The organism is Peptostreptococcus canis, assembly GCF_014229965.1.
In the GTDB taxonomy this organism is placed as follows: Bacteria; Bacillota; Clostridia; order Peptostreptococcales; family Peptostreptococcaceae; genus Peptostreptococcus; species Peptostreptococcus canis.
The window spans coordinates 1-230,686 of record NZ_JABGBW010000002.1 but is presented as its reverse complement, the minus strand read 5'-3'; the positions used below and the strand labels follow the sequence as shown (position 1 = coordinate 230,686).

General features: G+C 28.7%; 193 protein-coding genes, 3 pseudogenes, 2 riboswitches and 3 other annotated features (1 of these 201 cut by a window edge). Of the genes and pseudogenes, 137 read left to right on the top strand and 59 right to left on the bottom strand.

Features of this window, described 5'->3' with window-relative positions; translation table 11 throughout:
* Positions 1-1,173 carry the 5' portion of a flavodoxin family protein gene (locus tag HLB29_RS04130; protein WP_185623891.1) on the bottom strand. Its footprint begins 54 nt before the window's first position, so 1,173 of the gene's 1,227 nt are visible here — the first part of the coding sequence; the start codon lies at positions 1,171-1,173; its stop codon lies beyond the left edge, outside the window.
* A 358-nt stretch (positions 1,174-1,531) separates the two neighbouring features.
* Here HLB29_RS04130 and HLB29_RS04125 point away from each other — a divergent pair, with 358 nt between their 5' ends.
* The 3 genes from HLB29_RS04125 to HLB29_RS04115 all read left to right on the top strand — a co-directional run bounded on the left by HLB29_RS04125 (position 1,532) and on the right by HLB29_RS04115 (position 7,978).
* A complete protein-coding gene (locus HLB29_RS04125; protein ID WP_185623890.1) occupies positions 1,532-2,230 on the top strand; it encodes an MBL fold metallo-hydrolase in 699 nt (232 codons plus the stop codon).
* An 86-nt stretch (positions 2,231-2,316) separates the two neighbouring features.
* Positions 2,317-6,618 carry a PolC-type DNA polymerase III gene (locus HLB29_RS04120; RefSeq protein ID WP_185623889.1) on the top strand — a complete coding sequence of 1,434 codons (4,302 nt, stop codon included), beginning with the start codon at positions 2,317-2,319 and terminating at the stop codon, positions 6,616-6,618.
* A gap of 169 nt (positions 6,619-6,787) precedes the next feature.
* Positions 6,788-7,978 (top strand): dicarboxylate/amino acid:cation symporter, encoded by a 1,191-nt coding sequence (locus tag HLB29_RS04115; RefSeq protein WP_185623888.1) that lies wholly within the window; start codon positions 6,788-6,790, stop codon positions 7,976-7,978.
* 138 nt (positions 7,979-8,116) lie between these two features.
* Here the strand turns inward: HLB29_RS04115 and HLB29_RS04110 are convergent, their stop codons facing one another.
* Complete coding sequence (locus tag HLB29_RS04110; RefSeq protein ID WP_185623887.1) at positions 8,117-8,941, bottom strand: pyridoxamine kinase; 825 nt, start codon at positions 8,939-8,941, stop codon at positions 8,117-8,119.
* 284 nt (positions 8,942-9,225) lie between these two features.
* On the opposite strand from HLB29_RS04110, the gene HLB29_RS04105 reads away from it, so the two are divergent.
* The 9 genes from HLB29_RS04105 (at position 9,226) to HLB29_RS04065 (ending at position 17,516) form a co-directional block, all read left to right on the top strand.
* Positions 9,226-9,426: a cold-shock protein gene (locus tag HLB29_RS04105; protein WP_185623886.1), complete on the top strand. Its 201-nt coding sequence runs from the start codon at positions 9,226-9,228 to the stop codon at positions 9,424-9,426.
* 228 nt (positions 9,427-9,654) lie between these two features.
* Positions 9,655-10,071 carry a CBS domain-containing protein gene (locus HLB29_RS04100; protein ID WP_185623885.1) on the top strand — a complete coding sequence of 139 codons (417 nt, stop codon included), beginning with the start codon at positions 9,655-9,657 and terminating at the stop codon, positions 10,069-10,071.
* A gap of 107 nt (positions 10,072-10,178) precedes the next feature.
* Complete coding sequence (gene panD / locus HLB29_RS04095) at positions 10,179-10,568, top strand: aspartate 1-decarboxylase (protein ID WP_185623884.1); 390 nt, start codon at positions 10,179-10,181, stop codon at positions 10,566-10,568.
* A gap of 210 nt (positions 10,569-10,778) precedes the next feature.
* A complete protein-coding gene (locus HLB29_RS04090; protein ID WP_185623883.1) occupies positions 10,779-11,387 on the top strand; it encodes a TetR/AcrR family transcriptional regulator in 609 nt (202 codons plus the stop codon).
* Entirely contained in the window at positions 11,356-12,060 is a 705-nt protein-coding gene (locus HLB29_RS04085; RefSeq protein ID WP_330604391.1) for an energy-coupling factor transporter transmembrane component T, read from the top strand. Before HLB29_RS04090 ends, HLB29_RS04085 begins: the two co-directional genes overlap by 32 nt.
* Positions 12,057-13,472, top strand: coding sequence for an ABC transporter ATP-binding protein (locus HLB29_RS04080; protein ID WP_185623882.1), 1,416 nt, complete (start codon positions 12,057-12,059; stop codon positions 13,470-13,472). The genes HLB29_RS04085 and HLB29_RS04080 overlap by 4 nt, the downstream gene beginning before the upstream one ends.
* Positions 13,465-14,055 (top strand): MptD family putative ECF transporter S component, encoded by a 591-nt coding sequence (locus HLB29_RS04075; protein WP_185623881.1) that lies wholly within the window; start codon positions 13,465-13,467, stop codon positions 14,053-14,055. The genes HLB29_RS04080 and HLB29_RS04075 overlap by 8 nt, the downstream gene beginning before the upstream one ends.
* Before the next feature lies 1 nt (position 14,056).
* On the top strand, positions 14,057-15,808 hold the full coding sequence (locus tag HLB29_RS04070; protein WP_185623880.1) for an ABC transporter ATP-binding protein: 1,752 nt from the start codon (positions 14,057-14,059) through the stop codon (positions 15,806-15,808).
* Positions 15,798-17,516, top strand: coding sequence for an ABC transporter ATP-binding protein (locus HLB29_RS04065; RefSeq protein ID WP_185623879.1), 1,719 nt, complete (start codon positions 15,798-15,800; stop codon positions 17,514-17,516). The genes HLB29_RS04070 and HLB29_RS04065 overlap by 11 nt, the downstream gene beginning before the upstream one ends.
* Before the next feature lie 164 nt (positions 17,517-17,680).
* On the opposite strand, the gene HLB29_RS04060 is transcribed toward HLB29_RS04065, so the two are convergent.
* Positions 17,681-18,136: a hypothetical protein gene (locus HLB29_RS04060; protein WP_185623878.1), complete on the bottom strand. Its 456-nt coding sequence runs from the start codon at positions 18,134-18,136 to the stop codon at positions 17,681-17,683.
* An 840-nt stretch (positions 18,137-18,976) separates the two neighbouring features.
* Here HLB29_RS04060 and HLB29_RS04055 point away from each other — a divergent pair.
* From HLB29_RS04055 to HLB29_RS04030, 6 genes are all read left to right on the top strand, one after another.
* Complete coding sequence (locus HLB29_RS04055) at positions 18,977-19,744, top strand: peptidylprolyl isomerase (protein WP_185623877.1); 768 nt, start codon at positions 18,977-18,979, stop codon at positions 19,742-19,744.
* Between the two features lie 173 nt (positions 19,745-19,917).
* Positions 19,918-22,086 (top strand): ABC transporter ATP-binding protein, encoded by a 2,169-nt coding sequence (locus tag HLB29_RS04050; RefSeq protein ID WP_185623876.1) that lies wholly within the window; start codon positions 19,918-19,920, stop codon positions 22,084-22,086.
* Positions 22,070-23,878: an ABC transporter ATP-binding protein gene (locus HLB29_RS04045; RefSeq protein WP_185623875.1), complete on the top strand. Its 1,809-nt coding sequence runs from the start codon at positions 22,070-22,072 to the stop codon at positions 23,876-23,878. The genes HLB29_RS04050 and HLB29_RS04045 overlap by 17 nt, the downstream gene beginning before the upstream one ends.
* The gene (locus HLB29_RS04040) at positions 23,878-25,041 is read left to right on the top strand and encodes an AI-2E family transporter (protein ID WP_185624126.1); all 1,164 of its coding nucleotides are present in this window, start codon (positions 23,878-23,880) and stop codon (positions 25,039-25,041) included. The genes HLB29_RS04045 and HLB29_RS04040 overlap by 1 nt, the downstream gene beginning before the upstream one ends.
* Positions 25,042-25,216: 175 nt before the next feature.
* A complete protein-coding gene (gene msrB / locus HLB29_RS04035) occupies positions 25,217-26,164 on the top strand; it encodes a peptide-methionine (R)-S-oxide reductase MsrB (RefSeq protein ID WP_185623874.1) in 948 nt (315 codons plus the stop codon).
* 122 nt (positions 26,165-26,286) lie between these two features.
* Positions 26,287-27,621 carry an alanyl-tRNA editing protein gene (locus tag HLB29_RS04030; RefSeq protein ID WP_185623873.1) on the top strand — a complete coding sequence of 445 codons (1,335 nt, stop codon included), beginning with the start codon at positions 26,287-26,289 and terminating at the stop codon, positions 27,619-27,621.
* Between the two features lie 812 nt (positions 27,622-28,433).
* Here HLB29_RS04030 and HLB29_RS04025 read toward each other — a convergent pair.
* Positions 28,434-29,081 (bottom strand): hypothetical protein, encoded by a 648-nt coding sequence (locus HLB29_RS04025; protein ID WP_185623872.1) that lies wholly within the window; start codon positions 29,079-29,081, stop codon positions 28,434-28,436.
* A gap of 206 nt (positions 29,082-29,287) precedes the next feature.
* Here HLB29_RS04025 and HLB29_RS09810 point away from each other — a divergent pair.
* Positions 29,288-29,497, top strand: a pseudogene (locus HLB29_RS09810) (ABC transporter ATP-binding protein); the annotation flags it as partial.
* Positions 29,498-29,709: 212 nt separating this feature from the next.
* Here the strand turns inward: HLB29_RS09810 and HLB29_RS04015 are convergent.
* Together HLB29_RS04015 and HLB29_RS04010 are read right to left on the bottom strand one after the other, a co-directional pair.
* Positions 29,710-30,582 (bottom strand): annotated as a pseudogene (locus tag HLB29_RS04015) (IS256 family transposase); the annotation flags it as partial.
* Between the two features lie 200 nt (positions 30,583-30,782).
* Positions 30,783-31,373 (bottom strand): hypothetical protein, encoded by a 591-nt coding sequence (locus HLB29_RS04010; RefSeq protein WP_185623871.1) that lies wholly within the window; start codon positions 31,371-31,373, stop codon positions 30,783-30,785.
* A 161-nt stretch (positions 31,374-31,534) separates the two neighbouring features.
* Between HLB29_RS04010 and HLB29_RS04005 the strand changes: the two genes are divergently transcribed.
* The 8 genes from HLB29_RS04005 (at position 31,535) to HLB29_RS03970 (ending at position 38,741) form a co-directional block, all read left to right on the top strand.
* Positions 31,535-32,644: a protein kinase domain-containing protein gene (locus HLB29_RS04005; protein ID WP_185623870.1), complete on the top strand. Its 1,110-nt coding sequence runs from the start codon at positions 31,535-31,537 to the stop codon at positions 32,642-32,644.
* Between the two features lie 163 nt (positions 32,645-32,807).
* A complete protein-coding gene (rpsB, locus tag HLB29_RS04000) occupies positions 32,808-33,566 on the top strand; it encodes a 30S ribosomal protein S2 (RefSeq protein ID WP_185623869.1) in 759 nt (252 codons plus the stop codon).
* 91 nt (positions 33,567-33,657) lie between these two features.
* Complete coding sequence (gene tsf / locus HLB29_RS03995; RefSeq protein ID WP_185623868.1) at positions 33,658-34,566, top strand: translation elongation factor Ts; 909 nt, start codon at positions 33,658-33,660, stop codon at positions 34,564-34,566.
* A gap of 213 nt (positions 34,567-34,779) precedes the next feature.
* Positions 34,780-35,484 carry a UMP kinase gene (gene pyrH / locus HLB29_RS03990; RefSeq protein WP_185623867.1) on the top strand — a complete coding sequence of 235 codons (705 nt, stop codon included), beginning with the start codon at positions 34,780-34,782 and terminating at the stop codon, positions 35,482-35,484.
* 53 nt (positions 35,485-35,537) lie between these two features.
* Positions 35,538-36,095, top strand: a complete 558-nt coding sequence (frr, locus tag HLB29_RS03985) for a ribosome recycling factor (RefSeq protein ID WP_185623866.1) — start codon at positions 35,538-35,540, stop codon at positions 36,093-36,095.
* Positions 36,096-36,281: 186 nt separating this feature from the next.
* Complete coding sequence (locus tag HLB29_RS03980; protein WP_185623865.1) at positions 36,282-37,013, top strand: isoprenyl transferase; 732 nt, start codon at positions 36,282-36,284, stop codon at positions 37,011-37,013.
* 12 nt (positions 37,014-37,025) lie between these two features.
* A complete protein-coding gene (locus HLB29_RS03975) occupies positions 37,026-37,805 on the top strand; it encodes a phosphatidate cytidylyltransferase (protein WP_185623864.1) in 780 nt (259 codons plus the stop codon).
* Between the two features lie 30 nt (positions 37,806-37,835).
* A complete protein-coding gene (locus tag HLB29_RS03970) occupies positions 37,836-38,741 on the top strand; it encodes a DUF4846 domain-containing protein (RefSeq protein WP_185623863.1) in 906 nt (301 codons plus the stop codon).
* A gap of 155 nt (positions 38,742-38,896) precedes the next feature.
* Here the strand turns inward: HLB29_RS03970 and ispG are convergent, their stop codons facing one another.
* The 3 genes from ispG to HLB29_RS03955 all read right to left on the bottom strand — a co-directional run bounded on the left by ispG (position 38,897) and on the right by HLB29_RS03955 (position 42,321).
* Positions 38,897-39,967 (bottom strand): flavodoxin-dependent (E)-4-hydroxy-3-methylbut-2-enyl-diphosphate synthase, encoded by a 1,071-nt coding sequence (gene ispG, locus HLB29_RS03965; protein ID WP_185623862.1) that lies wholly within the window; start codon positions 39,965-39,967, stop codon positions 38,897-38,899.
* Positions 39,968-40,105: 138 nt separating this feature from the next.
* Positions 40,106-41,119, bottom strand: coding sequence for an RIP metalloprotease RseP (rseP, locus tag HLB29_RS03960; protein WP_185623861.1), 1,014 nt, complete (start codon positions 41,117-41,119; stop codon positions 40,106-40,108).
* The gene (locus tag HLB29_RS03955) at positions 41,119-42,321 is read right to left on the bottom strand and encodes a 1-deoxy-D-xylulose-5-phosphate reductoisomerase (protein WP_185623860.1); all 1,203 of its coding nucleotides are present in this window, start codon (positions 42,319-42,321) and stop codon (positions 41,119-41,121) included. The genes rseP and HLB29_RS03955 overlap by 1 nt, the downstream gene beginning before the upstream one ends.
* A 314-nt stretch (positions 42,322-42,635) precedes the next feature.
* Here HLB29_RS03955 and HLB29_RS03950 point away from each other — a divergent pair, with 314 nt between their 5' ends.
* The 10 genes and pseudogenes from HLB29_RS03950 (at position 42,636) to HLB29_RS03910 (ending at position 52,310) form a co-directional block, all read left to right on the top strand.
* On the top strand, positions 42,636-43,064 hold the full coding sequence (locus tag HLB29_RS03950) for a replication/maintenance protein RepL (RefSeq protein WP_185623859.1): 429 nt from the start codon (positions 42,636-42,638) through the stop codon (positions 43,062-43,064).
* A gap of 4 nt (positions 43,065-43,068) precedes the next feature.
* On the top strand, positions 43,069-43,659 hold the full coding sequence (locus tag HLB29_RS03945) for a hypothetical protein (RefSeq protein WP_185623858.1): 591 nt from the start codon (positions 43,069-43,071) through the stop codon (positions 43,657-43,659).
* 60 nt (positions 43,660-43,719) lie between these two features.
* Positions 43,720-46,314 carry an ATP-dependent chaperone ClpB gene (gene clpB, locus HLB29_RS03940; protein WP_185623857.1) on the top strand — a complete coding sequence of 865 codons (2,595 nt, stop codon included), beginning with the start codon at positions 43,720-43,722 and terminating at the stop codon, positions 46,312-46,314.
* Positions 46,315-46,674: 360 nt separating this feature from the next.
* Positions 46,675-47,979 (top strand): branched-chain amino acid transport system II carrier protein, encoded by a 1,305-nt coding sequence (gene brnQ, locus HLB29_RS03935; protein WP_185623856.1) that lies wholly within the window; start codon positions 46,675-46,677, stop codon positions 47,977-47,979.
* A gap of 207 nt (positions 47,980-48,186) precedes the next feature.
* The gene (locus HLB29_RS03930) at positions 48,187-48,567 is read left to right on the top strand and encodes a hypothetical protein (RefSeq protein WP_185623855.1); all 381 of its coding nucleotides are present in this window, start codon (positions 48,187-48,189) and stop codon (positions 48,565-48,567) included.
* A gap of 255 nt (positions 48,568-48,822) precedes the next feature.
* Positions 48,823-49,015 (top strand): annotated as a pseudogene (locus HLB29_RS09670) (transposase); the annotation flags it as partial.
* Between the two features lie 108 nt (positions 49,016-49,123).
* Complete coding sequence (locus HLB29_RS03925) at positions 49,124-49,459, top strand: hypothetical protein (protein WP_185623854.1); 336 nt, start codon at positions 49,124-49,126, stop codon at positions 49,457-49,459.
* Between the two features lie 166 nt (positions 49,460-49,625).
* A riboswitch (SAM riboswitch) is annotated at positions 49,626-49,726 on the top strand.
* Positions 49,727-49,865: 139 nt separating this feature from the next.
* Positions 49,866-50,834, top strand: coding sequence for a methionine ABC transporter ATP-binding protein (locus HLB29_RS03920; protein ID WP_185623853.1), 969 nt, complete (start codon positions 49,866-49,868; stop codon positions 50,832-50,834).
* Positions 50,824-51,477 carry a methionine ABC transporter permease gene (locus tag HLB29_RS03915; protein WP_330604388.1) on the top strand — a complete coding sequence of 218 codons (654 nt, stop codon included), beginning with the start codon at positions 50,824-50,826 and terminating at the stop codon, positions 51,475-51,477. The genes HLB29_RS03920 and HLB29_RS03915 overlap by 11 nt, the downstream gene beginning before the upstream one ends.
* A gap of 23 nt (positions 51,478-51,500) precedes the next feature.
* On the top strand, positions 51,501-52,310 hold the full coding sequence (locus HLB29_RS03910; protein ID WP_185623851.1) for a MetQ/NlpA family ABC transporter substrate-binding protein: 810 nt from the start codon (positions 51,501-51,503) through the stop codon (positions 52,308-52,310).
* Between the two features lie 207 nt (positions 52,311-52,517).
* Here HLB29_RS03910 and HLB29_RS03905 read toward each other — a convergent pair whose 3' ends face one another.
* On the bottom strand, positions 52,518-53,546 hold the full coding sequence (locus HLB29_RS03905) for a DUF1002 domain-containing protein (RefSeq protein WP_185623850.1): 1,029 nt from the start codon (positions 53,544-53,546) through the stop codon (positions 52,518-52,520).
* A gap of 202 nt (positions 53,547-53,748) precedes the next feature.
* Between HLB29_RS03905 and HLB29_RS03900 the strand changes: the two genes are divergently transcribed.
* Positions 53,749-54,204, top strand: coding sequence for a type I restriction enzyme HsdR N-terminal domain-containing protein (locus HLB29_RS03900; RefSeq protein ID WP_185623849.1), 456 nt, complete (start codon positions 53,749-53,751; stop codon positions 54,202-54,204).
* A 214-nt stretch (positions 54,205-54,418) separates the two neighbouring features.
* Here HLB29_RS03900 and HLB29_RS09835 read toward each other — a convergent pair whose 3' ends face one another.
* A complete protein-coding gene (locus tag HLB29_RS09835) occupies positions 54,419-55,177 on the bottom strand; it encodes a metal-dependent hydrolase (protein ID WP_185623848.1) in 759 nt (252 codons plus the stop codon).
* Positions 55,178-55,367: 190 nt separating this feature from the next.
* On the opposite strand from HLB29_RS09835, the gene HLB29_RS03890 reads away from it, so the two are divergent.
* The 5 genes from HLB29_RS03890 (at position 55,368) to HLB29_RS03870 (ending at position 59,847) form a co-directional block, all read left to right on the top strand.
* The gene (locus HLB29_RS03890; RefSeq protein ID WP_185624125.1) at positions 55,368-57,038 is read left to right on the top strand and encodes a ribonuclease J; all 1,671 of its coding nucleotides are present in this window, start codon (positions 55,368-55,370) and stop codon (positions 57,036-57,038) included.
* A gap of 255 nt (positions 57,039-57,293) precedes the next feature.
* Entirely contained in the window at positions 57,294-57,902 is a 609-nt protein-coding gene (locus HLB29_RS03885; RefSeq protein ID WP_185623847.1) for a site-2 protease family protein, read from the top strand.
* Positions 57,903-57,925: 23 nt separating this feature from the next.
* A complete protein-coding gene (locus HLB29_RS03880; RefSeq protein ID WP_185623846.1) occupies positions 57,926-58,687 on the top strand; it encodes a segregation and condensation protein A in 762 nt (253 codons plus the stop codon).
* Positions 58,668-59,183, top strand: a complete 516-nt coding sequence (scpB, locus tag HLB29_RS03875) for an SMC-Scp complex subunit ScpB (RefSeq protein WP_185623845.1) — start codon at positions 58,668-58,670, stop codon at positions 59,181-59,183. Before HLB29_RS03880 ends, scpB begins: the two co-directional genes overlap by 20 nt.
* Positions 59,184-59,406: 223 nt before the next feature.
* A complete protein-coding gene (locus HLB29_RS03870) occupies positions 59,407-59,847 on the top strand; it encodes a MarR family winged helix-turn-helix transcriptional regulator (protein ID WP_185623844.1) in 441 nt (146 codons plus the stop codon).
* A gap of 117 nt (positions 59,848-59,964) precedes the next feature.
* Here the strand turns inward: HLB29_RS03870 and HLB29_RS03865 are convergent, their stop codons facing one another.
* Positions 59,965-60,720 (bottom strand): NAD-dependent protein deacylase, encoded by a 756-nt coding sequence (locus HLB29_RS03865; RefSeq protein ID WP_185623843.1) that lies wholly within the window; start codon positions 60,718-60,720, stop codon positions 59,965-59,967.
* Between the two features lie 181 nt (positions 60,721-60,901).
* Between HLB29_RS03865 and HLB29_RS03860 the strand changes: the two genes are divergently transcribed.
* The 24 genes from HLB29_RS03860 to HLB29_RS03745 all read left to right on the top strand — a co-directional run bounded on the left by HLB29_RS03860 (position 60,902) and on the right by HLB29_RS03745 (position 86,363).
* Complete coding sequence (locus HLB29_RS03860; RefSeq protein WP_185623842.1) at positions 60,902-62,434, top strand: SH3 domain-containing protein; 1,533 nt, start codon at positions 60,902-60,904, stop codon at positions 62,432-62,434.
* A 168-nt stretch (positions 62,435-62,602) separates the two neighbouring features.
* Complete coding sequence (locus HLB29_RS03855) at positions 62,603-63,088, top strand: acetyl-CoA carboxylase biotin carboxyl carrier protein (RefSeq protein WP_243155079.1); 486 nt, start codon at positions 62,603-62,605, stop codon at positions 63,086-63,088.
* Positions 63,089-64,450 (top strand): acetyl-CoA carboxylase biotin carboxylase subunit, encoded by a 1,362-nt coding sequence (accC, locus tag HLB29_RS03850; RefSeq protein WP_185623841.1) that lies wholly within the window; start codon positions 63,089-63,091, stop codon positions 64,448-64,450.
* Between the two features lie 7 nt (positions 64,451-64,457).
* A complete protein-coding gene (gene accD / locus HLB29_RS03845; RefSeq protein ID WP_185623840.1) occupies positions 64,458-65,306 on the top strand; it encodes an acetyl-CoA carboxylase, carboxyltransferase subunit beta in 849 nt (282 codons plus the stop codon).
* A gap of 1 nt (position 65,307) precedes the next feature.
* Positions 65,308-66,045: an acetyl-CoA carboxylase carboxyltransferase subunit alpha gene (locus HLB29_RS03840; RefSeq protein WP_185623839.1), complete on the top strand. Its 738-nt coding sequence runs from the start codon at positions 65,308-65,310 to the stop codon at positions 66,043-66,045.
* A gap of 15 nt (positions 66,046-66,060) precedes the next feature.
* A complete protein-coding gene (locus HLB29_RS03835) occupies positions 66,061-66,537 on the top strand; it encodes a MarR family winged helix-turn-helix transcriptional regulator (protein WP_185623838.1) in 477 nt (158 codons plus the stop codon).
* Positions 66,527-67,561, top strand: coding sequence for a beta-ketoacyl-ACP synthase 3 (locus HLB29_RS03830; RefSeq protein WP_185623837.1), 1,035 nt, complete (start codon positions 66,527-66,529; stop codon positions 67,559-67,561). The genes HLB29_RS03835 and HLB29_RS03830 overlap by 11 nt, the downstream gene beginning before the upstream one ends.
* 85 nt (positions 67,562-67,646) lie before the next feature.
* A complete protein-coding gene (locus HLB29_RS03825; protein ID WP_185623836.1) occupies positions 67,647-67,874 on the top strand; it encodes an acyl carrier protein in 228 nt (75 codons plus the stop codon).
* A 31-nt stretch (positions 67,875-67,905) separates the two neighbouring features.
* Positions 67,906-68,853, top strand: a complete 948-nt coding sequence (fabK, locus tag HLB29_RS03820) for an enoyl-[acyl-carrier-protein] reductase FabK (protein WP_185623835.1) — start codon at positions 67,906-67,908, stop codon at positions 68,851-68,853.
* The gene (locus HLB29_RS03815) at positions 68,846-69,784 is read left to right on the top strand and encodes an ACP S-malonyltransferase (protein ID WP_185623834.1); all 939 of its coding nucleotides are present in this window, start codon (positions 68,846-68,848) and stop codon (positions 69,782-69,784) included. Before fabK ends, HLB29_RS03815 begins: the two co-directional genes overlap by 8 nt.
* A 31-nt stretch (positions 69,785-69,815) precedes the next feature.
* Entirely contained in the window at positions 69,816-70,568 is a 753-nt protein-coding gene (fabG, locus tag HLB29_RS03810; protein WP_185623833.1) for a 3-oxoacyl-[acyl-carrier-protein] reductase, read from the top strand.
* 11 nt (positions 70,569-70,579) lie between these two features.
* Positions 70,580-71,812 carry a beta-ketoacyl-ACP synthase II gene (gene fabF / locus HLB29_RS03805; RefSeq protein WP_185623832.1) on the top strand — a complete coding sequence of 411 codons (1,233 nt, stop codon included), beginning with the start codon at positions 70,580-70,582 and terminating at the stop codon, positions 71,810-71,812.
* Between the two features lie 114 nt (positions 71,813-71,926).
* On the top strand, positions 71,927-72,352 hold the full coding sequence (fabZ, locus tag HLB29_RS03800) for a 3-hydroxyacyl-ACP dehydratase FabZ (RefSeq protein ID WP_185623831.1): 426 nt from the start codon (positions 71,927-71,929) through the stop codon (positions 72,350-72,352).
* A gap of 333 nt (positions 72,353-72,685) precedes the next feature.
* A complete protein-coding gene (dltD, locus tag HLB29_RS03795; protein ID WP_185623830.1) occupies positions 72,686-73,900 on the top strand; it encodes a D-alanyl-lipoteichoic acid biosynthesis protein DltD in 1,215 nt (404 codons plus the stop codon).
* 284 nt (positions 73,901-74,184) lie between these two features.
* Positions 74,185-75,747 (top strand): D-alanine--poly(phosphoribitol) ligase subunit DltA, encoded by a 1,563-nt coding sequence (dltA, locus tag HLB29_RS03790; protein WP_185623829.1) that lies wholly within the window; start codon positions 74,185-74,187, stop codon positions 75,745-75,747.
* On the top strand, positions 75,747-76,895 hold the full coding sequence (gene dltB, locus HLB29_RS03785; protein ID WP_185623828.1) for a D-alanyl-lipoteichoic acid biosynthesis protein DltB: 1,149 nt from the start codon (positions 75,747-75,749) through the stop codon (positions 76,893-76,895). Before dltA ends, dltB begins: the two co-directional genes overlap by 1 nt.
* A 36-nt stretch (positions 76,896-76,931) precedes the next feature.
* Positions 76,932-77,168, top strand: a complete 237-nt coding sequence (gene dltC, locus HLB29_RS03780) for a D-alanine--poly(phosphoribitol) ligase subunit 2 (RefSeq protein ID WP_185623827.1) — start codon at positions 76,932-76,934, stop codon at positions 77,166-77,168.
* 67 nt (positions 77,169-77,235) lie between these two features.
* Positions 77,236-78,900, top strand: coding sequence for a glutamate--tRNA ligase (gene gltX, locus HLB29_RS03775; protein WP_330604386.1), 1,665 nt, complete (start codon positions 77,236-77,238; stop codon positions 78,898-78,900).
* Between the two features lie 376 nt (positions 78,901-79,276).
* Positions 79,277-79,981 carry a phosphoribosylaminoimidazolesuccinocarboxamide synthase gene (purC, locus tag HLB29_RS03770; RefSeq protein ID WP_185623826.1) on the top strand — a complete coding sequence of 235 codons (705 nt, stop codon included), beginning with the start codon at positions 79,277-79,279 and terminating at the stop codon, positions 79,979-79,981.
* Positions 79,982-79,991: 10 nt separating this feature from the next.
* On the top strand, positions 79,992-81,410 hold the full coding sequence (gene purF, locus HLB29_RS03765; protein WP_185623825.1) for an amidophosphoribosyltransferase: 1,419 nt from the start codon (positions 79,992-79,994) through the stop codon (positions 81,408-81,410).
* A gap of 186 nt (positions 81,411-81,596) precedes the next feature.
* Positions 81,597-83,873 carry a type IA DNA topoisomerase gene (locus HLB29_RS03760; protein WP_185623824.1) on the top strand — a complete coding sequence of 759 codons (2,277 nt, stop codon included), beginning with the start codon at positions 81,597-81,599 and terminating at the stop codon, positions 83,871-83,873.
* 10 nt (positions 83,874-83,883) lie between these two features.
* On the top strand, positions 83,884-84,771 hold the full coding sequence (locus HLB29_RS03755; RefSeq protein ID WP_185623823.1) for a tRNA 2-thiocytidine biosynthesis TtcA family protein: 888 nt from the start codon (positions 83,884-83,886) through the stop codon (positions 84,769-84,771).
* Positions 84,772-84,791: 20 nt separating this feature from the next.
* Positions 84,792-85,316: a 3'-5' exonuclease gene (locus HLB29_RS03750; protein ID WP_185623822.1), complete on the top strand. Its 525-nt coding sequence runs from the start codon at positions 84,792-84,794 to the stop codon at positions 85,314-85,316.
* Positions 85,317-85,328: 12 nt separating this feature from the next.
* Complete coding sequence (locus tag HLB29_RS03745; protein WP_185623821.1) at positions 85,329-86,363, top strand: biosynthetic peptidoglycan transglycosylase; 1,035 nt, start codon at positions 85,329-85,331, stop codon at positions 86,361-86,363.
* 209 nt (positions 86,364-86,572) lie between these two features.
* Here the strand turns inward: HLB29_RS03745 and HLB29_RS03740 are convergent, their stop codons facing one another.
* Complete coding sequence (locus HLB29_RS03740; RefSeq protein ID WP_416389944.1) at positions 86,573-87,061, bottom strand: cell wall-binding repeat-containing protein; 489 nt, start codon at positions 87,059-87,061, stop codon at positions 86,573-86,575.
* Positions 87,062-87,850: 789 nt separating this feature from the next.
* On the opposite strand from HLB29_RS03740, the gene HLB29_RS03735 reads away from it, so the two are divergent.
* The 4 genes from HLB29_RS03735 to HLB29_RS03720 all read left to right on the top strand — a co-directional run bounded on the left by HLB29_RS03735 (position 87,851) and on the right by HLB29_RS03720 (position 94,607).
* Positions 87,851-90,715 carry a cell wall-binding repeat-containing protein gene (locus HLB29_RS03735; RefSeq protein WP_185623819.1) on the top strand — a complete coding sequence of 955 codons (2,865 nt, stop codon included), beginning with the start codon at positions 87,851-87,853 and terminating at the stop codon, positions 90,713-90,715.
* Positions 90,716-91,127: 412 nt separating this feature from the next.
* A complete protein-coding gene (locus HLB29_RS03730; RefSeq protein ID WP_185623818.1) occupies positions 91,128-91,865 on the top strand; it encodes a ferric reductase-like transmembrane domain-containing protein in 738 nt (245 codons plus the stop codon).
* A gap of 45 nt (positions 91,866-91,910) precedes the next feature.
* The gene (locus HLB29_RS03725; RefSeq protein ID WP_185623817.1) at positions 91,911-92,456 is read left to right on the top strand and encodes an FMN-binding protein; all 546 of its coding nucleotides are present in this window, start codon (positions 91,911-91,913) and stop codon (positions 92,454-92,456) included.
* A gap of 3 nt (positions 92,457-92,459) precedes the next feature.
* Positions 92,460-94,607: an FMN-binding protein gene (locus HLB29_RS03720; RefSeq protein ID WP_185623816.1), complete on the top strand. Its 2,148-nt coding sequence runs from the start codon at positions 92,460-92,462 to the stop codon at positions 94,605-94,607.
* Between the two features lie 179 nt (positions 94,608-94,786).
* Here the strand turns inward: HLB29_RS03720 and HLB29_RS03715 are convergent, their stop codons facing one another.
* Entirely contained in the window at positions 94,787-95,869 is a 1,083-nt protein-coding gene (locus tag HLB29_RS03715) for a PTS sugar transporter subunit IIC (RefSeq protein ID WP_185623815.1), read from the bottom strand.
* Between the two features lie 311 nt (positions 95,870-96,180).
* On the opposite strand from HLB29_RS03715, the gene HLB29_RS03710 reads away from it, so the two are divergent.
* On the top strand, positions 96,181-97,812 hold the full coding sequence (locus HLB29_RS03710; protein ID WP_243155078.1) for a M3 family oligoendopeptidase: 1,632 nt from the start codon (positions 96,181-96,183) through the stop codon (positions 97,810-97,812).
* A 197-nt stretch (positions 97,813-98,009) separates the two neighbouring features.
* Here HLB29_RS03710 and HLB29_RS03705 read toward each other — a convergent pair whose 3' ends face one another.
* Entirely contained in the window at positions 98,010-99,509 is a 1,500-nt protein-coding gene (locus HLB29_RS03705; protein ID WP_185623814.1) for an IMP dehydrogenase, read from the bottom strand.
* A 305-nt stretch (positions 99,510-99,814) separates the two neighbouring features.
* Between HLB29_RS03705 and HLB29_RS03700 the strand changes: the two genes are divergently transcribed.
* The 13 genes from HLB29_RS03700 to HLB29_RS03640 all read left to right on the top strand — a co-directional run bounded on the left by HLB29_RS03700 (position 99,815) and on the right by HLB29_RS03640 (position 115,545).
* Positions 99,815-100,387, top strand: coding sequence for a xanthine phosphoribosyltransferase (locus HLB29_RS03700; protein ID WP_185623813.1), 573 nt, complete (start codon positions 99,815-99,817; stop codon positions 100,385-100,387).
* Positions 100,388-100,400: 13 nt separating this feature from the next.
* On the top strand, positions 100,401-101,051 hold the full coding sequence (fsa, locus tag HLB29_RS03695; RefSeq protein ID WP_185623812.1) for a fructose-6-phosphate aldolase: 651 nt from the start codon (positions 100,401-100,403) through the stop codon (positions 101,049-101,051).
* 77 nt (positions 101,052-101,128) lie between these two features.
* Entirely contained in the window at positions 101,129-102,625 is a 1,497-nt protein-coding gene (locus tag HLB29_RS03690) for a phosphohexomutase domain-containing protein (RefSeq protein WP_185623811.1), read from the top strand.
* Positions 102,626-102,821: 196 nt separating this feature from the next.
* The gene (locus HLB29_RS03685; RefSeq protein ID WP_185623810.1) at positions 102,822-103,418 is read left to right on the top strand and encodes a hypothetical protein; all 597 of its coding nucleotides are present in this window, start codon (positions 102,822-102,824) and stop codon (positions 103,416-103,418) included.
* Positions 103,419-103,548: 130 nt separating this feature from the next.
* On the top strand, positions 103,549-103,764 hold the full coding sequence (locus HLB29_RS03680) for a hypothetical protein (protein WP_185623809.1): 216 nt from the start codon (positions 103,549-103,551) through the stop codon (positions 103,762-103,764).
* 114 nt (positions 103,765-103,878) lie between these two features.
* The gene (gene asnB, locus HLB29_RS03675; RefSeq protein ID WP_185623808.1) at positions 103,879-105,735 is read left to right on the top strand and encodes an asparagine synthase (glutamine-hydrolyzing); all 1,857 of its coding nucleotides are present in this window, start codon (positions 103,879-103,881) and stop codon (positions 105,733-105,735) included.
* A gap of 184 nt (positions 105,736-105,919) precedes the next feature.
* Positions 105,920-107,494: a fibronectin type III domain-containing protein gene (locus HLB29_RS03670; RefSeq protein WP_185623807.1), complete on the top strand. Its 1,575-nt coding sequence runs from the start codon at positions 105,920-105,922 to the stop codon at positions 107,492-107,494.
* A 16-nt stretch (positions 107,495-107,510) separates the two neighbouring features.
* Positions 107,511-108,356: a MurR/RpiR family transcriptional regulator gene (locus HLB29_RS03665; protein ID WP_185623806.1), complete on the top strand. Its 846-nt coding sequence runs from the start codon at positions 107,511-107,513 to the stop codon at positions 108,354-108,356.
* Positions 108,357-108,469: 113 nt separating this feature from the next.
* Positions 108,470-108,696: a binding site (T-box leader), on the top strand.
* Between the two features lie 46 nt (positions 108,697-108,742).
* Complete coding sequence (gene asnS / locus HLB29_RS03660; protein WP_185623805.1) at positions 108,743-110,143, top strand: asparagine--tRNA ligase; 1,401 nt, start codon at positions 108,743-108,745, stop codon at positions 110,141-110,143.
* A 122-nt stretch (positions 110,144-110,265) separates the two neighbouring features.
* A complete protein-coding gene (locus HLB29_RS03655; RefSeq protein WP_185623804.1) occupies positions 110,266-110,664 on the top strand; it encodes a hypothetical protein in 399 nt (132 codons plus the stop codon).
* Between the two features lie 210 nt (positions 110,665-110,874).
* On the top strand, positions 110,875-111,756 hold the full coding sequence (locus HLB29_RS03650) for an alpha/beta hydrolase (protein ID WP_185623803.1): 882 nt from the start codon (positions 110,875-110,877) through the stop codon (positions 111,754-111,756).
* 82 nt (positions 111,757-111,838) lie between these two features.
* Positions 111,839-113,341, top strand: coding sequence for a glycerol kinase GlpK (gene glpK, locus HLB29_RS03645; protein WP_185623802.1), 1,503 nt, complete (start codon positions 111,839-111,841; stop codon positions 113,339-113,341).
* Positions 113,338-115,545, top strand: a complete 2,208-nt coding sequence (locus tag HLB29_RS03640; protein WP_334298239.1) for an amino acid adenylation domain-containing protein — start codon at positions 113,338-113,340, stop codon at positions 115,543-115,545. Before glpK ends, HLB29_RS03640 begins: the two co-directional genes overlap by 4 nt.
* A gap of 175 nt (positions 115,546-115,720) precedes the next feature.
* Here HLB29_RS03640 and HLB29_RS03635 read toward each other — a convergent pair whose 3' ends face one another.
* Positions 115,721-116,617, bottom strand: coding sequence for a D-alanine--D-alanine ligase (locus HLB29_RS03635; protein ID WP_185623800.1), 897 nt, complete (start codon positions 116,615-116,617; stop codon positions 115,721-115,723).
* 277 nt (positions 116,618-116,894) lie between these two features.
* Here HLB29_RS03635 and HLB29_RS03630 point away from each other — a divergent pair, with 277 nt between their 5' ends.
* From HLB29_RS03630 to HLB29_RS03595, 8 genes are all read left to right on the top strand, one after another.
* Entirely contained in the window at positions 116,895-118,166 is a 1,272-nt protein-coding gene (locus HLB29_RS03630) for a competence/damage-inducible protein A (protein WP_185623799.1), read from the top strand.
* Between the two features lie 12 nt (positions 118,167-118,178).
* On the top strand, positions 118,179-118,979 hold the full coding sequence (locus HLB29_RS03625; RefSeq protein ID WP_185623798.1) for an HAD family hydrolase: 801 nt from the start codon (positions 118,179-118,181) through the stop codon (positions 118,977-118,979).
* 31 nt (positions 118,980-119,010) lie between these two features.
* A complete protein-coding gene (locus tag HLB29_RS03620) occupies positions 119,011-119,562 on the top strand; it encodes a DUF308 domain-containing protein (RefSeq protein WP_243155077.1) in 552 nt (183 codons plus the stop codon).
* A 4-nt stretch (positions 119,563-119,566) separates the two neighbouring features.
* Complete coding sequence (gene mnmL, locus HLB29_RS03615) at positions 119,567-120,508, top strand: tRNA modification radical SAM protein MnmL/YtqA (RefSeq protein WP_185624121.1); 942 nt, start codon at positions 119,567-119,569, stop codon at positions 120,506-120,508.
* Positions 120,509-120,522: 14 nt separating this feature from the next.
* On the top strand, positions 120,523-121,098 hold the full coding sequence (locus HLB29_RS03610) for a zinc dependent phospholipase C family protein (protein WP_185623796.1): 576 nt from the start codon (positions 120,523-120,525) through the stop codon (positions 121,096-121,098).
* A gap of 151 nt (positions 121,099-121,249) precedes the next feature.
* Entirely contained in the window at positions 121,250-121,858 is a 609-nt protein-coding gene (locus HLB29_RS03605; protein WP_185623795.1) for a TVP38/TMEM64 family protein, read from the top strand.
* Entirely contained in the window at positions 121,848-122,459 is a 612-nt protein-coding gene (locus tag HLB29_RS03600; RefSeq protein ID WP_185623794.1) for a ribonuclease H1 domain-containing protein, read from the top strand. Before HLB29_RS03605 ends, HLB29_RS03600 begins: the two co-directional genes overlap by 11 nt.
* A 156-nt stretch (positions 122,460-122,615) precedes the next feature.
* Positions 122,616-122,942, top strand: a complete 327-nt coding sequence (locus HLB29_RS03595) for a hypothetical protein (protein ID WP_185623793.1) — start codon at positions 122,616-122,618, stop codon at positions 122,940-122,942.
* Between the two features lie 46 nt (positions 122,943-122,988).
* Here HLB29_RS03595 and HLB29_RS03590 read toward each other — a convergent pair whose 3' ends face one another.
* Positions 122,989-123,654 (bottom strand): LexA family transcriptional regulator, encoded by a 666-nt coding sequence (locus HLB29_RS03590; protein WP_185623792.1) that lies wholly within the window; start codon positions 123,652-123,654, stop codon positions 122,989-122,991.
* A gap of 223 nt (positions 123,655-123,877) precedes the next feature.
* Here HLB29_RS03590 and HLB29_RS03585 point away from each other — a divergent pair, with 223 nt between their 5' ends.
* The 8 genes from HLB29_RS03585 (at position 123,878) to HLB29_RS03550 (ending at position 133,336) form a co-directional block, all read left to right on the top strand.
* Positions 123,878-125,302 carry a VanW family protein gene (locus HLB29_RS03585; RefSeq protein WP_185623791.1) on the top strand — a complete coding sequence of 475 codons (1,425 nt, stop codon included), beginning with the start codon at positions 123,878-123,880 and terminating at the stop codon, positions 125,300-125,302.
* A 26-nt stretch (positions 125,303-125,328) separates the two neighbouring features.
* Positions 125,329-126,195 carry a YitT family protein gene (locus tag HLB29_RS03580; RefSeq protein ID WP_185623790.1) on the top strand — a complete coding sequence of 289 codons (867 nt, stop codon included), beginning with the start codon at positions 125,329-125,331 and terminating at the stop codon, positions 126,193-126,195.
* 180 nt (positions 126,196-126,375) lie between these two features.
* Entirely contained in the window at positions 126,376-127,329 is a 954-nt protein-coding gene (locus tag HLB29_RS03575) for an MORN repeat-containing protein (protein ID WP_185623789.1), read from the top strand.
* A gap of 302 nt (positions 127,330-127,631) precedes the next feature.
* A complete protein-coding gene (gene dnaG, locus HLB29_RS03570) occupies positions 127,632-129,497 on the top strand; it encodes a DNA primase (RefSeq protein WP_185623788.1) in 1,866 nt (621 codons plus the stop codon).
* Positions 129,498-129,511: 14 nt separating this feature from the next.
* Entirely contained in the window at positions 129,512-130,666 is a 1,155-nt protein-coding gene (rpoD, locus tag HLB29_RS03565; protein WP_185623787.1) for an RNA polymerase sigma factor RpoD, read from the top strand.
* A gap of 120 nt (positions 130,667-130,786) precedes the next feature.
* Complete coding sequence (locus HLB29_RS03560; RefSeq protein ID WP_185623786.1) at positions 130,787-131,554, top strand: tRNA (adenine(22)-N(1))-methyltransferase; 768 nt, start codon at positions 130,787-130,789, stop codon at positions 131,552-131,554.
* The gene (locus HLB29_RS03555) at positions 131,517-132,320 is read left to right on the top strand and encodes a Nif3-like dinuclear metal center hexameric protein (RefSeq protein WP_185623785.1); all 804 of its coding nucleotides are present in this window, start codon (positions 131,517-131,519) and stop codon (positions 132,318-132,320) included. Before HLB29_RS03560 ends, HLB29_RS03555 begins: the two co-directional genes overlap by 38 nt.
* 95 nt (positions 132,321-132,415) lie before the next feature.
* Positions 132,416-132,662 (top strand) — a binding site (T-box leader).
* Positions 132,663-132,784: 122 nt separating this feature from the next.
* Positions 132,785-133,336, top strand: a complete 552-nt coding sequence (locus tag HLB29_RS03550; protein WP_185623784.1) for a tryptophan transporter — start codon at positions 132,785-132,787, stop codon at positions 133,334-133,336.
* A gap of 263 nt (positions 133,337-133,599) precedes the next feature.
* Here HLB29_RS03550 and HLB29_RS03545 read toward each other — a convergent pair whose 3' ends face one another.
* Positions 133,600-135,786: a YhgE/Pip domain-containing protein gene (locus HLB29_RS03545; protein ID WP_185623783.1), complete on the bottom strand. Its 2,187-nt coding sequence runs from the start codon at positions 135,784-135,786 to the stop codon at positions 133,600-133,602.
* Between the two features lie 403 nt (positions 135,787-136,189).
* On the opposite strand from HLB29_RS03545, the gene HLB29_RS03540 reads away from it, so the two are divergent.
* Positions 136,190-137,359, top strand: coding sequence for an iron-containing alcohol dehydrogenase (locus tag HLB29_RS03540; RefSeq protein ID WP_185623782.1), 1,170 nt, complete (start codon positions 136,190-136,192; stop codon positions 137,357-137,359).
* 121 nt (positions 137,360-137,480) lie between these two features.
* A riboswitch (Lysine riboswitch) is annotated at positions 137,481-137,656 on the top strand.
* A 157-nt stretch (positions 137,657-137,813) separates the two neighbouring features.
* Positions 137,814-139,574 carry a Na+/H+ antiporter NhaC family protein gene (locus HLB29_RS03535; RefSeq protein WP_185623781.1) on the top strand — a complete coding sequence of 587 codons (1,761 nt, stop codon included), beginning with the start codon at positions 137,814-137,816 and terminating at the stop codon, positions 139,572-139,574.
* Positions 139,575-139,666: 92 nt separating this feature from the next.
* Here the strand turns inward: HLB29_RS03535 and HLB29_RS03530 are convergent, their stop codons facing one another.
* Entirely contained in the window at positions 139,667-140,167 is a 501-nt protein-coding gene (locus HLB29_RS03530) for a hypothetical protein (protein ID WP_185623780.1), read from the bottom strand.
* A 130-nt stretch (positions 140,168-140,297) separates the two neighbouring features.
* Here HLB29_RS03530 and HLB29_RS03525 point away from each other — a divergent pair, with 130 nt between their 5' ends.
* The 5 genes from HLB29_RS03525 (at position 140,298) to HLB29_RS03505 (ending at position 146,231) form a co-directional block, all read left to right on the top strand.
* Positions 140,298-140,969: a response regulator transcription factor gene (locus tag HLB29_RS03525; RefSeq protein ID WP_185623779.1), complete on the top strand. Its 672-nt coding sequence runs from the start codon at positions 140,298-140,300 to the stop codon at positions 140,967-140,969.
* Positions 140,959-142,272, top strand: a complete 1,314-nt coding sequence (locus HLB29_RS03520) for a sensor histidine kinase (RefSeq protein WP_185623778.1) — start codon at positions 140,959-140,961, stop codon at positions 142,270-142,272. The genes HLB29_RS03525 and HLB29_RS03520 overlap by 11 nt, the downstream gene beginning before the upstream one ends.
* A gap of 85 nt (positions 142,273-142,357) precedes the next feature.
* Positions 142,358-142,675: a thioredoxin gene (gene trxA / locus HLB29_RS03515; protein ID WP_185623777.1), complete on the top strand. Its 318-nt coding sequence runs from the start codon at positions 142,358-142,360 to the stop codon at positions 142,673-142,675.
* A gap of 269 nt (positions 142,676-142,944) precedes the next feature.
* Positions 142,945-144,393, top strand: a complete 1,449-nt coding sequence (locus tag HLB29_RS03510; protein ID WP_185623776.1) for an alanine/glycine:cation symporter family protein — start codon at positions 142,945-142,947, stop codon at positions 144,391-144,393.
* 143 nt (positions 144,394-144,536) lie between these two features.
* Positions 144,537-146,231, top strand: a complete 1,695-nt coding sequence (locus tag HLB29_RS03505; RefSeq protein WP_185623775.1) for a phospho-sugar mutase — start codon at positions 144,537-144,539, stop codon at positions 146,229-146,231.
* Between the two features lie 101 nt (positions 146,232-146,332).
* Here the strand turns inward: HLB29_RS03505 and HLB29_RS03500 are convergent, their stop codons facing one another.
* On the bottom strand, positions 146,333-147,196 hold the full coding sequence (locus HLB29_RS03500; protein WP_185623774.1) for a YihY/virulence factor BrkB family protein: 864 nt from the start codon (positions 147,194-147,196) through the stop codon (positions 146,333-146,335).
* A gap of 122 nt (positions 147,197-147,318) precedes the next feature.
* Here HLB29_RS03500 and HLB29_RS03495 point away from each other — a divergent pair, with 122 nt between their 5' ends.
* The 20 genes from HLB29_RS03495 to HLB29_RS03400 all read left to right on the top strand — a co-directional run bounded on the left by HLB29_RS03495 (position 147,319) and on the right by HLB29_RS03400 (position 174,451).
* On the top strand, positions 147,319-148,725 hold the full coding sequence (locus tag HLB29_RS03495) for an exonuclease domain-containing protein (protein ID WP_185623773.1): 1,407 nt from the start codon (positions 147,319-147,321) through the stop codon (positions 148,723-148,725).
* Between the two features lie 239 nt (positions 148,726-148,964).
* Positions 148,965-149,726 carry an alpha/beta fold hydrolase gene (locus HLB29_RS03490; RefSeq protein ID WP_185623772.1) on the top strand — a complete coding sequence of 254 codons (762 nt, stop codon included), beginning with the start codon at positions 148,965-148,967 and terminating at the stop codon, positions 149,724-149,726.
* A 40-nt stretch (positions 149,727-149,766) separates the two neighbouring features.
* On the top strand, positions 149,767-150,114 hold the full coding sequence (locus tag HLB29_RS03485; protein WP_185623771.1) for a hypothetical protein: 348 nt from the start codon (positions 149,767-149,769) through the stop codon (positions 150,112-150,114).
* Between the two features lie 668 nt (positions 150,115-150,782).
* On the top strand, positions 150,783-151,424 hold the full coding sequence (locus HLB29_RS03480) for a YitT family protein (RefSeq protein WP_185623770.1): 642 nt from the start codon (positions 150,783-150,785) through the stop codon (positions 151,422-151,424).
* A 476-nt stretch (positions 151,425-151,900) separates the two neighbouring features.
* Positions 151,901-152,917, top strand: a complete 1,017-nt coding sequence (gene gap, locus HLB29_RS03475) for a type I glyceraldehyde-3-phosphate dehydrogenase (RefSeq protein WP_185623769.1) — start codon at positions 151,901-151,903, stop codon at positions 152,915-152,917.
* A gap of 292 nt (positions 152,918-153,209) precedes the next feature.
* Positions 153,210-157,508 carry a 2-hydroxyacyl-CoA dehydratase gene (locus HLB29_RS03470; protein ID WP_185623768.1) on the top strand — a complete coding sequence of 1,433 codons (4,299 nt, stop codon included), beginning with the start codon at positions 153,210-153,212 and terminating at the stop codon, positions 157,506-157,508.
* 48 nt (positions 157,509-157,556) lie between these two features.
* The gene (locus tag HLB29_RS03465; protein WP_185623767.1) at positions 157,557-158,876 is read left to right on the top strand and encodes a hypothetical protein; all 1,320 of its coding nucleotides are present in this window, start codon (positions 157,557-157,559) and stop codon (positions 158,874-158,876) included.
* A gap of 64 nt (positions 158,877-158,940) precedes the next feature.
* Positions 158,941-159,189 (top strand) — a binding site (T-box leader).
* Between the two features lie 112 nt (positions 159,190-159,301).
* Entirely contained in the window at positions 159,302-160,096 is a 795-nt protein-coding gene (locus tag HLB29_RS03460; RefSeq protein ID WP_185623766.1) for an amino acid ABC transporter substrate-binding protein, read from the top strand.
* Between the two features lie 30 nt (positions 160,097-160,126).
* On the top strand, positions 160,127-160,744 hold the full coding sequence (locus tag HLB29_RS03455) for an amino acid ABC transporter permease (RefSeq protein ID WP_185623765.1): 618 nt from the start codon (positions 160,127-160,129) through the stop codon (positions 160,742-160,744).
* A gap of 10 nt (positions 160,745-160,754) precedes the next feature.
* The gene (locus tag HLB29_RS03450; RefSeq protein ID WP_185623764.1) at positions 160,755-161,423 is read left to right on the top strand and encodes an amino acid ABC transporter ATP-binding protein; all 669 of its coding nucleotides are present in this window, start codon (positions 160,755-160,757) and stop codon (positions 161,421-161,423) included.
* Positions 161,424-161,523: 100 nt separating this feature from the next.
* Positions 161,524-162,690 (top strand): 5-bromo-4-chloroindolyl phosphate hydrolysis family protein, encoded by a 1,167-nt coding sequence (locus HLB29_RS03445; RefSeq protein WP_185623763.1) that lies wholly within the window; start codon positions 161,524-161,526, stop codon positions 162,688-162,690.
* A gap of 99 nt (positions 162,691-162,789) precedes the next feature.
* Positions 162,790-163,914, top strand: coding sequence for a toxic anion resistance protein (locus HLB29_RS03440; RefSeq protein WP_185623762.1), 1,125 nt, complete (start codon positions 162,790-162,792; stop codon positions 163,912-163,914).
* 23 nt (positions 163,915-163,937) lie between these two features.
* Entirely contained in the window at positions 163,938-165,104 is a 1,167-nt protein-coding gene (locus HLB29_RS03435) for a THUMP domain-containing class I SAM-dependent RNA methyltransferase (protein WP_185623761.1), read from the top strand.
* Between the two features lie 2 nt (positions 165,105-165,106).
* The gene (locus tag HLB29_RS03430; protein WP_185623760.1) at positions 165,107-166,465 is read left to right on the top strand and encodes an FG-GAP repeat domain-containing protein; all 1,359 of its coding nucleotides are present in this window, start codon (positions 165,107-165,109) and stop codon (positions 166,463-166,465) included.
* 10 nt (positions 166,466-166,475) lie between these two features.
* Positions 166,476-167,171 (top strand): cell wall metabolism DNA-binding response regulator WalR, encoded by a 696-nt coding sequence (walR, locus tag HLB29_RS03425; RefSeq protein WP_185623759.1) that lies wholly within the window; start codon positions 166,476-166,478, stop codon positions 167,169-167,171.
* On the top strand, positions 167,171-168,601 hold the full coding sequence (locus HLB29_RS03420) for a sensor histidine kinase (RefSeq protein ID WP_185623758.1): 1,431 nt from the start codon (positions 167,171-167,173) through the stop codon (positions 168,599-168,601). Before walR ends, HLB29_RS03420 begins: the two co-directional genes overlap by 1 nt.
* Positions 168,602-168,621: 20 nt before the next feature.
* Entirely contained in the window at positions 168,622-169,965 is a 1,344-nt protein-coding gene (locus HLB29_RS03415; protein WP_185623757.1) for an MATE family efflux transporter, read from the top strand.
* Between the two features lie 16 nt (positions 169,966-169,981).
* Positions 169,982-170,881 carry a DUF368 domain-containing protein gene (locus tag HLB29_RS03410; RefSeq protein ID WP_207719521.1) on the top strand — a complete coding sequence of 300 codons (900 nt, stop codon included), beginning with the start codon at positions 169,982-169,984 and terminating at the stop codon, positions 170,879-170,881.
* Positions 170,878-171,579, top strand: a complete 702-nt coding sequence (locus HLB29_RS03405) for an ABC transporter ATP-binding protein (RefSeq protein ID WP_185623755.1) — start codon at positions 170,878-170,880, stop codon at positions 171,577-171,579. The genes HLB29_RS03410 and HLB29_RS03405 overlap by 4 nt, the downstream gene beginning before the upstream one ends.
* Positions 171,542-174,451, top strand: a complete 2,910-nt coding sequence (locus tag HLB29_RS03400) for an ABC transporter permease (RefSeq protein WP_185623754.1) — start codon at positions 171,542-171,544, stop codon at positions 174,449-174,451. Before HLB29_RS03405 ends, HLB29_RS03400 begins: the two co-directional genes overlap by 38 nt.
* Positions 174,452-174,539: 88 nt before the next feature.
* Here the strand turns inward: HLB29_RS03400 and HLB29_RS03395 are convergent, their stop codons facing one another.
* Positions 174,540-175,697: a tyrosine-type recombinase/integrase gene (locus HLB29_RS03395; protein ID WP_185623753.1), complete on the bottom strand. Its 1,158-nt coding sequence runs from the start codon at positions 175,695-175,697 to the stop codon at positions 174,540-174,542.
* Between the two features lie 271 nt (positions 175,698-175,968).
* Between HLB29_RS03395 and HLB29_RS03390 the strand changes: the two genes are divergently transcribed.
* Complete coding sequence (locus HLB29_RS03390; protein ID WP_185623752.1) at positions 175,969-177,018, top strand: threonine aldolase family protein; 1,050 nt, start codon at positions 175,969-175,971, stop codon at positions 177,016-177,018.
* Positions 177,019-177,298: 280 nt separating this feature from the next.
* On the opposite strand, the gene HLB29_RS03385 is transcribed toward HLB29_RS03390, so the two are convergent.
* Positions 177,299-178,147, bottom strand: coding sequence for a DegV family protein (locus HLB29_RS03385; RefSeq protein ID WP_185623751.1), 849 nt, complete (start codon positions 178,145-178,147; stop codon positions 177,299-177,301).
* 363 nt (positions 178,148-178,510) lie between these two features.
* Between HLB29_RS03385 and HLB29_RS03380 the strand changes: the two genes are divergently transcribed.
* From HLB29_RS03380 to HLB29_RS03365, 4 genes are all read left to right on the top strand, one after another.
* Positions 178,511-181,645 carry a cell wall-binding repeat-containing protein gene (locus HLB29_RS03380; protein WP_185623750.1) on the top strand — a complete coding sequence of 1,045 codons (3,135 nt, stop codon included), beginning with the start codon at positions 178,511-178,513 and terminating at the stop codon, positions 181,643-181,645.
* 11 nt (positions 181,646-181,656) lie between these two features.
* On the top strand, positions 181,657-185,700 hold the full coding sequence (locus HLB29_RS03375) for a cell wall-binding repeat-containing protein (protein WP_185623749.1): 4,044 nt from the start codon (positions 181,657-181,659) through the stop codon (positions 185,698-185,700).
* Between the two features lie 160 nt (positions 185,701-185,860).
* On the top strand, positions 185,861-186,031 hold the full coding sequence (locus HLB29_RS03370; protein WP_185623748.1) for a hypothetical protein: 171 nt from the start codon (positions 185,861-185,863) through the stop codon (positions 186,029-186,031).
* Between the two features lie 317 nt (positions 186,032-186,348).
* Positions 186,349-187,056, top strand: coding sequence for a hypothetical protein (locus tag HLB29_RS03365; protein WP_185623747.1), 708 nt, complete (start codon positions 186,349-186,351; stop codon positions 187,054-187,056).
* Between the two features lie 225 nt (positions 187,057-187,281).
* On the opposite strand, the gene HLB29_RS03360 is transcribed toward HLB29_RS03365, so the two are convergent.
* From HLB29_RS03360 to nrdD, 5 genes are all read right to left on the bottom strand, one after another.
* Positions 187,282-188,097: a hypothetical protein gene (locus HLB29_RS03360; protein WP_185623746.1), complete on the bottom strand. Its 816-nt coding sequence runs from the start codon at positions 188,095-188,097 to the stop codon at positions 187,282-187,284.
* A gap of 34 nt (positions 188,098-188,131) precedes the next feature.
* Positions 188,132-188,866: a tRNA (guanosine(46)-N7)-methyltransferase TrmB gene (trmB, locus tag HLB29_RS03355; RefSeq protein ID WP_185623745.1), complete on the bottom strand. Its 735-nt coding sequence runs from the start codon at positions 188,864-188,866 to the stop codon at positions 188,132-188,134.
* Between the two features lie 63 nt (positions 188,867-188,929).
* Complete coding sequence (locus HLB29_RS03350; protein ID WP_185623744.1) at positions 188,930-189,250, bottom strand: Fe-S cluster assembly protein HesB; 321 nt, start codon at positions 189,248-189,250, stop codon at positions 188,930-188,932.
* A gap of 183 nt (positions 189,251-189,433) precedes the next feature.
* On the bottom strand, positions 189,434-189,940 hold the full coding sequence (nrdG, locus tag HLB29_RS03345) for an anaerobic ribonucleoside-triphosphate reductase activating protein (protein WP_330604379.1): 507 nt from the start codon (positions 189,938-189,940) through the stop codon (positions 189,434-189,436).
* 132 nt (positions 189,941-190,072) lie between these two features.
* Positions 190,073-192,193 carry an anaerobic ribonucleoside-triphosphate reductase gene (gene nrdD / locus HLB29_RS03340; protein ID WP_185623743.1) on the bottom strand — a complete coding sequence of 707 codons (2,121 nt, stop codon included), beginning with the start codon at positions 192,191-192,193 and terminating at the stop codon, positions 190,073-190,075.
* Between the two features lie 595 nt (positions 192,194-192,788).
* Here nrdD and HLB29_RS03335 point away from each other — a divergent pair.
* Positions 192,789-193,286 (top strand): prolyl-tRNA synthetase associated domain-containing protein, encoded by a 498-nt coding sequence (locus HLB29_RS03335; protein ID WP_185623742.1) that lies wholly within the window; start codon positions 192,789-192,791, stop codon positions 193,284-193,286.
* A 57-nt stretch (positions 193,287-193,343) separates the two neighbouring features.
* On the opposite strand, the gene HLB29_RS03330 is transcribed toward HLB29_RS03335, so the two are convergent.
* The 18 genes from HLB29_RS03330 to HLB29_RS03245 form a co-directional block, all read right to left on the bottom strand.
* Positions 193,344-194,618 carry a methionine gamma-lyase family protein gene (locus HLB29_RS03330; protein ID WP_185623741.1) on the bottom strand — a complete coding sequence of 425 codons (1,275 nt, stop codon included), beginning with the start codon at positions 194,616-194,618 and terminating at the stop codon, positions 193,344-193,346.
* Entirely contained in the window at positions 194,619-195,551 is a 933-nt protein-coding gene (gene miaA / locus HLB29_RS03325) for a tRNA (adenosine(37)-N6)-dimethylallyltransferase MiaA (RefSeq protein ID WP_185623740.1), read from the bottom strand.
* A gap of 10 nt (positions 195,552-195,561) precedes the next feature.
* Entirely contained in the window at positions 195,562-197,568 is a 2,007-nt protein-coding gene (gene mutL / locus HLB29_RS03320; protein ID WP_185623739.1) for a DNA mismatch repair endonuclease MutL, read from the bottom strand.
* A 17-nt stretch (positions 197,569-197,585) separates the two neighbouring features.
* Entirely contained in the window at positions 197,586-200,282 is a 2,697-nt protein-coding gene (mutS, locus tag HLB29_RS03315; RefSeq protein ID WP_185623738.1) for a DNA mismatch repair protein MutS, read from the bottom strand.
* Between the two features lie 139 nt (positions 200,283-200,421).
* Complete coding sequence (locus HLB29_RS03310) at positions 200,422-201,768, bottom strand: MATE family efflux transporter (protein ID WP_185623737.1); 1,347 nt, start codon at positions 201,766-201,768, stop codon at positions 200,422-200,424.
* 40 nt (positions 201,769-201,808) lie between these two features.
* A complete protein-coding gene (locus HLB29_RS03305) occupies positions 201,809-202,411 on the bottom strand; it encodes a TetR/AcrR family transcriptional regulator (protein WP_185623736.1) in 603 nt (200 codons plus the stop codon).
* A 188-nt stretch (positions 202,412-202,599) separates the two neighbouring features.
* Complete coding sequence (locus tag HLB29_RS03300) at positions 202,600-203,325, bottom strand: ABC transporter ATP-binding protein (protein ID WP_185623735.1); 726 nt, start codon at positions 203,323-203,325, stop codon at positions 202,600-202,602.
* On the bottom strand, positions 203,300-204,316 hold the full coding sequence (locus HLB29_RS03295) for an ABC transporter substrate-binding protein (protein WP_185623734.1): 1,017 nt from the start codon (positions 204,314-204,316) through the stop codon (positions 203,300-203,302). The genes HLB29_RS03300 and HLB29_RS03295 overlap by 26 nt, the downstream gene beginning before the upstream one ends.
* A gap of 76 nt (positions 204,317-204,392) precedes the next feature.
* Complete coding sequence (locus HLB29_RS03290; protein WP_330604377.1) at positions 204,393-204,980, bottom strand: ABC transporter permease; 588 nt, start codon at positions 204,978-204,980, stop codon at positions 204,393-204,395.
* A 148-nt stretch (positions 204,981-205,128) separates the two neighbouring features.
* Entirely contained in the window at positions 205,129-205,419 is a 291-nt protein-coding gene (locus tag HLB29_RS03285) for a thiamine-binding protein (RefSeq protein ID WP_185623732.1), read from the bottom strand.
* 148 nt (positions 205,420-205,567) lie between these two features.
* Positions 205,568-206,179, bottom strand: coding sequence for an NUDIX hydrolase (locus HLB29_RS03280; protein ID WP_185623731.1), 612 nt, complete (start codon positions 206,177-206,179; stop codon positions 205,568-205,570).
* 216 nt (positions 206,180-206,395) lie between these two features.
* Complete coding sequence (locus tag HLB29_RS03275) at positions 206,396-207,181, bottom strand: DUF3307 domain-containing protein (RefSeq protein ID WP_185623730.1); 786 nt, start codon at positions 207,179-207,181, stop codon at positions 206,396-206,398.
* Complete coding sequence (locus tag HLB29_RS03270; protein WP_185623729.1) at positions 207,174-207,884, bottom strand: SatD family protein; 711 nt, start codon at positions 207,882-207,884, stop codon at positions 207,174-207,176. Before HLB29_RS03270 ends, HLB29_RS03275 begins: the two co-directional genes overlap by 8 nt.
* 226 nt (positions 207,885-208,110) lie before the next feature.
* Positions 208,111-208,677: a recombinase family protein gene (locus HLB29_RS03265; RefSeq protein ID WP_185623728.1), complete on the bottom strand. Its 567-nt coding sequence runs from the start codon at positions 208,675-208,677 to the stop codon at positions 208,111-208,113.
* Positions 208,678-209,131: 454 nt separating this feature from the next.
* Positions 209,132-210,751 (bottom strand): ABC-F family ATP-binding cassette domain-containing protein, encoded by a 1,620-nt coding sequence (locus tag HLB29_RS03260; RefSeq protein WP_185623727.1) that lies wholly within the window; start codon positions 210,749-210,751, stop codon positions 209,132-209,134.
* A gap of 122 nt (positions 210,752-210,873) precedes the next feature.
* Positions 210,874-212,247, bottom strand: coding sequence for an NCS2 family permease (locus HLB29_RS03255; RefSeq protein WP_185623726.1), 1,374 nt, complete (start codon positions 212,245-212,247; stop codon positions 210,874-210,876).
* 20 nt (positions 212,248-212,267) lie between these two features.
* Positions 212,268-212,975, bottom strand: a complete 708-nt coding sequence (locus HLB29_RS03250; protein ID WP_185623725.1) for a sensor histidine kinase — start codon at positions 212,973-212,975, stop codon at positions 212,268-212,270.
* 304 nt (positions 212,976-213,279) lie between these two features.
* Positions 213,280-213,951 (bottom strand): response regulator transcription factor, encoded by a 672-nt coding sequence (locus HLB29_RS03245; protein WP_185623724.1) that lies wholly within the window; start codon positions 213,949-213,951, stop codon positions 213,280-213,282.
* Between the two features lie 260 nt (positions 213,952-214,211).
* On the opposite strand from HLB29_RS03245, the gene HLB29_RS03240 reads away from it, so the two are divergent.
* On the top strand, positions 214,212-214,502 hold the full coding sequence (locus HLB29_RS03240) for a Dabb family protein (protein ID WP_185623723.1): 291 nt from the start codon (positions 214,212-214,214) through the stop codon (positions 214,500-214,502).
* Positions 214,503-214,649: 147 nt separating this feature from the next.
* Here the strand turns inward: HLB29_RS03240 and HLB29_RS03235 are convergent, their stop codons facing one another.
* Complete coding sequence (locus HLB29_RS03235; protein ID WP_185623722.1) at positions 214,650-216,941, bottom strand: heavy metal translocating P-type ATPase; 2,292 nt, start codon at positions 216,939-216,941, stop codon at positions 214,650-214,652.
* Positions 216,942-217,218: 277 nt separating this feature from the next.
* Here HLB29_RS03235 and HLB29_RS03230 point away from each other — a divergent pair, with 277 nt between their 5' ends.
* Complete coding sequence (locus HLB29_RS03230; RefSeq protein ID WP_185623721.1) at positions 217,219-217,434, top strand: hypothetical protein; 216 nt, start codon at positions 217,219-217,221, stop codon at positions 217,432-217,434.
* Positions 217,435-217,664: 230 nt separating this feature from the next.
* Positions 217,665-219,500 (top strand): translational GTPase TypA, encoded by a 1,836-nt coding sequence (gene typA / locus HLB29_RS03225; protein ID WP_185623720.1) that lies wholly within the window; start codon positions 217,665-217,667, stop codon positions 219,498-219,500.
* A 169-nt stretch (positions 219,501-219,669) separates the two neighbouring features.
* Here typA and HLB29_RS03220 read toward each other — a convergent pair whose 3' ends face one another.
* The 13 genes from HLB29_RS03220 to HLB29_RS03160 all read right to left on the bottom strand — a co-directional run.
* Positions 219,670-220,236, bottom strand: a complete 567-nt coding sequence (locus HLB29_RS03220) for a thymidine kinase (protein ID WP_185623719.1) — start codon at positions 220,234-220,236, stop codon at positions 219,670-219,672.
* A gap of 54 nt (positions 220,237-220,290) precedes the next feature.
* Positions 220,291-220,773, bottom strand: a complete 483-nt coding sequence (locus tag HLB29_RS03215; RefSeq protein ID WP_185623718.1) for a DUF2628 domain-containing protein — start codon at positions 220,771-220,773, stop codon at positions 220,291-220,293.
* The gene (ftsH, locus tag HLB29_RS03210; RefSeq protein WP_185623717.1) at positions 220,766-222,667 is read right to left on the bottom strand and encodes an ATP-dependent zinc metalloprotease FtsH; all 1,902 of its coding nucleotides are present in this window, start codon (positions 222,665-222,667) and stop codon (positions 220,766-220,768) included. Before ftsH ends, HLB29_RS03215 begins: the two co-directional genes overlap by 8 nt.
* 13 nt (positions 222,668-222,680) lie before the next feature.
* Complete coding sequence (ispH, locus tag HLB29_RS03205; protein WP_185623716.1) at positions 222,681-223,529, bottom strand: 4-hydroxy-3-methylbut-2-enyl diphosphate reductase; 849 nt, start codon at positions 223,527-223,529, stop codon at positions 222,681-222,683.
* Between the two features lie 3 nt (positions 223,530-223,532).
* Entirely contained in the window at positions 223,533-224,144 is a 612-nt protein-coding gene (locus HLB29_RS03200) for a lysophospholipid acyltransferase family protein (RefSeq protein WP_185623715.1), read from the bottom strand.
* Positions 224,145-224,153: 9 nt separating this feature from the next.
* Complete coding sequence (cmk, locus tag HLB29_RS03195; RefSeq protein WP_185624119.1) at positions 224,154-224,804, bottom strand: (d)CMP kinase; 651 nt, start codon at positions 224,802-224,804, stop codon at positions 224,154-224,156.
* A gap of 82 nt (positions 224,805-224,886) precedes the next feature.
* Positions 224,887-226,161 (bottom strand): BaiN/RdsA family NAD(P)/FAD-dependent oxidoreductase, encoded by a 1,275-nt coding sequence (locus tag HLB29_RS03190; protein WP_185623714.1) that lies wholly within the window; start codon positions 226,159-226,161, stop codon positions 224,887-224,889.
* A 6-nt stretch (positions 226,162-226,167) separates the two neighbouring features.
* Positions 226,168-226,818 (bottom strand): histidine phosphatase family protein, encoded by a 651-nt coding sequence (locus HLB29_RS03185; RefSeq protein WP_185623713.1) that lies wholly within the window; start codon positions 226,816-226,818, stop codon positions 226,168-226,170.
* Between the two features lie 55 nt (positions 226,819-226,873).
* Positions 226,874-227,749, bottom strand: coding sequence for a MurR/RpiR family transcriptional regulator (locus HLB29_RS03180; protein ID WP_185623712.1), 876 nt, complete (start codon positions 227,747-227,749; stop codon positions 226,874-226,876).
* Between the two features lie 75 nt (positions 227,750-227,824).
* The gene (mnmM, locus tag HLB29_RS03175; RefSeq protein WP_185623711.1) at positions 227,825-228,493 is read right to left on the bottom strand and encodes a tRNA 5-(aminomethyl)-2-thiouridylate-methyltransferase MnmM; all 669 of its coding nucleotides are present in this window, start codon (positions 228,491-228,493) and stop codon (positions 227,825-227,827) included.
* A complete protein-coding gene (locus HLB29_RS03170) occupies positions 228,486-229,202 on the bottom strand; it encodes a pseudouridine synthase (protein WP_185623710.1) in 717 nt (238 codons plus the stop codon). Before HLB29_RS03170 ends, mnmM begins: the two co-directional genes overlap by 8 nt.
* Before the next feature lie 66 nt (positions 229,203-229,268).
* Entirely contained in the window at positions 229,269-230,009 is a 741-nt protein-coding gene (locus HLB29_RS03165; protein ID WP_185623709.1) for a tetratricopeptide repeat protein, read from the bottom strand.
* A gap of 205 nt (positions 230,010-230,214) precedes the next feature.
* Positions 230,215-230,686: AP2/ERF family transcription factor (locus HLB29_RS03160; RefSeq protein ID WP_185623708.1), on the bottom strand; the 472-nt coding region annotated here is incomplete at its 5' end.

Below are 230,686 nucleotides of genomic sequence, written 5' to 3'. Positions count from 1 at the left end.
GTTTAAATAATCATCCAAGTTTATATGAGCATCTGTATAAATATCATTGTAGCTAATTTTTTCGCTATAATTTAGTATGTTTATGGAAAATTCTTCTAGTTTTTTATACACTCCTTCTGCATTTTTATCTCCAATTATATCTTTTTTAGGATTCGCATAAAGAGGTCCCCCTCCAATTCCGATACCTTGAACCCATGTAAATTTATTTTTATTGGCAAAGTTTTTGATAAAATTTATTGAATGTATATTTTGGTTTCCATGTATTAGTCCATTATTAGCTAGAACATATATTTTTGTATCTCTTATATTACTTCCCAACTTTCCGTAAGTATGGTTTTTCATATATTGATATAGGTAGGCATCAATTCTTTGGAAATTTTGTATGATATGAGATGGCGGGCCATCTACATAAATCCCAAAACAAATTATAATGGAATCGTACATGGTGAATTTCATTATTTCGTCAGGATTGATTGGTCTTGTAGTTCCCCAATAATATTTATCAATTTTAAATTCATTATTTGATAATTTATTGCAAATCTCTATCAATTTATTAGAGTAAAATTCAGAAGCAGATTTTTTTCCACGTGGACTTGCATTTATAATTGCAATAGAGTTTTTTGGCTTTTCTACTTCACCTATTTTCGGTATAAGAATATCCCTTGTTTCTTCCAAGTTAGGATCTATTTTTTTACCTCCAAGTAATATAAAAGCAGTATTAAATGCACTTACGAATTCAATACTATATGAATTTACAAAATAGTTTTTACAAAAAGCTTTTACAAATTGAGAAGCTTCATTTTTTTCCTGTTCTGTACCATTTCCATAAAAAACTACATTTAAATGAAAGGTGTGGTTGTATCTTTTTCCATGTCTTATATCATCTTCATCTTTTATCATAAAAGTATCAAGGTATCCTACACATCTGTCTAAAACTCTCTTAACGGGGTAAGATACACTTCCGAAACAGAGTTTACTGACAATGGTTATGGTATCATAATTTTTTATTTTTTGAGAAAAAAATTGAGCTTTATCTTTAATGATACATTTACCTGGAGTTTTGACCCAGCAAGCTGCACAGCCGGTACAGGGTTTAATATCTCTACAGTCAAGTAAGTCTATTCCTTCTTTAAATTCTATATTTTCCGCACTTTCTAATACAACAAGTTCCATTGATTTATCTCCTAAAATATAAGAATAAAATAACAAATTTATCTGTTAATTTTAAGTAAGTAAAATTAATATACTGATAGTTAAATTATATCATTACAGGAGTTTTTTTTCAGTAAAATCAGTATAAATTGAGATAATTATTTTGAAAACCAGAGAATATTTTAAGTATATTTATTCGATGCAATTTGTAGTTATATAAAAGGAAGGATGGTATAATAGTATATAATGAAAAATTGATACAAATAAACAGAATATGAAATTGTACTTGTAAGAAATTAGTGTATTTGTTATAGCATTTGATGAATACAATTTTTGCTAAAAATGTGATTTAATACAATTTAAAGAGGGAGTATATATTATGAGATTAAAATATATTTATCATAGCAGTTTTTTGGTTGAGTTAAAAAATGTTAATATAATATTTGACTATTATAAAAAGGAAATTCCTGATATGGATAGGAATAAAAAATTATATATAATTAGTACACATGGTCATAAAGACCATTTTAATAAAAAAATCTTTGACTTATTTTCTGAGTTCAAAGATGTGGAGTATATATTGTCAGATGACATAAATTTGATAAATATTGAAAAAGATAAAAATATACATAAAATATCTATCAATTCGAAATATAATATTGGTGATTTAGAGATAGAAACCTTTGAGAGTACGGACTTAGGAGTGGCGGTATTGATAATAGTTGAGGGAAAAACAATATATCATGCCGGTGATTTGAATTGGTGGACATGGCATGGATATGAGACAAAAGAAGAATATCAGGTGATGACTGAAAGATTTTTAAAAGAGATGGATAAGTTAACAGAAAGAAATATTGATCTTGCAATGGTTCCTTTAGATCCAAGACAAGGGGACAGGTATGACTGGGGATTATCACATTTTATTAAGGTAACGAAAACATCCTATGTAGCACCAATGCATCTTTGGGAAAAATATGAAATGATTGATAAATTTAGAAAAAAACATTTGGATTTAACTGAAAAAACTGTTATTATTGATACGCATAAGACATCGACTGATGGATATACTATAGAGTAGACATATTGGGAGCATATAGCGAATAAATTTTGTTTATCATAATTAAGAAAAATTTTTATTCAATAAGGTAAAATAAGGAGGTAAAAATGGATTTATTTACTGACTTTTTGAAGTCTATAGATATTAATGACAAAAAAACTCTCAAAGGTTTAGAAGATGTGATTTTATCAAAGGTAATTGTAAATAAAAAAAACTCTGAGATAACTCTGTATATCACATCAAAGGAAGTTATAAGTAATAGAAAATTGGACCAAATTAGAAGAAGAATTGCCCATAAGAGCAATGTTAGTGTTGATATTATAAAAATTAGACCAAGAATAAAATACAATGAAAAAAAAGGAGAAAAATTTATATTAAAAAAATATTGGGAAAATATATATTATTTAATCTGGAAGAAATGTCCGTCAGTAGCAGCATTTGAGAAACAATTAGAATATTTATATATAGATAGAAAACTTAAAATCAAAGCACCAAATGAATTTATTTTTAACAGATTTAAAGAGAAGAGTATAGATAAATGGGTAAAAGAATTGATACAAAGGGAGTTAGGTTTGGGGCTTGAAGTAGAACTTGAATGTGCAGTAAGAAATATGAATCAGGAAGAATCTTTAAAGAAAATAATAAAAAGACAAAATGAAGATGTAGATGAAGTGTTATCACGAATAGATTTTTCCAGTAAAAATATCGAAGAAGAGAAGGATAAATATATAGTTAATTTGGAAGATCCAAACTTAGTATATGGCAAAGATATAAAAGCATTTCATTTAGATATATGTGATATAAGTGAGAATACTGGGACTGTAGCAATAGTAGGTGAAGTTTTTAAAACAGATCAAATCGAAAATAGAAATGGTAAAATAAGTTATCATATATATGTTACAGATAACACTGCTGCAATATGTTGTAAAGTAAAATTAAACGATCAGAATAAAGATAAAGTAATTAATAATACCAAGCCAAATTCATATGTCCGTATAGTTGGAGATGTTATAACTAATACTTATAATGAAGAAAGAGAGATAACTATTACGAGTATAAAATTGGAGAAAAAACGAGAAAAAATTGATGTATCTTCAGAGAAAAGAGTAGAACTTCACCTTCATACCCAAATGTCAGCAATGGATTCGACGGTTTCTATAAAAAAGTTGTTTGATAGACTTCAAACATGGGGACATAAAGCTGTGGCTATTACGGATCATGGAGTTGTACAGGCATTTCCGGACGCAATGAATGCAGCAAAAGGTAAAGATATAAAGGTGATATATGGCGTAGAGGCTTATTTAGTAGATGATAATCAAGATATTATACAAGATGCTAATGATAAAGATTTCAATCAGCGTTTTGTAGTTTTTGATATTGAGACAACGGGCTTATCTACTATGAATGATAAAATAACAGAAATAGGAGCTGTTTTGATTGAAAACGGGAAAATAACAGATAATTTTTCTGAATTTGTAAATCCTGAGATGGACATTCCATATAAAATACAAGAATTAACCGGGATAACTAATGAAATGGTAAGTGATGCAAAAACTATTGAAGATGTTCTTCCTAGATTTATGAATTTTGTGAAAGATTCTGTTTTGGTAGCACATAATGCAAATTTTGATACCGGATTTATATTGGAAAACTGTAAAAAGCTCGGGATGGAATATAATAACAAAAAGGTTGATACAATTACGATTTCAAGGGTTATTTTAAAACATATGAGAAGAGTAACTCTTGATAGAGTTGCAAAAGAGATGAATGTTACTCTAAGAGGTCATCATAGAGCTGTAAATGATGCAATTGCGACTGCAGAAATATTTGTAAAATTTATAGAAATATTTAAAAAAGATGGAGCTGAAAAGTTATCAGATGTCAATAGAATTTATGGAAAGATAGACTATACTAAAATAAGACCTACTCATGCGACTATTTATGCAAAAAATCAAGTAGGATTAAAAAATCTTTATAGGTTGATAAGTGATTCTCATATTAATCATTTTTATTCGGTTCCCAGGATATTGAAGAGTAAATTAATTGAAATGAAAGAGGGATTAATAGTCGGGACTGCTTGCTCCAGTGGAGAAATTTTTAATGCAGTTCAAAGGAATTTGCCGGAAGATGAAATAAAAAAAATGCTCGAATTGTATGACTTTATCGAAATTATGCCATTGGAAAATAATAAGTATCTGGTTGAAAGCGGTGAGCTTAAAAATTTTGATGAGTTAAAGGACATAAATAAAAAATTAATTGCATTAGGAGAAAAATATTCAAAATTAGTTGTGGCAACAGGAGATGTTCATATGCTCGATGAACATGAGGGAATCTTTAGAACCATATTAATGTATTCTATAAGAAATAATGGAAGGTATGTAGAACCTTTTAAATTACATTTGAGAACTACTGATGAAATGCTTGAGGAATTTAAATATTTGGGTAAAGAAAAAGCCTATGAAGTAGTGGTTACTAATTCAAACAAAATAGCAGATGTGTTTGATAGGATTTTGCCTATACCGGATGAAACATGTCCACCTGTTATAGAGGGCTCTCAAGAAGAACTTAGAAAAATGTGTTTTGAAAAGGCATATGGTATATATGGAAATCCGTTACCGGAAGTTGTTCAATCCAGATTGGAAAAAGAACTAAATTCAATAATAAATAACGGATATGCAGTTATGTATATAATAGCGAGCAAGTTAGTTGCTAAATCTTTATCTGACGGCTATTTAGTAGGCTCTAGAGGATCGGTCGGATCTTCATTGGCAGCTACTATGAGTGATATTACAGAAGTAAATCCGCTTCCTGCTCACTATATTTGTCCAAATAAGAAATGTAAATATAGTGAATTTTTTGCAATAGGAGAATGGGGCTCCGGCGTGGATCTGCCTGATAAATGCTGTCCCAAATGTGGGGAAAAACTGGTAAAAGATGGACATGATATACCTTTTGAAGTATTTCTTGGATTTGAAGGTGATAAGGAACCGGATATAGATCTTAATTTTTCAGGAACTTATCAGCCCACTATACATGAATATACTGAAGAGCTATTTGGTAAAGGTCATACATATAGAGCCGGAACGATAGGTACTGTTAAAGATAAAACTGCATTTGCATATGTTAAAAAATTTTCTGAAGAAAATAACAAAGATTATTCAAATGCAGAAATGAGTTGGTTGACTGAAGGATGTACCGGAGTGAAGAGAACGTCAGGACAACATCCGGGAGGAGTTATGGTAATTCCTGATTACAAGGATGTTCATGATTTTACGCCAATTCAGTATCCGGCTAATGATACTAATTCATCAGTAATAACTACGCATTTTGATTATCATTCAATTAGTGGTAGAATTTTGAAGCTGGATATACTTGGACACGACGGTCCTACGATAATTAGAATGCTTGAGGACATGACCGGAATAAATATAACAGATATACCTTTGGATGATCCTGAAACTATGTCGCTTTTTACATCGACCAAAGCTTTAGGAGTAACAGAAGAAGATATAGGAACTCCGGTTGGAAGTCTTGCGATACCTGAATTTGGTACAAAGTTTACCAGACAAATGTTAATTGACACGAAACCTACTACATTTGCCGAACTTGTTAGAATATCAGGTTTATCACACGGTACAGATGTTTGGACACACAATGCTCAGGATCTTGTAAGGGGGAATGTTGTTGGATTAAAAGATGTTATTTCAACCAGAGACGATATTATGAACTATCTAATATTCAGTGGTTTGGAGCCTAAAATGGCATTTACAATAATGGAAAGTGTTCGTAAGGGGAAAGGATTAAAACCTGAATTTGAAGATGCTATGAAAGCCAATAATGTTCCGGCTTGGTATATAAATTCTTGTAAAAAAATAAAGTATATGTTTCCAAAAGCTCATGCAGTAGCTTATGTTATGACTTCATTTAGAATTGCATATTGTAAAATTAATTATCCTGAAGCATTTTATGCTACCTATTTTACCACTAAGGTCGAAGATTTCGACATAGAGCTTATAACAAGTGGAATAGATGTTGTTAAGAAAAAAATGGAAAGCATTAGTGAAAAAGGAAATGCAATTACTGCAAAAGAAAAAAATCAGTATACGGTTTTGGAGATAGTAGTAGAGATGTATGCCAGAAATATCGAATTTTTAAAGGTAGATATCTATAAATCGGATGCAAAGGAATTTAAAATAGCTGGAAAAGGTAAAATACTTCCACCTATGATTTCACTTGATGGAATGGGAGAAAATGCTGCTCAGAGTATAGTGGATAATCGAGACAAACCATTTTTATCAAAAGAAGATCTTATTAAAAGAACAAAAGTATCAAAGTCAGTTGTAGAAAAATTATCTGAACATGGAAGTTTAGACGGTTTAAGCGAAAAAAATCAACTATCATTTTTATAGAAAGTTAATAATATTACATTAAAAAGAATATCTGTATTAATGTTTTAAAATACAGGTATTTTTTTATGTTTTACTAAGAATATTAATAAAATTTATTAAAGTGTTGTTATAAGCAAAGCAATATGTTATAATTGCTTTTGTGTTATATTAATATAAGGGGGAAGATATAATGAAAAAAATCAAATTAGGGCTAGTTTCTAAGCTAGTAATAGCCATAATTATCGGTATTATACTAGGTAATATGAAATTTTTACCGGCTAATTTGTTAAGAGTTTTAATTACTCTTTCAAGTCTTTTTGGTGAGTTTTTGAATTTCATAATACCTTTAATGATAATTGGCTTTGTTGTAAAGGGGATTGCAGAATTATCTGAAGGAGCAGGAAAACTTTTAGGAATAACAGCCTTAACAGCATATTGTTCAACTTTAATCGCAGGTACAATAGCTTATTTTGTGGCAAAAAACTTATTCCCGACATTCATTACAGCGGAATTAATTGAAAAAGTGAAGGGAAATGTAGAACCCTTAACTCCATTTTTCAAGATTAATTTAACTCCGATGTTGGATGTTACGAGTGCTGTCGTTTTTGCATTCATAATGGGGTTAAGCATTTCGTGGTTAAAAGGAAACGGACGCGGAAAAGTGTTATTTGAGGTATTCGATGATTTTGAAGCAATAATCTCAAAAGTATTAAGTAAAGTAATTATTCCATTATTGCCATTATTTATAGCAGGTAACTTTACAAATATGAGTTATACAGGTTCAGTATTTAGTGTATTATCAATATTCTGGAAAGTATTTGTTATTGTAATTATACTTCATTTACTATATGTATCACTAATGTTTACTGTTTCTGGGACTTACGCAGGAAAAAATCCTTTTAGACTGATAAGAAATCAGGTGAACGGTTACATGACTGCTATTGGTACACAGTCTTCAGCTGCTACAATACCAGTAAATTTAAAATGTGCTGAAAAGAATGGTGTTTCTGAAGATATAAGAAACTTTGTTGTGCCTCTATGTGCTACTATTCATCTTGCAGGTAGTATGATTACTATTACAAGTTGTAGTGTTGCTGTGTTATTGATGAACGGAATTAACTTTAATTTCGGCACAGTATTTGGATTTATTGCTATGCTTGGTGTAGCTATGGTTGCAGCACCCGGTGCTCCTGGCGGTGCAATAATGTCAGCTTTACCATTCTTACCAATGGTAGGTATTACTACTGAAGTAATGCAACAGTTGATGATTACATTGTATTTAACTCAGGATAGCTTTGGTACAGCAGCCAATGTTTCAGGTGATAATGCGATTGCAGTATTTATTGATAAGTTATATACTAGAAAAATTAAAAAGGCTTAATATCTTGTACATTAAATATTGCATTGACAATTGAAAAAATTATAGAAAAAGAGTTATCAATAAATTAACTTTTAATATCCAAATTTAGGAGCCAAGTTAATTTCAAGGATAACTCTTTTTATTATTTATATATTGAATTTAGTATTTGAAAAGTAGATTTAAAAATTCCTCAAACATTATTCCGTCATTTCTATCAAACTTTTTTTGTTTAGCGGTAAAGCCTACTGATTCATATATAAAATCAGTTGCTATTTCTACTGACTCAGAAAGACCATATCCCCTTGTGATTAGGGCTGTAATAGTAGATGTAAATATATCTCCGGTACCACTAAAACTAATTTTATTATAATGCTTACCTATTTTTATTATTTGATCATTTTTTCTTTCATAGCAAATATTTATTATTTCGTTATTTTTTATAAAACCTGTTATTACAACCGATTCAGGACCAATATCAGATAATTCTCTGCATATACTAAGAAGTTCATCATCAGTATAATCTAAAAAGTCAGTTTTTCTGCCTAAAATTAAATTTGCCTCAGTAATATTTGGTGTTATTAGATTTGCCATTGAAACAAGTTTTTTCATTTCAAATACATCTTCTTCAGAAAAAAATGGAAAAATTTTACCCAAATCTCCGAGTATTGGATCAACAACTACATATGAACCATGATTAAGATTAATCAAATGTTCTACAAGTTTTATCTGATTTTTAGAACCCAGAAAACCACTGTATATTGTATCAAACTTTTGATTCAATTTATGCCAAGCGTCTATGTATTCTTTCATACTATCAGTAAGATCTACAAAGCTATATACCGGATAACCCGTTTGGCTTGAAAGAACAGATGTAGGTAATGGACAACACTGGCATCTTAACGCAGAAATTAAAGGAAGTGCAACTGTAAGAGAGCATTTTCCAATTCCTGAAATATCATTTACACAAGCTATTTTCTTTTGCATTTCAACCTCCGATTTTTATTCTGCTAAGAATGTATATTCTGCAGATAAGATGTGATTATTTTGTAAAATTATATAGTCACTATTATATAATATCATATTAAAATTAAAGGAACAAGAACATTAAAAATAATTGAAATGACATTATTTTGTATAGTTTTTTATTTTGTAGAATTTTATCTGTCTTTATTGATTATTATCATTGACTATTGTGCGGTTTTATGTTATCTTTAGATAAGAGTGAATTACATAAAAATAAGTAGTTCATCAATTTAGGAGGAACATAGATGAAAATCGGAGTAGTAAAGTGGTTTAACAATGAAAAGGGATTTGGTTTCATATCAGTAGAAGGTGAAAATGATATCTTTGTACATTTTTCAGCAATACAGGGAGAAGGATATAAGTCTCTTGAAGAAGGACAGAAGGTTGAGTTTGAAATCGTGGACGGTTCAAAAGGACCTCAGGCTGCAAATGTAACAAGAATATAAATAGTTTAAGATATTGATTTGAATTAATATAGTAAAGTTTTATCAAGATTACAATGCAAAGGATTAACATATGTTAATCCTTTTTCTTTTTTATTGACTTATAAGTAGTGAAATTATTATCATAATATGTTATACTTTAGTAGGATATGTTTAAATTTTTATGGGTAAATTTTATTTTGATAATATTAAACTGTTAATATAATAGTTTTAAATGTTAAGGAGACAGATATGAATATATTGTTTTTTATTACGCCTAAAAGCGAGGTTATAAGTGTATGTGATAAAGATAATTTAAAGGACGTGTTAAATACGTTGGAAAAGTATAAGTTTTCTTCAGTTCCTATTTTAAATGAGCATGGAAATTACTTAGGGACAGTTAAAGAGGGAGATTTATTGTGGTTTTTGAAATCAAACAAATCTTTTGATGACAGTATTTTAGAAAATACAAATATTATGGATATTCCCAGAAGAGTAACAAATGAAACAGTAAAAATAGATACAAATGTTGAGGATTTATTTATAGCATTAATCAGCCAGAATTTTGTTCCGGTTATAGATGATTCTAATATTTTTATAGGAATAATAAAAAGAAGAGACGTCATTTCCTATGCTTATAAAGAGCTAAAAAAGATAAAGAGTGTATAGATTAATAAAAGTACATAGATAGTAAAATATAATTTTATTATTCTTTGGTATATACTTTTTTTAACAATTTAATTTTATTGGTATAGATAATAAATCAGGAGGAGAAAATGATTATAGAAATGTTGCAGGGCAAAATTCACAGGGCTACTGTCACACAAGCCGATTTGGATTACGTCGGAAGTATTACAATAGATCTTGAATTAATGGAAAAGTCGGGAATAAGAGAATACCAGAAAGTACAAATAGTTGATGTGAACAATGGGAATAGATTTGAGACATATACTATTGCAGGTGAACCGGGAAGTGGTATTATTTGTTTAAATGGTGCAGCTGCGAGATGTGTGTCCGTCAATGATAAAATTATAATAATGGCATATTGCTGTTGTGACGCAGAAGAAACAAAAAATCACAAACCAAAAGTAGTCTTTGTAGATGACGAAAACAGAATTGTGAGAGTAACAAATTATGAAAAACATGGATTATTAGAGGATATGTAACAAAGTGTTTTAACAATGGTTCTTTAAAATTGCAGATACTTGAAATTATAGCGATTAAGAAAAAATCTTGATCGCTTTTTTTCGTTTATATTCAAAAATTTATATAATTAATGAAGAAAAAGAAGTTATTGACAATAATTATCATTCGTAGTATAATAAAAAAACGACGAATACGTCAGTTTTTATTATAAAAAGTTAGGAGAAGTTATATTGTCTGGTAAAAAGAAATCTATTGGTGAAATTAGAAAGCAAGAAATATGTCAAGCAGCTATAGAATGTTTTATAGAAAAAGGCTTTCATAATACTACTATGGAGGATGTAATTGCAAAGACCGATTTGTCTAAAGGAGGAGTCTATTATCATTACAAGAGTACTCGGGAAATGATATTTGATATTTTTATAGAAGGGAATAATCATAGGATAAATTTGATAAAAAAATATATTAAGGATAATAATTTATCTATCAAAGATTTGGCAGATGAAGATATTATGGCAGAATTGATGGTTGAAAAAATACTTACAGATAGTCCACTTATGCAAATATATGCTCAGTTTTTAGTAGAGACAAATTATGATAGAGAGCTTTTTCAAACCTATCAAAAAATTCAAGAAAGTTCCAAAGAAGAATTGCTAAATTTTTTTGATTATGAAAACGAAAATAAGACTTCAAATGAAGAATTTATGTTTATAACGTATATTCTTAATACTTTTATATTAGGAGTAAATATTTTAAATGCTAGGGAAAATTTTGAGTTAAATAGGAAAATAATAAAGGAGATGGTGAAAAGTGCAATTATTCATTTCAAGGCAGAGAAATAAAAAAAGTATAAAATTCCATCCTTTGACTATCATATCTATTAATATATTATTACCTTTTATTAATACTATTTTTCCTTCAAATAAAGCCATATTTTTCACCATGTTTTTTTCCCTTAGTTTATTGTTGATTACTGGAAACTATAAAAGGTTGATAAAGTCACTTATATATCTTTTTATATTTTTTGCTTTATATGAATTGGTACTTATGTACTCGAAAAACGCTATGTTTTTATCGATGTTTAGAATGATGATGCTTTTTTTACCCTGTATTATTTTGGCTTCCCTGCTTATATCTGAATATAATTCCTCTGAGATGTTGTCAGCCCTACAAATGGTTAGACTTCCTAAAATATTTATTATTGGATTGACAGTTACGCTTAGATATATACCAACTTTTAAAAAGGAATTTAAGATTATTAAAGAAGCTATGCGAATAAGAGGCGTAAAATTTTCTGTTTTGCATCCGTTAAGAAGTTTTGAGTATTTATTAGTACCACAGTTATATAGATGTTTAACTCTAAGCTCTGAGCTAACTAGTGCCGGCCTTACAAAGGGGATGGATGCGCCATATAAAAGAACAAGTTTTTATAAGCGTAAATTTTTAATTACAGATTATATAGCTATTATTACTTTAATTTTGGGTTATAGCTTGATAATAGGTGGTGTGATATGAAAAAAATTGAGTTTGAAAATATAAATTTTTCTTATTATAACAGTTATAAGAAAAAAATAAAAAATTTAGAGGATATAAGCTTTTCTATTAACGCAGGAGAGATAATATTAATCGTAGGGGATAGTGGAAGTGGTAAATCTACTTTGCTTAATATACTAAATGGAATAATACCTGAAGTAATAGAAGGACATTTAGAGGGAAATATTAAAATAGATTGTAAGGAAAATTTAAAAATTTATGAAAGAAGTTTAATTTTGGGAAATGTTTTTCAAAATCCGCGAAGTCAATTTTTTACAAATAACACTACTGCTGAACTTGTTTTTGCTATGGAAAATTATGGTTTCTCTTATGAGGAAATGGAGTTAAGATTAGAAACCATAAGCAATAAGTTTAATATTAAAAATTTATTAAATAGAGATATTTTCAGCTTATCATCAGGAGAAAGACAGTTTTTGGCACTTTTAACCGCTCTTATTACGAATCCAAGTGTTATTGTTTTTGACGAGCCTTCTGCAAATCTTGATTATGGAAATGCGATGAGATTAAAAGGACAAATTACCGATTTAAAAAAAGAGAGAAAGACTATAATTATTGCAGATCATAGATTTTATTATTTAAAAGGAATAATAGACAGAGTGTTTTTGATAGAAAATAAAAACATAGTAGAATTCAAAACTGAAGAAGAATTTTCAAATAGTAGTTATGGAAAAAGGGTATTTAGTCTTTTTTCTCATGATTTTGCACAACAAAAAGTTGTAAAAAGTGTTAAAGAAAAAGTGAGGGTAAGAGATGTATCATATAGAGATATTTTAGAAAATATTAACACTGTGTTTAATGAGGGAGAAATTACAACTATTGTAGGAATAAACGGATCAGGCAAAACTACATTGGCGAGAATTATATCAAAAGTTATAAAGCCTAATAAGGGAAATATAGACATAAGGGATAAATTGCTTTATATAATGCAAGATGCTGATTTTCAACTATTTGGTGCTTCAGTTTTAAAGGAACTTGAAATAACTTCAAAGGATAGTAAAAGAAATGAAGAAGCTTTGAAACTTTTAAATTTGTGGCATTTAAAAGATAAACATCCACAATCTTTATCAGGCGGAGAAAAGCAAAGATTACAATTGGCTATTAGTTTAGTTAGTGATGCAAAGGTAATTATATTTGATGAGCCGACAAGCGGACTTGATAAAAAATCTATGGAAAGAGTGCTTAGACTTTTAAAGCTTTTAAAGAAAGAAAAAACAATCATTATTATTTCACACGATTATGAATTTATAAGAAAAAGTACAGATAAGGTAATATATATTAAAGATTCAAAAATAGATAAAGAATTTTATCTAGAAAAAGAAAATATAAAAACATTAAATGATATTTATGGGGAAATGGAGGCATATTATGAGTAACAAATTAAAAATAAAAGATATTTTATTAATAGCACTATTAACTGCTGTCTATATGCTTATTTATTTGGTGATAATGATGATTATTATGCCGCTTGGTGGTTTGGGACATGCTATTAGTCCTGGAATTAACGGTATATTTACAGGTATAATCATTTACTTTATGGCTAGAAAAATAGGAAAGATGTGGCAATATTCTATATTAACACTTTTGGTTATGGGCATTTTTGCTATTATGGGAGGTGGATATCTTCCATGGTTAATTTCTTCTATTTCAACTGCAATTATTGCTGATTTTATAGCTTCGAGATCAAAAGATACATCTGTTTTAAAAATTGCTTTAGCTTCAGGAATTATGCATATGGGGCAGGCATGGGGAGCTATTATTCCAGCCATGTTTTTCCTAAATAGTTATAGAGAAACCTGGATTAAAAGGGGGCAAAGTGCAGAGGCTATGAATGAATATATTCGCTATACAACAGGTTATTGGGGAGTGATTAGCTCTATAATAGTATTTGTTTTAGCTGTAATAGGTGTTTATATTGGGCATATAATTTTGAAAAAACATTTTAAGGAGGAATCATAGAATGGATACACTAAAGAAATTATTTTCCTATGCAAAGGAGAAAAAAGCTTTTATGATTATGGCTTTAGTTTTTTCCGGCTTAGCGACTTGCATTTCTTTCCTGCCTTATTACTTTTTCTGGCAAATATTAAAGGAGATAACTACGAATGCAAATATAACGGAAATAAAACAAATATCTTTGTATATTTTTTTAACAACCATTTTTTATGCGATAACATATATGCTATCTCTCATTTGCAGTCATGTATTTGCATTTAGGTTAGAAACGAATATGAAAAAAAGAGGGCTTTACCATTTACTAAATGCTTCTTTTTCATTTTTCGATATAAATCCATCAGGAAGGACAAGAAAAGTCATAGATGACAATACTGGAAATACACATACTATTATTGCACATATATTGCCGGACTCAGTAAATGCTGTTTTATTTCCTATTGGAGTTTTAGTCTTGTCTTTTGTGGCAAGTTGGAAAATAGGGATACTTATGTTAATAGTGATAATTTTAGCAATCATATGTTTTAAATTTATGTATGCTGAAGAGAATATGATGAAAGAATATATGTCGGCTTTAGAAGATATTAATTCTGAAACGGTCGAGTATGTGAGAGGGATACAAGTAATCAAAGTATTTGGCTTAGCTTTGGATTCGTTTAAGAAGCTTCATAAGGCTATTTTACATTATTCAAAGGTGGTAAATAAATTTTCTCAGATGAGTAGAACACCTTTTGTTATCTATCAATGCATAATGATGAGTTTTGCTGCTTTAATTATTGTTATAGCATATCCTATGATAGTTAATAACGAACCTGCAAGCGAAATTATTAGTTTAGTAGTCTTTTTTATGACTTTTGCAGGTCTTTTGAATAATGCATTTATAAAAATAATGTTTTTTAACAAAAATTATACGGTTGGTAAAGATGCCATAGATAAGTTGGAGGATCTATTTGAGAAAATGGATGAAAATAAACTTATAAATGGAAATGTAACTAAAATGGAAAATTATAATATTGAGTTTGAAGGAGTATCATTTGAGTATGAAAAGGGCGTTAGTATATTAAAAGATTTTGATTTGAAATTAGAATCAGGTAAAAAATACGCTTTAGTTGGCAGTTCGGGTGGAGGTAAATCTACAATTGCAAAATTAATTTCAGGGTTTTATCCTGTGAGTAGTGGAAAATTAAAGATTGGTGGTACAGATATTAAAGAATATACAGGTGAAACTTTAGAAAAAAATATTGCATTTGTATTTCAATATGCAAAGCTTTTTAATAAAAGTATTTTTGATAATGTAAAAATTGGCAATCCAAATGCCAGCTATGAAGAAGTGATGCAAGCACTTAAGATAGCAATGTGTGATAGTATTCTGGATAAATTTAAAACAAGAGAAAATACAATAATAGGGGCAGAAGGAGTTCATTTATCGGGGGGAGAAATCCAAAGGATTGCCATAGCAAGAGCGATATTAAAAGACGCACCAATAATTATTTTAGATGAAGCAAGTGCAGCCAGTGATCCTGAAAATGAATATGAAATGCAAAGAGCTTTTTCAAACCTAATGAAAAATAAAACTGTCATTATGATTGCGCATAGACTATCAAGTATTAGAAATGTAGATGAAATATTAGTCATTGATGAAGGAAAAGTTCTTGAAAGAGGCAGTCATGAAAAATTGATGGTAGGAGATACAAAATACAGACATTTTATAGAGTTGTACAAGAATGCAAATGAATGGAGGGTTGTAAATGAAAGCTAGAATACAAAAATATTTTGCCCTAACAGATCAGGGAATAAATAATACAATAAAAGCATCGATTTTCTCTTTTTTGAAATTTTTTAGCTTTACATTTTCTCCGATATTAGTGTTTATGTTTTTACAAGACTACCTAAGGGGAGAGTTGAAGAGCCTTACTATTTATATGGCAATTTTGACAACTGTCGTGGTAATCATGTATTTTATATTAAGAAAAGAGTATATATTGACCTATGATACTACTTATGAAGAAAGTACAGCTCTAAGAGAAAATATAGCCAATCAATTTAAAAGATTACCGCTTTCTTATTTTTCAAAACATAATTTGTCTGATTTGTCACAAACGATTATGATGGATGTTAATAATATCGAAATGGTAATCAGTCATGCTTTGCCACAAGGAATAGGATTTTTGTATTTTTTTATACTTATTAGTGTTTTAATGATATTAAGTGTACCACTTATGGGATTAGCAGTAGTAGTTCCTATATGGCTAGCGATGTTCATTATGTTTTTTACAGGCAGAGCACAAACAAGTGGAGTTAGAAAGTACTATAAGACTTTACTGGAAAATGCAGCAAGTTTTCAAGAGGCTTTTGAAATGCAGCAAGAGATAAAAAGCTATTCCATGCAAGGTCAAGTAGAAAAAGACGTGAGTAAAAAACTTGAAGATAGTGAAAAGATACATATTAAAGCGGAATTTACAATGGCTTTTATGTCATTTTTGATAGGATTGTTGCCATATTTAGCTCCTGTATTGACAGCTGTAATAGGCGCAATGTTGTTTACAAAAGGAGAAATAAACATTCTTTACTATGTGGGTTATCTTATGGCAGCTACGACGATATCTTCTCAATATGCAGCTGTAAATGAGTATATTTTAATGGCGTTGTTTTTTGAGGATTCTTTCAAAAGAATCAGAGAGCTAAGAGAAGAAAAAATTCAAGAGGGTGTTGATAAAAAACTTGAAAATTTTGAAGTAGAAATGAGAAATGTAAGTTTTTCCTATGGAAACAATAAAGTAATAAATAATGTAAGCTTTATTGCAAAGCAAGGGGAAGTGACAGCACTTGTAGGACCTTCAGGTTGTGGAAAAACTACTATTTTAAGATTGATTTCAAGACTATATGACTATGATAGTGGAATGATATGTATTGGCGGGGAAGATATAAAAAAGATAAGTACAGAAAGTCTATTTGAAAATATATCGATTGTATTTCAAAAAGTAGAACTTTTTAACAATTCTATTTTGGAAAATATAAGAATAGGTAGAAAAGATGCTAGTGATGAAGAAGTTATTTTGGCTGCAAAGCTAGCTAATGTTGACAAGATAGTGGAAAAACTACCTAATGGATATCATACTGTTATTGGAGAAAATGGTTCAAAATTGTCAGGAGGAGAACGTCAGCGAATATCAATAGCAAGAGCATTTTTAAAAGATGCTCCTATAATTTTACTTGATGAGATTTCAGCCTCATTGGATGTGGAAAATGAAATGGAAATTCAAAACAGTATAAATAAGCTTATTAAAGATAAGACTGTGATTATTATATCTCACAGATTAAAATCAGTGGAAAAAGCAGATCAAATTATAGTTATGAATGATGGTGTTATAGATTCAAAAGGTGCACATGAAGAAGTATTAAAATTATCAGAAATTTATAGCGCTATGATTAAAAAATCCGAACTTACAGATTCTTATGTATATTAAGATGTAAAGGGAAACTTTATTATATTTAAGTGTAGTGTTTAAAAGAAGTAAAGAAGTTTAAGTATCAAAGAAAGGCTAAGTATCAGATAAAGATACCTAGCCTTATTTTTGATTTCTAAAATAAACTTATTTTTTCGATAATACAATAAATAATTATAATCGTTCTAATGTCTATTTACCAATACGGCAATTTTTCCTTCAGCATTATAAGTGATTTGAACTATCGAATTCTTCTTAACTTTTAGAAGGTCTTCACCACCGTGCTTAATGTCAAGTCTAACAGGTTTTTTACCTTGTTTGATCAGTGCAACATACTCATTCTTATTTTTCTTTTCTATACTTATAAGATTTCCGACATATGGTGTAAATACCTGATATTTTTCACCTGCTTTCTTTAGATAGAAGAAAGCAGCTACAGCTACAGCGAGATCTGCTATAAGAACAGCCCACCATGGTAATTTAGCTATAAAGCCAATAATCACAAGAATGATCATGACCACTATCGGAATCAAAGCCTTCTGTAACATAAGTTTGCTTATAATGTCATTAGCTTTTTTTTCCGGTCCGGTCATCGTTTTTTGTCTCGCATATTGTTCTGCAAATTTATCTCTTATGCCCATAACCAAGCCTCCATTCATTTAAAATATAATTACAAAAATACCTTATTTATTTTATCATATATAGAGATAAATTAAAAGGGCAATATTTAAAGATTATAGACAATAGGTATATAATTTTTTAGGAGTAAAAATGATTTGTAAAATTGTCAGCTATCAAAGTATACATTATATATGATATAATAATGATATTATGAGTGTCTGTTTCATAGAGTAAAAGTTTTTTGATTATTATTCGATTATTAATACAAATATTTATTAATACGAAAATATGTATTTTTATGATTTTGATTGAATAAAAATAGTTTTGCTTTATAAACAGTCCCAAATGGAGGAAAAATTTGAAATGTTCAACGATTTGAGAAAATTGTCCTTTATGGAAATATATTTTAGATTGATTAGTTTACTTTTTTGGCCTATATATTGGTATAAATGGATAGTTATTACAATACAAAATTATAATGATATACTATTTACAATTTATCTGGTATTAGATGTTATATTTATTGTTCTTCTTTTTATAAGATATATTATGAAAAAAGTAAGTTCAAAAAGATATTTTTTGTTTGCCTTATCTACTGCTGTTACATATTTGGTTTCTTTATATAGTTTTATGATATATCCGACAAATATATTATTGTTATACTTGAAAATGGGAATGTGTGTTTTTTTGATGATTGTTTCCTGGAAATTAATAAAGAAAGAATATAATGATATAGGTGTAGTTGGGATCCTGTCAGGTTTACTTATACTACTTTTAACATACTTTTACTAATAGTGGACATTTTATATAAAAAATGTTATTATAAATACGTTGAAATATTAATTTACGGAGGAAAAATAATGACAGAAATGAATTTTTTAGCAAAAATTGGAGATAAAGTTATTACAGCTGAAGATTTAGAATCAGCAATAAATAGTTTAGAACCACTTCAAAAGCAACAGTTTGATAATGAAGAAGGTAGAAAAAGAATATTAGCTGATATGATAAATCAAGAATTGTTTTATCTAGATGCTATAGAAAACAAGTTTGACCAGGAAGAAAATTTCATAAAGGAAATGGAATTAATAAAAGCCAATATGTTAAAACAGTATGCAGTTAATAAAGTACTTGCCGAAATAAAAATAGAAGATGATGAAAAGATAAAATTCTTTGAAGAAAACAGAGAACAGTTTGTAAATCCTGAAACAGCTTCTGCTAAACATATACTTGTAGATAATGAAGATTTAGCAAAGGAAATAGAAGAAAAGATTAATAAGAAAGAAATATCTTTTGAGGATGCGGCTGTTGAATATTCAAATTGTCCATCTAATATGAATGGAGGAGATTTGGGTAATTTTGGCAGAGGACAGATGGTTCCTGAATTTGAAGAAGCAGTATTTTCACTTCCGGTTGGAAAAGTTTCTTCTCCAGTAAAAACTCAATTTGGATATCATCTTATTTTAGTGACTAATCGTACTGAAGAATCTCAGTGCGAATATGAAGATGTAAAATCAGAAGTCGAAAATTCTTTGATTTTTAAGAAACAAAATGAGGCTTTTATAGCTAAGTTAGAAGTTTTAACTGATAAGTATAAAGATATATTAGTTATAAATAAAAAGGATGAATAATTATTGTGATTAAAAGGAATTCTATTAGAATTCCTTTTTCAATTTATGGGAAAAATTGTGTTTAAGTGTTATAATAATATAGAGTGAAATTATCAATGATATTCTAAATAAATATATAAATAAAATTAGGTATTTTGTGATTTTAAAAATAATAAAATAGAAAGGGTGAAATTATGGGAAGAATTTTATCTTACTTCAAAAAACACATATTTTCAATAATTATGCTGATAGTTATTTTAGGTATTCAAGTAAGATTTGAATTACTTTTACCTCAGTATACATCTGATATAGTAAATATAGGTATACAGCAAGAGGGATTTGAAAGTTCAGTTCCAAAGGTTGTTGATGAGTCAACATATGCTATTTTTTTATCGTTGGCGGATAAAAACGATAAAGTTAAGATTGCAAAATCATATGAGTACTGGGTACCAAATTCAAATAGTGGGAAAAATAAAAAAATAAAGGAACAAAATAAGAATATAAAAATTTTACCTGAAAAAATGTACTCTAAAAATTTTTATGTCTTAAAAGGTGATATTAAGGAGAAAGACATTGAATCAAATGCAAATAATGCTTTTACGAATTATGCCAGATATATCGCAAGTCAAAATAATGATAAAAAAATTAAATCTTTGGATGGGTTGGTAAATGAGAAGAAAATTCCAGAGTATATGAAAAAACAAATTGGAATAAAGATGGTTAAAAGCTTATATAATAGCTATGGGATTAATGTAAAAGGTAGCCAAAAAAAGTATTTATGGAAAACCGGAACTATTATGATAATTATAGCTATTTTAAGCGGACTAGCATCGATACTAGTGAGTTTTATATCTGCTAAAGTTTCCGCAAAAGTATCTAAAGATGTAAGAAGAGATTCATTTGAAAAAGTTATGAGTTTTTCAAATTTAGAAATGGATAAATTTTCTATTGCATCGCTTATAACAAGATGTACAAATGATATTCAACAAATACAACAGTCATCAGTGATGGTATTAAGGTTTATATTTTATGGTCCGATAATGGCTGTAGGAGCATTTGTAAATGTATACAGGCTGAATATATCTATGTTATGGATAATTGCACTATCAATATTTGTTACTCTTGTTTCTATATTTTTGATTATGAGAAAGGCAATACCGAAATTCAAGATTACACAGGTGATAATAGATAAATTGAATCTAGTAACTAGGGAATTTATTTCCGGGATAGAGGTTAATAGAGTCTTCAGGACTAATAAATACGAAGAAGAGCGTTTTGATACAGTGAATAAAGAACTTACCACAACGAATTTATATACAACGAGAATTATGTCATTGATGCAACCTTTTATGATGTTTGTAATGAATGCCACTACTTTACTTATTATTTGGGTAGGAGCTAAAAATATTGAAGCAGGTGTAATTCAAGTAGGAGATATGATGGCATTTATTCAGTATACAATTCAAATTATAATGGCATTTTTATTTATATCAATGATTTCCGTGATACTTCCAAGAGCTATGATAAGTGCTAATAGAATAGGTGAAGTTTTAGAGTGTGAAATTTCTATAAAGGACAATGGTAAAATAAGTAGTTTTGATAGAGAAGGCAGTCTTGAATTTAAAAATGTATCATTTAGATATGATGGTGCAATGGAAAATGTGCTAAATGATATTAGTTTTTCGACAAAAAAAGGAAAGGTGACAGCAATTATAGGTTCTACAGGTGCTGGGAAAAGTACAATAGTAAATTTAATACCTAGATTTTTGGATGTATCCAGTGGAGAGATAAGTCTTAATGGTATAAATATAAAAGATATACCTATGAAGATACTTAGGGAAAAAGTATCTATTGTTCCTCAAAAATCGGTGTTATTTTCTGGAAATATCGCATCTAATATTGAATATGCAAGAGATATAAGAGATAACAAAAGAATGTCAATAGCTTCTGAAATATCTCAATCACAAGAGTTCATAAAGAAAAAGGACAACGGATATGCAAGTGTAGTTTCTCAAGGCGGAGCAAATTTATCAGGCGGTCAAAAACAAAGAATTTCTATAGCGAGAGCAATAGCAAGAGATTCTGAAATAATAGTTTTTGATGATAGTTTTTCAGCTTTAGATGCTAAAACAGATAGAAAACTTAGAAGTGAAATTAAAAAGAATTTATACGATAAAGCACTGATTATAGTTGCCCAGAGAATTAATACTATAATGGATGCTGATGAAATAATAGTCCTTGAAAATGGATATATTGTAGGAAAAGGTACTCATGATGAACTGATTAAATCATGTCAGATTTATTATGAAATAGCCAAATCACAGTTGACAGAGGAGGAATTGAAAAATGAAAGCAAAAAATAATAACAAGTCTTCCAATGCAGATTTTATAAAAAGTACAAAGAGACTACTTGGATATATGAAAAATGATTATATTAAATTGATTATAGTTGCAGTATTTTCAATATTGTCAACAGTTTTTATGATTGTTGGACCCAAAATAATGGGTAATGCAACGACTGAGATATTTAATGGAGTAATGAGAAAAATATCAAATCCAAGTATGGGGATAAATTTTTCTAAGGTTTTAAAAATAGTGATATTTTTGGTCGTTCTTTATACTGTTAGTTCAGTTTTTTCATATTTACAAGCATATATAATGAGTGGAATAGCTCAAAGGGTATCTTACAACTTAAGAAAGGAAATTTCTGAAAAACTAAATAGATTGCCAATTTCTTATTTTGATAAAAATGAAAAAGGCGACATTATCTCCAGAGTTACAAATGATGTAGATACTCTAAGTCAATCTCTGAATCAGAGTTTAATGATGGCAGTTACTTCAGTAATAACTGTTGTAGGTATTTTTATTATGATGCTGACTATTAATTTTATGATAACTATAGTAGCTGTACTATTAGTGCCTATAACTATGTTTTGCTTGATGATGATAATTAGAAAATCACAACATTTTTTTAAATTGCAACAGAAATATCTAGGTAAGTTAAATGGAAAGATAGAAGAAACTTATTCAGGACAAAATATAGTAAGAGCTCACAATGCCGAAAGATTTGAACAATTAAATTTTAATAAAATAAATAATAGGTTATATGAAACCAGCTGGAAATCTCAATTTTTATCAAGTATTATGATGCCCATGATGATGTTGATAAGCAATGTAGGATATGTCGTTGTAGCTATTTTAGGAGGATATTTAACAATAGCCGGAAAAATAGCAGTTGGTGATATACAGGCGTTTATTCAGTATATGAGAACTTTTACCCAACCATTAAATCAAATTGCACAGATCATGAATCTGCTTCAATCTACAATAGCTGCAGCGGATAGAATATTTGATTTTCTTGATGAAGAGGAAATTGATTTTAGTGCAAAAGAAGTTATTCCGGATGATAAGGTAGAAGGTGCAATAGAATTTGAACATGTTAAGTTTGGATATGATGAAAATATAGTTATTAAGGATTTTAATTTAAAGGTTAGTCCCGGACAGAAAATAGCTATTGTAGGACCTACAGGAGCCGGAAAAACGACAATAGTGAAGTTATTAATGAGATTTTATGAATTAAATCACGGCAGAATTCTATTGGATGGAAGAGATATATCTACACTTGAACTGGATGAATACAGAAAAAACTTTGCAATGGTGCTTCAAGATACCTGGTTATTTAATGGTACAATAATGGATAATTTAAAATATGGGAAATTAGATGCAACTGATGAAGAAGTTTTCTCGGCGGCAAGGGCTGCTTATGCAGATAGGTTTATTCTTACTCAAAAATATGGATATGAAACAATATTGAGCGAAGATACAAAGAACATATCTCAAGGACAAAAACAACTTTTAACAATAGCAAGGGCAATTTTATCCAATCCCAAAATACTTATTCTAGATGAGGCAACAAGTTCTGTTGATACTAGAACAGAAGAGATGATTCAAAATGCAATGGACAATTTAATTAAAGATAGAACGAGTTTTATTATAGCACATAGATTGTCCACTATTAAAAATGCAGATTTAATACTTGTATTAAATGAGGGTGACATAGTTGAACAGGGTACACACGATGAACTGATGAAAAATAATGGATTTTATAAAAATCTATATGACTCACAGTATGAAGAACTGGAGGAGATCAATTGATGAAAATAGATTGGAATAGAAAATATACAACGATAGCTGTATATGCAGTTATAGTCATTTGCTTAGGAGTATCCTTTTATTTAAGTGTTACTAAATTTGCAAAATTGAGTGAACTAACTAATACATTTTTGTCCATCATAAAGCCTTTTATATTAGGATTTGCCTTGGCATACTTGTTAAATTTTGTTATGGATTTCTATGAAAGAAAAATTTTTAAAAATAATCACAACCTTAAGCAGAAACCAAAAAGATTTTTATCTATACTTTTGACATACATATCATTGTCTGTTGTGATTCTTTTATTTTTAAAATTTGTATTACCACAAGTTGCAGATAGTATATCTATATTAGTAAAAGATTTTCCTAATCTAGTGAATCAACTGTATTCGCATACAGATTCTTTTATTAATGAAATTGATCTTACTGATGCAAGTAGAGCTGCAGTAAATCAGCAAATAAATATAATTGGTAAAAAGGCAATAAATTTTGCTACAAATTTTGTTCCATATTTTGCAAATTTCTTTATTAATATAGTAATGAGTATATGGAATATGGTACTTGGACTAATAATATCAATATATATACTTGCTGATAAAGAAGGGTTTTATGCATTGTGTAAAAAGTTTATATCAGCTGTATTTACTGATGAGAAAACAGAAAGAATTTTATATATAACAAGATTATCAAATGAAATATTAGGTAAGTTTATTGTTGGAAAGATTGTTGATTCTGTAATAATAGCCTTTATTACATTCATAATTCTTTCAATAACAAATATGCCTTATAAAATTTTATTGACATTTATTATAGGTATTACAAATATCATACCATTTTTCGGTCCGTTTATCGGAGCCATACCATCTATATTGATTGTATTATTAGTGGATCCTATTAAGGCGTTATGGCTGGCTGTAATTATATTTTTTATACAGCAGTTGGATGGGAATATCATAGGTCCAAAAATATTAGGAGGTTCCATAGGTATATCATCATTTTGGATATTGTTTTCTCTTTTATTGGCAGGCAAGTTTTTCGGAATAATAGGAATGATTTTTGGTGTTCCGATATTTGCTATAATCCACACTATAGTCGGTGAAAGTATTAATGCTAAACTAATTAAAAAGGGTTTGCCAACCGATAAAAATGAGTATATAAATAAATAATTAATAGTGAGTTGACTTGAAAGTCTATATATTTGTGATAGTGAATATGGAAATATTTTTATATGTATATTATGTATATTATGTGTTTAAGGTATAGAGGTTTTTTATTACTATGTATTTTATTTCTTTAAACTTTTGGGTCAACACTATATTATTTAAAGAAGGAGATGAAAATATGAAAAAAATAGCGACGTTAGCCGGGGGATGTTTTTGGTGTATGATAAAACCATATACTGCTTATGACGGAGTGGAAAAAGTTGTAGTTGGATATTGTGGCGGAGATAAAGAAAATCCAACTTATGAAGAAGTAGTCAGAGGAAATACGGGACATTATGAGTCTTTTCAAGTTTATTTTGATGATGAAAAGATAACCTATAGGGATATATTAAATATTTTCTGGAAAAATATAGATCCTTTTGATGATGGTGGTCAGTTTGTGGATAGAGGTAATCAGTATAGAACTGCTATTTTTTATTCGGATGACGAACAGAAAATTGAAGCAGAAAACTCCAAGAAAGATTTGGAAGAAAAATATGGTAAAAAAGTGTGCACTGAGATTATAAAGTTAGAGAATTTTTATGAGGCTGAAGATAAACATCAGAATTATCATATTAAAAATGAAGGTCATTATAATATGTATTACAAGCGTTCCGGTAGATATAATTTTGTAAAAAGTTATTGGGATAGAAATAATATTGATAGAGAAAAATTGAAAAGCAGATTAACAGATATACAATTTGAAGTCACTCAAAATGATATGACCGAAGTTCCTTTTGAAAATGAGTACAATACTAATTTTGAGAAAGGAATTTATGTGGATATAGTAGATGGAAAGCCGTTATTTAGTTCTACAGATAAATTTGAGTCAGGATGTGGTTGGCCGGCTTTTTCAAGACCTATAATAGATACTAATGTAATGGAAAGAGTGGATTATTCCCTTGGAATGCAGAGAGTAGAAGTTAGAAGCCTTAATGCAAATTCACATTTGGGGCATGTATTTGAGGATGGTCCGGAAGAATTAGGCGGTATGAGATATTGTATTAATTCCGCATCAGTAAGATTTGTACCATTTGATGAAATGGACAAAGAAGGCTATAGCGACTACAAAAAGTATGTTAAGTAAAATTTTTACAATAAACTGTCATATGAATAATTCATTTGGCAGTTTAATTATCATGAGGAATTTATATACAAATTATTGATAAAGATTTGTTTGATTTAGGGAACTTAGTTTGGAGATTTGACATGAGTGATAGAGTGGAAAAGTTATATTATACAGACAGGTATCGAAAAAGTATAGTAACAAAAATTAAGGATATAGTTGATTTTCAAGATAAATTTGGAATAGTATTTGAAGAAGATATTTTTTTCCCAGGAGGCGGTGGTCAGGTTGGAGATTCCGGATTTATAAAAATATTAGATGATAATTACTCGGATGAAAATTTAATTCTCGACAATGTAATTTCAAGAGCAGATGGAAACATACATTTTTTGAGAGAGAAACAGAATTTAAAAAATAAAGAGAATCAAAAAATAGAAAATTTTAAAAAAAGGGATATTGCTATTGAAGAAAAACTGAAGCCCGGAGTAAAAGTCGAGTTAGTTTTGGACTGGGATAAGAGGGAAGATAATATGCATCAGCATACCGCACAACATATATTGTCGGGATGTTTTTTTAAATTATTTTCTAGAAATACAAAGGGATTGCATATTGGTAAAGATTTTTCTCAACTTGATATTGAAGGGGATTTCAATGATGAAATGATAATGAAAGTTGAAAAATATGCCAATGATGTGATCAATCAATCTATTGAAATTGAAAACTATGAGATTGATAAAGAAAACAAGGAAATATATACTAGAAGACCTTTGCCTGATACGGATGATGAAATACGAGTATTAAAAATTGGAGAACTTGATATTAATGCTTGTTGTGGTGTACACGCTCTAAATACAAAAGATATTAAATTTATCAAAATAAAAAAATATCTAAAACATAAAGATGGAACCAGGATAGAGTATTTGGCAGGTAAAAGAGCTATTGATTACGTTTTAAACAGAGATAATATATTTGATAGGGTATTGAAGAAATTTAATTGTAGTGAGAATAATATAGAAAATGCAATTGATAATCTTGAAAATAAAAAAGATGAATTTCATGAAATGCAAAAATATTTGACTAAAAAGGTTATTTTATTTGAGTTTGATAAATTAGAAAAAGAATATTTAGGAACTAATAATGATGTTTTTTTAGTAAATAAAATATTTGATGGCGAAAAAAGTGATTTATTAGTTGAATTAGCGAAATATATTGCGGAAAATAATAAAGCTGTTGTATTATTTGCAAATAAATTAAAAGAACATAATGAAATTATCTTTATGGTCTCAAAAGAATTAGTAAAACAAATACCTAATTTAGGGATGGGGAAATTATTCAAGGAAAATGCAGATTTGATAGATGCCAAAGGTGGAGGATCCAACTTTGTTGCCAATGGCAGGGGTAATATAAATCAGAATTTAGATTTATTTATGAAAAAAAGTAAAGAAGCAGTAAGTGATTTGTTAAAGTCTTATTTGTAGCATTTAAATAATTTATTCAATTAATAAAAAAGATGTAGGAATCATATTAATAATAATTGATATACTAATATGTATTTTTTCTTCATGGTATGTATTTAATTTCAGACCAGTTGATATAGAACTAGTTAGATTTTCTGAAATTTTTAATGTTATATATTTTAGCAGAAGTAAATTGTTTATGATAGGATTATTTTTAATTCTCTTAGATAGTATTGAAAAAAAGAAATAAGATTTAAATATATAGCATCTAATAGCAGTAATCAAAAATGCGCTAATTTGTATATAGGTAACACTATATAAATGAAGCTATGTTAAATATATGTAGCCAAAGAGATTAACCATTTGTTATTTAAAAAGAGCCTATAGTGTACCAGACTGTAGGCTTTTTCTTTAGTTAAACGGAGTATTCTGGTGAGGATTATACAACCGAAAAAAAGTCCCTTAAATTATGAATGACTTAAGAGACTTTGTATAGGCTTTGAATGGGAGATAGGACTCCCCTTTTTACTTAATTTTTAACTTATATTTTTGGAACTTATGACTGGTTAAGTAATACAGGCTATTCAATAATATAAAAATTAAAATATTGATTACAATATATATCATTTTATTAGAAACAAAAATTATAAAAGAACAAAGAAGAAAACCAAGTATAAAGTTGTATAAAAAACTATAAATGGTAGCTTCTGCTATGTAAAAGGATCCACATTCACTGCATTCAAGAGTGTGCTTTGATTGCAATCTGAGACAACCTTTTATTCTATCTTTAAAAGTAAATTTATATCCACATATTTTACAGTACTTCATAATATTTACTCTAGAGTATATTGTATATAATAAGTTCCAAATCTTTTTCCATTAGGAGCTTTAATAGCCCAATCGATTTTATAGTGGTAATTTAGTAAATTTACATGATACCATTTTGTCCAATACAAATGCCCACCCACAAAGCTACTAGAGATGTATCCAAGAGTAGATGCACCTACAGATCCTAAAACAGCAGCTACTGTTGCTCCTTTACCAAATGCACCAGCTATTATGCCAGCAACAACTGCTGCAGCAAGACCCTTCTTCCATGAAATATAGGTACTGGAATTAGATATGTGCTTCCAATACGATCCAGCTCTTAATATTTGAGTAGGGATATCTAAATCATCCTTTATTTCAGCAACCTTTTGACCATTCAAATAAAAAATGCCGGTTTCTTTATCATGAATTAAAGTATCTGATTGCCCAGTTTGTGTGTCTGTTATGTATGTTATATTATCATTACTTGCGCTATTATAACTATATTTATAGCTATATTCTTTATCTTGAATTAAAACATTTTCTTGAACATTGTTAATATATATATCTTGTTCAATGTCTACACTTGATTTAGCAAAGCTTGGAGCTGTAAATGTAAAAATCATTAACGCTGACAAAACGACTAAAACTGGTTTCTTAATTTTAACTAACATAGTATTATCTCCTAAAAATCATTTATCTGAATATTAACATATTTCTGAATAGTTGTCAATCATTTATGAGGAAATATTTTTGAATAATAAAAAAATATATATTATAGAATACGATAAAAATATTCAGTAGATATAGAGCATATTATAATCTGTAAATCACTAGCTATAGATACACTAAAACTAATATATTATTTTTTTAAAGTTGCATATCAAACAAACCATCTATTATCTTTGCTGATGAACCTACTGGTAACTTAGACAGTAAAACAACTTATGAAGTAATGGCTCTTCTAAAAAGAATTATAAAAAAGTATAATACAACACTTATAATGATTACTCATAACCTTGAAATTGCTGATGAAGCTGATAGAATAATTACTGTATCTGATGGTAAAATTAAGAGTGGACAGGAGTAAAAATAAACGACTATTTAGAGAGTATGCAAAAAACTCTGTAAATTAAAAAGGCTCTCTGTCAAATAATGTTGGTGATGAGAGTATAGAATTTTTTCTGTAAATTTGCCTTCTATGGTAATTTTGTCAATTTAGACAACTTAAATTTATATAATAAATGACTGCAGGGTTGGCTTTACAAAAAGCCTGCTCTGTTTTCATACTATGTTAGATAAATATATGCTTTTTAAATCACTTGCAAATTCCTTCTTGTCCTTATAGGATACATATTTCAATGTATTTCTAACTTGATGTACTATACATCTTTGGTATTCTGTATTAGGAAAGGCTGCATTAATCGATTCTTTTATACCTGATAAGCCATCTGCACAAAGGATTATTATGTCCTTAAGACCCCTGTTTTTTAATTCATTGAGGATTGAAAGCCAGTATTTTGATGATTCTGCATCTCCTATATACATTCCTAGAACTTCCTTTACGCCGTCTTTATTTATGCCTAAAACTATATATGCAGCTCTCTTTTTTACTATACCGGAATCTTTTACCGAGAAGTGAACAGCATCGATGTATATCACCGGATATATAGGATCCAAAGGCCTGTTTTTCCATTCCTCTATCTTTGGTATTACCTTATCGGTAATATCTGATATTAGAGATTTTGATAGCTCAAATCCGTATATATCTTCTATTTCCTCTATTATGGTTTTATTACTCATTCCTGATGCATAAAGGTTTATTATCTTCTGCTCAATTTCTGATATATCCTTTTGTCTCTTTTTTACTATCTGAGGCTCAAACTCTGAGTCTCTATCCTGAGGGACGTTAATTTCAAGTTCTCCCATTGAACTTCTGACTTTCTTAGTCTTATATCCGTTCCTATAGTTGTTTGATTCATCATCTCGAGTATATTTTTCATAGCCAAGATGTTCATTCATTTCTGCTTCCAGCATGTCTTGCAGAGTTTCTCCCAGTAAGTCTTTTAGTGCTTCCTGAATATCTTTTGCAGTTTTGATATCATAAGTCTTAATTAATTCACTTACAATATTTTTCTTTGCCGGATTCATTGGTTCTTTTTTTCTTCTTCCCATTTTAAAAGTCCTCCTATGATAATTATATTTTACCATAGAAGGACTTATTTTAATTTACAGAGTTTTTTGCATACTCTCAAATTTTGTATAGCTTTTTAATTTCAATTCATTATTTTTTGTTTAGTATTCAACTAAATTTCCAAACTTGTATTATTAACTATTCTAAATTTCTATTATTATTTACGTTAAAAATTTTATCACTATTTTAGAAGTTCATACCCGTTTACAACAATTGAACTGATTTTTTCGGATTCAATCTTTGCATCAAAGTATATTCTGTCGGAGTCATCAGGATAGATAAAATATCCATTAGCATATATGTATTTATCGTTTTTGTGAATTGAAGTTGTAACAACATCTAACTCTCCATTAGAATTTACATATTTTTTTATGCTGGTATCAATTAGTGCCTCATATTTTGTAGTTTCATTGTCGGTAAGTTTAGATGTTTGATATATAAACTTATCCGGTATTGAATTTTTATTCACAATTCCAAAATTATTAGTGAGCTTAGAGGCCACCAGAATTATAAAGAGTATTAAAATTATTAAGTAAACGGCTTTTACCCAAAGAGGATGTAATCCAGAAAAATTTTGAAATTTACTCTTTTTATTTTTAGTTTGCTGATTTATTTGTTCTCTCATCTTATTAATGTCATATTGAATAACACGATTGTCATTGATGATTCCCTTTTGAGGATTTTGTTCAGATTGCTTGTTACTTATAGCTTTTTTTCTTTCGGCAAAATTAATAGTTTTTCCACCTGTTTTTTTCTTGTTATTATCACTCATAAAAAATCCTCCTTTCATGTAAAATCAATATCTTTGACAATACAATTATATAAAATTTATTCATTTAAGTCAATATCGTTTATATTTACATAGAAAGATTTTTGCATTTATGTTAAAATTAATGTAGAAGGTTTGGACTCTTATGAATAGGAGGGAAAAAAGTGATATTTATAGGAAATAGATATGAGATAACAGATAGACCCGTTTATATAGAAGAAAATAAATTATATAATGCATATGATTCAGAAAAAAACATCAATGTAAAAATAAAGATAATAGAAAATAATAGATATATTAGTTTGGATTTCATTCCTAATCTTATTGATGAGAGCTTATTGATTAATGATTTGAAATGTCCGTATATTTTGGGAATAGTTGATGTAGGTGTTCATAGAACAGTTGATAATTTGCTATATTATATAGTATATGAGAATTTTAATGGTGTGTCTCTTGCAACTTTAAATAAAGGGGCTTATTTGCATTTAGATGCTCTAATAAGAATTGCTACACAGACCGTTAAAGCATTGCAGGTATATAACTCTCTTGGGAAAAATCATGGTTCTCTGAAACCGGATGATATACTGGTTGATGACAAATATAACATAAAAATAGTAGATTTTGGCATAACTGAAGCTAATAGGGGTACAAATATTAGATGTTCAGGAAACCTTAAGTACTTATCACCATCTCAATTATCAATAGATTTCACTGATATAAAAACGGATTTGTATTGTTTAGGGTTGATTTTATATGAAGCTACGTTTAAGAAATTTCCTTTTTATGAAGCACATACAGAAAAACAACTAATGAAAGCCATTGATAAAGGGGTAATTTGGTCAAAAATAAACTTAAATGATCAGAATAGGGAATTTATTGAAATAATTAAAAAATTACTTGAGCGAAATGATAATTTATGCTATAAAAATTACAATGAAATAATAATGAGTTTAAGTCATTTTATGTACAAAACTCAAAAAATAGATACTGAAGCTATCAATAGTGCAATAAAACCTGATTTAGAGTCTGTATTAGATAAGACAGGAAGAATTGATCCGGAAGATTTTTATAAAACTAATCAAATTTATTTGAAAGATATACATAAAGCACTTGAAGAACAAGAACGACAAAAGAGAATGGCGAATTTGAATACAGATAGTAAGAAAAAGAACTCGAAACCTAAGAGTAAAGATTTGAGTATTTATAAAAAAGCCATAGTCGTTTTGATAGTTGCAATGATTGTTTTTGGTATGATTTATTCGATTTTAATCTAATACTATCAAAAGTATTGACATGAATATCTAATAATGATAAAATAATAAAGGTTATTTTAAAAACTAATAATATTAAACACAGCAACGGGATTCTTAAAAGGTGCCATAGTGGTTTTTTAGGAAGTAGATCGTGCTGGATGTAAAAACCAAGGAGGAAAAATTAATGTCAGTAATTTCAATGAAACAGTTACTTGAAGCTGGTGTGCATTTCGGTCACCAGACAAGAAGATGGAACCCAAAGATGGCGAGATTTATATTTACAGAAAGAAATGGAATATATATCATCGACTTACAGAAAACAGTTAAGAAAATTGATGAAGCCTATAAGTTTATGCAGGAAATTGCAGAAACGGGTAAACCAATTCTTTTCGTTGGAACAAAAAAACAAGCTCAGGAAGCTATCAAGGATGAAGCTCAGAGATGTGGAATGTTCTTCGTAAATGAAAGATGGTTAGGTGGTATGCTTACTAACCACAAGACTATTAAGACTAGAATTCAGAAGTTGAGAGAACTAGAAGCTATGGAAGAAGATGGTACATTTGATGTACTTCCAAAGAAAGAAGTTATCAGATTGAGAGCTGAAAAAGATAAGCTTGAAAAATTCTTAGGTGGTATCAAAGATATGCCGGAATTGCCAGCTGCTTTATTCGTAGTTGATCCAAGAAAAGAAAATATAGCTATACAGGAAGCTCATAGATTAGGAATCCCAGTAATTGCTACAGTAGATACAAACTGTGATCCGGATGAAGTAGATTTCCCAATCCCAGCAAATGATGATGCTATAAGAGCTGTAAAATTAATAACTGCTGCAATGGCAAATGCTGTAATCGAAGCTAGACAAGGTGTTGATGATGTAGCTGTAGAAGAGTCTGAAGTTGAGGAAGTTGAAGAGGTAACTGAAGAAACTACAGAAGAAGTGTAATTAATACATTTAAGATGGAGAGCTTATGGTAAGGGCAATGCCCTTACCATTTTGTGAATAAAAAATTATTTTTTAATAGGAGGATTTTACAATGGCAATAACTGCTCAGATGGTAAAAGAATTAAGAGAAACAACAGGTGCAGGAATGATGGACTGCAAAAAAGCTCTTACAGAAGCTGAAGGCGATATGGATAGAGCAATTGACATATTAAGAGAAAAAGGTCTTTCTAAAGCGGCTAAAAAAGCTGATAGAATTGCTGCAGAAGGGCTTGTTACTATAAAATTAAATTCAGATAATACAGTAGCTGCAATAACAGAAGTTAACTCTGAAACTGATTTTGTTGCTAAAAACGAAGATTTCAAGACTTTTGTTAATGATGTAACTGAAATGGTATTAGAAAATGATTTTTCAGATGTATCTGAATTATTGGCTTCTAACCATAGAGAAGGCAAACCACTTCAGGATGTATTAAATGATAGAATTGCTACAATTGGAGAAAAACTTGATGTAAGAAGATTTGTGAAAGTCGTTTCAAATGGCGTAATAGCTGGATATATTCATGGTGGTGGAAAAATAGGTGTATTAGTAAATCTTGAAACTGAATCAAAGGATGAAAAAGTTCTTAAATTAGGTAAAGATATAGCTATGCAGGTTGCTGCGATGAATCCAAAATACGTATCTAGAGATGACGTTGATCAGGAATATATCGCTCATGAAAAAGAAGTATTAACTCAGCAGGCTCTGAATGAAGGAAAACCGGCTGAAATTGTTGAAAAGATGGTTGTAGGAAGACTAAATAAAGAACTAAAAGAAGTTTGTCTTTTAGATCAGGTTTTTGTAAAGGATTCTGAGTTGACTATTGCTAAATTAATAACTAATATTGCTAAGGAAGTTGGAAGCGATATTAAGGTATCTAGTGTTACTAGATATGAAGTTGGTGAAGGCATGGAAAAGAGAGAAGAAAACTTCGCTGATGAAGTTGCTAAGCAGCTTAAGTAATGAAAATTAAGAGGACACTATTTGTGTTCTCTTTTTTAAAACGCGATAAACTATTATATATAAGAAGTTGATTTAGATTTAATGTTTTCGTTTTTATAAGTATAGAAATATTTGTTTTTAGTGATTATGATTTTTGATATTTTATAAAAGAATTTTACAAAATAGATTAACTTCATAATAAAATTATAAAAGAGTAATAAAAGGAGATTTAAAATGGCTAAACCTATGTATAAAAGAGTTTTGTTAAAGATAAGTGGAGAGGCACTTTCTGGAGGAACAGGATTTGGTATAAATAACGATGTTCTTAAAGATATATCTTTGGGAATTAAGGAATTAATAGATGTAGGAGTTGAAGTAGCCGTTGTTGTAGGTGGTGGAAACTTTTGGAGAGGCAGAACCAATAAGGGAATGGATAGAACAACCGCCGACTATATAGGGATGTTGGCAACAGTTATGAATGCAATGGCATTACAGGATTCTCTTGAAAATATTGAGGTTCCTACACGTGTACAAACGGGTATAGAGATGAGGCAAGTTGCTGAACCCTATATAAGAAGAAGAGCAGTAAGACATTTAGAAAAAGGGAGAGTAGTCATATTTGGAGCCGGCACCGGAAATCCATATTTCTCAACAGATACTGCTGCAGCACTTAGAGCGGCTGAAATGGAAGCAGATGTTATACTGCTAGCAAAAAATGTAGATGCGGTATATGATAAAGATCCTAAAACTAATTCTAATGCTAGAAAATTTGAAAATCTTACATATATGGAAGTTATAAATAAAGAATTAAAAGTTATGGATTCAACTGCAACATCACTATGTATGGATAATAAAATTACTATAAAGGTGTTTGAATTATCTACAGAAAATATAATTAAAGTTGTTTATGGAGAAAATATTGGAACAACAGTGGAATAAATAGTATAATATAGGTAATAAAATATTTATGTTTACTTACAGGAGGTATTATTATGAAATTGGATATTCATGTTCAATTAGAAGAACAAATGGATAAAACTATTGATTCTTTAAAATTTGAATTTGGTACTATAAGAGCGGGCAGAGCAAATCAATCAATGCTTGATAAGGTAAGAGTTGATTATTATGGAACTCCAACTCCGGTAAATCAGATGGCGGCAATAGCAGTATCAGAAGGAAGAATACTTACTATTACTCCATGGGATAAAAGCTCAATTCATTCAATAGAAAAAGCTATCTCGGATTCTGATATAGGAATTGCACCTACTAATGATGGTTCTGTAATAAGAATTGTAGTACCTCAATTGACTGAAGAAAGAAGAAAAGAGTTGGCTAAAAAAGCATCAAAAGCATCTGAAACTTTTAAAGTAAGAATAAGAAATGAAAGAAGAGATGCAAATGATAAGATAAAAAAGATGGAAAAAGCTGGTGAATTAACTGAAGATGATGCTAAGAAAGCAACTGATGAAGTTCAAAAGATGACAGATAAGTACATTAAAATTATTGAAACTCTTACAGCAGAAAAAGAAAAAGATATTATGGCAGTATAAATTGGGAAGGGCATAGCCCTTCTTTTTTATTTGTTGTAAAAATCATATAGAAGATATATGATATAATATTAATGTAGATAATATTAAATATTATGTAGGTATTTTTGTATGATATAAAAAAATCTATGATATAATAATTAATAGAGAAGAACGAAAGGAGTATACTTTTTTGTATAGAGTTTAAATATGGAAAATTTATTTTATGATATAGATTTAGAAAAAGTGCCTAAGCATATAGCTATAATAATGGATGGAAATGGACGATGGGCAAAATCGAAAATGATGCCAAGGACTTTTGGACATAAAGCAGGTGTAGAAACGATTAGAAAAGTTGTGAAAGAATGTTCCAGACTAGGAGTTGGATATCTTACTTTATATGCTTTCTCTACAGAAAATTGGAAAAGACCAAAAGAAGAAGTTTCAGCCTTGATGACTTTACTTGTAAGTTATTTGAGAAAAGAGCTTGATGAATTGCATAAAAATAATGTAAAGATATTAACGATAGGTGATATAACGAAACTTCCAGAACCATGTGTAATTGAACTCAATAAATCTATTGAAAAAACTAAAGACAATGATGGGCTGGTACTTTCACTTGCATTAAATTATGGTGGACGTGCTGATATTATAGAATCAATTAAGTCTATTGCTTTAGACGTTAGAGACGAAAGGTTGAATATATCTGATATAGATGAAGATTTATTTTCTTCTTATTTGAGCACAAAGAGTATTATAGATCCTGACTTGGTTATTAGAACAAGTGGAGAACAAAGGTTAAGCAATTTTTTATTGTGGGAAGTGGCATATTCTGAGTTTTATTATACGGATATTCATTGGCCTGATTTTGATGAAAAAGAATTACAAAAATCAATATATTCATACCAAAAAAGAGATAGAAGATTTGGTGGTATAAAATAATGGGAGGGTATTATGAAACAGAGATTGATTTCAGCACTATTTTTATTACCTCTATTAATACTATTAGTTATTAAAGGGGTTCCGCTTTACGTTGGAGGTGCGATAATTATTAGTATAGCCTTACATGAATTTTACAGTGCTTTTGAGAATATAGAAGTAATACCAATAAAAGAAATTGGATATATTTATACTGTTCTATTGATGTTTTCTAATATTTTTAAGTGGAAAACAGAGATGTTATCTTTGATATTATTTATAGCTTTTTTTGTTTCCATAATCTATGTATTAAAGCAAAAAAGAAATGTAATAGATGTATCGATAACTTTTTCAGGTATTTTCTATGTCTGTTTCTGTTTTAATTATATTATTATGACAATAGATAATATTAATAAAGGTCACATATATGTTTGGCTTATTTTTATAATCGCTTTTGCTACTGATATTTTTGCTTATTTTGTAGGTAAAAACTATGGTAAGCATAAGCTTATACCGGATATTAGCCCCAAAAAGACAATAGAAGGAAGTATAGGTGGTATACTTGGAAGTGTTGCATTTTGTGTACTTTTTGGTTTAATTTTTAGATTACCTTTTGGCTCTATGGTTTTGCTATCATTTGTTGGTAGTGTAATTGCCCAAATGGGAGATTTAATTGCATCTTCCATAAAGAGGTATGTAGGAATAAAAGATTATGGAAAGATAATTCCGGGACATGGAGGAGTATTGGACAGATTTGATAGTGTGATATTAGTCGCTCCGTATGTATATTTAGTGCTAACTTATTTAGCAAAGTAAACAGATTTTATAAAGAACAGGAGATTTTTTATGAATAAAAACAAGAAAAGATTAATAATTCTCTTGGCAGTAACAACATTTCTGTCACTAGTCAGTTGTAAAAAAGATAGTAAAAATTTAGATTCCTCAAAAAATAAGTCAAAACAAGATGTTAATATAAATAATATTGTAAATAAAGATGGAAATGATATAGAAACTAGATATAATACTCCAAAAGGATATAAGAGAGTGATTACTAAAGATAATAGTTTCGCAAGTTTCTTGAGAAATGAGGAATTGAAACCTTATGGTGAAAAGTCATACTATTATAACGGACGCGAGAAGAAATCCGATGGTGTGTATGATTCTGTATTCAATGTAGATTTAGAGGGGAAAAATTTACTGCATTGTGCAGATGCCTGTTATAAATTTAGAGGAGATTATCTTTATAAACAGAAAAAATATTCTGATATAAAATTTAGATTCGTATCAGGTGGTATAGCTGATTTTGAAAAATATACCAGAGGATATAGAGTCGATCCGGAAAGTGGAGAATATTTTCTTATGGGAGAACCTTCCGCAGATCAAAATGTCTATAATAAGTTTATGGATACCGTATATGGATATAGTGGAACTTTGTCTCTTGTGAAAGATACACGTCCTATAAGTTTTAAAGATATGGAAATAGGAGATATGTTTGTAAGAGGTGGAACCCCTGGAACAAAAAGAGTAGGACACGCTGTAATGATTATAGATATGGCTACTGATAAAAAAGGTGAAAAGATATTTATGTTAGCACAGTCTTATATGCCTGCCCAGCAACCGCAGGTGTTGATTAATCCTCTAAATAAAGAATTATCACCTTGGTATAAATTAAAAGAAGTTGAATCTTCAGGAAAACTTAAAACACCACAATGGACCTTTGAGTTAAATGAGCTGAAAAGATTCAATGAATAAGAAATTTAATTCCAGGAAATAAATAATTTATTAAGTTTAATATGTTTAAATTTTTTGGTTTTTTTAATACATAAAAAGGCAAATTTAATTAAGATTATTCTTACTTAAATTTGCCTTTTATATTATTAGGAAATATAAAAATAAAATTTTAATAATTACTCCATATTGATTTCATTTTTTAGTATTTCGTCAAGTAGGGTATCTACTATTTCTTCTTGAGGAATTCTTTTAATAATCTCACCTTTTTTAAATAGAAGACCAATACCATCACCACCAGCGATACCGATATCTGCTTCACGTGCTTCCCCGGGTCCGTTTACTGCACATCCCATTATTGCAACAGTCATATTTTTTTCTATATGTTCTATTTTTTTTTCAACTTGTCCGGCTAATTTTATTAAATCAATTTGGCATCTTCCACAGGTCGGGCAAGAAACGATTTTTATTCTATCATTAAGAAGGCCAATACTTCTTAGAATTTCTTTTCCGACATTTACTTCTTCAACAGGATCTCCTGTAAGTGATATTCTTATAGTATCACCAATTCCATCAACTAAAAGAGATCCGATACCTATTGATGACTTAATAGTACCTTTTTTTATTCCACCGGCCTCTGTAATTCCTAAATGTAAAGGATAGTCTACTTTCGAAGACATCAATCTATAAGCAGCAACCGATGTTAAGATATCAGAACTCTTCAGGGATATCACTATATCATTAAAATTGAGATCCTCAAGAATTTTTATATGTGTGAGTGCTGATTCTACCATCGCTTCCGGAGTTGCACCACCGAATTTCTCCAGTAGTTTTTTTTCAAGTGATCCGCCGTTTACACCTATTCTGATGGGAATATTATTAATTTTGCAGGCTTCAACTACTGCTTTAGTTTTTTCTATATTACCGATATTTCCCGGGTTAATTCTTATTGCATCAATTCCTTGATTTATAGCTTCTAAAGCCAACCTATAATCAAAATGTATATCGGCGACTAATGGTATAGTTATTTTTTTCTTTATTTTTCCAATGTTTTTAGCTGCGGTTAAATCAGGAACAGCAATTCTAACTATATCACAACCCGCGTGTGTAAGCCTGTTTATTTGATCTATTGTTGATTCGGCATCTCTTGTATCAGTATTTGTCATAGACTGAACTGCTATGGGGGCATTTCCGCCTATTTTAACGTTACCAACCATAACCTGTCTGCTTGGTTTTCTAGTATAGTTCATAAAATTACCTTCTTTCTATTTTCAGTTCAAAAAATTGTACTAATCGATTGATTAATATGTGATACAACTAATCGACCAATTAGTACAATGAACTGTTACATATAATAATTATCCTGAAAATGCTTTAATAAAACATAATTACTTTTTGAATATTAGTTTCATAATATCCGCATAAGTGATAAATACCATAAATGAAAGTAGAGCAATCAGACCAATTCCATTAATATAACCTTCTATTTTTGCAGGAATTTTTTTGCCCTTTCTTATTTTTTCTATCATTAACATAAGAATTCTCCAACCATCAAGAGCTGGTATAGGAAGAAGATTCATTATGCCTATATTAAGACTTATTAAAGCAGTCATAAATACCAGATTGAGAATACCTGTTGTCGCAGCATTTGAAACCATATTTACAACTCCGACAGGTCCTGATACAGTATCCATTACTTTGCCCGAAAGTTGACCGGTAATAAGTTGCCATAGGAAAACTAACATAGTTTTCGAAATTACATATGTAGATACAAATGCTTGCTTAATAGCTTTTAGAGGATTTTTTTCACTAGTCGGTTTGATTCCTATAACATATTTGCCGGATTGTTTTTCTGCAGATATAGATTTATTTTCTATTTTTCCATTTCTTTCATATTTTATTTTCATTTCGTTACCATTGGAATTTCCAATTATTGTTCCAAGTTCTTCAAAGTTATTTATTTTTCTATTGTCAATAGATATAATTCTATCACCTTTTTTGAAACCGACGTTGTATGCCGGACTATTTTTAATAACAGTATCAAAAGTAGTAGTTGGAGTCCCTCTAAAAAAGAAAAATGGTATTAACAACACTATACAAAGTATAATATTTGCCATCGGTCCGGCAAATATAGATAAAAATCTTTCTTTGATAGTCTTTTTACCAAAAGAATTCGGATCGTTTGATTCTTCATCCTCACCCTCCATAGCAACAAAACCACCTACCGGAAATAATCTTATAGAATATAAAGTTCCATTTTTTTCTTTTTTAAAAATTGCTGGTCCCATACCTATTGCAAATTCATGTATTGTTACTCCAGCTTTTTTTGCAAAGTAGAAATGTCCAAGTTCGTGTATAAAAATTATTAAGCCAAATACTAAAATAGCAGCAATAATATTCATTAATTCACCTTCCTTTTTAAATAGTCATTTATAAAATCTCTAGTCCATTTATCAGTATCTATTATTTCAGATAAAGTGGGATTTTCTATATATTCGTGTTTGTCAATTGCCAATTGAATATATTTAGGTATATCATAAAATTTGATTAAATCATCTAGAAACATTTCGACAAGAACTTCATTTGCAGCGTTCATTACTGTGCAGTCTGTTCCCCCGTGTTTTAGACAATCATATGCAATTTTTAGACATGGAAAAACATTTAAATCAGGTTTTTCGAATGTCAAATTAGATATTTTAAAAAGATCTAATTTTTCGTAATTGTTATCGACTCTTTTTGGATATGTAAGAGCGTATTGGATAGGAACTCTCATATCAGGACAACCTAATTGAGCAATAACTGATGTATCTTTAAATTGAACCATTGAATGGATTATACTTTGTGGATGAACATGGACTATTATATCATCAGGATCTACATCAAATAACCATTTTGCCTCAATTACCTCTAATCCCTTATTCATCAATGTCGATGAATCAATAGTTATTTTTTGCCCCATAATCCAATTTGGATGATTTAAAGCATCTTTTTTTGTTACGTTTTCAAGTTCATCTGTCGTTTTTCCCCTAAAAGGTCCACCAGAGGCAGTAAGTAATATCTTATCTATTTTATTGCCGGATTCTCCATTTAAACATTGGAAAATAGCACTGTGTTCGCTATCTATAGGAATAATAGAAGCCTTAAATTTTCTTGCCTGTTCCATGACTATTTTCCCGGCGGTCACAAGGGTTTCTTTATTTGCAAGTGCAATTGTAGTAGAATTTTTAATTGCTTCTATAGTAGGTAGTAATCCTATCATACCCACAACTGCAGTTACTAAAATAGATATTTCTTTAGATTTGGCGATTTCTACTAAGCCATCAAGTCCATTTAGAATTTTTATGTTATCAAGTAATTCGGCAAATTCTTGATTTTTTTTGTACTTTAAAAATTTTTGATATGAATCCTTATCGAAAATAGTAACCATTTTAGGTCTAAATTCCTTGATTTGTTCTAAAAGTAAATCTATATTTTTATTTGTGCTAAGCCCAATTACTCTGAAATAACCGGAATTATTTCTAATAACATCTAGAGTTTGTCTACCGATAGAACCTGTCGATCCTAAAATAGATATATTTTTTATATTAATCGAATTTTTATCCATTTACTCACTTCCTATTATAAATATTCAAATTAATTATACCATAGGATACCTAAACTATTGCTTAATAAACGCGGTTATATAATGTTTAAAAAAATGATAATACTATATATAATTTAGTATCAATTTGAATTAGATTAATAAAAAATTTGAATTTTTTCTATAAATATACTAAAATATTTAATTTCAATTAAACTACTAAATAAAAATATATTATTTTGATATATTAATATATATTGAAATAATATAAATTGAAAAAAGAGATGTTGACTTTATGGATTTTAGTATATATAGTATATTTAAAGGATGTGATAAAAATGTTCGAACTGAAAAAAAATCCAAGAGAATTTATTATTGATGATATGACTGAAAGTAGAAATATAGAATCTTTTGGGAGAGGAAATAGATTTTTAAATATCTCTCCTGAAAATTATATAAAAGTCTTTTGCGATAAAATGCCCAAGAAATCCTTAATTCCAATGATATTGATAAGTTTGATGGATAAGGATAATAAGATATATATGACGCTTGATGAGTTTTCAGAAACTCTTGATTATCCAAAAACCGGTCTTTCTGTTATGTTTGTAGAATACGGTGAAAAAGATTTTTTGGTGAAAATACGAAATGGACTTTATATGATTAATCCGTTGGTATCATATAAAGGGTCGAAATATGAGAGGGACAAGTTGATAAAGGAATATACAAAGCATAAAGATAGCAATGAACTTAAAAAGAGAAAGAAGTGATTATGTGAGGTTAAAATTTGATAGGGAAATAATGAAGTGGTTTGACTCATTTTTTGAAAATCGAGTTGATATGTTTAATATTGACAATTTTCTATGCTCACTTCAGGATTTTGAGACTAATTTAGATAGTAGAAAAGTTATAGTGTTACAAAAAGAAAATTCAAATTACTGGAAATTGGAATTTTCTTTGCCTGATAATTATGTAGTTAAGCTGAAGAAAAATGTACATCCAATTTTTGGACAATATATATTTGATGAAATATCTATATATTCGGATGATATAGTGTACGATAAAATTAATTCATATATTATGAAGATTATTAATAATATCATAGAAATAAAGTATGATTTATTTAATAGCAGATACTTAATAGATTATAGAGAAGAATTTATTGACATATGCAATAAAATGGTGATTGGAGAAAGAAACTTGTTAATTGAGGATGTCTATATGATAGCCAATACTAATAGCGATTTGGATTTTTTGAATTACGCGAATACGTTTAAATTAAATTTAAGTTTTAACCCTGATAAAGGAGAGGATTTAATAGATAGTATACTTGATTTGAGAAGATCGATAATTGTGCGAGATTAACATTATATAGTTTGAGTTGTATTTATAAGATTAAATTAATGAAAAGAAAGGAAGATAATTATGAATGTAGAAAAAATGACATTAAGAGTACAGAATGCTTTGAATTCGGCTTTTTCAGAAGCTGTGAAAAACAATAATCAACAAGTGGATTCAATTCATTTGGTATATTCGTTAATTGAACAAGAAGATGGATTAATACCAAGCATTTTAAAGAAAATGAATATAAGTATTGATACGTTACTAAATGCTTTGAAAAATGAGATTAATAAGCTTCCGAGAGTAACAGGCGAAGCTGCAAGTGCTCAAGGAGTTCAGGCAACACGAAAAATTAATGAAATATTAGTAAAAGCAGAAGAAATATCTCATGATTTTAAAGACTCGTATATCAGTGTTGAACATTTGATGCTTGCTATATTTGATATTGAAGCAAATAGTAATATAGGAAGAATTTTTAAACAGTTTGGAATAATAAAACAAGAATTTTTAAATATTCTTCATGAAGTTAGAGGAAATCAGAGGGTTGATACACAAGATCCGGAGGGAACATTTGATGCTCTTTCCAAATATGGTACAAATTTGGTGAAATTGGCTCAGGATAATAAATTAGATCCGGTAATAGGAAGAGATGAAGAAATAAGAAGAGCAATAAGAATTTTATCAAGACGTACCAAAAATAATCCCGTTCTTATAGGAGAACCGGGAGTAGGTAAAACAGCAATTGTAGAAGGATTGGCTCAAAGGATCGTAAAAGGTGATGTTCCTGAAGGTTTGAAAAACAAAATAGTATATTCACTGGATATGGGAGCACTTATAGCCGGAGCTAAGTATAGAGGTGAGTTTGAAGAGAGATTAAAAGCCGTTTTAAAAGAGGTATCAAGCTCGGACGGTAAAATAATACTTTTTATAGATGAAATCCATACAATAGTAGGAGCGGGAAAAACTGAAGGGTCTATGGATGCAGGAAATTTAATTAAGCCTATGTTGGCTAGAGGTGAGCTAAATTGTATCGGTGCTACAACTTTTGATGAATATAGAAAATATATCGAAAAAGACAAGGCACTTGAAAGAAGGTTCCAGCCGGTAATAGTGGATGAGCCAAGTGTAGAAGATACCATTTCGATATTAAGAGGACTTAAAGAAAGATTTGAAATACACCATGGAATCAGAATTCACGATAATGCAATTGTAGCTGCTGCAAAGTTGTCCGATAGATATATACAAGATAGATTTTTGCCAGATAAGGCAATTGATTTGGTTGATGAAGCTGGAGCTATGATAAGAAGTGAAATAGATTCATTACCTACTGAACTTGATATTGTGAGAAGAAGATTATTTACTCTTGAAACAGAGAGAGAAGCTCTTTTAATAGAAAATGATGAAAAATCAAAAATCAGATTGGAAGAATTAGAAAAAGAATTGGCTGATTTAAAAGAGGAAAATGACAGTCTTACTTCGAAATATGAAAATGAAAAAAGCAAGCTGATGGAGATGAAAAATCTTAAAGAAAAGCTGGATGATGCGAAAGCAAGAGCTGAGAGATATGAAAGAGAATATGATTTTAATAAAGCAGCCGAGGTTAAGTTCGGAGAAATTCCATCACTGGAGGAACAGATAGAAAAATTCGAAAATGAGATATCTCAAGGGGGAGAAAACTCACTACTAAAGGAGAGCGTTACTGAAAATGAAATAGCAGATATTATATCTAAATGGACTGGAATTCCGGTATCTAAATTAGTGGAAACCGAAAGAGAAAAGTTATTAAATCTTGAAAACATTTTGCATGAGAGAGTAATAGGTCAGGATGAAGCTGTAACGGCAGTATCAGATGCAATATTGAGATCAAGGGCAGGTTTAAGTGATTTAAATAGACCAATAGGCTCATTCATCTTTTTAGGTCCTACAGGAGTGGGCAAAACAGAGCTTGCAAAGTCTCTTGCCAGAGAATTATTTGATAGTGAGGATTCAATAATCAGAATAGACATGTCCGAATATATGGAAAAACATAGTATATCCAGATTAGTCGGACCACCTCCAGGATATGTCGGATATGAAGAGGGGGGTCAGTTAACAGAAGCTGTCAGAAGAAAACCATATTCCGTAATATTATTTGATGAAATCGAAAAAGCACATGAAGATGTATTTAACATGTTTTTACAGATTTTGGATGACGGTAGATTAACAGATAATAAAGGTAAAACAGTCGATTTTAAAAATACATTAATTATTATGACTTCGAATATAGGTAGCCATATATTATTGGAATCAGGAGGGAATATAACGGATGAAGTAAATAATAATGTAATGCAAATGATGAGAAATAGATTTAAACCAGAATTTTTAAACAGGCTGGATGATATAATAATGTTCAAACCACTTGATAAAGAAGAAATAAGTAAAATTATTGATATATTTGTTTCTGGCTTGAGAAACAGACTTGCAGATAGAGATATAAAACTTGAGATAAGTGATGGGGCTAAAGAAGAAATTGTTAGAATTTCTTACAATCCGGTATATGGAGCAAGGCCTATAAAGAGATATATTAACAATACTTTAGAAACAATGATAGCAAGAAAAATTATTTCTGGTAATATATTACAAGGAGATACTATATTGATAGAATCAAGAGATGGGGAAGTTTATATTTCAAAAAAATAAAAAAAACAACAAATGCTGTTGAAAAAATAAGTATAATGCAATATTTTGTTTAAATAAAATATAGTTAATATATTAACGAAAAAAAGAGTAAAAAATGACAAAATAATAACATAAAATGCTTCTTATTTTGTGTATTGCATACAATATGATGATTTGTTTAAAAAAAAAATATATTACACTGTTTTTTCAAGAGGATAAGTAAGGAATATTTATCCTCTTTTTTTTATGAAAATAATTAGGAATTATTATAAATTGTTATAAAATAATTTAATATAAAGAATTGTTTGACAATACTGAACATTAACTGTATACTAAATATGAAATATTAATTTAATATGAAATAATAAAGGAGGAATCAAAATGAACATCAAATTGAAAGATGCTCTAGTAATAGGATTTGCATTATTTGCAATGTTCTTTGGAGCAGGTAACCTTATCTTCCCACCTTATTTAGGTGTACTATCAGGGACTAGTTGGTTTACAGGATTCATTGCTTTCTTATTTGCAGATGGTGGTCTTGCGTTATTAGGAGTTATAGCACTTACTAGAACTGATGGTGACATGGAAGCACTATTTACGAGAGCAGGTAAGAAAATAGGTATAGCTATAGGCACATTAATGATTCTTTGTATTGGACCATTTCTAGCAATACCAAGAACTGCTGCTACAACTTTTGAAATAGGTATAAAACCTACATTAGGTGCAGGTGTAAGTCCGGTATTATTCTCAATAATATTCTTCATTGTTGTATTTGTACTTACTATTAAACCTTCTAAGGTTGTTGATATAGTGGGAGCTTTCCTTACACCAGCGTTATTAGTTTGTTTGGCAGTATTAATCGTAAAAGGAATTGTAAGTCCTCTTGGTCAACCCCTTGACAGACTTCTTGTGGATAACGTTTTCGTAAGCGGTATAAAGGATGGTTACAATACTATGGATGCTCTTGCTGCTTGTATATTTGCAGGAATAGTGATTAATTCTATTAAACAAAAAGGTTATACTGAAAAGGCTGTGATGATAAAAGCCACTATTCTTTCTGGTGTAATAGCAGTTGTGGGACTTGCACTTGTATATGGCGGTCTTGCTTATCTTGGAGCTACTGTATCTCCATTATATGATAACACTGTTGAAAGAACAGCACTTGTTGTTTCGATTACTGAAGGAATATTAGGCGGAGCAGGTAAAGTTATTCTTGCAGTAATAGTTGCTTTAGCTTGTTTGACAACTGCTATAGGGCTTACTTCATCTTGTGGTAACTATTTCAGAGATTTATCAAAGGGTAAAATCAAGTATGAATGGACTGTTGTAATTGTATGCGTATTCTCAGCATTTATATCAAATTTTGGGGTTGATACAATTATATCTATGGCATTGCCAGTGTTATTGACTATATATCCAGCAGTTGTTGTTTATATATTCCTTGGTATGTTTAATGATAAAATTAAAAATGATAACATATTCAAGGTTACTATATGGGTTGCGTTAATACTAGGATTTATATCTGTATTACCATCATTAAAACCATTTGCAAACAACGAAGGATTAAAAGCTTTTGTTGATACAATGAATAACTGGCCAGGTGGACAGTTTGGATTCTTCTGGTTAATACCAGTTGTAATCGCTGGAATAGTAGGTAAATTTATTCCATCTAAGAAAAATGCCTAATTAAATAGTTGAAATTAAGAGTTATTTGTCAACTAACGTTGATGAATAAAATCTGAAAATCTATATGACAGCATCTTGGATACATATAGTATCCTTGATGTTGTCTTTTTTCATAATACTAATCCTTTTTTTTAGTAGAACTCTTAACCTTAAATTTATAATGAAATAATATCAATTTAGAGAATTAGTATTTATAGGAGGTTTATTGTGAAAATAGACTTAGTTAAAACCAGAGAGTACTATAATTTATTGTCATCAGATTTGTTATGTGACTGTGCATATTGTAAGTTATACTATTTGAAGGCAAGAAAAGAATTTTCTGAATTAGCAGTATGGTTGGAAAGGTACGGTGTTGACATCAAAAAACCTTTTGAGGTTATGAGCCTTGAACCAGATGAGAATGGAATGCTTGACTATATTGGAGTTCAGTATATTGTTTTTGGAGTTTATTCAAATTACAATTCATATCATATTGGAAATTTTAATATTCGTATTGCATATTCTTATCCAAGTACTGAAGTCAGTGAAGAACATTTTGTTTTAGAAGTATTTCCAATAAATTCAATGAGATTATCTTTAAAAGAATAAATCCGGATTTATTGAAGTAATATAAATGAAGTAATATAAACTGAATAAATCGCTAAGAGGAAGTATCATATTTTATTGAGTATTTTTTAAGCTCTACATTATTTTTATTATTAAGACAGACGAATCTATCATAATTTTTGTCGTAATTCCAGTTTTGCCAATATTTTGTTTTTTACTAGAGTTTCTTTTTTACATTCTCATCACATTAAATTGTATTAGATCTGTGCGATCGTTATCTAAACAATATAAATAATTTGGAAATGTTTTAGTATAACACAGGCAGAAGTATGTATAGATATCATGTACATATGTTTATAGAAATTTTGATTAAAATGATTGTATTGAGTTTCATAGGATTTTTGAAAGAAAAAGTAGTATAATGATATATGAAAAATTTGGGGATTTAAAATATAAATATAGAGGATGTCAATTTTGGTGTAGAGGCTATTAGTTGATATTGCAAGTAGATAGTCTTAATAACTGATAATAAAGAACTATCAGCTGCGCTGGTGGATTTCTTTTTTACTTTATGATATAATATTTTAGGAGGTGTATTATGTCGAAAAATAAAAAGAAAGAAAAGCCATACTATAAAGTAAACAATAAACAACAAGAAGAAAAATCAAATAATAAAGATCTAACAAAGAATACAACTTTTATGTTAGGGATAGGTTTTTTAATTATGTTTTATTCCAGATATATAAATGCTGCGATTTATTCCAGGATTCTTGCTATTTTTGGTCTTGTATTGATGTTATATGGAATTTACAATTCTTCAAAAATCAATAAGCAAAAAGATGGCAAATTCAGTTTATATATAGACTATGTAATGGCTTTTTTAGTTGTTGCAGGAATCATATACAATATATATATTCTATTCAAAACTATGTAATTTTATCAAAAAGATATTTTTTAATTACTAGTTGTTAATTTATTATATTGATATAAAAATACAAATTCTAAAAAAAGCAATTTTATAACAATTTAGATATTTTTTGAATTGTATTGACAAATTTAGTCAAAAGGTATATGATATTAAACAATAAGTAAATAAATAACTCTTATCAAGAGAGGTGGAGGGACTGGCCCTACGAAACCCGGCAACCTGAGATTTAAATCAAGGTGCTAATTCCAGCAGCATTAGGCTGAAAGATGAGTAAAATTTCTGTGTCTGGGTAGGATTTTACTCCAGGCTTTTTTTATTACTTAAAATTTTTTCTGAAAACTTAAATTTATAAAGTAAAAAAAGTTTTTTAGGGTATTTAAAAATATAAAATAATGTACGAAAGGAGATAAAGATGATTGAAATAAAAAATGTCAATAAATACTATGGAGATTATCGAGTCTTGAAAGATGTAGATTTCACTATTAATGAAGGGGAAATATTTGGAATAATAGGGCATAGTGGTGCTGGAAAATCAACTCTGCTTAGATGTATTAATCGTCTGGAATCCTTTGATAATGGTGACATAGTAGTTGACGGAAAAAATATCATGTCCCTAAATGATAGTGAATTGAGAGAAATGAGAAAAAATTTAGGTATGATTTTTCAGCATTTTTCACTGTTAGAAAGAATGACAGTTTTTCAAAATGTAGCTCTTCCTATGGAATGTTTTGGGTATAAAAAGTCAGAAATAAAAGAGAGAGTAGAAAAACTGCTTGATTTGGTTGGAATTCTTGATAAAAAGAATGAAAAACCTCGAAACTTAAGTGGTGGTCAAAAGCAAAGAGTGGCTATTGCAAGAGCTCTTACTATGAAACCTAGAGTTCTATTATGTGATGAAGCTACATCGGCTTTGGATCCTAAAACAACTAATTCAATCTTATCACTTTTACAGGAGATTAATGAAAAGTTGGGGATTACCATTGTAGTTGTAACTCATCAAATGGAAGTAATCAAACAAATTTGCACTAGGACAGCGATTATGGATAAAGGAGAAGTACTCCAAATAGGAGAAACCGAGGAAATTTTTTTAAGCAATACAAAACCTCTTAGAAAATTGCTCGGAGAAGAAAGTATTGTTTTACCGGAAGGCAAGAATCTTAAGTTATTGTTTACTAATGATAGATCAAATGATGCAATAATAACGGGAATGGCAAGGGAGTTAAATGTAGATGTTTCAATTGTTTTTGGGAAATTAGAGAAATTTAGAGAAGATATATTAGGTTCTTTGATAATAAATATTCCTGATGGATATGTAGAACAGGTAAAGGAATATCTAAATAAAAAAAATATGAGATGGCAGGAGGTAGATGATGAACTTTAATGAATATGTATCAACTTTATTACCACCGGCTTTAGTGCAAACTTTTTACATGACTTTTGTAACGACAATTATTGCATCAATTTTAGGTTTTTTTATAGCAATAGTTTTAGTAGTTACAAAAGATGATGGATTAAAGCCAAATAGAACAGTGAACACGGTATTGGGAGTTATTGTAAATGCATTTAGGAGTTTTCCGTTTATGATACTTATAGTCGCAATGATACCTATTACAAGACTGATTGCAGGTACAAGTATAGGTGAAACTGCTGCTTTGGTACCTTTGACAGTTGGTGCAGCTCCTTTTATAGCTAGATTAATTGAAAGTTCTTTGTACGAAGTTGATAAGGGATTGATTGAAGCGGCAAAATCATTTGGTGCAACAAATACTCAAATTATTTTTAAAGTGATGGTAAAGGAAGCACTTCCATCGATAGTCAATGGTATTACATTAGCAATTATTTCTATAATAGGTTATACGGCTATGGCAGGTGCTGTCGGAGCCGGTGGATTGGGTAATGTTGCATTGCAATATGGTTATAGCTCTTTTGACAAAAATGTTATGATATTTACAGTAATAGTAATTATTATAGTAGTGCAGATTATACAAGTATTGGGTGATTTGCTTTACAAAAAAATAAAATAATTTATAAATTATGGAGGTAAAATATGAAGGCAAAAAAAATATTAACACTGGCTGCAGTTGCAGTTTTATCAGTAGGATTGGTGGCTTGTGGAGCCAAAAAAGATTCATCAAATGACAAAAAAATAGTTATAGGTGCTACACCTAATCCACATGCTGAAATATTAAATGAAGTAGTAAAGCCAATTTTAGAAAAAGATGGCTATGAATTAGAAGTAAAAGTATTTAACGATTATGTATTGCCAAATGAAGCACTACTAGATAAATCTTTAGATGCTAACTTTTTCCAACATGTACCTTATATGGAAGAGTACAATGCAAAAAATAAAACTGATATAACATACACTGTAAAGGTTCATCTTGAACCAATGGGAGTTTATTCAGATAAGGTAAAAAATATATTGGATGTCAAAGATGGTGGAATAGTTGCAGTTCCTAATGATCCAACAAATGAATCAAGGGCTTTAAAAATTCTTGAAAAAGAAGGATTAATAAAATTAACTGAAGGTAAAGAGTTATTGAATAAAAATGACATTGTGGAAAATAAGAAAAATCTGGTTATTAAAGAATTAGTAGCTGAGCAATTGCCAACTGCTTTAAAAGATGTTGATTTGGATGTTATAAATTCCAACTATGCACTTCAGGCAAAACTAAATCCAACTAAGGATGCAATCGCAATAGAATCTAAAGATTCACCATATGCAAATATTATTTCTGTAAGAACTGATAATAAAGATAGTGAAAAGATAAAAGCATTAAGCAAGGCCATTACATCACCAGAAGTTAAAAAATTCATAGAAGAAAAATATGCGGGTGCAATTATACCTTCTTTTTAGTAGTAGAATAATTGTATTGAATAATATCAACAAACTATAAAAGAAAGGAATGACTCAAAGTTGTAAATTTGTTTTATCAAAATTATAATCATTAAAAAAATGAGTATTTTTATATTGATAAACGAAAAATTTGTTTTTTGAATCATTCCTTTTTGTGTTTTTACTATTTAGTTTTATTGGTAAAATTATATACTTATATTACAAAATTTAGAACAGTGATTTTATGAAGTTAATAATTCTATCTAAAAATCCACTATCTTTAACTTTGTTTCCTATATCTGAAGCTACATTTTTAGCAGATTCTAATCCTTCATTAGTAGTACTTACAACAGCTTGATTTGAAAGTTTAGATTCATCAAACTTATTAAAGAACTTTTGGGCATCTTTGTTTCTATTTAAGAAAGATTTCGTTTTTTCAAGTAAACCATCTACATTGATGTTTTCTCCGGCACCTTTCAAATTATTTACTACGTTAGATGTAATATTATTAAGCGTATCTTTTACATCTTTATAATTGTAATTTTGATTTCCTACATCTTGTAAAAGGTTAACAATTACATTAATATCGCCAGTTGATAAATTCACATTATAGTTATTAGCTATATTTTTTACTACCTCCTCTATCTTTGCCGGATCTTTTATATTTTCTTTTATAACTTCTTTTTTAGAATCATTTATAACTCCGGTAGCCTTGTCTTTACCAATTTTGTCTGCGAGATTACCTGTTGTGATTAGTTCTTTATTGGCAAGTTGTTTTTTTTCTTCTGTTAATTGCTCACCTGAAGATTTTTCAAAAGCTATAATTATACCTGTAAGAGCTCCCGTACCACTTACCGGGAATGGTGCAGCAGCAACAACATTGGCATTTTCAACCCCGGCAGTAGCAAGTGTCGAAGCAATCATAGAACTTGTTACCCAAGTAATATTTGAAGTTTTAACGTTTATTCCGCCACTTGATGTAGGAACGACATAAGATGATGACATAGTTACCCTGCCTAATTGCTCTTCTGGTGCTATTCCAGTAAGGTATTTTCTTTCTTGCTGATTGTTAACATAAATAATATTTGGATTATTTTCATCAACTCCAAAATAATTTAATATTTCTTTCTTTTGGGTTTTATTTAAATTAGCTCCCAGTGTAATTACTTCCGAAGTTGAATCGGCACTGGATATTGCCGAAAAGCCAGTCAGAAGTAAAGTTAATGTCACTATAACAGATAATATTTTATTTTTCATATTTTACCTCCATAAATTTAGGTACACTGTACCAAAAATACATTTTCATATACCAAAATGACAGTTAATATAATCGTCATTTCTTAGTGTGAGAATAAACTATTATACTTAATTTATCCTTTATGAAATTTAGTAGACTTTAGTATTTATGGATGGTATAATTAAGATAGAATAATGATTTGATAGTTGAAAGGAGAATAATATGTCAAAAGAGCTCGTTAAAGATAGAGTAGTTGAATATTTGATCGATGAGTTGGGGGTTCCTGAAGATATGATAGAAATCGATACTCCACTTGCAGAATATGAAAGTGGAGTTGAGGGGAACATAGATATAACAGTTGTAACTGAAGATGAATCGGGAATGTTATTACCTCTGATGGTTGTTCAATGTTTGGATGATGATATTGAGCTTACTGAAGAAGTAGTGGAGGGGCAGATGGATTATCTGGAGTTAATTGACCATTCAACTCATGTTGGTAGAATTATATTAACAAATGGTGATCAAATGATGTATGCCGATTGGAATGGAACTGAACTGGAGGATGAAGAAGCTCTTCCAAGCTATAACAAGATGATAGAAGAATATAAAGAATTAGAGAAAGAGTACCGTGAATATGTAGCGGAACATCCTGAATACGAAAAAGAGCACAGCCATTAGAAAATATTTTCCTGTTTTTCACTTTTCTTTGGCTGGGTATAACTTTTTAAAGACTGACTTTAAAGTCGGTCTATATTAAAAAATCTGGAATCAATAGTTTTATGATTATTGATTCCAGTTTTTTATTTAGATTCTTACAGTTTTAGGAAAGTATTTATTTTGTTGTATATTTTTAGGCTTTTATTGCTATTTAAAGAGGATATGTCAAAAAATATTAAAAAATAAATGTGACTTTGGTATTGAATACTATAAAAGAAAAAGTAACGATTATTAACAGTAAGATAATCAAAACCATTTCTATAAAATTACCCCAAAAGGACCCAACCTTTAATTTACCTATACTATAATATTTATTACTGATAGGATATAATAGTGGAATACCTCTTTTTGTTATCATATCACATAATAAATGACTAGAATATGAAACGGTGCCTACTATTGAAATATTTTTAAAAGATGTCGTGAATTCAATATATCTGAGTAATACATAAATCATTACCAACATGGAAATCGAATGAGTGAATCCTCTATGTTTTAATAGGGGAAATATAGCTAAAAAAATAGTTAATGCTATTATTCCAAAGTTGATATTGTAGAGCATCATTGTAAGTGCTAAAAAAGCAAATGCTGATGAGATTACTATTGATCGTATAAAATTTTCAGTTAGTTTTTTTTGTATAAGGTTTAATAAAAATACGGACACTAAAAATCCAAAATATAAATTATCATTTGTTTTTATAAAAAGATAAAAAAATAATATTAACAAAAAATAAAGTAATATTTTATATATTTTTTTAGTTGAATTTTTGCTTATAAACTTATTTAGAACATTTGAATTGGCTTCATCGATGTCCGGAGCAGTAGAGAAAAAAGCTGACGATAATATGCCTAATGGTGTTATTGGTATTCCAAATATAACTGAAATTTCAGTAGCAGCTAGTGTTCCTATAATTAAATGTGATTTGTTTCTCATATTTTTACCTTTCAAATAGTTATTTTAATATTTTATCACAATAATGATAATAAGTACATTTTCATATTTAAAATAAATTGTTATAGAAAGCATGTGAAATAATAAATTTTGTTAATTTTACAAATACTGTGGTATAATACTATTAACGTCTTATGTGTTCGTGAAAAAATATTAAAAGAAAAGGAGTATTATTTTGGCAAAAAATAACGATAAAATAAAGGTTATACCACTAGGCGGTCTTAATGAAATCGGAAAAAATATGACTGTTATAGAGTATAAGGACGAGATTATAGTAATTGATGCTGGATTGTGTTTTCCGGAGGATGAATTACTAGGAATAGATATAGTAATTCCTGATATTACTTATTTAGTTAAAAATATTGATAAGGTAAAGGGAATTTTTATAACACATGGTCATGAGGATCATATAGGAGCTATGCCTTATATTTTGAAGAAATTAAATGTACCGGTATATGGTTCTGCTTTAAGCATAGAATTGATTAGGGTTAAACTAAAGGATCATAGGATAACAAACGCAAAACTTAATATAGTGGGGCCTAGAGAACAAATAAAACTGAAAAATATGAGTGTAGAATTTATCAGGGTAAATCACAGTATTCCCGATGCCTATTCTGTAGCAGTGCATACTAATCAAGGTGTAATATACCATACTGGTGATTTTAAAATCGATTTAACGCCAATAGATGGTGAAATGATGGATATACATAGAATTTGTCAGATAAGTGATGAAGAAGGTATTTTATTAATGATGGCAGATAGTACAAATGCGGACAAACCTGGGAGTACAATGTCAGAAAAAAGTGTTGGTGAGGGATTAGAAAATTTATTTAAAAAAGCTCATGATAGTAGAATAATTGTTGCGACATTTGCATCCAACATACATAGGCTTCAGCAAATAGCTGAGGTTGCAAAAACGTATAATAGAAAAGTTGCAGTATCAGGAAGATCGATGGTAAATATAATAGGGGTTGCTAAGGAACTGGGCTACTTAAGTACTGACGAACACATAATAGATCTAAATGATATATACAAATACAAAGATAATGAACTTGTGATAATTACTACGGGCTCACAAGGAGAGCCTATGTCAGCTTTGGCTAGAATGGCAAATTCTGAGCATAAAAAAGTCGAGATAAAAAAAGGTGATTTAGTTATTATTTCTGCACACCCTATTCCGGGAAATGAAAAGACGGTTTCAAAAGTAATAAACTTTTTGCTTGAAAAAGGTGCTGATGTAGTTTCTAGTGATATAGCGGATATACACGTATCAGGACATGCAAGAAGAGATGAATTAAAGTTAATGCAAGCTTTTGTAAAGCCAAAATTTTTCTTGCCTGTACATGGAGAATATAAAATGCTGAAAAAACATTCTGAACTTGCAGTGGAAGTAGGGGTTCCTCAAGATAATATCTTTATCATATCAAATGGTGATGTGTTAGAAGTAGATAAAAAAGCCGCAAGAAAAAATGGTAGAGTACCATCTGGAAGAATTTTGGTTGACGGATTAGGAGTTGGCGATGTTGGTAATATAGTTCTTAGAGATAGAAAACACCTTTCTGAAGACGGATTAATGACAATAGTTGTAACTCTATCAAAAGAAGATGGAAGAATTCTTGCGGGTCCAGATATAATATCAAGAGGTTTCGTATATGTGAGAGAGTCGGAAGGACTTATGGAAGGTGCTAAAGAGATTGTGTTGGATGTATTCAAACAATGTGATGATAGAAAAATAAAAGAATGGGCATATATAAAAAATACTATAAAGGATGAGTTGAAAGAGTATCTGTATATTAAGACAAAAAGAAATCCAATGATATTACCGATTTTGATGGAAGTTTAATAGGTTTTCTGTTTATAGTGATTAGTAATTTTAAGATGATTTTTAAAATATAATATAAAAACTTTAATGTATTAATTTTATTTTTTATGCTAATAAGAAAAAATGATTATTTTTTGAATAAAAATATATTTTAAATAGTATAAATATTAATAAAAATATGATATAATATTTAAAGAAAATCAAAGAATGGGGAGAGAACTCCCCATTCTTCTGTTATAATTCCAAGTGAATATTAATAGTATAGGAGGATAAAGATTGAATTTAAGCTTTTTAAATAGCATTGCTGACTTTTTATCATCTGCAATAGCAATTTTATTTGCTATTTCAATTCATGAATTTGGTCACGCATTCGTAGCACATTTAAATGGAGATGACACTGCTAAAAATATGGGAAGAATGACAATTAATCCAATTCACCACATAGATATTTTAGGTATGCTTATGATGTTTATTGTAAGGTTCGGATGGGCTAAACCAGTTCCTGTCAATCCATATAATTATAAAAATGAGAAATTGGGAAATATAACTGTTTCACTAGCAGGTATATTTATGAATTTGGTTTCTGCGATTGTATTTGCATTGATAAATAAATATTCAAATACAGAATCTATTTCATTAGTCTCTTCTTCATTGGTAATTTATAATGTTGCATTTGCAGCGTTTAACATATTGCCAATACCACCATTAGACGGCTGGAGTTTTATTTCTACATTTTTACCAACGGATATAGTCAATAAGATGTATGAGTATTCAAGATTTTCATTTATATTTATATTTATACTAATAGCGACAAATACTTTGGGTAAAGTACTTTATCCTATTTATAATGTTTTTTTAAAATTGGTTTATTTATTTGTATGGTAAGTTATATATCTTGAGAGGTAATTATGAATTACAGTATACAGACAAAAAAATATGAAGGTCCAATGGATTTAATATTTGATTTAATAAGTAGAAATAAAATTGATATTAGTGATATTTCAATTGTTGAGATAACAGAGCAATATATAGAGTATGTAAATGACATTAAGGATGATGATCTTGAACTTGCAAGCGATTTTATTGCAATGGCATCTAAATTGATTGAAATAAAATCAAGATACATACTATATATGAAATATAGTAACGATACTGATGAAGATCCTAGAAATGAATTAGTTCAAAAAATAGAGGAATATAAAAAGTTTAGGAACATAACGGATAATATTAAAGACAATATTAAAGAGTATGAAGATAGATTTTACAGAGATAAGTTGGAAATATTTGATGATGAAATAGATTTTGATTTATCAAGTATAAATATTGACGAAATAAAAATCTTACTACCATTAATTTTTGGTAAGACAGAAGAGGACAAGTTTGAAAAATCGTTGGAAAAAAATCAAAATCTTAAGAAAATAATTAAAAACAAAATTATACCGGTAGAGTTTAAAATTGAAGAAATAAGAGAAAAAATATTTTACAATGATTCTTTTCTTTTTAAAGATATATTGAACTCAAATTCAAAAAGTGAAGTTATTGCAAGTTTTTTAGCTATTCTTGAATTAATAAAAATTAAGGAGATAAATATTTTGCAATCTGGTTTTTATAATGATATAATAATTAAAAAAAATAAAAGTGGTGATGTAGATGAGAAGATCAGACATTAAGAATATTATTGAAGCGATACTGTTTTCTTATGCAGAACCTGTGAGCATTCATGAATTAAATTTGGCTATTAATGAGGAATTAGCACAAAAGGAAATAGAGAAAATGCTTGATTTATTAATAAAAGAGTATGAAGAAAACAATAGAGGAATAAAAATCATTAAGATTAATGACAAATATCAGATGTGCTCAAATGAAGCTTATGCTGATTATATAAAGAGAATTATTGAACCTACTAAAAGAAGAGCTTTAAGTCATGCTACTTTAGAAACTCTGATTATAATTGCATACAAGCAACCGATTACCAAAAGTGATATAGAAAATATAAGAGGTGTTAAGTGTGATAAAGTCTTAAAGACTCTTTTAGATAACGGGTTGATATATGAATCAGGAAGGTTAAATAAAACTGGCAAACCTATTTTATATAGTACTACGGATGAGTTTTTAAAAATATTGGGGATAGAATCTTTGGATGATTTGCCAGACAAAGGCGATTAACTTTATAATATCGTGCTAGAATATAAAATTCGGCATGTTATTTATATAATAATTGTGTAAATTTTTAAAAATACAATATTTTTATTCAAAGATATGTTTTTTTATTGAAAAATATGTTATAGTATAGTTTGTAGTAAATATAATAAATGGGTAAAAATTTTATTGAAAGATTCAGGTTATGAAGGTAGCCAGTCAGTAAAATTATTTATTAGGAGGATGAAAAATGGAAGATAAGGATTTAGCACTTCTTTTACTTGAGAACTTTAATATGTTTGATAATCTTATAAAAAGTATTACTGGTTCAGGTATGAAGAAAATTCAAAAGTTCACTTCAAAACAGTTTTTTACTTTAGAGCAGTTGAAAAAGTATGAAAAAATTGAATTAAAAAATCTTAGCAAAGATTTATATGTGTCGACATCTAGTTTATGTATATTATTAAACAAACTTGTCGATGCAGGATATGTTTTTAGAGAAGATGATCCAAGAGATAGAAGAAATACATTTTATGGGATTACTGAAGACGGAAAGGCTGTATTAGCTGAGGAAGAAGATAGAATAGCATCATTGCTTGTAGCAAATATGAGTGGATTTGATGAAAAATTCAAAAAGAGTCTTGAAAAGAGTTTAATGGTTTTAATTAAAGCCGCTGAAAAGTTATATTAATAATGTATGATTAGCATCAGTTTTAAGTAATACTCGTGCTAAAAAATAAAAATGATTATATTTAAAAATTTACACAAGCGAAAAGGGTACTGATATTCAGTACCCTTTGAATTTTCACTAAATATCTAATGAGTCAAAAACTTTTCCTATTGAATCATTGATTACCAGGTCAGCACGATTATCCATAGATGTAGAGGTTTTGTTTATTAACACAAGATTTTTTCCGTTAAAATAATCTATGAAACCGGCTGCTGGATAAACTACTAGTGATGTTCCACCAATAATTAGCGTATCTGCTTTTGAAATGGCATTTATTGCATTTGTAATTGTATCATTATTTAGAGATTCCTCATACAATACTACATCCGGCTTTACAATAGAACCGCATTTTGTACATCTGGGAATTTTTCCACTTAATGATAAAAATTCTTCCAAGTTATACTTTTTTTTACATCCCGTGCAAGTGTTAGAGTTAGCGCTTCCATGCAATTCATAAACTATTTTGCTTCCTGATTTTTGATGTAAACCATCTATATTTTGTGTAATGATAGCTTTTAATTTGCCAGTTTTTTCAAGTTTGGCTAAAGCTATATGTGCTTTGTTAGGTTTGGCATCTTTAAAAATAAGCTTGGATTTATAGAAATCAAAAAAATCTTCCGGATACATATTATAGTAAGTGAAAGACACTAACTGTTCTGGAGAAAAATGTTTGTTCAATTTTTTACTGTATAATCCGTCAGAACTTCTAAAATCAGGTATATTAGACTCTGTAGAAACTCCGGCACCTCCAAAAAAAACAATATTATTTGAGGTATTTATTATTTCTTTCAATTTCTTTATTTTACTATTGTAGCTTTCTGTATTTGCATTCATATTGAAAAATACTCCTTTCTTTATAAGTTTTATTATAATATTATAGCATAAAAATGAGATATTTTGACAAATTTGAAATACTTGCGATGTTACTTATTTGTAACAATAAGTAAAAAATATTTACAATCTTGTAATTTTTTGGTATAATTTAATATAATCATGTTTGAAGGGAGTGATACGATTGAATATAAAATTAGGAGTATCAGCTCTTGCAATTCTTCCTATCATTGGAGGGAGTGCTATGGCAGCTGGTCAAACTGGGATAATAAATTATGAATTTGTTAATATAAGATCGAATAATAATGCAAATGATAGTGTGAAATTTGTTTTGAAAAAAGGTGATAAGGTAGAGATTTTATCTGAAAAAGACGGATGGTATAATATTAAGCATAATAATAGAAATGGATGGGTGCAGAAAAATGCTCTTAAAATAGAGAATTCTGTTCAAAATAACATAAAAGCATCGGGTCAAAAAAATAAGTATAAAGAGGTTAACAATGATATTCTAAATCTTAGATCTGCGAATAGTACTGGAAGTGATGTGATTGCTGTATTACATAAAGGTGACAAACTTACTGTTATTAATGAAACGGTAGGTTGGACAAAAGTCAAATTTAATGATATGGAAGGATATGTTTCATCTAGATTAATTAAAGATTACTCGGATTCGGGCACTTCAGAAAAATTTGATTCTAATACTGTAAGTAGTACTGACAGAAGGGTCGTTTCTTCTAATAAGTTGAACATGAGAAAATCTTCTGAGATTACCAGTCCAAGAGTAGCAACTTTAAGTAAAGGAGATATGGTACAATATATCTCTGAAAATAATGGTTGGGCAAAGATAAAATATAATGGTATAGTAGGTTATGTTTCTTCTTATTATTTGGTAAAGGATACATCTAATGTTATTGAAGAGTCAATTATTAATGAAAATGAAATAAATATAGATGAGAATAATAATGATGGTTACGGAAAAAGTAACGAAAATACTAAACAAGGAACTGTATCATATAAAAATATGAATATGACTTTGGATGAACATGTTAATTTACAAATGGCCAGAGCGTTAAATGTTGATTCCGCTTCCGGTTGGAAAAAGGTTGATGCGAAGCTATTATCATCTTACATGAATCCAAATAACTATAAGGATTCAGTAGGTATGATGCAATTTGCTGTATTGGATTCGTATACAGAAGATCTTACTGCCGAACAGTTAAATGCATATTTGAATAAATATTGTAAACCTGGAAATGTATTTTACAATCAGGGACAAGCATTTATCAATGCTGCAAGAAAAAATAATATAAATGTACTTTATCTGGTTGGACACTCAATGATAGAAACCGGATATGGAACTTCCAGATTAGCCAGGGGTTCTGTTTATAATGGAAAGACAGTATATAACTTCTTTGGAATAGGAGCTGTCGATGGAAATGCATATGCGGGCGGATGTGCTACAGCGTACAAAAATGGTTGGACAAGTGTCGCAGCGGGTATAGATGGAGCAGCTTCTTGGATATCTAATAAATATATTCATAATTCTAAGTATAACCAAAAAACATTGTATGAAATGAAGTGGTCAACTTCTTATACATGGCATCAATATGCCAGTGATATTTCATGGCCTAGTAAAATAGGGAAAAAGATGGCAGAAATTGGATCATATTCATCCAATTTAGGAGCAGTAAACTATCTTGTTCCACAGTATAATTAATAAATAGAGTAAACGGGTTGGTTTATAAGTCAAAGCAGACTTTTAACCAACTTTTTTTATGAATTTATTTTGAAAATCAAAATAAAAAATTGACATATAATATTTTGAGTATTATAATTAAATGGAAAACTTTGATAATCAAAGTAAAAAAATAAGAGGGGTGTTTGTATGAAAGTGGAATTTATAAAAGAGTTAGCAATGTTATTACAAGAAAATGATATAAACGAACTTGATTATACCTATAACAGTGAAAGAATTAGATTAGTAAAAAATACAACTTTAAAAAGCGATATAGAAGATATATATTTTAAGAATCAAAATAATTTCAAACTTTTTGAAGAAAGGAAAACTGAAGAAATTCCACAAAATGTTTCTCATGAAGAAGACAATATTAAATTAGGGATGGATTTGGATACTGAAAAAATAAAAGCGAGTATGATTGGGACTTTTTATAGCAAACCGTCACCTGATGAAACAGAGTTTGTGAATGTAGGAAGTACAGTCAAAAAAGGAGATGTAATAGGAATAATAGAATCTATGAAGTTGATGAACGAAATAAAGGCTCCTTTTGATTGTGAGATAATTCAAATTTTAGTTGATGAAGAAGAAGTAGTTGAGTTTGGTCAGGAATTATTTGAAGTAAAGGTGATATAAATGTCTAAAAACATAAAAAAAGTACTAGTAGCCAATAGAGGAGAAATAGCTGTAAGAGTAATTAGGACTTTAAAAGATATGGGAATAAAAAGTGTTGCTATTTTTTCGGAAGCAGATAGAGAATCGCTGCATACCAGAATTGCTGATGAATGTATATGTATTGGCCCTAAAAATGTAAAAGATAGTTATTTGAATAAAGTTCAAGTTATAAATGCGGCTATTGTTACAGGGGCTGATGCGATACATCCGGGGTTTGGTTTTTTATCAGAAAACTCCAGTTTTGCAAAGTTATGTGAAATATATAATATAAAATTTATAGGACCGAACAGTAAGGTAATTGAACTGATGGGGAATAAGGATATATCTAAAAAAATGATGCAAAATGCCGGGATTTCAATTATTCCAGGAAGCGATGGTATTGTTGATTCGGTAGATTTAGCCAAAAAAATTTCAAAAAATATAGGATATCCTATAATAATAAAAGCGAGATCCGGTGGTGGTGGAAAAGGCATGAGAATTGTACACTCTGAAAATGAAATGGACAACAATTTCAAATCGGCTGAAAAGGAAGCTGAAAATGCTTTTGGTGATGGTGGATTGTATATTGAAAAATACATTGTTGAACCGAGGCATATTGAAGTACAAATAATGGCAGATGAATTTGGAAATGTAATTCATTTAGGGGGCAGAGATTGTTCAATTCAAAAGAATCACCAGAAAGTCATTGAAGAAGCCCCACCAACTGCTGTTTCAAAAGAAATAATGAATAAATTATATGATATGTCTATTAGAGCTACTAGATATGTTGGATACACAAATGTTGGTACAATTGAATATTTAGTTTCGAAAAATGACGAAGTTTTTTTTATGGAAATGAATACCAGGATTCAGGTAGAACACCCGGTGACAGAAATGGTGACAGGAATAGATATTGTAAAAGAACAGATAAATATTGCTTCTCAAAAAAGATTATCGTATACACAGGAAGACATCAAAATCGATGGATGTGCGATAGAATGTAGGATAAATGCATATGATTCTGATAGAGATTTTATACCTAGCATAGGTAAAATTAGAGGTTTGAATATTCCGGGAGGATATGGAGTAAGAGTAGATAGCTCTATTTATCAGGGGTACGATGTCTTGCCCTTTTATGACTCAATGTTAGCAAAAGTGATTTCTTTTGCTAAAACAAGAGAAGAAGCAATTAAGATAATGAGAAGAGTCCTAGATGAATTTGTAGTTGAAGGTGTGAAAACGAATATTAAATTTAATAAAATGATAATGAACGATTTTGATTATATTCAAAATAATTATTCTACTTCATTTTTGGAAGATAAGATGAGAACAGAAGGAGAATAGTGATTATATGATATTAGAACATTTCAAAAGGAAAAAGTATAAACCTGTAAAATCAATAAATATACAGCCAGATATGCTGATAAAATGTCCTGAATGTGGAAGTATGATATTGAAAGGTGATGTGATTAAATGTTTTAAAATATGCCCATCTTGTGATAAATATTTAAAAATGAGTGCAAGAGAAAGGATAAAAAGTTTACTTGATAGTGAAAGTTTTGTTGAGTATTTCAAAGAGAAAAAAATTAGAGATCCCCTTAACTTTCCAAAGTACAAAGAAAAACAAAATTTATTGAGAAGAAATACGGGAAATGATGAGGCTGTAATTTGTGGTATAGGAAAAATAGAGGGGTATAAAGTAGTAATAGCTGTTATGGATACATATTTCATGATGGGAAGTATGGGAAGTACAGTTGGCGAAAAAATAACCAAAAGCATTGAGCTATCTATAAAGAAAAAATTGCCTTTAATTATTTTTACTGCTTCGGGAGGTGCCAGAATGCAAGAAGGAATGTATTCTCTTATGCAAATGGCAAAGACATCACAGGCAATAGCTAAACACAATGAGAAAGGTTTATTATATATTTCTGTTATGACAGATCCAACTACTGGGGGAGTAAGTGCGAGTTTTGCAAATTTAGGAGATATTATTATTGCAGAAAAAGGTGCATTGATTGGATTTGCAGGACAGAGAGTTATTAAGCAGGTGACAGGAACAAGTTTGCCTGAAGGTTTTCAAAGAGCCGAATTTTTATTAGAACATGGATTGATAGATATGGTAGTTAAAAGAGAAGAGCTGAAAAGGACTCTGAGTGATATATTGAAAATCCATAGCAAGCAAAAAAAAGGGGGAAAGTGATATGAAAGCAATGGATATAGTTAGAACATCAAGACATCCCCAAAGGTTAAAATCAAAAGACTACATTGAATATATGTGCGACCCGTTTATAGAATTTCACGGGGATAGACTATATTCTGATGATGATACTATAATCGGTGGAATTGGTCTAATAGATGGGTATTCAGTAATGATTATTGCTCAGCAGAAAGATAGAAATTTTGGAATGCCTAATCCGGAGGGATATAGAAAAGTTGTAAGACTTGCCAAGTATGCAGAGAAATATAAATTTCCCTTAATAACATTTATTGATACTCCGGGTGCAGGATGTGGAATAGAGGCTGAAGAAAGAGGTCAATCAGGAGCAATAGCAAATTGCTTGTTGGAATTTTCCAAGTTAAAAATTCCAACTTTATCAATTGTAATTGGTGAAGGCGGTAGTGGAGGTGCTTTGGCTTTGGGGGTAACTGATGAAATATGGATGTTAGAAAATAGTGTGTATTCGATTTTATCTCCGGAAGGGTTTTCGAGTATACTTTGGAAAGACCCTAGTAGAAAAGAAGAAGCAGCAGAATTAATGAGAATAACGAGTTACAATTTATTTGAAGATGGTTTTATTGATAAAATTATTAAAGAAGATGGGGGGCAGATTTATCATTTAAAAAATGAAATTTTAAAATATCTAAAAAAAATATCTTCACTTTCTGTGGAAAAGTACATAAAAAAAAGATATGATAAATATAGAAGAATTTTAGGATAGTGGAGGTAAATCAAAGTGGAAGATAAATTAAATTATGAAAATAGCAGAAAAGTAATAAATGATATAATTGTTGAGCTATTTAAAAATATTTTAACAATAGAGGAAAGATCTTTAAGAAACCGAGGAATAAGAGATCTTTCAATGACGGAGATACATACAATTGAAGCCATAGGTATAAATGGCTCCAAGACAATGTCAGAAGTTGCAGAAGCACTTGATATTACAATGGGAACACTTACTATAAGTATAACGAGATTGGAGAACAAAGGGTATGTATATAGAACTAAAGATCCTAATGACAGAAGAGTTGTGTTAGCAAGTTTGACAAAAAAAGGAGAATTAGTTGATAAAATACATAGAAATTTTCATGATGAAATGATTGATCATGTGATGATTGATTTGAAGTTAGATGAAGATCAGGCCTTAATTAGTGCCTTAAAAAATATCAATGAATTTTTCTTGAGAGAATATGGAGGTACCAATGTCTATTAAAATAATATCAACCGGTTCATATGCTGTAGGAAAAAAATTAAATAATCATATGCTGTCTAAGATAGTTGATACGAATAATCAGTGGATAGTAGAGAGAACAGGAATAGAAAGCAGGTATATTGCAGAAGATATAACGACAGAGGAGTTAGCATATAATAGTTGTAAAAAAGCTATTGAGAAGATTGATATTAACTTAGATGAAATTGGGTTGGTAATATTTTCAACTGTTACAGGCGATACTTCAGTTCCGTCTTCTTCTTTTACTATTTCAGGAAAACTAGGCATTAAAAATGCTGTGTGTTTTGATTTAAATGCAGCTTGCAGTGGATTTATATATTCTATAGCTGTTGCAAATTCGCTTATTAAATCAATAAATTTTAAATATGCAATAGTAGTAGGCGCTGAAAGACTATCTAAATATATTGATTGGAAAGACAGATCTACTTGTATATTATTTGGAGATGGTGCTGGTTGTGCTATTTTAGAAAACACCTGCTATAACAATAATATAAATTTGACAGATAATGATAATTTTATCGATATAGTCAAAAATAGTATTTCAGAAAAAAAAATTGATTTAGAACTTATTGATACAATAGTAGGTGGCAAATATGATCAAAAAAGATATCTCACAATGAATTCAAAGTATAGTATTGAAGATGATGATTATTATATTAAGATGAATGGCAGACAAATATATAAATTTGCAACGGATATAGGTATAAAAATAATTGATGATTTATTGAAAAAAAACAATATCAGTAAAAAAGAGGTATGTATGATCATTCCTCATCAAGCAAATTTAAGAATAATAGAAACATTGGCGGATAAAAGTGAAATAAATCTTGAAAAGTGGTTTGTGAATTTAAGTAAATATGGAAATACTTCATCTGCAAGTGTTCCTATAGCTATGGATGAAGCGATGCGAAATTTTGATTTTCAAAGTAATAAAGGACGATATGTTATTATGTTAGCCTTTGGTGGCGGATTAAGCTACGGTGGAGTATTATTAAAAATTAATTAGCTATTCAAAATTTGATAGTAGATGTATTTAAAGAATACATTTATAAAATAAAAAAGAAAATACAATTTAGGAAAGAGGTAATAAAATGTTAGAAAAAATTAAAGAAATATTAGCAGAACAGTTGGATGTTGAAGTGGAAGAAATTAAAGATAATAGTGATATTCAAGAGGAGCTTGGAGCAGATTCTTTAGATGTAATGGATATAATGACTGAAATTGAAGAGGAATTTGAAATTGAGGTAGAAGATGAGGCAATTGAAACCCTTAGAACTCCTGCAAAAATTGAACAGTATATAAGTGAAAATAAAAAATAGTGAATATGCAAAAAAGAAAAAGGGGTATAATATGGGAAAGATAATAAGTAATGATGTATGTAGCTTGTTAGGTATTGAATATCCTATTTTTCAGGGAGGAATGGCATGGGTATCAGATGCTGATTTAGCTGCAGCAGTTTCAAATGCGGGCGGACTTGGAATAATTGCCGCAGGAAATGCACCAAAGGAATGGATAGTTGAACAAATAAAAAAGACAAAAATGATGACTGATAAACCGTTTGCTGTAAATGTAATGTTACTAAGTCCATTTGTAGATGATATAGTAGATGCTGTAATAGAAGAAAAAGTGGAAATAGTAGTTACAGGAGCAGGTAATCCAGGGAAATATTTTAAAAAGCTGAATGATAATGGTGTAAAAATAATTCCGGTAGTTCCTTCCGTTTCCCAGGCAATAAGGATGGAAAGAAATCAAGGTGTAGTTGCATTAATAGCTGAAGGTGCCGAAGCAGGAGGACACATAGGTGTAACCAATACTATGTCATTAATTCCCCAAATTGTAGATACAGTAGATATTCCGGTAATAGCAGCAGGAGGAATAGCTGACGGAAGAGGTATGGCAGCGGCTTTTTGCTTGGGAGCATCTGCAATACAAGTTGGAACTAGATTCTTGGTTGCCGATGAATGTAATGTGGCAGACTCCTATAAGGAAAAAGTTATTAATGCAAAAGATACATCGACAATGGTGACTGGCAATTCTACAGGTCATCCGGTTAGGGTTATAAAAAATAAGTTTGCAAAAAAGTTTAAAAAAATGGAGGACTCAAAAGCCAGCGCAGAAGAACTAGAGGTATTTAGTTCAGGAAGTCTTAGAAATGCAGTTGTAGACGGGGATGTAGAAAATGGTTCTATAATGGCAGGACAAATTGCAGGTTTAGTTAATAAAAAAGAATCATGTAAGTCCATTATAGAAGATATAATTAACATGTACGAAAGGACGGTTATGTCGATAAATGATTAAGAAAGTAGCCGTGGTTTTTCCCGGGCAAGGTTCTCAGTATGAGGGAATGGGGAAAGACATAATTAATTCTGATTTGGAAATAGGTAATATTTATAAAAAGTTGGATTCTATAGTTGGCAAGGACGTTGCAAAAATAATATTAGATGCAAAAAAAGAGGATTTGTTCAAAACTAGATATGCTCAATTAGCGATTTTTTTAAATAGTGTTTTATTGTATAAAGAATTTATGAATAAATATCGCGCATATATTAGAGTAGTAAGTTCTACGGGGCTGAGTTTAGGCGAATATTCGGCACTTTGTTCAGGTGGGGTATTTGATATTGAAACAGGCATCAGGTTAATAAATGAAAGAGGGCAAATAATGGAAACAGGTGCTGCTGGAAAAGGTGGTATGGTAGCCGTAATGAAAACAGATTTGCAAACTGTTTCTAATATGATATCAGAAGTTAAAGAAAAAAATGAAGGAGTAATAGATATTTGTAATTTGAATTCTCCGGTGCAAATAGTTGTTGGGGGGGGATTTGATCTTCTAGAAAAATTCAAAGAGAAGTGCTTAGAAAATAAAATAAAAAGAGTAATGGATTTGGGTGTTGAGGGACCTTTTCATACGTATATTTTGAGAGAATCTTCCATTGAATTCGGAAAACTTCTTACAAAGATTAGATATAATATGCCAATATACAAAATATATTCAAATTATGATGCTAATGAGTATCAAGAAGTTGCTGAATTTTCATCTAAATTACAAAAACAGATGTACTCACCGGTATATTTTGAAAAAATAATTAGAAAAATGCTTGAAGATGGAGTAAATGATTTTATTGAAATAGGGCCGGGGAAAACTCTTAACGGTTTCATTAAAAAGATTGATCGTAGAGCTAATATTTATAATATCCAAAATATTGGTGATATAGAAAATTTTGAACTTTAAATTATGTACTGATAATTTATAAGGAGGATTTATGGATAAAGCAAAAAATAAAAAGATAGCCTTTGTTACAGGCGGTTCAAGAGGCATAGGAAAAGCAATAGTAGAAAAATTAGGTAAAGACGGGTTTACAGTAGGTTTTAACTATGTTAGTTCAGAAGAAAAAGCAAATGAATTTGTGGTCAAACTGAAATCAGAGAATATTGATGCTTTTTGTGTTAGATTCGATGTAAGAAATTACAAAGAAACAGAAAATGCTATTTCTGAAATTCAAAGTGAGATAGGTAATATAGATGTTTTAGTCAATAATGCAGGTATAACGAAAGATAAATTATTTATCAGAATGAAAGAAATGGATTTTGATGATGTAATTGATATAAATCTTAAAGGAGTATTTAATTGTACTAAGCAAGTTGCCAGTAAAATGATGAAGCAAAGAAGTGGTAGAATTATAAATCTTTCATCTCTTGCAGGTGTAGTTGGCAATGTAGGTCAGGTAAACTATTCAGCATCTAAAGCCGGAGTTATAGGTATGACCAGAACTCTTGCAGCTGAATTAGGGGGTTATGGTATAACTGTAAATGCAATTGCTCCCGGTTTTATAAAAACTGATATGACAGATGTTTTATCTGAGAAGATAAAGGAAAAAATTATTGATTTAATACCACTTAAATCTATTGGTTATCCGGAAGATATTGCAAATGCTGTTTCGTTTCTTGCAAATGACTCAGGAAGATATATAACGGGACAGGTTATAAGTATAGATGGTGGGTTATCTGCAATATAGAGAGGTAGTGTATGAGTAGAAGAGTAGTAATTACTGGTGCTGGAGTAATATCTCCTATAGGGAATAATGTCGAAGATTTTGTAGAAAATATTATTAATTGTAAGAATGGCATAGGTTTTATAAGTTTATTTGATAATTTGCAGTATAAAACCAAGTTAGCAGCAGAGGTAAAAGATTTTGACCCGAAGAATTATGGAATAGAATCCCCAAAAAAGAAGGACAGATTCGTTCAATTTGCAATAGCAGCATCAAGAGAAGCGTTAAAAAGCAGCGGTTATATAATAGATGAAGATAATAAGCATAGAACAGGTGTAGTTATGGGAAGTGGAATAGGCGGATTGTCCACTATTCAGTCTGAATATGAAAAGTATCTAAGTAAAGGACCTAAAAAGGTTTCTTCTCATTTTATACCAAAAGCTATTATAAATATGGCAGCTGGTCATCTGTCAATAGAGCTTGGAACTAGAGGAGTATGTACATCTAGTGTTACTGCGTGTGCAACGGGTACCGATTCTATAGGTCATGCGTTTAGACTGGTAAAAGACGGCTATCAAGATATAGTATTTGCCGGAGGATGTGAAGCGAGTATATGTGATTTAGGAGTTGCAGGTTTTGAATCCATGTCTGCTCTAAGTTTTTCAAATGATGTAGATAGAGCTTCAATACCTTTTGATAAAGAGAGAAATGGCTTTGTTATGGGAGAAGGTGCAGCAGTTTTAGTGTTAGAATCTTTAGAGTCCGCTCTTAACAGAGATGCGAATATAATATGTGAAATAGTAGGTTATGGTCAATCCAGTGATGCCTATCATATTACAGCACCCAGTCCGGATGCTGAAGGTGGAATGTATTCAATGAAATATGCAATTGAAGAGGCGGGTATAAAACCGGAGGAAGTTGATTATATCAATGCACACGGAACAAGCACTCAAATGAATGATTCGACTGAAACAAGTGCTATTAAGAAACTATTTAAAGAGCATAGTTATAATCTGGCTGTATCATCGACAAAAAGTATGACCGGACATATGTTGGGAGCTACCGGAGCCGTAGAGGCATTGGTTTGTTGCTATGCATTAAATAAAGGATTTATACCATCTACAATCAATTATAAGGAAAAAGATGAAGAATGTGACTTAGATTATGTAGTTGAAGGAACTAGGAATAAGTGTATAAAATATGCTTTATCAAATTCACTTGGCTTTGGAGGTCATAATGCTTCTTTATTATTTAAGAAATACGAATAAATTTTGATTATTAGTATTAGTTGTTTATTTAAAAAATTAAAATAACGGTGAGTAAATTATTTAATATTAATCCTTAGTATATTTTGGTTTTTTACGTCAGTTAAAGGAGTATAAATGCTTAATATTGAAGAAATAAAAAAAATAATACCACACAGATATCCATTTTTATTAATAGATAAAGTTGTGGAGATGGAAATAGGTAAAAGTTGTCATGCCGTAAAATGCATAACTAATACAGAACCCTGGTTTCAAGGTCATTTTCCAGAACATAATGTAATGCCGGGTGTTTTATTAGTTGAGGCTATGGCACAAACAGGAGCTGTTTCTATCTTATCTGTTGAGGAAAATAAAGGGAAAATTGCTTTTTTTTCAGGAATCAAGGACGCTAAATTTAGAAGAGAAATTCTTCCGGGAGATAAACTAGATATATTTATAGAAATAGTAAAATTAAGAAAAAATTTTGGAATTGGAAGAGGAAAAATATATTCTGAGGGAGAATTATGTGTGGAAGCGGAAATTAGCTTTTTTATAGAAAAGTAATTTTTACAAATTAATTCCTATATTATATAAAGTAGGGGAAAAATACAAGATAAAATGAATATTAAAATCGCAGAACGAGTATTGGAGATGTTGATAAAAATAATTTGGAAAAAGGTTTTTGTCAAATTTGTTATACAGTTCTGCGTTTTTTATTTGACAAAAGAAAAGTTAGTAATCTTATCTTTACTAAAAAACTAATTCGTCAAGAAATAAAACAAGGAATAAAACAAGATTTTTTTATAAAGTAAGGAAATTATTAAGGTTAGAATGATAACATAAAAATGTTAAAATGAAGTTTTGACAAAATAAACTTTGATTATTTAAGGTGAAGATATGAAAAAATTAAAATACTATATAATACCAATTATAACAGGATTTCTCTGTATGACATTGCTTTGTTATATTTTGGATAAATATAATAATAAATTAATTAGTGAAAAAAATATAAGTAAAATTTTGTATAATTCAGACAGTATGATAAAAAACAAGGGATATTTTTTAAATAATTACTTAAGTAAAAAGGGATATATAATGATGTTTGGTTCTTCTGAATTAAGTCACTCTACGATACATCATCCCGATTATTATTTTAATAGAGGAAATACGAAAGATGGTATAGTAACAATTGGTAAGGCCTATACACAGAATCTGCAGCATGCGATTTCACTTGGAAGTCTGGAAAAAAGCAAAGGTAAAAAAGTTGTCTTACTTCTTTCTATGCAGTGGTTTATGGATGAAAATGGTGTAACAAACAGACATTTTCAAGGTAGATTTTCTCCAGAGCAGTTTTATAAATTTATGAACAATGAAAATGTAAGTGATAAAACGAAAATAAAAGCTGCAAAAAGGATAAGTGGTTTACTTGAAGGCAATGAGGAGTATCTAGGTGAATATATATACTCAAAAAAAATATCTGAGGATTCTAATTTTAAAACCATATACAGTGTTTTTCAGCCGTATTTTATTTTCAGGCAAAATATGGTTGATTTAAAGGATAAGGGTGTACTTTATAAAGAATTAAACATTGTTGATAATAACATTAATAATCAAAAAATTAAACGATATAGTTGGAAAAAAGAGAAAAAAAATGCCTTGTTTAATGCACTAAAAAGGGTAGGAAATAAACCTCATATGTTGGGTGGAAAAAGGCTTTATATTGATAAAGGTTATTATAAGAAGAATTTAAGAGGTAGAGATAAAAAATTTAGGGGATTGTACAAGAATGTCAATCTCAATAAATCAAAAGAATATGAGGATCTAGAGGTATTTCTGTCGGTTTGTAAAGATATGGATATAAAACCCGTAATTGTGATGATGCCGGTTATGGATGATTTTTATGAATTTACTGGACTAAATATAAATAAAAGAAATATATATTATAATAATATAAGAAATTTGACAAAAAAGTATGATACAAAATTACTAGATCTGACTTCGCATGACAATGATAGATATTATCTTAGAGATGTTATGCATATAGGAAATGTGGGTTGGGTAGATATTAGTGAGCGAATATATAATATATATTCTGAGCAGAAAAATAATTAATTTTAGCTTAAAAAAGATTGCAAAATTGAGCATCAAAATAAATGTTTTTATATTAAAGAGAAAAATACTGAATTTTAAGTTGAAATATTTAGATTTGAAATGGAGATATATTATAATGAGAATTGATAAACATTTAAAAATATCTATTTATATTTCAGTTATCGTTGTAATTTGTATATTGGCATATACATTTATACCTATAAATGACATTGCTTTTATATATAATGAGTTTTAAACTAGAAATATATTTATAATAATTTTAAATTAATAAGAAGGACAAAGGTATGATAAATATAGTTGAAAATATAAAAAAATATGCGAAAGATGACAATAGATTAGCAATAATATGTGAAGATAGAAAGTTAACATATTATGAGGTAGATAAATTTTCTGACAGGTTTGCAAATTACATATTGGAAAATTATAATTCAAAAACTCCTATATTAATTTTCGGAAATAAAAATGTCGATATAATTCCCACAATGATTGGTTCATTAAAAACTGGAAGAGCATATGTTCCGGTTGATATAAGCTCATCTTTTCAGAGGTTAGTTGATATTGTAGAATTAATAAATCCGGAGATTATAGTAGATTTTTCCGGTAAAAATATGTTTAATAATAGTGAAGTAAAGGAATATTTTAGAGGTATTGAGATTATTGACAGTGATAAAATCAGAAATATTTTTAAATCAAAAGAGCTAATTTTGAATAAAGAAATTAAAGATATATATGTGAAAAATGATGAAAATTCATATATATTGTTTACTTCCGGAACTACAGGTAAACCCAAAGGTGTACAAATTAGTGCATATAATTTAGATAGTTTTATCAGTTGGATTTCACCTGTATTAAAGATTGACGGAAGAGAAAAGATTGTTATGGATCAACCATCTTATTCATTTGATCTAAGTGTTGCCGGATTATATACTTCTCTTGCTTTTGGGGCGACACTTTATTCAATACCTACAGATATTAGTTATGATTTTAAAAGATTATTTGAGAAATTAAAGAAATCAGAAATGGAAGTGTGGATCTCTACACCTTCATATGCAAATATGTGTTTGATGGATGATTCATTTAATAAAGAAATATTGCCCAGATTAGAGGTAATGCTATTTATAGGTGAAGTACTACCTATTGAAGTAGCAAGGAAATTGAAGGAAAGATTTCCGGATACTAGAATAATTAATGGTTATGGACCAACTGAAGCTACTGTTGGAATCAGTCAAATTGAAATAGATGATAAACTAATTTCAAAAGGAAAAAACTTTCCTGTAGGTATTCCAATGGACAATTGCAGAATAGAAATAGTTGATAAAGATTTAAAACCTTTACCAAAGGGTCAAATAGGCGAGATATTAATAACCGGTCCATCAGTGTCAAAAGGCTATTATAAAAATGATGAAGCTAATAAAAAATCGTTCTTTTGTGAAGATAATTGTTTAGAAAATCGAACATATAGAACAGGAGATCTTGGATTATTATCAGATGATGGAAATATATATTTCTTTGGAAGGATTGACTTTCAAATAAAATTGAATGGATATAGAATAGAAATAGAGGATATTGAAAATAATTTAAGGAAAATAGAAGGGGTGAGTTCTGCAGCTGTCATACCTGTAAAAAAAGATGGGGAAGTATCCTATTTAAGAGCAGTAGTATCATTAAAAAGTAAGATAGATATAAGTAAATTGAAAAAGACTATTGAGTTAAAAAAGAAATTGTCAGATTTAGTTCCTAAATACATGGTTCCAAAATATTTTGACTATATAGATGAAATGCCACTAAATACTAATGGTAAAATAGACAGGAAAAAACTATACTCAAAATTTGTGGAGGAGATGTAATGATATTATCACAATATGGAGATTATCTTTACCTATACATATTATTATTAGTATCTATTCCGGCTGTTATATTAGGTATTAGAGAAAAGAATATAAAGTACTATGCCATGTTTATTACCGTTGTAATGGTAATATTGACAATAGGAGTAGATAGTCAATTCAGATATTTATTGGGGTTTATTTTTTGGGAAATGATCCTTATATACACCTTTTATAGGTTACGGACTAAAAATAAACTTATATTCAGAATATACATTATTTTATCTCTGTTACCTTTGATAATAAATAAGTTGATGCCCTTTTTAAAGTTAGATTTAGTTGGATTTGTTGGAATATCATACATGTCTTTTAAAACGGTTCAAATAATTATAGATATATTTGATGGAAATGTTAAGGAGTTGGATTTTTTTGATATAATTTATTTTATATTGTTTTTTCCAACTTTGAGTTCAGGGCCGATTGACAGATATAGGCGTTTTAAAGACGATATAAATTCAAGTATCAGTTCAGATGATTATATAGAAAATTACTTAAGTATAGGTATTAAGAAATTATTCAAAGGTATAGTATATAAGTTTGCTTTCGCATCTATATTATATGTTTTTATGGATAAAATACCGAATGATAAGTCTGCATTAAGTTTGATAATGTATATGTATTTATATACTTTTTATTTATTTTTTGATTTTGCAGGATATAGTTCAATGGCTATTGGGACAGGCTACATATTTGGTGTTCATGTTCCCGAGAATTTTAACAAACCATTTATAAGTAAGGATATGAAGGAATTTTGGACAAGATGGCATATAAGTTTATCAAGATGGTTTGGTGATTATATTTTTTCCAGATATGTACTTGCTGCAATGAGAAACAGAAAAATTAAGAAAAAGAAAAATATATACAGAATTGGTCAAATAATTACAATGACAACGATGGGAATATGGCACGGACTTACTTGGTATTATATTGCATATGGTGTATATCAAGGAATTGCATTAGTTTTAACTGATAATTACATTGGTACAAAATGGCATAAAAAAAATGCTAAAAATAAAATATATCAATATTTACAAGTTTTTATAACATTCCATATTATTTGTTTTGGTATGTTGATATTTTCAGGTTATCTAAATAGATTTTTTGGGTAATTAATTAGAATTATAGTATATTATTTGGAGGAAAAAATGGATTTAAAAGAAAAAGTAATAGAAATTTTTGAAGAAGTATTAGAAAGTGATGAAATAAGAGATAATGAAGATTTAGATTTGTTCGAAAATGAGCTATTGGATTCTCTTGCAATTATTGAAGTATTATTGATGATTGAAGAAAAATTAGGTATATCATTACAACCAACTGATTTAGAAAGAAAAGATATGAGCTCTGTAAATAATTTGGTAAACTTTTTAAGAGACAGAGTATAGTATTGTTATAGAGTAAAATACTGTGATATAATAAAAATATTGTGTTACAGTTTAAAAATAGGAGGAAGTGTTTAGTCACGAATTAATTATGAGTAGAGAATTAGCGGAATTATTGTTTCCAAATGTTGATAAAACATTAGATTATTATGAAAATTTATTTCCAGAAAGAAATTTGGATAAAAAAGCAAAAGTAACAAGATTAGGTCCTAGTCCAACCGGATTTATACATTTAGGAAATTTGTATGGTGCCCTAGTTGATGAAAGGATGGCTCACTTAAGTGGTGGAATCATGCTTCTTAGAATAGAAGATACTGATGATAAAAGGAAGGTAGAAGGTTCTGAAGAGTTAATAATTAATTCACTAAAGTTTTTTGGAATTGAATTTGATGAGGGTGTTACAATTGGTGGTGAAAGAGGATTATATGGGCCATATAGACAAAGTGACAGAAAAGAAATTTATCAGACAGCTGCAAAGTTTTTGACTCAAAAAGGCCTGGCTTACCCATCTTTCGTAAGCGAAGAAGAAATGGCTGAAATCAGAGAACAGCAAGAAAAAGAAGGTGTAAATACAGGTTACTATGGAAAATGGGCGACTGATAGGGATTTAAGTTTTAATGAAATTAAATCGAAAATCAATAATGGCGAATCATGGACATTGAGATTAAGATCTAATGGCGATCCTGAGGTTGCCATGAAATTTATAGATGGAATAAGAGGCGAAATTACAGTAAGACAAAATAATTTAGATGTCGTTTTACTAAAGCAAAACGGTATTCCAACATATCACTTTGCTCATGTTGTAGATGATCATTTTATGAGGATTACTGATGTAGTAAGAGGAGAAGAATGGTTGTCAACTCTTCCGATACATTTGGAATTATTTTATGTGATGGGGTGGAGAAGACCAAATTACAATCACACTGCGCATTTAATGAAGGTTGAAAATGGAAATAAAAGAAAACTTTCAAAAAGAAAAGATCCTGAGCTTTCTCTTGAGTATTATATGAAAGATGGATATTTTCCTCAGGCAGTAACGGAATATTTAATGACATTGATGAATTCTAATTATGAAGAGTGGAGAATGAAAAATCAGGATAAATCATATATGGAATTTGCCTTTAAAACTAAGAACATGAGTTCATCAGGCGCTTTATTTGATTTAAATAAACTAAATGATATTTCTAAAGATGTTTTAGCAAGGATATCAGTCGATAAAATCGTGGATATTCTAATTTCCTGGGCTGAAAAATTTGATGATAAATCGTATAAACTTCTGATTAAATATAGAGAAGAACTTATAAAATTGCTTTCCATTGGACGTGGCGGTAAAAAGCCAAGAAAAGACCTAATGAATTGCAGGCAAATAATGGAATTTATTAGTTACTACTTTGATGAGGGCTTTGAATATGTAGATTCTTTACCGGAAAGAGTATCAAAAGAAGATGCAAAGGTGATATTAAATTCTTATCTGAAGACGTATAATCAAAATGATACAAATGAAGAGTGGTTTGAGAAAGTAAAAACTATAACAGATAATAACGGATTTACATCTAATAACAAAGAATTTAAGAAAAATCCCGAACAGTTTAAGGGAAATATTACAGATGTGTCAACTGCAATTAGAGTAGCAGTTGTAGGAAGACAACAGTCACCTGATTTATGGAATATTCAGCAGATAATGGGAGAAACTAGAGTAAAAAATAGAATTAATAAATATTTGGAAATAATATAATTTACGTAAACTTAATTTTAAAATACAGAATGGAAATAATTTAGTATTTTTTTATATTAAAAGTATGTAAATAATATACTATGTGAATAATATTTGTTATATTGAAAGACAGATACGAATATTATATGGGGATTAAAGGGGATGAAGTTCGTTATTTATCCTCTTTTTTTTATTATAACGAGAAAAAAATAAAAAAAGTTCGAGAAAAGTATTGCAATATCATGAAAATACGAATAAAATATAAATGTAAGTAAATAATATACGATATTTTATTTTTGTTGATTATTAATTAAAAATGTATAGATTTAATTAATAGAGTATCAAATTATAGATTATTACAAGTCTATATTAATTTAGATTATAAGGAGCGAGTAAAATGGAGAAATTAGAACAGCTATATGAGGGAAAAGCAAAAAAAGTATTTAAAACAGATAATAAAGATCATTTAATTGTATCTTATAAAGACGATGCAACTGCATTTAATGGATTGAAGAAAGGAACAATAGCTGGAAAAGGTGAAATTAATAACCTTATGTCTAATCAATTATTTGCCTATTTAGAAGAAAATGGAATTGAAACTCATTATGTTGAAACAATAGATTCTAGAAATACAGTCGTAAAATGTGTTGAAATAGTTCCTTTAGAGGTAATAGTGAGAAATGTTGCAGCGGGTAGTTTTTCTAAAAGATTAGGAGTGGAAGAAGGAACTGTATTTGAGCAACCGACGGTAGAATTTTCATATAAGAATGACGATTTAGGTGATCCACTTATAAATGATTCTTTTGCAATTGCATTAAAACTTGCTACACAAGAAGAAATAGATGAAATCAAATCAATGGCGCTAAGAGTTAATGAACTATTGAAAGCATATTTTTTAAGAGCTAATATAAAGTTGATTGACTTTAAGCTTGAATTTGGTAGATTCCATGGACGTATCATATTAGCGGATGAAATATCGCCTGATACTTGTCGTCTTTGGGATAAGGAAACAAACGAAAAACTAGATAAAGATAGATTTAGAAGAGATTTAGGTAATATTGAAGGTGCTTATTCAGAAGTAAGAAGCCGTCTTGGATTCTAAGGAGATAATAATGAGAGATGAATTAATGTCAGGATTAGGAGAAGAATGTGGTGTATTTGGGGCATTTGACTTTGATGGCGAGGATGTTTCTTCGTATATTTACTATGGCTTATTTGCCTTACAACATAGGGGACAGGAAAGTTGTGGTATATCTGTAACCAGGACTTTTGAAAAAGGAAAGAACGTACAATTTCACAAAGATTTGGGGTTGGTAAATGAAGTTTTCGATAAAAAGACTTTAAATTCTTTAGAGGGAAATCTCGGCGTTGGACACGTTAGATATTCAACTGCAGGTGGTTGGGGAAGAGAAAATTCTCAGCCATTTGTAATTCACTATATAAAAGGTATACTTTCTATGGCACATAATGGAAATCTTACAAATGCTTCGGTTTTAAAAGAGGAATTAGCAACTACTGGAGCTATATTTCAAACAAATACAGATTCTGAAGTAATTGCCTATTTGATTGCGAGAGAAAGATTACATACATTATCAATAGAAGATGCAGTGAGAAGTGCTTCAGAAAAGCTAGAGGGGGCTTTTTCACTTGTTGTTTCCAGCCCTTCTAAGCTAATAGGAGCTAGAGATCCATTTGGATTTAGACCTTTATGTATAGGGAGAAAAGATAATATATTTTTCCTCAGTTCCGAATCGGCAGCTTTCGATACGATAGGAGCTGAATTTATTAGGGATGTAGAGCCTGGAGAAATAGTAACAATAATGAATGGTGAAATCATTTCAAATAAAATGAGAACTACGAAAAAACAGGCAAGTTGTATATTTGAATATATATATTTTGCAAGAACAGACAGTTTTATAGACGGGCATAGTGTGTATAAATCCAGAATAACTGCGGGCGGTATTTTAGCTAAAAAATATCCCGTTGAAGCTGATCTGGTAGTAGGAGTTCCGGAATCAGGATTGGCAGCGGCGGTCGGTTATTCTCAGGAATCAGGAATTCCATATGGAATGGCGTTTTATAAAAATAGCTATGTAGGCAGAACCTTTATAAAGCCAAAGCAAAATGAAAGAACATCAGGAGTGCAGGTAAAATTAAATGTAATCAGAGATGTTGTAAAGGGAAAGAGAATAGTGATGGTTGATGATTCTATTGTAAGAGGTACGACGATCAGAAATATAGTTAAGATGCTTAAAGAGGCAGGAGCGCTTGAGGTTCATGTCAGAGTAAGTTCACCTCCATTTAAATTTCCTTGCTATTATGGTACTGATGTTCCGAGCAAAGAAAATTTGGTGGCAGTTAATAATACCCTTGAAGAAATTAGAGAAAGCATAGATGCCGAATCTCTTGGATATCTGGAAATAGACGATTTAAAAGATTTATGCCCGGGTTTATCCTATTGTGATGCCTGTTTTAGTGGTAATTACAAGGGTGGAGAACCAATAAAAGAAGAAGACATTGGATGTTGTTAGAAAAATAAACATATCGAAAATAAAACTAAAAAACACATGTTATCATATGTTTCTATTGAAGATTATGTATGGCATGTGTTTTTTAATATATAATAATATAAATTTGAGCATTTATGTGTACTATTTTACAATTGTAATATATAATATTATAGTATGATAATTATAAGTGTTGTAAGGAGGACAAAGATGATATTGATACTAGCTGAAAAGCCTTCAGTTGCAAAAACTATATCTTCGTTTTTAAAAGCAAATACGAGAAAAGACGGATATTTTGAAGGAAATGGATATGTTGTAACGTATGCAGTAGGTCATCTTATTTCTCTTTTTGACATGAAAGATTATGATAAAGAAAAATATTCCGGATCTTGGAAAATGGAAAATTACCCTTTTATACCGGAAGATAAATTTAGGTTTAAAGTTGATAAAGATAAAAGAAAACAGTTTAAAATAGTCGAATCCTTAATAAATAGGGAAGATATCGAGTATATAATAAATGCTACAGATAATGACAGAGAAGGCGAATTAATATCATTTCTCATATTTATGATGGCTGGAAATAAAAAACCAATAAAGCGTATTTTAGTAAATGAATGGACTCCGGAAGATATTACAAGGGGTTTAAATGAACTTAAAGATGATGAAGAAATGAGAAATCTACAGGCTGCAGGTTATACAAGATTGATAACAGATTGGTTGATAGGAATTAATTTCACATGTGCAGCTACATTAAAATATGGAAATGGAAAATTATTAAATATAGGAAGGGTAATTCTTCCAACGGTTAAATTAGTATATGATAGAGATATGGAAATAAAAAATTTTGTGCCTAAACTGTACTATGAGATAGAAGGAAAATTTAAAAGTATAAATGGCGAATATACAGGCAAGTATCAAAAAGGTAAAAAGAGTAAATTTGACACTGTTGATGAAGCAAAACTAATAGTCGATAATATAAAGTCAAATATAGGTGTCATAAATGAAAAGAAAATTACTAAAAGTAAAGAATATGCACCTAAATTATTTTCTTTGACATCATTACAAGGTTACATCACTTCAAAATATTCAAGTTTTACTTCTGATAAAGTTTTAAATATTTGTCAAAATCTATATGAAGGAAAAGGTAAAGGCGGATATATTACATATCCAAGAACTGATTCTATGTACTTAGAAGAGAGTTTGATAGACAAGACTAAAAAGACATTAGAAATTTTAAGAGATAAGCATGATTTAAAAGACTGTATAAAGTTTTCAAAAACCAAGAGAGTGTTTGATTCATCTAAAGTAGAGAGCCATAGTGCCATAATTCCAACATATATAATACCGAATAATCTTTCTGAGGATGAAAAGCTGGTTTATGAAGCTATTCGAGATAGATTTTTAGCAAACTTTATGCCACCGGCTGAATATGAAAATACAGAAATTAAGACTATAGTTGGGGAGAATCTATTTATATCAAAAGGAAAGGTATTAGTTAATAAGGGTTTTTTGGAAATTTTTGGAAAAGAAAACAAAGGTAATTTATTACCAATAGTAGAAAAGGGAGAAGAAGTAGAAGTTCTTGAAATAAAACCGGTAGAAAAGAATACTACACCGCCTAAACCATATACAGAAGATACACTTTTAAAGGCGATGAAAAATTGTGGCAAAAATGTTCCTGATGATGATACTACTGTTTTATCCGGTTATTCAATAGGTACATCAGCAACCAGGGCAGATGTTTTGAAAAAGATAAATCAAGTAGGATATGTAAAAAAGAAATCTAAAAAATATTATATAACAGATCTGGGTATAAATTTAGTAGAAATTTTTCCGGTTAAAAGTTTATTTGATGTAGATTTTACAGGAAAACTTGAGAAAAATCTTTTTGATATACAAAAAGGAAATCATAATAGAAAAGAATATTTAAATAATATATGTAAGTTTGTATACGATAATGTAAATTTAATTAAAAAAGGGCCTAAACTTAGTATCAATAAAGATAAAATAGTTTATAATCCTGACAGTAAAAAATATGTGAAAGAAAGCTCTTTAAAAATAAAGAATAATTTAGAAGTTGATAAAAAACTTAAAAATAATAAAGAAAGTGATAATTTAAAAAAGAACAATAATTCTAAGAACAATATTTCAAAAAGTATCAACATCGACAAAGAAACTGGATTAGAAATCATTTGTGGCTGTCCAGAATGTGAAAACAGCATTTTGGAATCCCAAAAAGCTTTTGCTTGTAAAAATTATAGAAATTGCGGTTTCATAATATGGAAAAACGACCCAGTATTAAAAAAATATAAGAAAAAACCAAATAAAACGATGGTTAGAGCCTTAGCAAAAAATAAAAAAGCTAAAGTTCGTGGTCTTATTTCAAATAATGGTCAAAAGTTTGAATCAAATATTACTTATTTCTATGACAATAATAAAAAGCTTATTATTGAAGTAGAAAAAATGGATAAGCAAAATAAAGAATAGGGAGGAATTAATGGAAGAAAATAAGCTGTCTGGTAACGGCTGCAAAGTTTTGGTACCAGAAGATGAAAGAAAGAGTTTAAAAGATATAGAAAAAAGTATTACTAAAAGATATAGGAAAAAATTATGGTCTAAATTTATTAAAGCAATAAAAACATATAAATTGGTAGAAGAAGGCGATAAAATCGCGGTTGCAATATCCGGAGGCAAAGATAGTATGCTTATGTCCAAAATGTTTCAAGAGTTGAAGAGACATTCGCCTGTAAATTTTGAAGTAGTGTATCTGGCTATGGATCCTGGATATCATAGCAGTATTAGAAAATTATTAATAGACAATTGTGAGTATTTAGATATAAATTTGGAAATATTTGATTCTCAGATATTTGAGGTAGCAGATAGAATTGCCAGTGATTATCCTTGCTACATGTGTGCGAGAATGAGAAGAGGAGCTTTATATGGAAAAGCGGAATCCCTTGGATGTAATAAATTGGCTTTAGGACATCATTTTGATGATGTTATTGAAACAACTATGTTAAATCTTTTATGTGCAGGTAATTTTAAAACAATGTTGCCTAAATTAAAGTCTACAAATTTCGATGGAATTGAATTAATAAGACCATTGTATTATATTAGAGAAGAGGATATAATAAAGTGGATGACTTATACGGGGATTTGGCCACTTAACTGTGCCTGTATGGTTGCTGCAAAGAAAACGGGAAATAAAAGATATGAAATAAAGGATTTAATAAAAAATATTTCAACTGATTTCGTTAATGTTGAAAAATCAATATTTAAAGCAGCTGAAAATGTAAATGTAGACTCTGTATTAGGTTGGCAAATTGATGGTGAAAAACACAGTTTTATGGAAAGATTTGAATTAGATACCATTAATGATAATTGATGAAAGGTAGTCGATTAGATATGAATTTGTATAGAGAAGAATATATAGTAGTTGATTTGGAAACAACTGGCTTGAGTCCAATAAAAGGGCATGAAATAATAGAAATTGGCGTTACAGAAATAAAATCAGATAAAATAACGCTTAATTATTCAAGGTTAATTAAGCCAAAATCAATCATACCTACGCAGATAACACAAATAACGAATATAAGTAATGATATGGTTGAAAATGAAAAAACTTTGGAAGAAGTTTTACCTAAGTTTAGAGAATATTTAGGTAATAGAACCCTAGTTGCCCATAATGCAAAATTTGATTTAAGTTTTCTAAATTACTATTTGGAAAAGATGGGACTGGAGAAAATAACAAATTATATTTGTACTTTTGAACTTTTAAAAATCAACAAAAAATATAGTGCCAAAAAAAGAAATTTAGGTACTGCATGTGAATACTATGGGATTGAATTGGTAAACGCACATAGAGCTGATGCAGATACTCTTGCAACTGCTAAACTATTTTTAAAAATAAGAGAAGAGCTTGATGGCTAGTAAGGGGGTATTATGTCTGACCATTTAAATAATAATATAAGACGAAAAAAAACTTCTTCTAAAAAAAAATCAAAAGATATACCAAAAAATAAAATTAGAATAAAAAAACAACAAACTAGTGGTTCGAAAACTAACTCTTTTGAAACTAATGAATATGGAAAGGTATTAGATGGAGTCGAACGCTTTAGGGGAACTAATCGCGGTATGGATACTCTTAGAAAAAGAGATACATATAACAAGTATCCTGAATTATTAGATAGTGATACAGTCGATTATGATGAAAATTTTTATGATGAAGAAGACTATTATTATGATTCAGAAATATATAAAAGGAGAAGTTTTCTTACCGGCTTTTTAAAGAGGTTTGTATCCATTATGCTTATAATCATCATAATAGGTGGTAGTGCAGGTTTTATTTATGTGAGAGGTGTTATAAGTGAGATGCCAGTTCTTACAAAGAAAATTATGGAAGAAAGTTATATAAATAAAGATGTTGTACCTCTTTCAAAAATACCTAAAAATCTTCAGATAGCTGTTATTTCTATAGAAGATCAAAGATTTTATAAACATAAGGGAATAGATATTAAATCAGTTTTAAGATCTTTTGTTAATAATGCTTTGGGGGGAAATACACAGGGTGGAAGTACTATAGAAATGCAGTTATCTAAGAATATTCTTACCAGTAATGAAAGAACAATAAAAAGAAAAATACAAGATATGTATAATGCAAGAATGATGAATAAGATTATGACAAAAGATGAAATTTTGGAGGCTTATTTAAATAATATATATCTCGGTAAGTCATCATATGGCGTGAAAGCTGGAGCAGAGTTATATTTTGGAGAAAAAGTTGAAAAATTATCATTTGGACAGTGTACAATGTTGGCTGGAATTACAAATAATCCTAGATTGTATCAAAATTATGAACAGGCTAAAAAAAGACAGGCTTTAGTATTGTACAAGATGTATAAATTGGGATATATAAAAGAGCATGTATATAAGGCCCAATTATATAGGGATACACCATTTAAATCTGAAATCGAGTAGAAAAATTATTTTTTGTTCTGATAATAACTATTGAACATATTTCAACTATTGATTATTATTCTGCTAACTTATTGCATAACATATTTGATTTGTATTTATAAAAAAATAGCGAGCTAGTTTTAACCAGCTCGTTATTTTTTATAAATTTTTGAGGTAAATGTTAATAATAAAAAATAATACTTAGTTTATATAATATATTATAAGTGTTGTTATTTAAGTATTTTCATTATAATTTCATCATTTACAGCAGTTTTACCACCTATCACTGTAAACTCATTTATCATAGAATTTTTTATATAATCTGCCGTTTTTTTAGCTTCATTTTGTTTTGTAAGTAAAACGGGTATATGATGCTTTCCTCCTATTGCTCCAATTACCAATGAATCTGAAAATAAATTTCCGGATGAGATAAATGCATGAGTTGATTCACTAAATTTTGATTTAGCTATCATAACTGAAGTTTCGTATCTATTGGTGCCAAAAATTCTTTCTTTTATTTTTGGCAATTGTTTTGTTACTTTTTCGTCGATTGTGCTGTTTCCGCCTATAACATATACATTCTTAATATCCAAATCTTTAAGTGATTTACTTATTTTCAAAGGTATTAAATTTTTTTTCACTAATAATATAGGATAACCGTTTTCTGAGGCATATGTTCCTATTGAAAGTGCATCTGCAAATGTTTCTCCAGAAGCAATAATTGCAGTTTTCTTTTTTCCCAGTAATTTGGAGATTTACATTTTCAATTATTACCCAATTAGTATTTAGTACAACATTAACCTCTATCATATTAGCTTTATTGAGAAACTCTACTTTGATTTTATCACATCCAAATGGTTTTTTAACTTTTATAAATTTATCTGTATTTTTAACTGGATCCACTTCTGGAGTAGGGATACTTGTTTTTTCTTTATCTATAATATTTATATTTTCGGAAACTGTTGATGATACAGATTTTTCTAATATTAAATTTTCATGATGAGTATTAATATTAGCGGTAAGAAAAAATTAAGAAAATTATTCTTTGATTAACACTTTAATAAAAGATTTTTAGGCTGATAAATAAGTTAATTACGGTACTTTATAACCCATATTTCTTTCAAAAAGTATCTAAAGTATAACTATCAAAACTTTGCTAGAGAAGTATTTCAACTGTCTTTAATATTTTGCATTCATGTATAGATTAATTTAGCTTATAAGTAAAATGATGATAATAATTTATTTAATATATTTCTTACTTGATAATAGAACTTTATTTTGTTATACTATTAATGGATAACAAAGAACAGTTGATAATTAAAAGCATTATCGAGTGTTTGTTTTTTAATACAAGTTATCTTTAGTTATATTAAATATTAGTTATATTAATTAATGATATTATGACTGATGTTTTATTATTTGGTTATAGAAAATCTAAAAAAGGGGGCAGTAGTTAATTTAAAGAACTTTAAGTAGAAATTAAATAATTATTGGGAGGAAAAATAAAAATGTATAAAGGGATAAGAAAGAGTATGATAATTTTAGGAGCTGCAACAGTTGCAGCTGGAAGTGTTTCACCTTCAATTATAGCTGAAAATGCAAAAAATGATAAAGTGAAATATGCGGATGGAACATATACAGGAGAAGGATATGGATATTATAAGCAAGGAAGTAAATTTGATAAAGGAAAACATAAAGGAGAATTAAGACCGCCTTTAAAAATTAGTGTAACTTTTAGTGGAAATAAGATAACAGATATTAAGTTATATGAAGATGACAATTATGTTTTTCCTGATGATCCATCATACAGTAATAAGGGGCAGAAATCTTTAGCTTTTTTAAAGAAGAGTTTATTAGCTAGTGATAATTATGAAGAAACTATAAATCAAATAAAAGATAAATTAAATGAAATCGTTGATCAATATGATGATGACGGATATTTAAAAAGTAGTAAAATGCCTGAGTATGATGTTATAACATCAGCTACAAGAACAACTCAGGGTTATATTGATGCTGTTAAGGATTCAATTGAACAAGCAAAAAATAAAGCAAATGAAGTATTAAATGTAAAAAACATAGAGTTGGTTGGAAAAGATGATAATACATACTATGCTGGAGATGATTATAATATAAGTAAATTAAAAGTTAAAGTTACTTATGAAGATGATACTACTAAAATAGTTGAATATGATTCATTCAAAAAAAATAATTTAGATATTGAAGTGCTTCAGGGTGGAAAAAATGTTTTAGTTGATGGAAAAATTAATTTAGAAAATATAGACGGTAGTTTTACGATTATAATAACTGATCATAACAATAAACAGAAAAAAATCACACTACCAGTAATACCTAAATTTAAACAGTTGTTGATTAATAACTTATATTATAGGATTGGTGGAGAAGGTGAATTTAAAGCGGTAGCAATTAGTGGTGAATTAAATAAAAAAGAATATGACATTGATGTTAAATCTAGTGATTTAGGTGATATGATTGAATTTAAAACTACAGAATTTATTAATGATGTAACAAATGAAATAATAAAACAAGAGTATTATTTTAAACCGGTATTGTTAGAAAATAATATAAATAAAAAATTTGTAGTTATTGCTAATAGGCACACACTTTCACCTGAAGATTCAAGTTTTATAAGTCCTGTGAGATTTAAAGATGGAGAAATAAGAATTAACTACAATAAAACATTTAAAGATGACATTGACGAAAAAAAAGCCGAACTTGAAAAACTTATAAATGAAAATAGAAACAGTAACGATGAAAGAATTAAGCATATAGTAGAAACATATGACAACTTATATAAGGAAGTTGAGAATGCTAAATCAGAAAAGTTAAAATTAGAGGGAAATCTTTTGAAGTTAAAAGATGAATATGAAGAACTGGGGAAAGAAAAGAAAAAGGCAATGGCTGAGGCTATTGAAGCAAATAAAAAATTTAGAGCAGCAGAGCAAGCCTATGAAAATAATAAATCAGAAGAAAATAAGCAAAAACTTGATGAAGCTAAAAAACTAAAAGATGAAAAAAAAGCTAATTTTGATAAATTAAATAAACAATGGAATAATAAGTATAATGAAATGAATGAAGTTGGGAAAAAAATAACTGAACTTGAGAAAGTTAAAGTTTCTAATCACGATTTAGCTTTGATTTTAAAAGATTTGAAGGCTATTTTACAACCGGGTCAATCTGAACCAATCGAAGAATCACATGATACTGCTAGTCTAAAAAAACAAATACAAATAAAAATAGATGAATTAATAAATTTGAAAGATGGGCAAAGTGAAAAAATAAAAAAATTGTTTGAAGCAAAAATTGAAAAATCTCAAAAATTCTTACAACAAGTAAATAAAGAAGATGATAAGACTAATTATTTAGTATATGAATGGTATATTAAAGAACTGGATTATGCTAAATCAAAATCAACAAATAACTTAAAACCTAACGAAAGCAATAAGAAAAAAATTGATAAGACTGATAAAGAGAATTTAAATAAGATAAAAGTTGATAGAGTATCAGGTGGTGATAGATTTGATACAAGTGTAGAAATGTCAAAAAAATATTTTAAAACGTCAGAAACAGTTATTATTGCAAGTGGTGAAAACTATCCTGATGCCTTATCTGCAGCTGCACTAGCAGGAGTAGAAAAAGCACCAATTTTGCTTGTTAGTAAAGATAATATAAAAAAATCAGTTTTGGATGAGATAAAGAGATTGGGGGCAAAAAAGGTTATAATAGTTGGTGGTATAAATTCTATTGATAGTAATATTGCTAAATCTATAAACGGAATTGCTAAGGTTGAATTAATTGCAGGAAAAGATAGATATGAAACTTCAAAGAAAATTGCGAAAAAGGTTATGAAAAATGGATATAGAGAAAATATGCTAATAGTTGATGGTAAAAACTATCCAGATTCTTTGACAGCTTCTTCTCTTATTGAAAAATACAAAGCACCAATTTTGTTAGTTAATGATGATAGAAGTGGAATGTCTAATGTTGATTTTGCTAAAGAATCAAATGTGAAATCTAATATTATACTTGGTGGAACTAAATCAGTAAGTACATCCATAGAAAAAAAATTAAATAATTCAAAAAGAATCGCAGGAAAAAATAGGTATGAAACTTCTAAAAAAATAGCAAAAGAAGTTATAAAGGATAATGGTCATATATTTATTACAAATGGTAAGATTTATGCAGATTCTCTTAGTGCGGGTCCATCAGTAATTAAAGATAAAGGAGTACTGTTATTAATAGATGGTTCTAATGTGAATAGCAATATGTTAAAAGAATATAAACCTTCGAAAGTAGTTGCTGTTGGTGGATCTTCAAGCATAAATTCAAAAGTACTAGAGTCAATAAATAAGTAATTTAGTTATAGAAAAATTATATTTTAATAAATCAGTGTATCAAGCAACTTAATAAAATATGTCAATAATTTTATCTTGTAAATAAAATTAATATTTAGACATTTTAAATATAATATAAGAAATGGGTAAAATTGTTTGTGGATTAAAACGATTTTACCTACTTCTTTATTATAATTAAGTAATACTAAAAATATGAAAAGTTTATAATCAAATATTATGATAAAGACTAAAAATTTATTAAGATTTATATTTTTATAGAATAGGTAGTTATAAAAAATCATTTTTGAATTTGTTTAAAAAAGAGTATATAGTTTTTTATATATGAAGTAATTTCATTAATATATATGATACTATTTAAAATGATTGTTATAATAATTTAAAAAAATCTAAAATTATGTAAAGGATGATGATTATGACAATGATAGTTAGCGTAATATTAGTTACGTTATTAAGCTATATCTTTTCTGACTATATAAAAAAGTATAGCTTAAATTTGTATTTAATATTTACAGTAGTTTCAATTACTGCAATAGTACATGCGATTTATATGTTGAATAACTATTCAATAGTTTACATACCAGTATTGAAACAAATTATGAAATCAATAGATTCGGGAGCACTTGGCGGTTCGTTTTTTATACTTGTAATGTATATGGGTGTAATGGATATGAGATTTAAAATTTCCAAAAAACTTAGAATAAACCGTGGAGAGCTATCTATTTTAGCAACTATAATTACAATTCCACATAATGTGCATTATTTTTTTGCTTTTATTTTAGGAAAAATGAATATATCTAATTATGAAGGAATACCTTTATGGGCTAGTCTGATGATGTTTGCAGCAGGCGTATTTGCAATATTAATAATGATACCTTTGTTTATAACTTCATTTAAATTTTTTAGGAAAAAAATGACTGGAAAATCTTGGAAAAATTTACAGGAATATGCATATATTTTTTATGCAATGGTATTTATACAAGTTATGATGGTTTATATATTAAAACCATCAAGTATAATTAGAAATATTAATATTGTTTTTTATATTATAATTTTTGGCTCATATACAATACAAAAAGTAAAAATTATAATATTTAGGAATAAACAGAAAAATTTAAAAAATAATTATAAAATTAATGTTAACTCAGAATAAAATTGTCTAGTTAGATAGTTGATTATTAAAGAAAGGTAATAATAAATGAATTCATTGAAAAAAAAGATTTTTGAAGGATTTTTTAAAAAAGTGAATAGTAAGGGATTTGTAATTACTGTTATTGTAAGTATATTATTTGTTGCAGGTATAACAATAGGATCTAACTTCGAAAAAAAAGAGATAAGTGTAAAAAAAGAAAAAATAGAAAACAGAAAAAATAAATCTATAGAAATTAATGATGGTTTGGCAAATACTAATAAAACCGATAATTCAGATTCTGTAAAGAAAAACGATTCAGAAAAAACAGATGTAACAAATTCTGAAGAAGGTTATAAAGATGGTGAATATATAGGAAAATCAAAAGGATATAATGGTGATATAAAAGTAAAAGTAAAAATCAAAAATGGAAAAATATCTAGTATAGATATTTTAGAAAATAGTGATGATAAAGAATACTTTGATTCAGCTAAATCTATAATTGATGAAATTATAAAAGCTCAAAATACACATGTAGAGGCAGTTAGTGGAGCAACTTATAGTTCAAATGGTATTTTAGATGCAGTTCAAGAAGCATTGGATAGTGGGGTGTAAGAAATGACAATTAAGAAATATGGAAAAGTTATATTATCAGTCTTAATTTTTGTTATTTTTACAGCTATAACTGGATATAGTATGGGAATAACATTTGGAAAAAATTCAGGAAAAGAAACTGCTATGGCTACCATTAATGAAAGAATAGAAAAAGCATTGGGAAATTCACAACAACAAATTGATGAATTATCAAAAACAAATAGAAAATTATTGGAAGAAAATAATAAGAAAAACGAAAAAAATGATTCTGATAAAAATAATGATAAGAAAAAAACAGATTCTTCTGTGAAAAAAAAGTCGGATAGAAAAAAAACTGCATCATCAGGAAGAAATATAAGGAATCAAAGAAAACCAAGTAGCTCGGATGGTGATGTTAGTATACCTAATAAATTAAAAGATGGTATCTATCAAGGAAAAGGTCAGGGATATGCTGGGGAAATAATGGTTAAAGTTACTGTTTCAAATGGTAAGATAAGTGATATTAAAGTGGTTTCTCATTCAGAAACACCTGGTTATTATGAAAATGGAGCAAAAGTTATAGATAAAATTTTATCTTCTCAAAGTACGAATGTTGATACAATAAGTGGGGCAACATATACTAGTGGTGCTATTAAAACTGCTGTAGCAAATGCCTTAAAAAATGCAGGTGATACTAATTCTTCATCAAATGGTAATTTAGAAAATTTAATCTCTGAAAATGAAAAATACAAAAAAGAAATAGACGAGCTTAAAAAGAAATTAAAAAAAATAAATAAAGAAAATGAAAAAAATCAAAACTCTGCAAAATTTAAAGACGGAATATATAAAGGCGAAGGTAGAGGTTATAAGAGTATTATAAAAGTATCTGTCAAGATATCTAACAATAAAATTTCAAAAATTGATATTTTAAATCATAGTGAAGATGAAGCTTTCTTCAATAGAGCAAAAAACATCATTAAAGATATAGTTTTAACAGGCAATACTAAAGTTGATTCTATAAGTAATGCAACAAGGAGTTCCGAGGGCATTAAATCAGCAGTTGATGATGCTCTTAGTAAAGCAAAAATTTCTAATGATAATTCTGTTAATAATTCTGTAATTAAAAAACTAAAAGAAAATATTGATCTTCTGGATAGAGAAAAAAAGGAATTAAATAGTAAAATAAAAGAGTTAAATAAAATTATAACAGAAAAAAATAATGAAATATCTAAATTAAATAGTAATAAACCTTTAAAAGATGGTGTATACCAAGGTAAGGGAAGAGGATTCCAAAATAGAATTACTACAGTGCAAGTTAAAATTAAAGATGGAAAAATAAAAGAAATTGAAATACTTTCTAGTGGTGATGATCAGGAATATTTGGATATGAATAAAGTTTTAATTGAAAATATTATTTCTAAGAACAGTATTGATGTAGATACAATTTCAGGTGCTACTTTTAGTAGTAGAGGGATTAAAGAGGCGGTTTCTGAAGTGCTAAATAAAGCTGCTACTTCAAATAATGGTAATAGTATAATAAACGATTTACAAAACAAAATTAAGGAATTAAAAAAAATTATTACTGATAAAGATGATGAAATTAAATCTAAAGATCAAATCATTAAAAACAAAGATAAAGAAATTGAGCAATTGAAAAAAAAGTTAAATGATAATAATATTCATGATAATGATTTGCCAAACGAAAATAATAAAAGTTTTAATATACCAAAGGATAAAAATGGAACGTTTATAGGAAGTTCAAAAGGTCATAATGGCGGTGAGATTTTAGTTGAAGTTGAGGTAAAGAATGGTATGATTGATGAAATTAAAGTTCTAAAGCATAATGATGATGTTCCTTATTTTCAGATCGCTAAAAGAATAAAAATGAAAATAAAAGAAAAAAATTATAGTGATATTTTTGAAGCATACAATAAATATAAAAAACTATCTGATATGATAATTAATAAAGATAAAAATTTACCCAAATTTATTGATGATAAAATTATGAATCTTGAAATTCCTGATGTATCTGATAGAAATCAATTTAATGAATATTTTACGGAAATATCTAAAATTATTAAATCATATTTGGCTCTTGAAGATAGAAAAAGTTTTGAAGTAATTAATACAACATCCGGTGCTACCAGAAGTACAATTGGTATTTTAGAAGCAGTGAAAAATTCATTAAAATAAGATTATTTTTATATAGTTTAGAAATTAAAAAAGAACTTGTAAAATATTAGAAATTTTGCAGGTTCTTCTTAATTTATTTACTTTTTAAATTTATATTTTTATATATTGATATTAATTTTTGATTAGATAATAAGTTTTAACGTATTAAACGTATTAGTTGTTTCTGATATACTAATATTTTATATAACATCTAATTTATAATCTTCATCTTTTATTAATCCCTTATTTTTCATAAGTTTTGCAACAAATAGTGAAATAATAGCTGGAAAAATAAAATGTAACAATAGAATACTAACAAATAGAGTGACTTTATTGTTTGTTGAGGACATAGTTTGCCAAGTCATAAGTTGACCAACAAATCCCGAGGTTCCCATTCCACCTCCTGCAGGATTATTTTGCATTTTAAATACTATTGTGGAAACCGGTCCTAAAATAGCACTTGCAATTATAGGTGGTATCCATATTATAGGTTTTTTCATTATATTCGGAACTTGTAACATTGAAGTTCCTAAACCTTGTGCCAAAAGTCCATTCCATTTATTGGTTTTAAAACTTATTACCGCAAATCCTATCATTTGTGCAGAACAACCCACAGTTGCTGCGCCAGATGCAATTCCACCTAAGCCTAGTATAATTGATAATGCAGCAGAACTTATTGGTAGTGTCAAAATCATACCCATAATAACTGATACTACAATTCCCATTAAAAATGGTTGTAATTCAGTTGATATTTTAATAAAATTACCAAGAGAATTCATTGCGTTCAAAAGATGAGGTCCAATTAAAAATGCCACTACTGAACCTGAAATTATTGTAACCATAGGAGTAACAATAATTTCTATTTTTGTTTTTCCGGAAACTAATTTTCCAATTTCTGCACCAACTACTACTGCTATGAAGGCACCAAGGGGATCTCCCGGCCCTGTTATCAATAGTTTACCTGTTTCAGTCAATATTTCTCCATTTGCAAATGAAGCTCCGAATGCCCCTATCATGCCGGTAACACCTGATGCAAGTATAACAAGTTTTGGAGATTCTAAAGCGTTGGCAACTCCGATACCTATTACCGGTCCGGTAAGTGACATGGCTATTGTAGCTATTGTAATTAAAAAATTTGAAATATTTCCAGTCATTCCTGCACCAATTTGCTTTATTATAAGTCCAATTATCAATGTACAAAATAAGCCCAGTGCCATACCATTTAAACCTTTTATAAAATATCTATGAAATAATTTCCATAGTGTACTATTTTCATTATACATTTTGACCTCCGAATAAAAATAATTTACTAGTTTGCTTTATGCCATATCTAAATATAGAACTAAAACAATAAATAGTAAGATAGTAATTTTAAAATCAATACAAGTTTACAATTGTCTTGACAATAAATATTATATATATATTGTAATTATATTACAAGGCTTTTTAGGTAATAAATAGGAATAGATGAGTTATATGTAATAAAATATTTATTATCAAAATTGAAATAATGTAACATTTATGATACATTAATTTATATTATGCTATGTAGTAGTAAAATAATTTTTGTTTCGAAATGGAGGATTATATAGAGTTGAAGAATATAAAATTTGAAAATATAAAATATAATAGAGTGGATTATGAAAATTATAAAGAACAATTTTTAGAGTATATCCATAAGATTGAATATTCTAGTTCATTTGATGAGGTTATAACGAACATAAATTCTATTAATATTTTAAGAAAAAAGATTGAAACAATGAGAGTATTAGTAGAAATTAAATTTTCTTTAAATACAAAAGATGAAAGTATAAAAAAAGAAAATAAATATTGGGATGAAATGTATCCTTATTTTGAAAGCCTCAATATAAAATTTTATCAATCATTGCTTAATTCAAGATTTAAAAAAGAGATTATTGATAAGTATGGAAAGCAGTTTTACAGAATAATGGAATGTAAAGTAGGCGTTTTTTCTGATTCAATAATAGAATTGTTAAAACAAGAAAATAAATTAATGTCTGAATATACGGCCTTATTAGCATCTTTTAATATGGAGTTTAATGGCGAAAAATGTAATTTATCTAAAATGTTTTCATATGCGAGTAATTTAGATGAAAAAATCAGAAGAGAGTCAATAAAATTGCAGACCGATTTTTTTGAAGAAAACGAGAAAAAATTTGATTATATTTTTGATAAATTAGTTAAAATTAGACATGATATTGCTAAAAAATTGGGATATGAAAGTTTTCTGGAAGTTGGGTATATGAGGATGTTAAGAACCGACTATGATGAAAAAGATATTGAAAAATTAAGAAAAAAAGTTATTGCAAAATATATTCCAATGGCAAATGATTTATATTCAGAACAATCCAAGAGAATAGGAGTAGAAAAAATTGATTTCTACAATGAAAAAATAGAATTTTTAGATGGTAATGCAAAATTAATAGGAGATTCAAAATATATCATAAAACAAGGTCAAAAAATGTACGATGAAATATCTGATGAAACTTCAAAATTTTATAGATTTTTAACCGACAATAATTTATTTGACATTGAATATCGCGAAGGAAAAGCGATGGGAGGATATTGCACTATAATTCCAGATTATAATTTGCCATATATTTTTGCGAATTTTAATGGTACAGTAGATGATATAGATGTTTTGACTCATGAAATGGGGCATGCTTTTCAAGTGTATATGTCTAGCTATATCGATATGCAAGAACTTGTTTTTCCTACTTTGGATAGTTGTGAAATTCATTCTATGAGTATGGAATTTTTTACATATCCTTGGATGCATTTATTTTTTGGAAAAGATATAGACAAATATAAAAAATACCATTACGATTCGGCAATTAAATTTATTCCTTATGGAACTTTGGTAGATCATTTCCAGCATATTATTTATAAAAATGTAAGTTTATCTCCAGATGATAGAAAGAAGATTTGGAGTCAGCTTGAAAAAGTTTATTTGCCTGAGAAAGATTATGTTGATTTGAATATATTAAATAGAGGTGGGTATTGGTTTAGACAAGGACATATTTTCAAAGATCCTTTTTATTATATAGACTACGTATTAGCACAAATTTGTGCTTTACAATTTTATGAATTGATGCAAATTGATTACAAAGATGCATGGAAAAGATTTTTAAAAATTTGTAAAGTGGGAGGAATATATTCTTTTAAAGAGATTGTAGATATAGCAGGTCTTGAAAATCCATTTTAACTAAATATAAAAAGACTACTACAAATAGAAAAAAGAGTTAATTTCTAAAAGTCAGATCAAAGATGTCAACAATTAGGAATAAAATAATCTATAGTAGTAGTCTTTTATATATATTTTTTATCAATTTAATATTATCATATTCAATTAAACTAAAATTATTATAGTCAATGTTATAATTAATATTTTTAAAAAGAAATTTACAAGTTTCTATTGTCTTTTAGCATTACATCATGTGCTCCACCTTCAACAATTGAAGTTGAAGATACCAATGTAAGTTTGGCATTTTTTTGAAGTTCAGGAATTGACAATGCTCCACAGTTACACATTGTAGATCTTACTTTTGCCAAAGTCATATTGACATTGTCTTTTAATGAACCAGCATAAGGAACATAAGAATCAACACCTTCTTCAAATGAAAGTTTTTTATCTCCTCCAAGATCATATCTTTGCCAGTTTCTTGCTCTTGCAGAGCCTTCACCCCAATATTCTTTCATATAAACTCCATTTATATTAACTTTGTTAGTAGGTGATTCGTCAAATCTTGAGAAATATCTTCCAAGCATTACAAAATCTGATCCCATTGCAAGTGCAAGTGTAATATGATGATCGTAAACAATACCTCCATCTGAGCAAATAGGGATATATACTCCAGTTTCTTCAAAATATTCATCTCTTGCTTTAGCTACATCTATTACTGAAGTTGCCTGACCGCGACCGATACCTTTTTGTTCTCTTGTAATACAGATGGAACCGCCACCGATGCCTATTTTTATAAAATCTGCACCCGCTTCTGCAAGGAATCTAAATCCATCTCTGTCAACAACATTACCAGCACCTATTTTGACATTTTCGCCGTAATTTTCTCGCACCCAAGCTATTGTTCTAGCTTGCCATTCAGAATATCCCTCAGATGAATCTATACAAAGGATATCTACACCAGCATCGACTAGAGCAGGGATTCTTTGTTCGTAGTCTCTTGTATTAATACCTGCACCGACTACATATCTTTTAAGACTATCATGAAGTTCAAGAGGATTTTCCTTATGTGAATCATAATCTTTTCTAAATACCATATACATTAATTTTCCATCGTCATCTAGTACGGGAAGTGAATTCAGCTTATGATCCCAGATAATATTGTTAGCTTCTTTTAAAGTTACATCTTTATTTGCGTATACGATTTTTTCAATAGGTGTCATAAAGTCACGTACTTTAGTAGCTCTATCCATTCTGCTTACCCTATAATCACGGCTTGCTACAATTCCTAGCAATTTTCCCGAACTTGTGCCATCATCCGTAATAGCTACAGTGGAATGTCCGGTTTTCTCTTTTAAATTTAATATATCTTCCAGTGTATTATCAGGTGTTAAATTTGAATCACTAACCACAAATCCAGCTTTGTGCATTTTGACTTTTGATACCATTGCTGCTTGATTTTCAATTGTTTGGGAACCATAAATAAAAGAGATACCTCCTTCTTTAGCGAGTGCTACTGCCATTTTATCATCAGAAACAGCTTGCATTACTGCAGATACTAGAGGTATATTCATTTTAATAGAAGGTTCTTCACCTTTCTTAAATTTAACAACAGGTGTAACAAGACTTACATTCGCAGGCACGCAATCAGCTGAAGAGTAACCTGGAACTAATAAATACTCACTAAATGTTCTAGATGGAGTATCAAAGTAAAAAGCCATTAATTTTCATCTCCTTTTATCAAATAGTATAAATATAATTTTGATTATAAAAATCATAAATAAGATTTTTATATTAAAACAGTTAAACAGATTTTAGCACTAATTTGAAAAAAAGTAAACATAAAAATATAAAAAAGCAATCAAAAGTATAGAAAAAGAAAGTTTAATATTATATAATTAATATTATGACTTGATGCTGTGTATATGCAATATATATAAATATGTTTATTATATGATGACACAGTAAAATATGCTTTATAGTAATTGAGTGTTAAAATAAATTAATATGTATGAAAGGATTATGGATGGAAATATTAAAAAATAAAATTCTAACTGATGGAATTGTAAAAAGTGGAGAAATTCTAAAGGTAGATAATTTTCTAAATCATCAAATTGATGTAACGTTATTAAATGAAATTGGTAAAGAATTTAAAAGGAGATTTAATGATATCGAAGTTGATAAAATACTGACTATTGAATCTTCAGGAATAGCAATAGCTGTCATTGCATCACAATACTTTGATAATATACCTGTTGTTTTTGCAAAAAAACAAGAATCTACTAATCTTGATGCACAAGTATATAAAACTAAAGTTTTTTCGTATACAAAAAACAAAGAGTACAATATTATGGTTTCAAAAAGGTATATTTCTAAAGGAGAAAAAGTATTAATAATAGATGATTTTTTGGCTAAAGGTGGTGCTGTTTTAGGATTATATGATATTTTGGAGCAGGCTGGTGCAGAATTAATAGGAGTTGGAATAGTAATTGAAAAGTCATATCAAGATGGAAGTGTGATATTAAAAGAAAAAGGTGTGAGAGTAGAATCACTTGCTTGCATCGAATCTTTAAAAAATAAAATGATAAGATTTAAATAATTAGGAGGATAAAATGAGATTTTTTATTGACACAGCTAATATTGATGAAATCAAAGAAGCTAATGAATTAGGGGTAATATGTGGTGTAACTACAAATCCATCACTTATAGCAAAAGAAGGTAGAGATTTTAGAGAAGTAGTAAACGAAATAACTAAAATAGTCGATGGACCTATAAGTGCCGAGGTATTAAGTATGGATCATAAAACTATGATTATTGAAGGTGAAAAATTGGCAAAAATACATAAAAACATAGTTATAAAAGTACCGATGTGCGCAGAAGGTTTAAAAGCAGTAAAAGCATTTTCCAGTAAAGGGATAAAGACGAATGTAACATTGATTTTTTCGGCTAGTCAAGCATTATTAGCAGCCAGAGCCGGTGCTACTTATGTAAGTCCTTTTGTAGGTCGATTAGATGATATTTCATTTGATGGTTTGAGTTTGATTAATGAAATAACTGAAATTTTTGCTGTAAATTGTATAGATACAGAAATAATAGTTGCGAGTGTTAGAAATCCTATTCATGTTATTGAAGCAGCTAAAATGGGAGCTGATATTGCAACTGTACCTTTTAAAGTAATAAAACAGATGATAAATCATCCATTAACAGATAGAGGGATTGATGCTTTTAATAAAGACGCTGAGAAAGCTTCATTAAATATATAGTGTAATAAGGAAAATTTCCCTGTACTTCTTTGTATAGGGATTATTTTTTAGAAGGCAATTTGGATGAGGAGGAAAAAATGCACAAATTATATTCACTTCAAAATGGAACAGATATTAGAGGAGTTGCTTACAAAGACGAAAATAACTCAAAGGAAATAACATTGTCAACTGAAGATGTAAAAATAATAGCAAGTGGTTTTGCTACCTGGTTAACTGATAAAGAAAAGAAAGAGAATATAAAAATATCGCTTGGAATGGACTCTAGAATTACCGGTGAGGATTTTATTAATGCTTCAAAGGAAATATTGACAAATTTGGGGATAGATGTAATTGATTGCGGTCTTGCAACAACACCTTCTATGTTTATGTCTACTATAATAGAAGATTATAACTGTGATGGTGCAATTATGTTTACAGCTAGTCATATGCCATATATATATAACGGCATGAAGATGTTTACAAAGTCCGGGTGCTTGGAAAAGACTGATTTAAAAGATATATTAGATATTTGTGTATCGAAAAATTTTATAGAATCCGACAGAACAGGGAATATCACAAAAAAAATGCTTATTGATGATTATTCAAGAATACTGGTTGAAAAAATAAGAAAAGGCGTTAATTCAACAGAAAATTTTGATAGACCATTTGAAGGAATGAGGATTATTGTAGATGCAGGAAATGGTGCAGGAGGTTTTTTTGCAGAAAAAGTATTACAAAAACTGGGTGCTAATACTGAAGGTAGTCAATTTTTAAATCCCGATGGAAAATTTCCTAATCATATTCCTAATCCTGAAAACAAGGAAGCAATGGAAAGCATATCAGCTGCAACTATAGATAATAAAGCAGATCTGGGAATTATATTTGATACTGATGTAGATAGGGCTGCTATTGTAGACTCAAATGGAAAGTCAATAAATAAAAATGCACTTATAGCTGTAATATCATCTATTGTACTAGAGGAATATCCAAACTCTACTATAGTTACAGATTCAGTAACATCGAATGGATTGGCGGAGTATATAAAAAATCTGGGGGGAATACATCATAGATTTAAAAGGGGTTATAAAAATGTAATTAATGAATCAATTAGATTAAATGAATCGGGTATAATATCACCTTTAGCTATTGAGACTTCAGGTCATGCAGCACTAAAAGAAAATTATTTTTTAGATGATGGTGCTTATTTAATATCAAAAATACTAATAAAATCTGCACTTTTAAATAGGGAAGGAAAAAATATTACAGATTTAATCTCAAATTTAAAGGAAGCAAAAGAAAGTTTTGAATACAGAATAAAAATAAATGAAGAGGATTTTAAAAGTTATGCGGAGGAAATTATCAGTGATTTAAGAATTTTTGTTGATTTGGATTTAAGTTGGAAAGAAGCAAATGATAATTATGAAGGAATTAGAGTTAATTGTAACTCTGAAGAAGAAAAAGCCTGGTTTTTACTTAGGGTATCACTTCATGAACCTTTACTTGTACTAAATATAGAATCAGATTTAAGGGGTGGTTGTAAGAAAGTCTTTGATAAATTGGAAATATTCCTTAGTAAATACAATTTAGATTTTTAAAATGGAAATATTAAAACTATGATTTCGAGTTATAAAATATGATTAGTATGCTTTTTACATTATTGAATACAAAAGGTTACAAAAATTAACTATAGTAACGATACTGTAATGTTAAATAACACTCCTGTAATCAATCTATATTATTATTTATGGTATTATAATAATATAGATTAAGATTAGTAAAGGAAGTGATTTTATGAAAAAGAGATTGTTCGCATTGACAGTATTATTATCTGGTGTACTTTGTGTTAGCCCTATAAATGGAGTTTTCGGTGATACTGAGGTTTCAAATGATATTATGTATGCAAATACAAGTAATAATAAATATGATTCCAATAAAAGAGTAGAACAACCAGAAATTTCAGAAGTTGCTGATGATGAAGATAAAAATGAAAATTTTGATAAAACATCAATAAATATAGAAAGTAATTACAATACAAGCAAAGAATACAATTCAAAAAAATATTCAAATAAGGATATAAATAATAATAGTCAAAATAAAAAAGTGACGGAGAATTTTACGAATGAACGTATTACTGAGAATGTTGAAAGAATTCAAAATTCTCCTATGACTAGAGAAAGTGCCGTTGAATCTCTAAATGTTAATAACAAAGAAATAGAGTATGAGTATATGGGTGATGAAAATACTTTCAACGTATTAAAAGAAAAAGGTCATGAAGGGTATGTATTTTTACCTAAAAATGTTCCAACTGACTTAGGAGTATTTGTGAATAAGAATACAAATGAAAAGTATTATTTTCATCCATCAGGTTATTTAGATTTATATGAGTAAAGAATATATTAACAGAAAAGTCAGCCTTCGGGTTGGCTTTTTTGCGTAGAAAAGTATTATTGTACTGTCTAGCTTGTGCTGTGAACAATTATATTTTTATGATATAATTTGAATAGTGGAGGTATTTAATATGAAAAATAAGAATCAACATATTAATTCATTAATTTTTGCAATAGGTATATCTGGTATTGATTATTTTATAAAGACTAATAATGGAAAACTCAATAGTCACTTTTTGGGAGATATAAATAAGTTAAGAATTTACTATATACTCTTATTTTTAATCAGTTTCATATTGTGCGAAATTGTATATAATAAGATAAGAAAAATTAATGAAGGGAAATAGGAATTATTGTTTTAGTTAGTTTTTTATGATATTATAGAATCAGTTATTACTAATAGTATTTTGTGATATTAATATATAATTAACTATAATAAAATATATGAAGGGGAAATTTTTATGTGCGGATTTATAGGTTTTTTTGATAATATAGATAATAAAGAAGCGGTTGTAAAAAAAATGTCGGATAGAATAATACACAGAGGTCCTGACATGGATGGTGTATATATTGATGAAGATGCAGCATTAGGGTTTAGAAGGTTAAGTATTCTTGATTTGTCAGATTCTGGAAAACAACCAATGATAAGTGAAGATGGTAATAAAGTTTTGGTTTTTAATGGAGAAATATATAATTACCAAGATATAAAAGATGAACTAATAAAAAAAGGATACACTTTTAGAAGTGAAACGGATAGTGAAGTGTTACTACATGGATATGAAGAGTTTGGTGTAGCACTTTTAGATAAACTTAGAGGTATGTTTGCTTTTTGCATTTGGGATAAAGTAAATAAAAAAGCATTTGGTGCAAGAGATCATTTTGGAATAAAGCCTTACTATTTTTATGAGTATGTAAGTAATGGAAAAAATGGTCTAATGATTGGTTCAGAAATAAAAAGTTTTTTAGAACATCCTTGCTTTATAAAAGAGGTAAATGAAAAAGCTCTTAAACCTTATTTAACTTTTCAATATTCATCTCAGCCTGATCAGACTTTTTTTAAAGGAGTTCAAAGATTAAGACCAGGTCATTATTTTATTTATGAAAATGGAAAAATGCAAATAAATAAATATTGGGATGTGAATTTTAATGATAGAAAAAACACTTTGGAAGAAAATATTCAGAAAATAGAGGATGTAGTTGCTGAATCTGTTGAATTACATAAACATGCAGATGTTCCATTTGGTTCATTTTTATCAGGTGGTATAGATTCTAGCTATATAACGGCTTGTTTGATGCCTGATAAGACTTTTTCAATAGGCTTTGAACAGGAGAAATTTGATGAATCAAATTTAGCGGCAGATTTATCAAAAATATTAGGTATTGAAAATATAAGAAGGACTATAACAGGTGATGATTGTATAGGTAAATTATCTGATATACAATATTATATGGATGAACCTCAATCAAATCCATCAACATTACCTCTTTATTTTCTTTCTGAATTAGTTAAGGATAACGGTGTAATTGTTGTTTTATCAGGAGAAGGAGCAGACGAAATATTTGGTGGATACGAATGGTATGATTTGGATTCAGGTCAGAAAAAACTTAGAAGTATGCCTAAACTTATTGTAAAAGCAGCTGCTGCAATTGCTAAACATTTGCCTGAATTTCATGGGAAAACTACATTGCTTAGAGCCGGTAGACCTGTAGAAGAAACTTTTATTGGAGAGGCTTTTATATTTGAAGAAAATGAAGCAAAAGATTTATTAATGCCTAAATATCATAATTCTAGAACTGTAAGAGAAATAACTCAGCCGGTATATGATATGGTAAAGGGAAAAGACGATGTAACTAAGAAACAACTAATTGATATTAAGTTGTTTATGGAAGGTGATATACTTCAGAAAGCCGATAAAATGAGTATGGCTCATTCATTAGAACTAAGAGTTCCTTTTTTAGATAAAGAAGTAATGAAAGTGGGAGAAGGAATAGGTTCAGAACAGAAAATTGCTAATGGTACTACTAAATATGTGTTAAGAAAAGCGGCTGAGAGAAAACTTCCTGAAGAATGGTATAAAAGAAAGAAAAAAGGATTTCCAGTACCGATTAGAATATGGTTTACTGAAGAAAAACATTATAATTTTGTTAAAGAATATTTTAATTCAGATTTTGCAGGAGAATTTTTTAATAAGGAAAAGATAAATAAGATTCTCGATGACCACTATAATGGAGTAAAAAATAACGCTAGAAAAATATATACAATACTTGCATTTTTAGTATGGTATAAGAGATATTTTATTGACGAAGTATCAATTTAAAAATCTTAATTAGGCTGTTATAAAGAAACTCACTTTATAACAGCTTTTTTATAGAGAATATTTTTTGTATAATGTATTTATAATGATAATTAATTTTACATTTACTGATACTATATTATATTTATAAAGTTAGTTATATTTTAAAAACAACTAAGCAGAAGGTAGATTTGAGGAGGGATGGAATATGCTTAAAAGAAAAATAGCTTTGATTTTAGCTATTCCTACTGTAATTATAGGTCTTTATTTTGGCTTAATATCCGGATATATAAATCCTATGATAAAAGGATTAGATGTAAAAATAATCGGAGGAACATTTATAACAAATATAAATAGGTATGTAATAAAAGTTGGTGATGTGGTAAATTTATCGACAGGCGATTATATTATTGTACCATCCTTTGCAAAGAAACCCAAATTAAATTTTGCTGTTTTGGATGATAGTGGAGTTCTTACTGTAAAAAATAATAAATTAATCGCAAACAAGGAAGGTTATTCATCAATTGGTATATTAAATAAGAATAGAGTTTTAAGAAAAGCCGTAATAATGGTAGTAAATCCTAAAATTAAGAACATGGAAATTAGTTTAAGTAAACCTATAAAATATTTCGGTGATGAAGCGGAAATAATTAGTACGGTTGATATTGAAGACTTCAAAAAGTTAGAACAAGGATATAAACTAAAATATTCTACTACAAAACCGGATATATTAAAAATAGAAGGAGATAAAGTAGAAGCTATTGGAATTGGTGAGGCAAGATTGATTTCTCGGTATGAAAGGAATGAAATACAAAAGATAATAAAGATATTGCCTAGAGTAGATAAGATAAAGATTGGTGATTACTTTGAATTAGAAGAACAGGAAAAAATTATATTAAAGCCTGAAATAGTTACCAACCCCAGTAATCAAAAAATGACAGTTAAATATAAACCTTTGAACAATGTTGACCAAAGCAAATTTGATGATAATACCATAATAATTAATGGAAAAAACGGACCAGAAAGAAGTCAGGGGATAGTTATTGATAAGAACGGAAGTATGTTAGCTAAAAGAAAAGGTACATATAAAGTCAAAATAACAGCAGGAAATAAATCAACAACAACTGTTGTAAATGTGAAAGCCCAGAGTTTTTCTAATAAGAAAGTGCATAATCTTAATTATTTCATTAACAATAAAAATAACAAATTTGATGTAGAAATAGGATGGGATTATTTAGAAAATGTAAATACATACAGGGTTTATATTCAATATGAGGATGGGGAAGATCCTGTTCTATTTACAACAGTGAAAGCTTCAAGTAATAATTTTTCAAACAAAGAAAGAAGATTATCAAATATATTAAGTTTTGATATTTCAAACAAAAAGAATTTCAAGTATAAAGTTTTTGTTGTAGGATATAATGGTTATGAAGAAACAAAAAAGAGTAATGAGATTATTGTTTCTAATATACAGAATTTAGATTTTCAGAAAAAGAAAGTCAAAGGAGTCACATATAAAGTAGATAAGATTAATGGAAATGTATTAATTAAATGGAGGCCTATTGATAATAATAAATATACTTATAGAGTGTATTACAAAGAAAGAACAGGAAAGAAAAATTCGTATAATCTTGTTGCCAATAATGTGAACAAAGAAAGTGCAGTTGTGAAAATTGACTCAAAGGAAATTGATTATGAGTTTTATGTACTTGCTATAGATGAGCGAGGTCAGGTATCAAGTTTTAGTAATCCTGTCAGGATTAAAGCAAAGTTTTTGGAATAGAAAATGGAGATAAGTTATGAGTATAATGGGGAATTTGACAAAACCTAATTTCAAGACCACAAAATCAGATAAGTTGCTTATGAAGTATATATTGGAAAATATTGAGAATATACCACATATGCAAATTTCTGAAATGGCAAAGGAAGTAGGAACAGGAGAAGCGACTATTACCAGATGTGTTAAAAAATTAGGATGCAGAGGTTTTCAGGAATTTAAAGTGGAACTGGCAAAAGAAATTACTGTGAAAAGACAAAATAATATTATTATTAGTTCTATAAAGCAGGATGAGTCAATATTTGACACTGCTTCAAAATTGGCGGTATCAAATATTGGTGTTATTGAAGAGATGCTTGCTATCGTTGATGAAAAATCTATAAAATTGGTTGCGAAAAAAATACTTGAGTCAAGAAAAATGTATATAGTTGGTATAGGTTTTTCTGGTGTAATTGCACTTGATACATTTTATAGATTTGCTCGCATAGGCATAGACTGTAATAGCTTTGATTCCACTCATATGATGGCAATGATGGCTTCAATAATGAGAAAAGGTGATATATTATTGGCTATTTCTCAGACAGGAGAAACAAGTGATATTATAAGAACAGTTGATATTGCAAAAAATAATGATGCCGAAATAATATCTGTTATAGGAAACAAGAATTCCACTTTAGCAAAGAAGTCTGATATTAATTTGGTTCATTATTATAATGAGTCACTCTCAGAGACGGGTTCGATGACTTCAAAGATGGCACAGTATTTTATTTTGGATTTGGTATATACTGAGGTTGTTAAGATGAGTATTATTGAATCTACTAATACTAAATTGAAGACAGTAGATGCGGTATTTTCATTAAATATTTAAAAATTATTAATGAAGTAAATAATATAAAGCAAATTATAATATAATAGAGAAAATATTTTTAAATTAGGTTGACAATATTTAATGTATATTGATATACTGGATAAAACAAGTTAAATATGACTTTGATGAGAAGAGTAGTTATTATTCCCTTACTAAAGCGAGCCGGTTATGGTGTGAGTCCGGTGTAAAAATAGTAATGAAGAACATCTCGGAGTTTCTGCCTGAACGAAAAAAACTAGTAGGAGCAGACGGTTTGATACCGTTATAATCATCTAAGAGATCGATGTTTAATCGATAATTAGGGTGGTACCGCGATTATTATACATATGTCGTCCCTTTATGGGATGACATATGTTTTTTTTACATTTAATTTATGAGGAGGAATTATGCAAAAAGAATTTTTAGAAGTAAAATCACTTTATAGAGAAAGTGAAAAGTATTTAGGAAAAAAGGTTAGAGTCGCAGGATGGATAAGAACATCCAGAATATCTAAGAGTTTTGGTTTTATTGAACTAAATGATGGTTCTTTTTTCAAAAATTTACAGATAGTGATAGATGAGAATAAAATAAGTAATTTTTCAGAAATATCTAAATTGGCCATATCTTCTGCTATATTAGTGGAAGGTGAATTATTATCTGTGGATAATCCTAAGAATCCTATAGAGGTTCACGCCACAAATATAATAGTTGAAGGAGAGTCTGATTCATCATATCCTCTACAAAAGAAGAAACATACTTTTGAATATTTAAGGACCATAGCACATTTAAGACCTAGAAGTAATACATTTTCAGCTGTTTTTAGAGTAAGATCGGTAGTTGCATATGCAATTCATAAATTCTTTCAGGAAAGAAATTTTGTATATGCACATACTCCAATCATAACGGGAAGTGATGCAGAAGGTGCGGGAGAAATGTTTAGGATAACAACATTAGATATGACCAATCCACCACTTAATGAAGATGGAAGTATAGACTATTCTCAAGATTTCTTTGGCAAAGAGGCAAATTTAACAGTTTCAGGTCAGTTGAATGGTGAAATAATGGCACTTGCATTCAGAAATATCTATACATTTGGACCAACTTTTAGAGCTGAAAATTCATATACGGCAAGACATGCATCTGAATTTTGGATGGTTGAGCCCGAAATTACATTTGCCGACTTAGAAGATAATATGGAACTTGCCGAGGACTTAATTAAGTATATAATAAATTATGTATTGGAGCATTGTCCAGAAGAAATGGCATTTTTCAATAATTTCATTGATAAAGGATTGCTAGATAGATTGGATAATATAATAAATTCTAATTTTATTAGAATAACGTATACAGAAGCTATTGATTTATTGATAAAATCAGGTTATAAATTTGAATATCCTGTCGAGTGGGGATGCGATTTACAAACTGAACATGAAAGATATATTACTGAACAAATTTATAAAGCTCCAGTGTTTGTAACTGATTATCCAAAAGATATCAAGGCTTTTTATATGAGAATGAATGAAGATGGCAAAACAGTAAGAGCCATGGATTTGCTGGTTCCTGGAGTTGGTGAAATAATTGGTGGTTCGCAAAGAGAAGAAAGATATGATGTTTTATTAAATAAAATTAAAGAAATGGATTTAAAAGAAGAAGATTATTGGTGGTATCTTGAACTAAGAAAATTTGGTACGGCAACGCATTCCGGATTTGGTTTAGGATTTGAAAGAATAATAATGTACTTGACAGGGGTTTCTAACATTAGAGATGTTATACCTTTCCCAAGAACACCAAAAAATGCCGAGTTTTAGTTTTTAAATATTAAATAAAATTTAAAATTATTAAACATCAGAAAATTTTATGTTGATTTCGTTTATTAAACTTAAATTTATATAATGCTTTTAAGTTAATTGCTGTTTAGAAGGCACATAACATGAAAAATAACTATAATCCTTGGAATGCAAGAAAAAAAGATTTAATATCAATGATTTTTATAATAGTAATTTTTGTTTTAATCGTTTTTTCATCTGGTTTTGGAGACTTTGATAGACAAGAGGTTTCTGAACAAACTAAAAACTTTTTATTAATTTCAGGTTGGATAGTATATGCAATTACATTAATAGCTGGTTTTTTAGAAAGCACTTGGAATGATTTTGTTACAAATAGAGGATACCAAACTTTAGGTGTAGTTAATAGTTTTACAGTGTCAATTATTCCGATGTTTTTTCTAGCCTCATATTTGGGAACTATTAAAAGTATAGTTCTTATAGCAGTTTCTTTACTACTTGTTAAAGAGTTGGGAAGATTAGTTTATAAGAAAAAAATAAAATAAATAATTGGTTATATATTTTAAAATATTTTACTATTATTTTAAGGAGTAGATCTAAATTGTTATTTTGATCTACTTTTTTTATATACGATTAATATATTAATTTATAAAAACATTTATTTTAGTTAATTGAACTTATAATTGCGATTATTGAGAAATATTTAAGATTATGATGTATAATATAGATAGTATTTAAAATAGGTGGTGTTTTTTTTGAAGGAAATTAAGGACTCAAAAATTAGGATTAAAAAGGATAAAAAAAATCGTAAGTATGATACTTTGAGTATAACCAGGGAACTGGAGAAAACTCTTAATATAAAAGTTGCGAATGACAAATATCAGAAGAAAAAAAATATAAAAAAAATTACTGTAATATTATTTAGAATTATAGCTGTATTGGCTATAATATTGATTATAGTTTTTTTTAGTTGGTTAAAAAGTCCTATAAAGCGAAATGAATATTCAAACTACTATATGAACTCTAAACAAGATGTGCAAGTAGTTGAGAATAAAGGTGACAATATTGTTTTTAGTCCTCAAATGAATAGTAAAATAGGTTTAATAATAGTTCCTGGAGAAAAGATAGAGAATAAGTCTTATGCGAGATTATGCAATATGTTAGCAAAAAAAGGATATACTGTTTTTGTTCCTGAAGTTAGATTTAACTTTCCGGCATTCTCGAAAGGGTCAGTAAAATCTATAATAGATAGAAATCCGGGAATAGATACATGGATTTTGATAGGTCATTCAACCAGCGGTAGAGCAGTATTAAAACAGGCTGCCAATATTAAACATATAAATGGAGTGGTATTTATGGGAGCATACTCTGAAGGAAATGATTTGAAATTAATAAATAAACCTGCTTTATCAATATGGGGAACAAAAGATGGAATTTTGGATTTTACAAAATTTGAGGTATATAAGAAGAATATGCCTTCAAATTCTCATTACTATGAAATAGTCGGTGGAAATAATACTAACTTTGCCGATATTGAGGTACTTGATGGAGATAATAAATCCATTATATCTGCTGAAGAACAACAGCAAGAAACTGCTAATAAGATAGATGATTTTATAAAAGAGTTAGATAAGTAAGCAATAACTAAAATTAGAAATTTTAAAAATAGTAAAATAAAATTGATTAGTATATATACTTATTAATATGGGGAGAATTATTATGGAACAAAAGTATATTATGTCATTAGATGCTGGCACGACTAGCTGTAGGGCAATATTATTTCAAAAAAACGGAAATATAGTTAAAATATCACAAAAAGAATTTGCTCAGTATTATCCGGAAGATGGATGGGTAGAGCATGATGCTTTGGAAATATGGGGAACTATGATGGGAGTTGTTAGAGAAGTAATTGAGATGACTGGTATATCGCCTAATGATATTTCTTGTATTGGAATTACTAATCAGAGAGAAACTACTGTTGTATGGGATAAGAATACCGGTAAACCTGTTTATAATGCGATTGTATGGCAATGCAGGAGAACTGCTGATTATTGTGATAAAATAGAAAAGGCAGGATATTCGGAAATTATTAAGAAAAAAACAGGGTTGAAAATTGATGCTTACTTTTCTGCTACTAAAATCAGATGGATATTAGATAATATAGAAGGAACAAAAGAAAAAGCAACAAACGGAGATTTAATTTTTGGAACTATAGATACATGGTTGATATGGAATCTTACCAGAGGGAAATATCATGTAACAGATTATACGAATGCATCTAGAACAATGCTATTTAATATCGAAAAATTAGAATGGGATGAGGATTTATTAGAATTGTTTGAAATTCCTAAATCTATGTTGCCAAAAGTAAAACAATCCAGTTGTATTTTTGGAAAAACGGACAAAGGTATGCTTGCAGGTGCACAAATTCCTATTTCAGGATGTGCCGGAGATCAACAGGCATCATTATTTGGTCAAATTTGTTTGAATGCAGGTGATATCAAAAATACATATGGAACAGGATGTTTTGTAATGATGAATACTGGAGAAAAGCTTATACAATCTAAGCATGGACTTTTAACGACTATTGCATGGGGGATAAATGGAAAAGTAGAATATGCTTTGGAAGGAAGTATATTCATTGGTGGTTCTTTAATCCAATGGATTAGAGACGAGATGAAACTAATAGATTCTTCAGAGGAAAGTGAATATTTTGCAACCAGAGTAGAGGATAATAACGGAGTATATATAGTTCCGGCTTTTACAGGGTTAGGAGCACCTTATTGGGATATGTATGCCAGAGGTACGATAGTAGGACTGACTAGAAATTCTAATAAATCACATATTATTAGAGCTTGTTTGGAAGCAATTGCATATCAAAGTAAGGATGTTATACTGGCCATGCAAGAAGATGCTTGTGTGGATATAAAGAAAATGAAAGTGGATGGTGGAGCGAGCAATAATAATTTTTTGATGCAATTCCAATCGAATATTTTAGGCATTGAAGTAATCAAGTCTAAGTTATCTGAAAGTACTGCACTTGGAGTTGCTTATTTGGCTGGATTAGGAGTGGGTATATATAGTAATATAGACGAGATAAAGTCTATGGAGAGTAGAGAAAAAGTATTTATACCTACCAATGAAAAAGAGAAATATGATGCTTATTACTATACGTGGTTAGAAGCTGTAAGAAGATCTTTTGACTGGATAAAAGGGAAGTGATAAACTTGGGTAAAAACAGACATTATAACTTAGCAAAGAAATATTGGGATAATCTTTTGAAAGACTATATAACTTTGGCTAGATTTCCAAATGATTTTTTCAAGGATGATACCGGAAAATTTAATATGATACAAAAAACACTTAAAAAATCTACATACAGTCGTATTCTATTACTATGTGATGAAAATAATCTTAACATAGATGCGTTTTTAGATACGATTTTTGGCATTGTTTTACAGAGGTTTACTTATGAGGATGATGTGGTATTTGGAAAAAATAATATATTACTCCCAGTTAGAATTAAAACAGATGATTCTAATATTAAATTTATAGATTTTTGTAAAAATATAGATAAGCAGGAAAGTAGATCTCATGAATTTGATTATTATATGATGTCTTCGGCAGGATACAAAAATAGTCTAAATGATAAGCTTATAAATACAGCATTTATTTTTAATGTTTTTAATGATAGTTTTTTAAGTAATGAACAGGTAAAAAAACTTGATTTATATTTAAATGTGAGTATAAATAATGGGCTCAGGTTGAAACTTATGTATAAACAGTGTTTTTATGATAAGAGAACAGCAAGAAGTATAATTTATTTATTTAAGTATATAATAGCTCAGGTAATTGAAAACCCTAATATAAAGTTAAAAGATATACAAAATATGAAGCGAGAACATAAGGAAGAAATTCTTAGGGTTCAAGAAGATAATATTTTTGAATTTGATAGAAATATATCATATATCGATTTATTTAAAAAACAAGCAAGAAAAACACCTGATAATATAGCTGTTTCAGATTGTAAGTCTGACATTACATATTCCGAAGTTGATAAAGTTACTGATAAAATAGCTGCATATTTGAATTATATGGGTATAGAGGATGGAGATACAGTAGCAGTTCTTCAAGAGAGAACAGTAAATGTTGTGCTTGCTGCAATTTCAATTATGAAGGCGGGAGCGGTATTTTTTCCTATTGATAGGGCAAATCCTGATGAAAGGCTCGGTTATCTTTTGGAAGATGGAGATGTAAAAATAATACTTACTTGTGATTCGCTCTTTGAGAAAATTAACAATAGGTATGGAGAATATATAGTAATTTCAATGGACGATATAAAAGTAATGGAAAAAACTTATGAATTACCTGTACATAAAATTGATTGTAGGCAGGAAGCATATAGAATATCTACATCAGGAACAACAGGTAGACCAAAATGCATTAGTATAAGGCATGAAAGTCTTTTAAATATGTGCCATTATTCAAATGACTATATAAATGCCAATCAGTATGATAGATGTGGAGTATATTTGAGTTTTAGTTTTGATGCTATTATGAAACAAATTTTTCCATATTTATTGATAGGGGCATGCGTTGATATTTTGCCAGAAGAGGCGAGAGTAAATGAATATGAGATAGAAAAGTATTGTCTTGAAAAAAAAATTACAATTTTAGCTCTTCCAGCTATAATAGGAAAATTATTTATGGTTAATTGTGAGTGCGAATCTCTTAGGGTACTTCAGGTCGGTGGAGATAAATTTAAGGGATTTAAAGAAAGAAAGTACAAAATATATAATGAATATGGTCCGGCCGAATTTACTGTACTTTGTACTCAATTTCTTGTAGATAAATACTATGAACAAGTGCCGGTTGGTAGACCTATATATAATACAGAAGCCTATATATTGGACAAAAATAATAATGTATGTGCCATTGGAGTACCGGGAGAACTATGTCTTTCAGGAGTGCAGATTGCTAACGGATATCTAAATAAAGAGGAAAAAAATAAATTGGTTTTTGTTGACAATCCATTTGCTCATAATAGGGACACAAAAAAAATGTATAGAACTGGAGATCTTGCAAAATGGATTGATGTGGATGGAACTATTTCAGTGTTAGGCAGAATGGACTCTCAGATTAAGATTAATGGTATTAGAATAGAAATATTTGAAATAGAGAATATGATAAATATGATACCTGAGATAAAAAATTCTGTAGTAGTAAAAAGAGAATCCAAATATGGAGAAGAATATTTAGATGCATATTTTGTTCCTTTTGATGATTATTATAATCCAGAAAAGGTAAGAGAATTTTTGAAGAAGAATCTTCCTCCTCATATGATACCTAAAAACATTACAAGGCTATGTGTTTTACCGGTAACGCCAATAGGTAAGGTGGATAAGAAAGGACTACCGTTTGTATAAACGATTTTAATAATACTATTTTAATATTAAATTTACTAATAATTAAAAGGGTTGATATATAAATCAGACTTTCGATATTACTATTTTGTTAATAAAAGAAGGATATTCATTATACTTATTTATTTGAAATAGTAAAATTTGATTTATAGTTGTTCAACCCTATTTATTTTTTAAATTATTTACTTGTTTCTATTAATTTGTCTAAAAGTTGTGAGTAGCTGATACCTTTGCCTGCAGCACTTTTTGGTATAAGGCTTGTTTCAGTCATACCAGGCAGTGTATTTAATTCCAGCAAATAAATTTCACCAGAATCTGTAATTATATAATCGGCTCTAACATATCCTGTGCAATTATATGAATTCCAGCAAGTTATTGAAATTTCTTTTAATTTTTTTTCAACATCTTCAGGTAAATCTGCGAGAACCTCCTTGGCACCTTTAGTTGTAGAATATTTAGCTTCATAATCAAAAAACTCTTGTTCAGAAGTTATTTTTAATGTAGGATATACTTCACCATCCAATATAAATGATGTATATTCTTCGCCTTTTATATATTTTTCAATCATTACTATATCATCGTATTTTAAAGCTTCTCTCACGGCATTTTCAACATCCTCTTTCTTCTTTATAAAAAAGGTTGCGACACTGGAACCGCCGGAATTAGGCTTTATAAAAACCGGATATCCAATTTTTTCGATTAGATCGTAATCAATCTCATCAATGTTTTTTACAACTGTCCATTCTGCAGTCAAAACACCCGATTGTCTGGCTATGATTTTAGTATAGTTTTTATCCATTAATATACCACTTGTGAGTGGTCTACATCCGCAGTATTTTATATCCATAGCTTCAAGTATAGATTGTATACATCCATCTTCACCAAATTTTCCATGTAAACCTATTAAGGCAATATCTACATCTTTGTCGAGATTGAATACGTCAGTTTTATTATCTATCTGAAAATCCAACACATTATATTTTTTTCTATCTAAATTTTTCACAATTGCTTTTCCCGATTTTAAAGATACTTCTCTCTCGGAAGAAATACCACCATATATTACAGCAACTTTCATATTATACCTCCTAAAAACAGTTAATAATTAGTTATTATAGTATCATTATATACTTAATTTAATCTAATATGCAAGTAATTGAGAATATGTTGTTTTATAAAACTTAACAATAATAAAAATAATAATAAAATTAGTTTGTTTATATATATTGATAGTATTTATAGTCCTAATATTGCCTTAAAATATTAAAATATTACGGAAATGATATTTGTAAAAACTTGTTTTAAATTGAAAAATTTGATAAAATTAAAATAGTGAAAAGTAGGAGGACATTAAAATGAATGTTGAAATAATTTCGGTTGGTACGGAATTGCTTTTAGGAGATATATTAAATACCAATGCGCAATATTTATCAAAAGAATTAGCTTTATTGGGGATAAATGTTTTTAGTCAAATGACTGTTGGTGATAATATTGAAAGACTAAAAAGATGTTTTGAATTTGCTTTTAAAAGAGCTGATGTAATTATTACCACTGGAGGATTAGGGCCTACTACAGATGATATTACAAAAGAAGCAGCTGCCAGTTATTTTGAGCAGGAAATGTTTATAGATGATGAATCATGGGAAAAAATACAAAATAAGTGCATAAAGTTTAGTGGTAATAAGGGAAGTATTCCTCAGAACAATATAAGACAAGCAATGTTTCCTAAAGAAGCCATTATTATACCTAATAACAATGGTACTGCTCCGGGTGCGATATTTGAGAAAAATGGTAAGAAAATAATAGTTATGCCAGGTCCGCCCAGAGAGATGAAAGCCATGTTTGTTGAAAGTATATTACCTATATTAAAAAACGGTTCTGGATACATCATAGACTCTAAATATTTAAGATTCTTTGGAATAGGGGAATCTGCCTTGGAAATAAAATTAATAAATATTTTAGACTCACAAACTAATCCAACTGTTGCATTATATGCCAAAGAAGGAGAAGTTTTGGTCAGAGTTACTGCTATGTGTAATACTCAAATTGAATGTGATAAATTATTAAATGAAAAAATAGCCGAAATTAAAAATATCTGTGGAGAGTATATTTACTTGATTGGTGGAGATGAAATTTCATCGAGTCAAACTGAATTAGATAATGTTGTAGGAAAAATGCTTGTAGAATCAAATTTGAAAATAGCAGTTGCAGAATCATGTACAGGAGGATTGGTTTCATCCTGTTTAATAAATTATCCAGGTATATCAAAGGTTTTTTTAGAAGGCTGTATAGCATATTCTAATGAGGCGAAGGTTGATAGATTATCTGTAAAACTTTCAACATTAAAAAAATATGGTGCAGTTAGCCATGAAACCGCTAAAGAAATGGCTATTGGAATAGCGAAAAACATGAATGCAAATATCGGTGTATCAACTACCGGTATAGCTGGTCCGGGTGGAGGAAGTAATCAAAAACCAGTAGGATTAGTGTATATTGGAATATACATAAATGGAAATGTGTATTCGTTTGAGAAAGTATTTCCTGGTGATAGAAGAAAAATAAGAGAAAGAGCTACTAGAGAAGCATTGAATCTAATTAGACTTCAATTGTTGAAAAGTAGATCTTAGTATGGAGGTTTTATGATAAAACATATTTTTAGTGATTTAGACGGTACACTTTTTAGTGATAGAATCACTGAAAAGGACTTGCAGGCAATTAAAATAGCACAAGATAATGGAATACAGTTTAGTATCGCAACAGGTAGAGTTTATAGCCACTCAGTTTCTATTATAGAAAATACTGATCTTAACGGATATTTAATCTGTGAAAACGGGTCTTATATTTTTGATCCTCAAGGAGATTGCATTTTTAAGGGAACAATGAAGGATGCACAGATTAAAAAATTGATAAACATATATGAATCATTGGATTATATTGATAAAAATAAAGATATTATATACTTCAAATATGCGGGTAAGATAGTTATACCTGTCAAAGTTTTAGAAACGGCTTATCTAGAAAAAGGATACACTGTGGATGAAGAAATTTTAGAAAAAAATACTTATGATGATTTGGTTGGAAATTTAGGTATTATGTCTAATGATAAAAATATTTTAGAGAAGCTCGTTAATGATTATAAATTAAAAGTAGGTCAAGATTTTGATGTATATATTTCCAGTGAAAATACGATGAATATAGTTCCTAAGGGGATTTCAAAATTTGATGCTATTAAACATGTGTGTAGAAAAGAAGGTATATCATTAGATGAAGTCGTCACAATAGGAGATTCACCAAATGATATAAGTATGCTGAAAAATGTGAAAATAAGTTTTGCAATGTCAAATTCAATAGATTGTGTAAAATCTGTAGCCGGTTATGAAACGCCATCTGTTGCTGATGCTGTAAAGATGATAATAGACTTGAATAGTGAACTTGATTAATATTATGGTTAATTGAATGGTTGGTGATAATATGATATATAGTTTTAATTTTAGTAATATATTTGATAAGAAAAATGGTAAAAAACTTGTAATTTTAGGTGTAATTATGTTGGCAATCGGAGTTTATTGTCTTACAAAAAAAAGCGTTGGTATTAAAGTTTTTTCGTGGGGACTTAGTATAATTTTTTTATACGGAGCATGGCTAAGTTTAAAATCTGTTAATGAACTAACTAGGTATGCCAGTAGAATAGAAGTTCGAAATGCTAGATTAAATCTTTTACTATACTTTATTATAGCCTTGTTATTACTGCTTTTCCCTAAATATGTAAATATGTTATTATCTACTGTTTTAGGCGTGTATTTGATATATAAAGAAGTATTAATTTTTTTAGGACATAAAAGATATGGTGTTACAAGATATAGTATTTGGAATGTGCTAAAATTATTTATAGGTGTTTTACTTATAGTATCTCCATTATATTTGAGTAAGTTTTTGGTAAGTATATTGTCAATAATTATAATTATCTTTGGTATTAATTTTATAAAAAACGGTATAAGGTTAATAAATGAAAGAGGATATTAGAATGATGACTGATTTCAAATATAATATCGAAAATAAAAGATACCATACATGGAATTATCATTTAAGAGAAAAATTTGGAAGCAAAGTGTTTAAAGTGTCTATAAATGCAGGTTTTACATGTCCTAATATTGATGGAAGCATTTCTCGTGGAGGATGTATATATTGTAGCAAAGATGGTTCGGGTGACTTTGCAGGGAATCCAAATGATGATTTGATTAGACAATTTGTATTGATAAGAGAAATGATGGAAAAAAAATGGGAAAATGCTAAATATATAGGTTATTTTCAGGCATTTACAAATACATATGCCCCTGTAGAGGTTTTAAAAGAAAAATATGAAACTATATTAAGACAAGATGGTGTAATTGGTCTATCAATATCAACAAGACCAGATTGTATCCCGGATGATGTTTTGGATTATTTGTCTGAACTAAATACTAGAACAAATCTTTGGGTGGAGTTAGGACTTCAAAGTATTCATGATAAAACATCAAAATTAATAAATAGAGGTCATGATTATAAAATTTTTGAAAACTGTGTGAAAAGATTGAGAAAAAAGGGTATAAATGTAGTAGTGCATATTATAAATGGTCTTCCTGGTGAAGATCATAAAATGATGATGGATACTGTAAAAAAAATATCCAGACTTGATATTCAAGGTGTAAAAATACATTTATTACATGTTATAAAAGATACTCCAATGGAAAACATGTTAAATAAGGGGTACTTTAAGCTTCTAGATAAGGAAGAATATGTGAAGATTGTTTGTGATCAACTAGAAATATTGCCACAGGAGATTGTAATTCATAGACTTACAGGAGACGGAAAAAAAGAGAATTTAGTTGGACCACTTTGGAGTCTTAAAAAATGGGAAGTATTAAATGCGATTGATGATGAACTACTGAAACGTGATAGTTGGCAAGGTAAATTTTATGGTATGGAATAGAAGGTGATTAATATATGATGATGAAAACTCATGTTATCATCTCAAACTCAGTATTTGAAAATACAGATAGTAATAAGAAGTTTTTGCTTGATGAAAAAAATTTTACTTATGGAAATGTCAAGCCAGATATGTTTTCAAAATACAAGCTAAAAAAACATTATTTGGAAGAATCATATGATATGATAAGAGATAAGATTGAATATATGAAGAATTTGACTATTGATGATCTTGAAAAATATTTTACTAAAAAAACTTTTTCTCAAGAGATAGGTGTTATTTGTCATTTTTTAGCCGATTTTTTTTGTGTTGCTCATAGTGAACGCTGGGAATTCAAGCATAGTATGTCAATACATATAAAATATGAAAAAAATTTAACTAAAATTGCTAAAGAATATAATATAAAAAATGATAGAATGAATGAAATAAATGATATTGATTCATTGTTTTTTAAATTATATAATGAATATAAATCTAATGGTAATTATGAGAGAAATGATTTGAAGTATTCTACTTATGTGTGTAATACTGTAACAAATTACATTTTAGATAACATAGTACAAAATTCTATATGTATGTGTGCAATATGCTAAGGAGGGAATTATCTCTCCTTATTTTTATATAATTTTAGGCTTAGATTGTAATTTCATAAATTGTAGTTAGGTTTAATTTTAGTTTTATTATATAAACTTATTATAATAGATATTTTATATTTATTATAATTTAGAACTTATGGAGAAAAAAATGGAAATAATTAAAGAATTTTTATATATGGCAAAAGATTACTGGCTATTATCCATAATAATAAGCACAGTAGCAGCATATTTAGAAAGTTTTATACCTATTATGCCCCTAACAGGTATAGTGGCATTAAGTGCAGCTGTAAACGGTTTAGTCATTGGTTTTGTATCAGGATGGATTGGATCTTGTCTTGGAGCAATTTCAGTATTTTTTTTGTTGCAGAAAGTAGTAGGAGATAGATTTTTGGAAAGAATTTCTAGAAAGGTTAAAAAGGAAAATTATGATAAAGTTATGAAAGCAGTAGAAAAAAGGGAATTTGGGGTTATTTTCTTGTATTATATGTTGCCTTTTTTACCTAGCACATTGATGACGGTAATTGCAGGAATATGCGAGATAGACTATAAGGTATTTATACCACCTATGGTTTTTGGCAAATTTATAATGATGTTTGTAGCAAGTTATGTAGGAAGTGATATTTCCGGATTTATCAATAACCCTACAAAATTAGTAGTGCTTCTAGTAGTTATTGCTATTTCATATTTAATTGCATACAAATTTAAATCTAATTTAGAGAAGAAAGATATGAAAAAGGGAGATAAAAATGTCAGATAAAAAATATTATGCCGTAAAAGAAGGAAGAAAAAGAGGAATATTTTTAAATTGGGATGATTGTCAGGAAATGGTAAAAGGATATAAAAATGCAAGCTATAAATCATTCAAAGATCCATATGAAGCTATTGATTTTTTAGTTTCTGATAATCAATATATTGATAAAAATGAACAAAAAAACACAAATTTTGATACTATTGAAGCATATGTAGATGGTAGTTTTAATTCGGAAAATAGCACTTATGGTTCTGGTGTTGTAATTATAAAAAATGGAAAAGTATTAAAAGAAATATCAAAAAATGGTTGTAACTCAGAGATGATTTCTATGAGAAATGTAGCAGGTGAGATAGAAGGTGCAATGTTAGCAATGGCATATTGCTTGGAAAATGGATATAAGCATTTAAAATTATATTATGATTATAGTGGCATAGAAAAATGGTGTACGGGTGAATGGAAAACTAATAAAGAAGGAACTAAAAATTATAAGCAATATTATGATGATATTAAAGATAAGCTTTTTGTAGAATTCTGTAAAGTCAAGGCTCATAGCGGTGTAATATATAATGAAAAAGCAGACGAACTGGCAAAAAAATCTATATTTTGAATAAAAAAATAAAAAAAATATAAATTTATAATTGATATTAGTGTCATAATTTGTTATTATATACATAGGGTGAATATAATTTTTGATTTTTGTTGTTTAAAAATTATGGATTAAAAATAAAAAATGTAAAGTATATAATGATAGTGTGGTGAAAATATGAAAGATTTAATGATAAAAATTAATAGTTTTTTTAATAGAGTACTTAGATATTTCGTATTTTCAACATTGGTTTCATTTGTTGTTTGTTTTGCTATGATAACAATTAATTTATTTATGGGAATCAGGGTTTCATTAGGATTTTACATGCTTATTTTTACTTTGTTTGATTTGGCATTATCAATATTGATATGTGTATATAATAGTCATAAGTTATTTATTCCTATTAATAAGAAACTTATTAAAAAGCTTAATCGTGAAGAGGTTGAAAGAGCAAGAGAAATCAACCGCAGAAAAAGCAAAAGAAGTAATAGTAAAGTTTCATAAATTTGTAATTCTAACGCAACCATTTGGTTGCGTTTTTTATATCCTTCTAAAGTAGGACATTATACATAATAACTTTTCCAATTATAGTTAATCCATCACAATTATCATAATCAAATATAATATCTTCAAAACAAGTTTCAAAACTGTCGGGTCTAAAAATGTATTTCCTATCTTTTTTATTATTAATAAATCTTTTCATACTATAATTGTATTCATAATTAAATACAACTATATCATGATCAGAAAGATTATTTAAACTTATATTTGTAAGAAGGATTATGAAGGAACCATCTGGTATAACTCTGTTCATACTATCTCCATTTACTTTCATAACAATAATATCTTTTCTTCCGGCATACCTTCCTAAAAAAATATCGGGTAATTCAATTTTTTCCAAATATGAATTGGCTTCGATTATATCGGGTATACCAGCGGAAACTGAGTTTTCTACATAAGAATATCTATTAGTACTACAATTGGTATTATCGTTATGGTATTCTATTACATTAGAATTACACATTAACCATTCCGGATTTATATTTAAAGCTTTTGAGATGATTTGAATTTTATCTTGCTTAGGAAGATATTTTCCAGATAGATATGAACTCAAAGAACCCTTATTTATTCCCGTTCTTTTTGATAGTGAATATTGGGTGATTTTTTTCATTTTCATAGCATAGTTAAGTCTAGAAATAAATAATTGTTTATCCATAATAATTCTCCTTTTAAAAATATTATACCATATAGTTTAGAAAACGCAACCCTATTTTATTATTTTATTCTATACTTGTTAGAAATTTTTTATTTTTGTAGTTTTTTGTAATTGTAACAATTATTTTTTCAATTTGATAATCTGTTTATTGCTATATTTGATTCGATTATGATATAATTATTCCGATAGCATTATATTAAATTTAGTTAAAAGGAGAATAAAGATGAGTTTTTTGAAAACTAATGCAAAAATCATCGTACCAGTAGGAATTTTGGTAGGTGTATTGGCAATTGGCTCTGGAGTTTTGGGATATCAAATTAATTCCGATAAAATTGCCAATAATGTAATAGTTGCCGATGTTGATTTGTCAAAATTAACTAAGGAACAAGCGACTATTAAACTTAATAAGAATGAAAAATTTAAAAAAATTATATTGAAACATAGAAAATTAAAATGGGATGTTGATCCGGGTAGTTTAAATTTAAAAATAGACTTTGATAAAACTGTTGAAGATGCATATATGGTAAATAGAAATGGTAGTATTTTTTCTAATATGTACAAAACGATGAAAGCTGATTTTGGTAGTAAAAGTATCATTCCATTGGTTATGACTTATGATAAAGATAAATTAAATAAGAAACTCATTGATATAAAAGCTGAATTAGACAGTCCGGTAAAGAATGCTACAATGGAGTATAAAGATGAAAAAACTGTCGTTGTACCGGATGAACCAGGAAGAACAATGAATGTGTTGGATTCAGCAAAAAAAGTAGATACAAGTCTAAAAAAAGATAAGTTTACAATTGATTTAGCAGTTAAATTAAAAGAAGCGAAATTTAAAGTGGTTGATTTGAAAGGGATAGATAGTTTACTGGCTTCGTATTCTACAAGTTTTGGAGGCATGCAGGGTAGAGATTATAATATAAAGAAGTCTGCAGAAGATTCGGGTGGTATAGTATTAAAACCTGGGGATGAGTTTTCTTTTAATGGATTAACAGGAGATAAAACTATAGCAAATGGATATAAATACGCTCCTGTAATAGAAAGTGGAAAACTTGTTTTAGGTTGTGGTGGTGGAGTATGTCAAACTTCATCTACTATATTTAATACCGCATTATTATCTGGGATGGAAATTACTAATAGAAGAAATCATACAATACCTTCTGATTATGTATCTCTAGGTAGAGATGCTACTGTGTATGATGGAAATCCAGGACAGGATTTCAAATTTAAAAATCCATTTAAAAATAATATTTATTTGAAAAATTTTGTGTATGAAGGAAAAGTTTATTCACAAATATATGGTTCAAAGAAGGATATGCAAAATATTGAAATATCAACTCAGATGTTGGGATCTAGAGGAGCTGGAAGTAAAACAATTCAAGATCCAACTTTACCAGCAGGAAGAAAAGTAATAGAAAAGTACTCCAGACCTGGCTATACAGTTGTTACATACAGAATATATAAAGATAAATCTGGGAAAACTATAAAAACAGAAAAGATAGGAATAAGTTCTTATCCTGCACAGATGGGGATTGTAAGAGTTGGTTCAAAGCCTGCTGCACCTAAACCAAAAGCTGTTCCTTCAACACCAAGAGTTGTTCCACAACAGACACCACCTCCAAGTTCCCAAGCTCAAGGTCAGTAAAGTTTACAAATTGGATAGGAGAAAAAATGAGTCAAGTAAGAGATAGATTTAAAGAACATCCAAGTTTGAGATTTGCAACTATGATTTTAGGTTTATGTATATCAGCAGTTGGAGTAAATGGTTTTTTAAGACAAGCACATTTACTTAGCGGTGGAGTTACCGGGTTTGCTACTGCTATAAATTATGTTACTGGGTTAAATGTTGGTTTAATGACTTTTTTATTAAATATACCAATATTTGCAATAGGATTTATATACTTAAAGAGAGATTTCTGCGTAATGAGTATGATAAATATGATTATGTATTCATTAATTTTAGGTATAACTCAAAACATCGGTCATTTAATTCCAGTAAATGATATATTTTTGCAGACAATTTTTGGAGGTTTTTTGAATGGAATTGGTATAGGTCTCGTATTTAGAGCTAAAGCATCTACAGGTGGTACAGATATAATAGCAGCAATTTTAAAAATAAAAAAAAATATTGAAATAAAAAACACAAATTTTGGTTTGAATGTTGTTGTTGTAATGTTAGGAAGTATAATGTTTGGACTTACATTGGGATTGTATACATTAATCGGTTTTTATGTTAGTTCTCTCGCTCTGGGATTTATTAAAGATGCTATGAATTACCAAAGATCACTTATAATAATATCTGATAATCCGGAGCCTATTGCACAAGATATTATTAGAGAGATGGTAAGAGGCGTAACTTTTATTCATGCTACTGGTGCATATACTGGGCAGGAGAAAAAGATAATATATACTACCGTTTCTTATAGTGAAATTCCTAAAATAAAAGAACTTGCTTTTAAACATGATCCAAGTGCATTTATAACTATAAATGACATAAGTGAAGTGAAAGGTAGAGGTTTTAAGCCTAAAGATTTATAAATTTCTTGGTATGAATATTTATAAAAGATTCAAATTAATATAACTGACAATGCCCTTTGTATTTAAAGGGTGTTTTTCAGTTATCAAGAACTTTATTTACCATGAGTTTACTTTTTATGATATAATATATATTAGAAGTTTTTGTTTCGATATATAAAATGAAATGGAGGGGGAATTAATTTGAGCTTATCAAAAAATTATGTAGAACTGTATAGTAGTTACATTAATGAAATAGATGAAATAAAAAAAAGTTTAAAAATGTTCAAATTAAAGAAAAAAACAGCTCTAAAAAAAGGTATTTTTGCTCCAGAAGAAGAAGTTTTAGAGTTAGAAAAACAAATGATGGGTTTTCCAATTGAGAAAGAAAAAAATGAAGAAGAAATCAAAAAAGAAGAACTATATATAGAGTCACAGAAGGAAGAAATTTCTAAAAATGAAAAACTTGCAGATGTATTTACCTTTTTAGATGACACTGAAGAAGATAAGATGAAAGATGCACTTGAAAATGATATGGTTCAGATATATAAATTTACTAATGGAGATATGTATATTGGTAGATTGATAGATGGAAAAATAACAGGAATAGGTTCCTATATATTTTCACCTGATATAGACGAAGAAGGAAGCATCAATACTGAATATATAGGTCAGTTTATAAACGGCGTAAGAGAAGGAAAGGGCAGTTTTACTTTTTCAAATGGAAATGAATATATAGGTAATTTTGTGACAAATAAGAGTAATGGTATTGGCAGAATGAAGTATAATAATGGTGATGAGTATTTGGGTAACTGGTTAGATGGTAAAAAAGACGGTTTAGGTATATATACTTGGAAAGACGGCTATATCTATATAGGGGAATTTAAAGATAGTCATATGGATGGTGATGGTTCTTGTTTTAATTCGAAGGGTGAGTTAGTATATGATGGTGAATGGAAAAAAGGACAGATTCACGGAATGGGAAGATATATTTGGAATAAGAATAAATGGTATGAAGGCGAATTTCAACAAGGACAGAAACATGGATTAGGGATATTTTATTTAAATGATGAGCCTATTTATAATGGAACTTGGAAGTACGATAAACCTTCAATTTTTGATAAATCCTTTGAAGATGTATTTGCTAATTTTATTTAATTTTTTATCGTTATAGTAATTGTGATTGATGGATATTTTTAATAATAAATTTAAAATCTATGATATTTAGAATTAAATATCATAGATTTATTTAATTTTATAAAAAATTATTTAGTTTTTATTTATAAAATATATTAAATTGATGTTAATGGATTAAAATACAAAAAAATTACAAATAGTATAAAAAAAATTTTGAAAAAAAAAGGGAATATGGCTTTTTTGTCGAAAATAATATATTGTACACTTGAAATATATTATAAAATTTATTATAATAGAACACTGGCGGTATGAGGAATGATGTTATGAATGATTTAAAAGATATAATTGAAGAAATAAAATCTAGAAATGATATTGCAGATGTAATATCAAACTATATTCAATTAAAACCTTCAGGTTCTAATTACAAAGGGCTTTGTCCCTTTCATGGCGAAAAAACCCCATCTTTTCATGTAAATACATCTAAACAAATTTTTAAATGTTTTGGTTGTGGAGAAGGGGGAGATGTAGTTTCTTTTATTATGAAAATAGAGAATCTTGATTTTATGGATTCCGTAAAATTTTTAGCAGAAAAAAGCGGAGTAGAAATTAATAAAAAAATTGATCAAAAAACCAAATTAAAACTAGAAAAAATTAAAAAATTACAGGAAATTAATGTGGAAGCTGCGAGATTTTTCTATTATTGCCTAGTAGAGATGAATGGTAATCCAGGTATATCATACTTAAGAAAAAGAGGTCTTGATGAAAAGACAATAAAAAATTTTGGATTAGGATATGCACCTGATTCATGGGACTCACTAAAAAATTATATGATTAAAAAGGGGTACAAAATTGAGGATTTAGTAGAATGTGGTTTGATAAATCATAAAAAAGAAAAGAATATTTTTTATGATAAATACAGGAATAGAGTAATATTTCCTATATTTGATTATAAGTCTAATATTATAGGATTTGGAGGAAGAGTTCTTGACGACTCACTTCCAAAATATTTGAATTCACCTGAAAGTGACGTGTTTAATAAAAGGCTTAATTTATACGGTTTAAATTTTTCTAGAAAGTTTATCGGAAATAAAAGGGAATTGATTTTAGTAGAGGGATATATGGATTTAATATCACTATATCAATTTGGAATAAAGAATGTGGTGGCAACGCTAGGTACTGCTTTAACGGAAAGTCAAGCTGATTTAATTAAAAAGTTTGCTGATAGTATTGTGATTTCTTATGATTCTGATTCAGCAGGTATAAATGCGGCATTAAGAGCTATCCATATATTAGAAAATAGTGGAATAAAGGTAAGGGTTTTAGATTTAGGAGAATATAAAGATCCAGATGAATTTATACGTTCAAAGGGATTGTCAGAAATGTTAAATATAATAGAAAATTCATCTGATTCAATAAAATTTAAAATAGATATATTATTTAAAAACTACAATAAAAACGATAGAAAAGATATTATGCTATTTTTGAAAGAAGCAGTAAAAATTGTTAGAAGGATTAAAAGTCCTATTGAATTAAATTATTATATTGATTATCTTGCATCAATTACAAATACAAATCAGGAAATAATAAAAAATGAAATATTTGGAAATAACCTAACTAGTGCTAAAACAATTTATAGAAACAAATTTAATGGCAAAAAATCAAATATCAAAACAGAAAAAAATATTAATGAGCATGATGAAATGACAACTAAAATAATAAAACAGATTGAGGATGGTGAAATTAATATAGAAAGAAATTTGATAAAGGCTATGTTACTTAGTGATACTGCAAGAGAAATAATACCTTTAAAAGTCGAAATTGATCATTTAAGTGATGAAAACAGCAAAAAAATCTATTCTGAGGTTTTAACAACTGAAAATAAGGGCATTATTAATACTAATGAGTTAAATAATTTAGGTATAGATTTAAATTATATGGCAAAATTGGATTCAGTAAATTTGTCTAACATAAATCTTGATAATTTAGGAGAAATTGAGAAAATAACTAATAAATTTTTAAAATCTAGAATTAGTGGCAATTTAGAGGAATTATCAAAGAAGTTGAAGATATTGGAAAATAGATATAAGACAATGGATAAAACTAATCCAGAAGCAGAAGAGGTAAATAAGGAAATTATGAAAATAACTTTGGAAATTGTAGAAGAAAATAAAAAAATAAAATCATTGTAGGGAGGAGGTTTAGTATGGCTGAAAATGAAAACAAGATTGTTATTAATAAAATAGCACAAAAGAAGCTTTTTGAAAAAGGTAGAAAAGAAGGGTCTGTAACTCTAATGGATATAATGGAAGCTTTTCAAGGAAATGAGTTAGATAAAGACGTAACAGAAAATTTATATGAAACTTTAGGTAATCTTGGTATAGAGGTCATTGATGATAAAGAAGTCAAAGCCGATATAGCTTTAACTGAACCGGATGATTTGGACATAAAATCTATTGATGAGGAAAATATAGATAAAGAAGATGATGTCAATCAAAATGAAACCACTGAAATTCCAATTCCAAAGGGGATAAGTGTAGATGATCCTGTCAGAATGTATCTAAAAGAAATAGGAAAAATACCACTTTTAAAAGCAACAGAAGAAGTAGAATATGCAAAAAGAATGACAGAAGGCGATGAGTACGCAAAAGATAAGCTGGTAGAGGCAAACTTACGTTTAGTTGTAAGTATTGCAAAAAGATATGTTGGTAGAGGGATGCTTTTTCTAGATTTAATTCAAGAAGGAAACTTAGGTCTTATTAAAGCAGTTGAAAAATTCGACTATAAGAAAGGATATAAATTTTCAACATATGCAACATGGTGGATAAGACAGGCGATTACCAGAGCCATTGCAGATCAAGCCAGAACTATAAGAATACCTGTTCATATGGTTGAAACGATAAATAAATTAATAAGGGTTTCAAGGCAATTGCTTCAACAATTGGGGAGAGATCCTAAACCCGAAGAAATCGCCAAAGAAATGAATATGTCAGAAGAAAAAGTGAGAGAAATAATGAAGATAGCACAAGATCCGGTTTCTCTTGAAACTCCAATTGGAGAAGAAGAAGATAGTCATTTGGGTGATTTTATACCTGATGAAGATGCTCCGGCACCTGCTGAAGCAGCTGCTTATTCACTTTTGAAAGAACAGATAGAAGAAGTTTTAGGTACTTTGAATGAAAGGGAGCAAAAAGTCTTAAAACTTAGATTTGGATTAGAGGATGGAAGAGCTAGAACTCTGGAAGAAGTAGGAAAAGAGTTTGAAGTTACTAGAGAAAGAATAAGACAGATTGAAGCTAAAGCTCTTAGAAAGTTAAGACACCCAAGTAGATCAAAAAAACTTCGAGACTATCTTGATTAGATTATTTATATTGTGAAGATTTACAAGGAAATTTTAGTAGATAATCTTTAGGTATATATTTGATATTTTATATTAAGTATATACCTATTATTTTTATAAGTGAAAGGAGAGAAACTAAGTTTGAAATTGACAGCCAGATTGGAAAAAATAGCTACTTTAGTGACAGAAGGAGCTTTTTTAGCGGATATAGGTACTGATCACGGATATATTCCGATATATCTGTTAAATAAAGGGGTAATCGATAGAGCGGTTCTTTCAGATATAAATAAGGGACCTCTTGACAACGCCAGAAGTGAAATCAAAAAGAACAATTTGGAAAAAATGGCTGATTTAAGATTAGGTTCAGGTCTTGAAATTCTTGATTGTAATGAAGTTGATGAAGTAATTATAGCCGGGATGGGAGGTATATTAATATCTGAAATTATTAAAAAGGACTTAGAAATTTGTAAAATGCTTAATAAAATGATACTTCAACCCATGCAAGCTCCGGAAGAACTACGTTTTTTCCTAATAGAAAACGGTTTTGAAATTATGGATGAACATTTAGTTAATGAGGATTTTAGAATATATGAAATTATAGAGTGTAAATATAATCCGAAATTTTATGAAAGAAAAATTGATATGAAGGATTATAAAGAGAACTTATATTTTGAAATTCCACAAAAATTAATAGATAAAAAAGAAGATTTACTTGTTGAACTTATAAATAGGAAATTAAAAGAATGTGAATCGATATTAAAAAAGTTATCAGAAGTTGAAAAGCATCTTGTATCAAAACGTATTGATGAAATTAATACACGTCGTCATAAATTAAAAAGAATGTTAGTTATGATACAAAAGGAGAATAGATATGAAACTACAAAAAATAATCGATATTGTAAAAAATAAGTACCCGGAATATCTACAATATTCATGGGATAATTCCGGTTTAAACATTGGGAATCAGGATAACGATATAAAAAAAATTATGACTACCTTGGAGGTAACTCAAGAAACAGTTGATGAAGCTATTGAAAAAAATGTAGATTTAATAATATCACATCATCCATTTTTATTTTCTAAGATAAATAAAATAACGAAAAATGATATCAAAGGTAATTTAATATACAAACTCATAAAAAATGATATTTCCGTTTACTGCATGCATACAAATTTTGATGTAGCATTAGATGGTTTAAACGATTATTTTCTTAAAATTATTGAAATAGAAAATAAAGGTATATTAGATGTTATAGGAAAAGAAGAATCGTATTTAAATGGAGCAGAGTATGGTTTGGGTAGGATTGGCATATTAAATCAAAAAATGAGTGCGGAGGATTTAGTCAATATCATTAAAAATAAATTAAATGTGTCAAAAGTAAGGTTTATAGGCGATCTTGAAAAAGATGTCAAAAATATAGCTGTAGTTACTGGAGCAGGAGCCGAATATTTTAAAATGACAAAAGAAATGAATATAGATATATTAATTACAGGTGATATGAAGTACCATCAAGCAATGGATGCTCTGGAAATAGGAGCCTGTGTTATGGATCTTGGGCATTTTGAAACTGAGTATATATTTGCAGACTCTATTATGGAATTTTTGAAAAAAAATATCGATAATGTAGAAGTAATAAAAACAAATAATTTAATAAACCCTTTTACAATTATTTAATACATACGCAAAATAATAAAATATTAAAAAACTGTTGACAGTATATAATTTTTATAATATTATGTATTCATAGCAAATATATATTGATATTTTATAGTAATCCTGTGATGAGAAGGAGTAGCTTAATTATTTTTTTTATAGAGAGTCGATGATGGTGGAATATCGATAATAGATACTAAGTGAATGGATCTTTGAGGAGTGAATCGAAATTATTGCTAAAGTAGACTTCACCGTGGGCTGCACGTTATAGCGGATAGGGAATCATGTGTTCCTGAAAATGAGATGTACAACTTTAGTTGTATAATTTAGGTGGCAACGCGGAATTTATACTTCGCCCTATATATAGGGGCGGAGTTTTTTTTATAAAAAGTTATACCCCTTTGCCCGAAAAACTATATTTTACTCATAATTAAAAGGAAGTGCTATTAAAATATTACAGTAGAAATTATATGGAGGTAGTAAAAATGAAGAATTCTAAAACAAAAAAAATGATTTTAAATGCAATATTATTGGGAATAGGAGTATTATTACACCAGATATTTCCCGCAATAGGAGCTGGTATAACTCCAGATCTAACATTGGTTATGTTGTTTTGTATTATGATACTTAATCGTGAAGATTACAAAATGTGTTTAATTGCCGGCATAGCTACAGGTATTTTTACTGCACTTACAACTAAACTTCCTGGTGGTCAGGCTCCTAATTTTATAGATAAAATAGTTACTGTAAATGTGATGTTTATATTTATGAAGGCTTTGTATATAAGTCCTATGATTAATAAACTTGGAAGTAAGGGGAATTTAATAGTTGTATCAATAATGACATTATTTGGAACATTGGTGAGTGGTTTTGTATTTCTATATTTTGCATCTCTAATGGCAGGATTACCAGCCGGAATTTTTAAACTGTTTTTAGCAGTTGTGGTTCCATCAACTGTAATAAATATAGTTGCAGCTCTAATTTTATTTAAAATTATTTCTTTATCACTAAAAAGAACTAACTATCAGATAAGTTAATTAGTAATAAGTAATTTATAAATTTAATTTGAGATTATAATATAGTTGCTAATGTTTAGAATTTTGGTTTTTGGTATATTAATTGTTTCATGTTAAAAGAAATAATTAATAAACTAAAAAATGATATAGAAAATAGAGATGATTTAAAAGTTAGAATATTTTTTATAATCAAACTAAAAACTATTAAAAAATGAATAGTTCTAGAGTGATAAGTCTAAAAACTTTTGAGTCATCTCTATTTTATTAAATTATTATTTTATAATTTAATGTCCAATTAAGAAACTATTATTAAACATCTTTTTAAATGGACTACCAATTTTGTTAACCTTATCTTTAATCAATATAGAAAATATTACAATGCATACCATAAAAATTGAAAGAGCAATTAAATCTTTTAATAAATTCGGTAAATATATTCCGCCAATAGTTTCACGGCAAGCTTCGATACCATATGTAAAAGGTATAATAGCGTTAATAGCCCTGAAGAAACTAGGGGTCATCTGAATAGGGAAAGTACCTCCAGATCCTCCAATTTGTATTACAAGCAAAAATATTCCTACACCCTTACCCACGGTGCCAAATAGTGAAACTAGCGAATATACTATACTTACAAACACTATACTACAATAGATTAATATAATTGTGAACATAAAAGGATGCTTAGCTGTAACACCTAATATAAAGAAATTTCCCAATGCTATCACTATAGATTGTAATATAGCTAAAGTAGAAAATAATAACATTCTACCAAAATATTTGTCAACTGCTTTATAATCACCCGATACTGTAGTCGATAAAATAGAAATTAATATCAAACATCCAACCCAAGCTGCAAGTACGCTATAAAAAGGAGTCATAGCTGAACCATAATTTTCAATTTTATATATTTTTTTTTCATTCAATTCTATAGGGTCTTTTAGGAATTCAACTCTATCTAGTATATTAGATTTTATCACTTTATTAAAGTCCTTATAATCCTGATTATCCTGTATTTTCTCAATAGAAACAATAGCATCTTCAATTTGAGATTTTAAAGTGTCAATTGAGCTAGAGGTAACATTTGTAGCTGATTTAAATCCCGTATTTATGGTTGTAGCATTGTTTAGCAAACTATTTATAGTAGGGTAAATATTGTCATTAGTTGAGATTATCCTGTTTAAATCATCAGATATTTTCAATCCGTTATTTGTAATTTTATCAATAGGTATTCTTATTTTTTCATCGAAACCGATTAAGACATCTATAGTTTTTCTATTTAATCCATCTGCTAAAGAAGATATTCTACTCATGGTTGAAGTAGATAAATTATTTCCGGATTCTACAAGTGTGATTGAGTCGGATAATAGCCTATCTAAATCTTTCATCATACCGAGGTAATCATTTAAATCTGATATGCCGGCATTAAGTAGATGAGAATTTATACCATTGATTTTATTTAGGATTCCTATGAGACTCTCGGTTATTGCTATTGCCGATGAATTTTTAGATTTCATCCTAATGAGTATATTTTTAGCATCTTCTCCTACAATACCAGCATTATTTAAAGTGTTGGCTAAATCAGAGTTTTGTCCTACTATTGTACCTACACTTTCTAAGTCTTTTCTTAGGTTCGGACTCAGATTTCTAAATGAATTATTGGCATTCCTGATTGATGACTGGAGCTCTTTTGCCATATTCTTAGAGTTATCAATAGTTCTCTTAATTTCAGGTAAATTTTTTTTATTACTATCTAACAGTTTTTGTATCTCATCCATGCTTTTGCCACCAGTATTTGCGAGATTTTTTACATTATTCAATTGAATATCTATTTTTTTAAGTGTTTTTTTCATGGTTTCCAATTTTGGATTAACATCACCTATAGAATTTGAAATACCGCCAAGTGCTGAAAGAGAAACATTACTTATTGTTTCTATCAAAGTTTTACTTATTTTTGATTCAATCGTACTCGCACCTTTGTCAGTTATTTTTGGAGCTATTGCATTTATTTTTTCATTAACAGTGTAGTTAATTGTAGCTTTTTTTACATCTTCTTTAGTAAATGAAACCATATTTTCTGAAAAATTGGAAGGAATTTCAATTACAGCATAATATTTACCACTTTCTAATCCTTTTTTTGCATTTGATAAACTGACAAAATTCCAATCTAACAGAGGATTTTCTTTTAGATTTTCAACGACCTTTTCTCCTAAATCAATATGTTGATTTTTTATTTCCGTTCCTTTATCCTGATTTACAACCGCAACTTTTAAATACTTTGTACTTCCATATGGATCCCAGAATGCCTTTATATTAAACCAGGCATATAAAGAGGGAACTATTGTTAGACCAATAATTACAATCAAAAGAACTTTATTCTTTTTGATTTCTTTTAAATCTTTTTTATATATTGAAAAAACATTCCTTAAATTGGGGATATACCATAAATTTCGATTTTTTTTATTATTTTTCATTTAAACCACCTTTATATTTATTAATATCAAGTATTTTTATTAAATATATTTATTAAGTTAATATAAAATAAAATAATGAATTAGAATATTTTATATTAATACTAATTTTTAATAACATTAGGAATAACTAAAATTATAATACAGAGACGGAATATTGTAAAGTATAAATTAGATTACATATTATTAATAATTAGAATATTATTGCATGATTAATCAATATATTAAATATATTTTGAATAATCAATTTTAAAAATAATTTAATATAAATGAAAGAATAAATCTAAAAAGCTTTGTATAATGATTCTATTATTATTCTATGCAACAATCAAAAAGTATGTTAAAGTTAAAATATGTAATAAGGCACAAAAATAAATATGAATATATGTAAAAAGGAGTGAAGAAAATGTATAATTTTAAATATGAAGTTGGAACAAAGATTTTTTTTGGTAGGAATCAAATAGTTAATATTGGAAAAGAAATAAAAATGTATTCAGATAAGGTATTAATAGTATACGGTGGAGGTAGTATCAAAAAAAATGGAATATTTGATGCAACAATAGAGCAGTTGAGGATTAATAATATAGAATACTTTGAATTAGGTGGAGTAGATCCAAATCCAAGGATAGAATCAGTTAGAGAAGGAGCTAAAATATGTAAAGAAAAAGGAATAAATGCTATTTTAGCAGTTGGAGGAGGTAGTTCTATAGATTGTGCAAAGGCAATTTCTGCTGCAACAAAATATGATGGTGATGCTTGGGATATAGTTATAAATAAAAAACTTATAAAAAATGCTATTCCCGTATTTTCAATACTAACATTAGCAGCAACGGGTTCAGAGATGAATGGAAATTCGGTTATTTCCGATTATAAAAATAATTTAAAACTAGGAACAAGATCTCCATTATTGATACCTAAAGCTTCCATTTTGGATCCGGAATATACCTATTCAGTACCACATAAACATACGGCAGCCGGTACTGCTGATATAATTAGCCATACTTTTGAGAATTATTTTACAAGTGAAGAAGGTGGTTATCTTCAGGCTAGAATGGCAGAAGCTATTTTAAAAACCTGTTTTCATTATGGTCCTATAGCATGTAGAGAACCGGAAAATTATGAAGCAAGAGCCAATTTAATGTGGGCTTCCAGCTGGGCAATTAATGGCTTGATATCTGATGGTGTTGCAAATAATTGGTCGGTTCATCCTATGGAACATGAATTAAGTGCGTTTTATGATGTTACACATGGAGAGGGGTTAGCAATTTTAACACCGGCTTGGATGAGATATGTATTAAATGATAAAACTGTTAATAAATTTGTAGAATATGGTACTAATGTTTGGGGAATTGATTCGTCACTTGATAAATTTGATATTGCAAATACTGCAATTGATATGACACAAGAATTTTTTACAAAAGAGTTAGGTATACCTTCAAGTCTCTCTGAATTAAGGATTGATAATAAATATTTTGATAAAATGGCCACACAAGCCGTTAGAGGTGAAACTATAAAAGGATTTATAGAATTAACGGCAGAAGATGTTAGAAAGATTTATGAAAGTTGCCTACTATAATTAAAAATGTTTCAAATAAAAGGATAATCTATAAAATTTTATAAAATTTAAATAATAAATATTTTCCTGAAAAAGTATTGCATTATAGTATTTTATAGTTTATAATCAATATATGAATTAAATAAGAGGTAGAGGCGCGAAGATTATCAGTAGCTATATATTAAAAGATTAAAGCATCTATATAGTAAAAGGAATATTCGCCGAAGTGTGTAATTTGCTTTAAAATTACATTGCTGGGGGTACATATAATATATGTATCACTGTCACAGGGTTATCTTGTGTTGGGCTATCAATGAGTTTGCATTTCAATGCCTCGGAGTCCATCCGAGGCATTTTAAATTTATTTTCATTTTGAAATTCGTTTTTCAGTGAAGATACATTGCCTCGTGGATGCTATCTACATTATTTCTTTATTTAATCAATTATTTATTATTATTTAAGGAGGGAATTTCAAATGATTAGAAGAAATTTCAGATTATTATTTATGACAGCAATTATTTTTATGATGACTGTTGTTCCTACTTTTGCTGAAGATATTGATAAAATAGCACAAACAAATGCTAATAAGTTTGGTATTATAACTATTATACCTCCATTATTGGCTATTGTTTTGGCTTTTATCACAAAAAATGTAGTGGTATCACTTTTTCTAGGGGTGTTATCTGGCTCATTTATTTTGCAGTTAGGTAATGGTGAAAATCCTGTTACTGCAACTGTTTTTGCTTTTTTAGATTTTATCTCCAGAGCACTGTCATCTCTTGCAGACCCTTGGAATGCCGGTATTATTTTACAGGTACTTTGTATAGGAGGAGTAATTAATTTAGTAGGAAAGATGGGAGGAGCAAAAGCTATAGCAGAGTCATTAGCAAATAGGGCTAAGACATCAAAAAGTGCACAATTAATTTCCTGGTTTTTAGGAATTTTAGTATTTTTTGATGATTATGCCAATTCTTTAATAGTAGGTCCTATTATGAGACCTGTATTTGATAAAATGAATATTTCTAGACAAAAATTAGCTTTTGTAATTGATGCAACTGCTGCACCAATTGCAGGACTTGCTATAATATCTACATGGATTGGACTTGAAGTAGGATTAATTCATGATTCTTTCGGAATAATTAATATTGAAGTAGATGCTTTTGGTGTATTTTTACAGACAATACCATTTAGATTTTATAATATTTTAATACTTTCGTTTATTATATTAAGTGCCGTGATGATGAGAGAATTTGGTCCTATGAGAAAAGAAGAATATATTTCATATAGAAGAGATAATTTAACTATTGATTTAGATCAAGGTGTAGAAGAGTTAGATGATATGGCTCCAAAGGATGGAATAAAGCTTAGTGTTTGGAATGCAATTATACCAATTGGTGTATTGATAATAAGTGCATTAATTGCATTTTATTATAGCGGATATTCAAGCATAATGACTGGCGATGATAAGGTTCTAATTTCGGTTATAAGCCAATCTCCATTTTCATTTAATTCAATAAAAGAATGTTTTTCAGCATCGGATGCTTCTGTTGCGTTATTCCAATCTGCTGTATTTTCTTCAATCGTAGCTATTATAATGGCTAAATTTAAGAAAATATACAGTATTTCAGAAGCTATAGAAGTTTGGATTGATGGTATGAAAACATTAATGATAACTGGTGTAATATTAATACTTGCATGGTCTTTAAGTTCAGTAATAAAAGAAGTTGGAACTGCTAAGTTTTTAATAACATATTTATCAGATTCTATTCCAGCATTCTTATTACCAACTATTATATTTGTATTGGGTGCTATTATATCATTCTCAACTGGTACTGCATATGGAACAATGGGAATACTAATGCCACTTGCAATACCACTTGCCCATTCAATAAATCCTGATATGGGATATGTAGTAGTATCGACATCAGCTGTTCTTACAGGGGCTATTTTTGGAGATCATTGTTCTCCTATTTCAGATACGACTATACTTTCATCAATGGGAGCAGGCTGTAATCACATCGACCACGTAAAGACACAATTACCATATGCCGCTTATATAGCAGCTTGTACTATTTTATTTGGATATATACCGGCTGGGTTTGGACTTCCTGTAGTAGTTGTTTTACCAGTGGCTATTGTGTTGGTTGCTGTAGGATTAAGAATAATAGGTAAGAGAACAGATATAGATGACAAAGAATTCGAAGCTAAACTGGCTAAGGAAGGAATTCATTTTTAATTAGCACTTCACAGAAAACCATAATAATAAATCAAAGTATAATAGCCGAGTTTAAATAAGCTCGGCTATTATACTTTGATAACTTATAATATTTATATCAGATCTTTATGATTTACAAGATATTCTTTTAATATTTCAGATATTAACTCTCCCTTTTTTGTCCCTATATTTTCGCATAAAACTGAGAAATTACTCCATATTTCATCGTCAACTGTTAAACTTATTTTTTTCTTTTTTGCTATTATACTTTCAGATACAGTTGGAATATTAGATGAACTATTTAGATTTATTTCCAGTGAATCTCTAATGCCAATGTACCAATCGAAAACTTCGCAAAGCTTGTCAGAATCTTCTTGCGTGAAAATTATTTTTTCGTTTTTTTTCAGCACTTTCTTTTTTGAAGAAGATTTTTTTTGAGACTTGGACTCTTTACTGATTTTTTCAGAAGTTTTATTCTTTTTTAAAGTTGTACTTTTTTTCTTAATAGATTTTGTATTTTCTTTTTTGGTACTTTTATTAGAAAATTTATCAGTATTTTCCTTATTATTGTCATCGGGATTAATTAGTCCATCAAATGTAACTTGCTGATTCATAAATATCACCTCATTTTTATAATAATTATAGCATGATAGACATAAGTATTTCAAGAAATGAAATGTTGTAATTAGTTTGTTTATTATGTTAATATTATATATATGATGGATTTTGAAAGGAGATATAACTATGAAAATATTAATAATTGAAGATAATAAAACTTTACAATCAGATATGAAAAAAGAGCTGTCCAAACATTTTGAGGTTGAAACCTGTACAGATGGAGAAGAAGGACTTTATTTGATATCTCAAGGTATATATGATTTAGTTATTTTGGACTTAATGCTACCCAATATGGATGGAATAACTATTTTAAAAGAAGCTAGAAAATCAGGTATTGATACTCCAATACTTATATTAACAGCGAAAGAAAGTTTGGATGACAAAATGGAGGCATTTACATTAGGAGCTAATGACTATTTGACAAAGCCTTTTTATATGGATGAGTTAGTAGCTAGAACTTTTGCCATATTAAGAACAAATGGGCGTATAAAAGATAACAAATATCTTGAATTTAAAGATTTGAAAATAGATTCAGAAAAAAATACTGTCTATATATATGATGAAGAATTAGAATTACAAAATAAACAGTTTAAACTATTGGAATATTTTGTCCTTAACAAAGGATCAATATTATTAAAAGAACAGATATATGATAGAATATGGGGAATAGATTCAGATGCTACTATAGAAATAGTAGAAGTATATGTAAGTAATCTTAGAAAGAAATTATCAAAGTACGATTATGATAAATATATAAAAACGAAGAGAAAGGTCGGGTATATATTGGATGATAAATAATAATGTATTTGTAAAGACCAGAAAAAAGTTGATTTTAAATATATTGCTTGTAGTTCAACTTTTTATGATATTGATGAGTCTTTTTATATATAGTTATTTTAAATCTAATTTATATAGGACATTAGATAGAGCTTTGATAGATGAGTATCACTTTATTAGCAATCAGTTTAATAAAGATTCAATACTTGATCCGATTGTATTACAAGATCCAAAAGATATAGTATATATATATGAGGGTGATTCTGTGAGATATTATACTCAAAATAGATATTTTAGCGGAAAAGTACCTACAGATGAGAATAAAACAGAAAATGGTTTTTATTTTGAAAAATATAGTGGATACAATTTTAGAACTGCTTATGCAACAGAAAATGGTTTTAGATTTAGAATAATGCGGAATATAGACTCTGAAAAAGAAACACTTAGCCATCTAGTAGCTTTGTTGATAAGTGCAGATTTATTATCATTATTGCCGGTATATTTAATTAGTAAATATTTATCCAAAAAAGCTCTTAAACCAATAGAGGTATCGTGGAATAATCAAGTTAAATTTGTACAAGATGCCTCTCACGAACTCAGAACACCGGTTTCTATAATACAGTCTAAACTTGAATCATTACTTAAAACTCCAAATTCGACTGTTGAGGAAGAAGCTGAAACTGTTGCTGTGGCAATGAGAGAAACAAGACAATTAAAAAAGATGATAAGTGAATTGTTGTCTCTTACAAAAGAAGAGTCGATAGTATCTGTTAACAGAGAAGAATTTGATATTGAAGAACTTTTTAAAGAAATTTATGATGGATATGTCGAAATTGCGGATTATCAAAACAAGGAATTTAAATATAGTATTAAAATGAAAAATAAAAATATTTGTTCCGACAGAAATAAAGTAATGCAACTTTTGAGAATATTAGTTGACAATGCCTTTAAATACACAGAAGAAAGTGATATTATAGAGGTATCAGCTTATGAAAGATCTAGAGACAGAATTCATCTTGTAGTTGCTGATACAGGCATAGGGATATCTGAAAAAGATCAGAAACATATTTTTGAAAGATTTTTTAGAAGTGACTCAGTTAGAGCAACAGATATTGAAGGTTCCGGAATAGGATTATCTATATCAAAATTGATAACAAAAACAATTGGTGGTAATATAAAGGTAAGATCTAAACTTGGAGAAGGCACTAAGTTCATTATAGATATACCAAGAGGAAAACCTGATAAGAAGAAAAATATGAAAGATAAAAACTCAAAAGTCAGAGATAAAAAAGAAGCAAAAAAACATTTAAATTCAGTTGAATAAATGATTAATTTATAAAAATTGTTTGAAAAAGTTATTTTATGGTAATAACATAATATAATAAATTAATAATAACGGAGGAAAAAAAATGGCAAAAGTAATTAGTTCTCAAGAATTTGTAAAAAATGTAAAAGAAGAAAAAGGAATTGCAGTTATAGATTTCTTCGCGACGTGGTGTGGGCCTTGTAATATGCTAGGACCAGTATTTTCAGATGTTGCAGAAGAATTGAAAAATGAAGCATTCTTTGCAAAGGTAGATGTTGATCAGAGTATGGATATAGCACAGGAATTTGGTGTAAGCACTGTACCCACTGTTATATTCTTCAAAGATGGAGTAGAGGTGAAAAGAGAAATCGGTTTTATGCCAAAAGAAAAAATAACTTCAGCTTTAAATTCAATAAAATAAATATGTGGTTAATAATTTAAACATTTAAGCATACCTTTAGGTATGCTTTTTTTACATAGCTAATATTTGTGAAGGGTTTAATAAAAAGACAGTAAAAAAATAAAAATTTCAATTTATAGATAAAAAAGAATAATGAAATTTAAAAAGTATATTATTCATTTCTTGTTGAATATCGAGTATAAATACTGTATAATAAAGAGTAAATATGAATGAAATAATAAATAAAATTTCATTTTAACAAAATTCATTAGGTATTATAGGAGGGGATCATGGAATTTTTTAACTCGATTTACAATGCTGCAATGTCACTGAGTGATGTATTGTGGTCAAAAGTGTTAATTGTAATGCTTGTTGGTATAGGTATCTATTTTACGATTAGAACTAGATTTGTACAGTTTAGATTTTTTGGCGAACAGTTCAAATTGTTAGTAGATACAGAAAATATGAAAGATGCCAAGAAAAAAGGTGGTATTTCTTCATTTGGTGCTTTTTGTATAAGTACTGCGTCAAGAGTAGGTACTGGAAATATTGCTGGTATTGCTTTAGCGATAGTTGGTGGAGGACCGGGGGCAATATTCTGGATGTGGTTGATAGCACTTATTGGTTCTGCATCCGCTTTTGTTGAGGCAACACTTGCACAGATATTTAAAGTACCAAATGGTACTGCAACAAAAGGTGGACCAGCATATTATATGGAACAGGCTTTAAATGCAAGATGGTTAGGAATTATATTTGCAATACTTATTACTATTACTTATGCATTTGTATTTAATGCAGTACAGGCAAATACAATGTCGATTGCTTTAAATAGTTCATTCGGGCTAAACAGAATGGTGTTTGGTATAGCACTTACTATCATCACTGGATTAGTTATATTTGGTGGAGTTCATAGAATTTCTAAAGTTTCTGAAATAATTGTTCCTGTGTTTGCTGTACTATATATTTTGATTGCATTAATAATAATTATAATGAATATTGGTTCTGTTCCAGGAGTGATTAGAGATATAGTTGTAGGCGCGTTTAATCCTCAACAGTTTGTTGCCGGTACTGGAGCAGGAATAATGGCTACTTTATTAACTGGTGCTAAAAGAGGACTATTTTCTAATGAGGCAGGTATGGGTTCTGCGCCAAATGCTTCTGCTACTGCTGATGTTTCTCATCCTGTTGCTCAAGGGTTAATTCAGTCATTAGGCGTTTTTACAGATACAATAATTATTTGTAGTTGTACTGCATTTATGGTATTACTTTTCAATGGATATGCAGCAAGTTCAAATGAAGGTATATTATTAGCACAAGAAGTTCTTATTCATCATTTAGGACCTTTTGGAGGTATATTCTTATCAGTGTGTATATTCCTATTTGCTTTCTCTTCAATTGTAGGTAATTATTATTATGGAGAATCAAATATACAGTTTATGGTTGAGAAAAAAGAATCAGCTGTAGAAAAGATAATTCTTAATATAGTTAGAACTCTAGTATGTTTATTTGTATTTTACGGTTCATTAGTTAAAATGGAAGTGGTTTGGAATCTAGCTGATTTATTTATGGCATTGATGTCAATTTTAAACCTAATAGTTATATTAATTTTAGGGAAATATGCATATGCAGCTCTTACAGATTATTCGGAACAGAAAAAGAAAGGTATATCTAAGCCTACTTTCCATAAAAACACAATCCCAGAGATAAGTGGAATTATAAAAATGTGGGAAAATAAATAAGTCATATTTATTGAATATAATAATTAGAAAACGAGTACAAAATTGTGTGCTCGTTTTCTAATTATTATACTTTACTAATACATAGATTAAGTTTACAATATGATTATAGAGATAATCTATTAATAACTTTGAGGAGGTATATTATGAAATATTTAGATTTGTACAATGAATGGTTAACTTCTCCATATTTTGATGATGAAACAAAAAAAGAATTGGAAAGTATTAAAGATGATGAAAAAGAAATAGAAGATAGATTTTACAAAGATTTGGAGTTTGGCACAGCAGGATTAAGAGGTATATTAGAAGCTGGTACTAATAGAATGAATAAGTATATTGTAAGAAAAACTTCTTATGGACTTGCAAACTACTTTTTAAAAAATCATGATGATGCAGCAGAAAGAGGTATTGTAATTGCACATGATAATAGACATATGTCTAGAGAGTTTTGTATGGAAGCATGTGAAACGATTGCTGCTGCCGGAATGAAAGTATACTACTTTGATGATTTAAGAACTACGCCAATGTTATCTTTTTCTGTTATGGAATTAAACTGTATTGGTGGGATTGTAATTACTGCGAGTCATAATCCTCAAAACTATAATGGATATAAAGTTTATGGTGAAAATGGTGCACAAATTATGCCTGATGTTGCAACTGATGTGCTAAATGAAATTAATAACGTGAAAAAATTTACCGATATTCCTTTGTTTAAAGAAAGTGACAGAAAAAAAATGGTACTTTTAGATAAGAGTATTGATGAAAAATTTATAAAGGAAGTCAAAAAAAATATAATAAGGAAAGAGTTAATCTATGATTATGGAACTGATTTCAAAGTGATTTATACACCTCTTTGTGGAACGGGAAGAGTTCCTGTATTAAAAGTATTAAAGGACTCGGGTTTTAAAAATGTAATTACAGTACCTGAAGAAGAAATGCCTGATCCTGATTTTGCAGGTATAAAAACCCCAAACCCTGAAGAAAGTGTAGCATTGACTAGGGGAATAGAATTGCTAAAATCTGAAAATGCAGATATATTAATAGCTAACGATCCGGATTGTGATAGGGTGGGAGTAGCAGTCAGAAATTTAAATGGAGAAGTTATTTTACTTACCGGCAATCAAATTGGAGGCTTGCTCACTGAATATGTATTATCTGGACTAAAAAACTTAGGTAGGCTTCCTGAAAACTCGTGCATGATTAAGACTGTTGTGACTTCTGAATTCGGTTCTGATATTGCAAAAATGTTGGGAGTTGAAGTAGTGAGTATACTGACTGGTTTTAAATTTCTTGGTGATAAAATGACTCAGTATAAAAAAGATGGATCAAAAACTTTCATTATTGGTTATGAAGAAAGTTATGGATATTTAATAGGTGAGCAATGTAGAGATAAAGATGCTGTTACAGCGACTTTATTAATTGCTGAAATGGCCCTTTACTACAGAAGCAAAGGGAAAACATTGTATGAAGGTTTAATAGATTTATATGATAAATATGGATATTATAGAGAGAAAACTACTTCTATATACTTGGAAGGAAAAGAAGGCGGAGAAAAAATAGATAGAATAATGTCTTATTTAAGAAATAATATTCATGATGATATTGATAACTTGAAAATAATTGAAAGACTTGATTTTCAATCAGGGGTTGAGGGATTTCCTAAATCAAATGTATTGAAATATGTTTTGGAAGATAAGTCGTGGATTGCATTTAGACCTTCAGGAACAGAACCAAAGATAAAGATATACATTGGAACTTATAATTTAGATGATTCAATTGCTACATCAAAACTAGATAAATTAGATAAGTATTTTCTAAATATAGTAGAATCTATAAAATAATTATTTAAAAGTGGTTATTATCATTTTTCATAATTTGATAATAACCACTAAAATTTTACCAAATAATATAATATTGTATTGTAAATTATTATACTATTATACTATCTCACTTTAGAACTACTGTTTTTCTGCTCTATTTTTCTTTGAAAATATAATATTGCATTTATTTTATATCCAATAGTAACAGACATACTACAAAAGTATAGCCAAGTCATTAATACTATAATTGTTGATATATTCCCATATATTTGTTTTGATGAATTGAAGTAATTTGCATAAAATGAGTAGAAAAATGAAAAAATAAGCCATAATATCGTTGTAATAATAGAACCTGGCAATGTTTCTCTATACTTAAGTTCTCCACAGGGAGAGAGTGTAAATAAATTTAAAAATATATAGGTCATAGATACTATAGGTAGTAAAAATCTCAAAATATTAAATAGCAAATATAAAATGGCATGATATCCTAGTGTTGTATTGAAGAATATATTTATTTTTTTACCATATACCAATAGTCCTATTGATAATATTGTCATTACAAAAAATCCAACAGCATAAACCATTGAAATAAGATTAAGTAAAAAGAAATTTCTGTTTTCTATAAATCCAAAAGCCATATTTTGACCTTTTATAATTGACTTAACAGCTTTTGAGGCAGTCCAAGTTGCTAGTAAAAAGGAAAATATAAGCAATTCAATACTTTTATTTTCGACTGCTGAGTTAACTATACTTTGTATAATTAATAAGGCATCTTTTGGGACTATTTGAACAAAATTTTTACTGTTCAAAAGCACATCTAATCCAGGTATATATGCCAAAGCACATATTATAAATATCAAGGTTGGAAAAATTGTGATAGTTAGATAAAAAGCGATTTCAGCTGATCTGGAATACATATCTGGAACGTTAAATCGTCCAATTACCGGCAATATCACTTTTAAATAGTTTTTCATCTTCTTCAGCATAAAAAGAGACCTCCTTTTTTCAATAATACCATATTTTAGGTACTATAAGCTAGATAAAGATAATACAATTATAGTATATTTATGCTATAATTTATTTATAGACAATGAAAGGAGGAAACTAGTTGTCATATATAATAGAAAATAGTGTATTTTCGAAAAGCATACCTGATGAATATGTGGTAATCGATTTAGAGGCAACAGGATGTTCAGAATACAATTATATAATAGAGTTAAGTGCGATAAAAATTAAAAATGGTGATATAGTATCAGAGTTTAATGAATTAGTTAAACCTCCTGAATACAGGTTAGTTGACTATAGTCAATCAAAAGTTTTATCATATGAGATAGAGAAGAATTTAAAGATATATTATATTGATGAGTTTATAGAAAAGCTTACAGGAATTTCTAACAGTATGATACATCAGGCAAAAGAAGAAAAGAAAGTAATTACAGATTTTGCTAATTTTATAGATGATAGTGTTATCGTCGGACATGGAGTTCCAAATGATTTTATGTTAATTAATAATGCTTTTAATAGAATTCTCAAACGTAATTTTGAAGCTGATTTTATAGATACTTTTGAATTAGGTATTTACTTATATGAAACTGAATATTCATTGATTAATTTATGTAAAAAATTTGATATTGAAAATAAATCAACACATAGAGCAAGATCAGATGCTTATAGAACATATTTATGTTTTGAAAAAATGAAAAGTTATATTTTAAAAGGGAATTCAAATAAAAACATAAAAAAATACTCTGACTGGATTGAAAACAATATCAAACAACAGGAAATTAGTAATAGAAAGAAAATTATAAAACAATTTAATAAATCTAACTGGAAAGATATTAAAGGATATTTACTTAATATAGGAAATTTGGAAGAAATTTTTGAAGATAAATCTATATATCTTTCAGAGTATTTATCAAACACAGATATATCTGATATAAATTCTATATTCTCAGAATGTGATATTAAATATGATAAAAAGATATATAGTAATACCGATTATATAATAATTAAAGAGGATGTAGATATTATAGATATTAATTCTGATGGTAAATGCAAAGAAGAGATTGAAATGTTATTAAGTATAGCTTCAAAACAATTAATAAGAGTTTTATCACTATCCGAGTTAAAAGATATATATGATAATGGTTTCAATCCAAATTTCTTTTATGATGATTCGAAAGATAAATTTATAAAGTATACTAATAAAAATTTTTATATACATAGCGGAGCGATTGAAGAAAATTACAAACTGATAAAATCATTTATTTTGAATAAAGGGGCAAATATATTAAATAAAATGGATGATGATCTTGACTATATTATAATAAGCGAAGATGAAGACGAAAAATACTTTTTTGAATCTGTTGAAGGAAAGTTATTTTTACTCCTTTATTTAAATGGAAGAGGTCCTCAGATTATTAATGAATCTTGGATGTTAAAACTGATAAATTTTATTGATAATTCTAAAAAAAATAAAAAGAGTAAGAAAAAGAACAATAAAAATAATAAATAAAAAAATTTTGAATAAAAATGAAATTTGTATTGATTTATAACTCATTTAGGAATCATATTTTAATGTTTTTGGTATATATATTGCAAGAAAATTATTTAACAAATCATTATTTAAAGTTAAATTGACTTTTCGTTGTCATAGTTGTATATTATTGGACAGATAATGTGTTTATGGCAATATTTAATTATTATTTAGTGCGTATAGACTCATAAATATGATATAGAACTTTGGAGGAAAAAATGAAAGTAGATACATTCGGTAATCCAGATAAGCCAGTGATATTATTAATACATAGTATTTTTTATCCGGGTATCACTAGTTATAGATCAATATTACCTTTGATAGAAGATGATTATTATGTAATTGTTCCTCATCTTGATGGTCTGACTTTTCCCCACTCTGAATTTATTTCTACGAGGAGACAGGCGGATCAAATTGTAGATTGGTTGAAAAAAAATGGTATTTCTCATATTCATTTTATACTGGGATCATCTTATGGTTCTTCAGTAGCATTCGAAATTTTAAAAGATCAATCCTTAAAAATTGATAAAGCTGCTTTGGACTCACCTGCACTAAAATGTAGTAAGATTTATGGTATGATGTTGTATCATGAGATGAAAAAAATGGTTAAAACATTTAAGAAAAAAGGATTTGAAGCATTTGATAATTATGATAAATATAAATATATAAGCAAGGATGATGAGGAGTATTGTTTGAAAGTCTATAATGATATGGATAAGAAAACGATAAAGAATTTAGCTTATTCTTGTTATGATTATGTATTACCATCTGAATTATATAGGGAAGGTACTACAGTAAGATTTTTATTTGGTGAGAAAGACAAATCAAAAATTAATTTGCCCGAAATAAAGGAGTTGAAGTCGGGAGAAATTAGGATTTTGGAAGGAATGAGTCATATGCAGTATATTTTTGAAAATCCAGTGGATTTTCTTCATGAATGTGACTTAGAAATTGGAAATGAAAAACAAAATTACGTATAATGTATTTAGAACGAATAATTAATATTTAAGGAGGAACATTATGAAAAAATTTATAACAGGTGCTTTATTAGGCACTGTAGCCGGCGCTATCGGTTATAAAGTATATAAAAACAATGAGGAAGAAATTAAGGACTTTCTTAAACATCATTTAGATTTTGATGAAGAAGAAATAATGGTAGAAGATATGGAAATTGAAGAGTTAGAAGAACTTAGAGATATGGTCGATGATTTAATAATAAATAAAGCAATTGAACAGGATATCGATTTGCACGACGATTATTTAGATGAACGAGATGGGTTTGATAACGAATTTGAGGAAGATTCTTATGATGAACTCAATACAAAAAAACGAGATGAATACATAATATTAGAAAATGATAGTAAATAACATAAAAGGTAAAAAATATTCTTAATTTATAGAAATGTATGGAAACTATATTCTGTATACAGGGTGTACAGAATAAATACGATTATTAAAAAATAGGGGGGGGAAATATTTTCCTCTTATTTTTATGTAATAAAAATTAAAAAATATTTTTAATGGATTGATAATACAGTTAAAAATATAATATCAAAGTATCAATTTAGGTCTAAAGGAAAGAATAAATGAAGATGTGATTAAAAAAATTAAAAGTAAATTAGCATAAAAGAGTATATAAGTAGGTTTACTAATACTAAATAAATTAAAAATATTAAAAAACAAGAGTTTGTATATACTAAGAAAGTTGCTTATAATAATAAAATTTTATTTCTTGAAAAAGCTTGTAATTATTAAAAATAAAGGGATTACAATGGATTTTATATCAATAAGTATAAAATACAAAAAAACACGTTAAAAACTTAACGTAAAAACGTCTTTTTTAAAACAGAAAATAGTTATTGAAAAGGTGTTTATTTTTATGTATAATAGCAATATCAGTTAAGCTTAATTATTTTAAATAAAAAAGGCCTATATTTACTAAAGTTATATAACTTCAAAGAGTGAGATGCGTACATCTATTGCAATTTTTATTCTCGGGAAAATAGAAAGCATCAAATAAAAAGGAAGGTATTTTTATGGACAAACGGTGTATTATAAAAAAGATTTTTAAAATCATTGTTGGTACTTTTATATTATCGTTTGGTATTTATAATTTTTATTATCAGAATGGAATTACAGAAGGTGGCGTTTTAGGTCTATTATTGATTTTTAAAAACGTATTAAAAGTAGATGTTTCTATTTCCAATATTTTAATCGATGGAGGATTAATATTACTTGGATATAGATATTTTGGAAAGAAATTTTTTGCCAATACAATTTTTGCAACTTCTATTTTTTCTTTGATTTACGGGTTTTATGAAAAAATAGGATTTTTGATTACTATTGAAAATAATTTTATCGCGGCTTTACTAGGTGGAATTTGTGTAGGTTTGGGTTGCGGTATAATAATTAATGCTGGTGGAGCTGCTGGTGGGGATGATATAGTAGCCTTGATTATATCATCAAAGTTAGATAAACTTAGTTTAGGTAAAGTATATTTATTAACAGATATTAGTATTTTGATATTGTCATTATCTTATCTACCAATTAATACGATGATTTATTCAATAATAGCTGTAGTAACGAGTGGTCAAGTGATAAATATCATGTACAGATTTAATACGACTATTGAATTAGTTGAAACTAAACATAATCAAATTGATGAAGTAGCAGCGTAAATATTTTTATTAGAAATAATGCTACCTATTGACAATATAAATACAATAATCAAAAGGAACAAACTCATAAAGTAAGATTTTTATTTTTATGAAACTAGATTTATTTTTAAGTAAGGATTCTAATTTTCATGAATTTTAAAATGCAGTTTTGAGTAGGTTCCTATTTTTATTCAAATTATTTGCAGTCGATTATCTTTTTATGTATTAGATAAATATATTTATTTTTTAATAAAAAGTACTTAAATATATTACTGTGTATAAAAAATATGCAAAAAAAGATTAATTATGATGTATAAATAAAAATATATTGCAATATTTCCAGTATTAGTATACAATATATATATAGTAAATAATTATATATGATATATTATTTAATTGTTTTCTTTAAATTAAAATTATATAAACATAGAATTTAATTACTATTTTTTTATAATAGGAAAACGATTGTATAAATAATGATTTAATGGAGGAAAAAAATGAAAGTAAAAGTAGGTCTTAACGGTTTTGGGAGAATAGGTAGAGCAGTACTAAGAATTTCAGAAAATAATCCTGAATATAATTTTGAGGTAGTAGCAATAAACGCGAGAGCGAATTCTGAAACACTTGCTCATTTATTTCAGTATGATTCAAGTTATGGAATATTTGATGGAGATGTAAAGGTAAAAGATGAAAATGCAATATTAGTAAATAATAGAGAAATTAAAATTACAAGAGCATCTCATCCATCTCAAATACCTTGGAAGGATCTTGGGGTTGATATAGTAATAGATAATACTGGTAAATTTAAAAACAGAGAAGATTCAATAGGTCATATTGAATCTGGTGCTAAGAAAGTAATAATTTCTTGTCCAGCAAAAGGTGAAGATTTAACAGTTGTATTAGGTGTAAATGATCATGATTATGTAGCAGATAAGCATCATATTATTTCCAATGCTTCTTGTACTACAAATTGTTTAGCACCTGTTGCTAAAGTTTTAGATGAAAAATTTGGTATAGAGAACGGAATGATGACAACAGTTCATGCTTATACAAATGATCAGCAAGTACTGGATAAAACTCATAAAGATTTAAGAAGATCTAGAGCATGCGGAGAATCAATTATACCTACAACTACAGGTGCAGCAAAGGCAGTTTCTTTAGTTCTTCCACAATTAAAAGGTAAATTAAATGGTTTCTCTTTAAGAGTTCCAACGCCGACAGTGTCAGTTGTAGATTTAGTTGTAAATTTGAAACAGAAGGATATTACAGCTGATGAAATTAATGAGGCTCTTAAATCAGCTTCTGAAAATGAATTAAAGGGAATTTTGGGATATTGTGATAAACCACTAGTTTCCGTAGATTTTAAGGGAGATTCTAGATCTTCTATTGTAGATGCACTTTCTACAATGGTTATGAATGATGGGCTTGTAAAAGTAATCTCTTGGTATGATAATGAATGGGGGTATGCAGTTAGAACTGCTGACCTTACAGATAAAGTTAGTAGATCTTTGTAAAAATTGATAAATAGTATATAGCTAGGAATGATGCTTTTTGAAGTATTATTCCTATTTTTTTGTCTAAATAATTACAAAAGTATAATATAAGTTACAAAAAATTCAAAAACAATTCGTACCAAACAGATAAATAAAAGGTATAATATATATAAGCAGAGTAAATTGACTCTTTTAATATTTTCTGATTATTTTTATTAGTTTATTTTGATAATTAAAATTAACTAATGGTATGTATATTAATATAGAAACTTATTATGAAATAAGTGATGTATCTATATTGTGGAGGTTTTAAATGATGGGAATTTATAAGCTAGGTATAGATATTGGTTCGACAACAGTTAAGGCAGTTCTTCTTTCTGGCAAAGATATTGTGTATAAGGAATATAAAAGACATTTTTCCGACATTAAACATGCTGTAGTAGGCCAATTAAAAGATATCTATAAAAAATTTGGAGATATTAGTGCTAGTGTTGTAATTACCGGCTCAGGTGGCATTGGATTGGCTAAAAAAACAGGTATAAAGTTTGAGCAGGAGGTTATTTCTAGCACAAAAGCAATAAAAAAATATTATCCTGAAACTGATGTTATAATTGAGTTAGGGGGCGAAGATGCCAAAGTAACCTTTTTATCAGGTGGAATAGATCAAAGAATGAATGGTATATGTGCAGGTGGTACAGGTGCATTTATTGATCAAATGGCATCATTACTAAAAACGGATGCGTCCGGTCTAAATGAATTAGCGAAAGGATATGAAGTTATATATCCCATAGCATCTAGATGTGGGGTTTTTGCTAAAACAGATATACAGCCACTGATAAATGATGGTGCAAAAAAATCGGATATTGCTATGAGTATATTTAATGCCGTAGTAGTTCAGACGGTAAGTGTATTGTCGTGTGGAAGAAAAATAGAGGGAAAGGTCGCTTTCTTAGGAGGTCCTTTGTACTTTTTGTCGGAATTGAGAAAACAATTTTGTAATGTACTCAAATTAGAAAAAGAGGATGTTGTTTTTCCGGAAGATGCACAACTTTATGTTGCTTTAGGAGCAGCCTTACTTTCAGAAAAACAAGAAAGTATAAAATTAAATAAATTAATAGAGAAAATATCCGATGTCAAATCTCTTGAAGATAGTTCAGACGAGAAAATAAAACCTCTATTTGTAAATGAAAAGGAATATATTGAATTTAAAGAAAGACATAGTAAAAATAATATTGAAAAGAAAAATGTAAAGGAATATAGTGGAAATTGCTATTTAGGAATTGATGCAGGTTCTACAACAACAAAAGCTGTCCTAATAGGAGAAAACTCAGAAATACTTTATTCACATTATGGAAGTAATGAAGGAAGTCCGCTTTCAATGAGCATAAAAATATTGCAGAATATATACAAAGAATTACCACAAAATTGCAATATTGCTAGAACTACTGTTACTGGCTATGGTGAAGAACTAATAAAAAAAGCATTAAAAATAGATAATGGTGAAATAGAAACAATAGCTCATTACAAAGCCGCTAAATTTTTCAATCCCGATGTCGATTTCATTTTGGATATTGGTGGACAAGATATGAAATGTCTAAAAATTAAAAATGGAGTTATTGACCAGATAATACTAAATGAAGCTTGCTCATCAGGATGTGGATCCTTTCTTGAATCTTTTGCAAAATCACTTCAATTAGATGTGATAGACTTTGCAAAATACGGTATTAAATCAAAAAAACCGGTTGATTTGGGGTCCAGATGTACTGTTTTTATGAATTCGCGAGTAAAGCAAGCACAAAAAGAAGGAGCTACAGTATCAGATATATCTGCAGGGCTGGCATATTCTGTTGTTAAAAATGCACTTTTTAAAGTTATAAAGCTTAGAGATATTAATGAATTAGGAGAAAATGTGGTAGTTCAAGGTGGAACTTTTTACAATGATCTAGTCTTAAGAGCCTTTGAGCAATTATCCAATAAACACGTAGTAAGACCGGATATTTCCGGACTTATGGGTGCCTTTGGTTGTGCGCTAATTTCAAAAGAAACATATATAGGACAAAAATCAAGTATATTGGACAATAAACAATTAAATGATATTTCTATTGACTCTAGTGTGACTAGATGTAGAGGATGTTCAAATCATTGTTTATTAACTATTAATAAATTCTCTACGGGAGAGATTTTTGTTTCCGGTAACAGATGTGAAGTAGGAGAAGCGATTTATACAAAATCAAAAATAGAAAAAAATAAGGAAATAATAAATCTTTATAAATATAAATATGATAGATTATTCTCTTATAAATCATTGGATAAAGAGGAGGCTTTTAGAGGAAAAATTGGAATACCAAGAGTATTAAATATGTATGAAAATTACCCATTCTGGCATACTATTTTAACTAATTTAGGGTTCTCTGTAAAATTATCTTCTGAATCCTCTAAAAAAACTTTTGAGAAAGGCATAGATTCAATAGCTTCTGATACTGTTTGTTATCCTGCCAAACTAGTCCATGGACATATTGAAGACTTGATAGAAAATGGAGTGAAAACAATTTTTTATCCCTCAGTTACCCATGAGTATAAAGAGGATAAATATTCTGACAATCATTACAATTGCCCTGTTGTTACTTCATATCCCGAGGTAATAAAATCCAATATGGATTCTTTGAAAAAAGATGGTATTACATATATAAATTTCTTTGTTTCATTAAATAACAAAGAAAAATTAAAGAAAAGATTTTATTCGGCTATGAAATACTATTATCCAGACTTAAAGAAGTCAGAAGTAAATAGGGCAATTGATTTAGCAACTTCCGAATATAATTCCTTTAAGAATGAAATCAGAATTAAAGGTGAAGAGGCAGTCAAATATCTTGAAATGACAGGAAATAAAGCGATTGTTCTGGCAGGTAGACCATACCATCTTGATCCGGAAGTCAATCATGGAATACCGGAACTTATCAACTCACTTGGTATGTCGGTTCTTACAGAGGATTCCATTTGTCATTTAGCAGATAAAAATAAGGATTTAAGAGTAGTAGATCAATGGGTATATCACTCAAGATTATACAAAGCGGCAAAATTCTGTAGAGATTATGATAATATTGAAATGGTGCAATTAAATTCGTTCGGATGTGGTTTGGATGCAGTCACTACAGAGCAGGTAGAGGAGATACTTGAAGAAAAATCAAGAATTCATACTGTCATTAAAATCGACGAAGGAAATAATTTAGGTGCTGCTAAAATTAGACTTCGCTCCCTAAAGGCGGCCATTAGAGAAAGAGAAAATAGTAATGTAAAATTGTCAGATACTCCTATTAAAAAGATAGAATACCAAAAAAATACAAGATTGAATAAAGAACATGTTCTTTTAGCACCACAAATGGCACCTATTCAGTTTCAGTTTGTAGAAAAAGCATTAAAAGGATCCGGATTAAAAGTAGAAATACTTATGAACAACAATAGTGAAATAGTAGAAGAAGGATTAAGGTATGTGAATAATGATGCATGTTATCCTGCCATTATTGTCATTGGTCAAATAATCGATGCATTAAAATCAGGGAAGTATGATTTGGATAATACGAGTGTTTTAATAAGCCAGACAGGCGGAGGATGCAGGGCTACAAATTATATAGGCTTTCTTAGAAAAGCACTTAAAGCAGCCGGTTTTGAAAAGGTACCTGTAGTGTCTATAAGTGCCAACGGAGTAGAAGATAATGGTTTAAAAGAAAATATATCCATAGGTCTTATCAATAAGATAATAATGGGTGCAATATATGGCGATTTACTTATGAAAGTATTACTTAGAGTGAGGCCATATGAAAGAATTCCGGGAAGTGCAAACAAATTATATGAATTATGGGTTGATAAATGTGGTGAAAGTCTTAGAAGTGGGAAATTTAATGAATTTAAGAAAAATATACAGTCTATTGTTGATGATTTTGATAAATTAGAAATTGAAAATATTAAAAAGCCAAAGGTTGGTTTAGTTGGTGAAATTTTAGTTAAATTTAGCCCTGTTGCTAATAATGACTTAATTTCTATTTTAGAAAAAGAAGGCGCGGAAGTCGTTGTTCCGGAATTGATTAATTTTTTTCTTTGTGCTGCTTATAATAGCATCTATAAAGCTGATAAATTAGAGGGAACATTATCTAAAAAAATAGGTGGAAAAATGACAGTAAAAGTTATTGAACATTATATGAAAACATATTATAAGTCACTGGAAAATAGCAAGCGTTTTGAAACTCCAATGAAAATAGATGACATTGCGAATCATACCAAAAATTATGTGTCTCTTGGTAATCAGACAGGAGAAGGCTGGTTGCTACCCGGAGAAATGCTTGAATTATTGGAAAGTGGTACTAATAATATAGTATGTATGCAACCATTTGGATGTCTTCCAAACCACATTATTGGTAAAGGTGTGATAAAATTAATTAAAAGTTCATATCCAAAGGCTAATATAATTCCAATCGATTATGATGCATCTGCTACAACTGTAAATCAATTAAATAGGATAAAGTTAATGTTATCAACTGCTTTTTCTGAACTTAATCAAGAAGAAATCCAATTAAATGATAGCTTTATTCCAATAAATCTTAATCAATATAAATAATTTTTAGTTTATATATTAGTCTGATTTAGATAGTTTGAAAGGTGGATTATGAATATAATTAATGAATCAATTGAGTCAATTTTTAGTAAAAGCAAAATAAATGAAGATCTCATTATATATAATGGTCGTTTTTGTATATATACAGATAGACAATTAAAATGCAATGGTACCATTTATTATAAAATTACAGAGCCGGCCTCTATAAATTTCAATGCAAAGATACATAAATATAGTGAATTAAAAGAAGAAAATTTTGAATATAACCATGAGATTTTTGATAATATAACTTTAGATGTTCCTGGGTATAAGCCGATGGAGGGTTATATATTAAATATAAAAGCCGGTGAAGTAAGAGGTTATATAGATGATTTAGTAATTAAGTCTAAAGATAATGAGGTAGACTATGTACAATTCGATATAATAAATATGGATAAAATACCTGGAAAATTAGTAAAACATAAAAATTTACTTTACGCAGCAAGATTGGAATTTGACATAAATAATTACAAAGTAATTATAGATAAAAGTTTTGACTATAATAAAGAGTTTCATAGTGAATTGGTATCTAAGACAGGCTGTAGAATAACCCATACTGGAAGAATATATAAAAAAGATTATAAACCTTTTAAAACAAAGAAAGTATATGATATGATCAGCAGAATATCTACCGCATTAAGTTTTTGTTGCGGTAGATATATAAATATTCCAAATATATTTGGGTTTAAAGGTGAAAAAGAGGTCTATAGAAGCTGGAATAAAATGTATTCCACAGATTATAAGTTTGTATTTAAGTGGACAACTACTATATCAAATTATCATAACTTTGAAAAATATTTATCTCTTATGTGTAAAAAGCTAGAGGATAATTATTATAATGAAACAATTATAAATGTATTGGACTGGTACATAGAATCTTTAAACGGAATAAATCTGGGAAATAATATAATATCTATTCAAACTGCATTGGAGATGTTATCCTATGTTGTGTTGGTGGAAACAGATAAAATTTTAAGCCGCAATGAATTTGATGGTAAACCGGCAAATCAAAATATAAGAAAATTGCTACAGAAGTGTGAAATAGATTATAAGATTCCGGATAATATGTTTTTTTCTGATAAATTAATAAGCCAATATAGAGATGGAGTAGATCTAATAACTTATTACAGAAACCGTGTGGTGCATCCTAGTAAATCCACAAATGGTATATATCTAAGTTTTGAAGAAATGTGGGATATTATTTTACTCGGGGTAAATTATATTGAATTGGTTATTTTATATTTATTGAAATATAAAGGAGAATATACCAATAGATTTATTGACTATAGTTTTGGAGATGTCGAAATAGTTCCTTGGGCCCAAAAAAAATAAAAGTTAAAAAAGTATTGACAATTCAAAATTATTTATATACAATATGGTTAAGAATTTATAAAAATCAAAAGCGTTGATAAGAAATAGTAATCATGTGGATTTAAACAGAGAGTTGCTGGTAGGTGAGAAGCACACTAAGAATCATGATGAACACATCTTTGAGTTTGATACCGAAATATAATTGTAGTAGGCTATCACGGGAGCGCCCGTTACAGCGTAAGGGTATGTTGGTACCTAATGAGGTTATTACTGTGAGGTAATAATAAATAGAGGTGGGAACACGAAGTATGATTATAATACTCTCGTCCTCTGACAATAGTCAGAGGGACGGGAGTTTTTTTATAGTTATTTTCCGTTCCATGTAAATCAAATTTTTGGTATTTATAAATGAGAGATCAATATTTGTTTAAAGAGGAGGAAAAAAAATGAAAAGAGGACTATTAAAGAAATTATCTATTATTGGTATGGGAATTGTATTAATGGCGGGTTTATCTGCTTGTTCAGATTCTGGAAAGAAAGCAAATGATACAAATTCATCTAAAACTGTAATTGTCGGTTTAGATAATACATTTGTTCCAATGGGATTTTTAGATGATAACAATGAATTGGTAGGATTTGACATTGATATTGCGAAAGAGGCTTTTAAAAGAGCAGGGTACACTCCACAATTTGAAAATATTGAATGGTCACTTAAAGAACAATCATTAAATAATAAAAATGTAGATTGCTTATGGAATGGTTATAGTATTACGGAAGAAAGAAAAAAGAAGGTGGATTTTTCAAAACCATATTTTGATAATAAGCAAATAATAGTGACTATGTCTAATAACGACTTCAAAAGCAAAAATGACCTGAAAGATCAAGCAGTTGGTACGCAGGCTGCTTCTTCAGGATTAGATGCTATAGAAGCAGATAAAGATTTTATAAACATGATTAAAGACAAGCAACCTTCAACTTATGATACTTATGATAAAGCATTGAGAGATTTAGAGATAGGAAGAATTAAAGCTGTTGTTGGAGATGAAGTGTTACTAAAGTATTATATCAAACAAAAGGGAGAAGATAAATATAAAGTTCTTGAGGGAGATTTAGGAAGCGAACAATACGGAGTTGGATTTAGAAAAGAAGATAAAGAATTAAGAGAAAATGTAGACAAAGCTTTGGATGAAATGAAGGCTGATGGAACATTTGATAAAATAAAAAGTAAGTGGTTTAATTAAGACCAACTGCAAATATGGAGGATTTTTAGGATGTTAGAAGGTGTTAAAATTGTATTGGAATTATTTTTCTTTACAACCTTATTCGCTATACCATTAGGTATAGTAGTTGCATTGATAAGGGTATCTAGAAATAAAATTGCAAGAACCGTAACAAGCATATATATATGGATAATGAGAGGAAGTCCACTTTTATTACAATTGATGTTTTTTTATTATGTACTTCCACAAATAAGCGATAAGTTAACTTTTGATAAAATGCCGGTTGCTATTATAGCCTTTTCAATTAACTATGCCGCATATTACGCTGAAATTTTCAGAGCAGGTTTAGAATCAATAGACAAAGGTCAATTTGAAGCAGCAAAAGTATTAGGATTTGATAAGTTAACAATGTACAAAAGGATAATTTTACCTCAAGTAGTAAAGAGAGTATTGCCACCAGTTGGAAATGAGTTAATAACACTTGTCAAAGATACTTCTCTAGTTTATATATTGGCTATGAATGATCTTCTTAGAATTGCAACTGTAATGAGCAATAGAACAACTAGCCTAATGCCATTTTTATATGCAGGTATTGTATATTTGATAATGACTGCAATTTTAACACAACTATTATCTTTTGTAGAAAAAAAATACTCATATTATAAGTAAGGGGTCCAAAATGTTAAAAGTAGTAGATTTGAGAAAAAGTTTTAATAATATAGAAGTACTAAAGGGAATTTCATTTGAAGTAAAAGAGGGAGAAATTGGAGTTGTTTTGGGAAAATCCGGTGCCGGAAAAACAACATTAATCCGCTGTATTAATGGTTTGGAAACTTTTGATAGTGGGGAAATCATTGTAGATAATATAGAAATTAGAAATAGTGATGATATGAAGAATATGAGAGGGCAGATTGGAATGGTATTTCAGAACTTTAATCTTTTTCCTCATATGACAGTGTTGGAAAATATAACAGAAGCACCTATTAAAGTTCTTGGAAAATCCAGAAAAGAAGCGGAAAAAATAGCCATTGATTTATTGAGGAAGGTTGATTTAGAAGATAAAAAAGATGATTATCCATTTCAATTATCAGGTGGTCAACAACAAAGAGTAGCAATTGCAAGAAGTTGTGCATTAATGCCGAAAGTCTTGTGTTTTGATGAACCGACATCTGCACTGGATAAGGAAAATATATCAAAAATTCAAGAAATAATACGTAGATTTAAAGATAATGGTATGGCAATACTTATTATTTCGCATGATATTGCCTTTTCGAAAGAAATGGCTGATAAAATAATATACATCAAAGAAGGAATTTTAGTTGATGAAAAAGATATTGATTTAAACTAAATATAAAATTAAACATATAAAGAGAGTAGATAAAATCGCTCTCTTTTTTACTTTTTTCAATTAGTTTATGGTATAATTAGAATTAGAGAGGTGTGCATATATGAATGATTATAAAAACAAAAAAGAATATGATTATAAAAAAGAATATAATAAAAATGGAAAAATAGCAGATACCATCGATGAAATGATGAAAAAATGTAATTTTGAAGGTTTGAATAAAACTGTTAAAAAAACTATTGACACAGCATTTAATGAAGAAAATATAGCAAAAGCCGTTAAGACTTTTTCATATGTGGGGGGAAATATATCTCAAGTTGTCAATAATGAAATAGTTAAATATAAAAATACATATAAAATGGTTGATTCCGGTTATAATGTATATGATTATGTAAATAAGCCAGATGGATATATAAAGTATATAGTTTTTCAACTTATTTTTTATCCACTAGCATTACTTTTTTTACTTTTGGGGATAGTATTTAATCTTTTTAGCAGTTCAGTGGCTCCATTTATAGTTTTTGTTATATTTCAATGTTTAGGTATTTTTTCTAGCATAAAATTTGCGAAAATACAAAAATATAAAAAATATATAAAATTATTTGAAAAGAATTACATGCTAGATATAAAAACCATATCTAATAAATTGAGTATTTCAAAGGACAATGTTTTAAAAGACCTTAAATATATGATTGATAGGAAAATTTTTAGAGAAGGACATTTAGTTGAAAATAGTGAACTTATATTTATTAATGATGAAAAATATTATGAATATTCCGAGATAATAAGGGAAAAAATTAAAAGAGAAGAGCATGAACAAAAAATAAAAAATAATAAAGAATTAACTGAGTTTATAGAGAAAAATAATTCACAAATAAAAGAAATTAAAGAAATTATAGATAGAATAAGTGATATAGATACAAAAAATATAATAAAAAGTATCATAATTTCAGTAAATGAAATAACGAATGTGGTACAAAAATATCCTGATCATTTAATTAATTTGAATAGATTCTCTAATTTTTATATGCCTACTACAGTTAAATTAATCCATTCATATGATGAGTTAAATGATAGCACTGAAAATTTAGATTCAGTTATAAAAGCGAAAAACGAAATATCAAATACTTTGAAAACTATTGATTCTGCTTATAAGAAACTTCTTAATCAGATTATAAAAGTGAATACAATGGATATAAATGCAGATATTTCAGTATTAAATACAATGCTTTCTCAAGATGGATTAAAAGAAAATGATTTTAATATTTAAAAAATATATTATTTATTTAAAGGATTTTCCGAAAATTAAAAAACTTTTATAAAATTTTATGATTTTGAAAGGGGGAAGGGATTTATTTCCCGAATAAATATGAACGATAATATAACGCTTACTTTTGATGGAGTTAACGAAAATAAAGTAGATATAAATGATATTCAGGAAAAAAAGAATATAGATAGTTTCGATGAAGCATCTCTGACTGAACAGGAGCAACGCATGGTCGAAGATTTTTCACAAAAAATAGATTTATCCAACTCACAGTTAGTTTTAGAATATGGTGCAGGTGTTCAGAAAAAAATGTCTGATTTTTCCGATCAGACATTAAGTGTAATAAAAACAAAAGATTTGGATGAAATTGGTGGTTTGATTTCAAACCTAGTTATTGAACTTAAAAATTTTGATGTAGATAGCGAAGAAAAGGGATTTTTTTCTTTTATGAAAAGTGCGAAAAAGAAAAAAGATTTGCTTCAAGCTAAATACAACAGTGTTGAAAATAATGTTGACAATATAGTTAATTCGCTTGAAAATCAACAGGTAATACTTATGAAAGACATTTCTATGCTTGATCAAATGTATGATTTAAATAAAAATTACTACAAAGAGATTTCTATGTATATATTAGCAGGTAAGAAAAAACTTATGAATATAAATAATATAGTTTTACCAGCAATGAAAAAAAATGCTGACGAATCTGGAAATCAGAGTGACATAGAAAAATTAAATGATCTTAGAAATCAGAAATTGAGATTTGAGAAAAAAATACATGATTTAGAACTATCCAGGACTATTTCGATTCAAACAGCACCTCAAATTAGAATGATTCAAAATACTAATATGGAAATGGTGGAGAAAATACAATCCACTATTGTAAATACTATACCACTATGGAAAAATCAAATGGTACTTGCATTAGGAGTTGCACATTCTACACAAGCTATTAAAACACAAAAAGAGATCAGCGATGTTACAAATCAGTTGTTAAAGAAAAATGCAGATGCACTTAAAATGGCGACTATAGAATCTGCCAAAGAATCAGAAAGAGGAATCGTAGATATAGAAACACTTCAACATACTAATCAGACTTTGATATCAAGTCTTGATGAAGTTATGAAAATACAAGATGAAGGAAGAAAGAAAAGAGCTGATGCAGAAGTTCAAATTAGAAAATTAGAAGAAGAATTGAAAAATAAGATGATGGAAATTGCAACTAAATAATAAGTTGTGAATTTGGAGGTTATATGAAATATAAATATACTTTGATTTCTCCATGTTTTTTTGGAATGGAAAAAATGTTGGCAAATGAAATCAAATCTTTAGGTTTTGAGATAGAAAAAACAGAAGATGGAAGAATTACATATAAGACAGATGAATATGGCATTGCAAAAGCAAATATGTGGCTTAGATGTGCCGAGAGAGTGAATCTTAAAATTGCAGAATTTAATGCGAAATCTTTTGAAGAACTATATGACAATACCAGAAAAATTGATTGGTTCAGATTTATACCTTATGGTGCACAATTTCCAATTTCAAAAGCATCATCTATTAAGTCAAAACTATTTTCAACTCCTGATATTCAGTCAATAGTTAAAAAGGCGATAGTAGATTCTCTGAAAGAAAAATATTTGGAAAAAGGAATGTTAAAAGAAGACAAAGAAAAATATCCTATCTATGTTTTTATACATAAGGATAAAGTAGTTTTGTCTATAGATACAAGTGGTACTGCATTACATAAAAGAGGATATAGAGAAGTTTCTAATAAAGCACCCATCAGAGAAACTTTAGCCGCCGGGCTTGTTTATCTGACTCCGTGGAGACCCGGCAGATTGCTAGTGGATCCTATGTGTGGTTCAGGAACTATCTTGATAGAAGCATCAATGATAGGTATGAATATGGCTCCGGGAATGAATAGAGAGTTTATTTCAGAAAAATGGAGAACAATAGATAAAAAAATATGGTGGGATGTAAGAAAAGAGGCTTTTGATTTATTAAATGACAATGAACATTTTACGATTTATGGTTATGATATAGATTCCAGCACAGTCGAATTGGCAAAAAAAAATGCTGAAATTGCAGGCGTTGAAAATTATATAAAATTTGAAGTAAAAGATGTAACAGCGTTTTCAAGTGATAAAGAGTATGGATTTATTATAACTAATCCTCCTTATGGTGAAAGATTAGAAGACCAAGAATCAGTAAAAATGTTATATAAAGAAATGGGATATTCTTTTAGTAAATTAAAAAACTGGTCCTATTATGTAATAACATCTTTTGAGAATTTTGAATATGAATTTGGAAAAGATGCCATAAGAAAAAGAAAACTATATAACGGTATGTTAAAAACTTACTATTATCAATATCCAGGACCTAAGCCTCCAAAAATAGAAAAAGTTGAGAAGGAGGGATAAGTTTGAATTACTATAAAAAATTATCACTTCTTTTTTCAGGAATACTTATAATAATATCTTTAACAGGATGTAAAAATGAATCTATGAAATCTCCTGAAAAGTTGCTTGACAAACCTATTACAGATCAAGCTAATTATCAGTTGTATAAAGATATAAGAAATCTAACTCCAGGAGATAATGATTTTATTTTACCTAAAAATGCAGATGATGTTGGTAGAATAAATCTTATTGATTTAAACAATGACTCTAATGAAGAAGTAATTGTATTTAAGAAAAAAGAAAATGAAAATCCAAATTTAAATAGTATATATACCTATATTTTTGAAACAAAAGAAAATAAACTTGTAGAAGAAACTTTAAACACTATTAGAATATCTGGAGATTCTATAAAATATGCTAATTTTGTGGATTTAAATAATGATGGAAAAAAGGAAATAATTTTACAAATTAGAAATCGCGGTTTTGAAAATGTATATATTTATAAATATATAGGGAACAAAATAAAAAAAGTTGGAGAATATACTAGTTCAAAGTATGCTGTTAAACTAAATTTATTTGACTATAATGGTGATGGAAAAAAGGAAATTTTAGCTCTGATTCAAGATTTATCTAGCTATGAGGTTTCAGTAAATGAAATGATTTTAAAAGACAATAAGATAATTTTTAATGAAAATTTACACACTAAAAATATAGATAATCTTGATAAAATTGATATTCTAAATGGAAGGGTTTCTAACAATACCAATGGTAGCATGATAATTTATCAGAGTCTTAACGGTTCTTCAAACATACAAATACTCATATATAAAGATGGTAAATTTCAAAAGACACTTGATGATCAAAATGATAAAGTCAAAAATCCATTTACATTAAGACCGTCAGATGTAAATGGGAATGAAGTACTTGAGATTCCAAAGATGGAATTTAAGTATAGTAATAATACACCTAATGAATCAAAGGTTATAAGCTGGTATGAATGGGATGGTCTTTTAGGAAGTGATAGTAAACTTAATTTGACTAATCAAATTTTTTATAGTTATGATTATAATTTTAAAATTATGATACCAGAATCACTAAATTACAGATTTTTCATTAGACAGGAATTTGAAAATGATAAAAACACTTTTGAAGTTTTTGCACGTGAAAGTGATTCGAAACTAGTAAAATTATATGATATTGTGGTATTATTAAAAAATAATGAAGAATATAAGAAATCAAATAATAATACTTCAAATAGCAATATACTTTATGAAAATGAAGATTATAAATATATTGTAGCAAACATAGATTTAAAAGCTATGAAGAAGTATAATTTAAATATAAAAGATATAAATAAATCATTTTATCAAATAAATAAATAGGGGTGATATCATGGAAAAGATTCTCATATTAGAAGATGAAATAGGCATAAGAAGTTTTGTAAGTATAAATTTAAAAAGAGAAGGATATGAAGTTATAGAAGCCGGTACAGGTTCAGAAGCCATAGAAAAATTAGACTCTGAAAAGAATATATCTGTTGCTTTACTGGATATCATGCTTCCGGATATGAGTGGCATAGATGTATGTAAGTATGTAAGAGAAAATCATGATAATATAGGAGTTATTATGCTTACTGCAAAATCTCAAGAAGAAGATAAAATTGATGGTTTTGTCGCAGGTGCTGATGATTATATAATTAAACCATTTAGTATAAAGGAACTTTTAGCTAGAGTTTCTGCTCTTATAAGAAGAGTTCATAAAAATAATGATTCAAAAAGAAATAATATGATAGATTCACCACCATTTTTATTGGATCAAAATAAAAGAAAACTTTTTAAAAATGGTGAAGAAGTTGATTTAACTCCGACTGAATTTTCAATTGTGAAATATCTAATGCTTAATGACAATCAAAGCTTAAGTAGAGATCAGATACTTGAGGAAGTGTGGGGATCTGTAGTTTTATATGATTATAAAATTGTAGATGTAAATATTAGAAGAATAAGAAATAAGATTGAAGATGATCCTTCAAAACCCAAATATATCCAAACTATATGGGGGTATGGATATTCTTTTAGGAGAGGAGAATAATGGTTTTACATTTTGGTGGTTTAAGAAAGAAAGTTCTGAAAAACTTTATAATAATAATACTTTTAGTTCTTCTTTCTTTTGAAGTTATTCTCACATTTTTTGCTACTAGGTATTATTACACTTCTACGAAACAAACTTTAATGTCTCAAGTTTCTTATACGAATGCTGTGTATAATTCTATAAATTTGTCCAATACAGGTTTTATTGACAGGGCAGAAAGTATTATAGAAAATCAGAATTATTCAAACAACAATAAAATTGCAGTAAATATAATAGATAAGAGCGGATATGTAGTGATAGATCAATATGGATTTAAACCTAATAAAAAAATGGATTATATAGATGTAAAAAGAGCTATTCAAAATATTGAAGATATAAATACCTATACATATAGGGAAAAATATACTGGTGAAAAAGTAATGAGCGTATCCGTTCCAATAAAAGAAAATGGTATTGTAGAGGGAGTGGTTAGATATAGTGTTTCTTTAAAAAATATTGATGGAGAAATTCTAAAAATAATAGCTTATTTATTATTAATAGGAGTTTTAATATTGATATTTAGTATAGGACTTAGCTTGAAGTTTGCTGATAGTATTATAGAACCACTGACTGAATTAAAAATATTTTCTAATATGTTGGCAAAAGGCAATTACAATATAAAGATGAATAAAGAGAGAATTTCTGATGACGAAATAGGGGATCTTGCCAAAACTTTCGAAAATATGGCAACAGAAATTCAAAAAAGTGAAAAACTAAAAGATGAATTTATTTCATCGATTTCTCATGAACTAAGGACTCCCCTCACTTCAATAAATGGCTGGAGTGAAACACTTCAATTTGATAATATCTCAAAAGAAGAACTTAGCATGGGACTAAATATTATTCAAGATGAAACTCATAGACTAATAAAATTAGTAGAAGAATTATTAGATTTTTCCAGATTATCTTCTGATAGAATAAAGTTAAATATTGAAGAGGTAAGTATAGAAAATTTAGTTATTAGTGTTGTTAATCAATTACGATCTATGGCTGTAAATAAAAATTTGAGATTATCCTTTGAATTTTTAAATCAGAACATGTCTACTATTTATGCTGATAAAAATAGATTAAGACAGGTATTGATTAATTTAATTCAAAACTCTATAAAGTTTACACCTAGTGAAGGAAGTATTACGGTATTGGTTGATCAATTTAGTACAATGACAAAAATTGAAGTCAAAGATACCGGTGAGGGCATCTCTGAGCATAATATTCACAAGGTTTCACAAAAATTCTTCCAAGAAGATTTCCATAAATCTGGAAGTGGATTAGGACTGGCAATTAGTGATGAGATAATAAAACTTCATGGTGGAAAGATGGAAATAAAAAGCGAAAAAAATGTAGGCACAGAAATTACATTTACTGTGCAAAATGATTGTAGAAAAAGATAGATTATATATGGAGGTAGCTTTTGAAAAGAGATTTGGGAAATGAAAAAATTTCCGTTTTATTGTTAGACCAGAGTGTACCTGCAATTCTTAGTATGTTAGTTGCTGCGATATATAATTTAGTTGACAGGATGTTTATAGGTAGGATTAATTCACTGGGATTAACAGCTATTGGTATTACTATGCCATTTCAAATAGTTCAAATGGCATTTGTACTATTAATCGGAGTCGGTGGTTCTACTTTAATTTCAATTAAATATGGCGAAGGTAAAATAAAATCAGCGGAAAATATACTAATTAATTCTTTTATTTTTTTTATTATAACTGAATTACTAGTTACAATTCTATGTTTAATCTTTATAAATCCAATATTTTCTTTATTGGGAGTTTCTAATAACGTTTATGGACTTGCAAAAGATTACATAGTGGTTATGTTATTGGGAGGTATACCGGGTCTTACAGGATATTGTCTTAATAATACAGTAAGAAGTCTTGGATTTTCAAGAAATGCCATGACATATGTATTATTAAGTTCTGTATTAAATATTATACTTGATGCTATATTTATTTTTATATTTGGTTGGGGAGTTAAGGGAGCTGCTATAGCTACTGTAATTTCTCAAACACTTGTAACCATTTTTGTACTTGGTTTTTTTATTAAATCCAAGGGAGTACCTATAAAACTTAGATTAAACAATTTGAAAGTTGATTTTAGAGTTGTAAAGGAAGTATTTTCAAATGGTTTACCAAGCTTTTATATGCAAGTCGTAGGTACAGTTGTAGGTATATTACTTAATAGATTTATAATTAGCTATGGAGGAGATTATCATCTTGCCTCTATTACTATAATATCGTCAATTGGATTATTTTTCTCTATGTTTTATTATGGGGTTAGTCAAGGGGCACAACCTATTATAGGTTACAATTTTGGAGCTGGTAAAATTGAAAGAAGTATAAAAACAGTTTATTTAACTTTGATTTTTATTACTTTTATTTCTATTTTATTTATGATAGTATTAGAATTATTTCCCGAGTTTTTAGTCAAATTTTTTACAAAAGACTCTGGTTTGATAAAACTTACTGTTTATAATATAAAGATATATTTATTAGGTCTTCCATTTATAGGAATACATTCAATATCAACAACATATTTTATTTCTATAAAAAAACCTAGAATATCATCATTATTGAATATACTAAAGTTTGGTGGAATTATAATACCACTTTTATACATATTACCAAATTTTTTTGGTATAAATGGTGTATATATTTCAAATGCTTTAAGCGATACAATATCAGGAATAATAGCCTTTGTATTGTTATATATACAATTAAAAAATACGAGAAAGGAACAAAATACTTTGTAGGTGTTATATAGTGATAATGAACTTATTTAATGGATTTTGCATGGCATTAGCTGATAGTGTTCCAGGTGTTTCAGGTGGTACAATTGCATTTATTCTAGGATTTTATGAACAACTACTGGAAGCAATTAATTGCGTTACAACTAGAGATAAGTCTAAAATGAAAGAATCCGTATATTTTTTAGTGAAACTGGCCCTAGGTTGGATAATAGGAATAACTCTATCAGTATCTTTCCTTTCTAGAATGTTTGAAAAAAATATATATTTTATGAGTTCTTTATTTATTGGACTTACATCCTCATCAGTCGTGTATATTATAAAAAATGAATATAATAAAATAGAAAAGAAAAAAACATATCTAATATATACTTTTTTAGGAGTAGTTATTGTGGTTGCCATATCTTTTTTAAGAAAGAAAATAGGTAGTCAAGGTGTGATTGATATGAGTAATTTAGATTTTTTTGAATATGCATACTTATTTTTTTCAGGCATGACTGCAATTTCAGCAATGGTATTACCAGGAATTTCCGGTTCTACAGTACTATTAATATTTGGAGTTTATATACCTCTGATTAATTCTATTGAAAGTCTGTTGTTATCAAGATATTCTGTGTTGTGCGGTATAATAATATTTGCTTTAGGAGTATTATTTGGACTGGTATCTTCTGTGCAAATCATTAGAAGGGCATTTGTAAAATATAGAAGTAAGATGATTCATTTTATTGTGGGTTTAACGATAGGATCTATATATCCGATTGCAAATGGACCAACAACTCTCGAAAAATCATCAGAAGCTTTAAATTTATCAAATTTTGATATATTGGGATTCTCAACCGGTATATTACTTTTATTAATACTTGGTTATATAAGCAGAAGAAATAAATCCATTGTCAGAGATAAGAACGGAGAAGTAATATGAGTTTTATAGAATTGAAATCATGTAATAAAATATATATGAATGGCGAGGAAAAACTATATGCAAATAATAATGTAAATTTACAAATTGAAAAAGGCGAACTTACTGTTATTTTGGGACCCTCTGGAGCCGGTAAATCAACATTACTTAATATATTGGGTGGTATGGATAATGTAACTTCCGGAGAGGTTATTATAGATGGCGAGGATATCTCTAAATATGATGATATACAATTAACTGAATTTAGAAGAAATAATATTGGATTTGTATTTCAGTTTTATAATTTGATACAAAATTTAACTGCTAAGGAAAATGTCGAAATTTCTAACCAATTATCAGATAATCCAATAGATGCAGAAAGATGTCTTAAATTAGTAGGTTTAGGTAATCATATTGATAAGTTTCCGGCTCAGATGTCTGGTGGAGAACAACAGAGGGTATCTATAGCAAGAGCTATTTCCAAGAATCCTAAATTATTATTATGTGATGAGCCTACAGGAGCGTTGGACTACAAGACCGGGAAAAATGTTCTAAAGGTTTTGCAAAATATCAGTAATGAAATGGGAACAAATGTAATAATTGTAACTCATAATACATTTTTAAAAAATATGGCAGACAGAGTCATATATGTTAATGATGGTAAAATAAGTGATGTAATAGTAAATGAAGAACCATCTGATATTGATGATATTACTTGGTAAAAGACAAATTCATTTACCACCAAGTAATAAAGTTAAAGAGGTGATTATTATAGAAAAATACGCAATAGATATAAATATAAAACGTGAATTCAAGGATAGTAAATCACGATTTATCTCTATCATTGCGCTTATTTTTTTGGGCGTGTTTGTATTTATGGGTCTAAAAGTTAGCGGAAGTAACATAAGAAATACAGCCATGAATTATTTTAAAAAATATAATTTGGCTGATTCCATAGTTATTTCTAATGTAGGGCTAGAAAATAGAGATATAAAAATCGTTGAAAATTATAAAAATATAAAAGAAGTTGAACCTGTATATTCTGAAGATTTGATGTTAAAAAACTCAGAGGAATCTATTAGGGTATTTTCCGTTCCAAATAAAATATCCAAATATGAATTGGTGGCTGGTAGAGAAATAAAAAATAATAATGAAATACTTCTTGATTTAAGATTATGTAATAAATATAATATTGGAGATAATATAATATTAGTAGATAATTCTGGAAAAGAACCGGAAGATAAATTGAAAAAAGGAAAATATATTTTAGTCGGATTTGTTAATTCTACTGAATATATCGATAAAGAAAATCTTGGACAATCATTATCTTCTGATGGAAAATTAGATGCTATAGCATATATAAAGAAAGAGCAGTTTTTATCAAAAAATTATTCTATGGTTAGAATAAAGTATAAATTGCGAGATAAAAATATAGATAAAAATTACTCCCAAAATGTAAAAAAATATAATGAAGAACTTTTAGAAGAATTAAAAAGTATCGAAGAAGATAGATATATTGAATTTAAAAATGGTACAATTTCCAAAATTGAAAATGAACGAAAAAAAGTACAGAATAAAAAAAATAATTTAGATAAAACAGAGAAAGAATTAGAAAATTTAAATAGAGAAAAAATCAGTGCCGAATTATCTTTCGGAAATAGTAATTTTATAGATCAAGCCCAAGTTGACAATGAACAGAATGATATTGACTATATAAAAGAAAAAATGGAGACAAAAAGGAGATATATTAACAAGAACAAAAAAAATATTGATCTCGAATATAAATATATAAATAAAATTTTAGATAAAGAAACATTGAAATTTGAAAAAATCAAAGAGGTTAATTATCAAATATTTGATAGAGAAGAATATATTACAAACTATTTTTCGTATATTGATGGTTCATACAGGTTAGATACCTTATCCAATATTTTTCCAGTTTTCTTTTTTTCTGTCGCTTTACTTGTCACTCTGTCTACAATGATGAGAATGGTAGATGAGCAAAGAAATTATTTGGGACTTTTAAAGGCACTTGGATATAGCAAGATCAGTATTATGAAAAAATTTATAATATATGGTTTTATAAGCGGTTTTATTGGATGTATTTTAGGAGTTGTACTAGGACAGGAACTTTTATCGAGAATAGTGTTTGGGGCATATTCAAATAACTATATATTTGATAATGTAGATACTAAAATATATCCGGTCTATATATTTATTTCTTTTGCTGTTTCTTTAAGTTGCACAGTAGTTTCTTCTATATATGTGGCAAATAAAGAATTAAAAAGTAAGCCTATTCAACTTATGATGAAAAAATCACCTAAAAAAGGATCCAGACTTTTGATTGAGAAAATTCCATTTATTTGGAATAAGATGAGTTTCAATAATAAAGTTACTGCCAGAAATATTTTCAGATATAAAATAAGAATGATGATGACTATTTTAGGAGTAGCAGGTTGCACTGCTTTGCTTGTAATGGGAATAGGGATTAGAGATTCTATATCCGGAATACTGAATAGACAATTTGGAAATATTTCAAAATATGATCTGTTAATGGTATATGATACTAATTCCAGAAATTCCGAGTTGGAAAGTCTAAATAAAGTTCTGAAAAAAGAAAAAAATATAAAGTCTATTGAAAAAATAAAATATGATCGAGTAAAAATAATTCTTAAGAATAAACTTAAACAGAAGGCGAGTATCATGGTAATTAATAATCCTAAAAGCTTTAATAATTATATTAGAATTTCTACAAGAGATAAAAAAGCCATAACTCTGAATGATAATTCCGTTATTATAAACGAGAAACTCGAATATTTATTAGATAATAATGATAGTATTAATTTTTTTAGTAGATATAAAAATTATATTAAAGAGAAATTCAATCATTCTTCAAATGGTGATTATATAAATAGTAAAAATTCGATTATTGTGGAAAATGATAAATCTCAAAGGTTTGATGTTAAATATCAACATTCATCAGAATGGTATCTGGGACACAATATGTACATGACACCTTATATGTATAAGAAAATTTTTAAACAAGATTATATCGCAAACGCATATATAATAAAATTGAAAGATAATAGTGATTATAAAATTTCATCTCTTTCTAAAAAAGTACTTAATGAATCGGCTACTAAATTTGTAGTTTCAAGTGATGAAAATAAAGGTATGATAAAATCCACATTAGATGGTCTAAATTATGCTGTTTTAATTATGATTGTATGTTCGTTAGTACTTGCCTATGTAGTTTTATATAATTTAACAAATATAAATATTTCAGAAAGAAAGAGCGAATTATCTACTATCAAGGTACTTGGTTTCTATCCTAAGGAAGTAACTATGTATATTTTTAAAGAAACCATTGTATTGACGGTTTTTGGAATATTATTGGGATTTATTTTGGGGACTGTTATGCATAAGTACATAATATATGTATTGCCTCCCGATGATACTATGTTTATTCCGGAAATTAGAGTCATTAACTATATTGTATCAGCTTTATTGACTTTTTTATTTTCCACTATAGTTATGTTTACAATGCATAAGAAAATTAATAAGGTAAACATGGTAGATGCGATGAAAGAATAGACTTTTCTGATAATATAAAAATGGATATTATATTTGAATTTCATAGTGTATAATATCCATTTTTATATATTTATACTTTCAAACTTTTTTAATCTCTTCTTTTTACTCCTAATGCATTGTCTTCATCCAGCCAGTCAAAATTCTTAACTATATCCCTTTTTAGATTTTTTCTATGAGCCGCGTATAACTGAGTAGTTGTAACATTTTCATGATCCATAAGATTTTGCACATCATATATAGAAAATCCGGTTTCTATTAAAGATGTTGCTGCTGTAGCTCTAAGTTTATGTGGGCTATACCCATTTTCTCTAGATGTACCCATAGATATAGAAGTATACTTCTTTACTAAATCTCTAATAGATCTAGTTGTCATTCTTTTCTTTTGAAGAGACAAGAACAGTGCATCTTTATTATCTTCACTAAGCATATCTTCTTTTGGTCTTTCAAATTCAATATATTCTTTTATGACTTTTTCACATGCATCATTAATAGGCATTTGAACTTCTTTACCTCGCTTCCTAAATATTACAAATACACCTCTTGAAAAATTAAAAGAACTAATGTTTAATTCTCTTAATTCTGTCAATCTTAGACCATATGTAATAAATAAAACTAAAATGGCTCTATCCCTAAGTTTAGTTTTAAGCCAGTATTCTTTTTCTTTATCAGTTAAACCTGTACCATTTTCCACTGCATCTAACATAATAGCAACTTCATCAATCTCTAATCTTTTTATAGCATCCGGTTGTGGTTTTGGTAATTTTATAGGGTTAAATCCGGCAGTTATATCTTCGTTAAGCTGTTCATTTCTATACATGTATTTAAATAGAGTAGAAAGGCTGGATTTTTTCCTTGCAAGAGATTTATTATTATTTTCATATAATACTTTATCATCGTTATTAGTTTTATCATTTTTTATAATTTTATAATATCTATTACAGTAATCACCTAAAAAGAGATTTATATCTCTTGCCTTTATTTCTTTAAATTCATCAAGCGTTATTTCAAAAGCTTGTTTTGCATTGGTATATAGATCCGTACTTATAAGATAATCACAAAAAAATTTTATATCTTGAAGATAGGCTCTTCTAGAAGTTACTGCAACAGCTCCTCTTAAGTAAATAAAATAGTCTTTCATAAATTGGGGAAGTTGCTTTTCTATACTTTCACATTCATCTATTATATTATTATCCCTGATTACTATATTATCAGGTTTTGAAGATTTATTGTTGATTCTGGTAGCCATTTTTACCTCCTTATATACCATATATTATATACTATATATTTAAATTAGTAATATAACCTGGGATTATTTTTGATTATTTCAAATCCTTGACATATCACTATACATCTTGTAACTATAATTATAACATGCTGAAATCAAAAGTAAAATTTTTTATACATTTTTATATAGTTTGTATAGTAATAAATAATTTTTATATAAATTGTATAAAAGACTACAAAAATTTGAAAAATTGTGATAATCTATAAATATCAATTTTTTTGGAGGTGGAAATATGTTAAGATTTGAAAATGACTATTCTGAAGGATGTTTTCAGGAAATTTTAGATGAATTTATAAAGACCAATATGGAACAAACTCCAGGTTATCGTTTGGATAAATATTGTGAAGATGCAGCTAACAAGATAAAAAAAGCCTGTCACTCTGAAAATATAGATGTGCATTTTCTTGTTGGTGGCACACAGGCAAATATGACTGTTTTAGATGCGATATTAAGACCACATCAAGGGGTGATTTCTCCTTTACTAGGTCATATTAATGTTCATGAAGCAGGAGCTATTGAAGGACGAGGGCATAAAGTTATAGCTATTTCTAGTGGAAAAAAACTTGATGAAGAAGCAAAGTTATCCTCTGAATCATTAGATTTATATCTAACTGATTTTTTTAATATAGGAGATTGGCATAAAGCTCAACCTGGAGCAGTATATATTTCCCAACCGACAGAAAGGGGAGCACTATATACTAAAAATGAACTGATAGCAATAAAATCAGTTTGTAATAAGTTTAATCTTCCATTATATTTGGATGGTGCAAGGTTGTCGTATGCACTTGCTTGTGATGAAAATGACGTACAGTTGGAAGATTTAGCCAAATACACAGATATTTTCTATATAGGAGGAACAAAATGTGGAGCTATGTTTGGTGAAGCCATATGCTTTTGTAATGAAAAATTCAATCGTGATTTTCACTGTATAGCAAAACATAATGGGGCAGTTATTGCCAAAGGAAGATTGCTAGGAATTCAATTTGGAGTTTTATTTTCAAATGACCTGTATGTAGATAAGAGTAGGGATGCATATAAGTTTGCAATTAGAATAAAAAAAGCATTTGAGAGAAAGGGAATTAATTTTATATCAAATTCTTACACAAATCAGCAGTTTCCTATTTTAACAAAATCTCAACAGGAATTAATAAGAAATAATGACATAAGTTTCAATATAGAATGCAGTATTGATGAAGAGAAAGATGCAACTAGGTTTTGTACTAATTGGGCGACTAAAGAAGAAGCTATAAAGAAGCTTGAAAAAATAATTTCTAATTTATAGATTTTACAGTTTTATTGGTATAAGTTTGACGTTTTGTATATGATATGGTATTCCTAATTAAATTATGATTTAATATATAGATATAAAAATGGTTATATCAACAGGTATAAATGTCAATATAACCATTTTTATTTTATTAATATATTTTTTTATTAATTTGATTAAATTAATGTGTGGAAAATTTTGATAATTCTACCTTTCTTATATATATTTATAGTTAATAATATATGTACAATTGATTTAATATCTAATAAGCTTAGGTAATTTCTAAAAAACGCAATTACTCAACAAAGAATGAGATACCAATTGTTCCAGGTCCCATATGAGTTCCTATAGTACTTCCCATATTAACGACCGGTATTTGCTTAATGTTAATATCATCAAATATTATAGGATTTTTTTCCTTATAATCATCTAAAACACTAGAATCGTTTCCCGAGTAAGTTAACATATAAGGAAGGTCTTTATCTATTTTAAGTTTTGTAATAGTATCTGTTAAAATAGAACTGGCTTTTTTAAATCCTCTGGCTTTTCCAACTAGCTCAACTTCGCCATTAACAAGGGTTACTATCGGTTTTACAGATAATAATGCACCCGCAATTGCAGAGAATTTTGAAATTCTCCCTCCCTTATATATATATTCTAATGTATCAAGTAAATAATAAATTCTAATTTTATCTCTTTTTTCTAATAATTTTTCATATAAAACTTCAGGATTATCATATTTTTTCAATAATTCAAGTGCATATTGAATGAAAATTTTAGCACCTATTGAACCACTAAGCGTATCGAGAATATATATTTTTTCATCAAATTCTTTAGATGCTATTACTGCACTATTATAAGTTCCAGAAACCTTCGATGATAAAGAAATTACAAAAGGAATATCTCCTTGAGCAATTATTTCTCTATATACTTCTCCATATTGGTAAGGTGTTACCTGACTTGTTTTTGGAAGTTCTTCACACTGTGACAGTTTGTTATAAAATTCTTCATTTGTAATGTCTATATTATCATGAAAGATTTCTTCTCCAAATGCGATTGTAAGTGGAAGACAGTATATTCCTAACTCTTTAGCTTCTTTTTGAGAAAACTCAGAAGAAGAGTCAATTATTATTTTTATTGTCATAATTACCTCCAAATAAACTAAAATTACTTATACTATTTTTTTACTAATTCTGTAAATATATTATATCATAAAATAGTAAGACATTAATTAAAATCTTTACTAAAAATATACCAAAAATATTATCTTAGTACAATTTTTAAAAAATATATTTGTTTTGAAATTAATTAAACTCTTATATAATAAGTATTTTAAATCGATTAATATATTTTATTGACAGTGAGTTTCAGTTTTGGTAAAATGTATATTGGCAAAGAGTATTTTTAACTATATTGTGTAAAATACACATAATAGTTATATTTTTATATATCTATATTATTGATTATTCAATTTTATAGGTATGGAATTTATTTAGTGGAGGTTATTATGCACAAAAAAAAGAAAAAGTTTTTAAGTAATATGCAAATACTTACAATAGGTACAAGTATTTGTATATCCGGTTTTTTATTTTCAACGGTAAGTAATGCCGATGGAAATCTGAGAATATCTGGTTCAGACAGATATGAAACATCAATGAATATTCTAAAGCATTTAGGTTCTAAAGATGAAATTTATATTGCTACCGGAAAAAATTTCCCAGATGCTTTATCAATAGGACCTATTAGCCATATTCAAGAAAAGCCACTATTATTAATAAAGGAAAATGATAGTGAAATAAAGTCTTTAAAAGAAGCGAAAATCAAAAAAATCACTATTATAGGTGGTACAAGTTCTATTTCAAAGAATTTTGAAAATAAATTAAAAAAAGATTTTGAAGTAACGAGAATATCAGGGAAAGATAGATATGAAACATCAAGAAAAATAGCACGACTTGTAACTAATAAAAAAGTAGGTGTTGCAACTGGTGAAACATATCCGGATGCTTTAGTGGCAAGTTCGTATTTGGGTAAAAATAAAATGCCATTAATATTGATTGATAACAATAAGAATATAAATATTCCTGAAGACAAGGAAGCTATATATACATTTGGTGGAATTAGTTCAGTAAATAAAACTTATGGGAAGAGAATATCTGGAAAAGACAGATATGAAACATCAAGAAAAATAGCGGATGAATTTAAAAATTATGAAAATATTATCATAGTAAGCGGAGAAAATTTTGCTGATGCATTATCATCTGCGCCTTTAGGCAAAAAATATAATGCACCAATAATACTTACAAAAAGTAATAAAATTGATGATAGTTCTAAGAATATTCTAAAGAAAGCTAAAAAAGTCATTTTAGTGGGAGGAGAAACTTCTATTTCCAAGAATATTGAGAAAGAGATTATAGATGCAAGAACAAATAAAACTGAAAATTCAAGTTCAAAACCAAAGGATAACTCTTCATTAGAAAATAATGAATTAAAAAAAGCAAAAGATGAGTTAGGAAAAAGAATTGAAGACCTCAAAAAAATCGAAAAAAATATGTACACAAAAAATTCATATAGTATTTTTAATGATAAGATAATAAATGCTGAAAAAAAACTTAAAAAAGAAAATGATATAAAGAAAATTAAAAGTGCACTTGAAGATCTTAAAGAAATTGAAAAATTGCTTGTTCAAAAAGGCGATATTCAGAAACTTAAAAAAGCTATAGAGGCTGCTAGTAATGAAGCGAAAAAGAATGATGTGTACACAGAAGAGTCAATAAAAAAATTAGAAAAAGTGATTGAAGAAATAAAGAAAAATGACTTTGAAAATTTAAACGAGACTCAAACAAAAGATATTATAAAAAAATTAGATGATACTATTAAAGCTCTAGATAAAAAAATTATTCCGCAAAAAACTTTAGCTGATAATTTTGATATAGGCAATTTCGAAAAAATTTCTGTAAAAGATATTAATTCTCCTAGCAATGAAGAGCTAGAACAGTTGAAAAATAAGGTCGGAAATGTTGAAAGAGTTGAAAAAATAGAAAATAAGAATGAATTAAAGATAATTTTTACAGATAATTCTTCAAAAATTGTAAATTATACTGATGTTTTCAAAAATACACCAGTTGCTCCAGAAGAACCGGAGTTACCTGAAAAATTAAAGAATGTAAAAATAAAAGCTCCCGGTACTTATAGTTATAAAAAAATAGAAATTGAAGAAGATGCAGATAGTAAAACTTGGCTGGAGGAAATCAAGAAAGGAAACTGTAAAATATCAGTTTTCATGTATAAAAACCAAACAAACAAAAGAGAATTAAAATCAACGAAAGAAGAAGTTGATGGTTATAAAGTAGGTGAAAAAGGAGAGAAAAACTATCTATTCATTTACGGAGTAAAAGAAAATCAATTTATATCAATTGAAGTTAAAGGTTATGAAAAAATATATGCAAAAGTGGTAAAAGATGCTTTTTCATCACAATTTAATTATTCTCTTCACATAATCAATGAAAGTGAAATTCCGGCTGATAGCCAGAGCTCAGAAGATAATGAAGATATTAATAATCTTAAAAATGAAATTAACAAAAAAATAGAAGAATATGAAAAAAATATAAAACCAAAAGTATCAAATTATACAAGATCTTCTTTTAATGAATATGAAAAAGCAATTCTTAAAGCAAAGAAATTAATTAAAGAAGATAATATTAAACTTGAAAAACTAAAAAATATTATAAAAGAAATTGATAGTATTAAGAGTGAACTTAAGTTATTAGGAAATTCTGATGAGCTGTTAAAACAAATAGATATGGCAAATAAACTTTGTGATAATAATGCATATAGAAAAACTGCAAGAGATAATCTAAAAAAGTATCTTAAAAAATTTGATAATATCGATATAGATAGACTTGACTATACAAGAGAAAAAGTAAATTTGTTAGAACAAGAGATTGAAAATCAAATAACTATTTTTAATAATGATCAGAAAGTTGTAGTTATATTAGAAACAAAAAACGAAAAATTTATAGATAAAAAAACAGAAAACATTTTTGTTTTAGATTCTTTGTTAGGCACAAAAATCGGTGATCTACTGGAAAGTACCGAAATACCGGGACAAGCTAAAAGCATTTGGAATATGGATTTTTCATTAAATGGTAATAAACCATCAGGCTGGAAAATAAATGATGGTAATGTCATGAATGAAGCTGAATTAAAAAATACTATTTTAGCTGAAAGTCAGATTAAGGATGAAAAAATAAAAATCACGGCAGTATATGATAAACCATCTCCTGAGTTAAAAAAGATTATTGTAAAACCATCATCTTTCTTTAAAATTGGTAGTCAAGTAATCCTTGATAAGGATAATTCGGATAGTATGAAATGGCTTGAAACAATCAAAAAAAATAAAGGTGAATTAAAAGTTTTAAATAGAACGGAACTTTTAAAAGAATCCAGTAGTCCGTATGAAAAAGGATATAGCGTAAGAGACGAATATCTATTTTTATATGCTCTTGAAGATAGTGATTATGTAGTGGTAAAAGTAGAAGGATATGAAGATGTATTTTTCAAAACTCAAAAATCGGGTTTTGAGTTGTATATAGATCAAATATCTAAAAATGAAGTTCCTGCTGAACTTATATCTAAAATTTAATGAGGTAGATTATGAGTAATAAATTTAAAAAAATTATTTCACTTATTCTTTGTCTACTACTTGCTGTGAATGGGAGTTTTTTCCATGTGCGAGGGGAGAATATTATAGAAGAAAATAATAGTAATAATGAAAATGTGGTTTTAGAAGAAATAAATGAATTTGGTGATTATGTTTTATCTGTGAGTCCTTCCGGCGCCGCGGAAAAAATTGAAAAGGTTATTACTGATTCAGTTATAGAACTAGAAAAAGCAACTACGAAATATGTTGCCTTTTTACCAAAACCATCATACTATGTAGAGAACAATAAATTATATTTAAAAAAATTAAAAAATAAGCATACTTTGACATTAAAGTTAAACAATGGAGAAACTTATAATTTCATTTATAGAGATGGAAAGTTTGAAAAAATTAATGAAAATGATATACCCAAAAAGCAACTTCACGTTAAATTGGAGGGATATTTCGAAGGTGCATTAGTTGGTCAAAAGAAATATGATGCTATAAGTGGAGCTACCGGATCTGCTACTTCAAATAATAATAGTAATATAAAGGTTATGGTAGCTGAAACAGAACCGGGCCTTTTACCTGCAGATAGCGATTGGACAGAACTTAGTAAGTCAGAAATTGAAGTGGATAAAGGGCGTACTAAAATTAATTTAGATCCAGCATCTGGCATGGAACCTAGATACAATGCTATGACAAGTGCTGTAACTCTAAATGGAATTCCAGGGCAAGCCTCAAACTATCCTATTACTCTGGATTTATACGATATATATGGAAGGCATGCTAAGAGTAATGAAGCATGGTTTGGAATATCTGATCCTGAAAAAGTATATCTTGAAGATGTTTTAAAAGATGTAAATCTAAAATTAGTAAGTAGACCTGGGAACAGAGTTCTTTGGTATCAGGAACCTTGGTACATTATAAAATTTAATAAAAACAAAATTAATAATCATGAAAGTATCACTGTTAATAAAAATATAAATCTTTGGTACGGCTCTAGAGAAAGTGGCGTTTATGGTGTATTGGGTCAAATTGTTCCTGTAACTACTAAAAAAGATAAAAAAGAAGGTGAAGTTTTTCCTTGGGAAGATAGAATTCCTTTCCAAGATTTAGTTCTTGAAGAGGGAACAGATTTGACAATTGCACACATGAAGATAATGTCAGGTGTAAATATTATAGTAAAAAAAGGTGCAGTACTTAATTTGCACGATTCTTCAATTTATGGAAAAGTAACTGTTGATGGCGGTACACTTCGCGTAAACCATAATAAAAATGGAGATTTTGATGGAAAAAATGTAGTATCAGGAACGTCTATTCAAGGTCAAATAATATTAAATGATGGTGCAGTGCTTGAAGATTCAACTATTTATTCTAATACAAATAATATCACTGATGCAGGAGCAGCCCTTCAAAATATAAAACCTGTAGTTTTAGTAAAAGGTGATGCTTTTGTTAAGGGTAATGTATTTGTTAGAGGAGATGAATCTCCAACAGGAACAGATATAGAAACCGGCAAATATTATAGAGGACAAAATGCTATGAAAATTGATGGTGGAAGTCTTACTATTGCCAATAAATCTTCTTTATACCTTTATGGCGGAGGAACAAAATCTACTACATCTCTTGGTGGAAATGCTTTAGAGCTTGAAAATAATGGAAAAGTTCTAGGTGATGGAACACTTGTTGCTATGGGTGGAAGTGGAGCTTCAGATGTTGCTGGATATGCTGTAACAGGATTAGGAAATATTTCCGTCAATAAAACTTACTTAAGAGCAGGAAATTCATATAATAAAAATATAGGTAAACAAAAAGCCGTATCTGAAAATGTTAAAATTCATAAAAATGTTGTCGGAAATATGATAGATACTGATCCTATTGCAGTTAGTGGTGACCATGATTATGATGAATATTGGAAATATTCGTCTTCGCCAAAAGATATTTCTCGTAAAATTGGAAACGAAGTAATAAATCCAAGTGGAGAAGAAAAAATACCCGGAAAGGATATTCCAGAAGATTTACCTGAATATGGAGAAGGCCCTAAAAGAGTGGAACTTATCTCTAAAGATACAAATAGATATTCAATTGATATCAATATGAGAGATAAAAATAGTGTAGAATGGATTAACTCCATTAAAAACAAAAAAGCTATTTTGACATTAAACAACAATAAAACTTTAGAACCAAGTAATAGCGAAGAAAAACTAGGTTATCATGTAAATAATGGTACTCTATACATATATTCATTAAATATTAATGATAAGATTGTAATAAAACTAAATGGATATAAAGATATAGCACTTAAAGCAATACCGGTTGATCAGTATGTTAAATATAGACTTGATATAGCAACAAATATAAATAATGAGAAACCTATTGTTCCCGAAGATGATATAAAAATTGACAATGAAACTATTGAAAAGGCAAGAAAAAAAGCTAAAGAAATTCTCTCTAATATGAATCTTGATTTTTTGAAGGTTCAAGGTATAAATGAGGATTTAAATAAATCGAATATTGAAACTTTCAAAAATAAAGTTGAAGAATTAAAAAAATTAGTAGTAAAAAATGATTTAACTGATACTGAGAAAAAAGAATTAGTAGAATTCACACAAAAAAATAAAAATGGTAAGTATATAGGATTTAGAAAACTTACGAAAAATATACTAATTGACTTAAGAAATAACGGAAAACAAACAGTAAAAAATAAACATGATGGAAATAGACTTCATGTCAGACTTAAGGATGGGAAAACAACTTTTGAGTCAAAACTTAAAAATGTAAGAAAGATAGGGAATCCTAAACTTAAAATTTACTATATTTTAAATAAAGAATATGATACTAAGGTAAATACTGTGTCAGGAGCCACTCCTGAATTTGAAGAGCACCTTCTAGAAGCTGAATATTATGATATCAAGTATAAAGAAAATGGTAAATACGAGATATCTGTCAATGAAAATAAGCTTCTAAAAGATAAGGGAAATATATCTTTATTGAAATGTGTATTTTGTGTAGAGCTTGCAGAAGGAATATATATAGAAAATAAGGATTTTGTATTTTTATCTGAAAATAATTCAAATGAAAATATCCCTAATTTACCTATTCCTAATGACAATAAAGACAATAAACCTGGCTCTAATTCAGAATCTGAAGAAAATTCAAATAAAAAACCAAGTATCGATTTAACAACATATAAAGGTTATAACAGATATGGTACAGCTGTTGAAATCAGTAAAAATGTATATGAAAATGCTGATGATGTAATTATTGCAACGGGTGAAAATCCTATAGACGCCTTGAGTGCTTCGGTTTTTGCTCACAGTAAAAAAGCTCCTATCTTATTATCTAGAAAAAATAAAATTGATAGAGAAGTATTAGATGAAATAAAAAGATTGAAAACTAAAAGAGTAACTATAGTAGGTGGTATTGATTCAGTATCAGAAACCGTTGTGAATCAACTGAAAAATGAAAAGGTATCAGTTAAAAGAATTAGTGGTAAAGATAGATATGTTACTTCAATGAATATTTTAAAAGAAGGAGGTTTTTCCTTTGAAAAAGTATTGATAGTAAGTGGAAGTAATTATGCAGATGCACTTTCTTTATCCGGATATTCAGCTATGAAAAATATACCTATGGTTTTAGTTTCAAAAGAAATGGATAATAATACTGTTGAATTACTTAAAAATACAAAAGAATTTATAGTTATTGGTGGAGATGCTTCAATATCCGATAATATATTAAATAAATGCCGTAAAATAGGAAGAGTCGAAAGAATTTATGGTGTAGATAGGTATGAAACTTCTTATAAAGCATTAAATAACTTATATAAAAATAGAGAATCTCTAGTAATTTCATCAGGTGATAATAATAGGCTAACTGATGCATTGGCAGGGTCAAGCGTTGCAGCAATCAATAAAGCACCTATAGTACTTGTCAATAAAAATATAGATGAGTCAGTTCTAGGTAATAAAAAATATGAAAATATTTTTGTTCTTGGTGGAAAAGATTCTGTTACAGAAAAAACAAGAAATACACTAAAAAAATATCTTAAACAATAATACAAATATATTCAAAGTTAGCGAGATAGATAAAACTATCTCGCTATTTATTATGCAACCGAAAGTTAAATCTATATTTAACTTAACTTGATTTAACTGAACTTGTTTAGAATTGATTATAGCAATATAATATTCATCAGCTAATACAGTTAAAGAAAAAATGAAATATTTAGCGAATAATATTGATGAACTTTATTCTTTTGTTGATATCCCTAAAGAAAATATTATCCAAACTCTTACTTTTTATTATGAAAGTCAGGAATCTCAACTAAATGAAAAAGAAAAAAGTGAGATAAAAAAAGTAATAGACGATCATAATAAATTTTTCTAAAGAAAAGATCTATAAGTATGTGGTTATAATTATCAATCTATCTATAATTTTGTTTTGTGCATTTGGAGCTTTGATGGGTGGTATATACGGATTATGGATAATTCTACTTCATATGTTGATTCCATTTTATTCAGTTATATTAACGCTAATTATATAGTCAGATGTTTTGGTTAATTCTTTTTTATTGTTTGAAAAGAATATTTCCTTTATGCCAAATGAAAAAAGTGATATAATAAAATAAATGAGGAATTGACAAATTAAAAATTTGTGCATAATGTGCATAACATGAGATTATTTATTTAATAGGAGATTATAGAATGACTAAAATCATGCTAAGTGAAAAACAGAAAAAACTTGATATCGACCTTTGGATTATTGTGGTTGTTTCATTAGTAAGTTTGGGGATATTTATGGTATTTCAAAAAGACTTTTATGGAATCATAAAAAACGAAGAATTACCTATTTTATCCCGTGTTATGTTAGCTGCATTGTTTCAATATGGAGTTGCGGGACTGGGAATTACAATTGTTTCTGTTTTTAGAAAAGAGACTTTTTTTTCCTATGGTTTAAAGACCAAGGGGATGATAATGTCTATCTTGCTTGGTGTTCTGTGCTTTGTTCCCAATATAATATTTTCTTATACCTTAGGGCACAGCAATGGTTATTTGCCGTTTCAGACTGTTTTGACGACAAAAGAAGTTCTTTCAAGCGGTTTCCCTATCAATGTAATAGGGATGCTTATTACAGGAGTTGCATGGGGTTTTTTTGAGGGCTTTAATTATGTAGTAATAAGTGAAAAGATAAACAGGCGCTACCCGGCAAATTCTAAATGGCTTAATTGGGGTGCGATTTTTTGTGCCATTATGTGCATTTTAATTCATGGAGCTATCGGGGTCACTTTTGAAGGAATCGTTGAAATGATTACCATCGCGATTATTATATATGGAATGCTTATGGTAAAAGAATTTACAGGGAATGCGTGGGGGTGTGTATTTATTTTTGTATTTTTATGGAATGCTTTCTAAAAATATAAAACAATACCACGCAACTATTCCCTAAATATACATTTAAGGAATAGTTATTTCTTGCCTGCTTATTTATTTAGAAAAAAAACATCCATAAATCTCCTTCTAGGAAATATCACAGATGTTTTTGTTATAGTCAAATTCTTCTTCCAAATTTAGTTGGATTCTATCGCGTCTTCTATTTAGATAAACAAATTTCTTCAGAATTATTTTAGAGCCATTTATTTAGATTAAATTTTCTACCAATATTGATATTGTCATGGTAATAAGTGCAAATAACATAGCAACAGTTAAAAATGAAAAAATACTTATTAATACTCTCATTAAAATTATTTGGTAACTAAAACCCAAATATATGAATATAAAGTTAATTATATATAGTAATAATAAGAACAATAATAAACCGGACGTACTATTTTTTAAATCTTCTCTACTTAAACCCATATGAGTTGTCACTGAGTACATAATATATATATACAGTATGTATTGAAAAAAATTATGGTTTTTAAATGGATTTAAATTTGATATTATAGCAAGTACTATATTTACATAAATATTAAATGAATCTAAAAGATTATTAATATTATTCATATTTAACATATTGTTTTTAAAAATACCATAGATGGCTGAAAATTCATTTGGTAATAGAAACCACATACACAACATCAAAAATAAAGTACCTATTATTATGGGTGCTATTGCAATAAAGAAATTCCCAACCTTTTGATAAGGATTATTTAAATCACATCTATGATTAACGTAACCCATTATTCCGTCATAACGACTCTTAAACGGTCTAAATAACGAAAATTCGGTTATTTCATGTCTAAATATAACGCAAAATATCATATGACTAAATTCATGTATAACTGTGCCAACTATTCCTGTTACTAATATTCCCTTTCTACCAAAAGTACGATATATTGAGCCGGAATTCTTCTTTTCTACAAAATTAAATATCATACCAAAAAATAATAGCAATAAAGTATATTCAATTGTATATATAAAAGCCATTTTTAAAGAAATAATAAAATTTTCCATATAAATACCGCCTCTTGACTCCTTGACTTTAAAATTATCTAATATCCTTTGCTTCCAATCTGTATATAGGCATCCCCAGGTTCATATATCTGTCTTCATATTCTGTTGTAATATTTCCGGTCCAAGAACTTTTTGCTAAATTTAGAGAAATATTTTTTAATTTCCAATCATTATTACAAAATTCATTTAAACTAAATTCAAATAAAGCACTATTATCGGTTTTAAAATGTATTTCCGAATTGTTTTTTAATTTTTTTCTATATAATTCCAAAAAATTATGATGAGTTAATCTTTTTTTAGCATATCTATTTTTATGCCAAGGATCACAAAAATTTATATAAATTCTGTCTAACTCATCGTCATCGAAGTAAGTATCTAATAATTCTACATTCCCCCATAAAAAAGCAATATTATTTAAGTTTAGTTTATCCGCCTTTTCTACTGCTTTTACAAGAACTTCTTCTTTAACTTCTAATGCAATATAATTAATATCTGGATTTTCTTTTGCTAATGTTGTAATAAATTTTCCTCTCCCCGTTCCAACTTCTATATGAATCGGGTTTTCATTTTCAAAAAAAATATTCCACTTTCCTTTATAGTTATTTATTATATCTTTATATATTTCATCTTCTATTAATATTCTATAATCAAATAAGGTACAATCTCCACTATTATCTTTCGGTGAAGCCTGTTTTATCATCCCATTGACTATAAAATCTTTATATGATAATAATTTTTCATCAGAACCTTTTTTCTTTCTTCTTCGCATAAACATCTCCCCTTTTATTTGTAAAAAAGAAGAGCTGTCAATGACAGCTCTTAAAATAAAATATTAGTGACAACCGCCTGAACAACTTCCACAACTGCTCTGCATATCCTTCATCTTTTCAGGTATAACTCTGAAACCACCGCCTAAATCTTGAATTAACATATCACCAAATTGCTCATATTCCTGTGCATCCATAATAAATTCAAGCTCTTCTATATTATAAGATAAATCACTTGATTTCTTTTCATCTAGGGCAAGTCCAAATGATGGTCCCGAACAAGCTGCACCTGCAAAATACATTCTTATTGATGTTGGCTGATCTGTCTGTTCTGATATTATTTCTCTCAATACTTCTAACGCTGTCTGAGCTGCTTCTACTTTCATATTATATCTCCTTATTAACCTTATATATTATTATTTGTCGAATACATTCCGGTATCTCTATTAAATTTGATACCCATTAAACTACGATTCAAAATAAAAATATTCCCAAATATGATTATATCACACATATTTTTTTTATTAAAGTCTATTATTAAAACTAACTTAATATTAATCGTCTACTTTTTATACATTTAATTGGAAGGTTTCACCTTGTTCCAAGCTTTTTTTTACATCAATGACTCTTTGATTTTCAGAACCTCTATATTTAAGCTTTAAATTTCTTTTGTCTATTTCAAATTTTCCATCAACCAATATATCAACCAATTTTATTATATCCATTTTTTCTTTATTGTCCAAAATATCTTCAAATACATATCCGGTCCATAACCATATAGATTTATCCGGATATTCTTCTTTTATTCTTTTTAATAAATTTAATAAACATGAATCCATATTTTGCTGCAGTGGCTCTCCGCCAAGAATATTTACACCCACAACTACGGGATCTGATACATAACTTATAAACTCATTCTCTTCATTCTTTGTCCATTTATTTCCATAGTTAAAATCTTGTAATTCTTCATTAAAACAACCTTCACATTTATGTGTACAGCCGGAAACAAAAATAGTAGTTCTTACTCCCGGTCCATTTGTCACATCAAATTTTCTTATTTCACTATAATTCAACATTAATCCCCCTTTTACGATTAAAAAAATGTCAAAATGGCAATATGAATTCATATTGCCATTTATTAGTATCATTTATTATATAATAATTCATATATAGTTTTAAACTATGATATTATCTAAACTAATGGTCATTTATAGGTGAAGAACTCTGTCTCCAATTTCCTGAGTACGTCCTTTGTTCCAGAAATTAGTTCCAATATATCCACAAGTACGTCTCATAACCTGCATTTCGTCTTTATCAGTATTTCCGCAAGAAGGACAATACCATTCTAAATTCTCATCTACTTGTATTTCACCTGTAAATCCACATTTATAGCAAACATCCGGTTTAGTATTTATTTCTGCATATTGAACATTATGATAAATAAAGTTTATTAATTGCTCAACCGCCTCTAAATTTTTAGACATATCCGGAACCTCCACATAAGAAATACAACCTCCAGTTGAAATTTCATGGAAAGGTGCTTCGAATTTCAGTTTTGAGAATGCATCTATTTCCTCACAAACGTTTACGTGATAAGAATTAGTGTAATATAACTTATCAGTTACCCCCTTTATTTCACCAAAACGGGATTTATCGATTCTACAGAATCTATATACAAGTGATTCTGCCGGTGTTCCGTATAAACTAAAACCTAAACCTGTATCATTTCTCCATCTGTCACATGCATCTTTCATATGTCTCATAACGTCCATAGCGAATTTCTGACCTTCCGGAGTTGTATGGCTTACACCTAACATAGCATAAACCATTTCATATATACCGACATATCCCAAAGATAAAGTTGAATAACTTTCTTTAAGTAACGGGTCTATCTTTTCGCCTTTTTTCAACCTTGCAATGGCACCATGTTGCCAATGAATAGGTGAAACATCAGATAAAGTACCTAAAAGCATTTTATGTCTACAAAGTAATGCTTCTTTGCATAAATCCAATCTCTGATCCAATATATTCCAGAATTGGCCCATTTTTCCTTCAGATAATATAGCAATTTGAGGCAGATTTAAAGATACAACTCCTTGGTTAAATCTTCCATACCATTTATATTCTCCATTTTTGTCTTGCCAAGGTGATAAGTGAGATCTACATCCCATAGGCGGAAACGTACATCCTTTATAATTTTTTCTTAATATCTTTGCACTTTGATAATCAGGAACCAGTCTTTTTGCAGTACATTCTGCTGCCAACTTAGTAATATAGTCGTATTTTCCACCTTCAAGACAATTATTCTCATCCAATAGATAAACTAATTTTGGAAATGCCTCACCTATATTTTGCCCTTTATAGTTCTTCATACCTTCCAGTCTCTGCTTTATCATCTCTTCACAAATCAATGCCATTTCTCTCTCATATTCATTACCGGATTCTATTTCCAAATATATTGTAGCAAAAGGTGCCTGTCCGTTTGTAGTCATAAGAGTAGATAATTGATATCTTATAGTTTGAACACCATCTTTTAAATCTTTCAACATCATATCTTCAGATATGTCTTCTGCCAAATTCTCATCACTATATTTTTCTAAATAAAATTTATAGAATTTATCCTTAGTCCTTCTTAAATAAGGTGCCAGATGTTTTATTGAAATGCTTTGTCCGCCATATTGATTACTTGCTACCTGTGCCATTATCTGCGTTGTAACTGTACACGCAGTAGAAAATGACTTTGGTGATTCAACCATCTTTTCATTAATTACTGTACCATTATCAAGCATATCTTCAACATTAATTAGACAACAGTTAAAAATAGGCTGTAAGGTATAGTCCATATCATGCCAGTGGATAGCGCCTTCATCATGAGCTTGTACTATATGTGGCGGAATTAACTTTCTTCTAGCAATATCTTTTGAAACTTCACCGGCAATTAAATCTCTTTGAGTAGAACATATAACCGCATTCTTATTGGAATTCTCATCCATAATATCTTCATTAGATTTTTTCATTAATTCAAGAATGGAATTATCTGTTGTATTTACTTGTCTTTTAAACTGCTGAACTGCCCTATATCCTTCATATGCCCTTGCTGTTTCACTATGATTATAGTGAATTAATCGATCATATACAAAACCTTCTATTTTATATATTGTAGGTGTTGATTCTTCAGATAAAAAAAAGTTTTCACAGTCTCTTGCAACTGCTTCAGCAATATCCGGATGATATAATCCACTTCCATTTTTCATTGCTTTTTCCACTGCTATTCTTATTTTAGACCTATCAAAAGGTACTTCTGTTCCATCTCTTTTAATAACAAACATGTTCTTCACTCTCTCCATTCTATCACAATTTCTCTATTAATAATTAATTTTTAATAAATATATTTTTAAATACTTAAAAATAATTTAAATATAATTCCAAATTATATATACCCTCTAAATTATAGAATAAACAATTTATAAACCATCTATACACCATATATAGAATGAGAAATCAATTCCAATACAATATATAGTATCTTCGCTTATAAGTATAAGATAAATCTACTAAATATACAAGTATAATTTTTTTGCGAAATATTGATAAAAATAGAGTTACTTTATCAAATAATGTTTTTTTGGTATCAATAATAGTCAGAACATATCATATTATACTATTAATACTTTTTATTCATATTTTTAATAAAGCAAATTAAGAAAAATTTCTTGTTTTTTAATTAATATTTTTTAATTTGCCATTAAAATTGAAGTCAATGTATAATAACCATTTATTCTGAATAAGTGCTCATCTTGATTAATAGCCTGTTTCCAATATTTGGAATAATATGAAACCATTTGGTATCATATATGTATATTTATTTTATTATTCATGATATAATCTACATATATAAGTAAAAAAGTAAAAGGAGATAAAAAGATGGATATAATGGAAAATGAACAAAAAGTATATGATAAATTAAATGAATTGGGTATAGAATATAAGGTTATAGAACATAAGCCCGTGTATACTGCCGCCGATCTAGAAGATATCAAAGATAGAGCTTTTGGTATTCATTGCAAGAATCTTTTTTTGAGAAACGCAAAGGGAGATAAATACTATATGATTACAGTAAAAGATGATGCAGATGTCGATATAAAGGATATTAGAGAAAAAATAGGCTCTACCAGACTTTCTTTTGCTTCTACTGAAAGACTTATGAAGGTTTTGGGATTACTTCCGGGTTCTGTAAATCCATTTTCATTAATTAATGATACGGAAAAAGTAGTTACATTTTACTTGGATAAAAGCGTAATGACAGGAGAAGACTTGAATTTTCATCCAAATGTAAATACAAAAATGGTAACAATATCGTTGGAGGGATTAAAAAAATATCTTGCACACATAGGTGTTACTTTGAATACAATTATTTTATAATGTTTAATTATCATAAAAAGTAAAGGCGAGCATATACTCGCCTTATTGATATTTTGATTAAAGTATTCCCATTCTTTCTAGTGCTTTTAACGAACCCATTTTTGAGTGATCATAAGTCAATCCACCTTGAAAATATACATTATAAGGTTCTCTAATAGGTGCATCTGCACTTAATTCTATTGATGAACCCTGAACAAATGCTCCTGCCGCCATAATTACTTCATCATCATACCCAGGCATTGCCCATGGTACCGGTTTTACAAAAGAATCTACAGGAGCGGCTTCTTGAACACCTTCACAAAATTTGATTACTTCATCTGCACTTTTTAATTGTACTATTTGTATAATGTCACTTCTTTCAGCATCATAAGATGGATTTACTTTGTATCCTAGTTTTTCAAATAATCTGGCACAAAATACCGCTCCCATAACAGCTTGTGACACTACGTACGGAGCTAAAAATAATCCTTGAAGTATTGTTCTGGTAGTTCCAAACATAAGGCCACATTCTTTTCCAATACCAGGTGAAGTCAACCTATATGAAATTAGTTCAATCAAATCTTTTTTCCCAACTATATAACCACCTGCCAATGCGAGCCCTCCTCCAGGATTTTTAATTAAAGATCCTGCCATAACATCTGCTCCAACATCAGTTGGTTCCAGTGCTTCCAAAAATTCACCATAACAATTATCTATCATTACTATGACATCTTGTTTTACAGATTTCACTGCTTTTATAGCCTCTTTAATATCCGATATGCTAAGTGATTTTCTCCATGCATATCCCTTGGATCTCTGTATCATTACAAGTTTAGTTTTTTCTCCTATTTCATTTTTAGCTCCTTCAATATCTATGTTTCCATCTTCTAGAAAATCAACCTGTTTATATGTAACACCAAATTCCTTCAGGCATCCTTTTTCTTCCCTTATTCCAATTACTCCCTGAAGAGTATCATAAGGTGCAGAAGTTATTGACAATATTTCATCACCCGGTCTTACTATTCCCTGTATAGTCAAAGATAAAGCATGAGTTCCGTTTACAATTTGAGGCCTTACAAGGGCATCTTCAGAATGAAAAACTTTAGCATATATCTCTTCAACCTTTTCTCTCCCCAGATCATTATATCCATATCCTGTAGTCCAGTTGAAATGGTTATCGCTTAGATTTGCTTCCTGCATTGCATTTAAAACTTTTAACTGATTATATTCTCTAATTTCTTTCATTCTATCAAACTGTTCTTTTATATCTTCATCTACAGATTTAGATAATTCAAAAATTTCTTTTTTTATTCCATATTTTCTTAGCAAAATTTCTTCCGTTTCCCTTAACATTTATCTCTCCTTAAGTAGATTCATAATAATATCTATTTGTTCATCTATGTTTTTTGTGTTATCCAAGTCAATCCAAAATGCATCTTTATACCTTTTAAACCAGGTAATTTGTCTTTTGGCATATCTTCTGCTATTCTGTTTTATAATTGATTTGGATTCTTCCAGTGTTGTTATTCCATTTAAGTAATCAATTATCTCTTTATATCCAATTGCTTTCATTGAAACAAGATCTTTAGAAAATCCTTCATCAACTAGTGATTTCACTTCTTCTATCAGACCATTTTCAAACATCAAGTCAACTCTATAATTAATTCTATCATATAGTAATTTTCTATTTCTATTTAATACTACGATTTTTGCATCATATTTTTCATTGAGTTCTAAGTCCTTGGAAAAATCTCCTAACTCTCCACCCAATTTAAAAATTTCAATTGCCCTAATGACTCTTTTCGTATTATTTTTATGAATTTTATTGGCAACTTCTTCAGAATATGATTTTAACAAATTATGCATATAATCAATTCCTTTATTATTAAGTAATTCATTTAGTTCCAATCTTAACCTTTCATCGGAATTGGAATTTCCAAAATTCATTTTATACAAAATAGAATTTAAATAAAGTCCTGTACCCCCTGTTATAATGGGAAATTTTCCTCTATTATGTATATCTTCAATACATTTTTTTGCCAGATCACCATATTCGGATACTGAAAATTCATCATCCGGATTAAGTATATCAATTAAATGGTGAGGAACACCTTTCATTTCTCTATGAGTAATTTTAGCACTACCAATGTCCATTTTTTTATATATTTGAGTAGCATCGGCTGAAATGATTTCTGCATTGAGTATTTCTGCTAATTTTACAGATAAATCAGTCTTCCCAACTGCAGTAGGACCTGTAAGTATAAGTATTGGTATCTTTGACATCATTTCTACCTTTCTATAATATTCTTTTAAACATTTTTTCTATATCGTATTTCGTCATCTTCACTAAAACAGGTCTTCCATGAGGACACGTATATTGATTATCACATTTTTCCAGTTGTTTTATAAGTTCGACAGCTTCACTATAACCTATTTTATCATTGGCTTTAATTGCGGATTTACAAGCAATTTCAGCAATTTCATCATATTTTGTATCATAAATATTATCAATTTTATCAATATTGTCTATAAGCTCGTAAATAAACCGTTGACTTTCAGGTTTTCCAAATACATTAGGAACTCCTCTTATACTTATGTTTTTGTGTCCGAACTCTTCGACTAAGAAACCGTATTGTTCAAATACATCTAAATTAGCCAGTGTTTTCAGCATATCACCGGGAGATAAATCCATTATTATCGGATCTATCAACATTTGTATGTTAACCTTATTAGATTTAAATTTGTTCATATATTCTTCAAACCTTACTCTCTCATGAGCGGCATGTTGGTCTACCATTATCATTTCATCCCCTCGAGAAAATATAATATAAGTATCAAAAATTATACCTATAAATTTAAGGTTTTTAAAGTCACTATTCTTAGCAGGTTCGTTTTCTAAAAAAGAAAATTCTTTTGTTTCTACATTATCTACATTATCTGTATAAAGATTTATATCGCTGTCATTTTTTGCAGTTTTAATATTTTCTGTCGACTCAATAAAATTTTCTAGCATTGAAAAAGAAGAAGTAGTATTAACTATATTAGACTCTTCTATTATATCTGCATTAAAATTGCTATTGTTTATATCTATGTTTTGATCAGATCTTTCATTTGAATTATTATCTATAGAATCTGTTATACCAGATTTTTTTTCGCTGCTATAGATTCCTTCACTAACCTCTTTTCTTTCACTTATTTCAGCATCGTTTTTTATTTGTTCTTCTTTTGAATAAGAAAAGTCATTATATTGTGCAAATCTGGATTTATCAAATAGTGATTTAGTTTCTTTTTTAGGATTATATTTGCCAATAAGGCTGCTTTTCATAAGAACTCCTCTAATATAGTCACCTAAATCTCCCAACAATATATCCTCACTATCAAATTTCACTTCTAATTTATTTGGATGAATATTCACATCTATCATATTAGGATTTATATGTAGGTTAATAAAATAAACCGGAAATTTATTGATTGGTATTATAGCTTTATATGATTCATTAATTATATTCATAATATTTGAACTTTTGACATATCTGCCATTTATAAATAAATGTTGTAAATTTCTATTTGATCTATATATATTATTATTTGCTATATAACCATCAATTTTAAAAAACTTAGATTCAAAATCCAGTTTAATTAAGTTATCACTTACATCTTTTCCATATATAAGCCTAATTGTATTATAAATACTGCCATCTCCAAGTGTTTCAAATACATTTTTTTTATTGTTTATATATATAAACTTGATATCTGGATTGCCTATTGCGAGTTTATTCATTAAATCAGTAATTGCTTGGGTTTCAGACTGATTGGATTTGAGAAATTTTCTTCTTGCAGGAGTATTAAAAAATAATGAGTTAACTACTATTTTTGTTCCATTATTCGACGCAGATGGTTTTTTTGAAATAATTCTTCCACCATCAACTTTAATATTTGTTCCAATCAGTGCATCATTGGTTTTAGTTAACATTTCCAGCTTTGAAACAGCTGCAATCGATGCAAGAGCTTCCCCTCTAAATCCCAGAGAATTTAAATCATATAAATCCTCCGCTCTATTTATTTTACTTGTAGCATGTCTCATAAAAGCTTTGTTAACATCATCGTGCTCTATCCCATAGCCATTATCTACAACTTTTATTAAATCTTTACCCCCATTTTGTATTTCTACAGTTATTATAGTCGAGCCGGCATCAATAGAGTTTTCAACCAACTCTTTTACTATAGATGAAGGTCTTTCTATGACTTCACCTGCTGCAATTTTATTTATTGTTGAATCGTCTAAGATATTTATTCTAGCCATATAACCTCCTAACTTTCTTATTTTATTTCTTTAGCCTTTTTTTGTAATTCATATACAACAGTCATAATATCCATTGGAGTAGAATTCATTAAATCAATTTCAAGAATCGAATCTACAAATTCTTCATATTCACTATTTCCGATTGTTTCTGTGTTGAATATAAGTTGAACAGGTTGCTTAGGCTCCTGAATAAAGTTATTCTCTTTCAAGTTTTCGTACTTTTTTACTTGATTATTTTCGAAATCTGATATTTCTGAATTTATGTATTCGTTCGATTTATCGATACTTGTAGCATTATAAATATGATTTTTTTCCAGTTCAGATAAAATTTTATCTGCTCTAGATATCACTTCGTCAGGTAATTTTGCCAATTTTGCCACATATATTCCATAACTTCTATCTGCTGCGTTAGGTATAATTTTTCTTAAAAATACAATATTATCCCCATCTTCTTTTACCTGTACAGAATAATTCTTAATATTTTTATATTTATTTTCTAATTCCGTAAGCTCGTGATAGTGTGTAGCAAATAAAGTCTTGGCCTCTATATTATCATGAATATATTCGACTATAGACCATGCTAATGAAATCCCATCGTATGTACTTGTTCCACGACCTACTTCGTCTAAAATAATTAAACTGTCTTTTGTAGCATTAGAAAGAATCTGGCTTACTTCATTCATTTCGACCATAAATGTTGATTGTCCTTGCGATAAATCATCGCTTGCTCCAACCCTTGTAAAAATTCTATCTAGAATAGGTATATTTGCTGATGTTGCAGGCACGTAACAACCGATATGTGCCATTAACGAAATTAAAGCAACTTGCCGCATATATGTTGATTTCCCGGACATATTTGGTCCTGTTATAATATTTATCTTATTTTCATCATCAATATATGTATCATTTGAGATAAAATTTTCACTCCCCATTATTTGTTCAATAACAGGATGTCTCCCATCTTTTATTTCAAGTCTGCCTGATGTATTAATAGTAGGTTTTACATAGTTATATTTATTTGCCATTATTGCATTTGATAAATATATGTCTAATTCAGCGATTATATTGGCTACTATTTGTATTCTTTCAATATTTTCATATACAGAATTTCTTATGAGTTTAAATATATCATACTCAATATTTTTTATTTTATCTTCTGCATTTATTATTTTATCTTCTATTTCCTTAAGCTCAGGAGTTATAAATCTTTCAGCATTTACAAGAGTTTGTTTTCTAATATACGATTCATCCAAATCCACTTGCGAAAGGGCCGATTTTGTCATCTCAATATAATATCCAAAAACTTTGTTGTAACCGATTTTTAAAGTTTTTGCGCCTGTTTTTTCCCTTTCTCTTTTTTCAATATCTTTAATTAAATATGCACCATTATTAGAAATATCCCTTAACTCTTCAAGTTCTTTCGAATATTCACTCTTGATTATATTACCATCTTTAATATTATTTGATGGTTCATCAAGTATTGAGTTTTCTATTAATTCAAATATGTCATACAGGGGATCAATATTATCTGCAAAATCTTTTAAAATATCTACTTTTGAATTTACTATAGTCTTTATAATATTTGGAAGCATAGATATGCTATTTTTCAAATTTATCAAATCTTTTGGCATCACTCTTTCATAGGCTATTTTTGCACAAATTCTCTCTAAATCAAAAATTTTTGACAATGAATTTTTCAATTCTTCTCTTAAAATAAAATCGTTTTTTATAGATTCGCTGACATCCAGTCTATAATCTATCTTTGTTTTATTAGTAAGAGGTTGCTCAATGTATTTTCTAAGCATTCTTGCTCCCATAGGTGTAGATGTATAATCAAGTACTTTCAATAAAGAACCTTTCTTGCTACCACCTCTAATTGTTTGTGTCAACTCAAGATTTACCCTTGTGAATATGTCAAGAGCCATATAGTCAGTTGATTTATATATATTTATTTTGCTAATATTAGTAGACTCTATCATCTGTGTATTTCTAATATAATTTAAAGCAATCGATATAGATTTATATAGATTATTATTTTCTATATTCAGAGAAGAAAGATATTCCCTGGAAAAAGTATTATATAGTACTTTTTCGCTTAGCAAATCCTGATCAAAATCATAATTCAAATAAATATTAGACATCTGAGATAATGATTTTAGGGATTTCACTATTTCTTTATCATTAGAAATAATCTCAGCAGGTGATATTTTGGCAACTTCATCTTTTATATTATTTTTATTAATTAAAGTGGAATTTAATTCTCCTGTAGTTATATCTACATACGTTATAGAGGAATCCTGACCCTCGCAATAAATAGTCATTAAATAGTTATTTTTAGTATTTTCCAGAGTATCATTTTCAAGTAATGTTCCTGGTGTTACTATCTTCACTACTTCTCTTTTTACTAATCCTTTAGCAGTTGCCGGATCTTCAACCTGTTCTCCAATTGCCACTTTATATCCTGATTCTATTAATTTTGCCAGATAAGTAGAAACAGAATGATATGGAACTCCGCACATGGGTGCTCTTTCTTCTAATCCACATGCTTTTCCGGTAAGAGCAATATTTAATACTTTAGAAGCAAGTAATGCGTCATCAAAAAACATTTCATAAAAATCGCCCAATCTATAAAAAAGAATACAATCAGAATACTGTTCTTTTGTTTCCAGATATTTTTTCATCATAGGTGAAAGTTTATTTTTATCTATATCCATACATACCTCCATAATATACCTCTAATGTTTAATTATATCATAAATATCTAATAAATATGCTTTTTAGTTAATAAAAATAGGACCTATATCGCAAGTATAATAAGTCCTATTAATATAGATAAAATTTTTATTCTTCCCCTTAAATCATTTTATAACTTTGTTTTTTTAAATCTTTTATCAAAATCAAAATTCCTGATATTATTACAATAAAATCAACAACTGGTTCGGCCCACCAAACTGCCGTTGAACCGAAAAACATCGGTAATAGTATCATTGCCGGTATGAATAAAATTAATTGTCGAAACATAACTATCAATCCTGCTTTTTTACCATCACCTATAGACTGAAAATAAGTAATGATCATTATCATTATTCCATATAACATGAATATTGAGTAAAACAGCCTAAAATTAGTAATCCCTTTAGCAATTATTTCAGGGCTAATTTTAAAAAGCAACAATATCTTTTCCGAAAATAATTCTGCTGGTATCCAAAATAATGCTGCAAGAACGGTTCCACCTATACAAAAAATTTTCATTGTTTCTCTAACTCTGTCAATTTTTCTTGCTCCAAAATTTGTACCGATTATAGGCTGAAGCCCTTGACTCATTCCCCAAATAGGAATAAATGAAAATCCATAAAGCCTCATTGTAGCTGACATTAATATACCACTAGGCTCTCCTCCATATTTAAAGGCCTGTTTGTATAAAATGGTTTGTTGTACCATAAATAATATTTGCATGAACATTGCTGATACACCAACAGAAAACATTTCTCCATAAATCTCTTTTTCTGGTTTTATCTTATGTATTTTTACGATTTTACTTTTTCTTACAAAATAATTTAAAGTGACTATGCCCTGGATAAATTGAGATAAAATGGTAGCTATTGCTGCACCTTCAATTGCATTATCTCCCATTGCTATCATAAAAATAGGATCCAATATTATATTTAGTGCAGCACCTAATCCCATAATCATCATGGCTTTTTTCATTAGTCCCTCACCACGCATTACCATATTAGCTGATTGCGTAAAATTAACAAAAATAGATCCTAAAAAAATTATTCTTAGATACCTTACTCCTAAACTTCTAATTTCTTTAGTTGTACCAAGGAGTAATAAAAATTTTTCGGACAATAATATACCTGTTATCATAATAATGATTGAAAATAGTAACACCCAAAATATTAAATTTCCCATTATTTTGTCTACTTTTTTATAATCACCTTTTCCCAATGCTCTTGAAAGAATTGAAGCGCTACCAATACCTATGAGAACTGCAATTCCATTATTTGCCAATGTCAATGGCATAGATACGCTACAAGCTGCCATTGCTTTTTCGCCTATTATTTGCCCTGCAAAAATACCATCCATCAATGGATATAAACCTATTACCAGCATTCCAATTACAGCAGGTATTGATAATTGGAACATCAGATTAATCGGACTCTTTGTAAGTAATTGCTCTTTCATGCTCTCATTCACTCTATTTTCCCCCTTTTAAAAGCTTTAAATATATAGTTAATTATTTATTATTTTTCTTTTTATAGTATTCTATATATGCTCTTAACATAACTAACAAAACATCTTTATTTTTTATAAAAACATCTCTATCCCCTAAAATTTCGGCTCCTAGTATAATAGAGTTTATAAATGATATTATAAATTCATTCATAAATAAATCTCTATTTTCTCTAAAAACTTCTTCATCAATTTTGTCTAAATCATTTGTAACTTCATATTTTAATTTGTCATATAGATTTTTCAAATTGATATCTTTTTTTATTTCTTGCAGAAACATAACATATATAGGCATAAAATCATTATTATCAATCATTTTATCAACAATCATTTCTGAAAATTTCTCTTCCCAATTTTTACGAGAATTTTCTTTCAGATAATTTTTTATTATTCCTTTTCTGTATTCATTTCCTTCTTTCATGATGTCGTACAGGATATCTGCAGTATTTTTGTAATAATAGTACACACCTCCTTTTGACATGGATGTATTATTTATTACATCCTCCATTGTCGTATTATTAAAACCCTTTTCTAAAAATTTCTCTCTTGCAGCCTGACAAATTTCTTTTTTTCTTTCGGTTGCTGATAGTTTTTTTCGAGTACTCATTTTTTCACCCCATATTTTTAAAACTATATACTATATTTAAACAAAAAATATTTCGACGATATCGTCAGTTTGATTATATCATCTATTAAAATTCCAGTCAACTATTTTTGATTTTTATTATCAGTTATAATTTTGTTCAAAAAATTGACCCAAAAAATCTTATTTTTGAGTCAATAATTTTTAAATAACTATTTTAATAAAGTCAATATTTCTTTTTTTAGACAGGCGTTTAAAGCTAGATCTTTTTTATTATAATCAGGTTCAGTCAATATATATTCTTTTTTTATACTTGCCGGTCTAGAGGATAGCACATATATTCTATCTGATAATAGTATAGCTTCATCTATATCATGAGTGATAAGCAATATAGTTGAGTTTACTTTTTTTCTAACTGATAAAAACCATTCTTGTAACGAAGACTTAGTAATGGAATCCAATGCTCCAAATGGTTCATCTAGAAGCATCAAATCTTTTGAACAAATATAAGTTCTTAAAAAGTTTGCTCTTTGTTTCATGCCACCGGATAATTCAGATGGATATTTTGTTTCATAACCTACTAAATCAAATACTTCAAAATATTTTTCAGCTTCTTTTCTTGCATATTTTCTGCTTATACCTTTAATTTGAAGTGGCAGACTCACATTATCCAGTATGTCTTTGTGTGGAAGCAACAAATCTTTTTGGTACATATAACTAATTTCTCCATCAACGTATGTATTACCCGAATCAGAAGATGTAAGTGATGTAATAATGTTAAAAATTGTACTTTTTCCACAACCACTTGGTCCGACTAATGAAACAAGTTCTCCCCTGTTTACAAATAAATTTATATCCTTTAGAATTTGATTTCCATCATAGTACTTATTGATATTTTTAAGAATTATTTTTTTATTTTTGTCCTGGTAAGAATTCATTTGTAAATGCCTCATCAACGTCTAAATCCATTTTTATCAAGCCATTATTTTTCATAAAATTAGCATAATTTTTCCATACTGATACTTTCATTTCTCCCCAAAACTTTGCATCTGACTGATATTCACCAGCAAGATACTTTTGGCTTTCCACAACAAGATTTTTATCTAATTCAGGCACTGATTTTGAAAGAATTTCAGCTGCTTCTTTTGGATTTTCCATCGCAAAGCTATATCCCTTTGCAGTAGCTTCCATAAATTTTTTAGCAAGATCTTTATCTTCATTAGCTATTTTCTTGCTTGTGATAAGTACCGGTGTATAATAATCTAATGCAGGATCAATGCTTTTAATTGGTATATAATTTATATCTTCTTCTCTAAGCTGAGCTTCAATTCCAGTCCATCCCATATATACCCATGCGAAATCTATATTTTTCTTAGTCGCAGCAAAATAATCATCCTGACCTATATCTACTCTTTTTAGTTTGGAAAAATCAGCCCCATTTTTTTTCATTGCCAATTTGATGATTGCTTCTTCAGAAGGAGAACCCCATCCCCCATAAATTTTTCCTTCAAAATCTTTTGGTGAATGAATATTTTTTGAAACCGGAGATGCAAACCCTGAGGTGTTATGCTGAACTATTGCAGCAATTGCCTTGATAGGCAAAGGATCCTTCTCTCTAGTTAGGGCATAAGTAACATCTTCCTGATAACTTACGCCGAAATCGGCTTTTCCAGTCGCCACCAATGTTGGAGCATCACCATCAGATGGTTGTACTATATCCACATCCATTCCTAAATCTTTGTAATACCCCTTTTCCTTTGCAACATACATACCAGTATGGTTTGTATTTGGAGTGTAGTCTAACATTACCGTTATTTTTTTATTTTTGTATTTTACAGGTTCTTCAACTTTTTTAGAAAAGCAACCTGTAAGAATAGAAAGTGAAATTACTCCCACTAGTCCTAATGATAGTATTTTTTTTAGTTTCATTTTAACCTCCATTTTGTTTTAAATATTTTATGTCATTTTGTATATAAGCTTTATAAATTATTGATATAATTCTAAGTTAAATGGCTTTAACTATATATTTTTTCAAAAAAGATATAATACCCACAAATATTAAACTAAATATTACCACTAATATAGTGCAGGCAAACACCTTATCTAATGCATAGGAACTTTTTGCTCTAACCATATAAACTCCTAATCCATTTGAGCCTCCTAGCCATTCTGCAACCGTAGCTGCTATAAATGCATAAGTACTGGAAATTTTCAAACCTGTGAAAAACTTATTCAACGACATCGGAAACTTTAGATGAATAAAAGTTTTCCATTTACTTGCTCTCATTACTCTAAATAAATTTAAAAAATCTCTGTCTATACTATCCAAACCATCTGTGAAATTTATAAGCATAGGAAAAAAACAAGTTAGTATAACCAATAAAACCTTTGATTTAATTCCAAATCCAAACCATATTACAAGAAGAGGAGCTATTGTAATAGTAGGAATCATCTGTGTTACATACATAATTGGATAAAATGCTTTTTTAAGAATAGGTATGAAATCCATCATTGTACCTATTATAAGTGCGACCAAAACAGAAATTCCAAGTCCTAAAACCGTTTCCAGTAAGGTTACTTTACTATGAAACATAAGAATCTCCCAGTCATATAAAAATTCCTTATATATATCCATCGGCGATGGCAAGATATAAGAAGGTATTTTAAAATAACTCACAAAAATCTGCCAAATCAGTATGATACTAAAAAAAGTAATTATTGGATATAAGTAATTAAGCCATTTATCTGTGATTTTTAAGTTTTTCATCTATAGTAATTCCACCTTGTTTTTGATCTATTCTGAAAATAGTAATAACTCTTTCACAACCTAATTCAAATGGTATTAGATGTATTTTTTTTGCTAAATCAAATACTTCATCCAGTCCACCTTGAACTGTTGTACTATTTGCTCCAATTTCATATTTTAATCCACTTATTTCTATTTCATTAATACAAGCATCCACAACTTTATACATTTCTTCCTCGCAACCAAATGGTCTAAGTGGCATGACAGCTATATCTGCAATAACCATATAAAAATCTCCTTTCAACTTCAAATAAAAAAGCCCCTACAGTGAGGGACTAAATAAAATTCCAGCACTGGCATTATCCAATGGGTCAAAGGGTCGAAAAAATTCCTCTCAGCAAAAGCTCCCCTGTATTTTTATATTGTATTTATTATTATACCATAGAACTAAGTTTATTAACAAAATTTCTAACTATTTGTGCCGTAATTCCCCAAATAATATATTTACCATATTTATAAAAAATAACTTGATTCTTTAAACTTCCCCAAAAATATTCTCTTGAAATATTCATCTCGTCGAAAGGAAAGTCAGATGAAGGTGTAATTTTAATAGTATTATAATAAATATCCGGTTCGTTTTTCTTAAAAAAATCTATAGGCACAGTAAAAAGTTCCTCTACTTCATCATTTTTTATATCTAAATCGACATTTTTACATATTCCTAAATAGCAGTGTATAATTCCCTTAGTAGGTGTTATATATGAATCTAATTCTGTAATAATATCTAAATTACTGGAATTTGATTCTAATTCTTCGCAAAACTCTCTAATGGCAGCTTCTCTTGGAGTTTCTCCGTTATCAACTCTTCCACCCGGTAAAGATACTTCCCCGGGTTGATGCTTTAAATTTTTGGAACGAAGTTGAAATATAATTGAATCTCTTCCTTCTATTTCTACTACAGGAAGAACCACTGAAGATATAAAGGCTTTATCAGGACCTATTACCCCTTTATCATATTCTTTAAAAATTTTTCTGTAATCAATCATTTTTTCTCCTTACATAATTTATCTATTTAAATAATTTATAATTCTTCCGTTTTATAAAAGTATATCCCAAATTATGGAAAATAAATCTATAATTAATATATTATATTTTTTTATATTCTGATTTATATCACTAAATATGCTAGATAAAAGCATCTTTTATTTTAAAAGATTCACTCAACAGGTTATCTTTTATATTGATTCATCCTCATATGAATTTTATATAAAAATCAAGAGATATGTTAAAATAACTAAAAAATTACTCAGAAGGGTACCTATCAAATAATATTCAGCAAATACTATATCATCACTAATTTTTTTATATCTAGCTATTGATTTCGCAGTTAATACAAAACCGATAGCAGAATATTGGCCAACAGATAAAAGTAATAAAACTATACTCCTTTCCAAAATTCCAATCAAGGCTCCGGCATTTGGCTTACCTCCTCTTTTATGGACATCGCTATTTTTATTACTTTCTTTACTATAATTTGATTCATATTTAAATCCTTTTAATACTTTTTTAATAGTTATTTTACAAGGATTTACTATAATTAATAATCCCAGAATCCAAGAAAAAATCCTATCGAAACTCAAAATATTATTTTCATATATAGATTGAATTAATCCTGTATAAAAAATAGTATATTGTTTAGCCGAAATAAATAAAACAATAAAAATAATGCATAATATGTGTACAGCTTGATCAATTAAGTAGACAATTGCCTCTTTTCTTTCAGAAAATTTATTCTTACAATTAAGTTTATATGCAAATTTCACAACATCAACTATCAAATGAGCAATTGAAGCGGTTAAAGCATAAATAAAAGCAGAACTTCCAAATATTGGAGTTATAACCAAAATCATAACTATAAAATAAATTAAACAGTGCAAAAATAATTTTGGTATATTTTTTTCCTTTTCTACTGCTAAAGAATTTGATTGGAAATAGAAGTCGCCTAAAAAATGACCTATTAACATCAATAAAACTAATATTCTATACATAATTTTCCCTCCCAAATTCGGATAAGTATTTTTCAATGGTTTCCATTGCATACTTATAAGTATAGTATTTAGCACTTTTCAAAGCCTTATTAACGCTTGATTGCCCTATACTAAGAGCATTTGCTGTTTTATACTGATTTTGTCCGTTGGATAAATATGTCAAAATTATTTCTTTTTGTCTCTCAGTCCATTTTGATTTTAAAGCAGTACAAACAGATAATATAGAATTTAGCAATTCATCAATACAGTAATTTTTACTTTGATGTTTATCATCTGTCGAGCTAATCATCACATTTGAAATTCTTTCTGTATACTGCTTTTCTATACATTCTATTCTTGAGATCATTTCTCTCGCTCTATGGTATGCCGGACCATCTACTTCTGAAGAGTTTTCATAGTTAATATCAGTAGATATTGCTCCTATACCTATACCAAAGCGTACCTCAACTGATAATAAACCTATTTCTATGTAGGAAATAATTTCAATTGCTTTATCTGGAGTTTTTAAAAGTCCTTGGAATTCATCACCCAAAGTAATAATAAATTTAGAAGCTATATATTCATGGTATTTTTTATTTATGTCATCTAATAAATTTTTTAGTCTTTTTTGTATTTCATTTCTATTTTCTATTTTTCTTGAGTTTACAATATCACCGATAATGGCTGCATATCTCTGATTAGGAGAATTATTTATATTATTCATAATTAGCACCTCACAAAAGATTAAATATTACTTAAATATATAAGTATTTCATCTATATATTATACTATATATAAAGATTCCCTTCAATACGAATCTTTATATATAATTCACTTTAAAGGGAATCTTTTTATACTAATATACTAAAAATTTGAAATCAACTCCAATTATTTATATAATATTAAGAAAAAAAGAAAAAGCTGGAAAAATCCAGCTTGATATATTTATATTATCTTGATAATTCCTTTTTTGCTCTAATCAGGGTACTTTTAGAAATGCCGGTCATTTCTTCAACTTTTTTATATGAATAAGAATCTAGCATTTTTAATGCTTCTTCAATCTGTTTTTGAGAGTATTTTTTAGGTCTTCCTTCTTTGAATCCATTTGTTTTTTTAGCCTTATTTTTTCCGGACTGAATTCTTTCCACTAATAACGCTTTTTCAAACTCATTCATTGAAATAATGACTTTTAATACCATATCTCCAGCAATAGAATCATCTATAAGTCCAGTATCTAAAATATGAATATTTGCATTTTTGCTTCTTAAATTTTCAATAATCTCACAAGCATCCGAAACCGATTTTGCAAATCTATCTAATTTTGTCACAACTAAAGTATCCCCTTCTTTTATTAAAGAAAGTAAATTAGCAAGTTCCGGCTTGAAATTCATATCAAGAGTAGTTTCTTTTATTATTTTACAACCATAATATCGCTCACTTATTCTATCTTCTTGTTCTTTTAAGAAGCCTTGTTCTATTTGCTTAGGCGTAGTCGCTCTGCAATAACCATAAATCAAAATACTGCACCTCCTTAAAGTTTCAAAACTTATAACATATCAATCTATATAATTTCAGATAAAAATCTATAAAGTAAAAATAATTATATTTTTATTAAATATAATATTGAACAATTGTTTTAGATATTACATATTATATCATAGTTTGTACTAAAAAGACAATTACTAATATTCAAAAATAGAAAAATATTTTTGAATATTATATATGATGTATTATTTTCAATCTAATATAATCATATATATGGTTTAAAATTTTAATGGTACAATTTAAGATTCTATTTTTTAAAAAAATAAAACACCCAAATTCTTTTATTCATAATGAATTTGGGTATTACTAAAGATTCTATATTTTTCACTAATTAGTCTATTTTTTGTTTATGACTATAATTTTAGAATATAAATATAATTTTAAATAGCTTTTTATTCTAAATATATATTCATTCTAAAATTCCATTTATTCTTGGATTATTTTTTTCAACAATCCTTGAATTTCTTCACTATCCATAAATTCTTCAAAATCCATCTTTCTATCTAAAATTCCCATTTCTCCAATAAATATAATTCTATTGGCAATAGATGAAATAAATTGATGATCATGTGAACTAAACAATAACACTCCTTTAAAATCCTCTAGTGCTTTATTGACAGATGTTATGGATTCTAGATCGAGGTGGTTTGTAGGGTCATCTAGTATCAGTACATTGGCATTCGAAAGCATAAGTTTTGATAACATACATCTTACTTTTTCTCCTCCTGATAAGACATTGGCCTCTTTTAATGCCTCATCTCCACTAAATAGCATCCTTCCTAAAAAACCTCTTATATAACTCTCGCTTTTTTCTTCTGAATATTGTCTTAACCAGTCCACTAATGATAATTCACAACCATCAAAATATTCATTATGATTTTTAGGCATATAGTCTTGTGATGTAGTTACTCCCCATTTAAATGAACCTTCAAAATTTGTATCTTTTCCTGAAAGTATATCAAATAGAGCTGTTGTGGCAATATCATCTCCCATAAAGACAACTTTGTCTTCACTATCTAATCTAAAACTCACATCGTTTAATACCCTTACTCCGTCAATTTCTTTTGTGATATTGTGTAATTCTAAAACTTCATTTCCTATTTCTCTTTCCGGTTTAAAAGCGACATAAGGGTATTTTCTTCTCGAAGGTTGTATCTCCTCTATATTTAGTTTTTCTAATTGTTTCTTTCTAGAAGTTGCCTGTTTTGCTTTAGAAGCATTAGAGCTAAACCTAGCTATAAATTCTTTTAACTGAGCAATCTTTTCTTCTGCTTTCTTATTTTGATCTTTCATTAGCTGAAGCGCAAGTTGACTTGATTCATACCAAAAATCATAATTACCAGTGTATAATTGAATTTTTCCAAAATCTACATCTACTATATGAGTACATATAGTATTTAAGAAGTGTCTATCATGAGATACAACTATAACTATTGTTTCATCCAAATTTATTATAAATTCATTTAGCCATTTAATAGATGCATAATCAAGATGGTTTGTAGGCTCATCAAGAAGAAGAATTTCGGGATTCCCAAATAAAGCTTGTGCAAGAAGTACTTTGATCTTATCTCCTCCACTTAATTCATTCATTAGTGAATAGTGAAATTCCTTTTCTATTCCTAACCCCATTAATATTTTTTCGGCATTGGTTTCTGCATCCCATCCATCTAATTCAGCAAATTCTCCCTCTAACTCAGCGGCCTTTATACCATCTTCATCACTAAAATCTTCTTTCATATAAAGGGACTCTTTTTCTTTCATGATATTCCACAATCTCTCATGTCCCATTATTACAACATCAATTACAGGTGTGTTATCATATTTAAAATGGTCTTGTTTTAAAACAGACATTCTCTCCTTATCAGTAATAGAAACCACACCAGTATTAGGCTCAATTTCTCCTGATAGTATTTTTAAAAATGTACTTTTTCCAGCTCCGTTAGCCCCAATTATTCCATAACAATTTCCTTTGGTAAATTTTAAATTTACTTCTTTATATAACTCTTTATCACCAAATCTTAAACCTACATCAGTTACTTGTAACATTAATTTTTTCCTTCCTTTTATAATTTTTCTTATTACATATAAAAGGACTATCGAATAAAATCAATAGTCCAATTTACTCTATATTTCTATATTATCCAAAAATTCATTATTTTTCAAGTATTTTATAAGAATGCCAACTTTATAAAGAATAAAAGGGCTAGTATTATCATAACCCAAGAAATCTTCTCTCTTTCTTCCTTCTTGGCAAATATATTATAAATTAAATTAATTACCACATAAGATAGTATACCTATTGTCAATCCATCCCCAATACTAAATGTTAAAGCCATACTTACAACAGTAATAAACGATGGTAAACCTTCAGTAATATTATGTATATCAATTTCATGTATGGAACTTATCATTAAATATCCAACGTATATTAATGCAGGTGCAGTTGCACAAGCTGGAATAGCTATAAATATTGGAGAGAAAAACATTGCAATTAAAAACAATACTCCAACAGTAACAGCAGTATATCCTGTTCTACCACCTGCAAGAACGCCTGTGGAAGACTCAACATAAGTTGTAACAGTTGAAACACCTAACAATGCACCAATAGTTGTCGCAAATGAATCAGCTAATAATGCTCTACCTACATTAGGCACCCTACCATTTTCGTCAAGCATATTTGCTTTTGAAGAAACGCCTACAAGTGTACCAACTGTATCGAAAAAATCAACAAATAGAAGTGTTGAAACAACTACAAAAAAGTTTCCTATGTCTTTTGGATGAGCCATAAAGTTAAAATCCACTTTACCTGCTATTGGTTTTATAGATTCATATTTAAATATTCCATTTGGTAAGTATATACCTAATTCAGCAGCATGCTTGGGATTAGAAAGTGCATATATCCAAGCTATAATTGATGCTACGGCTATACCTGCCAAAATAGAGCCTTTTAAACCCTTTTTATCAAAAACTGCTATGACTATTAAACCTACAAAAGCAAATAGAACTGTTGGTGTGATATGGTTTAAACTAACTAAAGTAGCTTCATTTCCAACAATTAGCCCACAGCCTTTTAGCCCGATAAACGCTATAAATATTCCTATACCTGCAGTAACCGCGTGTTTCATATTTAAAGGTATAGAATTTACTACAGCTTCACGCACTTTAAATAATGTTAGAAAAATAAAAATAATACCTTCTACAAATACAGCTGTAAGAGCCACCTCCCAAGGAACTCCACCTTTAAGAACTACAGTATAAGCGAAAAAAGCATTTAATCCCATACCAGATGCAAGTGCAAATGGTAAATTAGCCATAAATCCCATTATAAAACAACCTATTGCTGCAGCAAGACAAGTACCAGTCACTAAAGCTCCTGCATCCATTCCGGCAGCAGAAAGTGTACCTGGATTAACGGCAATTATGTAAGCCATTGTTAAGAAAGTAGTAATACCTGCAACTATTTCTTTTCTTATGTTGGCATCTTTAACTGCCAACAATGGAAATAACTTGTTAATACCACTTAATTCTTGATTTGAATTCATTTAATACCTCCAAAAATTTATTAAGAAATATAGTTTATGTCATAAGGAGTAAAATCTATTGTAAATACAGTAGAATTTTCCCTACTAAACATCTTGTACTTAAAGCCATGATTAGTCAATATCTGGCTTACAAAATATAATCCTAGTCCACTACCTCCAGTATTTCTGTTTCTAGAAGTTTCAACTCTGTATAGAGGTTCAAAAATACTTTTTAATTGCTCTTTAGATAAAGATACACCAGTATTTTCAACTGTGAGTGTTACTAGATATTCAGAAAGTGAAATCATCTTTTCATTGAGTGTAACTATTATTGTATTATTTTCAGGTGAATAAAAAATAGCATTACCGATTATATTGTTAATTACTGTTTTCATATCTTCTTCATTAGCTACTATTTTTTGCCTATTTCTATAATTAGTAATGATTCTTATATTTTTTTGCTCGTATACAAAACGATGTTTATTAATTGAATTTTGAACAAGTCCATTGATATCAATCTCTATTTTTTCAGATTTTTCATCAAATATATCTTTTCTGGAAATTTCCATCATCTTACTTATCAAAAATTTCATATCCTGGGTTGTATCGTAACATTTTTTTAAATATAATTCCCTATCTTTATATTTACCTATATTGTGAATCATACCTTCTAATTGACCACTAATAACAGTAATAGGTGTCTTTAATTCATGCGAAATAGCAGCAATAAAAGCTTTTTTTCTACTCATTTGGAAATGCTCTTGATCAATTATAGTGATAAGTGGTTTAGTTACCAATTCAAAAAACAGATAAGAGCCTAAAAAAGAGAAAATTATTACTATAATAATTATTATAGGAAGAAGGATTATATCAGCCTCTTTTATCATATTTATTAAAAAAACGGAATTTCTTATCGATTTACCTTCTAAATTGGTTTTATATAGTCTAACTATAACAAAATATGTAATCAGAATTATTAAAGAGGCCAGTGTTGTTTCAATAAAAAATGTCGTAATTAAAACCTTGAGTTTTAAATTCAGCTTATTCCATTTATTAATCAATTTTCTCAAGAGTGTAACCAATACCTTTCACTGTTTTAATATACGGAAGTTCGATTTTTTTTCTAATATTTTTAATATGAGCATCTACTATTCTAGTGTCACCATAAAAATCATATCCCCAAATACTATCCAACAAGTTTTCTCTTGTAACTACCTGCGGATATTTTTCAATTAATTCTTTTAATATATTAAATTCTTTAAGAGTTAATTCAATACTATTACCATTTACATTAACAGTATAAGTATTTAAATCCAGAGTTAAATTTTCAAACTCTAAAACACTACAATTAGTTGGTTTTAGACCCCTTCTTAATATCGCTTCTACTCTTTTTACAAAGACGTTGAATGAAAATGGTTTTGTAATATAATCATCACAACCTAATTCAAATCCCTTCATTTCATCAGTTTCTTCTGTTAATGCAGTTAGAAAAATTATAGGGATATTTGATGTACTTCTTATCATCTTACAGGCTGTATATCCATCTAAATTAGGCATCATAATATCCATTATAATTAAATCATATTTACTTTCTTTAAATTTTTGTATAGCCTCCACTCCATCTGATACGGCATCGACAATATAATCTTTGGCTTTTAAAAATTCAACCATAAGTTCCTGTATATCTTTATCATCCTCTACTACAAGGATCTTATATTGATTCATAACAACCTCTCCTTACGTGACCAAAATAATCACTCAATTTTCATATACACGTAATTATATCATATTTGTCGAATTCTATCAATTTAAAAATTAATCATATCTTCGTTCAAAAATCAGTATTCCTTAATTTTATTGACAAAAAATATACAAACATTCTTTGTGAAAAATATCAAAAAAGAACGATTTTTTAATAAAAATTATACAATATAGTCTTTTTTATAGTATACTTAAATTAAATATAAAAACATAAGGAGGCTCATATGAGACATATCGTATTATTCAAATTTAATGAAAAAAAAAGTGTGGAAATATTGTCTGAAGATCTTGTCAAAATTTATGATAATCTGAGAGATAAATACAAGGTAATAAAAGAATATGATTATAAAATAAATGTCTTGGAAAAAGATTCAAATATGGATTTGATTTTATTTATTGACATAGAAGATAAGAACAAGCTTGATGATTATTTGCTTCATCCAGAACATCTAATGCTTTTAGATAAAATAAAATCAGAAGGTATTATTTCAAAAGCGGTAATAGATATTGATTAGTAAAATAAATAATACAGGCTCTTATAAATTTATAATTTGAATTCTTAAATAGAATCAAGGATGTTAAATTTAATGTGAGCCTGTATTATTATAAATTTCTACTATATAGATTAAAAATCTTTTATATTTTTTAATTCTTGATTTTTTTTAGATTTTATTAAATGTTTTAAACTTTCTTAATCTCAAAGCATTCGATACTACACTTACAGAAGAAAAACTCATCGCTGCTGCCGAAATCATAGGATTAAGAAGTGGCCCGCCAAATATATAGAAAAAGCCTGCAGCGAAAGGTATTCCTATTATATTATATCCAAAAGCCCAACCTAAATTTTGCTTTATATTTTTAATAGTTTCCCTGCTTAGCTTTATGGAATTTGGAACATCCATCAAATCACTTCTCATCAATACAATATCTGCTGATTCCAGTGCTACATCAGTACCATTTCCTATGGCTATTCCGACATTTGATTGTGCAAGAGCTGGAGCATCATTTATTCCATCTCCTACCATTGCGACAAATTCACCTTCATTCTGTAGTTCAATAATTACATTAGATTTTTCAGAAGGCAAAATATCTGCTTTCACAATATCAATACCTACTTCCCCAGCAATTGCTCTAGCAGTTTTTTCATTATCACCTGTAATCATAGCCACTTTTATTCCCATATCATGCAATTTTGATATAGCTGCCTTACTACTTTTCTTCACTGTATCGGCAACACAAATTATCCCTAATAAACTTTTGCTATTAGCAATATACATAGGTGTTTTTCCTAAATTCGCAAGCTCACTCGCTTTTTCTATACTTTTATTATCTATCACTCCAACAAATTCCTCTATAAGTTTTCTATTACCAATAAAGAATTTTTTGTCATTGTCAATATTTTTATCTATGTTATCAATAGTGCCGGATATTTCTGTGATAATACCTTTACCTGTAATACTTTCAAATCTATCAACTTGATATAGATCTATTTTTTTTTCTTTGGCATATTCTACTATTGCCTCTGCCAAGGGATGTTCTGAATTGGATTCTGATGATGCGGCTAGTCTAATAAGTTCATCACTATCAATAGAATTATCAACTAAATATATATCTGTAACCGTTGGTTTTCCTTCTGTTATTGTACCTGTTTTATCAAAAGCAACAGTTGTTATTTTATGAGCAGATTCAAGAGAATCTCCTCCTTTTATCAATATTCCATTTTCTGCACCTACTCCTGTACCAACCATTATGGCAGTTGGTGTTGCAAGTCCTAATGCACAAGGACAAGCAATAACAAGAACAGAAACAAATATTGTAAGAGAAAACTCAAATCCGGCTCTACCGATAAAAAACCATAGTAATGCTGATATTATTGATATAAGCATTACCGCTGGTACAAAATATCCCGATACTACATCTGCCAAATTAGCAATTGGAGCCTTTTTATTTTGAGCATCCTCGACTAATTTAATAATTTGGGATAACATTGTATCTTTACCAATTTTTTCAGCTCTAAATTTGATAAAACCATTTTTATTTATGCTCGCTCCAGTCACAAAATCACCAATGTTTTTTTCTATCGGTATACTTTCACCTGTAAGCATAGATTCGTCAACTGATGTATTTCCAAAAATAACAGTTCCATCTACTGGTATTTTCTGACCAGGTTTGACTAATATGATATTGCCTATTTCAACATTTTCAATGGGAATTTCTTTTTCTTCTCCATTTACTTCAATAATGGCAGTTTTTGCTTGTAAGTCCATTAATGATTTTATAGCTTTTGAAGTTTTAGCTTTACTTCTGGCTTCAAAATATTTTCCGAGCATTATTAAAGCTATTATTACACCACAACTTTCAAAATAAAGTGGTAAATGTTGGTGAGTTCCCAAAATACTATTATGAAACTCATTGTCAAAAGCCAGTCTATAAGTATTTACTAAGCTAAATATAAATGCTGCAGATGTCGAAACTGCAACTAAAGAATCCATATTAGGACTTTTATTAAATAATGATTTATATCCATTTGTATAAAATTTACTTCCAGCTATCATAACAGGCACCACAAGAACTATTTGTAAAATAGCATGATAAACAGGATTTTCGTGTGGAGAAACTATATGTGGAAGACCTATTCCAATCATAGGCCCCATAGAAACTGTAAAAAGAAGTGATGCAAATACTATTGCTATAATAAATCTCTTTAATACAATTTCATTCTCTTCTTCAACTATTTCATCTTCTTCCATAACCATATGAAAACCCACTTTTTCGACTGCCAATCTTATATCTTCTATACTACATATGCTTGGATCATATTCTATAACCGCTTTTTCAGTTGCAATATTCACAATTGCTGATGAAATCCCCGGAGTTTTTTTCAAAGACCTTTCAGCAGATTTTGAACAAGCCGCACAACTCATACCATCGATTTTAAAATCTAATTTTTCCATTTTTACCTCCTCACATCAAAATGATATGTTATTATTACTAAATTGGGAATACTAAGTTATAAAGAATACTATTTATAATAATTAATTTTTCATGACTACTAAAACAAATTAGAAATCTACAGTGATATTAATAGTCAATTCGTTTACCCTTTAATTATATTATACACCAAAAACAACTAATTTATAGATGTATTATAATATATTATTGAATACTGTCATATAATTTTATATAATGTAAGTATAATTTTTTATAACAATTAGGAATGGAGTAATTAATATGAGTAAATCTACTAGAAAAATTATAATGTTCATTGCATTATTTTCGGTATTTTCATCAATGAGTACATTAATATATAAAACTATTTATAAATTGGATATACCATGGTTTTTAATTGCAGGTGGCCTAATATGTGGATTAGTACTTGCTTATCTCGTAAGATCCTATGATTCTGATGATGATTATATGCCTAAAAATTCTAAAAAACTAAAGTAAAATTTTTGCCTCTTCAGTAAGAAAGAGGCTTTTTTATATTCAAAATCTATACAATATATACATTTTCTGATATAATATTAAAGTTGTATTTAAAAAATAATTATTGCTTTGTATTTAAAACACCTGCAATACTTATTTTTAATAGTTATTACTATAATATTTTTTAATAAATTATATTCATAATAATATATATTTTATATAAAATCAGTAAATTTTAAAGGAGAAACAAAGTGAATAATAAACATAATAATATTATTAATATAGCAGTAATTGCCCATGTTGATGCTGGAAAATCCACTTTGGTAGATGCATTTTTAAATCAAAGTGGTGTATTTAGAGATAATGAAGTTGTCAAAGATTGTGTAATGGATAGCAATGACCTTGAGCAGGAAAGAGGTATAACGATATATTCAAAAAATTGTTCAATAAGACATGGAGATTGTAAAATAAACATTGTGGATACTCCTGGACATAGCGATTTTTCTTCTGAGGTTGAGCGTGTTCTTAAAACAGTAGATACAGTTATTCTGCTTGTGGATGCTACTGAAGGTCCAATGCCACAAACTAGATTTGTTCTACAAAAGTCATTAGAACAGGGATTAAGACCAATCTTGTTCATAAATAAGATTGATAAAAAAGATCAAAGAGCTGAAGAAGTAGTAGATGAAGTTTTCGATTTATTTGTTGAATTAAATGCTACTGATGAACAGTGTGATTTTCCTATTGTTTACGGTATTGCTAAACAAGGTATAGCAAAAAAAGAGATGGATGATAGTAGTGAAGACCTTACACCTTTATTTGAAACAATTGTTAATCATGTAAATGCATATCCAAATTATGATAATGAACCCCTTCAAGTTCAAATTTCAGCATTAGCATATGATGATTATATTGGTAGACTGGGTATTGGTAGAGTTTTTAAGGGAAAACTGGATCAAAGTGTTCAGATAAATATTTGCTCTGAAGGCGAAGAACCTAGAAAGGGCAAAATTTCTAAGCTTCAAGTATATGAAGGGTTAAAATCCGTAGAGGTAAAAGAAGCATTCAGTGGAGATATGGTAGTCATCGCAGGAATACCCGATATTTCTATTGGCGAAACAATATGTGATGCAGATTCTAATTTACCTATGGGCAAAATACTTATAGAAGAACCTACATTATCTATGAACTTTATGGTTAATGATTCACCTTTTGTAGGAAGAAGTGGTAAATTTGTGACTACCAGACATATAAAAGATAGATTGGAAAAAGAGCTTGAAATAAATGTTGGATTAAAGGTAGAACCACTTGAAACGACAGATGGATACAGAGTAAGCGGACGTGGTGAACTTCATTTATCAATTTTGATAGAAAACATGAGGCGAGAGGGATACGAACTTGGTGTTTCTAAACCTCAAGTCTTATTCAAAAAAGATGAAAATGGCAATATAATAGAACCTATTGAAAGGGTCACTGTAAGTTGTCCTGAAGAATATTCTGGATCAGTTATAAATGAATTAAATATGAGAAAAGGTATAATGGAATCTATGGATTTGGTTGACGGATATGTTAAAATTCAATACCTGGTTCCTACCAGAGGCCTTCTTGGTTATAGAAGTGAGTTTATTAATACTACCAGAGGAGAAGGTACTCTACTGAACTCATTTGAAAAATATAAAGAATACAAAGGTGAAATACCATCTAGATTAAATGGGGTGCTAATTTCTCAAACAGCTGGCAAAACAATGGGATATGCTTTAAACGCCCTATCATCTAGAGGAGTACTTTTCGTCGATCCTGCTGTGGATGTATATGAGGGTATGATAATTGGAATGAATTCCAGAAAAGAAGATATGACTGTAAATCCTACTAAAAACAAAAAAATGAGTAATGTAAGAGCATCCGGATCTGATGATGCCATAAAACTTTCTCCACCTAAAATTTTCACACTGGAAGAATCTTTAGAATTTATAGAAGATGATGAACTTGTTGAAGTAACTCCTGATGCAATAAGGCTAAGAAAAAAGATTCTCAATGAACAAGATAGAATAAAATATAATAGATCTATAGCAAATAAAACAATATAGATGAGTTTATAAAAAAGTAAGCTTATGAAAATAAATCCTTCTATGATAATTAATTTACCATAGAAGGATTTTTAAATCTACAAACTTTTTATATGCTTAAAATTACCATAAAAGCTATTTGTTTCATAATGAAGAAAGTTTTCTCTAATTAATATTAACTTGCTAAATTTTATATTGGTCCAAAATTACCTTCTTTATAATGTTTTCTACAAAGAGCTATATATTTGTCATTTGCTCCAAGCACAATCTGCTCTCCTTCACGAACTATTCCATTTTCATTATATCGTGCATTACATGTAGCCTTAGAACCGCACCAGCAAACTGTTTTTACTTCATGAATTTCATCTGCTATTGCTAATAGCCTTTCAGAACCTTCAAATAAATTATTTTTAAAATCCGCTCTTAATCCATAGCACATCACAGGTATTTCAAGTATATCAACTATATCAGATAAAAAATCAATTTCTTTTTTTGAACAGAATTGAATTTCATCAACAATTATACAATCATAATTTTTTATCTCACTTTCTTTATATTTCTTGAATTTTGACATTAATTCTCCATCATGTTCTAATCCTATCCTCGATCTAATATTAGTATCTCCATCTCTTTTATCAACATCCGGTTTAACCAGCAGGGCTTTTTTGCCTCTCTCATGATAATTATAATGGACCATAAGTACATTTGCTGTTTTAGAACTTCCTACCACACCATAATAAAAATATAATTTTGCCAATTTATCCTCCTTAATACTTTGTACAAAATATAGTAACTTATTTTGTATATTTTTCTATAAAAACAAAGCTATATAGTAGATAACTATCGTACCACAAATCCAGCAACCAGTCATATATCTATCTACACCTTTTTTATCGTGATAATATTTGCCTAAGAATTTTTTATCTACTTTCTTTGACTCTTCAATTTGTGAAATTATTTTTCTATAATATGTATGTGTACCAAAAAAACCCGCATATGCGAAAAATCCAAAACTCAAGATATAAAGGGAAATCCAAATGGGTTTTTTCAAGAAATATGCAATGGTTGCCAACATTACCTGTATACCAATTATTGCTATACCCCTGAAAGTCATTTTTCTATAGATATACCAAAACGGACCGGCAAGTAGAGCTCCTTTATTGAAATACTTTTTTGTATTTTTTTCTTCAAAAAGTTCGAATGCTTTTTTATAAAATTCATTGTAATTTACATCTACTAAACCTTTTGTCGTCACTTCTTTTACATTTTCATATTTAATATTATTTTTAAACATCTTTATCCTCTTCAACCATTTTTTGATTATCATCATTTTCAAAACTATCATTAGTTTTATTAGGATTTGGAGTTATTTCATATTTACTATCCAGTATATCCATAAACTCTTCACCTGTTATCGTTTCATTTTTTAATAGATAATTTGAAATTTCATGAAGTTTATCTATGTTTTCCTTTAGAATTTCAAGAGCGCTGTCATGGCATCTTCTTACTATCTCAACTACAGCTTTATCAATTTTTGAAGAAGTTTCCGGAGAACAAGCGAGAGAAGTATCTCCTCCAAGATATTGATTATTTATAGTTTCAAGTGCTACCATTCCAAAATCTTCATCCATACCGAATCTAGTTATCATTGCTCTAGCTATTTTGGTTGACATTTCTATATCATTGGCTGCACCTGATGTTTGTATATTGAAAATAAGTTCTTCTGCTGCTCTACCGCCAGTATAGGTAGTAATCTTATCAATGGCTTCATCTTTTGTCATTAATACTTTTTCTGTTTCGTCAATTTGCAGTGTATATCCCAATGCCCCTGAAGTTCTAGGAATAATTGTGATTTTATGAACAGGTGCAGAATGCTTACCAGCAGCGGCTACAAGAGCATGCCCAACTTCATGATAAGCAATAACTTTTTTTTCTTTATCATTAATTACTGCACCTTTTCTTTGATAGCCTGCAATCACAGTTTCCACAGACTCTTCTAAGTCTTCTTGGATAACTATATTTCTTCTACATCTTACTGCTCTTAAAGCTGCTTCATTAACAATATTGGCAAGTTCAGCTCCTGAAGCACCAGAGGTTGCCCTTGCAATTTGAGTATAGTCTATATTATCATCCATATTAATATTTTTAGAATGGACTTTTAATATTGATTCTCTACCATTTAAATCCGGTAGTTCTACTGGAACTCGTCTATCAAACCTACCAGGTCTTAATAAAGCATTATCAAGAGATTCAGGTCTATTTGTAGCCGCGAGCATAACTATCCCCAAATCACTTTCAAAACCATCCATTTCGCTCAATAATTGATTTAAAGTTTGCTCTCTTTCATCATTTCCACCAAAATTAGAATTCCTTTTTTTACCAATAGCATCAATTTCGTCGATAAAAATAATACAAGGAGCTTTCTCTTTAGCCTGTTTAAATAGCGATCTTACTCTAGACGCTCCCATACCTACAAACATTTCTACAAATTCCGATCCGGAGATAGAAAAGAAAGGTACACCTGCTTCTCCGGCAACGGCTTGTGCTAAAAGTGTTTTACCTGTTCCTGGAGGCCCAACTAACAAAGCTCCTTTTGGCATTTTGGCTCCAATTTTAGTGTATTTTTCGGGATTATGAAGAAAATCAACTATTTCAGTAAGAGCCTCTTTTGCTTCATCTTGACCTGCAACATCATCAAAACTTACACCTGTTGACTTTACATATAGTTTAGCATTACTTTTGCCAAAGGACATCATTCCGCCGCCTGCTCCCATTTTTTTGCTCATATTATTTACAATATATCTACCAATCATCCAAAATAGTAATGCAGGAAGAACCCAAGTCAACAGAAATCTTTGAACCGGCGAATTTTCAGTTGGTATATCTTTACTATACTTAGCACCCGACTTTTCAAGTTGTTTCACTAGATCAGGGTTTTCAAGTTTACCGGTGATATAAGCCTTATCTTCACTATCTGTTTTTTTAGTAAAAAAAATCTTATTATCTTCAATTTTTACTTTTTCTACCTCTTTTTTTTCTAACATTTGCAAAAACGTACTGTAATCAACTTCATTAACCTTATTCTTAGTAATACCCGGAAGTAGAAAACTGTTAAAAACCAACATAATAATTAGTAATAAACCATAAAATCCGAGGTAATCCGTTTTCGGTTTTTTATCATTATCCATCTAAAATCACTCCTTATAAATTTTCCAAATAACTAATAGTATCTTGAATTATCCAGTCAGGCGTAGAGGCACCCGCAGTTACTCCAATTGTTTCATAATTATTGAAATCAATGTTTTTTAATTCCTCACTGGTTTCAATGGCAAGAGTATCAACAACTTCTTTGCAAATTTTAACAAGTTTTTGGGTATTAGAACTATGTTTGCCTCCTATAACCACCATCACATCCACTTTTTCTGACAAATCTCTTGCTGACTGTTGTCTAACTCTTGTAGCAGAACAAATGGTATTTTCTATTTCTATATTCAAATCAATTGAATTAATATAGTCTATTATCTTTTCGAATTCTTTTTCATTCATAGTAGTTTGAGCTACTACAATATACTTTTTATCACTATTTAAATCTATTTTTTTAACGTCCTCTAAAGTTTTAGCTATTATTGCCTTATCCATACACCATCCGTTTATTCCTATTATTTCCGGATGATCTTTATCTCCTAACACCAAAACTTGTTTTCCCTCATTGTAGCTCTTATTTACAATTTGATGTATTTTTTTTACAAAAGGACAGGTTGTATCAATTATGTCAATTTTTCTGATTTCGGCTTCATCATATATCTTTTTTGCCACTCCATGAGATCTTATAATCATCTCTAGATTTCCCTCTTCTATTTGCTCCATTGAATCAACTGTAATTAAACCTTTTTCTTCATATTTTGATACTGCCTGTTTATTATGTATTAACGGACCAAGAGCATAAACTTTCTTATCTTCGTTTGAAATTAATTCTTCCCAAGCCATATTCATAGCTCTTTTTACGCCAAAACAGAACCCGGCATTATCAGCTATTATAACTTTTTTCATAATCTATTCCTTTATTACTCCTTTCATATTCGCAAAATAATTTTTCACGACAACATCAAAACATTTTTGTGATATTTCGGCATATTCTTCTTTGTTTACTTTCCTTTTTTTATATTCTGCCATATCAATAGTTTCTCCAATTACTATCTTAACTTTGGAAAAGAGTTTGAAATTCGTAATAATACTCATTGGAACTATATCGGCCTTTGTTTTTATGGCAAACATTGCAACCCCCGGTTTTGCAGGTAAAAAATTATTTCCCATGCACCTCGTTCCTTCAGGGAAAATCCCTAGAATGCGTCCACTTTTTATTTGATTTATTATTTCTTTTACTGTTGATATACTAGGATTTCCTCTATCAATAGGAATCACCTCTAGTTTTTTTAATATATTTTTTAAAATGAAAACATCAAATAGTTCTTTTTTTGCTACCGGTATAATTCTTCTATTTTTGATAGCAATCAACATAAACACCGGATCCAGAAAATGTTTGTGATTTGCTATAACAATAATATTTCCTTCATCCGGAATATTTTCTGCACCTACTATCTCCACTCTATAAAGTATCCTGGCCAAAAAACTTAGGATACTGCATATAAACTTATAGAAACTCATATTCTTCTCCTAACTCTTAACTTTGCTTATAATGCATTCTACCACTTCATCTATACTCATATTAGTAGAATCTATTTCTACAGCATCATCTGCCTTGACCAGTGGAGCAAATTCCCTATTTGAGTCAATTTCATCTCTACAAATCACATCTTTTATAACTTCATTCAAAGACACATGTTCTCCTCTTTCTATCAACTCTTTATATCTTCTTTTTCCTCTCATCTCAGCTGATGCATTAAGATAAAATTTATTTTTAGTATCTGGGAAAATATGTGTTCCTACGTCTCTACCATCTAAAATAACGCTGGATTTCAATCCGATTTCCCTTTGTTTTTTCACTAATATCTCTCTTACTTCTTTAATCTTTGCAACGTAAGAAACATTTGAACTTACTTCATTGGTTCTAATTTTTCCATCTACATTGATTCCATCTAAATAAATGGAATTATCTCTAAAATCAACGTCTGAATTCTTACATATTTCAATGACACTTTTTTCATCCTTCACATCTATATTGCTGCAGATACATTTTAATGTTATAGCACGGTACATTGCACCTGTATCAATATAATTGATACCCATTTTTTTTGATATTAATTTTGAAATAGTGCTTTTACCTGCGCCAGCAGGACCATCTATAGCTATTATTATATTGTTCATATCACTCAATGGCTAATTTGCCACTCCTTTCAAATTTATAATATATAAAGAACCTTTATTTTTACTATATAAAACGATTAATTTACATTGACTCAGCAGCTGAAAGTCCAGCTAGATAACCAGTAGAAAATGCTATTTGAAGGTTATAACCTCCAGTCAAAGCATCAACATCTATAACTTCACCGGAAAAATATATTCCAGCTATAACATTGGATTCTAATGTACTTGGATTTATATTCTTTACATTTATTCCACCAGATGTTATTGTTGCTTTATCAATACTTTCTAATTTCTCTGGAGTAAAATGACATTCTTTAATTGCTAAAATCAGTAAATCAATATGTTTATTTGTCAAATTGCAACATTTGGCATTAATAAAATCGACATCATAATCGACAGTTTTGCTACAATAATTTAATAAAGATTTAGCAAAATTATTTGGAAATATTTTTTTAAAAGAACTTAAAACTGTTTTTTTATTATCATTTGTGATCATATTTCGTATATCTTCATTCGATATATCAGGAATAAAATCTACAATTAAAAAAAATTCATCTATTGATTTATTTAAGTATGAAGAAGCTTTTAAAGCAGCCGGACCTCCAATACCTTTGTGCGTGAAGACTATATCATCTTTTATTGAACAAATTTTCTTTTTTCTTTTATTATTTCTAAATATATGAAGATTTATATTTTTCAACGAAACTCCCGGAATTAATTTTGTCCAATTTTCTTTAATTATAATAGGCACTAATGCTGGTTTAGTATCAACTATATTGTGCCCCAATTCGTTCATTATAGATAACATAACTCCATCAGAACCGGTATTTTTATAAGATACTCCACCGGTACTGATTATTATTTTATCAACATTGAAAATATTTTCTTTAGTATACACTCTTTTTACTTCACCATCAACAATATTATCAACTTTCGAATTATAATAAACATCTATTCCACATTTTTTTATATAGCTTTCTAATTCGTTTATTAAATCTTGAGATTTTCCTGATTTTAAATATACTTTATCGTGATTATTGATTTCGACTACATATTCTAATCCTAAAACAGATTTTATAAATTTCATTAAATCATTATTTGTAAATGAATAGAAAGATGAATAAAGAAATTTTGAGTTATTCACTACATTATCAAAAAACATCGAAATATCTTTATTATTAGTGAAGTTACATCTTCCTCCGCCAGTCATTTGCAATTTTCTGCAAATTTCTTTGTTTGATTCTATAATACAAACTGAAATTTTATTGTTATGTTTTTTAGCTGAAATAGCTGCAAAAATCCCTGCAGGACCTCCACCTACAATTGCTATATTGTATCTTTTCTCTCTTTTTTTCATTATATATTACTCCAAAGCACTTTTACTTTCCGGCTTTAACGTTTTACAATCTATATCAAGATGTTGCGTATCATTCATTTTGATTACAACAGGACCGTAATTTCTATATTCAACTATATTCAAAGCCGTATTATCCTGCTTTATTCTGTATATATTTCTTACATGTGAATCTAAAAAACTAAGTAGCATTACCCTTACAGTTACAGAATGAGAAACCAGTAATATGTGCTTATCATTGTATTTTTTGTTTAATTCTTCTATTAATTTATCTTGACGGTCTTTTATAATATGAAGATTCTCTCCACCCGGTATTTCAACTTTATCAGGTTCATTTCTCCATTTACTAAACATATCAGGATATTCTTTTTCTATTTTTTTCATTTGCATACCTTCCCAGATTCCAAAACCCATCTCTCTAAGGTATGGTGTAGGAATTGCATTTATTCCTAGTTCAGCACCAATTATTTCTGCGGTTTGAACAGCCCTTCCTAAATCGCTGCAATATATAATATCAATAGGATATTCTTTTAGCGCATTTGCAATATACTTTGCTTGCAATTCACCTAAATCCGTCAATGGAGAATTGCCATGCCCCTGAGTCTTGCTTAAAGTATTCCAAATAGTTTGACCATGCCTAACTAAATAATAAGTGTTCATATATACCCCTTTCAAAATAATAACCCAATATGCAAGCATATTAGGTTATTATATATTATTCAAATGTTTCAAATTTTTCCCAAATACTTTCCAATTCTTTAAAATAAGCTTTTATATCATCTTTCTCTCTCATTGCCACCCCTATTACCAAAGCATTTGCAACACTAAATGCCGGAACAAGAGAATCTATAAAAGACACCATATTATTTTTAACTGTAACCACTACATCCGATATTTTCGAAATTGGAGCATTGTAACTATCAGTTATAGCTAAAACCTTAGCCCCTCTTTCCTTTGCAAATTTAACTACTTGTAAAGTTTTTTTAGAATATCTCGGAAAACTTATAGATATCAACAAATCTTCTTCACTTAGTTTAATCATCTGCTCGATAGGTTCTCCCATATCCATTCTGATAATTCTCACATCATCTAATATGTAATTTAAATAATATCCCAAATATTTTGCAACATAAATTGAACTTCTAAGCCCCATTATATATACTTTTCTAGCTGACATAACCAAATTTACAGCTTCTTGATAATCAACCTGAGAAAGAGTTTCCATTGTTTCTTTTATATTGTCTATATCATCCTTAAGAACCTTTTCAAGTATTATGCTATCACTTGGATATTCCGTATTAGACATCTCAACTCTCTCTACCGTGGTAAGTTTTGTCTTTATTAATTCCTGTAAGGCATCTTGAAATTTTGGATAGCCTGTATAACCAAGTGCATTTGCAAATCTAACTACTGTAGATTCACTTACTCCAACAGTTTCTCCTAATTTTGAAGCTGTCATAAAAGCTACTTTCGGATAATTATCCAAAGTATATTTTGCAAGTAGCTTTTGTCCTTTACTCATACTGTTGTAATTATTATTTATTATCGTTATTAGTGATTTTCCATCGTTGCTCTCTAGTTCTTTTACCATAATTATAAACCTCTATTTGTAAACCTTATTCTAATTTATATTATACAAGATTTGTGGAATGTATTCAATTGATTATTATCTTTTCTCGATAAGAAATAAAACCGGTGGGTTATTTCTCTGATTTATAAACTCAATTTTTGATATATTGAATTCTTCCTGTTTTACCTGCTTTAAAAAATCCATTACTGCATCATACTCATCCATGCCACCTTTATGGGATAAATATGTCGCTATACAAATACATCCGTTTTTTTTGAGAATTTTCATAGATTTTTCTATAGCCATTATTGTATTTGTAGGTGTAGTTATTATACTATGATCTCCTTTTGGTAAATAACCCAGATTAAATACAATAAAATTTACCTGTGTATTTACATACTTATCTAGAAACTGATGTCCATCATTGATTAAAATGCAGTTATCAGGAACAACACCATTATTATCTATTTTTATTTTTTCTTGAGTGTTTTTTATTGCTATATCTTGAATATCAAATCCATATGCAATTCCTTCTCTGCCTATAAGTTTCAATAAATATAAAATATCATTCCCATTTCCAACAGTAGCATCTACTACAATACTTCCTTTTTTTATTTTTTTTAAAGCTATAGCTTTTATATAGTTATTGACATTATTATAAATATTATTATATTCATTTAAATTAGAATTATCATTTTTGTTTTTAAAAACTCTATTTATTTTTTCCGTCTTTAACTGTTTTTTAAATAATTTACCATTATTCATTTTTTAAGTATTCTACCTCCTCATTAGTCAAATGCCTATATTTACCCTTCTCTAAATTCCCTAACTTTATATTTCCAAGTTGGATTCTTTTTAGGTTCATTACCGGATGCCCTATCTTTTCCAACATCTTTCTGACCTGTCTATTATGTCCCTCATGAATTGTAATTTTACATACTGAATAATCTTTTATAGAATCTTTTTTTATAATTTGTAATTTTGCCTTAGATGTTATATAATCGTCTATTTTAAGTCCACTTTCAAATTTTTTAATTTCTTCTCGTGATGGAATTCCTTTCACTGAAGCAAGATAAATTTTATCTATCTCATGTTTGGGATGAGTTATTTTATATGTTAAATCTCCATCGTTAGTAAGTAATAAAAGACCACTAGTTTCATAATCTAATCTGCCCACCGGATATAATCTTTCATCTATATCTTTTATCAAATCCAACACATTTTTTCTATTAAATTGGTCTTTTACAGTCGTTATATAGCCTTCCGGTTTATTTAGTAATATATATATCTTTTTATCAAAATTTTTAGATAAAACTACCTCGTCTAACTCTATAATATCATTTTCTAAATCAACCTTAGTACTTAAATCATAAACTGTATTTCCATTTATTTTTATTCTACCTTCTAATACATATTTCTCTGCTTTCCTTCTAGATGCTATACCCATAGTAGCTAAATATTTATTAATTCTCATATTGCCTCCAAAAAAGCTATCCCAATAATTAAAATTGAAATAGCTTAGATTAACTCTGATTTCTATTTAATTCTGTCCTGAATTACCACCTGTTTGACCTTGTAATCCTGATTGTCCCTGTGTACCACCTGTTTGACCCTGTTGGTGGTTTGAGTTTGAACCATTTGTAGCACCGTTCTGACTATTATTATTGCTACCTGTATTATTGCCACCATTTGAAGAAGAGTTTATTCCATTACCGGAAGAACCAGGGTTATTATTTATATTATTTGATTGAGAATTCACTCTGTTATTATCTCTTTCATATTCAAAACTTTTCTGTCCATAAATTGATCCGGATGTATACTTTCCCTTATTCTCTTCAGCAGTCTTCTTTGCATTTTCTTTTCTTGTAATTATAGCTTTTTTTTGAGAACGATATGCTTTTTCTGCTTGTTCCAACATTTCTTCGGCTTTATCACGAATTTTAGCAGAACCTGATTTATCATTTAATAAATCTTTAAGTTCTTTTATTTCCTGTTCATAGTCTTTCCTGAACTTTGCTTTATCCGCTTTATGTAATTTCAATGCTTGATAATACATTCCTCTGGCTTCAGAATTAGATTCATCCTCTTCAAGTACCTTTGATAAATTTGTCATAGCTTTCTGATACTCACCTTGATCAATAAACTTTCTTGCATCACTCATTAATTCTCCTGACTCACTAATTCCACATCCTGAAAGAAGTAAGGCTAAGGATATAATTAAGAAAAAATTTATAAATATAATTGCTATATTTCTCTCTCTATAACTTAATTTTTTTTTCATAATACCCTCCTTATAAAAGGTCTATTTATTAAATACAATTAATTTCCTAATAAACATAATTATTCTCTATTATATCATATTCAAAACGTACTTGCAATTAAAGAGTTATAAGCAGTTTGTTATCTTTTTATTATGTTGTAAACCAGTCTTCACCAAGTTCTTTTCCTCTTTTTCCTCTATATTTTTGCAAGAAAAGCCATCCATATTATGTTTTTTTTATCTGTGCTGATTTATCTATTATTGGTTTAAATTTCTCTTTCTCTGCTTTCTCTCTGGCAGATACAGCATCTTCCTTTTTATCAAAAATACCTAATGTATACCTCTTTCTTCTAAGCGTTATATACGAAACCCATTTATTATTTCTGGTTCTACTTACCCCTTTAATACCGCTTGTATTATTTTTAGATAATTTTGATGTTAAATTATAAGGTAATGTTCCATCAACATACTCCAAAGTCCTATCATTTTTTAAATGTCCACAACTTTGAGTATGATTACTTAGTAAGTTACTTCTCGTAACATATGTTTCATTACCACAAGAACACTTACATAAATATTTTTTTAACTTATAATTAAACGAAATTACTTTCAATTCTCCAACTTTTTTACCTATTAAATCTTCATATTTATGTTTTCCGCAATCTTTGATATATCCTCTATCCAATTGTTTTTTAGTG

Bases quoted from the DNA above. Each gene is read 5' to 3' on its own strand.
- HLB29_RS04125 (WP_185623890.1), top strand. From the start codon at position 1,532: ATGAGATTAAAATATATTTATCATAGCAGTTTTTTGGTTGAGTTAAAA.
- HLB29_RS04120 (WP_185623889.1), top strand. From the start codon at position 2,317: ATGGATTTATTTACTGACTTTTTGAAGTCTATAGATATTAATGACAAA.
- HLB29_RS04115 (WP_185623888.1), top strand. From the start codon at position 6,788: ATGAAAAAAATCAAATTAGGGCTAGTTTCTAAGCTAGTAATAGCCATA.
- HLB29_RS04110 (WP_185623887.1), bottom strand. From the start codon at position 8,941: ATGCAAAAGAAAATAGCTTGTGTAAATGATATTTCAGGAATTGGAAAA.
- HLB29_RS04105 (WP_185623886.1), top strand. From the start codon at position 9,226: ATGAAAATCGGAGTAGTAAAGTGGTTTAACAATGAAAAGGGATTTGGT.
- HLB29_RS04100 (WP_185623885.1), top strand. From the start codon at position 9,655: ATGAATATATTGTTTTTTATTACGCCTAAAAGCGAGGTTATAAGTGTA.
- panD (WP_185623884.1), top strand. From the start codon at position 10,179: ATGATTATAGAAATGTTGCAGGGCAAAATTCACAGGGCTACTGTCACA.
- HLB29_RS04080 (WP_185623882.1), top strand. From the start codon at position 12,057: ATGAAAAAAATTGAGTTTGAAAATATAAATTTTTCTTATTATAACAGT.
- HLB29_RS04075 (WP_185623881.1), top strand. From the start codon at position 13,465: ATGAGTAACAAATTAAAAATAAAAGATATTTTATTAATAGCACTATTA.
- HLB29_RS04070 (WP_185623880.1), top strand. From the start codon at position 14,057: ATGGATACACTAAAGAAATTATTTTCCTATGCAAAGGAGAAAAAAGCT.
- HLB29_RS04065 (WP_185623879.1), top strand. From the start codon at position 15,798: ATGAAAGCTAGAATACAAAAATATTTTGCCCTAACAGATCAGGGAATA.
- HLB29_RS04060 (WP_185623878.1), bottom strand. From the start codon at position 18,136: ATGGGCATAAGAGATAAATTTGCAGAACAATATGCGAGACAAAAAACG.
- HLB29_RS04055 (WP_185623877.1), top strand. From the start codon at position 18,977: ATGACAGAAATGAATTTTTTAGCAAAAATTGGAGATAAAGTTATTACA.
- HLB29_RS04050 (WP_185623876.1), top strand. From the start codon at position 19,918: ATGGGAAGAATTTTATCTTACTTCAAAAAACACATATTTTCAATAATT.
- HLB29_RS04045 (WP_185623875.1), top strand. From the start codon at position 22,070: ATGAAAGCAAAAAATAATAACAAGTCTTCCAATGCAGATTTTATAAAA.
- HLB29_RS04040 (WP_185624126.1), top strand. From the start codon at position 23,878: ATGAAAATAGATTGGAATAGAAAATATACAACGATAGCTGTATATGCA.
- msrB (WP_185623874.1), top strand. From the start codon at position 25,217: ATGAAAAAAATAGCGACGTTAGCCGGGGGATGTTTTTGGTGTATGATA.
- HLB29_RS04030 (WP_185623873.1), top strand. From the start codon at position 26,287: ATGAGTGATAGAGTGGAAAAGTTATATTATACAGACAGGTATCGAAAA.
- HLB29_RS04025 (WP_185623872.1), bottom strand. From the start codon at position 29,081: ATGTTAGTTAAAATTAAGAAACCAGTTTTAGTCGTTTTGTCAGCGTTA.
- HLB29_RS04010 (WP_185623871.1), bottom strand. From the start codon at position 31,373: ATGAGTGATAATAACAAGAAAAAAACAGGTGGAAAAACTATTAATTTT.
- rpsB (WP_185623869.1), top strand. From the start codon at position 32,808: ATGTCAGTAATTTCAATGAAACAGTTACTTGAAGCTGGTGTGCATTTC.
- tsf (WP_185623868.1), top strand. From the start codon at position 33,658: ATGGCAATAACTGCTCAGATGGTAAAAGAATTAAGAGAAACAACAGGT.
- pyrH (WP_185623867.1), top strand. From the start codon at position 34,780: ATGGCTAAACCTATGTATAAAAGAGTTTTGTTAAAGATAAGTGGAGAG.
- frr (WP_185623866.1), top strand. From the start codon at position 35,538: ATGAAATTGGATATTCATGTTCAATTAGAAGAACAAATGGATAAAACT.
- HLB29_RS03980 (WP_185623865.1), top strand. From the start codon at position 36,282: ATGGAAAATTTATTTTATGATATAGATTTAGAAAAAGTGCCTAAGCAT.
- HLB29_RS03975 (WP_185623864.1), top strand. From the start codon at position 37,026: ATGAAACAGAGATTGATTTCAGCACTATTTTTATTACCTCTATTAATA.
- HLB29_RS03970 (WP_185623863.1), top strand. From the start codon at position 37,836: ATGAATAAAAACAAGAAAAGATTAATAATTCTCTTGGCAGTAACAACA.
- ispG (WP_185623862.1), bottom strand. From the start codon at position 39,967: ATGAACTATACTAGAAAACCAAGCAGACAGGTTATGGTTGGTAACGTT.
- rseP (WP_185623861.1), bottom strand. From the start codon at position 41,119: ATGAATATTATTGCTGCTATTTTAGTATTTGGCTTAATAATTTTTATA.
- HLB29_RS03955 (WP_185623860.1), bottom strand. From the start codon at position 42,321: ATGGATAAAAATTCGATTAATATAAAAAATATATCTATTTTAGGATCG.
- HLB29_RS03950 (WP_185623859.1), top strand. From the start codon at position 42,636: ATGTTCGAACTGAAAAAAAATCCAAGAGAATTTATTATTGATGATATG.
- clpB (WP_185623857.1), top strand. From the start codon at position 43,720: ATGAATGTAGAAAAAATGACATTAAGAGTACAGAATGCTTTGAATTCG.
- brnQ (WP_185623856.1), top strand. From the start codon at position 46,675: ATGAACATCAAATTGAAAGATGCTCTAGTAATAGGATTTGCATTATTT.
- HLB29_RS03925 (WP_185623854.1), top strand. From the start codon at position 49,124: ATGTCGAAAAATAAAAAGAAAGAAAAGCCATACTATAAAGTAAACAAT.
- HLB29_RS03920 (WP_185623853.1), top strand. From the start codon at position 49,866: ATGATTGAAATAAAAAATGTCAATAAATACTATGGAGATTATCGAGTC.
- HLB29_RS03915 (WP_330604388.1), top strand. From the start codon at position 50,824: ATGAACTTTAATGAATATGTATCAACTTTATTACCACCGGCTTTAGTG.
- HLB29_RS03910 (WP_185623851.1), top strand. From the start codon at position 51,501: ATGAAGGCAAAAAAAATATTAACACTGGCTGCAGTTGCAGTTTTATCA.
- HLB29_RS03905 (WP_185623850.1), bottom strand. From the start codon at position 53,546: ATGAAAAATAAAATATTATCTGTTATAGTGACATTAACTTTACTTCTG.
- HLB29_RS03900 (WP_185623849.1), top strand. From the start codon at position 53,749: ATGTCAAAAGAGCTCGTTAAAGATAGAGTAGTTGAATATTTGATCGAT.
- HLB29_RS09835 (WP_185623848.1), bottom strand. From the start codon at position 55,177: ATGAGAAACAAATCACATTTAATTATAGGAACACTAGCTGCTACTGAA.
- HLB29_RS03880 (WP_185623846.1), top strand. From the start codon at position 57,926: ATGAATTACAGTATACAGACAAAAAAATATGAAGGTCCAATGGATTTA.
- scpB (WP_185623845.1), top strand. From the start codon at position 58,668: ATGAGAAGATCAGACATTAAGAATATTATTGAAGCGATACTGTTTTCT.
- HLB29_RS03870 (WP_185623844.1), top strand. From the start codon at position 59,407: ATGGAAGATAAGGATTTAGCACTTCTTTTACTTGAGAACTTTAATATG.
- HLB29_RS03865 (WP_185623843.1), bottom strand. From the start codon at position 60,720: ATGAATGCAAATACAGAAAGCTACAATAGTAAAATAAAGAAATTGAAA.
- HLB29_RS03855 (WP_243155079.1), top strand. From the start codon at position 62,603: ATGAAAGTGGAATTTATAAAAGAGTTAGCAATGTTATTACAAGAAAAT.
- accC (WP_185623841.1), top strand. From the start codon at position 63,089: ATGTCTAAAAACATAAAAAAAGTACTAGTAGCCAATAGAGGAGAAATA.
- accD (WP_185623840.1), top strand. From the start codon at position 64,458: ATGATATTAGAACATTTCAAAAGGAAAAAGTATAAACCTGTAAAATCA.
- HLB29_RS03840 (WP_185623839.1), top strand. From the start codon at position 65,308: ATGAAAGCAATGGATATAGTTAGAACATCAAGACATCCCCAAAGGTTA.
- HLB29_RS03830 (WP_185623837.1), top strand. From the start codon at position 66,527: ATGTCTATTAAAATAATATCAACCGGTTCATATGCTGTAGGAAAAAAA.
- HLB29_RS03825 (WP_185623836.1), top strand. From the start codon at position 67,647: ATGTTAGAAAAAATTAAAGAAATATTAGCAGAACAGTTGGATGTTGAA.
- fabK (WP_185623835.1), top strand. From the start codon at position 67,906: ATGGGAAAGATAATAAGTAATGATGTATGTAGCTTGTTAGGTATTGAA.
- HLB29_RS03815 (WP_185623834.1), top strand. From the start codon at position 68,846: ATGATTAAGAAAGTAGCCGTGGTTTTTCCCGGGCAAGGTTCTCAGTAT.
- fabG (WP_185623833.1), top strand. From the start codon at position 69,816: ATGGATAAAGCAAAAAATAAAAAGATAGCCTTTGTTACAGGCGGTTCA.
- fabF (WP_185623832.1), top strand. From the start codon at position 70,580: ATGAGTAGAAGAGTAGTAATTACTGGTGCTGGAGTAATATCTCCTATA.
- fabZ (WP_185623831.1), top strand. From the start codon at position 71,927: ATGCTTAATATTGAAGAAATAAAAAAAATAATACCACACAGATATCCA.
- dltD (WP_185623830.1), top strand. From the start codon at position 72,686: ATGAAAAAATTAAAATACTATATAATACCAATTATAACAGGATTTCTC.
- dltA (WP_185623829.1), top strand. From the start codon at position 74,185: ATGATAAATATAGTTGAAAATATAAAAAAATATGCGAAAGATGACAAT.
- dltB (WP_185623828.1), top strand. From the start codon at position 75,747: ATGATATTATCACAATATGGAGATTATCTTTACCTATACATATTATTA.
- dltC (WP_185623827.1), top strand. From the start codon at position 76,932: ATGGATTTAAAAGAAAAAGTAATAGAAATTTTTGAAGAAGTATTAGAA.
- purC (WP_185623826.1), top strand. From the start codon at position 79,277: ATGGAGAAATTAGAACAGCTATATGAGGGAAAAGCAAAAAAAGTATTT.
- purF (WP_185623825.1), top strand. From the start codon at position 79,992: ATGAGAGATGAATTAATGTCAGGATTAGGAGAAGAATGTGGTGTATTT.
- HLB29_RS03760 (WP_185623824.1), top strand. From the start codon at position 81,597: ATGATATTGATACTAGCTGAAAAGCCTTCAGTTGCAAAAACTATATCT.
- HLB29_RS03755 (WP_185623823.1), top strand. From the start codon at position 83,884: ATGGAAGAAAATAAGCTGTCTGGTAACGGCTGCAAAGTTTTGGTACCA.
- HLB29_RS03750 (WP_185623822.1), top strand. From the start codon at position 84,792: ATGAATTTGTATAGAGAAGAATATATAGTAGTTGATTTGGAAACAACT.
- HLB29_RS03745 (WP_185623821.1), top strand. From the start codon at position 85,329: ATGTCTGACCATTTAAATAATAATATAAGACGAAAAAAAACTTCTTCT.
- HLB29_RS03735 (WP_185623819.1), top strand. From the start codon at position 87,851: ATGTATAAAGGGATAAGAAAGAGTATGATAATTTTAGGAGCTGCAACA.
- HLB29_RS03730 (WP_185623818.1), top strand. From the start codon at position 91,128: ATGACAATGATAGTTAGCGTAATATTAGTTACGTTATTAAGCTATATC.
- HLB29_RS03725 (WP_185623817.1), top strand. From the start codon at position 91,911: ATGAATTCATTGAAAAAAAAGATTTTTGAAGGATTTTTTAAAAAAGTG.
- HLB29_RS03720 (WP_185623816.1), top strand. From the start codon at position 92,460: ATGACAATTAAGAAATATGGAAAAGTTATATTATCAGTCTTAATTTTT.
- HLB29_RS03715 (WP_185623815.1), bottom strand. From the start codon at position 95,869: ATGTATAATGAAAATAGTACACTATGGAAATTATTTCATAGATATTTT.
- HLB29_RS03705 (WP_185623814.1), bottom strand. From the start codon at position 99,509: ATGGCTTTTTACTTTGATACTCCATCTAGAACATTTAGTGAGTATTTA.
- HLB29_RS03700 (WP_185623813.1), top strand. From the start codon at position 99,815: ATGGAAATATTAAAAAATAAAATTCTAACTGATGGAATTGTAAAAAGT.
- fsa (WP_185623812.1), top strand. From the start codon at position 100,401: ATGAGATTTTTTATTGACACAGCTAATATTGATGAAATCAAAGAAGCT.
- HLB29_RS03690 (WP_185623811.1), top strand. From the start codon at position 101,129: ATGCACAAATTATATTCACTTCAAAATGGAACAGATATTAGAGGAGTT.
- HLB29_RS03685 (WP_185623810.1), top strand. From the start codon at position 102,822: ATGAAAAAGAGATTGTTCGCATTGACAGTATTATTATCTGGTGTACTT.
- HLB29_RS03680 (WP_185623809.1), top strand. From the start codon at position 103,549: ATGAAAAATAAGAATCAACATATTAATTCATTAATTTTTGCAATAGGT.
- asnB (WP_185623808.1), top strand. From the start codon at position 103,879: ATGTGCGGATTTATAGGTTTTTTTGATAATATAGATAATAAAGAAGCG.
- HLB29_RS03670 (WP_185623807.1), top strand. From the start codon at position 105,920: ATGCTTAAAAGAAAAATAGCTTTGATTTTAGCTATTCCTACTGTAATT.
- HLB29_RS03665 (WP_185623806.1), top strand. From the start codon at position 107,511: ATGAGTATAATGGGGAATTTGACAAAACCTAATTTCAAGACCACAAAA.
- asnS (WP_185623805.1), top strand. From the start codon at position 108,743: ATGCAAAAAGAATTTTTAGAAGTAAAATCACTTTATAGAGAAAGTGAA.
- HLB29_RS03655 (WP_185623804.1), top strand. From the start codon at position 110,266: ATGAAAAATAACTATAATCCTTGGAATGCAAGAAAAAAAGATTTAATA.
- glpK (WP_185623802.1), top strand. From the start codon at position 111,839: ATGGAACAAAAGTATATTATGTCATTAGATGCTGGCACGACTAGCTGT.
- HLB29_RS03635 (WP_185623800.1), bottom strand. From the start codon at position 116,617: ATGAAAGTTGCTGTAATATATGGTGGTATTTCTTCCGAGAGAGAAGTA.
- HLB29_RS03630 (WP_185623799.1), top strand. From the start codon at position 116,895: ATGAATGTTGAAATAATTTCGGTTGGTACGGAATTGCTTTTAGGAGAT.
- HLB29_RS03625 (WP_185623798.1), top strand. From the start codon at position 118,179: ATGATAAAACATATTTTTAGTGATTTAGACGGTACACTTTTTAGTGAT.
- HLB29_RS03620 (WP_243155077.1), top strand. From the start codon at position 119,011: ATGATATATAGTTTTAATTTTAGTAATATATTTGATAAGAAAAATGGT.
- mnmL (WP_185624121.1), top strand. From the start codon at position 119,567: ATGACTGATTTCAAATATAATATCGAAAATAAAAGATACCATACATGG.
- HLB29_RS03610 (WP_185623796.1), top strand. From the start codon at position 120,523: ATGATGATGAAAACTCATGTTATCATCTCAAACTCAGTATTTGAAAAT.
- HLB29_RS03605 (WP_185623795.1), top strand. From the start codon at position 121,250: ATGGAAATAATTAAAGAATTTTTATATATGGCAAAAGATTACTGGCTA.
- HLB29_RS03600 (WP_185623794.1), top strand. From the start codon at position 121,848: ATGTCAGATAAAAAATATTATGCCGTAAAAGAAGGAAGAAAAAGAGGA.
- HLB29_RS03595 (WP_185623793.1), top strand. From the start codon at position 122,616: ATGAAAGATTTAATGATAAAAATTAATAGTTTTTTTAATAGAGTACTT.
- HLB29_RS03590 (WP_185623792.1), bottom strand. From the start codon at position 123,654: ATGGATAAACAATTATTTATTTCTAGACTTAACTATGCTATGAAAATG.
- HLB29_RS03585 (WP_185623791.1), top strand. From the start codon at position 123,878: ATGAGTTTTTTGAAAACTAATGCAAAAATCATCGTACCAGTAGGAATT.
- HLB29_RS03580 (WP_185623790.1), top strand. From the start codon at position 125,329: ATGAGTCAAGTAAGAGATAGATTTAAAGAACATCCAAGTTTGAGATTT.
- dnaG (WP_185623788.1), top strand. From the start codon at position 127,632: ATGAATGATTTAAAAGATATAATTGAAGAAATAAAATCTAGAAATGAT.
- rpoD (WP_185623787.1), top strand. From the start codon at position 129,512: ATGGCTGAAAATGAAAACAAGATTGTTATTAATAAAATAGCACAAAAG.
- HLB29_RS03555 (WP_185623785.1), top strand. From the start codon at position 131,517: ATGAAACTACAAAAAATAATCGATATTGTAAAAAATAAGTACCCGGAA.
- HLB29_RS03550 (WP_185623784.1), top strand. From the start codon at position 132,785: ATGAAGAATTCTAAAACAAAAAAAATGATTTTAAATGCAATATTATTG.
- HLB29_RS03545 (WP_185623783.1), bottom strand. From the start codon at position 135,786: ATGAAAAATAATAAAAAAAATCGAAATTTATGGTATATCCCCAATTTA.
- HLB29_RS03540 (WP_185623782.1), top strand. From the start codon at position 136,190: ATGTATAATTTTAAATATGAAGTTGGAACAAAGATTTTTTTTGGTAGG.
- HLB29_RS03535 (WP_185623781.1), top strand. From the start codon at position 137,814: ATGATTAGAAGAAATTTCAGATTATTATTTATGACAGCAATTATTTTT.
- HLB29_RS03530 (WP_185623780.1), bottom strand. From the start codon at position 140,167: ATGAATCAGCAAGTTACATTTGATGGACTAATTAATCCCGATGACAAT.
- HLB29_RS03525 (WP_185623779.1), top strand. From the start codon at position 140,298: ATGAAAATATTAATAATTGAAGATAATAAAACTTTACAATCAGATATG.
- HLB29_RS03520 (WP_185623778.1), top strand. From the start codon at position 140,959: ATGATAAATAATAATGTATTTGTAAAGACCAGAAAAAAGTTGATTTTA.
- trxA (WP_185623777.1), top strand. From the start codon at position 142,358: ATGGCAAAAGTAATTAGTTCTCAAGAATTTGTAAAAAATGTAAAAGAA.
- HLB29_RS03510 (WP_185623776.1), top strand. From the start codon at position 142,945: ATGGAATTTTTTAACTCGATTTACAATGCTGCAATGTCACTGAGTGAT.
- HLB29_RS03505 (WP_185623775.1), top strand. From the start codon at position 144,537: ATGAAATATTTAGATTTGTACAATGAATGGTTAACTTCTCCATATTTT.
- HLB29_RS03500 (WP_185623774.1), bottom strand. From the start codon at position 147,196: ATGCTGAAGAAGATGAAAAACTATTTAAAAGTGATATTGCCGGTAATT.
- HLB29_RS03490 (WP_185623772.1), top strand. From the start codon at position 148,965: ATGAAAGTAGATACATTCGGTAATCCAGATAAGCCAGTGATATTATTA.
- HLB29_RS03485 (WP_185623771.1), top strand. From the start codon at position 149,767: ATGAAAAAATTTATAACAGGTGCTTTATTAGGCACTGTAGCCGGCGCT.
- HLB29_RS03480 (WP_185623770.1), top strand. From the start codon at position 150,783: ATGGACAAACGGTGTATTATAAAAAAGATTTTTAAAATCATTGTTGGT.
- gap (WP_185623769.1), top strand. From the start codon at position 151,901: ATGAAAGTAAAAGTAGGTCTTAACGGTTTTGGGAGAATAGGTAGAGCA.
- HLB29_RS03470 (WP_185623768.1), top strand. From the start codon at position 153,210: ATGATGGGAATTTATAAGCTAGGTATAGATATTGGTTCGACAACAGTT.
- HLB29_RS03465 (WP_185623767.1), top strand. From the start codon at position 157,557: ATGAATATAATTAATGAATCAATTGAGTCAATTTTTAGTAAAAGCAAA.
- HLB29_RS03460 (WP_185623766.1), top strand. From the start codon at position 159,302: ATGAAAAGAGGACTATTAAAGAAATTATCTATTATTGGTATGGGAATT.
- HLB29_RS03455 (WP_185623765.1), top strand. From the start codon at position 160,127: ATGTTAGAAGGTGTTAAAATTGTATTGGAATTATTTTTCTTTACAACC.
- HLB29_RS03450 (WP_185623764.1), top strand. From the start codon at position 160,755: ATGTTAAAAGTAGTAGATTTGAGAAAAAGTTTTAATAATATAGAAGTA.
- HLB29_RS03445 (WP_185623763.1), top strand. From the start codon at position 161,524: ATGAATGATTATAAAAACAAAAAAGAATATGATTATAAAAAAGAATAT.
- HLB29_RS03440 (WP_185623762.1), top strand. From the start codon at position 162,790: ATGAACGATAATATAACGCTTACTTTTGATGGAGTTAACGAAAATAAA.
- HLB29_RS03435 (WP_185623761.1), top strand. From the start codon at position 163,938: ATGAAATATAAATATACTTTGATTTCTCCATGTTTTTTTGGAATGGAA.
- walR (WP_185623759.1), top strand. From the start codon at position 166,476: ATGGAAAAGATTCTCATATTAGAAGATGAAATAGGCATAAGAAGTTTT.
- HLB29_RS03420 (WP_185623758.1), top strand. From the start codon at position 167,171: ATGGTTTTACATTTTGGTGGTTTAAGAAAGAAAGTTCTGAAAAACTTT.
- HLB29_RS03410 (WP_207719521.1), top strand. From the start codon at position 169,982: ATGAACTTATTTAATGGATTTTGCATGGCATTAGCTGATAGTGTTCCA.
- HLB29_RS03405 (WP_185623755.1), top strand. From the start codon at position 170,878: ATGAGTTTTATAGAATTGAAATCATGTAATAAAATATATATGAATGGC.
- HLB29_RS03400 (WP_185623754.1), top strand. From the start codon at position 171,542: ATGAAGAACCATCTGATATTGATGATATTACTTGGTAAAAGACAAATT.
- HLB29_RS03395 (WP_185623753.1), bottom strand. From the start codon at position 175,697: ATGGCTACCAGAATCAACAATAAATCTTCAAAACCTGATAATATAGTA.
- HLB29_RS03390 (WP_185623752.1), top strand. From the start codon at position 175,969: ATGTTAAGATTTGAAAATGACTATTCTGAAGGATGTTTTCAGGAAATT.
- HLB29_RS03385 (WP_185623751.1), bottom strand. From the start codon at position 178,147: ATGACAATAAAAATAATAATTGACTCTTCTTCTGAGTTTTCTCAAAAA.
- HLB29_RS03380 (WP_185623750.1), top strand. From the start codon at position 178,511: ATGCACAAAAAAAAGAAAAAGTTTTTAAGTAATATGCAAATACTTACA.
- HLB29_RS03375 (WP_185623749.1), top strand. From the start codon at position 181,657: ATGAGTAATAAATTTAAAAAAATTATTTCACTTATTCTTTGTCTACTA.
- HLB29_RS03370 (WP_185623748.1), top strand. From the start codon at position 185,861: ATGAAATATTTAGCGAATAATATTGATGAACTTTATTCTTTTGTTGAT.
- HLB29_RS03365 (WP_185623747.1), top strand. From the start codon at position 186,349: ATGACTAAAATCATGCTAAGTGAAAAACAGAAAAAACTTGATATCGAC.
- HLB29_RS03360 (WP_185623746.1), bottom strand. From the start codon at position 188,097: ATGGAAAATTTTATTATTTCTTTAAAAATGGCTTTTATATATACAATT.
- trmB (WP_185623745.1), bottom strand. From the start codon at position 188,866: ATGCGAAGAAGAAAGAAAAAAGGTTCTGATGAAAAATTATTATCATAT.
- HLB29_RS03350 (WP_185623744.1), bottom strand. From the start codon at position 189,250: ATGAAAGTAGAAGCAGCTCAGACAGCGTTAGAAGTATTGAGAGAAATA.
- nrdG (WP_330604379.1), bottom strand. From the start codon at position 189,940: ATGTTGAATTATAGTGAAATAAGAAAATTTGATGTGACAAATGGACCG.
- nrdD (WP_185623743.1), bottom strand. From the start codon at position 192,193: ATGTTTGTTATTAAAAGAGATGGAACAGAAGTACCTTTTGATAGGTCT.
- HLB29_RS03335 (WP_185623742.1), top strand. From the start codon at position 192,789: ATGGATATAATGGAAAATGAACAAAAAGTATATGATAAATTAAATGAA.
- HLB29_RS03330 (WP_185623741.1), bottom strand. From the start codon at position 194,618: ATGTTAAGGGAAACGGAAGAAATTTTGCTAAGAAAATATGGAATAAAA.
- miaA (WP_185623740.1), bottom strand. From the start codon at position 195,551: ATGATGTCAAAGATACCAATACTTATACTTACAGGTCCTACTGCAGTT.
- mutL (WP_185623739.1), bottom strand. From the start codon at position 197,568: ATGGCTAGAATAAATATCTTAGACGATTCAACAATAAATAAAATTGCA.
- mutS (WP_185623738.1), bottom strand. From the start codon at position 200,282: ATGGATATAGATAAAAATAAACTTTCACCTATGATGAAAAAATATCTG.
- HLB29_RS03305 (WP_185623736.1), bottom strand. From the start codon at position 202,411: ATGAGTACTCGAAAAAAACTATCAGCAACCGAAAGAAAAAAAGAAATT.
- HLB29_RS03300 (WP_185623735.1), bottom strand. From the start codon at position 203,325: ATGAATTCTTACCAGGACAAAAATAAAAAAATAATTCTTAAAAATATC.
- HLB29_RS03295 (WP_185623734.1), bottom strand. From the start codon at position 204,316: ATGAAACTAAAAAAAATACTATCATTAGGACTAGTGGGAGTAATTTCA.
- HLB29_RS03290 (WP_330604377.1), bottom strand. From the start codon at position 204,980: ATGTTTCATAGTAAAGTAACCTTACTGGAAACGGTTTTAGGACTTGGA.
- HLB29_RS03285 (WP_185623732.1), bottom strand. From the start codon at position 205,419: ATGGTTATTGCAGATATAGCTGTCATGCCACTTAGACCATTTGGTTGC.
- HLB29_RS03280 (WP_185623731.1), bottom strand. From the start codon at position 206,179: ATGATTGATTACAGAAAAATTTTTAAAGAATATGATAAAGGGGTAATA.
- HLB29_RS03275 (WP_185623730.1), bottom strand. From the start codon at position 207,181: ATGTATAGAATATTAGTTTTATTGATGTTAATAGGTCATTTTTTAGGC.
- HLB29_RS03270 (WP_185623729.1), bottom strand. From the start codon at position 207,884: ATGAATAATATAAATAATTCTCCTAATCAGAGATATGCAGCCATTATC.
- HLB29_RS03260 (WP_185623727.1), bottom strand. From the start codon at position 210,751: ATGTTACAAGTAACTGATGTAGGTTTAAGATTTGGTGATAAAGAGTTA.
- HLB29_RS03255 (WP_185623726.1), bottom strand. From the start codon at position 212,247: ATGAATTCAAATCAAGAATTAAGTGGTATTAACAAGTTATTTCCATTG.
- HLB29_RS03250 (WP_185623725.1), bottom strand. From the start codon at position 212,975: ATGAGTAGAAAAAAAGCTTTTATTGCTGCTATTTCGCATGAATTAAAG.
- HLB29_RS03245 (WP_185623724.1), bottom strand. From the start codon at position 213,951: ATGAATCAATATAAGATCCTTGTAGTAGAGGATGATAAAGATATACAG.
- HLB29_RS03240 (WP_185623723.1), top strand. From the start codon at position 214,212: ATGAGACATATCGTATTATTCAAATTTAATGAAAAAAAAAGTGTGGAA.
- HLB29_RS03235 (WP_185623722.1), bottom strand. From the start codon at position 216,941: ATGGAAAAATTAGATTTTAAAATCGATGGTATGAGTTGTGCGGCTTGT.
- HLB29_RS03230 (WP_185623721.1), top strand. From the start codon at position 217,219: ATGAGTAAATCTACTAGAAAAATTATAATGTTCATTGCATTATTTTCG.
- HLB29_RS03215 (WP_185623718.1), bottom strand. From the start codon at position 220,773: ATGTTTAAAAATAATATTAAATATGAAAATGTAAAAGAAGTGACGACA.
- ftsH (WP_185623717.1), bottom strand. From the start codon at position 222,667: ATGGATAATGATAAAAAACCGAAAACGGATTACCTCGGATTTTATGGT.
- ispH (WP_185623716.1), bottom strand. From the start codon at position 223,529: ATGAAAAAAGTTATAATAGCTGATAATGCCGGGTTCTGTTTTGGCGTA.
- HLB29_RS03200 (WP_185623715.1), bottom strand. From the start codon at position 224,144: ATGAGTTTCTATAAGTTTATATGCAGTATCCTAAGTTTTTTGGCCAGG.
- cmk (WP_185624119.1), bottom strand. From the start codon at position 224,804: ATGAACAATATAATAATAGCTATAGATGGTCCTGCTGGCGCAGGTAAA.
- HLB29_RS03190 (WP_185623714.1), bottom strand. From the start codon at position 226,161: ATGAAAAAAAGAGAGAAAAGATACAATATAGCAATTGTAGGTGGAGGT.
- HLB29_RS03185 (WP_185623713.1), bottom strand. From the start codon at position 226,818: ATGAACACTTATTATTTAGTTAGGCATGGTCAAACTATTTGGAATACT.
- HLB29_RS03180 (WP_185623712.1), bottom strand. From the start codon at position 227,749: ATGGTAAAAGAACTAGAGAGCAACGATGGAAAATCACTAATAACGATA.
- mnmM (WP_185623711.1), bottom strand. From the start codon at position 228,493: ATGAATAATGGTAAATTATTTAAAAAACAGTTAAAGACGGAAAAAATA.
- HLB29_RS03170 (WP_185623710.1), bottom strand. From the start codon at position 229,202: ATGAGAATTAATAAATATTTAGCTACTATGGGTATAGCATCTAGAAGG.
- HLB29_RS03165 (WP_185623709.1), bottom strand. From the start codon at position 230,009: ATGAAAAAAAAATTAAGTTATAGAGAGAGAAATATAGCAATTATATTT.